Here is a 230686-nt window from a genome sequence, read left to right on the forward strand (position 1 = left end):
TGGCCGGCTGGGCATCAACGAATTCGACAAACTCGATATTGACCTGGGGCGCCTGAGCAAGACTACCGAGCGCGATTCCACCAATGCCGAGGACATGGCCCTGAACAACCGCAACCGCCGTTTTGGCGGTTCGTTCAGCGCCGACAATTTCAATTGGGCCGGTCTGAATTACCAGTTCACCCCCGGCCTGGCGGCTACCTATTATCTGGCACAACTGGATGATATTTACCGCCAACACTTTATTGGCCTGAACCACAGCACCGCGCTGGGCGCCGGTGAGTTGAGCAGCGAAGTACGCGTAGCGATCTCCGACGATCAGGGCAGCGCACGCGCCGGCAGCATCGACAACCAGGCTTGGCAAGGCCGACTGGGGTACGCCCAAAGCGGCCACGAGTTCAATCTCTCGCTGCAACAGATGCGCGGCGACAACGCCTTCCCCTACATCGACGGCAGCAACCCCTACCTGCTCAACTTCGTGCAGATCAACGATTTTGCCGAAGCCGAAGAGCGCTCATGGCAGTTGCGCTACGACTATGACTTCGCCGCCCTGGGCATCCCCGGCCTGAGCTTCATGAGCCGCTATATCAACGGTGACGACGCCAAACCGGTCGCTGGCGGCAGTGGCTCGGAATGGGAACGCAACACCGAGCTGCAGTACGTGTTCCAGGATGGCGCACTGAAAAACCTCGGCCTGCGCTGGCGCAACGCGAGCTACCGCTCGGACTTTGCCCGCGACGCCGATGAGAACCGCCTGATCGTCAGCTACGCCTTCCCGATCTGGTAAGCCAACGCGACGCAATCACCTAGAATAAAAGCTATGAGGACTTCCGCGATGAAATCAGCTATTCAATCTGCCCTGCTCGCCGCCCTGTGTTTCGGTATGGCCGGCTACACCCTGGCCGACGAACCCAAGCGCCCCGAGTGCATTGCCCCGGCCTCGCCCGGCGGCGGTTTCGACCTGACCTGCAAACTGGCGCAGAGCGCCCTGCTGGACGGCAAACACCTGAGCCGCCCAATGCGCGTGACCTACATGCCCGGCGGCATCGGTGCCGTGGCCTACAACGCCGTGGTTGCGCAGCGCGCTGACGAGCCCGGCACCATCACCGCCTTCTCCACGGGCTCGCTGCTGAACCTGGCACAGGGCAAGTTTGGCCGTTTTGATGAGAGCGCGGTGAAATGGCTGGCCGCCGTGGGCACCAGTTACGGCGCCATCGCCGTACGCGCCGACTCCGAGTTCAAGACGCTGGACGATCTGGTCGCCGCGCTGAAGAAAGATCCGGCCAAGGTCGTCATCGGCTCCGGCGGTACCGTCGGCAGCCAGGACTGGATGCAAACCGCACTGGTCGCCCGCGCTGCCGGCATCGACCCGCGCGCCCTGCGTTACGTGGCGATGGAAGGTGGCGGCGAGCTGGCCACCGCGTTGCTGGGCGGTCACATTCAAGTAGCCAGCACGGATATCTCCGACTCCATCCCGCACGTTGAGAGCGGCGGCATCCGTATTCTTGCGATCCTCGCCGATGAGCGCCTGCCGGGCGACCTGGTCGAAGACATTCCCACTGCCAAAGAGCAGGGTTATGACGTCAGCTGGCCGGTAGTACGCGGTTTTTATATGGGCCCGGACGTCAGCGATGAAGACTTTGCCTGGTGGAAGAACAGCTTTGACGAGCTGCTCGCCTCCGACGATTTCGCCACCCTGCGTAGCCAGCGCGAACTCTTCCCCTTCGCCATGACCGGCGACGAACTGGATACCTACGTCAAACAGCAAGTCAGCCAATACAAGGCGCTCGCCTCCGAGTTCGGCCTGGTTCAGCAACCCTAACCGCCATTCAGTAACAGCTCGCCAACGCGCGGCCATCCGGCCCGCGTTGCGCCTGCGAGGACACCACCATGCTTTATCAACGTCTGTTTGCGGCGGGCCTGCTGCTGGCTTGCCTGTGCCTCGGCACCATTGCCTGGGGCTTCCATGCACCCTTCTCCTACGAACCCGTAGGGCCGCGTGCCTACCCGCTGATGCTGCTGATTCTGCTTGCCCTCGGCGCGCTGGTACTGCTGATCAAGCCGGCACTGGAAAGCAGCCCGAGCGACGAGCCGGCACTGACCAAGCCCATGCTGATCAAGGTCGCGGTGTGCCTAGCGCTGCTGCTGGCGCTGGCCTCGCTGTTCGAGATCCTGGGCTTTGTGCCCAGTGCCATTCTCTTCGCGCTGGGCATGGCCCGTCTGTTCGGCGGTCGCTGGCTGCCCAGCGTGGTACTCGCCGTGGTACTCGGCGTGGGCCTGTACTTCCTCTTTGACCGCATTCTGGACGTGCCGCTGCCGCTTGGCGTGCTGTCCGATCTGGAGATCTGATCATGGATACCTTGCACTATCTCGGACAGGGCTTCGACGTCGCGCTGAGCCCCAACAATCTGGTCACTGCACTGGCCGGCACCACCATTGGCACCATCGTTGGCCTGCTGCCGGGGCTGGGCCCGATCAACGGCGTGGCGCTGCTGATTCCGGTCGCCTTCGCCCTCGGCCTGCCGCCAGAAACCGCGCTGATCCTGCTCGCCTCGGTCTATCTGGGCTGCGAATACGGTGGGCGTATTTCCTCGATTCTGCTGAACATTCCCGGTGAAGCCTCGGCGGTAATGACCACCCTGGACGGCTACCCGCTGGCACGTCAGGGCAAGGCCGGGATCGCCTTGTCCATCTCGGCCTGGAGCTCCTTTGTCGGCGGCATGATCGCCACCCTGGGGGTGATCATCTTTGCACCGCTGCTGGCGCAGTGGGCGGTTTCTTTCGGGCCGGCCGAATACTTCATGCTGATGGTCTTTGCGATTGTCTGTCTGGCCGGCATGGCCGGCGACAAGCCGGTGAAAACCGCCGTTGCGGTGCTGATCGGTCTGATGCTCTCGTGCGTCGGCATTGATGCCAACAGCGGCGTCTACCGCTTTACCTTCGGCAGCCTGGGCCTGTCTGACGGCATCCAGTTTGTCGTACTGGTACTGGGCCTGTTCAGCATCAGCGAGATTCTCATGCTGCTCGAACGCACCCACCACGGCCAGACCGCGCTGAAGGCCAGCGGCCGCATGCTGTTCAATCTCAAGGAGGGCGGCTCGGTACTGGCCACCAACCTGCGCAGCGGCGTCATGGGCTTTATCTTCGGCGTGCTGCCGGGTGCCGGCGCCACTCTGGCCAGTGCCGTGAGCTACATGTCAGAGAAAAAACTGGCTGGCGACAGCGGACGTTTTGGCGAAGGTGACCTGCGCGGGCTGGCCGCACCGGAAACCGCCAACAGCGCCTCGGCCTGTGGCTCGATGATCCCGATGCTGACACTGGGCATTCCCGGCTCCGGCACCACGGCGGTGATGCTCGGCGCGCTGACGCTGTACAACATCACCCCCGGCCCGCTGCTGTTCCAGAATCAGCCCGATATCGTCTGGGGCCTGATAGCCTCGCTGTTCATCGCCAACATCATCCTGATCGTGATGAACGTGCCGATGATCAAGGTGTTCACCCGCATTCTGTCCGTACCCAACTGGACGCTGGTGCCGGCCATCGCCATCATCACGTCGATCGGTGTGTACGCGGTGCACGCAACCACCTTCGACCTGTTCCTGATGATTGCCATCGGCGTCTTCGGCTATCTGCTGCGCAAGCTGGACTTTCCGCTCTCGGCGCTGCTGCTGGGTTTCATCCTCGGCGACATGATGGAAAGCAACCTGCGCCGCGCGCTGTCGATCTCCAATGGCGATCTGGGCATTCTGTTCTCCAGCCCGATTGCCATCGGCCTGTGGGTACTGGTCGCTCTGATGGTCGCGCTGCCGTTCTGGCGGCGTTATCGCGCCAAGCGCAACCTGGCGCTGGCCAATGCCTGAGGCGGGTAGCCAGCCCCGCTGGCTGCTGTTTGCCAGCGCTCCGCTCGGCGGCGCGCTCGGCGGTTTTCTCGCCAGCCTGATGGGCTGGCCGCTGCCCTGGATGACCGGCTCACTGCTGGCAGTCATCCTGCTGCGCTGTAGCGGCGTGCTGTGCAACCCGCCTGCCGGCTCACGGCAGACCGGGCAATTGATCGTCGCCAGCGCCATCGGCCTGCACTTCACCACGCCCGTCTTTGAGCAGGTACTCAGCCATCTGGGGCTGATCCTGCTGGGCGCCTGCGGCACCTTTGCGCTCAGTCTGATCGGCATTCGCATCCTGTCCCGAGCGGGCGTCGATCAGGCTACCGCGTATTTTGCCAGCATGCCCGGCGGCGCCAGTGAAATGGCCGTCATCGGCGCGCGCCACCAGGCGAATATTGCCAATGTGGTCGCCGCCCACAGCCTGCGCTTGCTGATGGTAGTGCTGCTGATTCCGGCGCTCTTTACCTGGGCCCTGCCGCCCGTCACGGCACCGGCCGCACTGCCGACCAACCTTGGGATACTCGCCTGGCTACTGCCGCTGGGCGGCCTGCTGGCGTTGCTGCTGCGCCGTCTGCGCCAGCCCAACCCGTGGATGCTGGGCCCGCTGATCGTCTGCGCGGCAGGTGGCGTACTGCTGGATATCAACATCGCGTTGCCGCCCGGCGCGAGCGCTGCCGGCCAGTGGCTGATCGGCAGCGCGCTCGGTTGTCATTTTGATCGTGCCTTCTTCCGCAAGGCGCCGGCCTTCCTGCTGCGGGTTTTTGCCTTCACCCTGCTGGCCATGCTGGTGGCCGCTGGCGCCGCGACGGCGCTCAGCCAGTTCGGCCAGGTCGATCGCATCAGCCTGATGCTGGGCATGATGCCTGGCGGTATCACCGAGTTGTGCCTGACCGCAGAGGCGCTGCACCTGTCGGTGGCTCTGGTTACTGCCTTGCAGGTGCTGCGGTTATTCCTGGTGATGTTTCTGGCGGAGCCGTTGTTTGTGCTGTGGCAGCGTATCAGCTGCAAAGAAAGCCTATAAGGCAGACAAAAACCGGCAATGCTATTTACTCAATAGACCGATCAGTCTATAAATAGCAGCATGAACACCCAAGATACCCGCAGCAGACTGATCAATACCATGCAAAGGTCGTTGCAACGCAACGGCCTGCACGGCACCGGTCTAACCCAACTGCTCAGCCTGGCCAAGGCACCCAAGGGCAGCCTCTATCACCATTTTCCTGGCGGCAAGGAAGAGCTGGCGCTGGCCGCCATCGCGCAAACCGCCGATCAGCTGGAGCGCTTTTTCAAGCGTCTGTTCAGCGAACACACCGACCCGCTCGATGCGGTCGCGCACTGGATCGAAAGCGCCCTGCGGCGCATGGAAGCCAGCCAGTTCAGCCTCGGCTGCCCGCTGGCTTCGGCCGCGCTGGACAGCAGCCCGGACGACCTTGATCTGCGCCTGGCAATCAACCGCGCCTTCAACCGGGTGCAACAGCAGTTCGCCGCGCATATCAGCGCCGCTGGCTACCCAACCGATTACAGCCAGGATTTGGCCGCCTTGCTGTTTTCCAGCTACGAAGGCGGGCTGATCATGGCCCGTGTGGCAGGCGACACCCTGCCGCTGGAGCGCGCTTTCCGCGCGTTATTGGCGCAGGTTCGACTGCAACAGAAGGTCTTTCAGCATGAGCGATAAACCCAGCGCCCCGCAGCCACTGACGCTGACCGCCGCCGATGGCTATGTGCTCAGCGCCACCCTCTACCCGGCCAGCCAGCCCATCGGCCAACTGCTGGTCGGCAGCGCCACCGGCGTCCCGCAGGGCTTCTACCGGCGTTTTGCCGAGTACGCCGCCAGCCGCGGTTACACCACCCTGACGCTGGATTACCGTGGCATCGGCGCCTCGGCGCCGGCCAGCCTGCGCGGCTTCGACATGGACTATCTGGACTGGGCAGAGCAGGACCTGGCCGCCGCTGTGGAGTACCTGAGCCGCAGCGAGCTGCCGCTGTACATGGTCGGCCACTCCTTTGGCGGGCATGCCTTTGGGCTGCTGCCCAACCACCAGGCCATCCACGGCTTATATACCTTTGGCACCGGCGCCGGCTGGCACGGCTGGATGCCACGCAGCGAGCAAATGCGTGTATTGCTGATGTGGCGCGTGATCGGCCCGGTGATAGTGCGCAGCAAGGGCTATCTGGCCTGGCGCAAACTGGGCATGGGCGAAGACCTACCCAAGGGCGTGTACCAGAAGTGGAAACACTGGTGCCGCTATCCGCGCTACTTCTTTGAAGACCCGCAGATGCCAGGGCTGGAAGCGCGCTTTGCCGAGATCACCACCCCGCTGACCGCCGTCAGCTCCACCGACGATCTCTGGGCCTCGCCGGCATCACGCGATGCCTTCATGTCGGCCTATCGCAGCGCCGATTACCGCCCCGTGACGCTCGACCCGGCCAGCCGCAACCTCAAGCCGCTGGGCCACATGGGTTACTTCCGCCCGCACGCCCAGCCGCTCTGGGCCGATGCGCTGGACTGGTTCGATCAACTCAGCCAAGCGGCCCGCGCCGCCTGACACCACCTGAAAATCCATAAGGATACCGCCATGAACCTGAAAGACATGACCGGCCTGCAGATCATGCAGGCCGCTGCCGCCGGCAAGCTGCCGCTGGCGCCGATTTCCAAGACCATTCCCATGCAGATCAAACAGGCCGAAGAAGGCCGCGTGGTATTTGAAGCCACCGCCAACGAAACCCATACCAATCCACTGGGCGGCGTGCACGGCGGCTTTGCTGCCACGGTGATGGATTCGGTTACCGGCTGTTCGGCGCATACCACGCTGGAGGCAGGGCAGAGCTATGGCACCATCGAACTGAACGTGAAAATGTGCAAGCCGGTGCCCTTCAACAAAACCCTGATCGCCGAAGGCAAGGTGATCAACAAGACCCGCCGGCTGGTGATCTCCGAAGGCTACCTGCGCGACGAGACCGGCTCGCTGTATGCCTATGCGACAGCGACCAATATGATCCTCAGCTGAGCGGGCTGCAGCCAGCAAAAAGGGCGCTCGGTGAGCGCCCTTTTTTATTTCAGCCAGGTGGCCGAAAACTCAGTGGCCCGGCATCACCTTAAGCAGGGTCAGCAGCTCACGGGCTGCCTTTTCCGAGGAACCCGGATTCTGACCGGTGACCAGCAGGCCATCGACCAGCACATACTCACCCCAGTCTTCGCCTTTGCTGTACACGCCGCCCTTTTCCTTCAAGGCGTCTTCCAGCAGGAACGGCACCACGTCGCTGAGGCCAACGCCGTCTTCCTCGGAGTTGGAAAAACCGGTAACGCGCTTGGCACCAACCAGGTATTCACCGTCCTTGCCCTTGGCGTTTACCAGGGCTGCGGGTGCGTGACAGACCGCACCGATCGGCTTGTCGGCCTTAGCGAAGGCTTCCAGCAGCGCCAGCGAGTCGGCATCACTGTGCAGATCCCACATGGGGCCGTGGCCGCCGGGATAGAACACCGCATCAAAGTCACTGGCCGAGACGCTGCCGAGCTTTTTGGTATCGGCCAGTTGCGCCTTGGCGGCGGTATCGGCATCAAAACGCTTGGTTGCCTCGGTCTGCGCATCCGGCTCGGCGCTCTTCGGGTCCAGCGGTGGCTGACCGCCCTTGGGCGAGGCCAGGGTGATCTCGGCACCGGCGTCCTTGAGCACGTAATAGGGGGCGGCAAACTCTTCCAGCCAGAAGCCGGTCTTGTTGCCGGTATCGCCAAGCTTGTCGTGCGAGGTGAGAACCATGAGAATCTTCATATTGTCCCTCTCTAACTAACAGTAGTGGCCGCTGCGGCGCACGAAAGGTGCCGAACAGCATGAATACACCCTAAATCCGGCAGCCAACGGAGCAAATCGTTCCCTTCGCCGTCGTCCGCCAACAGGAACAGCGCATGCATAAGCCAACATTGAACTGCGACATGGGCGAAAGCTTCGGCGCCTGGACCATGGGCATGGACGAGGCCGTCATGCCACACGTGGATTGCGCCAACATCGCCTGCGGCTTTCATGCCTCCGACCCCGGCATCATGCGCCGCACCGTCGCACTGGCGGTGCAGCACGGGGTACGCATCGGCGCACATCCGTCCTACCCCGACCTGGCCGGTTTCGGTCGCCGCTCGATGGCCTGCTCCGCGCAGGAAGTGGAAGATCTGCTGCTGTATCAGCTGGGCGCCTTGCAGGCCATGTGCCGCGCTGAGGGCACCGCCCTGAGCTACGTCAAACCGCACGGCGCTCTCTACAACGACATGATGCGTCAGCCTGAACTGCTGCGCGCGGTGATGCGCGCGCTCAAGGCTTTCGATGCAAAGCTGCCGCTGATGCTGCTGGCCCGGCGCGACAATCGCCAGGCCGAGGCGCTGGCAGCAGAGCAGGGCATCAGCCTCTGGTTCGAAGCCTTTGCCGACCGCGGTTATGACGCCGAAGGCTATCTGTTGCCGCGCAGCCAGCCCGGTGCCGTGCATCACGATGCCGAACGCATCCTTGCCCAGGCGCTGGGCTTTGCCCGGGGTGAGCCGCTTACCGCCAGCGATGGCAGCGCCTTGCAGTTGCGGGCAGACAGCCTCTGCGTGCACGGCGACAACGCCGACTCGGTTGCCGTGGTGGCGCGCATCCGCGCGGCGCTGGACGCACTGTGAAACTGCGGATTGAAAGCGTCGCACTCGACAGCCTGATGTTGCGCCTGTTTGACGCCATCGACGAGGCCAACATGCCCTGGCTGATGGCTGCCGCCGAGCGCCTGCACGGCCGCTTTGGCGCGCAGCTGATTGATCTGGTGCCGTCCTACACCACCTTGCTGCTGCACTACGATTGCCGTCAGTTGAGTGAGGCCCAGGCCTGCGCTTGGGTGCGCGAGGCACTGGCTGATCTGCAGCCGCAGCCAATGGCCGCCCAGGGGCAGCGGCATGAACTGCCGGTGTGGTACCACCCCAGCGTGGGGCCGGACCTCTCCCGCCTGGCGCAGCGCGCCGGTTGCAGCACAGAACAGGTCATTACACGGCATTGCAGCCGTGACTATCCCGTATTTACCCTCGGCTTTGCCCCCGGCTTCGGCTACATGGGGCTGGTCGATCTGAGCATCGCCGCCCCGCGCCTGGCCACCCCGCGCCAGCGCGTGCCGCAGGGCAGCGTGGGCATTGCCGAGCGGCAAACGGCGGTCTATCCATTGCCCTCACCCGGCGGCTGGAATCTGCTTGGCCGCTGCCCGCTGGCGCTGTTTGATCGCGAGCGTGAGGGTTACAGCCTGCTGAAACCCGGCGACCGCGTGCGCTTTGTGGCCATTGATCGGGCCGAGTTTGTGCGCCTGGGTGGCGATCCCAGCCCTATGGAAGCTGACACATGAGCCGCCTGCGCGTGGAGCAGACCCTGGGCTTTGCCCAGCTGCAGGACGGCGGCCGCTTTGGCGTGCGGCATCTGGGCGTCACCCAGGGCGGCGCACTGGACTGGGTAGCGCAGTACTGGGCCAACTGGCTGCTCGGCAACCCGCTGGCCGCTGGCGTCATCGAGATCCCGCTCGGCGGCCTGACCCTCAGGGCCGAAGCTGATGGCTGGCTGGCGCTGGCCGGAGCCGACCTGGGAGCCACCCTGGATCAGCAGCCGCTCGCCCCCTGGCAGGCCTTTGCCATTCGCCGTGATCAGGAGTTGCGCTTTGCTAGCCCACAAAGCGGAGTACGTGGCTATCTGGCAGCGCCCGGTGGCTTTCAGGCACCTGCGGTGCTGGGTGCGGTCGCGACCGTGATGCGCGAAAGTCTGGGTGGGCTGCAGGGTGACGGTTCAGCACTGAAGGAGGGTGACCAACTGAGCTATGACACCAGATCAGTCAGCCCGCGCCAGATGCCGGCAGCAGCTATTCCCGATTACAGCGCCAAGGTGAGATTGCAGCTACTGCTCGGCGCACAAAGCAGCCAGTTCAGTGGCGCCAGCCTGTTTGCCCTGTTCAATCAACAGTGGACCCTGGATCAACGCGCCGACCGCATGGGTATGCGCCTGACCGGCCCCGCGCTGCGCTACCAGGGCGCGCCGCTGATCTCCGAAGGCATCCCGCTGGGCGCCGTACAGGTGCCACCGGACGGGCAGCCAATAGTGCTGCTGAACGACCGCCAGACCATCGGCGGCTACCCGCGCCTCGGTGCGCTTACGCCTGGCTCACTGGCCCGGCTGGCGCAATGTGCGCCAGGGCAGGCGTTACGAATGCAACCGGTAACCCAGCCGCAGGCGCGACAGGCGCACCTGGCGCTGCTGGCAAATTGGGAAAGCTGAGCCTTCATAGCTCACACAGGTTTATCCCTGGGAAGGTCGAGCTCCCACTCGACCCTAGGCATCAGCCACACCCCACGCAGGCCGGGATGAAACCCGGCCCTCGCGGGTGCACCATCCCGACTCAGGGGTTCTCCCGCAACCATTGCCCCAGCAGGCTGCGCTCTTGTGGCGTGATGCCGGTCATATTGCCGAGCGGCATGTACTGAGTGGCAACGGCGGCCTGCTGCACCTTGGCGCTGTGCTGTTTCAGCTGCTGCAGATTTTCCAGCATGATGCCCGCCGGCGGCGCCTGGAACGCCGGGCTGCTGGGCTGGGCTGCGTGGCAGGCCATGCAGTGGGTGACCAACAGCTGCTCCACATCGGCATCAGCTACCGGGGTGACGGCTACCGGCTCACCTTGGCTATCAAGGGCCGGTGCGGGAGCTTCGGGCGCGCTGGGCGCCATGGCCCAGACCAGGGCTACCGTGGCCAGCGCACTGATCACCAGAATCGACGGCTTGGTGATGTGCTGGTGGCGCAGGTTGAAGAAGTGCCGGGCGTAGGCGGTAATCGCGCCGATGGCGGCCAGCACGGCCCAGCCATATTCGTGGCCGTAGAACATCGGATAGTGATTGCTGATCATGATGAAGATGACCGGCAGCGTCAGGTAGTTATTGTGGCGCGAACGCAGCATGGCGCGTTGCGCCAGCATAACCACGTGATCATCCGGCGTGCGGCCTTCTTCCACGGCGCTGACCAGCGCGCGCTGCGCCGGCACGATGCCGAGGAACACGTTGGCGACCATGATGGTACCGATCACCGCGCCCACGTGAATAAAGGCACCGCGCCCGGCAAACACCTGAAACATGCCCCAGGACACCGCCACCAGAATCAGAAACAGCACCACGCCAAAGGCCAGGCCGTGCTTGGCCAGCGGGCTACGGATCAGCGCCTCGTAAATCGCCATCACGCCCAGCAGGGTGCCCATGCCGATGGCGATGGCGCCAAAGGTGCTCAGCTCCAGCTTGCTCGGGTCAATCAGGTAACCGGGATTGCCGAAGTAGTAGACCGCAAACAGCAGCGCCAGACCGCTCATCAGGGTGCTGTAGGCCTCCCATTTGAACCAGTGCAGCTCGGTGGGCATCTTTTCCGGGCCTACGTGGTATTTGGCTACCTCGTAAAAGCCGCCACCGTGAATGGCCCAGAGGTCACCCTTGATGCCTTTCTGCTTCTTCCATTCCGGCGGCTCGCGCAGGTTGTTGTCGAGCCAGATGAAGTAGAAGGAGGCGCCGATCCAGGCCACGCCGGCGATCACATGGAACCAGCGGATGATCAGACTCAGCCATTCAGCCAGATATGCATGCATTGAGGGCAGCTCCTTTTACGCTGTCGCGGTCATACCGGCACTGCCCGGCAATATAGGTACGACGGATGGCACGGTCGTCCCCCAGGATCATCAGATCGAACAGCATGGCCTGCAGCGCACGCTCGGGCTCGTGCTTGAGGCGCAGGGCCGGGCTGGCGCTGCGATCCAGAATCAGAAAGTCGGCGTACTTGCCCGGCGCCAGGTTGCCGGTGCTGTCATCCTGATGCAGCACGCGTGCGTTGCCCAGGGTGGCCATGTAGAAGGCCTGAAACGGATTCAGGCTCTGACCGCGCAGCTGGCAGACCTTGTAGGCCTCGGCCATGGTGGCAAGCATCGACAGGCTGGTGCCGCCGCCCACATCGGTGGCCAGGCCTACCTCCACGTCCGCGGCGCGGGCGCTGGCCAGGTCGAACAGACCACTGCCAAGGAAGGTATTGGAGGTCGGGCAGAAGGCGATGCGCGTGCCGGTTTCCGCCAGCCGGGCACGGTCACCGTCATCAATGTGAATGCCATGCGCCAGCACGCTGCGCTCACCCAACAGGCCAAAGTGGTCGTACACATCCAGATAGCTGCTGCGCTCGGGAAAAAGCTCCTTGATCCAGGCGATCTCGGCGTGGTTCTCAGCCCAGTGGGTCTGCATCAGCACGTCAGGGTACTCGGCGACCAACTGACCGGCGTAGGTCAGCTGCTGCGGCGTGGAGGTCGCGGCAAAGCGCGGGGTAACGGCGTAGCGCTGGCGACCCTGGCCGTGCCAGCGCTCGATCAGCTCGCGGCTCTCGCTATAACTCGCCTCGGCGGTGTCGCGCACGCCGTCGGGGGCGTGGCAGTCCATCATCACCTTGCCGCTGGTGATCGCCATGTTGTAACCATCGGCGGCGCTGAACAGGGCCTCGGCCGCGACCTTGTGCGAGGTGCTGAACACCAGCGCCGACGTAGTCCCGTGGGTCAGCAGCAGGTCGAGAAACAGCTGCGATTGATCCGCCGCCCAGGCGGCATCGGCAAAGCGCGCTTCGGTGGGGAAGGTGTAGGTCTCCAGCCACTCCAGCAGCTGGGTACCGTAGCTCGCCAGCACCGCCAGTTGCGGCATGTGCACGTGGGTATCGATCAGTCCGGGGATGATCAGGCTGTCCGGGTACTGCTCTACCTCGGTGCCCGCCGGCAGACGTGGCAGCAGATCGCTGGCCGCGCCGTTGGCCAGCACACGACCCTCGGCGACCACCAGCAGGCCATCAGGATGATATTCGTGTGCGCTCGGGTCAGGCGCGTTCAGACCCGGCTCGGCAATAAAGTGCAACAGCGGGCCGCGAACGGCTGTGCAGCCAGCCGGGAAGGGCGCCGCAGTGGTGTTGGTGGCGGTCATCAGCTCCCCCGGTAAGTCGAGTAGCCCCACTGGTTGAGCAGCAGCGGCACGTGGTAATGGGCGGTGGTATCGGTCAGCTTGAAGGCGATGGTCACCACCGGATAGAAGCACTCCAGGCCCTGACTCGCATAGTAGCTGTCGGTATCGAAGGTCAGCCGGTAGACACCGGCCGGCGCCTCGTCGCCAAAGCCGTTGAGCACGCGGCCGTCGGCGTCGGTACTGGCCTGGCCCAGGGTCTGCCAGCCACTGTCGGTCTGCACCTCCAGGGTGATGGCGACGCCGGCAGCGGGGCAGCCGCCGCCGAGATCCAGAATGTGGGTAGTGATCGGACTCTTGGTGCTCATAGCAGTTTATCCAGACGAATATGGGTGATCTTGGCCTGCTCCGCAGCGGCGATGCGGATTTCCTCTTCGCGGGTGTTGGGCAGGCGTTGTTCCAGCAGCGCCAGCATCTGCTCGGCGCTCTTGCCGGTGGCGCAGACGATGAAGATGAAGCCGAATTTCTTGTGGTAGGCGTCGTTGCCGTCCTTCAGCCGTTGCAGCACGGCGTCGGGTGCCACCCGCGCGCCGGACTGCTCGCCGCTGGCCAGCGCCTCGGTGCTCGCGTATTTGGCTTTCAGGCTCTTGATGTCGCCAATCTTGGGGTGCGCTTCAAAGGCCACCAGCCAGTCGGTTTCGTGCAGGTTGGGCCAGAGTGCGCGGGCCGTGCCGTGCAGTGCTTCTGCCGAGGCGTAAGGGCGTGAATCGACCATGGGCTGGGCCCAGGCGTCCGCCGCGCAGCAGTCGCGAAACAGGGTCAGGGCGTCGGCAGCCGGTAGTGCGTTGAGTTCTTGCAGCGTCATTTCGCCTCCACGGGCGGGGTGTTGGGGCTGGCCTCGGCGACCTCGCCCTGTTTCATCAGATCGCGCAGCGCGGGCCAACTGACCCCGCGCCGACGGGCAGGTGGCGTCGCCACGGCGGCAAGGCTGAGCAGCTCGGCGCTGATCGACACGGCCACTTCCATGGGCCGTTTGCCGGGCACGTCGGCGCGTCCGACCGGGCAGCGGATGCTGTCGATCTGCGCCTCACTGTAGCCACGGTGCAGCAGCCGCTGACGAAAGCGTTCGGCCTTGGTCTGCGAGCCGATCAAGCCGACGCTGGCGGCATGGCCGGCATTCAGCAGCGCCCGGCACAGGTCGTAATCCAGTTGGTGGTTGTGGGTGAGAATCAGCACATGGCTGTCGGCGCAGAGTTCGGCGACATCGGCCACCGGGTCGTCGGTATGGTGCCGACGCACGTTGGCCGGTATCTCCGCCGGAAAAGTCTCCGCGCGGGAGTCCACCCAGGTCACCTGCCAGGGCAGCTGGCCCATAATGGCCATCAGCGCCTGCGCCACATGGCCGGCGCCGAATACCACCAGGCGTGCATCGCTGCCGCGTTGCCCTTCCAGCAGTACCGAGACACTGCCGCCGCAGCACTGGCCGAGGCTGGCGCCCAGCGGAAAATGCTCCAGCTGGGTTTCGTAGCGCGCCGCCGCCAACTGCTCACGGGCCCGCGCGGTGACCAGGTACTCGAGGTGCCCGCCGCCAATGGTGTCGAAGCTGTGCTCACCGGTAACCACCATCTTGCTCGAGGGCTCACGCGGCACCGAGCCGGCCACGCCCACCACGGTGACCAGCACATAGGGCTCGCCGCGCCGCTCGCAATCGGCGACGGCTTCATACCAGAGCATGCGCTTGTCCATCACGAGGCCTCCTGCTCGGCGCTGGCCCAGCGGCGGGCCGCATTCACCGCTGCAAGCATACGCTCGGGCGTGGCCGGGGTATCCAGCGGCGGGCTGTAACGGTAGTCGTTGAGGCTGGCCACCGCGTCACGCAGCGCGCTCCACACAGCAATGCCGAGCATCAGCGGTGGTTCGCCCACGGCCTTGGAGCGGAACACCGTAGCCTCGCGGTTGGGGCTGGCCGGCAGCAGGTTGACGCGCAGATCGGGCGGCGTGTCGCTCACCGCCGGAATCTTGTAGGTGGCGGGGCCGGTGGTCATCAGCCGGCCCTCATCGTTGTAGACCAGTTCTTCGGTGGTCAGCCAGCCCATGCCCTGCACAAAGCCACCTTCGATCTGGCCGATGTCGATAGCCGGGTTCAGCGACTGCCCGACGTCGTGCAGGATGTCGGTGCGCAGCACGCGATACTCGCCGGTCAGGGTATCCAGCACTACCTCGGAGCAGGCCGCGCCGTTGGCGTAGTAGAGGAAGGGGTGGCCCTGACCGGTGGCAAAGTCGTAATGAATCTTCGGCGTGGCGTAAAAGCCGCTGGACGACAGCGAGACGCGGTTCATATAGGCCTTTTGCACAAACTCGGCCCAGTCCAGCCGCGCTTCACCGGCGACCACCTGATTGTTCTCGAAACGCACCTGTTCGGGCTTGCAGCCATATTGCTCGGCGGCAAAGGCCACCAGACCGGCCTTGATCTTCTCGCAGGCATCCAGTGCCGCCATACCGTTGAGGTCGGAGCCGGAAGACGCCGCAGTCGGCGAGGTGTTAGGGACCTTGTCGGTGCGCGTGGCCGAGACCTTGACCTTGTCGACATCCACCTGGAAGGCCGCCGCCACCACCTGCGCGATCTTGATGTACAGGCCCTGGCCCATCTCGGTACCACCGTGGTTCACGTGCAGGCTGCCATCGGTATAGATAAGCACCAGCGCGCCGGCCTGATTCAGGTGCTTGGCGGTAAAGGAAATACCGAACTTGACCGGCGTCAGCGCCAGCCCGCGCTTGAGGATCGGGCTCTGCTGGTTGAACGCGGTGATCTCCGCACGCCGCGTGCGGTAATCCGAGCTGGCCTCCAGCTGAGCGACCAGTTCCGGCAGGATGTGCTGCTCGATCACTTGGCCGTAATGGGTGGTATCGCGGCCGGGGCGGTAAAGGTTGCGCTTGCGCACATCCAGCGGATCGAGCTGCAGGTGGCGGGCAATGTCATCCACCGCCTGTTCGATCACCATCATGCCCTGCGGCCCGCCGAAGCCGCGAAAGGCGGTGTTCGAGACCGTGTGAGTCTTGCAGCAATGCCCGGTGACGCGGGCCTGATCCAGGTAGTAGCCGTTGTCCGAGTGGAACATGGCGCGCTCGACAATGGCGTTGGACAGGTCGGGCGAGAAGCCACAGCGGCCGGCCACCATGATCTCGGCGCCCTGAATCAGGCCCTGATCATCAAAGCCGATGTCGTAGGTATTGAGAAAGTCATGGCGCTTACCGGTCTGCACCATATCGTCAGGCCGGGACAGGCGGTACTTCACCGGCTTGCCGGTGACATTGGCCAGCAAGGCGGCAACACAGCCCAGCGCAGCGGCCTGGGTTTCCTTGCCGCCAAAGCCGCCGCCCATGCGGCGTACCTCGGTCTGGACTGAGTGAATAGGCAGGCCAAGCACCTCGGCCACCAGTTTCTGTACCTCTGAAGGGTGCTGGCTGGAGGTATGCACAAACATGCCTCCGTCTTCCTGCGGCTCGGCCAGTGCGGCCTGGCTTTCCAGATAGAAGTGCTCCTGGCCGCCGACATTGATTTCGCCCTGCAGGCGATGCGGCGCCTGGGCCAGCGCCTTGTCCGGGTCGCCGCGCTGCTGGCTGTGGCTGGGCCGCACAAAGAAGGATTTATCCAGCGCCTCGCGGGTATTGAGGATCGCCGGCAAGGTTTCGTATTCGACCTTGGCCAGCCGCGCAGCCTTGCGCGCAGCGCTATGGCTAGTGGCGGCTACCGCAAAGATCGGCTGCCCAATATGCTCAACCAGCTCGCTGGCCAGCACCGGGTCGCCGGGGAACACCGGGCCGATGTCGGTGTGACCGGGCACGTCGGCCACAGTGATCACCGCCACCACACCGGGGTAGGCACGCACCGCGCTCAGATCCAGGCTGGTGATGCGCGCGTGCGCCTGCTCGCTGTGGCCCACGGCTGCGTGCAGCAAGCCTTCGGGTTCGGGCAGATCATCGATATAGCGAGCCTGACCGCGCACGTGCAGCCAGGCGCTGTCGTGCAACGCGCTCTGTCCGGCAATGCCGATGGCCTGGCCACTCTGGCGGGAAATATCACGGGGGAGTTTACGCATAATCGGTCACCATCAAGGCAGCGCCGCCGGTGCTCGGCGCGCGGTGTTCGTACAAGGCACGGCGGAGCAGGTTGCCGGCCACTTCCTGGCGGTAGGCGGCAGAGGCACGCACATCCGACATGGGTGTGAAGTCCTGGGCCAGGGCATTGGCCGCCGCCGTGATGGCCGGCTCTTCAAAGACCTGACCACGCAGCGCCGCCTCGGCGTTCAGCGCCCGCTTGGGAATGCCGGCCATGCCGCCGTAGGCGAGGCGACAGTCGGCGACCTGCTCACCCTCAAAGCGCAACCAAAAGGCCGCCAGCACGGCTGAGATATCGTCGTCCAGGCGCTTGGAGATCTTGTAGATGAACAGCCGCTCGTTGGCCGCCGGTTTGGCCACGCGTACCGCACGGATGAACTCGCCCGGTTGCAGCGCGGTTTTCTTGTAGTCCCGAAAGAAGTCTTCCAGCGCCAGCCAGCGGCTACCGTTTGCGCCATCCAGCTGCACCTGCGCCCCCAGGGCGATCAGTGGCGGCGGCATATCGCCAATCGGCGAGGCATTGCCGATATTGCCGCCCAGAGTGCCGCGATTGCGAATCTGCAGCGAACCCAGACGTTCGAGCATGGGCGCGAAGGCCGGCCAGTACTGATTGAGCAAGGGCCCGAACTCGACATAGCGCAGGGCCGACCCGATGGTCAGGTTTTGCTCGTCCTGCTCCAGCTCATGCAGCTCGGCCACCTGCTCGACCGATATCAGCTGCGGCAGAGTTTTCAGCTGCTGGGTAATCTCCAGCGCCAGGTCGGTACTGCCGGCGACCAGCCGCGCCTGCGGCTGCGCCGCCAGCTGTGCGCGCAGGTCAGCGAGCGATAGCGGCGCAGTAAAGCGGTTGCCTGCCTCATCCTGCAGCACGGCGGCTTGCGCGCTGGCTGCCTTGAAGGCAGCGGAAGGCGCCGGGCTGAATAGCGTGCTGCCATCCCACTGCTGCACACTGTCAACCAGCGTGCGCGCACCCGCCTCAATGATCGGCCGATAACCGGTGCAACGGCAAAGGTTGCCGGCCAGAGCCTCCATCAACTGATGGGCGCTGGCACTGCTGCCAGCCCCGGCCACCTGCTGATGCAGGCCCACCAGCGACATGACGATGCCGGGCGTGCAGAAGCCGCACTGCGAGCCGTTGCATTCGACCATGGCCGTTTGTACCGGGTGGGCCGGCTCGGTCTGCAGGGCATCCACGGTAACCAGGTGCTTGCCATGCAAGGCGCCGACCAGGCCAATGCAGCTGTTCATGGCCACGTAATGCCATTGATCCTGCGCATCCAGGCTGCCGAGCAGCACGGTGCAGGCGCCACAATCACCCGAGGCGCAGCCCTCTTTTGTGCCACAAAGCCGCATTTTGGTGCGCAGCCAGTCTAAAATGCTCAGGTTTGGGTCAGTCTGGTCAAGTTTTTGCGGCTGCCCATTCAGATAAAACTCAATCACTGTCGTCTCCGCGCTATCCACGATTCGCCGGTTTCCGGCGGGAGGTCTGCCACAGCGCCTCTATAGGGCCTGTGCAGTCTATGCGTTGGTATTTGCAAAAACTTGACCAACTAGTCTGAAAATATGATTTTTTATATTTTCACTCTTTTGGCAAGCAAATTGCTCACAGACAAAATGTTGATTGGTTGGTCAGTTTATTTTAATTGAGGATGCTGGATGGCAACCGCAGAACGCTTGAGACTGGAAAACATCGTTAAGGAGTACCCCGGCTGCCGGGCCAACGACGGTGTCCACCTGTCAGTCCAGGCCGGTGAAATACACGCCCTGCTGGGTGAGAATGGCGCAGGCAAGAGCACCCTGATGAAGATCATCTACGGGGTGATCCAACCCGACGCCGGTACCCTGACCTGGAACGGGCACCCGCTCACCTTGCAAGGACCGGCCCATGCCCGCGAACTGGGTATCGGTATGGTCTTCCAGCACTTCTCGCTGTTTGAAACCCTGACCGTAGCCGAAAACATCGCGCTCAGCCTGCCCGCCGCCCAGGCCCGTGATCGCAGCAAGCTGGACGCCCGCATCCGCGAGGTCTCGGAACACTACGGCATGGCGCTGGACCCTCGGCGGTTCGTCAATACGCTGTCGATTGGCGAGCGTCAGCGCGTCGAAATCGTCCGCTGTCTTATTCAGGATAGCTCGTTGCTGATTCTTGACGAGCCCACGTCGGTACTCACGCCGCAGGAAGTACAGGTGCTGTTCCGCACCCTGCGCCAGTTGTCGCAGGAAGGCTGCAGCATTCTGTTTATCAGCCACAAGCTGCAGGAAGTGCGCGACCTGTGTCACCGCGCCACGGTATTGCGCCAGGGCCGGGTGACCGGCGAGTGCAATCCGGGCGAGATCACCACCGACGATATCGCCCGCATGATGGTCGGCAACGAAACACCGCTGTCCACCCAGGTCGACCCAAGCGAGCCGGGCGAGCTGCTGTTGCAGGCCGACAATCTCAGTTACCAGACCCGCGATCCCTTTGGTACCAGCCTCGACAACATCAGCATGACGCTGCGCGCCGGCGAGATTGTCGGCATTGCCGGCGTCGCCGGTAATGGCCAGGACGAACTGCTGCGCGCCCTGTCTGGCGAGATCAGGGTCGGCAACAGCAACTTGCAACTCAACGGCATGAATATCGGCGACACCGGCCCTGCCGTACGCCGCAACCTGGGCGTGGCAGTAGTGCCCGAAGAACGCCTCGGCCGTGGCGCGGTGCCCTCCATGTCGCTGGTCGATAACAGCCTGCTGACCGCCTACGGCCAGGGCCTGACCGGCAAGGGCTGGGTGGCGCTGGGCAAGGTACGCGAGTATGCCAGCCGCGTGGTCGAGCAGTTTGGTGTGCGCACCGCCAGCATCGACAGTCAGGCCACCAGCCTGTCGGGCGGCAATCTGCAAAAATTCATTATCGGTCGTGAAGCACTGCAGCAACCCAAGCTGCTGGTCGCCTCGCATCCGACCTGGGGCGTCGACGTCGGCTCCGCCGTGGCGATCCACGAAGCCCTGGTCAAGCTGCGCGATGACGGCGCCGCCGTGCTGCTGATCTCCGAAGACCTGGACGAGCTGTTCCAGCTGTGCGGCCGCATGGGCGCAATCTGCGCTGGCAAGCTGTCGCCGCTGGTGCCCACCGGCGAGCTGACCATCGAGAAACTCGGCCAGTGGATGGCTGGCGATTTCCCTGCTACTGATACTGCCACCCTGGAGACTCACCATGCTGTCGCTTGAGCGTCGCGCCGTCGACTCCCGCGCCATGCAATGGGCTTCTCCGCTGCTGGCACTGCTACTAACCGTCATTACCGGGCTGTTCATGTTCATGGCCCTTGGCAAGGACCCGGTCGAAGGCCTGACCTTCTTCTTCCTGACCCCGCTGAGCGATTCGCACGGCTGGGCCGAACTGGGCCTGAAGATGGCGCCGCTGCTGCTCTGCGCCGCCGGCCTGACCGTCTGCTACCGCGCCAAGATCTGGAACATCGGCGCTGAAGGGCATTTTCTGATGGGCTCGCTCTGGGCCAGCGTGGCTGCGCTGCAACTCAGCGCGCAGAGCGGCTTCTGGGTGCTGCCCGTGGTGCTGCTGGCCGGCATCATCGCCGGCGCACTCTGGGCCTTGCTGGCCGGGGTATTGAAGACGCAGTTTCACTGCAACGAAATCCTCACCACCATCATGCTCAACTACATCGCCCTGAACCTGCTGCTGTACGCGGTACACGGGCCGTTGAAGGACCCCTACGGCTTCGGCTTCCCGCAATCGGAGATGTTTGGCGCTGCCGCGCTGCTGCCCAAGCTGCTCCCCGATACCCGCCTGCACATTGGCCTGCTGTTCGGTCTGCTGGCTGCGGTTGCGGTGGGCGTACTCTTTGCCCGCACCTTCATCGGCTTTCAGCTGAAAGTGCTGGGCCAGGATGAGCGCGCCGCGGCCTTTGCCGGCTTCCCGGCCAAGCGCCTGACCCTGCTGGCCTTCATTTTGGCCGGCGGCCTGGCCGGCCTGGCCGGCGCCAGCGAGGTGACCGGGCCGCTCGGCCAACTGGTGCCACAGGTTTCGCCGGGTTACGGCTATACCGCGATCATCGTGGTATTCCTGGGCCGCATGCAGGCCGTGGGCATCATTCTGGCGGCGGCGCTGCTGGCGCTGACCTTCATGGGCGGCGAGATGCTGCAGATCGCAATGAACCTGCCCAAGGCCATCACCGGGCTGTTTCAGGGGCTGCTGCTGTTCTATCTGCTGACCTGTGACGCCTTTATTCACTACCGCATTCGTTTTCGCCGCGCCCCCGCGGCCAGCGCCGGGGAGGCTTGAGATGGACGCCGTATTGATTACCAACGTACTGGCCGCCACCGTGGTCGCCGGCACGCCACTACTGCTGGTCGCCCTGGGTGAGCTGGTGTGCGAGCGCTCCGGCGTACTCAACCTGGGCCAGGAAGGCATGATGCTGATGGGCGCGGTGATCGGCTTCATGGCCGCCGTCACTTCCGGCAGCCTGGCCATCGGCGTGCTCGCCGCCATGCTCGGTGGCGTGCTGATGTCGATGCTGTTTGCGCTGATGGCGGTGACGCTGGCAGCCAACCAGTATGCCGCCGGCCTGGCGCTGACCATTTTCGGCGTGGGTCTCAGCTCCTTCGTCGGCGCCGGTTACGTTGGCCAGGCCATCGACGGCTTCGACAAAATTGCCATTCCGCTGTTGTCCGACATTCCGGTGATCGGCAAGGTGCTGTTCACCCAGGATCTCCTGGTGTACGCCTCGCTGCTGCTGTTCGTGCTGGTCTACTGCTTCCTGCACTACAGCCGCGGCGGCCTGATTCTGCGCGCCGTGGGCGAGTCGCCCGAGGCGGCCAACGCCAATGGCCTCAAGGTATTGCCGGTGCGCTATCTGGCGGTGGCCTTTGGCGGCGCCATGGCCGGTCTGGCCGGTGCCTACCTGTCACTGGCCTACACCCCGATGTGGACCGAAAACATGACCGCCGGACGCGGCTGGATCGCGCTGGCGCTGGTGGTCTTCGCCACCTGGAAGCCCGAACGTGTACTGCTGGGGGCCTATCTGTTTGGCGCCGCCAGCATCCTGCATCTGGTACTGCAGGGCCTTGGCTGGCAGAGCTCCACCGAACTGCTGGCGATGCTGCCCTATGTGGTCACCATTCTGGTGCTTGTGCTGCTGTCCTGGAATCCCACCCGGACGCGGCTCAACACACCGCTATCAATCGGCCAACCCTATAGGCCGAGTAAATAACCAGTAACACCCACTATGCCAATCAAAAACCATATCTTGAATTATTAGGAGCATTACATGAGCACAATGCGCAAAACCCTGATCGCTGCCTGCATTGCAGCGGCGTTCGTACCTGCAGCACACGCCGAGAAATACTGGTCCGACTCCAGCCTGTCGATCCTCTATAGCGACGACTATCAGGCCTTTGGCCCACAGAAGCGCAGCGATACCTTCTTCACCTTCGAAAACGCCACCGGCCACAACTGGGGCAGCACCTTCTTCTTCGTGGACCGCAACCAGGGCCACGGCAAGGATTCCGACTCCGACGACCTGTACGGCGAATTCGCACCCAACATGAGCCTGGGCTGGGCGACCGGCAACGACCTGAGCACCGCTGGCGGCTGGATCAAGGACTTCACCCTGTCCGGTCAATACGAAATGGGCGGCGGCACCGACGTCAACAACTACATGGTCGGCCCGGGTATCGAGTGGAACATGCCTGGCTTCCAGTATTTCGCCACCCGCTTCTACCGCGTCTGGAACAGCGAAACCGATGACGATTATCAGACCACTATCGTCTGGGGCATGCCCATGGAATTCGGTGCTACCCGCATCCTGTTTGACGGTTACATCGACTGGTCTACCGCAGAAGACGACCACAAGTCCGATTTCCACTTCAACCCGCAGCTGAAGCTGGACGTGGGTAACTACTTCAACGCGCCCAAGGTGCTGTACGCCGGTATCGAGTACTCTTACTGGAACAACAAGTACGGCCTGAACGACGACGTAATGGACACCGAAAGCGCCGTCAGTGCGCTGGTAAAATGGCACTTCTGATCGACCACAACGGCCCGGTGTAAACCGGGCCGTTGTTACCAGTACGCCCCTTGCACGGAAGACAGGACTGATGACCACCGCCACTGCCAAATCCAAGACCTACCGACCCGGAAAGATTCGTGAGCGCAACCACGAGTTGATTCTGGCCGCAGCGGAGCAGGAATTTGCCCTGCACGGTTTTCGCGGCGCCACCATTCAGAACATTGCCGAACGTGCTGAACTGCCCAAATCGAACGTGCTGTACTACTTCAGCAACAAGAAGAAGATATATGCCGCCATGTTCGACGACATTCTTGCACGCTGGAACACCCTGTTCTCCAGCGTGACCGTAGACGACGATCCCGCCGAAGCGATCGCCGCCTTCATTCGTACCAAGGTGGAAACCTCAAGAACCCACCCCCTGGCCTCGCGCCTGTTTGCCATGGAAATCATCCAGGGCGCGCCCTTTCTGATGACCCATCTGCGCACCAACATGCGCGAATGGGTGCGCGGCCGCGCCGGCGTCATGCAGCAATGGATCGACCAGGGCCGTATGGCACCGGTTGACCCGGTGCAGCTGATCTTTCTGATCTGGTCGTCGACGCAGCATTACTCGGACTTTCAGGTGCAGATTCTGATGGTCGAGAACAAGGCCGAGTACGAGAAAAAAGACTTTGACCACGCCGCCGACTTCCTCACTGAAGTCATACTGCGCGGCTGCGGCCTGGAGCCGCCAAAAAAATGAGCGGCGTTCGCCTGCCGACGCAGCCCCGGTGGCAATCCGCCGGCACTGCCGCCACAATGGCAATCCCGTTACCCTAAGCCAACCCACAGTGTTACAGCCGGACAGCCTCTGAGCCCGCCGCGCTCCTGACCGCCGAGGTACAGATGAGCCAGTTTGCGCTGCGCGATGCAGCCATTTTCACCGTAGACCCCGATAACCGGGTCATTCCCCGTGGCACCCTGATCGTCGAGGACGGCCGCATCAGCGCCGTCGGCCCCAGTGATCAACTGATCATTCCGCCGGGTATCCCGACCATCGACGCCAGCGGCCATGCGCTGCTGCCGGGGCTGATCGACGCCCATTCGCACTCCAGCCTGATGCGCGGGGTAACCGAGAACATGCAGCTGATGGACTGGCTGCCCTACTATCAGCTGGAGCACCGCGCGCTGACCGAGGAGTACGCCTATCACTCGGCCCGCCTGTGTTATCTGGAAGCGCTGAAGAGCGGCACCACCTGCGTGATGGACATGTACCGCTTCATGCACCGCTGCGCCGAGGCCGCGGACGAGATCGGCATTCGGGTCAATCTCGCACCCTATGTGGCCGACGAAGCGGGCAAGGACTTTTTCGCCACCCGCGCCGAGAACCGCGCGCTGATCCACAGCCACCACGGCACCCAGAACGGTCGCATACAGGTGTGGATGGGCTTGGAGCATCTGTTCTACTGCACGCCCGATGCCTACCGCGAAGCGCTGGAGTGTCAGGCTGAATATGGTGTAGGCATCCACACCCACGCCTGCGAGCAAAAGGAAGAAGACGACGCTGTCAGCGCGCATTTTGGCCGCCGCTCGATTGCCCAGCTGGATCATTACGGGATTCTCGGCGAACGCACCCTGCTGGCCCACTGCGTGTGGCTGAACGACGACGAGATCAAGCGCATAGCCGATACCGGCACCAGCATCAGCCACTGCCCGATCAGCAACGCCAAACTAGCCAGCGGCGTGGCCCGCGTACCAGAGATGCTCGCCGCCGGCATCACCGTCGGCCTGGGCACCGACGGCCCGGTGTGCAACAACAGCCTGAGCCTGTTCGAAGAAATGAAGTTTGCCTCGCTGATTCAGAAAGCCACGCGGCTCGACGCCACCGTTTTGCCGGCCGAGCAGATTCTGCGCATGGCGACCATCAACGGCGCACGCGCGCTGGGCCTGGGCGACCGCATCGGCTCGCTGGAGGTCGGCAAGCAGGCCGACCTGTTGCTACTGGATCTGGCTAGCCCCAACCTGACCCCAGCGGAACTGACCAACAGTGGCGGTAATCTACTGTGGAACCTGGTATTTGCCGCCGGCACGCAGAATGTGGCCGCCGTGTGGGTCGATGGCCGCCAGTTGCTTGCCGATGGCCGCGCCACCCGCGTCAGCGAAGCCGGCCTGATCGCCGAGGCCCAGCAGCAGGGTCTGGCGCTGTTTCAGCAGTGTCGGGACATTGCCCACCTGCGTACGTCCATGCTTTGAGTGCAGCGCTGCCAAGCCACACTTGAACCCGATATCGAATGTAAAACAGGAGCAGATGCCATGACATCGCTACCCATCATTTCCGTCGCCGGCCTGCGCAGCGACGACCCGGCGGTCCGCGCCGCCACCGCCGCCGAACTGGGCAAGGCCTGCCGCGACGTCGGTTTTTTCTACGCCATCGACCACGGCATTCCCGAGGCCGTCATGAGCGGCGCGTTCGACAACGCCAAGACCTTCTTCGCCCTGCCACTGGAAAGTAAGCAGGCGCTGTCGATCAAACTGTCACCGCATAACCGTGGCTACGTGGCCATGGCCGATGAAAAGCTCAATCCCGAGGCCGGCGCCGACATGAAGGAAGCCTTCAACATCGGCACCGACTTTCCCGAGGATCACCCCGAGGTGGTCGCCGGCAAGCCGTTTCGCGGAGTGAATTTCTGGCCGCCGGTAGAGGGTTGGCGCAGCGCCATGCTGGGTTACTTTGACGCCTGCCTGGATCTTGGCCGGCTGATTCACCGCGGCTTCAGCATCGACCTGGGGCTGCGCGAGGACTTCTTCGACGCGCACCTGCAAGAGCCCATCGCCACCCTGCGCATGCTGCGCTACCCGGCCAGCGCCGGTGAAATCACCCGTGAAGACGGCGGCGCCGGCGCGCACACCGATTACGGCAACGTCACCCTGCTGGCCACCGACAAGGTCGCCGGCCTGCAGGTGGCTACCCGCCAGGGCAACTGGATAGATGCGCCGCACATTCCTGGCGCCTTCGTCTGCAACATCGGCGACTGCCTGATGCGCTGGAGCAACGACACCTATGTTTCAACCCCGCACCGGGTCAAGCCGCCGGAGCAGGAGCGCTACTCGATTGCCTTCTTCCTGGAAGTCGATCCGGATGCCGTCGTCGACCCGCGCGACATAGTGCCGAACGAGCAGCCCAAGTACCCGCCGATTACCTGCGCCGAGTACCTGACACACCGCCTGAACGCCACCTATGAGCACCGCACAGACGCTGACGCCATGTAAGGGACGCAATGTAATTGACGCCATGTAATGCCTGCGCCGTGTATCAACACGGCGCAAAGCCCGTTAACCGACCTTTTTCAGCGCCACCGCATTCATGCAAAAACGCAGGCCGGTCGGCGGTGGCCCATCCGGGAACACATGCCCCAGGTGCGCATCGCAGACATTGCAGGTGTTCTCCACGCGTTGCATGCCGTGGCTATTGTCCATCTTGCAGGCGACCACATTGTCTTTCAGCGGCTGGGTAAACGACGGCCAGCCGCTGTGCGATTCAAACTTGTGGCCGGCATCAAACAGCTCGGTGCCGCAGCACACGCAGGCGTAAATACCGGGTTCAAACAGGCTGCACATCTCTGAACTGAACGCGCGCTCGGTGCCCGCCTGACGGGTGACCCGATACTCCTCCTCGCTCAACTGCGCACGCCATTCGGCCTCGGTCTTCTGTACCCGGCGTGGCGGTTCCGGATTGCCACCCGACGCGCGGGCCATTACATCATTCCAGTTCTGCACCTTTCACCTCCGCAAAATTGAACAAGTCACCAGCATGGGACTCCAAAAGCTTATCAGGGTTACAGGCGGAAAACGTGCCGCGTATCGCACGGTCTAGCCTTGCTCACATCCTCTCCAACTCAGCGGAGGTATCATGTCCAACCTTTCAAGTTATGCCGTTACCGAGAAGTGGCCGGCGACCCATCCCGAGCGCCTGCAGCTGTACTCGCTGCCCACCCCCAACGGCGTCAAGGCATCCATCATGCTGGAGGAGATCGAGCTGGCCTATGAGCCGCACCTGGTTGATTTCGGTGAAAAGGATCAGTTTACTGCCGAGTTTCTCTCGGTCAGCCCGAACAATAAGATCCCCGCCATCCTCGATCCCAACGGCCCGCACGGCCAGCCGCTGGCGCTGTTCGAGTCCGGTGCCATCCTGGTTTATCTGGCGGAGAAGAGCGGCCAGTTGATGCCGCGTGACCCAGCCGAGCGCTACCAGTGCCTGCAATGGCTGATGTTCCAGATCGGCGGCATCGGGCCGATGTTTGGCCAACTCGGCTACTTCGTGAAGTTCGATGGCAAGGACGTTGAAGATCAGCGCCCGCGTCAGCGCTATATCGATGAAACCAAGCGCCTGCTCGGCGTGCTCGACAAGCACCTGAAGGGCAAGGACTGGATCATGGACGGCAAGTACAGCATCGCCGACATCGCCGTGTTCCCATGGATTCGCGGCATGCTGGAGTTTTATGAGGCGGGGCCTTTGGTCGAGTTCGAGAACTTTACCCAGGTGCGGCGGGTGTATGACGCCTTTATGGCGCGGCCTGCGGTGCAGCGGGGCCTTGAAATCCCGGCGCGGGATTGAGGCGCTGCGTGCCACTCCTGCCATGACCGTGCACTGATCGTTCCCATGCTCTGCATGGGAACGCAGCCTCGGACGCTCTGCGTCCATGCCTGCCAAACCCAACACTCTGAACGAAAGCTGCCTAGCTGATTGATGTGCAGACTGATAGCTCGCTTCTCGCCTACCTGGCGAGCCAAGGGGGGCCGCTTGCCCGGCCCCCCTTAGCGATCCCCCGGGGCACCCGACTACGCGGCCCTGCGGGTTCGCTGCGTTGCTCGGGCTGACGGGGATGGGCAAAAACTCGTCGCTCCGCTCCTCAGACACCTTGCCCATCTTTTTCCCGCCAGCCCTGCGCTACTCGCCCGCCTACACGGGATTGGGATCCGTGCATTCTGATTGTTCTTTGTAATTACAGGGCAAGAACCCGAGAGTGGCCCAGCCCAAAATCGGGTATGAAACTCGGCCACAAAATTTAACTAGGGTCGGATGAACCATTGCCTGTCCGTTTAGCACGAATTCATGTTCTTTTTTAAGGGTTGACATAGTCTGACGCTAACCGCGTAAAAAGGGCTAACGCGAACTAGCTAATTGCGACATGTTCGCAGCAATGCTTGAAAGAACGTCACTTTCTCTTACACCGCTAAGCTCAACACAAAGCTTGTCCAATGTTCTCTCCCAACGAAACCCATTACGAGGATTAAACAAACCAACCTTGGTAAAACCTATATTTCCCTCTGCAAAAGCTAAACTTGAATAAATCAAAAGTTGCTTTATATCACTAACCCTGAAACCCCGATCACCTGCTTTCACCTCATATAAACAATCTTGATAAATGAGGTCGCCTTCGCAAGAAGAAACAATGCCGCACCCCGCAAACTTAGGCCTAAAACTAGTGGAATGAAAAGATGGAAAAGCTAAATTCAGATTTTGAGCTAACAGCACCACTTCTGTTTCCGCTGCAGAATCAAGATTAAACATCACCGAATCAGCATCACCAGTTATTCTTAAAATATAAGTAGCTACTGACTCGACGTTTTCACTTGCCAAGCTTGCTAACTGACGCTCATTAAAAAGAACGCCTTTTTTCCTAGCAGCGACAAATGTTTCAAATGCCAGCTCATTGACAAAACCCCGTAGAATCGGAGAAACATTTTTTTCAACGGGATTGAGTTCACGAGTAACCCTAAGGTTTTCTCGTCGCCAATAGTTGTCAGCCAACGGCGTGATTTTGTGCCAAACGGATGTAAAGCTGGAAGCGAAATGGTGCTCAGATATCATACAGGTATCCTCCAGCTCTGAGGACTTTTCTGCTTAGACTCAGCAGTCCATTTAAGAACTATTTTTTCGAAATCGTTTAAATCTGATTTTATTGAGTCTCTCCAGTGACTCCCTTCGTCCTCTAGAATGTAGGAGCTTATCAGCATAGCTCGGCGCTCCCAAACGGTAAGCGTAGAGTAACTCTTACGACAATTAGAAATCCAATGATCTGCACCACGATGGGCCATCATCAATATAATATCTCTCTTAATCATCATATTTAATGGTTTTTTATACAATGAGGATATTAGAATTTCGGACTCCTCCGAATAATCTAACCCAAGGACTTTCAAGGCAAATGAGAGATTAGTAGGGACTTGTGTGATGTAAGAGTTTGTATTCACAAGAGCCCTAAGCCTGGTAAAGACGTCAGCCCTCACCTCATCCTCCAGAGTATCCAAAAGCCCACGGCAAAGCAGCATCACTGCCGGAAATATTGGATACAAAAGATCTAAACTATTCATGAGTGATTTAACTGCATCATTCTGGATAGATGGCTTAAGATGCTTTAGTGCTGAAATTAACCTTCGCGCTAACCCCTCATCGATACGACTCTTTGACAGCTCACGCCCCAACATTCCAACTATATCGAATCTCGCCAACTCTTCCTTTAGCTCTTCGTAATCTTTTTCCGCTGTCAATGAGTAAGGGTCATAGTAAACTCTTAGACGCCTGAAGGCTCGCTCCTCGGTGTCATTCTCGTCTTCATGCTCCTCCGGTGCAGTAAATTCCGAAGTAGATAAAAATTCCTTCGCGGTCATTATCCTAGTTTTATTTTTTTGAAGTGACAGTCCCTCATTAGTTAACAGCAGGTCACTCAAAGAGATAAGATAGGAATAAGCATGCTCTTTGTCATCTGCAAAAATCACAAAATCATCAACAAAACGGCAAAATGGAATGGACTCATTCATCAATAGGCGGTCTACCCTATTTAGCAGCAGCTCGCTAAGAATTCTTGCTGCTGGCCCTCCAACTGGCAAACCGTAAGACACATTGTCTGAAATCGCCATCAAAATATACATTATTCTTTTTATAACAGTACCGTTTTTTGTCGCTTTCTTTAGCGCATTCTCTAAGCGGTGGTGATAAATTCTTGGATAAAAGTCGGAAATATCGCACTTAAGAACATATGCGCTATTTTGAGCGCGCTGTATCGAAGTAGCTTGAAACTGCTGCCAGCCAATATTTTTATTGAAAAGCGACCCTGTCTCTGGATCAGATTTAAAACGATATGAAAATACAATTTCTGGCCCCAGCCGTTTCGCTTCAAGCTCTTCAGCGACCGTTAATACTAGTGCAAGCAAGTAAGCATTCCAAATGGGGTCAATTTGCGTCCCCCACCTAAAACCGCTATATCCCACGACAGAAAGATTTTTAGCCGTCAATATCGGCATTTTTGCCACAGCCGAATCAAAATCTTTGTCTATTTCCTCTAGAACCCCCACAACGTCCTGAGGTTTATCATTGAAAATATGATTCTCAATTGGATAAGGAAAAATATCGGTATCACCAAACTTGGCTACATTTTTTACCGCTAACTCGAATATCCTTTTTGCTACAACAGGCATGGTCTACTCCATTAGCGCCAGTGCGCCTATTTTTTATACCTAGGTACTCTAACCGCCTTCAGTCCAAAGCGATACGATCACGGCCTACAGGTGTCATAGTTGCAGCTATCTTTTCTTGCAGAAACAAAAAAATATTGGGGTCGGAAATGATGTAGCCCAACGAAGCATGTGTGCCATGCACGGACCCCAAATCCCCGTCTACGCGGGCGAGTAGCGCAGGGCTGGCGGGAAAAAGGTGCTCGCGGTGTCTGAGGTGCGCAGCGCCGAGTTTGCGAGCATCCCCGCCAGACCGAGCAACGCAGCGAACCCGCAGGGCCGTGTAGTTGGGGTGGCCTAGGGGGTGCAGGGGGAAATGGCCATGCATTTCCCCCTGCTCGCCATCAGGCGAAAGGCTGAAGTGACAACGCCGCAGCGTTACAAGGCTGACCCATAGCGTCCAGAGATGCATTCCCACGCAGAGCTTGGGAACGATCAAGCACCACTCACTTACCCATCACCAACTCCCGCGCCAACCGATTATGCTCCTCAATAATCAACGGAATCTCCCGCGTCAAAAGCCGCCCATCCTCTATCACCTGCCGCCCATTGATGATGCTATGCGCCACCCGCTGCGGCGTGCAGAACACCAGCGCGGCAATGGGATCAACCAGAGCGCCCGCCAAGGCGATATCGTCGGTGCGGAAGGCGATGATGTCGGCGCAGTAGCCGGGTTGAATACGGCCCAGCACATCGCTGCGGCCGAGCACGTCGGCGCCGCCGCGGGTGGCTATGTAGAGGGCTTCGCGGGCGCTCATGGCGGTTGGGTTCTCATCGCGTACGCGGGCCGAGAGCATGGCCTGGCGGGCTTCGTCGAGCAGGTTGTTGGTGTCGTTGGAGGCGCTGCCGTCCACGCCCAGGCCGACCTTTACGCCAGCATCGCGCATCTTGCGGATGGGCGCGATGCCGGAGGCCAGGCGCATGTTGGAGCAGGGGCAGTGGGCGACGCCAGTACCGGTGCGGGCGAACAGGGCGATGCCCGGGTCATCCAGATGCACGCAGTGGGCGTGCCATACGTCTGCCCCGACCCAGCCGACCGATTCGGTGTACTCGGTGGGGGTCATGCCGTAGCGCTCCTTGCTGAAGGCAAGGTCCTTGGCGTTTTCGGCGGTGTGGGTGTGCAGGCCAACGCCGTAGGAGCGCGCCAAAGCAGCGCCTTCGCGCATCAGGTCGGTTGTCACGGTAAAGGGTGAGCAGGGGCCGAGGGCGACCTTGATCATGGCGTCGGGCGTGGCGTCGTGCAGCTCTTCCACCACCCTGCGCATCTCGTTGAGGATGGCGTCTTCATCCTGCTCGACCAGGGCATCCGGCGGCAGCCCACCTTTGCTCTGGCCCAGACTCATGGCGCCGCGCACGGCGTGAAAGCGCATACCCATTTCCTCGGCGGCCTGCACGCTGTCGTCCAGCCGGGTGCCGTTGACGTACAGGTAGGCGTGGTCGGCGGCGGTAGTGCAACCCGACAGCATCAGCTCGGCCATCGCGGTGCGGGTGGCGGCGCGCTGCATGGCCGGGGTGATGTTCTGCCAGACCGGGAACAGCGCGGTGAGCCAGTCGAACAGCTCGGCATCCTGCGCGGCGGGCAGGGCGCGGGTGAGGGACTGGAACATGTGATGGTGGGTGTTGATCAGGCCGGGGATCAGCACGTGGCCGGTCATGTCGATGACCTTGTCAGCGGTGTCTGGCAGTTCACTGGCGGGGCCGACCGCTTCGACGCGGTTGCCGCGAATAAACACGGAGCCGTTGGCGATTTCACGTTGCTCGTCATCCAGGGTGGCGATGACCAGCGCGTTCTTGAGCAGCAAGGTGGGTGACATGCGATTCCTCGATATTTCGTTATGTTGACCAGCAGGACAAAAATTACTCATACCGCGCGACATGCAATTCCGGGGCCGCTGCAAAACCGCGCAGATTGGGTGCCATAGCTCTCATATCAGCACAGTATCAGTGCATTAGCAGGCTGTTTTGGCCCGCAATCGCGCAGTCATTCCCGTGCCAGAGCGCTTGGCACAGCCCTTGCTTTTTCAATTCTTGCGTGACTGGTCAGGTTATGAGTCGTGTCGTCCTGAACACGGGTTCGAGGACTAAACCGCAGGTCGTATTAATCCACCGCCGCCAGGCGGCGGTGCATGTACCCGCAACAGGAGACACTGATGACAACAGACTCAATACCGGTAATCGACTTTTCCCCCTTCATCGACGGCGACGCCGCCGCCCGCGCCGAGGTGGCGGCGCAGATGCGCCAGGCCAGCAGCGACTGGGGCTTCTTTTACCTGGCCGGCTGCGGCATGCCGCAGGCCAGCTTGCAGCAAGCCTTTGCCGATTCGCAGGCCTTGTTTGCCTTGAGCGACGATGCCAAGCAGGCGGTTGCCTGGCAGAACGCCGAGAGTAACCGTGGCTACGTGGGCGTGCGCCGAGAACGGCTCGACCCGAACAAGCCCGGCGACCTGAAAGAAGCCTTCAATCTGGCACCCGAGCAGCCAGAGGGTCCGCGTAATCTGTGGCCCGCCGAGCTGCCCGCCTTTCGACCGCAGATGGAGGATTTTCTGCAACAGTGCGTGGCTACCGCTGACCGCGTGCTGCAGGCCTTTGCCCTGGCGCTGCAGCAACCGGAAGACTTTTTCGTCAGCGCCCATGATCAGCATCACCACACGCTGCGGTTGCTGCACTACCCGGCGCTACCGACGGGCTTCAGCGCCCAGGGCGGCGAGAGTCGCGCGGGCGAACATACCGATTACGGCAGTATTACCCTGCTGTTTCAGGATGACGCCGGCGGGCTGGAGGTACGCACCCGCGCCGGCGACTGGATCGCCGCCACGCCGATTCCCGGCACCGTGGTGGTGAACACTGGCGACCTGATGCAACGCTGGACCAATCACGTGTTCTGCTCAACGCCGCACAAGGTCAACCTGCGCTCCAGCAACCGCGAGCGTTACTCCATCGCCTTTTTCTGCCACCCCAATCACAGCGCCGACATCCGCTGCATCAGCACCTGCAGCGATGCCGACAACCCGCCGCGCTACGCACCCATCAGCGCCGGCGATCACCTGCTTGAACGCCTTAACGCGACTTACTGATTGACCATGACAGGAGCCTTACCCATGCAACACAGCCGATTGAAACTTAGCGCCCTGGCCCTCGCCCTGGGCTTCAGTGCGGCCAGCGCCAGCGCTGCCGACCTGACCCCGGTCACCGTCACCACCACCTGGTATGCGCAGGCGGAACACGGCGGGCTGTACGCCGCCAAGGCCGCGGGCATTTACGAGAAGCACGGCCTGGACGTGACCATCAAGATGGGCGGCCCGCAGGTGAATAACGTGCAGCTGCTGATGGCCGGCAAGACCGACTTCAGCATGGGCTACGCGCTGCAGTCGCTGAACGCGGTCAAGCAGGATATCCCCATGGTCACGGTCGCGGCCTGGTTCCAGAAGGACCCGCAAACCCTGGTGGTGCATGAAGGCGCCGGGATCAATGAGCTGGCCGACCTGGAGGGCAAGGGCATCCGCATGCCTACCGCCGGCCGCGTCGCCTATTGGCCGTGGATGAAGGCCGAATACGGCTTCAGCGATGATCAGCTGCGCCCCTATGACTACAGCTTTGGCCCCTTCATCGCCGACCCCGAGGCGGTGCAGCAGGGCTACGTCACCAACGACGGCTACTTTCTCGACCAGGCCGGGGTGAAGGGCAAGAGCCTGCTGCTCGCCGACTTTGGCTGGGCCGCCTACGCCTGCACCCTGGACACCACGCAACAGATGGTCGATGCCAACCCGGAGGTCGTACAGGCCATGGTGGAGGCGACCGCAGAAGGCTGGGCCGCCTACTTCAAGGACCCGGCCCCGGCCAACGCACTGATCAAGCAGGACAACCCTGAAATGCAGGATGAACTGCTGGCCTACAGCATCGCCAAACTGCAGGACGACAACATTCTGCTGGCCGGCGATGCCGAGGGTGGCAAATACGGCAACATGACCGAGGCGCACTGGCAGTCGTTCTTCAACGATATGGTCAAGGCCGAGACCTTGCCGGCGGATCTGGAGTGGCAGAAGGCCTTTGATCTGACCTTCGTCAAGGCTCTGTACGGCGCGGAGTAAACACTGGGAAGGTCGAGCACCTGCTCGACCAGCTGGGCTCCGTGCATCCTCGTGGCCGAGTTGGAACTCGGCCTTCCCATGGGAGGGTCGAGCTCCCGCTCGACCAGCTGGGCTCCGTGCATCCCCGTGGCCGAGTTGGAACTCGGCCTTCCGGCGTGCTGCTCTAGCAGCTGCGGTTAGCACTGGACCACGGCCAGTCTTCGGCCTTGGCGCACAGCCCCGCCTTTACCGGGTTCTGGTGTATGTACTCCACGACCGCAAGCAAATGCCGCTCGTCACGAATATAGCGATCCCAAAAGCCACGCATCCACAGACCTCGTGCCGGCAGAGCAAAGTTAAACTGTCCGGCATGGTCTCGGGCGCGACGCGCTGACCAGACCTTCCAGGTCTGGACGATTTTCGCCAATGGCCACTCAGGTTTGATCAGCACATGTACATGGTTGGGCATGATGCACCAGGCCAGCAGCCGGTAGCGTTTTCCATCATGGTGATTGAATGCCTGCTGCAATGTTGCCGCCATGGCCGGATGCCCGAGGACACAGCACCCAAGCCCACGATCAAGGCAAGCCTCCATCCGCTGACGTAGTTCAGTCAGACGCTCAATGGCGGGCAGTGCTGCCAGGTCACGGTGCCACTGCGAAAGCAGCTGCTGGGGCAGGCTATCGACGAGGCGAAAGCTGATGAACTGCAGAGAGTCCGGCGAATCGAAATGAGGGAGGCGTCGCGAGGTGTACCAGCCTCGATGTGGGCGTTCGGTTGGGTTCATTCCTTGTGCTCTGTGGCAGAAAAAGCACAACCTACGAAGCGTTATCGAGCTACACCAGTCGTCAGGATCAGCAGTGTGCGCCAGTGCTGATCTGCTACGGCAAAAAGCGGGCTTGGGAAGGTCGAGTTCCAACTCGACCATGCAGGATGCACAGAGGTCCGCTGGTCGAGCGGGAGCTCGACCCTCCCAGGCCGAGTTGGAACTCGGCCTTCCCGTTTAGCTGGCGAACGCCAGCAGCGCATCGGCAACCGCATCGGTCGCCACCACCTGCGGGACGTGCCCACAATCCAGGCTGACCACCTCGGCCCCCGGCACCAGCAGCTGCATGCGCCGCTGTACCGGCAGGATGACTGATCTGTCCTGGGTGGCCTCAATATACAGGCGCGGCAGGCGACCAAAGCGCTTCGGCGTCCATTCAGCCACCAGCGCGCGGGTGCCTTCCGGCTGCGCGCAAAACAGCTGCGCCGCCGCCATTGCCTGCTCACGCGGCAAGTCCTGCAAAAATACCTCGCAGACCGTCTCGGCGGGCACGCTGGACCATTGGCGATCCTCGCTCCAGCGCAGATAGGGCCAAATTCCGACGGCCTCGGGGTGAGTCTTTTGCGCTTCTGCGGCCAGCTCGGCAAAACCCAGGCCGCTGGGCAGCATCATGCCGGCGATGTAGGCGACGCCCGCCACTCGCTCGGCCATGACTTCTGCCACCTGGGTGGCAATCACGCCGCCGCCGGAATGCCCGACGATCAACAGCGGGCCGCTGACAGCTTCGCAGCATGCCTCGACTGCACGCAGGCAGCCGGCCATGTTGATCTGCTCGGGCGTGGCGGGGTTGCGCGAGTTGCCTGGCATATCCGGAGTGACCACGTTGTAGCCCTGGCCTTGCAGCACAGCGCGCAGACTGTCCCACACCCAGCTGCCAGCCCAGGCGCCGTGAATCAGGACGAAGGTGGGCTGCTCAGACATAGGTCCTCCGGTACATCTCCTGCAGGTGCTGTTCGACCGTGGTGGCCGGGTACTTGGGCGACTCACCCGCCGCCAGACAAACCGGCAGGCAGCGCACCTCGTGTTCGGGAGCGCCACTGTAGAAGAAGGGCACCGAGTAGCGCTCGGCGCCGGAGGTGTTCACCACCCGGTGCAGGGTGGAGCGGTAGCGGTCGTTGGTCCAGCGCGCGATCATGTCGCCCAGATTGACCACAAAGGTACCGGGGATCGGCGGCGCATCCATCCAGCGTTCACCCTTGGCATCCCATACCTGCAGGCCGGGCTTGTCATCCAGCAGCAATATGGTGATGCCGCCAAAGTCGGTATGCGCGCCGCAGCCCTTTTCACCGGGCAGGGGTTTGGCCGGTTGCGGCGGGTAGTGCAGCAAGCGCAGGGTGCACAACGGCTCATGGCAGAAATCGGCGAAGAAGTCTTCCGGCAGCTGCAACGACAGCGCCAGCCCGGCCATGATGCGTTCACTCAACGTCAGCATGGCGTCGTAGTAGTCCTGCATCGCCGGGCGGAACGCAGGCAGCTCGACCGGCCACTGATTCGGCCCCTGATTGAAGCGCCCGGCCAACACCCGCGGGTGATCCTCGGCCAGTTCTTCACCAATGTAGAAGCCCTCCTTCAGGTCCGGCGGCATACCCGGCTCCAGCGTTTGCCCGCCGAGCTTTTCATAGCCGCGGTTGGCCTTGGATTGCGCCTTGTCGGTCTGCAGCTTGGCCGCCATGGGCTGGGCAAAGAAGGCCTGCGATTGCGCAAAAACACGCTGAATCAGCGCCGGATCAATGCCATGACCGCTGATATAGAAAAACCCGGTGTGCTCGCAGGCCTCGCGCAGGGCGCGACCTACTGCCGCCTTGGCCTCGGCCGAAGCGGCGAACAGCGCGCTCAGGTCGATGATCGGCAGGCCGTGTGCCGGGGATGATTGCTGTGCCGCCATGGTTGCCTGGTCTCCTCTATGGTGAGTGCAGGTTGCCCTGCTCATTTTTACTGTCCAGCTGGTCAGGTATTCATATTGCATGCCAATGCGCAGCGGCGTGCCGAATTCCTTTCCCGGCGCACCAATCCACCATCAATTACCCGAGGAGCATTCATGAAACCGTCGCGCATCTGCATCGTTGTCGACTCCCGTTATGGCAGCACACTGGCACTGGCCAAGGCCATCGCTGAAGGCGCCGCCGCTGATCAGGCCGAGGTACGCCTGTGCCGTGTGGCGCTCAGCGAGCCGGAATTCAGCGTGGATACCGAACGCGCCGACTTCATTGCCGCGCAAACCGAATACCGCAGCCTGCCGCAGGCCAGCGCTGCCGATCTGGAATGGGCCGGCGGCATCATCTGGGGCTCGCCCACGCGCTACGGCCTGATGAGCACGCCACTGCGCGCCTTTATCGATGAGGTCGCGCCGCTGTGGCGTCAGGGCGCGCTGATCGGCAAGGTGGGCGCGGCTTTCACCTCTACCGGCGGCATGCATTCCGGTAACGAGATGACCCTGCTCAACCTGCTGCTGCCGTTTCTGCAACACGGCATGGTGCTGGCGGGCGTGCCGCACAGCGTGCCGGAGCTGGTGCACACCCGCAGTGGCGGTTCGCCCTACGGCGCCTCTGCAGTGACCGGATTTGACGGCAGCCTGGGGGTGGATTCCGGCGAGCTTTCCATCGGCCGTGCCCTCGGCGCCAGGGTCGCGCGACTGGCCGCTCAGATCGTCCCGGAACCCTCTTCGGTGGACCTTGCCGCCAGCAAGCACTGACGCAGTGGAGCGGCTTCCGGTGCAGGGTAACGCCGGCGCAGGCCGGCCAGCCCCACTGACTATTTTTTGTGCAATGGCGGTGCAGCGGAACCCGTGGCTGTCGCAATCCGGTGCATAAATTTACTGACCAATTGATCAGGAAATGGAAAAACAGCGCTTTTGTCCATGTGGCACGCTGCTTGCTCTCCAGAAAATATTGAATAAATGGTCAGCTAATAAAATCCACTGGAGTATGAATATGCGCGATACACGCAAGCCCCTGATGTCCTCCGCCAAGCGCGGCCTCACGGCCCTGGCCGCGTCGCTGGCCGTTGCCGGCGGCCTTAACGCCACGGTGTCCGCCGCCGAACTGGACGAAGTGGTCTTCGGCACCAACTGGTACGCCCAGGCCGAACACGGCGGTTTCTACCAGGCCAAGGCGACTGGCATCTATGAAAAGTACGGTCTGGACGTGTCCATCGAGATGGGCGGCCCGCAGGTCAACGGCATACAGCTGCTGGTGGCCGGCAAGCGCGACTTCTCCATGGGCTACCCGATCGGCAACGTCAAGGCAGTCGAAGAAGGGCTGCCGGTCAAAACCGTGGCAGCGGCCTTCCAGGGTGACCCCCAGGCACTGATTGCACACCCGCACATCACCTCGCTGGAGCAGGTCAAGGAAGAGGGCCTGCCGGTCTATATTGCCGCCTTTGCCAACACCACCTTCTGGCCCTGGCTGAAATCCAAGTACGGCTACACCGATGACATGATCCGCCCCTACACCTTCAGCGTGGCGCCCTTCCTGGCTGACGACAGCATCGTGCAGCAGGGCTACCTGTCGTCCGAGCCCTTTGCGATGGAGAAGGCTGGCGTGAAGCCATCGGTGTTCCTGCTGGCGGACTACGGCTACCCGGCCTACGCCACCACCATCGAAACCACCGACAAGCTGATCGAGCAGAACCCCGACCTGGTGCGCCGCTTCGTGCAGGCCAGCATGGAAGGCTGGGCCAGCTACTTCAAGGACCCGGCACCGGGTAACCAGCTGATTCAGGAAGCCAACCCGGAAATGACCGATGAGCAGATCGCCTACGGCATCGAGAAGATGAAGGAATACGGTCTGGTCACCGGCGGTGACGCAACCACAGGCGGCATTGGTGTGATGACCGATGCGCGCTGGGCCAAGATCCACGAGTTCATGCTGAATGCCGGTCTGGTGGACAAGGACCTGGACATCAACGACGTCTACAGCCTTGACTTCCTGCCCAAGGAGCCGGTGCTGCCCTGAACGGCAGCAACCTGACCCTTTCCAGACAACGGTGGCCTGCCCGGCAGGCCGCCCACGGGAGCACAAGATGACCTCTTCCAGAGTCACCCCCCTGAAACCCAGCAATCCGGCGCCCGCCGATGAGCCGAGCGCCAAGGCCGGCAGCAGCAACGGTCGCCCGGTGCTGCAGGTGGAAGGCGTGAACAAGATCTACGCCAACGGCACGGTCGCGCTCAAGGGCGCGGATCTGACCGTACGCCAGGGCGAATTCGTCAGCCTGCTGGGGCCCTCCGGCTGCGGCAAGAGTACCCTGCTGCGCATCATGGCCGGGCTGGGCGATGTGACCACCGGCAGCGTCAAGTTCTGGGAACAGGACTACGGCGTAGTCGGCGACAAGGGCCGCAAACTGGCCTTCGTATTCCAGAACGCGACCCTGATGCCCTGGGCACGGGTACGCAAGAACGTAAGGCTGCCGCTGGATCTGGAGCACCAGAGCGGCCCGGATACCGAACAGAAGATCGACCAGGCGCTGGAGATGGTCGGCCTCAAGGGTTTCGACAATGCCTTTCCGCGTGAGCTGTCCGGCGGCATGCAGATGCGTGCCTCGATTGCCCGCGCCATGGTCACCGAGCCCAACCTGCTGCTGATGGATGAACCCTTCGGCGCGCTGGATGAGATGACCCGCAACAAACTCAACGACGACGTGCTCAAGCTCTGGCAGAAGAACGGCTGGACCATCGTGTTCGTCACCCACAGCGTTTACGAGGCGGTCTACCTGTCCAGCCGCGTGGTGGTGATGGCGGCCCGGCCCGGTCGCATCGTCGATGACATCAAGATTGATCAGCCCTTCCCGCGGAACGCCGATTTTCGCGTCTCGACCGAGTTTGCCGGCTACTGTCGCCAGGTCTCGCAGGCATTGGAGCGGGCCAGCGCCATGGGCGCAACACAGGAGAGCAAGGCATGAAAGCGCCGCTGATTCAGAACGACAATTTCGTCAAGATCGCTGCCCCGCTGGCGGTCGGCGTGTTTTTCCTGCTGTGCTGGGAGATTGCCGTGGTCGCCTTCGAGATGCCCAAGTACATTCTGCCGGGGCCAATCGAGATCATGAAATCGCTGGTCGCAGACTGGGCAACCCTGCTCAACGCCCTGATGATGACACTGAAGATCACCCTGCTGGCCTTCGTCATCGCGGTAGTGCTGGGCGTGGCGGCTTCGCTGCTGTTTATCCAGAGCAAGTGGATCGAGCTCAGCCTATTTCCCTATGCCGTACTGCTGCAGGTGACGCCGGTGGTGGCCATCGCCCCGTTGATCATCATCTGGGTCGACGACACTACCTGGGCGCTCACCGTCTGCGCGGTGATCATTGCCATCTTCCCGATCATTTCCAACACCACCCTGGGCCTGCGCAGCGTTGATCCCAATCTGCTCAGCATGTTCCGCATGTACCGCACCAGCCGCTGGCAGGAGCTGACCCGTCTGCGTATCCCCGGCGCGCTGCCGTACTTCTTCGGCGGGCTGCGCATCAGTTGCGGTCTGGCGTTGATCGGCGCGGTGGTGGCGGAATTCGTCGCCGGCACCGGCGGTTCCAAGGCCGGGCTTGCGTACCTGATTCTGCAATCGGGCTACAACCTGCAGATTCCCCGTATGTTCGCCGCGCTGGTACTGATTACCCTGACCGGGATTGCGCTGTTCGCGTTGATGGTCTGGCTGTCCGACCGCGCTCTGCGCAACTGGCACGAGAGCGCGCTGGAAGTGGAACATTGAGCCGTGCCAACCGGGCCACGCCGAGCTACGCCTTTGGCCTGGGCTATCTGCTGCTGGGCTTCACTGCACTGGCCTGGGGATTGAATTTTCCGATCCTCAAACTGGGCCTGGAAAACAGCCCACCGCTGCTGTTCACCAGCATGCGGATGGCGCTGGGTACCCTCACCATGTTCGCCATCGCTGCGGCCATGGGCATCCTGCGTCTGCCGCCGCGGGCCGACTGGCCGGTGCTGTTTTCGGTCGGCGTGCTGCAGAACATGGCGTTTATTTCGCTGGTGACACTGGGGCTGCAGTTTCTGCCAGCCGGGCGGGCGGCGATCCTCGCCTATACCACGCCCATCTGGGTGGTGCCGGCAGCGGCGCTGTTTCTGGGTGAGCGTTTTACCGCACCGCGCGCCCTGGGCGTGGGTCTGGGGCTGGCTGGCCTGCTGACGGTATTCAACCCGCTGTCGCTGGGGTGGGACGACTCCAATGTGTTTATCGGCGGCGGCCTGATCATGCTTGCCACCCTGGTCTGGACGGCCGGCCTGATCCATGTGCGCCAGCATCACTGGCAGGGCGATGTGCTCTCGCTGATTCCCTGGCAGCTATTGGTCTCGGTGGCCGTACTCACCCCGCTGGCGCTGTGGTTTGAAGACCCCGGCGAGATCCTCTGGCAACCGGCTTTTGCCTGGCAGCTGGTGTTCAGCGGTGCGGTGGCCTCCGGCCTGTGCGTGGCAGCACAGGTGGCCGCCATTCGCTCGCTACCGGCGGTGAGCCTGTCGGTCAGCTCGGCTGCGGTGCCGGCGGTGGGCTTGATCACCTCCAGTCTGTTTCTGCACGAGCAGGCAACCCATACCGACCTGATCGGCTTTGCCCTGATTGCTGCCGGCATTCTGGTGGTCGGCCTGGGCGACCGGCGTCAGGCGCTGCGCCTGCGGCGCGAGGCGGAGACCACCAGCAGCTGAGTGCCCGCACCTCGGCCGGGCGCCCTCCCATTGCGCCCAGCCGTGGTGCAGCGCACCAACTCCGTGCACAAATCCTCTCCCGGCCTGCGGTTGCAGAATCGCCAACGACGCCGGCACGGCGCCGGGCCCTTTAATTGTGCGGCTCCCAAGGTCTCTGCTGGCAAAACGCCAAGCTGGCCCGCAATTTGCTCTTGATCACTAAAACCTGCCCAAGTGGTCAGGATATAAAGCCAAACACTAAACCCCTGTGGAGAAAGACTATGTTAAAGAAAGCATCCGGCGTTCTGGCGATGGTCATCGCCATGTCTGCCAGCGGTATGGCAGCAGCTGCCGATAAGGTTACCTATCAGCTCGACTGGTTGCCCGGTGGCGACAAGGCCCCGGTCTACGTCGGCGTACAGCAGGGCTTCTTTGCCGACGAAGGGCTGGAGGTCAGCATCGCCAGCGGCCGCGGCTCCACCGACGCCATCACCAAGATCGCCACCGGGCAGGCCGACATCGGCAGTGCCGACATTGGCGCCCTGATGGCCGCCCGCGCGCAGGATACCGTGCCGGTCAGTGCCGTCTACATGATCTTCAACCAGGGCCCGCACGCCTTCTTCTCGCTGTCTGACTCCGGCATCGAGAACTTCAGCGACATCGCTGGCAAAAAGGTCGCCACCTCACCGTTCACCTCATCCAATGCTTTCCTGCCGCTGGTGCTGAAAGCCAACGATATGCCCGCTGACGCGGTAAGCCTGACCAAATCCGATCCGGGCGCCCTGGGCCCGATGCTGGTTACCGGCAACACCGACGCCATCATCGCCTGGGTCACCAACATCGCCCTGTTCAAGCAACAGGCCGCGGCCGCCGGCAAGGACATCAACGTGATCCGCTGGTCCGACGCCGGTCTGTTGCTGTACAGCTCCGCCGTGGTCGCCAGCGACAAGTTCCTCGGCGAGCGCCCGGACGTGGCCAAGCGCTTCATGCGTGCCTTCGACAAGTCGCTGCGCTTCACCAATGAGCATCCGGAAAAAGCCGCAGCCGACCTGCACACCATGGTGCCCGAAGTCGACGCCGCCGTTGCTACCGCACAAATCGGCGACTCCATGGAACTGGTGTTCAACGACATCAGCAAGGCCGACGGCCTGGGCAGCATGACGCCCGAGCGCATTGCCACCACCTGGAAGTGGGTCGCCGAGGCCAACGAGCTGAGCGCCGATTCACTGGACCCGGAAACCATCGTCAACCGCGACTTCATGCCTGCTGCGGAGTAATCCATGGAGCAAACTAGCGAACGTGCCTTCGTGCGGATGGTGGGAGTGGGGCATCGCTATGACCCCACCCCCGGCAGCCCGCTCGCAGTGCAGAACATCGACCTCGACATCAACCGCCACGAGTTTGTCGCGGTGGTGGGCCCCTCCGGGTGCGGCAAGAGTACCTTGCTGCGCATGGTGTCCGGCCTGCTGGTGCCGAGCGAGGGTGAAGTCAGCGTATTCGGCAAGCAGGTCAACGGCCCCCGTGACGACGTTGGCATCGTGTTTCAAAAGCCGACCCTGCTGCCGTGGCTGAGCGTTCGCAAGAATGTGCTCTTTCCGCTCAAGCACAAGTTTGGCCGCTATGGCGCGCAGGATGAAAAGCGCGCCAACGAGCTGCTGGCCATGGCCGGGCTCGAGGCCTTTGCCGACAAGATGCCCGACGAACTGTCCGGCGGCATGCAACAGCGCGTGGGCATTGTCCGCGCCCTGCTGCTCAACCCCGACATCCTGCTGATGGACGAGCCGTTCTCGGCGCTGGATGCCATGACCCGTGAACAGATCGGTTTCGATCTGCTGAAAATCTGGGACGAACAGCCCAAGACGGTGCTGTTCATCACCCACTCGATTTCCGAAGCCGTGTTGCTGGCCGACCGTGTGCTGGTCATGAGCAAGCGACCCGGCAGTGTGCTGGACCTGATCGAGGTCGACCTGCCGCGCCCGCGCAGCCCGGAGACCATCAAACATCCCCGCTTCAGCGAGCTGACTGACCGCATAAGGAAACATATCTATGAGCCAGACGCCCACTGACGCCGCCGCGCGCCGCGCGCTGCTGTTGAACCTCTCGCCCTGGCTGTTCTTTGTTGGCCTGGTGGTGCTCTGGGAAGTGGTCTGCCGGGTGTTTGAACTGCCGGCCTACGTACTGCCGGCTCCATCGGCGATTTTCAGCGCCTTCTTCGACGTTGAATTCAGCCGCTGGATGATGCACCTGTGGGCCACCCTGCGCGTGGCGCTGATGGGCTTTGCCTTGTCGATCGTGATCAGTATTCCGCTGGCGATTGCGATGATGCGCTCGGAGTTTCTCTCGCGCACCCTCTACCCGCTGCTGGTGGTGGTGCAGTCCACCCCGGTGGTCGCGGTCGCGCCGCTGATCATCGTGATGATGGGCTCGGACGACCCCTCGCGCGTGCTGATCACCTGCCTGCTGACCTTCTTCCCGCTGGTGGTCTCTACCGCTACCGGGATCAACGAAACACCGGCCGAGCTGATCGAACTGAGCCGTTCGCTGGATGCGCCCACCCGCCGCGAAACCTGGCAGATCCGTATTCCCTATGCGATTCCGCACATCTTCAGCGGCCTCAAGGTAGCCATCACCCTGGCAATCATCGGCGCGGTGGTGGCCGAGTTTGTTGCCGCCGAAGAAGGGCTGGGCTACTTCATCCAGTTCTCGACCTCCTTCTTCAAGATTCCGCAGGCCTTCGCCGGTCTGTTCTTCCTCGCGATTGTCAGCCTGCTGCTGTTCAAGTCGGTGCAGTGGACCCAGCAGATCTTCTTCGCCTGGAGCCTGCCGAAGAAAAAATAAGTCGCTGCCGGGCATTACAAACACTGCCCGGCCACGCCCTACATCCAGCAATAATAGATGCAACAAGGACCATTTTTGTGAGCCATACCGAACGCGACATCCACTTTCTGCGTGACAGCTTCCGCCTGGCCGAACAAGCCGCCGAGCAGGGCATCCACCCCTTCGCCGCCATCCTCGTGGATGCCGAGGGCAAGGTACTGATGGAGCAGCTCAACGCCTTCCTGCCCGACCATGACATGACCGGTCACGCCGAGCGTGTACTGATGACCCGTGCCAACACCACTTACTTACCAGAAGTGCTGGCCGGCTGCACCATGTACACCTCTGCCGAGCCCTGCGCCATGTGCGCCGGTGCCGTTTACTGGGCCGGCGTTGGCCGGGTGGTCTACGGCGCCAGCGAAAAGCGCCTGAAGGAACTGACCGGCAACCACCCGGAAAACCCGACCCTCGACCTGCCGTGCCGCACGGTATTTGACGCCGGCCAGCGCAAGGTCGAGGTGGTTGGCCCGCTGCTGGAAGAAGAGTCTGTGCAGGTGCATGCGGATTTCTGGAAGGACTGAACCGCGCGTCAGCTTGGCGCGGGCTCAACTCGCACCAGCAATAGCCGATAGCCGCCGCTGAAGCCGCCCAGGGTCAGCATGTCGCCGGGGCACGCGGCGAGCAAACGCGCGCCCAAGGGCGAGAAGATCGAAATCTCGGTGGTGGCGCTGCAGCTGCGTTCCGTCAGGCGCACCTCGATAAGCTCCTGCGTATTCATATCCAGCAGCAGCAACGCGCTGCCCACGCGGGCCCGCAGCGTAACCCGATCACGTTCCAGCAGTTCCAGCTTACCGATCACACTGGCCAGCTCATGCGGGCCCGTTGTGTGCCATACAGCGGCACCGCGGGTCAGGCCGCGCGGGCGCCGGTTCACATCGACCATAGACGACATGTCTCTCTCCGACAGAAAAATCAAACAAGGGGGCAAGTAAACAACGCCGGGTACGGTGAAACCGTCCCGGCTTAATTCAGGAAGGCGAAGTAGCTATCGGAGTAGGGGTGAAGCCAGAGCATGAGGTAACTCGGTTATCGCGTGAAGACATACCATAGGCCAGTGGTTATTAAATGCAAGCCGCTGCGCTTATTGCCCCGCCTGCACTCAGCCCCGGGTGTATCGGTTTCTATCGAGGCCCGCGGGCGATGGCCGAGATTCCACCTTCCCGGCAAACCTGCACGGCGCCGATCAACCTTGCCGGTAACGAGCCGGCGTCATGCCCTGCCAGCGGCGGAAGGCACGCACAAAGGCGTTTTCATCCGAGAAGCCGAGTTGCTCGGCAATCTGCGCCACGCTCTGGCGACCCTGCAGCGCCTGGCAGGCCATCTCCTGCAGCACGGTTTCACGCAGCGCCTTGAACGACAGGCCTTCCTCCGCCAACTTGCGGTTCAGGTGGCGGCCACTGATGCCCAGCTGCTCGGCAATGCGCTCCTTGCCCCAGCGCGGCTGCAGCCGCACCGCGCGCTGCACCTCGGCGCTGAGGCTGTGCTGGCCCAGGGCAGACAGGGTTTCGTCAGCCAGCTGGCGCAGGTGATCACGCAGCGCGCTGTTGGCCTGAATCAGCGGCAGCGACAGCTGATCAACGCTGAAGCTGAGGCGATTGTGGCCGGCATTGAACTGCAGCGGGCAGCCGACCAGCTCACGATAGTCGGCCTGCGCGCTGAGCGGCGCATGGGCAAAGTGGATGCTGTGCGGCTGAAAGCGCCCGCCGGTTGACCAGCGCGTCAGGTTCAGCTGCGTTGCCAGCACTGCCTCGACCCGCTCGGCCTGGCGTACTGCAAGGTGCGGCTGGTACTCGATCCAGGCCAGTGCGCCCTGCTGCTGCAGACTGAAATCACCGCCAGCGCCAATCACCGGCGCGTACTCCACCAGTTGCTCCAACGCCTCGCCCAGAGTGTCGCAGGTGACCAGCAGCATGCCCGCGCTGTCGAGGTGGCCCACCTGAATATCCAACCCCAGACGCAGGCCGGCGAGCGGATCGGGTAGCAGTGCGCAGTAGCTTTCCCAGAGCTCGTCCTGCACCGCCAGCGGTATCCGCTCACGCGCCTGCAGCCGCGCACACAGATGCTCGGGCAGGGCGAACCCGTGCCGCGCTGCTGATTGCAGCAGTGCCTGGGCGTAGAGCGGAGTGACGCTGTGGGTGTCGTCTGACATGGCGTGAATTGCCGGTTTCCTGTCCCGTTTGGTGCGATACCCGCGCAGGGTGATTGGCTAGACTCTGCATCATAACAACAATGTCCCTGAACGGAGCACACCACATGTACGCTGTCATCGGCGCCGGCCCCATGGGGCTGGCCACGGCCCGCAACCTGCAGAAACTGGATATCCCCTTCGTCGGCCTGGAGCTGAACAACGATGTGGGCGGCCTGTGGGATATCGACAACCCGCACAGCACCATGTACGAGACAGCGCACCTGATCTCGTCCAAGCGGATGACCGAGTTTGCCGAATTCCCGATGGGCGAGGCGGTGGCGGACTACCCGCACCACAGCGAGCTGAAGCGCTACTTCCGCGACTATGCCACGCATTTTGATCTGTATCGCCACTACGAATTCAACACCCGGGTGATCAGCATGAATCCGGAAAATGGCGGCTGGCAGCTGGTGACCGAACGCAATGGCGAGCAGCAGAGTCGTTTTGTGGATGGCGTGCTGATTGCCAATGGCACCCTGCACACGCCCAACCGGCCACAATTGCCGGGCGAATTCGCCGGTCGCATCATGCATTCCAGCGAGTACCGCGACCCGTCTGTATTCAAGGACAAACGCGTACTCATCGTTGGCTGCGGCAACTCGGGAGCCGATATCGCAGTAGATGCGGTACACCATGCCAAATCCGTGGACATGAGCCTGCGCCGTGGCTATTACTTTCTGCCCAAATTTCTCAAGGGGCGGCCGATCGATACGCTTGGTGGCAAGACGGGCGGCAAGTTCAAGCTGCCGCGCAAGCTCAAGCAGCGCGTGGATGCGGCGCTGATCCGCTTCATCATGGGCAAACCCTCGGATTACGGCCTGCCCGACCCGGACTACCGCCTGTACGAGTCGCATCCGGTGGTCAACTCGCTGATTCTGCATCACCTAGGCCACGGCGATATCAAGGCGCGCCGCGACATTCAGGGCCTGAACGGCAATGAAGTCGACTTTGTCGATGGCGAGAGCGCCGAGTACGACCTGATCCTCCTAGCCACCGGCTACCAGCTGGACTACCCCTTCATTGAGCGCCAGCACCTCAACTGGCCAGCCCAGCTCGACGCACCCCAGTTGTACCTGAACGTGTTCCACCCGGAGCACCACAACCTGTTCATGATGGGCATGATCGAGGCCGCCGGCCTGGGTTGGGAGGGTCGCAACCTGCAGGCGCGTTTGGCTGCACTCTATATCGCCCAACGGCAGCAGTGCAGCCAGGCGGCAATGTTGTTTGATCAGACCAAGCGCGACCAGGCCACCACCAACCTGGACGGCGGTTACGACTACATCAAGCTGGCGCGCATGGCCTACTACGTCAACAAGGATGCCTACCTGGCGGCGCTCAAACAGCACATTGCCGAACTCGAAGCCGGCCTGGAGCAGCGCGCACCGCAGCCGGTTGCCGCCACATGAGCGGCGCGTTGCCGATCCAGTTTGATCCGGCCAGCCTGATTCTGCTCAACATCATCATGGCCGGGATGATGTTTGGCGTCTCGCTGACGCTCAAGCTGGACGACTTCAAACGCATCCTCAAGGCGCCGGTAGCGCCGGTGGCCGGGCTGTTTGCGCAGTTTCTGCTGCTGCCGCTGGCCACCTGCCTGCTGACCTGGGTGCTGCGTATCGACCCCGAGCTGGCGCTGGGCATGATTCTGGTTGCCTCCTGTCCCGGCGGCAGTTTTTCCAACGTGATGACCTGGCTGGGCAAGGGCAACGTGGCGGTGTCGGTCAGTATGACGGCGGTCTCCAGCCTGGCTGCGACCGTGCTAACACCGCTCAACTTTGCCTTCTACGGCTGGCTCAACCCGCATACCCGCGCCTACCTCACGCAGATCAGCCTGGAGCCGGGCAGCATTCTGCTGATCGTGCTGCTGGTGCTGGCGGTGCCGCTGGTGCTCGGCATGCTCAGTGGCCGGCGCTGGCCGCAGCTGGCCCAGCGCAGTGAAAAGCCGCTGCGCATGGTCTCGCTGCTGGTGTTCCTGGGCTTTGTCGGCATTGCCTTCAGCAACAACTTCGCGCTGTTTATCGAGCGCTTCAACAGCTTCTTCTGGCTGGTGGTGGCGCACAACCTGCTGGCGCTGTCGCTGGGGTACGGCATGGCGCGGCTGATGAAGCTGCCGGTGGCCGACCGCCGCGCGGTGACCATGGAGGTGGGTATTCAGAACTCCGGGCTGGGGCTGGTAATCCTCTTCACCTTCTTTCCCGAGGCCGGCGGCATGATGCTGATCACTGCCTTCTGGGGCACCTGGCATCTGGTTTCCGGGCTGACCCTGTCGCAGATATGGGCACGCCAGAGCCGCCGCGCCGAACACGCACAACACCTTGCCGCCCAGCGCGGCGCAGAACAGAGCCTGTAAGCCATGAGCAAACGCATTCTTATCACCGGCGCGGCCGGCTACATCGGCCATCAGCTGGGCAACCGCCTGGCGCAGGACTATCACGTGGTGGGCACCGACCTGCGCAGCAGAGGCGACCTGAACTTTCCACTGCGGATCATGGATATTCGAGACCGCGAGCTGGCAGCGCTGATGAAGCAAAAGCAGATCACCCACGTGGTGCACCTGGCCTCCGTTCTGCAGGCCTCGAAGGACCGCGAACGTGACTTTGATATCGACGTCAACGGCACCCGCAACGTACTGCGGGCCTGCATCGAGGCCGGCGTGCAGCATCTGACCGTCACCAGTTCCGGCGCCGCCTACGGTTACTACGCCGACAACCCCGAGTGGATCGACGAAGGCGACGCCATTCGCGGCAACGCCGAATTCGCCTACTCTGACCACAAGCGGCAGGTAGAAGAATTGCTGGCCACCTTCCGCCAGAACCACCCCGAGCTGCAGCAACTGATCTTCCGCCCCGGCACCGTGCTGGGCACGGACACCCGCAACCAGATCACCGGGCTGTTTGAAGCCAAGCGCGTACTGACCATCAAGGGCAGCGACTCGCCCTTTGTGTTCATCTGGGATCAGGACGTACTCGCCGCCATGGAAATGGGCATCCGCGAAGACAAGCGCGGCATCTACAACATGGCCGGCGATGGCGCCCTGACCATGCGCGAAATCGCCCAGCGGCTGAACAAGCCCACGCTCAACCTCGCGCCCTGGGTACTGAAGAGCGCCCTGCAAGTCGCCAAATGGCTGGGCAGGCCCACCGGCCCCGAGCAGATCAACTTTCTGCGCTACCGCCCGGTACTGAGCAACCAGCGGCTGAAGAACGAGTTTGGCTATCAGCTGCAGAAAACCTCGGCCGAGACCTTCGAGTTTTTTGTCGAAGCGCGGGGGCTTAGGCGCTGACGGGAGGGGGGCGGCGCGCTCGCGGGCCGAGTTCCGCCTCGGCCTTCCCAGGCAGTGTGGCTTTGCGGCGCGGGAGCTGTTCAGCTCACATCAAACAACAATAAAAGAGTACGCCAATCATGAAGACAATATTGATCACCGGTGCCGCCTCCGGCCTGGGCTGGGCCATGGCGCAACACTGGTTTGCCGCCGGCCACCGGCTGGTGCTGGCCGATATCAACGCCGAACTGCTGGCAGAGCGGGAAACGCAGCTCAACGCCCCCGAGCGGATACTCACCGTGGTTGCCGACATCACCCGGGCGGAGGACATTCAGCGTCTGATCAGCGCGACCGAGCAGCAGTTTGGCCGGCTGGATCGGCTGGTCAACAACGCCGGCATCACCCACCGCTCTCCCGCGCACAAGACCGACCCCGCCGTATTCCGCAAGGTCATGGCAGTCGACTGGCAGGGCCCGGTGGAGTTGACCATGGCGGCGCTGCCGCTGCTGCGCGCCAGCCGTGGCGAGATTCTCTGCATCGGCTCCATGGCCGGCTGGATGCCGGTGCCGGGGCGCGCTGCCTATTGCGCCGCCAAGGGTGCGCTGACGCAGTTCTTCGAGGTGCTGCGTCTGGAGCTGGAAGCCGACGGCATTCATGTGCTCATGGTCTATCCCAGCTTTCTCGACACACCCATTGAACACAACGCACTGGGCAAGGACGGCAAGCCCGCCAGCCATGCGCGCTCGATGGTGGGCGGCATGCGCAGCCCGGAATGGATGGTAGAACTGATCGACAAAGCCCTCGCAAACGGGCAACGTTGGCTGCTGCCCGAGCCGGTGTCGAAATTCGGCAGCCTGCTCTGGCGCTTCGCCCCGGCGCTGTACCTGCGTCAGGTACGCAAACGTTTTGCCGGAGAGCTAAGTTGAGGACTCAATGATCATCGACCCCTGGATCTGGCTGGGTCTGTTCATCCTGCTGGCTTACACCATCGAAGCCATTACCGGCTTCGGCAGTATTGTCATCGCGCTGTCGCTCGGCGCACTGCTGCTGCCCATCCCCGAGATGCTGCCGGTTTTGGTGCCGTTGAATATCTTCATGAGCGGCTATCTGGCCTGGCGCAACCGCGAGCATATTCAGTGGTCTCTGCTGCTCAAGCTGATACTGCCGCTGATGCTGATCGGCATGCTGCTGGGCTATGGCCTGCGGCCCTGGCTCGACGGGCAGTTGCTCAAGGCTCTGTTCGGCCTGCTGGTGCTCTGGTTTGCCGGGCGTGAACTGCTGCGCCTGTTTCGCGGCCATGAAAGTGCCGCCCACCCCGGCTGGCTCAGCCGCAGCCTGACGCTTGGCGCCGGCATCACCCACGGCCTGTTCGCCTCCGGCGGCCCGCTGCTGGTCTACGCCCTGGCCGGCACCACGCTGGACAAGAGCAAACTGCGCGCCACCCTGATCAGCGTCTGGTTTGGCCTCAACAGCAGCATGACCATCCTGTTCCTGCTCGACGGCAGCCTGCTGCCCAGCGTGCCGCATATTCTTGCCTACCTGCCGCTACTGGTGATTGGCGTAGTGCTGGGCGAATTTCTGCATCACCGCCTGAACGAGCAACGCTTTCGGCAGGTAATTTATTCGTTGCTGGTGGTGACGGGGGTGTTGTTGTTGGGTAAGGCGGTGGTGTGAGCGCGGCTGGCCGAGTTGGAACTCGACCCTGCCAGCAACAATGCGAGGCCTTTATCAACTCGCAGCGCAATCAACCCAACCGGACCTGATACCGCGTACTCCGCCCACCGCCCGGCAGCCGCTCGATGCAGCCCTTGTCCAGCAAGTCAGCCAGATGCCGCGTTGCCGTAGCCTTGGATACCTTGGCCACGGCCTGATACTGCGCTGCGCTGATGCCCTGTTCGAAACCGCGTTCGCCGCCATCCAGCAAGCGGTTGAGCACTTTCTGCTGCTCGGCAGACAGACGCAGATTGCGGTGCTTTTGCCAGTAACGTGTTTTGGCCAGCAGCCGCTCGATGCGCGCCAGCGCCTCCCGCAGACTGTGCAGCAGGGTGGTGAGAAACCACTCCAGCCACTCGGTAATATCCGGTCCACCTCTCTGGCTGGCTTCCAGAATGCGGTAGTAACCGCTGCGATCGGCCAGAATGCTGGCCGACATGGCGTGCAGGCGAATTGCCTGCGGTTCGGCTTGGGCCAGCGCCAGATCGGTAATGGCGCGGGTTAAGCGACCATTGCCGTCGTCAAAGGGGTGCAGGGTGACAAACCAGAAATGCGCGATGCCCGCGCGCAACAACGGATCCAGCGTGTCGTCGCGACGGCTTGCGTCAAACCAGGTCAGGAAGGCATCCAGCGCCATTTCCAGTCCCGCACGGGGTGGCGCCTCAAAATGCACCCTGGGGTTGTCCAGCCGACCGGACACCACTTGCATGGGCTCATCACCGCGCAGCGTGCCCACGCGGATTGGGCGATGTAGCGCAGCGTCCTGGCTGGGGAACAGCCAGACATGCCAGCCAAACAAGCGCTCGGCGCTCAAGGGCTGCGCCAGATTGGTCGTGGCATCCAGCATCAACTCAGCCAGACCCTCGCTACGCGCGCTGGCCTTACCCTCGGGCGCCAGGCCAAGGCGTTTGGCGAGGGAGGATCGCACCGACTGCACGTTAAGCGTTTCGCCCTCGATCGCGGAGGACGTAATGATGTTCTGCAGCAGTGCATCCAGGCTACTGCGCGCCTCTTCGTCGGCCTCGACCGCGCCAGCCATCCCCAGCAGTCGCCCCTGAGCCTGGGCGCAAGCGCGCAACAGCGGCGCCAGCCGTTCTGCCCTCCATGTGAAGTTCGGCCAGTCGGGTTCTTGCCATATCCAGAGCGATGTGTGCATCGGCTTCCCACGCAGCGGTGAGCCGAATAGCGGATTTATTCGGCTCATGTGTTGAGCCGAATATACGTGTTAATCGGCTCAAAGGCTATCGTTGGGACAATCACGGCAATCGGCGGTGGCGACTCCTGGGGAGAGCCCGGTTCCATGCCGGCCTTGGGTGGAGCGGCGTACGCGGCTGGTCGAGTTTAAACTCGACCTTCCCAGCCCTCGCAAGCAACAAAAAGCCCCGCGCATTGCGCAGGGCTTTTTTGGGCTCCGAACGGGAATTACATCTCAGGCCATACGGCGATATCGATAATGTTCTCTGGCAGGTCGGCAACCATGCCCAGCGCAGTGGGTGTGCCGGTTTTCAGGTCGACCGTGTGTAGGGTGCCGTTGGCGAGTACGTAGGCAGTGTTGCCACCTTTGCCGTCGCTGGCGATGTCCATGGCGGCGGCGTCAAGGCCTTTGGCCAATTCACCGACCGGTTGCTGTACGCCATCGTTCGGCGGGTTCTGCAGCATCAGCATGCCGGTGGCCAGGTCAACAGTGTAGAGCTCGGTTTTCTCGGTACCGGCGTAGGAGTCGGTGTACGCGCCGGCAACCACCTTCGGCATCATGGTGCCGTGCTCGGAGCCCTCGGCGTAGGCCACGCTGCCATCGGTGGCCACTTCACCGGTTTCCACGTTTACGCGGAAGTTGGTGCCATCGGCGGCCAGCAGACGCAGGCGATCTGCCTTGGGGTTGAAGTCGACGACCGCGTGCTCGCTGCCCGGCAGGGCCGAATTCAGCTGGGCGCCGGCGGTGGCCTTACCGGTCGCCGCATCAATGGTGTACAGCTGGGTGCCGCCGCCCAGGGCATACAGCATGCCGTTGGCCGGGCGCACATCGATGCCGCGCAACTCGCTGGCGCCGTCCACCTGCATGCTGGCAGTCACCTTGAGGGTATCGCTGTCGATCTTGTGCAGCATGCCGTCTTCAGTCAGTGCCAGCAGCTGTGCGGCGCTGGCGGTACCGGCAGCCAAGGTCAGTGAGGTGGTCAGGAGCAGTTTGTTGAAGGTATTCATCTGTGATTCCTCGCATTCAAGTGGGGGTGGGCTTGGCCCATCCAGCTGGGTGCTTTGTAAGTCACCTGTTAGCTAATACCCGTGAGGTTTGGGTTTGGATGTCGGGAGATGAAAATAAATTTTCCGGGCTTATTGTGAGCGGTGGCTCGGAGCCTCATAACCACCGTTAAGCATGGGCTGCCAGCAGCGAGCCCGAGGGCTGTCAGGTGAAGATGGGCAGCGGAAAACCAGTAATGGTATTCAACAGGCGAGCGTCCTTGCTTGCCTGCCGATCTGTTTTTTAGAAATTCATACTGACGGCTAGAGACAGGTTACGCTCTTCACCAGCATTGGTTTGGCTGCCGCCGGACGCCCAGTATTTCTCGTTAAGCAGGTTGTTGATGTTGCCGTAGAGCGTCATGTCCTGGTCTGCGAGATTGAAGTCGTATCCGAAGCCGGCGCTAACGGTGGTCCAGCTTGGCATTTTCATATCGTTGGCGGTACTGATGTAGGATTCGCCAAAGTAGCGCACGTTACCGTGTAGCGCTAAGCCGTCTATGCCGGGCACAAAGTAGTGCGCATTAATGACTGACTGAAAATCAGAAACACCTGCCGGGGCGTTGCCTTTGATGGCGGCGTTGTCAGTTTTATCAATCTCTGCGTCAAGATAGACCAGACTTATGCCTACATTCAGGTCGCTGGTGAATTGGTAGGCGCCAGATAGCTCAATACCATCGTAAACCGCCAAGCCATCTTGTGTCAGGTCGGGGAGGACATTACCCGGTTGCAGTACCTGCATTTGGTTTGCGCGTTCGATACGAAAGAGCGCAGCCGCATAGTTGAAACTATCGGACACATGCTTGATACCCGCTTCGTACTGTTTTGAGACGGTTGCACCCAACACTTCACCGACGTTGCTGAAGTTGCCGTCGACTTCGGTGCCCGGTTCCAAACCTTCAACATAGCTGCCGTATATGCTGGTTTGGGCATCGGGTTTGAAGATCAGCGCGAGAGTCGGGCTGGCTTCTCTGGTTTCATAACCCGACTCCTTCATCTCGTAGTCGGTGCCACGTAGCCCAACAATCGCTTGCCAATGGTCACTGAAAATAAGGGTGTCGCTGATAAAGGCCGAGCGTTGTTCAACGATGCTGGCCCGTTGCAAAGAAAAGTCAGGGGTGCGGGTAATCAGGAACGATTGGTTCTGGTAGATATTGCCGTTGAAATCATTGGACCAATAATACTCGTTACTTCCCTTGGTCCGCTCTTCCTGAAACTCCAGGCCGGTTACCAGTTCATGCTCTACCCAGCCTGTCGAGAAATGCCCCTGTGCTATTACCTGACTGAACAGGTTGTCTGTTGCGTAACCGAAGTCATAGGCAGCGCCCTGGTAGTCACCATCACGGTTGAGCAGATAGGCGAATGAGCGTCTGGACTCATGCTCCTTACGCGAGAAACCGACCTGAGAACGAAGGTTCCAACGCTCATTGATATCCCAGTCCAGACCGGTGGAAGCCAACTGGGTTTTGGTTTTGTAGTAGGAGTTGTCGATATTGAAATCGTCGTAATCGTAGGTGACATCCGGTAACACGCCACCACTACCAACCACATCGTAAGCGCCGGTATAGAACTGGAAAGGCTGGGCTTCGATGGTGTTGTCTTCGTAGAGCAGCGTTGTGAACCAGGTTAGTGATTCGTTGAATTTCTTGTCGATAGCGACCGAAGCAAGAATACGATCTGCTTCGCTGTCGTTGTAGGCGGTTCCTTGATCGGTGGCGAGGTTAAGACGCACGCCCCAGTCATTGCCAAGGTTCTGGCTGGTATCGACATGCGCCGAGAACAGGCTGGGGTTGCGATAGCCCAGATTAACGCTCGTGGCAGGCGCTTGCGTTGGGCGCTTCAATCGGTAGCTTAGGGCGCCGCCGGGTGAGCCAAAGCCATACATGAAGCCGCTTAGACCTTTCAGCGCCGTAACGCTTTCTACCGCTTCAATGGGAAAGTCGCCACCCCAGTGCAACATCATCGGGATGCCATCGATATAGTGCTTTTGAGTATCCAGCCCGCGGATTTTAGTACCCCACCAGTCCGTGGTGAAAGACGATGTCGGTGTGTATACCGATGCATCGTTGGCAAAAATCTGGCCAATGGACCTTGCGCCCCGTTCGATGATTTCCTGCTCATCTACAACGGTAAGAGAGAAGGGTGTGTCGAGAATGGCCTTGTTACCCAAGGCGCCAGCGGAGCTACTTCTCTTTAGATAATTCAAGGAGGTCGTAGCGTTTTGAACTTCACCCCTGATTTCAAGAGCGGGCAGCATCAGCGCTTCTTGTTGCTGTAGCACATAATCCCCATTGGCTTGTTTAACTGCCATGAATCTGGTGCCAGTCAACAAGCTGGAGAAACCCTGCTGCACGCTGTATTCGCCTTGCAAACCCGGTGTTTGTGTACCGCTGAACTGGCTGGCGTCGAAAGACAGGGCAACACCGGCAGCACCAGCAAATTCGCTCAGCGCATGGCTCAGAGGGCCGGCGGCGATATGGTAGGTTTTGGCTGCAGCACCCTGACTGGTTGTATCTGCAGCCTGAGCTGCGGTGCTGGGCAAGCAAACAGCGCCGCCTGCAAGCAGCGCGACAGAGAGACTGACGGCGTGAACTAGAGGCTTGCGTTTAGCAAAGTAACGTCGGGATGGCATTGCGGCTCCTGGGTATAATAGGCGGTCTAAACAGGAGCCGAAACTGAGAGGGTAAAAGTGCAAGGCGCCCAAAAAAAATTCTAGGCCGCGACTAATCTGACCCAATAGCGGGTCAGCCGCCGCTCTGCCACAGGGAAGGCGCGCGTGATGACTGCGAGTGCTCGGTCAATGTCATTAAGCGGGAAAGCGCCGGAGATTTTTAGCTGCGCAATGTCAGGGCTGCACGAAACCATGCCGCTGCGGTAGCGCGATAATTGCTGCAATAATTCACCCAGCGGCATATCAACCACCGTCAAGCTGCCTTGTGTCCAACTGGCTGCAAAGGGGCTGGCGGCAGTCACCGGACTCAGTGCTGCTTTGGTGAAGCTGATTTGATCACCCTGGCTAATGACTTCATTCGTTCCACCGCAAGCGGGATGAACGCGCACGCGCTTTTCCAGCACGCTCACTTGAGTGCGACCCTCGTCTGTCTGCGCGGTAAAGCGCGTACCAAGTGCTTCTATTCGGCCTTGCGGCGTAGCAACCATTATTGGTCGTGGCGGCGACTGGGGGTCAGGTGATGTTTGCACCAGAATCTCGCCGCGATGGAGTTTGATCAACCGCGTATGTTGGTCATAGATGATGTCGACGCTGGAGGCGGTGTTGAGTATCAACTCAGTGCCATCCGCTAGCGTCAGACTGCGTTGCTCGCCGATAGCTGTGACGTATTCGGCTTGCCAGCGCTGCCAGGGTTTAAACTGCCAAGCGACCAGCCCCAGCACGGGCGTTGCGAATACAAAAATACCGAGGCTGCGTAGAACCTCACGGCGCGACAACTCTGCGCCGCGTAATGCCGGGCTGACGATTTCGCTCGGCATTTTTGCCATATCAGCTTGAAACCGCTCGACTTGCTGCCAGGCGAGCTGATGGCTGGGTGCTTCGTTCAACCACTGTTGCCAGGCGTGCCGATCAGCTGCTGAGGTTGATGACGACTGCAGCCGTGCATACCAACGCGACGCTTGGCGTATAGCGCCCCTTAACTCGTCGAATTGGTGGCTTTTAATGTTCATGGTGAGTGTGTAACGGAGCTGATGGATTACACATTACAAACGGTGATCAAGCCGATAGAGACAGCAATGCTCTATCGCTTTGGCCATGTAGTTTTTTACCGTACGCAGCGATACATCCAACTGCACGGAGACTTGCTCATACGTCAGCCCGTCAAACTGAGACAGAATAAAGGCAAGCCGAACTTTGTTGCCTAACCCAGCCAGCATAATGTCGAGCTCCAGCAGGGTTTCCAGCATGACGGCACGGTCTTCCTCTGACGGCCATTGTGCTTCTGGCAACTGAGCCAAGGCTTCAAGGTACTGTTGCTCAAGGCTGCGTTTGCGGAACAGGTCAATAGTCAAGCCGCGAGCGATGGTCACCAGATAGCTGCGGGGCTCGTTGAGGGAGGGGATATTCTGGGATGAGCGAATGACGCGTACGAAGGTGTCCTGTGCCAGGTCCTCAGCGTCCATGGCGTTGCCCAAGCGACCCTGCAGCCAACGCTGCAACCAGGGGTGGTGATCCTGATAGAGATCGCACAGATCAGGTTGGCTGATAACCTCCGTGTTCAACACAGTATGCTCCAGAATTGTCGACCACGGTTGACCGAACGATAATGAGAATAGTTATCATTGTATGTTCTGCGCTGCAGGGTTGCAAGCACGAAGGCGAGCGCGCAATGGGCAGGCTCCGTGCCGCTGGCAGGGCTAATAATCGTCCACGTAAGGTCTGCAGAACAGCCGGTTCTTATCAACTATTCTGATGCTTGCCCTCTAGCACCCACTGTTTGGACGATTGCACCGCATCCGGCAGCTAATGGCCGCTTGCTCCGGCGCGCCGCAGGCCAACAATCCTGCTACGCGCGTCGATCATGAAAACACCTCGATAGATGCATTTTCCACCTGGCGAGGTGCCCGGAGACGTTAAGGCAGCGCTCGCTAGTTACTCGCGATCAGCACCGCCCGGCCAATATACAAAACCGGCCCGGTAGGTCGATCCAACGGCGATCCGCCCTGCGGCTCCAGCGTCAGCTCAAACAGCTGCCCGGCCTGCACAGCACCGATCTGCTCGGCACTCAGGGTAACCCCCTTGCCCGGTTCGATCAGGCCCAGCGAGCGCGGGCCGTCCTTGGGGTCGAGCAGCGTCCAGAACTGTACGCTGCGATCCGCCGGTATGGCGTCGGCAACCAGCGATTGCAGCTTCAGCGTGCCATCGCCATCGACCGTCACCACCCAGCCCGGCTTGGCGCTTTCACCCGGTACCTGCAGCACGGCGGTGAAGCTGTCGCCGCTCGGGGCATCACGCAGTACGCCGGGCAGCCAACTGAGCAGTACCAGCAGCGCCAGTGCACCGCTGGTCAGGCGCCACAGGCCAAGGCTAGTCCACCAACCGGCGACACCCTCAGCGGCATTAGCCTGCGCTGCAGGGGCCCAACCCAGGCTCTGCTGCACGCGATCCCACAACGCCAGCGAAGGGCTTTGGGCTGGCAGCTCGTCCGCCAGCTCCAGCAGATGTTGCTCCCATTCCAGCGCCATGCGCGCGGCCTCGCGGTCGCGCGCAATCAACGCGCGCACCTCGCTGGCCTCCGGCTCTTCGAGCAGGCCCAGCACGTACTCGCCGATCAACGCCCGACGCGGCTCAATTGCCTCTGGAATCATGCCTGCAAACACTCCTGCAATGCGCGCAGCCCCGCGCGGATACGTCCCTTGATGGTGCCCAGCGGCGTGGTCAGCCGGCTGGCAATCTGTTCATGGGTCAGGCCCCGGTAAAAGGCCAACAGGATCGGATGACGACGTGGGCGTTCCAGCTGGCGCAAACAACGACGCAGCTCGCGGCCTTCCGACTGATCGCTGGCGATGTCTTCTGCCTGCGCACTGTCATCGGCCATCTGCTCGATAAAGCCGTCATCGGTATCAACCAGCCGCCCGCGGCTGCGCAACTGATTCAGCGCTCGGTAACGCAGAATGCTGTAAATCCAGGCACGGCCCTGACCCAGCGAGCGATCAAAACGATCCGCGTTGTGCCACACCTTCACCAGCGCATCGTGCAAACAGTCCTCCGCCTGATCCCGCCGCCCCAGCAAGGTAATGGCCAACCCCAGCAACTGCCCGGCCTCGCGCTGATAAAGCCGCTGAAACGCGCCCTTATCACCCCGCGCACAGGCCTCCAGAGTGCCCTCGTAATCAAACTCGCTGTCTGCCATACCCGCTTCCTGTAACCAGTCGCCGTTCCGTCCCTGCAGGCTATACCCCCGAGCAGGCATTACGGATGTCGGACCGTGAAATTAAGTGGGGAATTCGTGAGGAATTGTTTCGGTGGCGTGCACAGCGTCAGCGGCTCACCCCGCAGGAGAGGTCAGCGAGGTGCAGCGACGACCGACGAGTCCATGAGCCGAATAACGCCCCTATTCGGCTCACGGCGGTGATGGGCTAACCGCAACCGCCGCTGATCAAAAACAGGGTTGGCAAGCCAGCCAAAGCGTAGCACTATGCCAGTAACTGCTTTTTACAGACCCCTTTATGGAGGCACGGATGCCTGACTACGCCAACCGACAACACCCCATAGATGCTGTCTCCTCCGTGTGGAGGCTTAGTCCAACAAGCATTTGATCGGCATACTGCGCACGCGGTTCAAATGCTTAGATGTGTGTTTTAAAGCACTGAGCCGAGAAGGGATTTATGGCAAGAGTAAAGAAAATCAGAAAAGAAAAGCTATCTATCTATTTGGCGAGAGATGGAAGCAAGCCAGATTCTGATGTAATAAAACTAGAAAGTGCTAAGCAACCTATTGAAATGGACTTGCCAGAAGTAGAATCAGCCCGTCTTTACATAAAAAAGCAGACCCCTAAAAATGCTCCGCCATGGACTAGATTGTTTACAGCAGATAGCCAAATTGATCTTTCTGAATTTGGCACCTCTTCAAATGTAGGGGCTGTATTTATAGTAAGAATATCAGGAGCTACATTTATCCTGTCTTTTGGAACTGGTTTTCATCTGCTAAAGCAAGAATCTATCGAGCGTGATTTCGGTCTAAAAGTGACGCTGAATTCGGTAGATCCTGACAAGCTGAGAAGCTTAGACAAGGCTAGCTATGATCACAATCCATTGAATTCAAGAACTCAAAGCACTCGGGATGTAGATATTTTTAATCTCCATTTAGACTCTGAGATGGAGATGCTTTACGCAGTAACAGGTACATCACTAGTAAAAGAATTTGGGAGTCATGTAACTGGTAGGGATGCACTGACAATAGCAGTAGAAACCAACCTCTCAGATATACCCGCGATTCTTTCAAAGTCGATCAAGCAATATCGATCTAATCTTCCAGACAAATTTAGCTGGGTAGAAAATATCAATCGGGTTCGGGACTATGATGAGATTGAAATACTAGACTTGGAACTAGATCAACACTTGAGCGATAACAATATCTCTAATTTCTGGTTAGGCGAGCCAGAAATAGTAGACTGGGAAGGTCAAATCGGCTATTCATTTGATATGTACCAAAAAACCCTTCGCCATGTAGTTTTAACCTTCGATGACTATATAACTTACCTTAGTGGTCTTACCCCTACAGTTGCGTTAATGAAGAACCATGTTGTTCACGTAAACAACAATGAGTATCAGTCTGTAAAAAGTTGGCCTGTCTACCGCTGTCTGTATGCTGAAATTAAGTTTGGAAGCGATTCTTACGTTCTAAGGAATGGAGTGTGGTACAAAATAAACAGTGATTTTGTGTCAGCAGTTGATGACTACCTCAGCGATATTAATATTCATCCATTCTCATTTCCCATATATTCTCATGATGATGAGGGCGACTACAACGAGCTGATTGCTAAGACAAACAGCAATTTTTGCTTGATGGATAAAAAGAACATCCAGATTGGCGGCCCTTATGACAAGTTAGAGCACTGTGATTTGATAAAGGATGGAAGTGAGTTCATTCATGTCAAGCTATACAGAAGCTCAAGCACTCTCAGTCACCTATTCTCTCAAGGATTCGTGGCTGCGGAAGCGTTTATAAAAGACGCTGACTACAGAGAAAAACTGAACCCAAAATTACCTTCATCAATCAAATTATCTGATCCAAAACCAAGGCCTGATCCAAATAAATATACGGTGGTATATGCAATTGCTACAACCAAGCATATACCTGAAGAGCTCCCGTTTTTTTCAAAGATCACATTAAAGAACTCTCTAAAAACACTAAGAGCACTAAATTACAACATCTCCCTATCTAAAATAGATATTGACCCCAATTGGTTAAAGACTAAAAAGTGCAAGCCAAAGAAAAACTAACAAAGCGCTGCTATCGGTAGAATCTTCCGCTGCGGCCCAAATTTAGTGCAGAGGTCGGTGGTAGCAAGCATTGGCAATCGACCTGAATGGAGTATTGAAGGCGTGGAAGACATTGAGTTGATTGTTGCCATCGTGGCTGGTTTCTTTTCCCTGTTAGGCGGTTTCTTTGGTGCCTTTCTAACTCGCCGAACAGAATATGAGAAGTGGCTTCGGCAACAACGAAGCATCGCGTTCGCGGGGTTCATAAGCCATTTGAATCAGTTTCGCAAAGTTGCTGTAGATATTCTCTACGATACGGGCCTTGATCAAGAAGATAAGGACATGGCTATTTCTGAGTGTTTTTATGAGCTTAATAGCCAAGAACTTCTTGTGAGGTTGTATTTGACAGGTAGGAGCCGGGAAAGGTTTTCAGAGCTAAAAAGCGAGATTTGGAGTGCCTATTCTCCAGCGGTCAATCAAACGACGCGTTTGGCTACTTTGAGAAATGCGACTTCTGAGATCCAGGCAATATTTGAGAGAGCTCTACATGGCTAACAATCGCAGGCACAGCGATAGCTCTTCCATTGCGGCTGTGCCTCCATTACAAAGCCGCGAGTGCTGCGGGCGTCACTAAGGAGAATCATCCAACACCCCTCGGTCCCAAATCCCATCTGCGCGGGCGAGTAGCGCAGAGCTGCCGGGAAAAAGATGCTCGCGGTGTCTGAGGTGCGAAGCGCCGAGTTTGCGAGTATCCCCGGCAGATCGAGCAACGCAGCGAACCCGAAGGGCCGCGCAGCTGGGTGCCCTAGGGGGGCGTTGGGGGGAGATGGGCAAGCATCTCCCCCCGACTCGCCTAGAGGCGAAAAACAGAAACGAGCCAACCTCCGGCGTAAAAGCTAAACGCCGGTCACGCATGCACCACCCCAAACATCACCCCAATGATTCCCCAATAATCACCAAACCACCCCTTGGCTCCCAAGCCACCCCGCCAGTGCTAACGTCCTCTCATCCACAACACCAACAAGAGATACCGCCCATGTCCAAAGCCGCCGGCCGTCAATCCATCTTCATCACCGGTGCCGCCTCCGGCATGGGGCGTGAAACAGCGCGTTTGTTTCACCAGCAGGGCTGGTTCATCGGCGCCTTCGACGTCAACCAGGCCGGGCTGGACGCGCTGCAGCAAGAGCTGGGCGCCGACAACTGCGTCATACAGACACTGGATGTAAGCGACAAGGCGCAGTTTGAGGCGGCGGTCGCGACCTTTGGCGCCGCGACCGATGGCCGTATGGATGTGCTGTTCAACAATGCCGGCATCATCATGCGCGGCTTTTTCGATGAGATGTCGTTCGAAGATCAGCTGAAGATCATCAACGTGAACGTGATTGGCGTACTCAACGGCACCCACGCCGCGCTGCCGCTGCTGAAGGCCACGCCCAATGCGCTGTGCTTCAACACCTCGTCATCGTCCGCGACCATGGGCATGCCGCTGATTGCCGTGTATTCGGCCAGCAAGCACGCGGTGAAAGGCCTGACCGAGGCCTGGTCGAATGAATTCAAGCGCTTTGATATTCGCTGCGCCGATGCGCTGCCGGGTCTGATTCGCACCGGCATGACCTCGGACGAGTTTTTGCAGACCGCGCCAACCAAAGGGCCATTCCGGCTGATTGAAGCGATTGAGGTGGCCAAGGTGGTGTGGGCCAGTTACCACGATGCAAGCAAGTTGCACTGGTACATTCCCGAGGAGCTGGCAGAGCTGGACAAGGCCGCGAGCAACGATCCGGAGCTGCTGCGCGACAAGCTGGCGCGCAATATGCCCCAGTAGAGTCAGAGCGTTAGGGGGGATCAGAAACAGAACAGGGGCGCCGCGGCGCCCCTGTTGGCTTTGATAACCTGTGCTTACTGGCTGGCGGTGGTATCAACCTCCACTGCGCTGATCTTGGCCGCCGCAGGTTGTGCGAGCGGAACTTGAATCAGATTGGCCGTTTTGGTTTGTGGCAGCTTGTACATGGCCCCGGTGGCCGGGTCGACCGCCAGCATGCCGATCAGGCCCCCAAACAGCAGGTTGCCCCAGTACCAGCCATCCATACTGGACTCCAGGGTCTGATCTTGCTCCTCATAACCTTCCTTGGAAAAATGCAATTTATAACGCTCACCCTTGAAGTATCCGGCGCCGGACTTGAGCGTGACGGTGTTGGGGGTGGTGCCTTGGTGAACCAGGCTGCCGTTGCGGTTGCGGATCTGATAATCGGCACCGGACGGTTCGGATTTCACGACGACAGGGTACTGCGAGTCACTCACAATGCTGGCGCAGCCAGAGGCAAACAGGGAGGCAGAAATGGCAGCGGCCAAGGCCAGCTTTTTCATGGACGTCATTCAGAAGAATCCTTCTTCAATAATTTATTTTTAGTATGTGCTTCTGATACAGCTCGGCGATCATAATCAGCAAATACCGCAATGTCATTATGATATTTAAGCCATTCAAGCGTACTTTCCTGCACCGCCTGACAAACCGCTACGAGCGGCTCATAACAGTGCTTGGAGCAAGCGGGAAACCTCCAACCTGCACGCTATAGAGACCTATCAGACAGTAAGACAGCTGCGCGCCGCCTGGGCATTGAGTGTTGCGGCCGGGGGCCTCAGCGGTTAGCCTCTGTTGCTGGATAAAAACGTGGTGAACACTGCATGCAAGTCGTCGTCTGGGATCTGCCTCTTCGTCTGTTTCACTGGCTGTTGGCGCTCTGCGTTACTGGCGCCTTGGTGACGGTGAGTCTGGGTGGCGGCTGGATGGTGTGGCATGAGCGCTTTGGCCTGGCGGTACTGGGGCTGCTCACCTTCCGTCTGGTATGGGGCCTGGTGGGCGGCACCTACGCACGCTTTGGTGGTTTCTTCCCTACGCCGAAACGGGTGCTGGAGTATGTGCGCGGCCATTGGCAGGGGCTTGGGCACAACCCGTTGGGCGCGCTCTCGGTGTTTCTGATGCTGGGGCTGCTCAGCTTCCAGGCGCTGAGCGGTCTGTTCTCCAATGATGATGTGGCCTTTTACGGCCCGCTCACCCGCCTGGTGTCGAGCGAAACCAGCACGCTGGTAAGCGGCTGGCACCGCTCTACCGAAGAGTTTATTTATGCGGTGATCGGCCTGCACCTGGCAGCGATTGCCTTCTACCGGCTGCGCGGCAAGAAGTTGGTGGGCCCCATGCTGCATGGCCGCAAGACGGTACACCAGATGAAGGAACCGGAGAACGAGGCCGCCGGCGGTCTGGCACTCTGTGTTGCGATAATCATTGCCATTGGTATGGTCTGGCTGGCGTATGGCGGCTGGATTCCCGCGCCGCCCCCCGCGCCTGCGGTACCGGCCTGGTAGTTCTGGGCCGGCGGGTGCATAAACACCGGTTAAAAAAATAGGGCCGCTGCAGTGCAGCGGCCCTATTGCGTTCAGGCTGGCTGATTCAGTCCAGACGGTACTTATCGTGGCAAGCCTTGCAGGTTTTGCCGACCTCGCCAAAGGCCACGCGGATGGCGTCTTTGTCACCGGTTTTTGCCTCGGCGGCCAGAGTGTTGGCGGCGCTGCCCAGGTTGCCGGCCAGTTGTGCCACGTCCTGCATGTTGTCGAACAGGGCAGGGTCAACCCGGGTGTGCTGGCTGCCGATGTCTTTCTCGGTGCCGGGGCCGAAGAGCGCACCAATGCCGGAGTTGGCGATGGCAGCGATGGTGTTGGCGGCGGCTTCAACCTGTTGCTGGTTGTACTCTACGCTGCCCTCAATGACCTGCGCCTTGAGCTTGCCCATGTTCCAGGCCATGTAGCTGAATCCGGCCTTGCGTAGTTCAATCTGGTCTTCTGGCGAGACCTGTGCCTGAGCGGTTACGGCGCCGCCCAGCAGAAGGGCGCTCAGGGCGCCGGCAATCACGGTTTTCATGCATCTCTCCTTGTTGGGCCTCAAGCAGGCCTGGGGTCATGGTAACGGCAGCGGGGCCGATATTGCCATGGTCTAATCGGAGCGCTTCAATTCGGCCAGGGTGTTGAAGGCAATGTGCGTGCTGGGGAACAGTTGATCGACCTGACGGGTGATCCAGTCGGTCTGTTCCAGATGGTCCATCAACGGGCCCTTGACCTCGGCCAGGTGCAGGTGGATGCCACGCTCACCCAGGCCTTCGGTCAGCTCGCTGAGCATGTCCAGCCCGGTGCTGTCGATGTGATTCACCGCCGACAGAATCAGCAACACCTCGCGGGTATCGGGGTAGTCGGCCAGCGCCTGATAAATGGCCTGTTCCACCGCCTTGGTATTGGCGAAGAAGATGTTTTCATCAATGCGCAGCGCCAGCAGGTGAGGCACGGTTTCGACCAGATGGCGTTTGGTATTGCGGAAATAGTGGGTATCCGGCACCCGGCCGACCACCGCCACGTGCGGTCGGCTGCCGCGCCACAGCTGCGCCACGATCGACCAGCACACCCCCAGTACAATCCCGCCCTCGACCCCCAGGATGAGAACCCCAAGCAGGGTGCTGAGCAACGTAAGGCCTTCGGCGCGGTCGTAGCGCCAGGCCCGCGTTAGACTGCGCAGATCAATCAGCGGCGTGACCGCCACCATGATCACTGCCGCCAGCAGGACCAACGGCAGGTAGGCGAACAGCGGCGCAACCGTCAGCAGAATCACCGCAATGAAGCCGGCGGCGATCACCCCCGCCAAGGGCGTGTTGGCACCCGCTTCGATATTCACGCTGGAACGCGAGAAGCCACCGGCCACGGCAAAGCCTCCGGTGATTGCCGAACCCAGGTTGGCGGCGCCCAGGCCCAGCAGTTCGCGGTCGGGGTTGATGCTCTGACGCTTGCGCCGCGCCAGCGACTGCGCGATGGACACGCTCTCGACAAAGGTCACCAGACTGATCAGCGCGGCCGGCAGCAGCAACTGCCGCAGATCACCCAGCCCCGGCGTGCTCCATACCAGCGCCGGCAGCCCGGCCGGCAGATGACCCACCACCGGAACGCCCTGCGCGGCGAGATCGAAGTGCCAGGTAATCCAGACGGCCAGCACCACCACCACAATCGGCGCCAGCCGCGCCAGCAGCGTGGCCAGGGCACCAGGCAAGCCCAGTTGCTGCAAGTGGCCGGCCATCGCGCTGCGGGCATATAGCAGCCAGGCCAGCGCCAGCACCCCCATGCCCAGCACCAGCGAGTTGACCTGCTGCCATTCCTGCACCAGCTCGTTCAGGCTGTGCGGCAGCGCCTCCCGCCCCAGCAGGCTGGGCAACTGACTGAGAATGATCAGAATGGCGGCCCCGCTGATAAAGCCGCTGATCACCGGGTGGCTGAGAAAGTTGGCCAGAAAGCCCAGCCGCAGCAAGCCGAGCACAAACAGCAGGATGCCCGAAAGCAGCGCGAGCCAGACGGCCAGTTGCAGGTAGTCCGGGCTGCCGAAGCTGGCCAGCGGCGTCAGCAGGGTAGCGGTCATCAGGCCGGTTACCGCGACCGGACCCACCGACATGCTCATGCTGCTGCCCAACAGGGCGTAGCCCAGCAGCGGCAACAGACTGGCATACAGACCCACCTGTACCGGCATGCCGGCCAACATGGCGTAGGCCATGCTCTGCGGAATCACCATGATGCTGAGCACCAGCCCGGCGGTCAGGTCGCCGGTCAGCCAGGCACGGCGATAGCTGCGTAACCAGCCGAACAGCGCGTTGCTGCCCGGCGGCTGCAGCCGAGGGTTGTCACTCATCCGGCTCTCCGACGCTCAAACCAGGTAAACAGGGCCATGCCAACGAGCATGGCAAGAACAAACAGCAACGCCTGCGGCACCAGTGCAGCGGCGGCCACCAGTGCCGGCCCGGGACAGAACCCGGCCAGGCCCCAACCCGCCCCAAACAGCAGACTGCCCAACACCAGCGGCCGGTCGATCTGGCGATTGCCGGGCAGCTGCGCCACCTCGCCACGCAGGGTAAGACCACGGCGCTGAACCCATTGCATGGGCGCGAAGGCGACCGCGATGGCACCTACCATGACCAGCGCCAACGACGGGTCCCAGGCGCCTGCCAGATCGAGAAACCCCAGCACCTTGGCCGGATTGGCCATACCCGACAGCAACAGACCAAAACCAAACAGCACGCCGCTGATCAAGGCTACCCAGGCACGCATACTCAGACCCCCGCCAGCAGATGACGCACGATATACACGCAGACAAAGCCTGCCCCCATGAAACTCAGCGTCGCCACGGCCGAACGGGGCGACAGACGCGCCAGTCCGCACACGCCGTGGCCACTGGTACAGCCAGAGCCCAGCCGAGAGCCAAAGCCGACCAGCAAACCGGCCACTACCAGGCCCACCGGGCCGGTCTCGATCTGCACCTGCAGCTCACCTGCCGCCAGCAGGTACAGCCAGGGCGCCAGCAGCAGCCCCACAACAAACAATAGACCTTCGCGATTACCCGCCTGCGGCAGCAACAGCCGGCCGACCAGGCCGCTGATGCCGGCAATACGCCCGTTGAACAGCATCAATAGCGCCGCGGCGGCGCCGATCAGCGCACCGCCAGCGAGGGCGCTGATCGGGGTAAAGGCCGTCCAGTCAATGCTCATGGTCGCTCTCCTCGGCGCAGTAAAGGCCGTAAAGGGTATGCAGAATCGCCAACGCCTCGCGGCTGGCAACGCGGTAGTAGACCTGCTTGCCCTCGCGCCGGGTATCGACCAGCCCCTCGCGGCGCAACACCGCCAGCTGCTGCGACAGCGTCGGCTGCACAATACCCAGCAGCGCCTCCAGCTCGCCCACGTTGCGCTCGCCCTCCACCAGCTGGCAAAGCAGCAACAACCGATCGCGGTTGGCGAGCGTCTTGAGCAGTTGGTGGGCCTGGTCAGCGGAGGCGCGCAGGCGCTGGATGTCGGACGTTGTGTTCATATCAGCAGGTCAGTCTCTTGCACTACACTATTGACCGACAATATATAAAAAAATAGATTGTTTGCAACCAACCCGCGCTTTCGGAGCCCCCCATGAGCGATGATCAGGTAGCTGTTACCCTGCAACAACAGGAAGGCTTTCGCTTCCTGGCGCAGTTCCCGAACGAGACCCCCGATCTGATAACCGACGAGCCCGCGCCCCTGGGTACCGGTCAGGGACCGAGCCCCGCCCAGTTGCTGGTCACCGCGCTGGGCAACTGCCTGAGCGACAGTCTGGTGTTTGCGCTCGGCAAGTTTCATCAGCCCAACGACGGCATCCGCACCGAGGCCGTCGGCCACCTTGGCCGCAACGCCGACAACCTGTTGCGCGTGTTGAGCGTGGACGTCACCCTACACCTGGGCCACCCGGCGGAGTCGTTTCAGCGGCTGGAGCGCATCCTCGATCAGTTCGAGCGCTTCTGCACCGTATCGCAAAGCGTGGTGGCCGCGTTGCCAATCCGGCTGCAGGTGCTGGACAGCGACGGCGTGCTGCTCAAGGGCTGAGCGCCCGGCAGCGCAGAAAAAGCCGCCGCGGATAGTCGCTTAAGGCGATCTTAAGTTTCGCCCGCCATTCTCCTCACCAACCTGAGGAGAATGGCCATGTCACAGACCCCCGTTCCACCGGCTCGGCAACTCGCCCGCCTTGGCGATGACGCCGCCCTGCTGCACGCCCCCCAGCACCCCGGCTGCATACTGCGGACGCGGCTGGAGGGCTTTGTTCATGCCTGTTTTGCCGATACCTACGGCGCCGACGTCCAGCAGTTCATGCCGGAGCTGCTGGGGCTGTGCCAACAGGGTGAATTGCAGGCCAGCGTAGGGCTGCGCAGCGCCAGCGAAGAGCCGCTGTTTCTGGAGCACTATCTGGATCTGCCGGTGTGCGACGCCATTCGTCAGCACACCGATCTGCCGATTCATCGCGATCAGGTAGTCGAAGTCGGCAACCTCGCCGCGCTGGCACCGGGTGCCGGTCGCCTGCTGATCATCGCCCTGACCCATTACCTGGCCACCAGCGGATACACCTGGGTGGTCTTCACCGGCACGCCGATGCTGCTCAACAGCTTCCAGCGCCTGACCCTGAGCCCGATTGATCTGGGCCCGGCCAATCCACTGCGCCTGGGTGACGCCCGTCTGGACTGGGGCAGTTACTACGCCACCCAGCCGCGGGTGATGGCCGGTTATATCCCGGAAGGCTTCAACCAGCTGCAGAGTCGCGGTCTGTTCGAACGGCTGCGCTACCAACCCGATTATCTGCAAAACGGCCCGGAGATTGCCCATGATTGCGCCTGACACCCTCTGGCACTGCCTGGAACGCTACGCGGCCGAACGCCCTAACAAACTGGCGCTGAGTGACGAGCGGGGCAGTATCCGCTACGCCGAGTTGCCTGCGGAAATCGACCACCGCGTCGAGCAGCTACGCGACATGGGCAGCCGTTGCATCGCCCTGGCCCTGCCCAACGGCCGCGAGTGGCTGCTCTGGGACCTGGCGATCCTCAAGGCCGGCCTGGTCTGCGTGCCCATCGCGCCCTTCTTCACCCGCCAGCAACGCGAGCACCTGCTGCGCAGCGCCGGCGTCGACACCGTGCTGGGCATGGCCGACGACGCTGCCGAGCTGCTGGCCCAAGGGTTTGCCGCCACATCGCTAGGCTGGCAACGGGCACCGATGGGCGTCGGCATCCCGAAAGGCACCGCCAAGATCACCTTTACCTCCGGCACCACCGGCACGCCCAAGGGCGTCTGCCTGTCCGCCGACGCCATGCTGCAGGTCGCCGACAGCCTGCGCGAGGCCTGCTCGCCGGTTGATCCGCAGCAGCACCTGATTCTGCTACCGCTGGCCGTGCTGCTGGACAACCTCGGTGCCTGGACCGCGCTGCTCAACGGCGCCAGCATCAGTGTGCCGACCGATACCGGCCTGCAGGGCGCACAGCTCAACCCGGCACGCCTGCTGACGGTACTCAACCAGAGCCAGCCGCACAGCCTGATCCTGGTGCCACAGCTGCTGCAGGGTTTGCTGCAGGCCGCCGATGCCGGTGCCCCGTTGCCACGCAGCCTGCGCTTTATCGCCGTCGGCGGTGGCCGGGTCGCGCCGTCACTGCTGGAACGCGCCGCCAAGCAGGGCCTGCCGGTGTTCGAGGGCTACGGCCTGTCCGAATGCGCGTCGGTGGTCTGCCTCAATCGTCCGGGCTACAACCGCCCGGGCACCGTCGGCCAGCCGCTGCCGCATGTACAGATCCGGGTTGCCGATGACGGCGAAATCATGGTCCGCGGCGCCCGCGCGCTGGGCTATCTCGGCGAGCCGCCGCTGACCGTCGACGAATGGCCGACCGGTGATATCGGCACGCTGGAGGATTGCTACCTGAGCATCCTCGGCCGCAAGAAAAACCAGTTCATCACCGCCTACGGCCGCAACGTCAACCCCGAATGGGTCGAGGCCGAGATCGCCGCCCACCCGGCGATTGCCCAGGTGTTGGTGTACGGCGAGGCGCTGCCGGTCAACGTCGCGCTGATCGTGCCACGCAGCAGCGCCTTCCGCGTGAGCGATATCAAGCAGGCGATTGCCCAGGCCAACAGCCGACTGCCCGACTACGCCCGCATCGGCCCCTGGCTGACCGCCAGCGAAGCCTTCACTGCCAGCAATGGCCAGTTGACCAGCAACGGTCGCCTGCGCCGCGAACAGATCATCGAACACTACCGTGCAGCCCTACTGGGCCTGCTAACCGAGGACATCGCCCTATGACTTTCTTCGAGCAACTGCAAAACGAAACCGTAAACGAACGCGAGTACCTGTTCAGCTCGCCGCTGATTCAGGCCGCCCTGCGCGGCGAGGTACAGCGCCACAGCTACATTGCCTTCCTGACCCAGGCCTTCCATCACGTGCGCCACACCGTGCCGCTGCTGATGGCCTGCGGCGCCCGGCTGGACAGCGACAATGAGTGGGTGCGCGAGGCCATGGCCGAATACATCGAGGAAGAGATCGGCCATCAGGAATGGATTCTCAACGACATCCGCGCCTGCGGTGGCGATGCCGAGGAGGTCCGCCACAGCACGCCGGCGCTGGCCACCGAGCTGATGGTCAGCACCATGTACGACCGCATCAATCGGCTGAATCCCATGTCGATGCTGGGCATGGTGTTCGTGCTCGAAGGCACCAGCATCGCGCTGGCGACCCAGGCCGCCGGCAGCCTGAAAGAAGGCCTCGGCCTGCCGCCGCAGGCATTCAGCTACCTGACCTCGCACGGTTCGCTGGATCTGGAACACATGAAGTTCTTCGAGCAATTGGTCAACCGGATCGACAACGACGCCGACCGCAGCGCGGTGCTGCACACCGCCAAGGTGATCTACCGCCTGTATGCCGAGATGTTCCGCAGCCTGCCGGGCTCGGTCGAGGAGGAGGTTCGTCATGCAGCTGTCAGCTAGTCGCGTGCTGCTGACCGGCGCCACCGGCGGTATGGGTCAGGCCATCGTCGCCGGGCTGTGCGCCGCCGGCGCCCAGGTTACCGTGGTGGGTCGCCAGGATCAGGCGCTGCAGGCCCTGGTCAGCCGGTTTCCCGGACAGGTCAACTGCCTGCAAGCCGACCTGCGCGTGGCTGAAGACCGCGCTCGGGTAACACACAAGGTCGAGCAGATGCACGGCCTCGACCTGCTGATCAATGCCGCCGGGATCAACCACTTCGGCCTGTTCGAAAACATGCAGGACAGCACCATCGACGATCTTGTGCAGACCAACCTGACCGCCACAATGCAGCTGACTCGCGCGCTACTGCCGCTGCTGCGTACCCAGGCGCAAAGTTGCGTGGTCAATATCGGCTCGACCTTCGGCTCGCTCGGCTACCCCGGTTTCAGCGTTTACTGCGCCACCAAGTTTGCCCTGCGCGGCTTTTCCGAGGCACTGCGCCGCGAGCTGGCCGACACCAACGTTGGGGTGCTTTACCTGGCCCCGCGCGCCACCCGCACCGAGATGAACAGCGCTGCGGTCGAGGCCATGAACGCCGAACTGCAGGTCAGTATGGACAGCCCGGAGCTGGTTGCAGCACGGCTGATCAAGGCACTCGATAACGACCTGCGCGAGGTGCATCTGGGCTATCCCGAGAGGCTGTTCGTGCGCCTTAACAGCCTGCTGCCACGGTTGGTCGACAAGGCCCTGCGCCGCCAACTGCCCACCATTCGGCATTACGCCACCCCCACCATCCCGGCCAGCCCGGTCAAGGAGCACTGATCATGTCCATCTGGATTCGTTACCTTCTCGCCGGCCTACTGGCCTGCTTCAGCCTGAGCACACTGGCCGCCGACATTGCCCCGCTGCAACAACGCTGGGCGCAGATCCAGTACGCGCTACCGGCGCAGCAGAAGTCTGCCGCGTTCGAAGCGCTTGCCAGTGAGGCCGAGCAACTGGGGCAGGCCGAGCCCGACAGCGCGCCGCTGCTGATCTGGCGTGGCATCATCCTCAGCAGCTGGGCCGGCGCCGAAGGCGGCCTCAGCGCGCTGGGCAAGGTCAAGGAGGCCAAGGCGCTGCTCGAACGCGCACTGGAAATTGACCCACAGGCGCTCGACGGCTCGGCCTACACCAGTCTGGGCGCACTCTACTATCAGGTGCCGGGCTGGCCGATCGGCTTTGGTGACGACGAGCAGGCCGAGGCGCTGCTGAAACAGGCGCTGGCGCTGAACCCGGATGGCATCGACAGCAATTACTTCTGGGCCGATTACCTGATCGATCAGAAGCGCTATGCTGAAGCCAGAACCGCGCTGCAAAAAGCTCAGGCTGCTGCCCCGCGTGCTGATCGGCCGCTGGCTGATCAAGGCCGCCAGGCCGAAATCCGTCAGCGCCTGGCCGAACTGGACGACCACTGATTCATGCGCTTACTGCTGGTAGAAGACGATACCTCGCTGGCCGAGGGCATACTGACCTCGCTCAAGAGCGAGGGCTATACCCTCGACTGGCTGCAGGACGGCGCCAGCGCCCTGCACGCGCTGAGCAGCGAGCTCTTTGATCTGGCGATTCTGGATCTGGGGCTGCCGCGCATGGACGGATTGCAGGTGCTGCGGGCGCTGCGTGATCGCCATCAGGCGGTGCCGGTGCTGATTCTCACCGCCCGCGACGGCGTGCAGGATCGTATCGCCGGGCTGGATGCCGGCGCCGACGACTATCTGATCAAACCCTTCGACAGCGCCGAGCTCAAGGCGCGTATTCGCGCCCTGCTGCGGCGCAGCAATGGCCGCGCCGAGCCGCTGATCCAGCTGCGCGGCGTTACCCTCGACCCGCAAAGCCAGCAGGTCAGTTACGAAGGGCGCCCGATCAACCTGTCGCGCATGGAATTTGTGCTGCTGCACGAACTCATGGCCCAGCCGGATCGGGTATTGACCCGCGACCGCCTGGAGCAGGCCCTGTACGGCTGGAACGAGGAGGTCGACAGCAACACCCTGGAAGTGCACATCCACCACCTGCGGCGCAAACTGTTCAGCGGCCTGATCCGCACCCTGCGCGGCGTGGGGTACATGGTCGAGCGCCAGCCATGAATTCGCTTCGCAAGCGCATACTGATCCGCGTTCTCGGGCTGCTGCTGGCGGGCTCGCTGGTGATGGGCTGGGCCAGCTACCACGACGCCACCCACGAGGTGGAAGAGCTTTTTGATGCCCAGCTGGGGCAGAGCGCTCGCGTGCTGATCGGCCTGCTCGGCGCCTCGCAGACCCGTTTACCTGCGGAGCAACTGGCGCAGGCGCTGATCGAATCGACCGGTAACCACCCCAAGCTCGGCCACCGCTACGAAAGCAAGCTGGCGTTTCAGGTGCGCAACGCCGAGGGGCAGGTGATCGCCCGTTCATTCAATGTGCCGCAACTGACGCCGGCAGACTGGCAGCCGGGCTTTGCCGACCTGCAGCAGGCTGACCGGCGCTGGCGTGGCTATGTGCTGGAGTCACCCGAATCTGGCCTAGCCGTCTGGGTGGGTGAGCGCAGCGACGTGCGCGGCGAACTGGTCGACAAGATTACCCGTGGCACCCTGTTGCCGGACCTGATCGGCATTCCCCTGATGCTCCTGCTGGTCTGGCTGGCCATCGGCTCGGGGCTAAAGCCGCTGGAGCATATGGCCCAGCTGATTCGTCAGCGCGAACCCGACAGCCTGCAACCGCTGATTCTGCCCAATCTGCCCGCCGAACTCGAACCCATGCAGGCGGCGCTCAACCGCATGCTGGAGCAACTACATCAGCTGCTGGCCCGTGAGCAGCGCTTTATTGCCGATGCCGCACACGAACTGCGCACGCCCCTGGCGGTGCTGCAGATTCATGCCGAAAATGCGCTGCAGGCAGAGGACCCCGCCGAGCGCGCGCAAGCGTTGCAGCACCTGCGCCAGGGCGTGGAGCGCGCCACCCGACTGGTGGCGCAGATGCTCACCCTGGCGCGTTTGGCCGATCAGCAGCAGCGCCAGCTGATCGCGATTGCGCCGGCCCAGGGCTGCCGCGCCGAGGTGGCAGAATTGCTGCCGCTGGCCCTGCGCCGGGATCAGCAACTGGAATTCGAGGCCGACCCAAGTCTGCCCGCCGAAATCCGCATGGAGCCCGGCAGCCTGGGCATGCTGCTGCAGAACCTGCTCGGCAACGCCATTCAACACACAGCCTGCGGCGGACGTATTCAGGTCAGCCTGCAGCGTCAGGCCGAGCAGGTGCTGCTGCAGATCGACGACAACGGCGCAGGCGTCCCGGCGGCCGAGCGTGCCCGCCTGCTGGAACGTTTCCACGCCCAGGGCAGCAACCCGGGCGCCGGGCTGGGCCTGTCGATCGTGCAGCGTATCGTTGAACGCCATCGCGGCACCCTGAGCCTGGAGGACAGTCCGCTCGGCGGCTTGCGGGTCAGCGTCGCCTGGCCGCTACAGCAAACCTGAGCCGCTGAATCACACGTCATCACCCAGGCCAACAAGGCTGGAAACGCTACGACGCCTGACGGATACTCCGACCCTGCCTGCGCCATCCACCGTCCAGAGGAGACCTCGACCATGAGCAGCCAACGCTTCGATCTGACCGGCAAAACCGCCCTGATTACCGGTGCTTCCAGCGGCCTGGGAGCACACTTTGCGCGCCTGCTGGCCGCCTCTGGCGCCCGCGTGGTGGTCGCGGCGCGCCGCGCCGAGCGACTCTCGGCCTTGGTCGAGGAGCTCAAGCAGCAGGGCCACCAAGCCCTGGCCGTGACCATGGACGTAACCGATTCCGACAGCGTGGAAGCCGGCTTCAGCGCTGCCGAACAGGCCTTCGGTGTGTGCGACATTCTGGTCAACAACGCCGGCATCGGCGATCCGGTGCCCTTCCTGGAAATGAGCGAGGGCCACTGGCGCAGCATGCTGGATACCAATCTGGACGGTGCCTGGCGCGTGGCCCATCGCGCCTGCGTGGCCATGGCCAAGAACGGGCAGGGCGGCAGCGTCATCAACATCGCCTCGATTCTGGGTTTGCGCGTGGGGACTGCCCTGAGCCACTACGCCGTGGCCAAGGCCGGCGTCGTGCAACTGACCAAGGCCATGGCACTGGAACTGGCGCGCGACAACATTCGGGTCAACGCCATTGCACCCGGCTACTTCCGTACCGAAATGAACACCGATTATTTCGACACCGAGCACGGCCAGAACTACATCCGCAGCAAGGTGCCCATGCGCCGCCTGGGGCAGCTGGAGGAACTGGATGGCCCTCTGTTGCTGCTGGCCAGCGACGCCGGTGCCTTCATGACCGGCAGCGTACTGAACGTCGACGGCGGCCACCTCAACAACAGCCTGTAGCGCGCGCCACACTGGCAGCCGGGTGCCACAGAGGCTATTGTCAGGACATTGAACCTCTGTTGCGACAGCCGCCGGCCGCACTCCGCTGCCGGTGAGATCACCCGGATGTTTGCATGGCCAAAGCACCCCACATAAAAGCAGGCCCGCTGATCTTTTTGATTGGCGGATTCGTACTCGGCCTGTTTTTTCTGTTCCTCGCCAGCAACGCCTGGCAGCAGCGCGAGCAGCTATGGCAGGAGCAGCTGGCCAGCCAGGCCGAAATCACCCGTCGTAGCATCGAACTGAGTCAGGCGGCGCTGCGCAATCAGGCGCTGATGACCGCCCGCAGCCTCGCCGAAGACCCTGACACCCGCCGGTTGATCCGGCGCATCGCGGCACTGAGCCAGGCCGAACCGCAGAATCAGGCCGAGATTCTGCGCCTGCGCGCCCAACTGCGCGGTGATCTGAACGGCGTATGGTCGATTCTGCAGCGCGCCGGCGCGCAGGTGCTGGAGGTGCATCTCGCCACGCCGGCACGGCCGTTACTGCGCATGCAACAGGTCCCCGACCCTGAGCTTGGCACCCCCGCCAACAGCCGGCCGTTGCTGCAGCGCACCCAGGCCACGGCACAGGAGCAGAGCGGGCTGGAGCTGGACCAACAGGGCCTGCGGCAAACCGCCGTCGTGCCCATTCGCGCCCTGGACGACAGCGACAGTCCGCTGGTGGCAACCATTGCAGTCGGCTTTTACGTGCTGCCCCAGCCCGTTGCCGACAGCCCGGAGGGCGAAGCCGCGGTTGCCCTGCTGATTCCCCCTTCGGCGCTGGCCGACCGGAGTCTGTTGCCAGCAACCGCCAACGGACGCTGGCTACTCGGCCGCCATTCCAACCCCGAGATCAACCGCTGGCTCGACGCCGTTGAGCTGCCCACCACCGTCACTGCCCCCAGCCACCAGCAGGTTCAGGTAGACACACGGGACTACCTGGTTACCCTGCTGCCGCTGGTGACAACCGATAGCCCTGCCAGCGATGACCAGCACATAGTGCGGATTGCCGCCTGGCATGACATCACCACTGCCGCCGCCACGCACCGCAGCGAGCAGTCCCGGCTGCTAATCAACTGGTTGCTGGCCTGCCTGGCTACCGTGCTGTTGCTCAGCGCCCTGCTGCTGTTTTCACGAGCGACACAGCGGCGCCAGAGCGCGCGGCACCAGCAAGCCATCCTGGCCGAAAGCCAACAGCGCGAGCGCGGCCGGCAACTGCTCGCGATCATCACCAAGGCGCAGTCGGCTTACATCCAGCGCGATCAGGCAGCGCAGGGCTTTAGCCAGCTACTGGAGCAGATACTGCTGCTGACCGACAGCCGCTTCGGGGTCGTGGCCCAGGTGGTTTACGACGCCGAGTCCCGGCCGCAGCTGAAACCCTACGCACTGAGCCTGCTGCATCCGCTCAGCGCCAGCACGCCGCCCCAGCCCGACCCGCCGGGCGCCGCGCGCCTGCTGGCAGACAACCTGGCGCTGTTTGAGCCGCTATTGCAGCGTGGCGAAGTGGTGATGCAGACCGCCCAACCTCACACCCAGGGATTGCACGCCTTTCTGGGTCTGCCGATTCACAGTGACCAGCATCTGGTCGGGGTATTGGCGCTGGGTAACCGCAGTGCCGGCTACGACCGCGACATGGTGGACTTTCTCGGGCCCCTGCTAGCCACCCTCGGGCAACTGATTCAGGCGTTGCGGCACAACGCCGAGAAGCACCAGATCCAGCAGCGTCTTGAACGCCAGCGGCATGCCCTGCGGGCGCTCAACGACATCGCTGCGGCCAGCGGTATCAATCTGCAGGAACGGCTCGCGCGCGCCCTGCAACTGGGCTGCAACCACCTGCAGCTCTCGCTCGGCCTGGTCAGCCGGATTACCGGCGCAGAGTACACCGTGCACGCCAGCTACGCGGCTGAAGCGCCACCACCGCCCGGCACCCGCTTCGACTTTGACCAGACCTACTGCAGTCTGACCTATCAGGCTGACGATGTGCTGGCCATCGACTCCATGGGCAGCTCACGCTTCAAAGGCCACCCCTGCTATCAGAGCTTTGCCCTGGAGAGCTACATCGGCATCTCGCTGATGGTCGCTGGCGCGCGCTGGGGTACCCTGAACTTTTCCAGCGGCAAGCGACGCGACACACCCTTTGATGAAGTGGATCTGGAATTCATGCGCCTGTGCGCGCGCTGGATCAGCAGCCTGCTGGAACAGGACGAGGTCGAACAGCAGCGTGAACAGCTGCTGCAGCGCTTCAACAAGCTCACCCGTCACCTGCCGGGCATGGTCTACCAGCATCAACTGTCTGCCGATGGCCAGGCCTGGTTTCCCTACAGCAGTACCGGGATCAACGACATCTACGGCATCACCCCGGAGCAGGCAGCCAAGTCAGGCGACCTTGCGCTTGACCGGATACATCCGGACGACCTTGATTCGGTCATCGAAAGCATCACCGCCTCTGCCTTGCGCCTGTCCACCTGGCGCGCCGAATACCGCGTGCGCCATCCCCACAAGGGCGATCTCTGGGTAGCCGGCTTTGCCAGCCCGGAATTGCTGGAGAACCGCAGCATCGTATGGCACGGCTTTATTGCCGACATCACCGAACGCAAGCGCATTCAACTGGCGCTCGCCAGCGAACAGCAACGCTTGGCGCGGGTGATCGATGCCACCGGCGTGGCGACCTGGGAGTGGGATCTGGCCAGCGATGCCGTACTGATCAACGAGCGTTGGGCCCAGATGATCGGCTATCAACCCGAGGAGCTGCAGCCGGTGACTGCGCAGACCTGGATCCAACGCATTCACCCCGAGGATCGTGCGCACTTCGATGAGCAGCTGGCCGCGCACCTGAGTGGAGAGACGCAGTTCTATAGCTGCCGCTGCCGCGTGCAGCACCGCGACGGCCATTGGCTGTGGGTTCAGGATCGCGGTCAGGTGGTAGAGCGCGACGCCGAGGGCCAGGCTCAGCGTATGAGCGGTACCCATGCCGACATCAGCAGCGAAATGCAGCGCCAGGAAGAAATCCGCCAGGCGCGCTCCTTCCTCGATGCCCTGATTGATGCCGCCAGCGAGGTCTCGGTAATTGCCACCGACCCCGGCGGCAACATTACCCTGTTCAACTCCGGCGCCGAGAAGCTGCTGGGCTACAGCGCCGACGAGGTGATCGGCCAACTGTCGCTGGCGACCTTTCATCTGCCCAGCGAAACCCGGCGTCATCAGGAAGCGCTCAGGGCTGAAACCGGCGCGTTGATCGAGGGCATAGAGGCGCTCCTGTATCGCGCGCGCCAAGGCCAGTCGGAAACGCTGCCCTGGACCTACGTGCGCAAGGACGGCTCCCATCGTCTGGTCAATCTGACGGTCACGCAAATTGCCGACAACGACAACAACCTGATCGGCTTTCTGGGTATGGCCACCGACATCACCGACCTGATACAGACCACACGCGCGTTGCAGAAAAGCGAGTTACGCTACCGCGGCATGGTCAGCAATCTGCCGGGAGCGGTGTATCGCTGTCAGGCCGACCGGCAATGGACCATGGTCTACCTGAGCGCTGAAGTTGAACGCATCACCGGCTACCCGGCCAGCGACTTCATCAATAACCAGCGCCGCAGCTATGCCAGCATCATCCACCCCGATGATTTCGACAGCACGCTGCTGGCCAGCCACGAACTCAGCGCCGAGGATGCCAGCTTCGAGCTCACCTACCGGGTGCTGCATGCCCAGGGTCACATCGTGCAGGTACGCGAAAAGGGCCGCGCAGAATATGACGCCAAGGGCCAACTGAAGTGGCTAGACGGTTTCATCTGGGATGTCACCGAGCAGGTGCGCGTGGAACAACTGAAATCGCAATTCGTGTCTACCGTCAGCCATGAGCTGCGCACACCGCTTACCGCCATTTCCGGCGCCATCAAGCTGATCAATGGCGGTGCGCTGGGTACGGTGCCGCAGTCGATGCAGAAGCTGCTGGGCATCGCCGAGCAGAACACCCAGACCCTGAACACCCTGATCAACGACCTGCTCGACATGGAGCGGTTGGCGGCTGGCAAGATTCAATTTGACCTGCGCCTGCAGCCGTTGACGCCCCTGCTGCACAACTCGCTGGAGCTGAACAGCAGCTACGCTGAACAATATCAGGTCAGCCAGCGCTGCACTGCGCTGGCTGACGCTTGGGTCAAGGTTGATGCGTTGCGCTTGGGGCAGGTATTGAGCAACTTTCTATCCAACGCTGCCAAGTTCTCGCAACCGGGTGGCGACATTCAACTAAGTAGCCGGATCGAGGGTGACCAGGTGTGCATCAGCGTGCGCGACCAGGGAGCGGGCATCCCGCAAGCCTTTCATCCGCAGATATTCCAGAAATTCTCCCAGGTCGACAGCTCCAGCACGCGCCAGCGTGGCGGCTCTGGCCTGGGTCTGGCGATCAGCAGGGAGCTGGTGCTGCAAATGGGCGGAAGTATCGGCTTCGAGTCCGAGCCGGGCAGGGGGTCGCGCTTCTGGTGCTGTCTGCCGCTGCAGCCACCCCCAGGCGATGCCCCCCCTTCGGACAGTAGCGAGGCCAACCCATGAGCGGTTCATCCAGCACCGAACAAGAGCAGAAGCGGTTGGCTGCGCTGGCGCAGTACCAGATCATGGACAGCGCCAGCGAGCAGGCTTTCGACGATATCACTGCGCTGGCGTCGCAGTGGTTGGAGATGCCCATCGCGCTGATCTCGCTGGTCGATGACCAGCGCCAATGGTTCAAGAGCCGGGTAGGGCTTGAGGCATTGGAAACGTCACGCGACCTGGCCTTCTGCGCCCATGCAATCGCCCAAGGCAGCTTCATGGAAGTGCCCGATGCATGCCTGGATCCGCGCTTCAGCAACAACCCACTGGTAACCGAGGCACCCTTCATTCGCTTTTATGCCGGTATGCCCATCAGCACACCGCAGGGCTACCTGCTGGGCACGCTCTGCGTGATCGACAATGTGCCCCGGCAGCTGGACGAGGTGCAGCGCGACACCCTGCAACGCCTGACGCGCATGGTCGAATACCAGTTGCAACTGCGCCTGGCCTTGCTGCGCGGTGCCGAGCGCGAGGCCGCCCTGCAGGATGAGCGCGCCCTGGCCGAGGGCCTGCTGGACAACATTCACGCCGGCGTGGTGGTCTGCAACAGGGCGGGCGAGCTGACTATTTTCAACAATACTGCGCGCGCCTGGCACGGCCTGGATGTGCTCAAGATTCCGCCTGAGCAGTGGGCCCTGTACTACGACCTGTACCGAGCCGATGGCATCACTGCGCTGCCACAGAACGAGATTCCGCTGCTCCGCGCCTGGCAGGGCGAGCATGTGGAGAACGCCGAGATATGCCTGCAGGCTCAGGGTCAGGCGCCGCGCATCCTGCTCTGCAACGGCGGCCCGCTAGAGCGCCAGACTCGGCAGTCGTCGGCTATTGTGGTCATGCACGACATCACCGAGCTGCGCCAGGCCACCCAGCTGAAAAGCCAGTTTCTCGCCACCGTGAGCCACGAACTGCGTACCCCGCTCACCTCGCTCAGCGGCGCCATCAGTTTGCTGCGCGGCGGCACCTGCGGCGAACTGCCCGCAACAGCCCAGCGCCTCTTGCAGATCGCCCACGACAACGGGCTCAGACTCAACGAACTGATCAACGACCTGCTCGACCTGGAGAAGCTCGAAGCCGGCAAGCTGCCCCTGCTGTGCTGCAACCAGCCGATCCGCCCGCTGCTGGAGCAGGCGCTGGAAGCCAACCGACTCTATGCCCAGCGCTACAAAGTGAGCTTGCGACTGCAGGAACCCTGTGCCAATCCTGACGTGTATGTTGACCCACGCCGCTTATCGCAGGTGCTGGGCAACTATCTGTCCAACGCCGCCAAATTCTCCCATGAGCAGGGCGAGGTGACCATTGTCTGCGAGCAACGAGCAGATCAGGTGGAAGTACGGGTGATCGACCAGGGCATTGGCATCGATGACGCGCAGATAGGTGCTCTTTTCCAGAAGTTCTCCCAGCTCGACGTCGGCGATACCCGCAAACGCGGTGGCACCGGGCTGGGGCTGGCCATCTGCAAGGAGCTGATCGAGCGCATGCAGGGCGAAGTCGGGGTATCATCCACGCTGGGACAAGGCGCCACCTTCTGGTTTCGCCTGCCGTTGACCTCGGGTACGGAGCCGCAATGAATCAGCCGCGTTACAGCCGCCTGGCCATCAAGATACTGCTGCTGATTCTGGGCGCCAGCCTGCTGCAGGCCGTACTGTCGGGCTGGATAACCCAGCGGGCGCTACGTAGCGACATGCAGGACCTGCTGATCGAGCAACAAACACGCATCAACCGCAACGCGGTGCAGTTGATCGACCGTGAGCTGGATATTCGCCAACAATTTCTGGCCACCCTGGCAGCGCAGCTGGCCTTGAGCGGGCGCGCGAGTTATCCCGCTGCGCAGCGCCTCATCGACAGCCAGCGCGCCAACATCAACCACTACTTTCCGGGCGGTATTCTGATTCTCAACGATCAGGGCGTTGCCATTGGCGAATCGACTCATGTGGAAGGCCGTCTGGGGACGCGCTACGCCGATCGACCGCACATCCAACAGGCCTTGAGCAGCGGCCAGCCCAACATCAGCAAACCCATCATGGGCCGCACCCTGAACGCCCCCATCATCAGCATCAGCGCCCCAGTGAAGAATGCCCGGGGCGAGGTACTCGGCCTGGTCGCCGGGGTGATCGAGCTGGAGCGTGAAAATCTCTTCGATGCCGCGGTAAACCTGACCTTGGGTGTACCGTCACGCCTGTTCGTGCTGGATACCACGCATCAGATCTATGTCACCGCTACCGATCCGAAACTGGCCATGCAGCCGCTACCCGACAGCGCCGACAGCCCCCTGTTGGCCGCGCTGCGCAGCGGCCAGAGCAGCGGACTACTGCACAACAGCGAGACCGGCGGGGACGACCTGTTCATTGCCGACGACATGCCCCATCTGGGCTGGCGCGTGGTCAGCCTGACTGCCCTGAAGCAGATTACCGACAAACTGGATCCGATACTCTCGCAGCGGCTGATCATCGGGCTGATGTTCTTCCTGCTGTTGGCGCTGGCGCTGGTGTTACTGCTGCGTCGTGCGATGAACCCACTCAGCGCCGCCGCCCATCAGATTACCGAAATGATGGAAGGCCAGCGGCCGATCCAGCCCATCCGCATCGACCGCACTGACGAGGTCGGCCATCTGGTGCATGCCTTCAATCAACTGAGCCAGCGCCAGCAGCAGCAGGCACGGGAGCTCCAACGCGAGCGTGACCTGCTGCGCAGCCAGTTCGATCAATCCTCCGATGCCATCGTACTGCTGGATGTGCACAGCCTGCAGATTCTCGAAGCCAACCCGCAATGTACGCGCTTGCTCGGCTACAGCGCCGAGCGCCTGCGCGGGCGCCCCTTCGCCGAGCTGCTGGCAGGCGACCAGCCCGCGCTGCCGGCGCTGCTGCAACAGGCCATGACCGAGGCCGGGCACTGCATCATGGCACTGCTGCGCCAGTTCGGCGGTAGCGTGCACTGCGAAGTGACCGGCGCCAGCGTCGGCCTGCCCGACCAGCGCCAACTGATGCTCAACCTGCGGGATATTTCCGAGCGCCTGCGCAGCGAGCAGCTTAAAAACGACTTTGTCTCCACCGTCAGCCACGAATTGCGCACTCCGCTGACCAGCATCTACGGTTCCCTGCGGCTGGTGAACAGCGGTGTGCTGCACAGCCAGCCGGAGCAAGCCGCGTCGCTGCTGCAGGCCGCCGAAGAGAACAGTCAGCGTCTCACCGCCCTGATCAACGACCTGCTCGACATCGACAAGCTGGAAGCCGGTAAGCTGGAGCTGAAGTTACAGCAGCTCGATGTCGATCAGCAGCTGCAGGATGCCCGCCGTCTGCTCGCCTCAACGGCCGCCGAGGCCGAGGTGCGCTTGCAGCTGCCCGCACCCCATGGGCTGCACATCATGGCCGATCCGCAGCGGTTCCAGCAGGTGCTGGCCAACCTGTTGTCCAACGCCATCAAGTTTTCCCCACCGGGCGCTGTCGTCGAGATCGCCACCCAGGCCACCGAGCAGCAGGTGCGCCTGGTGGTAATCGACCAGGGCGAAGGCATACCGCTGGCCTTTCAGCCAAACGTGTTCCAGCGCTTTGCCCAGGCCGATGCCACCGCCACCCGCCAGCGCGGCGGTACCGGCCTGGGCCTGGCCATCACCCGCTCACTGGTGCGCGCCATGCATGGCGCCGTCGGCTTCAGCTCAACGCCTGGCCAAGGCAGCCAATTCTGGGTTAGCTTGCCCAGAGTACTACCCCCGAATATGCACGCGCCGCGCTCTGCCGCGCCCGACAGCAATGGATCAAAGGCCCATGAATAAGCTCGAACGTATCATGCACATCGAAGATGACCCCTCGATTCAGGAAGTTGCCCGCGTGGCGCTGGAGATCGTCGGTGGCTTTACGGTCAAGAGCTGTGACTCCGGCGCAGAAGGCCTGGCTCAGGCCCCGGACTTCGCGCCACAACTGGTGCTGCTGGATGTCATGATGCCCGGTATGGACGGCCCACAAACCCTGATCGAGCTGCAGAAGCTATCCTGCATGCAGGGGGTACCCGTGGTGTTCATGACCGCCAAGGCGCAAACCCAGGAAGTGTCGGGCTACCATAGCCTGGGCGCCGCCGGCGTCATCATCAAGCCCTTTGATCCCATGACCCTGTCCGAGCAGATCACCGAGATATGGAATAGCTGGCATGAGTAAGCAGGACCAACTGAATAGCCAACTCGCTGAGCTGGAGTCGCGCTTTCGCGAGCGCCTGCGCAGCGAACTGGCCGAGATGGCGGCGCTCGCCGTGCAACTGCAGTCGAGCGACAGCCCCAAACCGGGCCTGCTCACCGACCTGCGCGACCGCCTGCACAAGTTGGCGGGCTCGGCCGGCACCTTCGGCTATGCCGAGCTGGGTAGCCGTTGCCGCGAGCTGGAACAGCAGGTGCAAGGCGAGCTGGCCCGCGAGCACAGCGACCACAAGGCGCTGGATGCCCTGGCCATCGCTACCCAGCACCTGCATGTGCTGCTGCAGCGCACCACTGCGGCGACCCACCAGGCCCAGACCCTGAGCACCGCCCCGCGCCAGGAGGCTGCGGGCCGCCACATTGGCCTGCTGATTGAAGAGCAGCGCCTGGCGCAGCAGATGAGCAAGACACTGACCAGCTTCGGTTACCAGGTCAGCCTGTTTCGCCGCCAGGCGGAACTTACCAGCAAGCGCCATCAACTGGATGCGTTGATTGTCGATACCAGCCCCCACGGCTACAACATGCTGCTGCAGGCGCCGTTTGCCGAGCGCGGCGAACACGCGCCACCGCTGCTGGTCATCAGCTCACAGGACAACTTCATCAGCCGCCTGCAGGCGGTGCGCGCCGGCGCCGACGGCTTTTTTACCAAACCGGTTGATTTGCCCTCCCTGGAAAGCCGGCTGGAGCGCTGCTTCAACACCCATCAGGGGGGCGCATTCCGCGTCCTGATCGTTGATGACGATACCGAACTCGCCGCCCGCTACCAGTTGATACTGAGCAGCAACGATATGCTGGTCGACACCGCCTCGGACCCGAACCTGTTGCTCGAAAAGATGCACAAGTTCATGCCCGATGTGGTGTTGATGGACATCAGCATGCCCGACTACAGCGGGCCCGAGCTGGCGCAGGTGATTCGCCTGAACGACGACTGGCTGCGCGTGCCCATTGTCTATCTGTCGGCAGAGACCAACGCCGAACGGCAGATGGATGCCCTGCTCAAGGCCGGCGACGACTTCATCACCAAACCGATCAGCGACAGCGCTCTGGTGACCACCGTGTACGCGCGCGCCCAGCGCGCGCGCATGGTCAGTGAAGCACTCGCCCGTGACAGTCTGACCGGCCTGCTCAAGCACGCCGACATCAAGGAACAGGTCGACATCGAAATCGAGCGCGCCCGGCGCTGCGAACAACCCATGGCCGTGGCGATGATCGACATTGATCACTTCAAATCGGTCAACGATCAGTATGGCCACGCCTTTGGTGACAACGTCATTCGCGCACTCTCCAACCTGCTGCGCCAACGCCTGCGCAAGGTTGACCGGCTGGGTCGCTACGGCGGCGAGGAGTTTGTTGCGGTGCTGCCCAACTGCAATACCACCGACGCCTGGCTGATCCTGGAAGAGATCCGCGAGGCCTTCAACGCCCTGCAGTTTTCCACCGACCAACACACTTTCTGCTGCAGCTTCAGCGCCGGCATCAGTGGCTGCGAAGAACCCGAATGGGATTGCGAAGAGCTGCTGGACAAGGCGGATCGGCAGCTCTACCGCGCCAAGCACGCCGGCCGCAACCGCATCTGCAGCACCACCCGGGACCCCAACGAAGACTGATCGTTATATCCGGCAGGGATCGCCGGAGCACTTGCGCACACCTTCCATCCCCGCCGCGTTGCATCAACAGCGCCCAAGTATGTTTTAATCGCCGGCTGATTTCCCGGCCCGGACCCGCCCCATGAAGCTCCTCGCCCTGCTGTTTCGCGACAATCGCCTGCCCCTGCTGGGCATCCTGCTGCTGAGTGTCGGCAGCGCCCTGCTCAGCGTCGCGGTGATCGCCTACGTCAACAATCGCCTGATCGCCGGCAGTACTGACCTCGGCCAGGCGCTGCTCGGCTTTCTCGGCCTGCTGGTGCTGCTGCTGATCTGCGCTACCGCCGCGCAACTCAGCCTGCACGGTCTTAGCCACCGCTTCGTCTATCGTCTACGCCGCTCGCTGGTGAAGCGGGTAATGGATACCGACATCGAGCGGCTGGAGCAGATCGGCGGTGCGCGCATTCTGGCCAGCCTGTCGACCGACATCCGCAATATCACCATCGCCTTCGTTGGTCTGCCGGAGATGCTCTACGGCCTGTCGCTGACGATGGCCGCCTTTGCCTACCTGGCCTGGCTGTCGCCGGCGTTGTTTGTCACCACACTGCTGTGGCTGGGCGTCACCTTTGTAGTCGGCTGGCTGCTGGTCAGCCGCGTGCATCGGCACATCCAACGCATGCGCGAGGCCGAAGACCGGCTGTACGGCAACTATCAGGATGTCATCGACGGGCGCAAGGAGCTGGCGCTCAACCGCGACCGCGCGCACCGCCTGTATCAGGAAGAATTTGACGACAACGCCAGTGCCTACAAACGCGAAATCATCCGCGCCGACATGTACCACGGGCTCTCCGGCAACTGGGCCAACATCATGGTGCTGGGGCTGATTGGCCTGGTGTTCTTTCTCGCTGGCGGCCTGGGCTGGGCCAGCGCCAGCGTGGCGGCCACCTATGCGCTGACCATGCTGTTTCTGCGCACGCCCATGGTCGCCGCCGTGGGCACACTGCCGCACCTGATTACCGCGCAGGTTTCGCTCGACAAACTCGAAGCGCTGGCACTGAGCCCGCACCAGGCCGATTTTCCGACCCTGCCACGGCTGCAACCCGACTGGCAGACGCTGACACTGGACGGCCTCAACTACCGCTACCCGGCTGAAGAGGGCGAGGGCTTCGACGTGGGCCCGCTGAACCTGCAACTGCAACGCGGCGAGGTGGTCTTCATCATCGGCGGCAACGGCAGCGGCAAATCCACCCTGGCACGCCTGCTCACCGGTCTGTATCGCCCGCACAGCGGCCGTATCCTGCTGGACGAGCAGCAGATCGACGCCGATCACTGGGTCGCCTACCGCCAGCTGTTTGCCAGCGTGTTCACCGATTTTCACCTGTTCAGCCGTCTGCTCGGCCCCGCCGGCGAGGAAGCCGATCCCGAGGAAACCCGCCAGTGGCTGACTCGCCTGCACCTGGACCGCAAGGTACGTGTGGCGGCCGGCCGCCTGCTCGACACCCGCCTGTCGCAGGGTCAGCGCAAACGTCTGGCGCTGCTGCTCGGTCTGCTGGAGCACCGCGACATTCTGTTGCTCGACGAGTGGGCCGCCGATCAGGACCCGCTGTTCCGCCGCCTGTTCTACCGCGAGCTGCTGCCAGCGCTCAAAGCCGCCGGCAAGACCGTGGTCGCCATCACCCACGACGATCACTACTTCGATCAGGCCGACCGCATTCTGCGCATGGACAACGGCCAGCTGCTGGAGCTCAACGACGAGCAGCGGCGCCAGGCCAGCAGTGACAGCCTGTTGCTTATATAAATGATAATGGTTTAGATTAAGGCCCCGTTTCATCCGCCCGGGGCCGTCCATGACCGCTGTTGCCCACGCACCTGTTACCCTGCCGCCTCCCCCCTGTCCTTGCCGCGCATGCCCCGGCGCTGTGGTGTCGGCGCGCGGGGTGCAGCGGTGATCCCCGCACTGGCTCCGGTGTTTCAGGGCGCGCTGGCACCGCTGGGCGACTGGCTGACACTGGCTGACGATCCAAGGCCGGGCATCAGCCTGCCCGACTATCTGCGCCGTGAACAACTGACCGACCAGCTGCAGCGCTTTGCCCCGCAGTACGTCAACGCCGATCAACGCGCCCTGGTTTCGCTCTGGGGCAAGTACCACTTCATGCGTCTGGTGGCACCGGTGGTCGCCGCCAGTCTGCTGGCCAACTGGCGGCTTTCGGTGGGCTTCGAGGAGGTCACGGTAATCGTCGGCGACGACGGCCTGCCCACCGCGTTCAAGCTGCCCGATCAGGGCGCGGCCTGGTCAAGCGAGCCGAGCGACGGCTTCGCCCGTTTTGAGAGTCTGTTTGATGGCCACCTTGATGTGCTGATTCGTGATCTGGCAGCGCGCTACAAGGTCGCGCCCAAGGTGTTCTGGAGCAGCGTGGGGCACTACTACGAATGGATAGTCGAGGAGCTCGCCCAGCTGCCGGTAGACGCCACGCGGCTACAGCAGGCGCGGCAACTGATCAGCGACCGCTCTCGGCCAGACGGCCTGCGCAACCCGCTGTATGGCTGCGTGCGTTACCGCGAGCGCGCAGGCCAGCCGGAGCTGCACCGCGAGCGCAAGCACTGCTGCATCCGCTACCTGCTGCCAGACAAGGCGCTGTGCAGCAACTGCCCGCATCTGGACAAGCCGCCGGCCGGGTACGATCCGGCAGGCCGCACGGATTAACCCGGTTTTACCGACTTATCGCCGCATACTAGCGTAGTTTAGCCGCCAGTTCGCCGGTCAATGCTTCTGCCGAGATGGCCTTGCAACCGCCGTTGTTCTGGCCTGACCACAGCGGCGAAAAATCACTGCTGCCGCGCTGCTCGGCCGCGCCACGCAGCGGCGTGATGGCGCCACCCGCCAGCGGAAACGGCGGCGGCGCCTCGCTGAGCGGCCCCAACTCGCGCATCACCCGATTGACGATACCGCGCGCGGCGCCGCCGGAGAACAGGTTGGTCAGCGCGGTGTGCTGGGCGGCCTCGCTCTGCAGTGCGGTGCGGTGCAAGTTGCTGGTGGTCGCCTCCGGACACAGCAGATAACTGGTACCCACTTGTACCCCGGCTGCGCCCAGCGCCATGGCCGCCGCCACGCCCTCCGCGTCGGCGATGCCACCGGCGGCGATCACCGGAATGCTCAGCGCCGCGGCCATCTGCGGCAGCAGGGCAAAGGTGCCCATCTGCAGGCTCAGATCGGTAGACAGAAAATGCCCGCGATGACCGCCCGCTTCCAGCCCCTGGGCGATGACCGCGTCGGCGCCGTTGGCTTGCAGCCAGAGCCCCTCCGCGACCGTGGTCGCAGTTGACAGCACCTTGCCACCCCAACCCTTGATCCGTTCTACCATGGCGGCCTCCGGCAGTCCGAAGTGAAAGCTCACCACCGGCGGGCGGAAGGGCGCGATCAGCTCCAGCGTAGCGGCGTCGAAGGGCCGGCGGCCAGCGCCCGGCTTGATAGCGTCAATATCCAGGTTCAGCTCTGCATAGTAGGGCGCCAGCGCGCTGCGCCAATGCTGCTCGCGCTGCGCATCCGCTGAGGGTGTCTGGTGGGCGAAGAAGTTCAGGTTCCAGGGGCCGGCTGCATCGGCGCTGAGCACCCCCAGCTCCTGCACCAGGGCCTCGGCGCTCAGCATGGCGCAGGGCAGCGAGCCCAGGCCGCCAGCGCGGCACACTGCCAGCGCCAACGCACTGTTCTGCACGCCGGCCATGGGCGCCTGGATGATCGGCAGGCGGGTGCCCAGCAGGGATTCAAGTCGCATCGGGTGTCTCCTCAGGCAGGTGCGGCGGACGCTCGGCGTGCCCGCCGTGGTTTGCGTCCATTGTGCTGATACCGCCGCCACAAGCCAAGCCGCTGACTGGCACTGGAGTCAGCCTCAAACAGGATCGTGGGCTGCCAGGGCATTAACCGGGCAATGGAAGGCGTCGTTGGTTGCCGCTATCCAACGGTGCGCGTGGGCCAATACGGCGCTGCCCAAGGCGACAGGAAAATGAATAACCCCGTGGGGCGTTGAGGGCAGCAGTTGAAATTCCACCGCGGCGTGGTTGCTCCAGCGCTCGGCCAGCAGCGCGGTATCGTCCAGCAGCGGGTCGAGCTCGCCGGCAAACATCAAGGCGGGCGGGAAGCCGCTGAAGTCGCCATGCAAGGGTGACATGGGTGGCGCGCGGCGTTGCTCGTCCGTCAGTTCGGGGGTGAGCCCGCGCATGGCTTCGACCATGCCGGGGCCGTCCAGCAGCAGCGTGTCCGGCGGCGCCGCGCGCACACTCGGCGTACCGGTCAGATCGTACACGCCGTAATACAGCAGTGCGCCCTTCACTCGCGCAAACAGATCTGGCCAGCGCTTGAGTTGCAGCAAGGTGGCTACCGCCAGATGGCCACCGGCAGATTCACCCACCAGGGTTACCGGCAGGCCGGCAAACTCGCTGTTGGCATCATCGAGCAGCCAGCGGGCAGCGCACAGGCAGTCCTCAATCAGCGCCTCAATGGGCGCCGAGACGGCCAGCCGATAATCCACCGAGACCACGGTCACATCGCAGGCAGACGCCATGGCGCTATTGAACTTGTCGTTCATCTGGGCATTGCCGATCACCCAGGCACCGCCGTGAATATCCAGCACCACGCCTTTGGCCGGGGTCGGCGGCCGGATGATGCGCACAGGCACCGTGACCTCGCCCATGCTGACCAGCCTGGTTTCCACCCTGAGCCCCTGTTTGCGCAGCCGTCGGTCACCGCGGAGTTGGCTGGCGCGCAGCAGGGCCTGGGTGAGACGCAGCACCCAACGATTGAACAGTTTCAGGCGCGGCAGCCGAGCCAGCTTGCGATTGAACCCCTGCAGCTGTTCAAGCTCCCGCTCGCTGGCGGGCCAGCGCGTCAGGTACGCTGGCTGGTCGCTCATCACCAACTGTTCCGGCGCATGATGGCGAAGTTGAGCGCCGCCGCCACGCTAAGCCAGCCGAGATAGGGCAGCAATAGCAGACCGCTGATTACATCCAGCTTGAACGCCAGCAATACCATCATGGCGACCACCAGCCAGAGCAGGGCAATAATGAGCATCGCGGCGAACAGACGGTGCGCGCCGAAAAACACCGGCGTCCAGAGCGTGTTAAGCGCAATTTGCGCTGCCCACAGGGCCAGCAGTACCTGGCTGCCCGGAATCTGGACCAGCCGATGGCCAACCCAGGCCAGCAGCAGATAGATCAGCGTCCAGGCCACCGGAAACGCCCAGTTGGGCGGCGTAAAGCCGGGTTTGATCAGGTTCTCGTACCATTGCCCCGGTTTGAACAGGATGCCAGTGGTGGCGGCCGCGCCGCAGGCCAGCAGAAATATGAAAAAAGTCATCGTCTATCCTTGGCTGAGGTCAGCCGCCAGAGGTGCGCAAAGTTGTACTCCACTGTTCAGTGACCCGTTCGCGGAGCGATAAATTCCATTGCTCTGGCGATTTAGGCTTGCCGGCGGCCAGTTCGAGCCGAGGCAACGCCACCACAGCCGGCCATGCCTGACGCGGCGGAATTATTATGGCCAACACCGGTCTCTTGCTTACCACTTGAATGGGCGCGCAGGTCGCACGGGCGGCTGACGCTGCCACGCCGCGGTCTGCATGCGGAGCACAGTCCCGCCACCGACCCAGGCATCAGCAAGGAGAACACCGCATGACGAATTCGACTTCCGAGCACAGCATTCCACCTATTGGTATGGGCACCTTCCGGCTCAAGGGCGATGACGCCTACCAGGCCGTGAGCACGGCGCTGGAGCTGGGTTATCGGCACATCGACACCGCGCAGATCTACGGCAACGAGGAGGATGTGGGCCGTGCCATTGCCGACAGCGGCGTGCCGCGCAGCGAGCTGTTTGTCACCACTAAAATCTGGACCGACAACTTCACCGAAGACAAGCTGATCCCCAGCCTGCGCGAAAGCCTCGACAAACTGCAGCTGGAGCAGGTGGATCTGACCCTGATTCACTGGCCTTCGCCCGGCGGCAAGGTGCCGATGCAGGAATATCTGGGCGAGCTGATGAAGGCCCGCGAGCAAGGCCTGACGCGGCTGACCGGGGTGTCCAACTTCACTATTGATCAGTTGAACGAAGCCTTTGAACTGGTGGGGCCAGACAACATTGCCACCAACCAGGTAGAGATTCATCCCTTCCTGCAGAACCGCAAGCTGGTCGAGTTTGCCCGCGAAGAGGGGCTGCACCTCACCGCCTACATGCCGCTGGCGGTGGGCAAGGTGATGCAGGACGCCACCCTTGACCGTATCGCCGAAGAGCACGGCGGCACCCCGCCGCAGGTGGTCATGGCATGGCTGATGCTGCAGGGCATCGCGGTGATTCCGTCCTCCACCAAGCGCCTGCACCTGGAGAGCAACCTGGAGGCCGACCGTATCCAGCTCACCGCCGACGACCTCAACTTCATTCGTGAACTGGACCGGGGCGAGCGCATCGCCAACCCGGACTTTGCACCCGAGTGGGATTGAGCAAGCCGGGGCGATCAGTCCTGCAGCGCGGGCAAGTCGCGGAATAGCGCCAGCGCTTCGGGGTTAGCCAGCGCGTCGGTGTTTTTCACCGGCAGCCCGTGCACCACGTTACGCACCGCCAGTTCGACGATCTTGCCGCTGCGCGTGCGCGGGATATCGCTGACCGCGATGATCTTCGCTGGTACGTGCCGCGGGGTGGCGTTGGCGCGGATGACCTGGCGGATCTCGGCCTCCAGCGCCGCATCCAGCGTCACGCCGTCGCGCAGGCGCACAAACAGCACCACCCGCACATCGCCCTGCCACTGCTGGCCGATGGCGAGCGACTCCAGCACCGCTTCGACCTTCTCCACCTGCCGGTAGATTTCCGCAGTGCCGATGCGCACCCCGCCGGGGTTGAGCACCGCATCGGAGCGGCCGTGGATGATCAGCCCGCCGTGCGAGGTCTCTTCGGCGTAATCGCCATGCGCCCAGACGCCGGGGAAGCGCTCGAAGTAGGCAGCGCGGAAGCGGCTGCCGTCTTCGTCCTTCCAAAAGCCCAGCGGCATGGTCGGGAAGGGCTTGCTGCAGACCAGCTCGCCCTTACCCTCAGCCAGCCGCTGGCCGTCGTCATCCCACACCTCAACCGCCATACCCAGGCCCTTGCACTGCAGCTCGCCACGCCAGACCGGCGCGGTCGGATTGCCCAGGGCAAAGCAGGAAACGATGTCGGTGCCGCCGGAGATCGACGACAGGCACAGGTCCGGCTTGAAGCTGCGGTAAACGTAATCGAAGCCTTCGTGCGCCAGCGGTGAACCGGTCGACAGCACGGCCTTCAGGCGACTCAGCTGGTGGCTGCGATGGGGTTCGACGCCGGCCTTTTCCAGCGCGGCCAGATACTTGGCGCTGGTGCCGAACACGCTGATGTTTTCCGCGTCGATCAGGTCGATCAGCCGCTCGGCCGCAGGCTCGAACGGTGAGCCGTCATACAGCACCAGCGTCGCACCCAGCGCCAGCCCGGAGACCAGCCAGTTCCACATCATCCAGCCGCAGGTGGTGAAGTAGAACAGCACGTCCTCGCTGCCCAGATCGGTGTGCAGGCCGTGCTCCTTGAGGTGCTGCAGCAGGGTGCCACCGGCACCGTGAACGATGCACTTGGGCACCCCGGTGGTGCCGCTGGAATACAGGATGTAGAGCGGCTGGGCAAAGGGCAGGGCGGTGAACGCCGGGCTGCCGGCTGGCTGGCTGACGTCGTCCCAGTGGGCGGTCGAGACCACCGAGGCAAACTCGGCCAGACACGGCTCCACGCCACCGTAGGGCACCAGAATCAGCTGCTGCAGGCCGCCCAGCTGCGGCAGGATTTCCGCGAGCTTGCTGCTCATATCCAATTGCTTGCCGGCGTAGCGGTAACCGCTGCAGGCGATCAGCACCCGCGGCTCGATCTGGCCGAAGCGGTCGACCACGCCCTGCGCGCCGAAGTCCGGCGAGCAGGAGGACCAGACCGCGCCGATGCTGGCCGCCGCCAGCATGCCGACCACCGTTTGCCAGGTATTGGGCATCAGCGCCGCGACCCGATCACCGGGCTGCACACCGAGCGCCAGCAGGTGCTGCTGCAGCCCGGCCACCCGCGTGGCCAGCTCGGCGTAGCTGAGCTGTTCACGCTGGCCGTCTTCGCTGAGCGCAATCAGCGCCGGGTGGTCGTCGCGGCGGCGCAGCAGGTGGGCGGCAAAATTCAGCTCGGCACCGGCAAACCACTGCGCGCCGGGCATGGCATCCGGGTTATCCAGCACCCGCTTGGGCGGCGCACTGAAGTCCACCGCAAAGAAGTCGGCCACCGCCTGCCAGAAATCGGCTACCGCGCTGACACTCCACTGATGCAGCGCGGTGTAATCGGCCAGCGTCAGATCATGGCGCTGATTGATAAAGCGCCGGAAGGCATCCATCCGGCTGGCCGCAACCCGCTCGGGCGCCGGCCGCCACAAGGCTTCGCTCATGCCTGCTCCCGCGCCAGCAAGGCCCGCGCCACGCGCGAGCCGTTGGTTTTGCCGAGCACGTTGCAGATGTGCTGACCGGCCTGCACCAGCGCGGCCATATCGACGCCGGTCTCGATCCCCAGCCCGTTGAGCAGGTAGAGCACGTCTTCGCTGGCGACGTTGCCGGTCGCGCCCTTGGCATACGGGCAACCGCCCAGCCCGGCGACCGAGCTGTCGAAAACCGCGACACCTTCCAGCAGGCTGGCGTGGATGTTCGCCAGCGCCTGCCCGTAGGTATCGTGAAAATGCCCGGCCAGCAGGCTGCGGTCGATGTCTCGGCCAACCACCTCGATCAGCCGCCGGGTATCACCGGCGGTGCCAACACCGATGGTGTCACCCAGCGACACTTCGTAGCAGCCGCTGTCGAGCAGCTCGCGGGCAATCGCGGCGACCTGCTCCGGCGCCACGTCGCCATCAATCGGGCAACCCAGCACGCAGGAGATATAACCGCGCACCCGCACGCCGTGCTCCCTGGCCGCCGCCATGATCGGTTCAAAGCGCTGCAGACTTTCGGCAATCGAGCAGTTGATGTTCTTCTGAGAAAACCCCTCGCTGGCCGCGGCAAACACCGCTACTTCCTTCACCCCGGCTTCCAGCGCGCCCTCAAACCCCTTGAGGTTGGGTGCCAGCGCCGCGTAGGTCACGCCGGGCTGCTGCTGGATCGCGGCAAACACTTCGGCCGAGCCGGCCATCTGCGGCACCCACTTGGGCGAGACGAAGCTGCCGACTTCGATATAACGCAGCCCGGCAGCGCTCAGGTCATCGATCAGACGCACCTTGTCGGCAACGCTGATCGGCTGTTTTTCATTTTGCAGGCCATCGCGCGGGCCCACTTCGACCAGTCGCACCTGTTGCGGCATGCTCATGCCGTTGCCTCCTCAGCAAGCGGTTGCAGCGCCACCAGCACCCGGCCTTCCTCGACCAGGTCGCCCTCGGCGCAGTGAATCGCCGTGACCTCGCCGGCCTCGGCAGCGCGAATACTGTGCTCCATTTTCATCGCCTCGACCACCACCAGCAGCTCGCCGGCAGCCACCTGCTGACCCGGTTCGACCAGCACCCGCACCACGCTGCCGTTCATCGGTGCGGTCAGCCCGCCGTGGCCGTGTTGCAGCGCTTCCACCTCGCTGATCGGGTCTACCAGCGTGACCCGCTGCAGCTGCCCGTCCCACTCGACAAACAGCCACTGGCCGCGGCGCTGCACGGCGTGGCGACGGCCATCCACCAGCAACTGATCGCCCAACAGGCTGACACCGGTAGCGGGCAGGGCGCGCGCCTCGGCCTCGCCACAGCGCAGATGCAGGCGCTGCTCGCAGGCCAGCCCAAGGCGCAACCCGCAGGCCGCGGCCCAGGGGCTGTGCGGGTCATCGGCGCGCGCAGCGGTAGGTGCCGTCAGCAGCCAGGCACGCGCCGCCAGCGCCCAGAAGGCGTCGGGCAGCGGGGCGGGCGCGGGCAGCAGGGCGTCGGCATGGCGCGCGATAAAACCGGTATCCAGCTCGGCGGCGGCAAAGGCCGGATGCGCCAGCACCCGGCGCAGGAAGGCGAGGTTGCTGTGTACCCCGCCCAGCTGCTGCTCGGCCAGCATCGCCAGCAAACGGCGGCGGGCGGTTTCCCGGTCTTCACCCCAGGCAATCAGCTTGCTCAGCATCGGGTCGTAGAACGGCGAGACGCGGTCGCCCTCGACCACCCCGCTGTCGACCCGCCGCCCAATGCCCGCCGCCGGTTCGCGGTACAGCGTCAGCTCGCCACTGGCGGGCAGAAAGTCCTGCTCCGGGTCTTCGGCATACAGCCGCACTTCGATGGCGTGGCCGCGCAGCACGATCTGCTCTTGGCTGAGCGGCAGCGGCTGCCCTTGCGCCACACGCAGCTGCCAGGCGACCAGATCTTGCCCGGTAATCAGCTCGGTCACCGGGTGCTCGACCTGCAGACGGGTGTTCATCTCCATAAAGAAGAACTCGCCACGGGCGTCGAGCAGAAACTCCACGGTACCGGCGCCCACGTAGCCGATGGCGCGTGCGGCGGTTACCGCCGCCTCGCCCATGGCCCGGCGCAATTCGGGCGACAGGCCCGGTGCCGGCGCTTCTTCCACCACCTTCTGGTGGCGTCGCTGGATCGAGCAGTCGCGCTCGGCCAGGTACACCGCGTTGCCGTGCTGATCGGCAAACACCTGAATCTCGACGTGACGCGGCTGCAGCACGTATTTCTCCACCAGCATGCGCGCATCGCCGAAGGCGGCCTGCGCCTCACGCTGGGCAGAGGACAGCGCCTCGGCCAGCTGCGCCTCGCTCTCGACCACCTTCATGCCCTTGCCACCGCCACCGGCCGCGGCCTTGAGCAGCACCGGGTAGCCGATCTTGGCGGCTTCGACGCGGAAGGTCTCCAGCGCCTGATCGGCGCCGTGATAACCGGGCACCAGCGGCACCCCGGCGGCGTCCATCAGCGCCTTGGCCGCCGACTTGCTGCCCATGGCGTCAATCGCGCTGGCGGGCGGGCCGACGAAGATCAACCCGGCGGCGTCGACCGCGCGGGCGAAATCGGCGTTCTCGGAGAGAAAGCCGTAACCGGGGTGAATCGCATGGGCACCGGTGGCCTTGGCCGCGGCAATGATCGCCTCAACCCGCAGATAACTCTCGCTCGGCCGCGCGCCACCCAGGTTGACCGCGTGATCGGCGCAGCGCACGTGCAGGGCGTCGCGGTCGGTATCGCTGTGTACCGCCACAGTGGCGATACCCAACTCGCGCGCGGTGCGCATGATGCGGCAGGCAATCTCGCCGCGGTTGGCAATCAGCAGGGAATCAATCATGGCTCGCGCACCAGTCGGGTTGGCGTTTTTCCAGGAAGGCCGACAGGCCCTCCTGTCCTTCGGGGCTGATCCGTACCCGGGCAATCGCGGCCTCGGTGTAGCGGCGCAGCGGGGTGCTCATTTCACCCAGCCCGACTTCCTGCAGCAGCGCCTTGGTGGCCATCATCGCCTGCGGGCCGTTCTGCAGCAGGTTGCCGACCCACTGCGCCAGCGCCGCGTCCAACTCGGCCGCCGGATAACACTCGGCGAGCAGCCCCAGTTCGCGGGCGCGCAGGCCGTCAAAGCGTTCGGCGGTCAGCGCGTAGCGGCGGGTGGCGCGGGCGCCGATGGCCTGGGTGACATAGGGGCTGATCACCGCCGGCAGCAGGCCGATACGCACCTCAGACAGGCTGAACAGCGCATCCTCGGCGCCAATCGCCATGTCGCAGCAACTGATCAGCCCGAGCGCGCCACCAAAGGCCGCGCCCTGCACCACCGCCAGTGTCGGCACCTTGAGCTGCGCCAGCGACGCCATCAGCTGCGCCAGCTCGCGGGCGTCGTCCAGATTGGCGTTGTAATCCAGCGCCGCGCAGTCGCGCATCCAGGCCAGATCGGCACCGGCGGAGAAATGCTTGCCGCGGCCGCGCAACAGCATAAAGCGCACCGCCGGGTTAGCCGCCACCGCATCCAGCGCATCCAGCAGCTCGCGGATCATCTGCGCGTTGAAGGCGTTGTTCTTGTCAGGGCGCGCCAGCCAAAGGGTGGCAATGCCCTGCGCGGAAAATTCCAGTTCCAGGGTGTGGTACTGACTCATGGTCGTCATCTCGCTTGCCCGCAGGCTACATGCGGAACACGCCGAAGCGGGTCGCTTCGATCGGTGCGTTGAGTGCGGCGGAAATCGCCAGCCCGAGTACATCGCGGGTCTGCGCCGGGTCGATCACGCCGTCGTCCCACAGGCGGGCGCTGGCGTAGTAGGGGTGGCCCTGACGTTCGTACTGATCGAGGATAGGACGGCGCAGGGCCTCGGCCTGCTCGGCGCTGAACTGCTCGCCACTGCGCTCGGCCTGCTCCTGCTTGACCTGCACCAGTACGCCTGCGGCCTGTTCGGCGCCCATCACCGAGATGCGCGCATTCGGCCACATCCACAAAAAGCGCGGATCGTAGGCGCGGCCGCACATGCCGTAGTTACCGGCGCCAAAACTGCCGCCGATGATCACCGTGAATTTGGGCACCCGGGCACAGGCCACCGCGGTCACCAGCTTGGCGCCGTGCTTGGCGATGCCGCCTTCCTCGTATTTTTTGCCGACCATAAAACCGGTGATGTTCTGCAGAAACAGCAGCGGAATGACGCGCTGACAGGCCAGTTCGATAAAGTGCGCGCCCTTTTGCGCGGCCTCGGAAAACAGGATGCCGTTGTTGGCGAGAATCGCCACCGGATAGCCGTGCAGATGCGCAAAACCGCAGACCAGCGTGGTGCCGAACAGCGCCTTGAATTCATCGAGCGCGCTGTCGTCGACCAGCCGCGCAATCACCTCACGCACGTCGAACGGCTGCTTGCTGTCGGCCGGAATCACCCCGTACAGCTCTTCCACCGGATAGCGCGGCGGCAGCGCCGGGCGGCTATTCAGCTCACCCTGCTTGCGCCAGTTCAGATTGGCAATGCAGCGGCGGGCGAGGGCCAGGGCGTGTTCGTCGTTCTCGGCGTAATGGTCGGCCACGCCCGAGGTGCGGCAATGCACATCCGCGCCGCCCAGCGCCTCGGCGCTGACCACCTCACCCGTCGCCGCCTTCACCAGCGGCGGTCCGGCGAGGAAGATGGTCGCCTGTTCGCGCACCATGATGGTCTCGTCGGCCATCGCCGGCACGTAAGCGCCACCCGCGGTGCACGAGCCCATCACCACAGCAATCTGCGGAATGCCCGCCGCGCTCATATTGGCCTGATTGAAGAAGATCCGCCCGAAGTGCTCACGGTCCGGGAACACCTCGTCCTGGCGCGGCAGGTTGGCGCCGCCCGAATCAACCAGATAGACGCAGGGCAGGCGGTTCTCGCGGGCGATGGTCTGCGCCCGCAGGTGCTTCTTCACGCTCAGCGGATAGTAGGAACCGCCCTTTACCGTGGCGTCATTGGCGATGATCATGCACTCAACGCCCTCGATTCGGCCGATACCGGCAATCACCCCGGCCGCCGGCACCGACTCGCCATAGACCTCATGGGCGGCCAGCTGGCCGATCTCCAGAAAGGCCGAACCCGGATCGAGCAGCGCATCCACCCGCTGACGCGGCAGCAGCTTGCCCCGCGCCAGATGCCGCGCATTCGCCACCTCGCCCCCGCCCTGGGCGATGCCTGCCAACAGGGTCTTGAGGTCATCCACCAGCGCGCGCATGGCATCGGCATTGGCGTGGAACGCGGGGCTGCCCGCGCTCAGTTGAGTGGTTAGCACAGCCATGCGAAGTCTCCCTTGGCGCGGCGCTCAGCGGGTTTCATTGAACAGCTCCCGGCCGATCAGCATGCGTCGAATCTCGCTGGTGCCGGCACCGATCTCGTACAGCTTGGCGTCGCGCAGCAGGCGGCCGGTGGGGTAATCGTTGATGTAACCGTTGCCGCCGAGAATCTGGATCGCGTCCAGCGCCATCTGCGTCGCACGCTCGGCGGTGTAGAGAATTACCCCGGCGGCGTCCTTGCGCGTGGTCTCGCCACGGTCGCAGGCCTGCGCCACGGCGTAGAGGTAAGCGCGGCTGGCGTTCAGCTGGGTGTACATATCGGCGACCTTGCCCTGGATCAGCTGGAACTCGCCGATGCTCTGGCCAAACTGCTGGCGGTCGTGGATGTAGGGCACCACCACATCCATGCAGCTCTGCATGATGCCGGTCGGGCCGCCGGAGAGCACCACGCGCTCGTAATCCAGCCCGCTCATCAGCACCTTCACGCCGCCGTTGTACTGCCCGAGGATGTTCTCTGCCGGCACCTCGACGTTATCGAATACCAGCTCGCAGGTGTTGGAACCGCGCATGCCCAGCTTGTCGAGCTTGGGGCTACGCGAGAAACCGGGCGAATCGCGCTCGACGATAAAAGCCGTCATGCCATGCGCGCCCTTTTCCGGCTCGGTCTTGGCGTAGATCACGTAGACGTTGGCGTCCGGCCCGTTGGTGATCCACATCTTGCTGCCATTGAGCACGTAATGGTCGCCGCGCTTATCGGCGCGCAGCTTCATGCTGACCACATCGGAGCCCGCATTCGGCTCACTCATCGCCAGCGCGCCGATATGCTCACCGCTGATCAGCCTGGGCAGGTACTGCGCCTTCTGCTGCGGCGTGCCGTTGCGGTTGATCTGATTCACACAGAGGTTGGAATGCGCCCCGTAAGACAAGCCCACCGAAGCAGAGCCCCGGCTGATCTCCTCCATCGCCACCACATGCGCCAGATACCCCAACCCAGCGCCGCCGTACTCCTCCGGCACGGTAATGCCCAGCAGGCCCATGTCGCCGAAGCGGCGCCACATGTCCTGCGGGAACTGGTTCTCGCGGTCGATCTCGGCCGCACGCGGCGCCAGCTCGGCATTGACCAGATTACGCGTCTGATCGCGCAGCATCTCGATGGTCTCGCCAAGACCGAAGTTGAGCGACGGATAATGCATGATTCCACCTGCTAGTTATTTTTATTCAGTAGACGTTTGGTTGGCAGCGGATCAGAGCGTCTGTGCCAACGCCGTGCGACACCGCTCCTCGGCGGTATCCAGTTCAATCTGCATCTGTTCAATATCGAGCAACTGCTGCGCCAGCTGTGCACGGCGCTGGGCAATCTTCTCCATAAAGGTTTCCAGCTGCTTGCGGTTGCCGTGAGAGGGGTCGTACAGCTCGATCAACTCCTTGCACTCCGCCAACGAAAAGCCAATACGCTTACCACGCAAAATCAGCTTCAGCGTCACCTTGTCCTTGGCGCTATAAACCCGCTCCAGCCCACGCCGCTCCGGGCTGAGCATGTTCTGCTCCTCATAAAAACGAATCGCCCGAGTGGTGATATCCAGCTCACGGGCAAGGTCGGAAATGCTGTAGGTCTGAGTCATGGAGCGGCAGCTTGGATTGCTTTACGTTAACGTAAAGGTAAGCTGGTGGACGCTGGTGCGTCAAGCTGCAAGCTGCAAGCTGCAAGCTGCAAGCTGCAAGCTGCAAGCTGCAAGTGATCAGCTTTATCTGCGGGCGAGAGAGTCAATATCTGGATTGCAACGAATACTGCCCCACTCACATCTACAAATAGAGGAAGACGAGACAGCCGCGATGTCGGACGCGGCGCTCAAGGGAAAAGTGACAAAAGGCTCAGTGCCAATCACCGAGTATGCGGTTTTTCGTGACCACCGAACGGGGCCGAAATCAAGTAAGTTTGGAAACTGCGTAACGCTAAGCTCGCCGGTAAATTAGGAGTGCAGCGATTAATTTATCCGAGTGCAGCTTTTTGTTATGGCTTGTCGGCCTCGAACCAGTAACTATCGGACTTCAGCTTCACGGACTGATGCGATATACCTAGAAACCATTTTAGAAAAGTAATCATCACTTCTGTGATATTTTAGCCCCCTGTTTATCACTTCTTTTAATATTGAAGCGCATTGCTCTTGGTTTTTTCCTCGATTGTAGATTTTGATTAGTTCGTTACCTAATGCTGTGTATGGATATGCATCAGTAGTTCCGCGCAAATCAATTTCACTTTGTAGAATACGTACACCCTCGTCAAATCCCTCTAAGGTCGCATATTCATCGACTCGATATTGCTTGAGCAACAATTGGCCTAACGCATGCCTTAACTGAAACGAATCATACAGCCCTAATCCCTTTCGGAAACAATGCAGTGCGTCAGGAACATTTTCATCTCTTTCCAAAAAGCGCCCATATTGCAACCAAAAGATTCCGTCATCAGAAAAGTATCTTTGGCAGTCAGAATATATTTCATGTATAAAGTGATAATTTTCTTTACCTTTAAATAAGGTTTCAGTTAGATAATGAAAAGAGAGAACTTTGCTGTATATTTTGTAGCTGATCGGATGCCGCTTGATATCATCAATTGTAAATTTTTTCGAAAGACACTTCATGAGATCTATGATTTTATTTTTTAAACTTTCTTTGTCGATATTATTTTCCAGATGATATTGAGCAATAGAATGATGCCTAGATGTTAGCGTCATTGAAATGCCGCGGTAATTGACTTTGTCTTGCAGTTGAGAGTTCACTATCTTTAGTAGCGAATCAATCGAAATAGAATACACCTCGCACAAGTAATTTACCGGAATTTGTAATCGAGATGCTGTAACAAGCGAAATAGTTTCAAACAAGTCTTTAGGTGTGCCAGACTCTATTTCGTCAAACTCCTCTGAAAGCCTTTCTTCATAGGACCTACCCGTAGACAGATCGTAAAGAGTTGCCAATAAATCCCCATTGTAACCATTATCAAAATCTACAATTTTTTTAACTGCGCTATCGACACTAATGCCCTTCAGTTTTTCGAAGGTTATCCCTAGACTTAGAGTTTTTTTATAAAGGCACTCCGCATCTTCGTAATTTAGATTCTCTAGTCTAATTCTTGAAATTACGCTTGAAGGTATTTTTGTGAAATGTCTCTTATTTCTTTCAAAGAAAATTGTCCGTTCTTCCAATACGAAGCAAATCTTGCAGGCTGTTGGCCGATCAATGGCGCGCTCGACAATTTCATTTATTGCATAGTAGTAGCTGGAAGATGCATCGATAAATATTACTACCAAGCCTTTTAAGTCTTTAATTGAATCCCATAGTGCCTCTATATCAATTCCATCCATTCCCGTAAATTGATAAATATTGTTATGCGTTGCTGAGATTTCGGAAATAGCAATCATAGAAGCCGTTGTTTTTCCAGATGCCAGAGGCCCTAACATTGCAATAACTTTAGCCTTATCTCCAGACTGCTCAAAGCTAATGATTTCACGCACAAGCTTTTTGCTGGCTGACAGTTCTGCTGGTACTTTGTTTCTCACATAAAACCAATCAGGCATCGCGCCGTTGTAAAATAAAGAGAACGGCGCGTTTTTGTTTGCAATCCGAGATAGCTCATCACTTACAGCAGTCATATTATTTGTAAACCAGGCTACAGAGTTATCACGTGCACTTTCAGAAAGAAATGGGGCTTTCTTTCTTATAAATTTGTGCTTTGATAGAGGTGAAACTAGCGTAAAAAGAAATTCAAAGAACTCTTCTGCCTCTGCTTTAATTGGAGTTATTCCTCGCTTAATGTATGATTTTCTTTCTAATTCTGTGAAGCTGCGAAGTACTATCCAGTTATTTTTACTAGATTCGCTGGAATCCCATATTTGACGCCGCCTTAATGAGGTTTCTATATCGCTTTCTTTAAACTTTGACCCAACAAAAAGGCAGTTCCCATGAGAAATGTGAAGTGCGGACTTCAATAGCCAATCACTTTGATTCACAGAATGCTCTGCATAACTGACGTTATCAAATATAAAACCATCAGTAGGACTAGAAACCTTCCCGTGAAGGTAAACTAGCGGGGGTGATGTCGGAAGAGACTGAATTGGCTCTCGGTCTTTATAGTTGAATATTTGATATGAAGGAAAATTTTCAGATTGTGATTTATTGGATTCGATACACAACTCTGGAATAGTGTCTATATTTGTAGTAAAGATAGCACGCCACCAATTTTGAAAAATCTTTAACTGCCAAGGACGAACTTTTTTTGCAGTGAAATTACTTACAAGGAAGTTTTCAAAGTTATCTATCTCATCCTCTCCAACACCAAAGGCGGTCGGTAGGTCTGCTGATTTCACGACCTCGTCGTCGTATCCTGCCTCATTACAGATTCTCATTATTAAATCTGCTGTTGATGGGATTTCTAGGCCGTTTATGGCAGGAGTGCCGATGCTAACTCCAGCACCTAAAAAAAGAGTTATATCGCCATTTTGCAAAAGCGGAGCAATATCGTTAGTTATAATTTTCTTTTCTTCTGTATTCATTACAATTTTCCTGAGGTAGCGAATTCACTAGCGAGAGCCATAACAGTGATTAGATCGCACTAACTTTAATACGCGGCATAACGCCGGATGAGGCGATCTAATATTTTCTTATATTTCAATGGATTAGCGGCCATCGCGCACGAGTGCTGAACGTTAAACCGCACGAGGCTTAACGCTCCACTGATCGACGGCAGTGGCTTGCACGCAGGTGAGGGTGCTGTCGGGTATTCGAGGTGAAATGAGTCGGGTCTATGTAGCATCCATGCCTCCTGACGGGGCCGCGAGAAGTGCGGTGATTTGATAGTGCTACTACACGCGTCGTTTGCCAACCCTGAATTAGGCTAAAGATTAGGTGAAGTAGCGCGGCCTTGGCGCGCAAATACGGACGTGGCGAATGCACGGACCCAAGTCCCGTTTACGCGGGCGAGTAGCGCAGATTTATCGGGAAAAAGAAGCGTAGGGTGTCTGAGGAGCGAAGCGACGAGTTTTACGCTTCCCCGATAAATCGAGCAACGCAGCGAACCCGAAAGGCCGCGTAGTCGGGTGCCCGGGGGGATCGCCAAGGGGGGCCGGGCAAGCGGCCCCCTTTGGCTCGCCGTGAAGGCGAAAGGCGGGTTATCAGACAGCGCCGAAGTGACCGGCATGACCGCCAACCCCATGGATCCTCGCCTTCGCGAGGATGACGCGGCGATAGGGTCAGCGAGCCGGGGCTATCCGAGCACGGGCGCTGGATTAACCACGCGGCCTAAACACCAACACCAACCCCAGCACAATCGCCCCCATCCCCAACAGACTCAACGCCGCCATCCGATTCCCCAAAAACAGGAAATCCAGCAACGCCGTACAACCGGGCATCAGGTAGAACAGGCTGGTGACGTTGACCAGGTTGCCCATCCGAATCAGCCGGTACAGCAACAGGGTTGCACCGACCGAAATCAGCACGCCCATGTACAGCAGCGGCACGATAAAGCCGACGCTCCATTCCACTTCAAACGGCTGAAAGGGTACGACCACCGCGCACATCAGCAGGCCGATGGCGTATTGCAGCGGCAGTACGTCCATCGGTGATTGCTGAATAGCCTTCTGAAAGATCGAACCCAGGGTGATGCACAGCAGCGCGGCCAACGACAGGCCGATACCCAGCAGCGAGAAGCGCGCCGCCAGCAGGCTGTCGAGCACCACCAACGTCAGGCCACCGAGCGCCAGCAGCAAGCCCAATACCCGCAGCAGGTTGGCGCGGCGTTCGACCAGCATCAGGGTGAGGATCGGCTGCACACCCAGCACCGTTGCCAGCACGCCCGGCGTGAGCCCGGCGTCCAGCGAGAGCAGGTAGAAGATGGTGTAGCCGCCTGTCAGCAGTACCCCGACCACTGCTACCTGCTTGCGGGTGCCGCGCGCCGGCAGCCAGCGCCGCCGGGTAAGCGCCAGCAGCCCGAGGGCAGCGCAGGCGAGTACAAAGCGCAGCAGCAGAAAGGCAAAGGCAGAGGCGTGTTCCAGCCCCCATTTGGAAAAGATCGCACCCGCACTCCAGAGCAGAACAAAGAGCACGGTCGGGCCGATAGCGGCCCAGTTCAGTTGTTTAAATAGCATGACAATCACCTGTCAAAACACAGGTTCCCGACGCTAATAATCGCTACATAGCGCGAAACGTCGAAGAACAGAAAAGGATGTTTTGGTGTTTCAGTGCGCGCGTGGTGGCGCAGCAACAACAGCAACCCGCGGTGGGGCGGCTGGCGGTGACAGAACCACTGCTTGCGAGCACGCGAACACCACGCCGGGAGGGGCGCAGGCGACAATTACAGCAGTGCTCAGCGGGTGGTTCATCAGATGACTCATGCAAAGAATGGATACAACGACGGGAAGGCTAGCAGTCGGTTGAAGGATGCGCAAGCGGGCAACGGGTATGGACGCGGAGCGTCCAAAGACGCATTCCCACGCAGAGCGTGGGAACGATCAGTGTTCTAACGAAACAGGTGACCACTGCACGGACCCCAAGTCCCCGTCTGCGCGGGCGAGTAGCGCAGGGCTGGCGGGAATAAGCCCGAGGACTGTCTGAGCAAAGCGAGTTCCGCAGGGCCCCGCCAGACCGAGCAACGCAGCGAACCCGCAGGGCCGTGCAGTTGGGGTGGCCTAGGGGGTGTCGGGGGAAATGGCCAAGCATTTCCCCTGACTCGCCATCCGGCGAAAAGCGGATCAGACCAACCTACCGCGTGATCAAGCATACGCACGTTGGGAGACGCAGAGCGTCCGGGCATGCATCCCCACGCCGGAGCGTGGGAGCGATCAGCAGCAAAGACTCAGAACCCCTCAAGCACCAACTTCCCCCGCGCCTTGCCACTCTCCAACAAGGCATGCGCACGCATCAAATTGGCTGCGTTGATCACCCCATAATGCTCACCCAAGGTCGTGCGCAAGGCACTGGCGTCGAGCAGCTCGGCCACCCGGTTGAGCAGTACGCCCTGTTCGGCCATATCGGCGGTCTGATGCAGGCTGCGGGCAAACATGAACTCCCAGTGGAAAGAGGCCGATTTGCTCTTCAGTTGGGTGATATCAATGCTGTCGAAGTCATCAATCACACCCAGCTTGCCCTGGGGCGCGATGCACTCGAGGTACTGCGCGTAGTGATCCTTGGTGTGGGTCAGCGAGGCGATCAGCTCGACGCTGTCGATGCCCAGCGCCTGCAGCTGCGCCAGCATCGGCTGACTGTGATCGATCACGTGATGCGCGCCCAGCTCCTTGGCCCACTCGGCGCTCTCAGCCCGCGCGGCGGTACCGACCACGGTCAACTCGGTGAGCTGGCGGGCCAGCTGAACCAGAATCGAACCCACACCGCCAGCGGCACCGATGACCAACAAGGTCTGCCCGGCACCACCACCCTCGGCCACGCCAAGACGGTCAAACAGTAGCTCCCAGGCGGTGATGGCGGTAAGCGGCAGCGCGGCCGCTTCAGCATCGCTCAGCGAAGCAGGGGCATGGCCAACGATGCGGGCATCCACCAACTGATACTCGGCGTTGCTGCCGGGGCGGTCGAGTGCACCGGCGTAGAACACCCGATCACCCGCGGCAAAGCCCTGCACGGCAGCACCAACGGCCACCACCTCGCCCACCGCATCCCAACCGATCACCTGCGGGTCATCGACCGTGGCCGGGCGTTTGCTGCGGATTTTGGTGTCCACCGGGTTGACCGAAATGGCGGCGACCTTTACCAGCAGGTCCTGCGGGCCGGGGGCGGGTTGCGGCAGCTCGATGTCGATCAGTGCATCGGCGCGTTCGAGTGAACCAGCTTGGGTGTAGGCAACGGCTTTCATGCTGTGGCTCCTGTAAGAACGGAAAGCGTTAAGGAGCCGATAGCTTGACTTGCTTGCCAAGGAAGAAAAACATGCGCTCTGGCGAATCACTTTATTGGTAATAATGAAAATACAACGGATCGACGACCTGGCGGTGTTTCTGCACACCGTGGAGGCCGGCAGCTTCTCAGCCGCCGCACGCCAGCTGAACCTGGCCCCGGCGGTGGCCAGCGCCAGTATCAAGCGGCTGGAGGAGCAGCTAGGTACGCGTCTGTTCGAGCGCACCACCCGCCGGCTGCGCCTCAGCGAGGCGGGTGAGCGCTACCTGCCCCACGCCCGCGCCGCCTTCCATGCACTGCGCGACGCCGAGCAGGCGCTGGAGGCCGACGCCACCACCCTGACCGGCACCCTGCGCCTGACGCTACCCTCCAACCTGGCGCGCAGCCATCTGCTCGACTGGCTGGAAGATTACCTGGCGCGGCAACCCGGCATTCGCATGGAGCTGCAGGTCAGCGACCGCGTGGCCGATCTGTACCAGCAGCCGATCGATCTGGCCGTGCGTTACGGCCAACCGGAGGATTCCAGCTTCGTTGCCCTGCCCCTGGCACCCAACAACCGCCGCGTACTTTGCGCCTCGCCCACGTACCTGGCGCAACACGGCAGCCCGCGGTCGATTGCCGAGCTAAGCCAGCACAACTGCCTGTGCTTCCGGTTGGGCGAATCGGTACACGACCGCTGGCGCTTCACCGCCCCCGAGCCCACCACCCTGCGCGTACGCGGCGACCGCACCAGCGACGACGGCGACACCGTACGCCGCTGGGCCCTGCGCGGGCAGGGCATCGCCTACAAATCCTACCTGGACATCGCCCAGCACCTTGCCAGCGGCGAGCTGGTCCGGCTGCTGCCGGAAGTCACCGGCGAGCCTTCGCCGCTGATGTTGATGGTGATCAATCGGCGGCGGTTGAATCCGGCGCTGAGGCAGTTGGCTGCGGAAATGGCGGCGTTTTGTCAGGGGTTGTAGCAGGCCCGGCGTGCGCGGGTTACGGGGTTACGGGGTTACGGGGTTACGGGGTTGTATCCCAGATTCCCGCTCCATGCACGGACTGAAAATCCCCCGTCTGCGCGGGCGAGTAGCGCAGGGCTGTCGGGAAAAAGCCCGAGGACTGTCTGAGCGAAGCGAGTTCCGCAGGGCCCCGCCAGACCGAGCAACGCAGCGAACCCGAAGAGCCGTGCAGTTGGGGTGGCCTAGGGGGTGTCGGGGGAAATGGCCAAGCATTTCCCCTGACTCGCCATCAGGCGAAAGGCTGACCAGATCAACCCACTGCGCGGTCGAGCGATAAAGCGCGAAGGCCATGGCAGCTCTGCGCTACTCGCCCGCTCAGATGGGACAGGGGGGCCGTGCTGGTGTTTGGTCGTGCGTAAGGAAAAACCTTTTAAATGACCGAGCACCCGACACTACACTCAACGCCTGCGCCCCAGCCCCCAGATCAGATAAACCCCACCCACCAGCGCCGCGAGCAGGCCGGCGGGTAACTGCTCGGGGAACAACAGGTTGCGGCCCAGCCAGTCGGCCAGCACCATCAGCAGCGCGCCGATCAGCGCGGCGCCGAGCAGTTGCCCGCCGGCCTGCTGAAAGCCCAGCACCCGTGCCATGTGCGGTGCCATCAGGCCGACAAAACTCAGCGGGCCGACCAGCAGGGTGGCGGCGGCGGTAAGCAGGGCGGCAATCAGCATGATGCTCAGGCGCGCCCCGCGCATCGGCACGCCCAGGCTGCGCGGTGTGCTCTCGCCCAGCGGCAGCAGGGTCAGCCAGCGGCCCAGCGGCAGACACAGCAACAGCAGGAGCACGCCGCCGCCGACCGCCGCAATGGCGGTGGGCAGCTCGACAAAGTAGGTAGAGCCCGACAGCCAGCTGAGGACGCTCTGCCCGCGCGGGTCGTTCAGCGACAGCACCAGCATCTTCACCGCATCAAACAGGGCGCTGATGGCGATGCCCACCAGCAGCAGCCGGTCGGGCGAGTAGGCATGCCGACGGGCGAAGCCGATGATCACCAGCAGGGTGATCAGAGCGCCGAAGAAGCCCATGCCCAGACGCGCCCACAGCGGCGCAGCACTCCACAAGAACAGCAGCGCCATCAGCCCCAGTGCAGCGCCGGCGCTGATACCCATCAGCTCGGGGCTGGCCATCGGGTTGCCGGTCAGGCGTTGCAGCAAACTGCCGGCCAGCCCCAGCATCAAACCCGCGCCCGCGGCGCCAAGGATGCGCGGCACCCGCCACTGCAACACCTGCGGGTCCATCATCCAGGCCCAGCCCTGCGGCCCCTGGCCGAGCAGCAAGGCAACCAGCCCGCTCACCAGCAACAGCAGCAGCAACAAACCCAGCAGCGGCCGCGCGGCCAGATACGGCGCCGCCAGTGCGCTGACCGCAGGCTGCGGTCGCCCGGCTGGCAGGCGTAGCCGCGGAATCAACCACAGCAACAGGGGCGCGCCCAGCAGGGCGGTCACGCCGCCGGTGGGCACCAGTTCACTGAAGCTGCCGGCAAAGTACTGCACCGCCAGATCGGTGAGCAGCAACAGTGCAGCGCCCACCAGCGGTGCGCACAACAGGCGCTGGCGCAGGGTGCGGGCGCCCAGCAGCCGCGCGACGGCGGGCGCCGCAAGACCGATGAAACCGATCACGCCCACCGCCGTAACCACGCAGGCGGTGACAAACACCGCCAGCCCCAATGCCAACACCCGCAGTTTATCGAGCGACAGACCCAGGCTGCGGGCGCCGCTGTCGTCCAATTCGAGCAGCGCCAGCGGGCGCAGCAGCCAGACCACCAAGACCAGCACCAGTGCCAGCCGGGGCAACAGGAAGAGCACGCCATCCCAGTTGTGCTGACTCAGCGAACCGGCGCTCCAGATAAACAGCGCCGCCAGCCCCTGGGGCTGCAACAACATGAGCATGACGTTTACCGAGCCCAGCAGCAGGCTGACCACCAACCCGGCCAGAATCAGCGTGAGCGGCGACAGGCCGCGTCGCCGTGCCAAGGCAAACACCAGCGCGGTAGCCAGCCCGCCACCGGCCAGCGCGATCCACTCGCGGGCCAGCAGCAACGTGGGCGCGTACAGGGTGGCCAGCGCCAGTGCCAGCTGCGCGCCATTGGCGACCCCGAGAGTGGTGGGCGAGGCCAGCGGGTTGCGCAGTACCTGTTGCATCAGCACACCGGCCAGCGCCAGCGCACCACCGCAAAGCAACGCCATGCACAGACGGGGCAGCCAGCTGTAATGCACGCGCAGCTGTACCAGGCTGTCGCTATCGGGCTTTAGCAGGGCGGCCAGCCACTGCGCTGCCGGCAGCTGCTGCGCCAGACTGGCCACTGCGGCCAGCAGGCTGAGCAGCAGCAACGCCGTCAGCCAGCCGCGCGAAGGTCGGGCCACCGCCAGACTAGTCATGCAGCAACGCCTCCTCCAGCAGACGCATGAAATGCTGCGCCGCCATCAACCCGCCAAACTGCCAAGCCGGGGCAAAGGCATACACCCGCTGCTGCTCGACAAAGGGCAGATGCTGCCAGAGCACGCTCTGCTGCAACGCCTGCAGGGCACCGAGCGGGGCGGGAGCAAAATGGATCAGCGCCGCCTCGGGCACCTCGGCCAGTTGCTCCACACCCGTCTGCGAGAAGCCCCAGAAGTTGTCGCCGCCCTGCCAGGCGTTGCGCTGACCCAGCCGTCGCAGGACCGAACTGAACAGGCTGCTGCTGCCGTACACCCGCACGTGGCGGGCATCAATCAGGCTGACCAGATAGAAAGGCGGTAGGTCACGGTTGGCGAGCTTTTCGCGCAGCTGCGCCAATTGCTGCTCAAAGTCGCGGATCAGCTGTTCGGCGCCGGCCTGGTGGCCGCTCAGCTCGCCCAGTTCACGGGCCACCTGCTGGGCGGTGTGCAGCGGGTCGCTGTCGGGGCGGTAGATGGCCAGACTCTTGACCGGTGCGATGCGCTCCAGCCAGGGCCGCGCTGCTTCAAACTGCGGGGTAATCAGGATCAGATCGGGCTTGAGCTGGGTCAGCAGCTCCAGGTTGGGCTCGGTACGCAGACCCAGATCCTGCACGCTGGCAGGCATCGTAGGCTCGCCAACCCAGCGCCGGTAATTGGGCAGGTCGGCCACGCCGATGGGCGTCACGCCAATGCCGATCAGGGTCTCGGCCAGCCCCCAGTCGAGCGTGACGATACGCCGATAGGGTCCTTGCTCTGCCGCCTGCAGCGCCAGTGGCAACCACAGCAGCAGCGCCGCCAGCAGACGCAAGAGCAGTTGCCTCACCCGCGTGCCACCGCAATGGCCGAGGTGTTGTCCGGGTGCGGGATGACGGTCATTGGCAGGCCGTAGATGGCTTCCAGCGCCTGATCGTTCATCAGCTCGGCGGGGCTGCCCTGCATCAGCAGCCGCCCGGAATGCAGGGCCACCAGGTGATCGCAGTAGCGGGCGGCCATGTTGATGTCGTGCAGCACCACGATGACGCCCAGATCCAGTTCGCGGCTGAGCCGGTGCACCAGCGCCAGCACATCCACCTGATGGGCAATATCCAGCGCCGAGGTGGGTTCATCCAGCAGCAAGTAGCGGGTGTGCTGGGCCAGCAACATGGCCAGCCAGACGCGCTGCCGCTCACCCCCGGATAGGGTATCGACCAGGCTGCCCGCGAAGCGGCTGACATCGGCCAGTTCCATGGCGCGTTCGACTTCTTGGCGGTCATCCACGCTGAAACGGCCCAGCAGGCCGTGCCACGGATACCGGCCAAAACCAACCAGTTCGCGCACCGTCAGGCTTTCGGCGGCGGGCAGCTGCTGCGGCAGGTAGGCGACCTGGCGGGCAAACTCGCGCTCGCCCCAGGCCTCCAGCGGCCGATCATCCAGCAGGATGCGGCCGGCGGTGGCAGCCTGCTGGCGCGCCAACAGTTTGATGAGGGTCGATTTACCGGAACCATTGTGGCCGATCAGGCCAATCATTTGGCCTGCAGCCAGACTCAGGTCAAGCGGCTGCAACAGGGTCCGTTCCGGTACGGCGAAGGTCACGGACTGCAGTTGAAACATGCGAGCTCCGAGGCGGGAAAGGGGTATTCGAAGGCGGCAATCTACGCCAAATAGCAATTGTTATCAATCCGATTGCGCTTCTGATACCTCCGTCGCCGCGCGCTGCAGCAGCTGTTGCAGGCGTGCCTCGCGGGCTGTCGGCGGCAATTCTCCGAGCGCTGCGACCCGCTGGTAAAAGTCGGGCCAGCCGCTGCTGGCTGCGTACAGCTGCGCGAAGGCCGGCACCCACTGGTCGTAAAGGCCAAAGGGCAGCAACCGGGCGTTGTTCAACTCGCCGGCAAACCAGTGGTCGTAGGGGCCAACCCCCTGCCAGTGCTGGTCGCGCCAAGCCTGGTAGTCACTGCGCAGCTGCGCAAAGACCGCCGCTTTACCGGCGAGCTTGTCAGCATCAGCACGCTTGCTGGCGTACAGCTGCACCAACTGCTCGCGGGCCTGCAACAACAGCCGCACGAACTCGCGCTCCAGCACCTGCGGGTCACCTTGCCGCGCCTCCAGCCCCTGCGCGGCGCGCCATTCACGCAGACCCTGCTGGCCAACGAAGGTGGCGAAGGATTCGTTGAAGGCGGTGTCGTCCTTCACATAGAACTGCTGATGCGCCAATTCGTGGAACAGCAACGCGGCGAGGTAGTCGTCATCCCAGTGCAGCATGCTGTTGAGCAGCGGATCGTCGTACCAGCCGAGCGTCGAATAGGCCGGAATGCCGGCGACGTAGACCTCCATACCCTGGGCGCGCCACTCGTCCGCGGCGGCTTGGGCGCTGGCCTGATCGAAGTAGCCCTTGTAGGCGATACAGCCAAAGAACGGATAACAGTGGGCAATCGCGTCCATGGACAGCGGTGCGGCGACAAACAGGTTCCACAGCGCATAGGGGCGTTGCAGATCGGCGTAACGGGTGTAACTGGCGTTGTCCGGTAACTGCAGGTGGCTGCTGGCATAGGCGCGGATTGCCTGCGCATGGCGCAGGCGCGTGGCCAATTGCGGGTCGGTGGCCGGATCTTGCAGCACTTGCTCCAGCGGCTCGGCCCGCGCCAGCAGATCGCGCTGGCCCTGCCAGCTGTGGTGCAGATAACTCAACGAGCTGCAGCCGGGCAGCAGACCGATCAACAGCAGTAGGCATACACCGCTCATTCGCCGCGTCATGCAACACTCCCCGTCAGCTCCATGAGCAACCAGTCGGCCAATTGCTGTGCCGCGCCCTGGGGTTGTCGTTTGGGCACCCACAGGCCCAACTGATGCTGCGTTTCGACAAACCCCCAGGGCGCCAGCAGACGCCCGGCGGCCACGTCGTCCGCCACCAGCAGTTGCGGCGCGATCGCCACGCCAAGACCCGAGATCGCTGCCTCCAGCAGATAGTACAGGTGCTCGAAACCCTGCCCCTGACGCAGCGTGGCCGGATCCAGCTGCTGCAGCCGCGCCCAGTCGGCCCAGGCCTCGGCCCGCGATTGGGTGTGCAGCAACGACTCTTGCAGCAACGCGCTGGCCGGCTGGCCCTGCAGGCGTGCCGCGCCGCTGTAGTTGGGGCTGAACACCGGGCCGATGCGCTCGCGGCGCAGCGGATACACCTGCATGTCGGCCGGCCAGGGCGGCGCGGCAAACAGCAGCGTGGCACTGACGCCGGCGCGGCGCGGGTCCAGCTCGCCATCACTGGCCGAGAGGTGCAGGTTGAGCGCCGGTAACTCACGGTTCAGACGATCCAGGCGTGGAATAAACCAGCGCGCCAGCAGACTGCCAGGGCAGGCGAGCAGGAAAGGGGCGCGTTGATCGGCCTGGCGTATCTCGGCGCAGACCTCACGCAAGCTGCCAAAAGCATCGCGGCAAGCATCACGCAGCTGGCGCCCGGCGGTGGTCAGCTGAATACCGCGCCCGACCTTGTCGAACAGCGCTACCCCCAGCTCATCCTCAAGCTGCCGTATCTGGCGGCTTACCGCACCGTGCGTGACGTGCAGCTCGTCTGCCGCCTGACTCATGCTTTCCAGTCTGGCAGCCACTTCAAAGGCTTTGAGCGCGTTCAGCGAGGGTAAGTCACGGGCCATTGGATATGTCACTTTTTCTCACAGGTTTGCGCCATCATATCGATTTTATCGGGGCGCTGTCTGCCCTACTGTAGGCGCATCAACTGTGGAGATGAAATCATGTCGAGTGCCAACCAACATTACCGCCGCGATGCCGACGCACTGGGCCAGTTCGGCCAGTTCGGTGGGCGCTTTGTGGCGGAAACCCTGATGCCGCTGATTCTGGATCTGGAGCAGGCCTACAAGCAGGCGCGCTCCGAGCCGAACTTCATCGCCGAGCTGGACCGCTTCAATGCCGAGTTCGTCGGCCGCCCCAGCCCGCTGTACTTCGCCGAGCGCCTGACCGAGCAATACGGCGGTGCCAAGATTTTCTTCAAGCGCGAGGAGTTGAATCACACCGGCGCGCACAAGATCAACAACTGCATTGGCCAGGTGTTGCTGGCCCGCCGCATGGGCAAGAGCCGCATCATCGCCGAAACCGGCGCCGGCATGCACGGCGTGGCCACCGCCACCGTGTGCGCCCGCTTTGGTTTGGAGTGCGTGGTTTACATGGGCGCCACCGACATTGACCGGCAGCGCGACAACGTGGCGCGCATGCGCTTGATGGGCGCCAAGATCGTGCCGGTCACCTCCGGCAAGGGCACCCTGAAAGACGCCATGAACGAGGCCCTGCGCGACTGGGTCACCAATGTCGACAATACCTTTTACATGATCGGCACCGTGGCTGGCCCGCACCCGTATCCGACGCTGGTGCGCGACTTTCAGTCGATCATTGGCCGCGAAACCCACAGCCAGATGCTGGAGCGCGAAGGCCGGCTGCCCGATAGCCTGGTCGCCTGCATCGGCGGCGGCTCCAACGCCATGGGGCTGTTCCACCACTTTCTCGATTACCCCGAAGTGCAGATGGTGGGCGTGGAAGCCGCCGGGCACGGCCTGGACAGCGGTAAACACGCAGCCAGCCTGAAGGGCGGTGTACCAGGCGTACTGCACGGCAATCGCACCTACCTGCTGCAGGACGCCGACGGCCAGATCGACGATGCGCACTCAGTTTCCGCCGGCCTGGACTATCCCGGGATTGGCCCCGAGCACGCGTGGTTGCATGAAGAAGGCCGCGTTGAATATGTCGCGGTGACCGACCAACAGGCCCTCGACGCCTTTCACAATTGCTGCCGCATGGAAGGCATCATCCCGGCGCTGGAAACCGCCCACGCCTTGGCCGAGGTCGCCCGCCGCGCGCCCACCCTGCCAAGCGATCATCTGATGGTGGTGTGCCTGTCCGGCCGTGGCGACAAGGACATGCCCACCGTGCTGCGCCTGATGGAGGAACAAGCATGAGTAACCGTCTGCAACAACGCTTTGCCGAGTGCGCCGAACAGAACCGCGCAGCCTTGGTGACCTACATCTGTGCCGGCGACCCCGGTTATGACGCCAGCCTCTCGCTGCTGCAACAGCTGCCGGGCGCGGGCGCCGACATCATCGAGCTGGGCATGCCGTTCAGTGATCCGATGGCCGACGGTCCGACCATTCAGGCCGCTGCCGTGCGCGCACTCGACAACGGCCAGACCCAGCGCAAGACGCTGGAGATGGTGCGCGCCTTCCGCGCCACCGATCAGACCACACCGCTGGTGCTGATGGGCTACTACAACCCGATCCACCGCTACGGCGCCGAAGCCTTTCTCAACGAGGCGCACGCGGCGGGTGTCGATGGACTGCTGATCGTCGACCTGCCCGCCGAGCACGACAACGAACTGGGCCCGATGGCGCGCGATCTGGGTCTGGACATGATTCGCATGGCCAGCCCCACCACCGATGCCAAGCGCCTGCCGCGCGTGCTGGCCAACGCCAGTGGCTTTCTCTACTACGTGTCGCTCAACGGCGTGACCGGGGTAGGGCAGGCGGACAACGCGGTGGTAGATGCGGCCCTGGCTGCCATCCGCGAGCAGAGCGATCTGCCGATCTGCGTCGGCTTTGGGGTGCGCACGCCGGAGCAGGCGGCTGCCTTTGCCCGCACGGCCACCGGTGTGGTGGTGGGATCGGCGTTGGTTGAAGCGATGTTTAACGGCGGGGAAGCGGCCGCGCTGGAATTGACGCGGGGGTTGGCGGGGGCGATGCAGCGCTAGCGCGCATGGTTATTGCCTTTGCAGGGTTGCAGCTTCGGCGGTTGGCTAATTATCGCTTTCGCCCTTAGGCGAGCCAAGGGGGCATGCTTGCCCATGCCCCCTTAGCGATCCCCCAGGGCACCCAGCTGCGCGGCCCTCCGGGTTCGCTGCGTTGCTCGATCTGCCGGGGACGCTTGCAAACTCGCTTCGCTCAGACACCGCAAGCGCCTTTTTCCCGGCAGCTCTGCGCTACTCGCCCGCTCAGATGGGACATTTTAGTCCGTGCACTCAGCGGGTTTCTGGTATTCAAATCAATTCCCAACCCAAAACCTGAATACCACACCGCGCTATGGCCTTTCTTCCCCCTTCCAAGCTGCCGAGTAACGCAGGGGTTGAGCGATTAAGCCGAGGACTGTCTGAGGTGCGGAGCTTGCGTAGCGCCGAGTTCCGCAGGCGCGCTCAGCACCGAGTAACGCAGGGAAGCCGCAGGCCAGCTTGGTGGGGTGGCTTTTCTTTTGGTTACTTTTCTTTGGCCAAACAAAGAAAAGTAACTCGCCGGCAAAGGCGAAAAACCTGGGCAGTAGAAACTCGGAAGCAAGCACGACGACAATGCTGCGAAGAACGAAAAAGGGCTACCGAAGCAGCCCTTTCAACTATCGACCAGACCCTACTTCTTCGCCTCAGCAAAGTTCGCCTGAATCCGCTGCAACAAATAATCCGCCGCCGAGATCGGCGGATACTTACCCGCCGGGCTTTCGATCATCACGTTCTTATTGGCCTGACAGAAGAACGCCATGCTGTAACGCGGCCCACGGTACTCGCCCGGTTTGGGCATGCGCACGCGGTGCAGGGTGGATTTGAGCTGATCGTCGCTCCAGCGCATCAGCATATCGCCGATGTTGCAGGTGATGATGTCGTCACGCGGGATCACGCTGCTCCACTCGCGGTTGTCGCCAGCGCCTTCAGCGTCCTTGCCCGGGCTGACCTGCAGGCCGCCCTGACCTTCCTTCTGGAATACCATGGTCAGGCAGTCGAAGTCGGTATGGGCACCGGCGCGCCACAGGCTTTCGTCCTGATCCTCTTCCGGCATGGCGAGGTAATGCAGCAGGCGCAGGGTGCTCTGGTAGTCAGGCTGGCGGCGGTCGTGCGCTTTGGTGAAAAAGTCGCGCGCAAACCCCAGGCGCTCGGCAAAGCACGACAGCACCTGCATGCCCAACTGCCAGGCGCGGTATTCAAAGTCCAGCATGATGCGGTGAAATTCCGGCACCACCGTCTGGTTGGGCCAGAGGTCGTCCATGTGCGGCAGGGTGATCTGGAAGGATTCCTTCTGATCGGCCGTGCGGGTGGAAGGGCGTACCTGCGACATGAACTCCCAGCCGGTATTCAGCCCTTTTTTCAGCGGAAAGCGCGCTTTCTGCTCGTTGCTCAGGCTGAAGAAGGCTTCCGACAGCTCGAAGGCACTCTGTACCAGTTTGACGTCCAGACCGTGATTGACCAGCTGAAAGAAGCCGACTTCCGTCGCGGCGCTCCACAGCTGCGCGGTAATCTCGGCGCGACGGTTCTCAAAATCCGTCAGGTCGATCAGCGGAATGCTGCGCTCGGTTTCCTTGCCCATGCCGCCAAAGGTGGTTTCCAGCTGCAGTTCTTTCAGGCCGTATTCTGGGGTGCTTGTAGGGGTAGTTGTCATCTTGAATCTCCGAGTAGTGCCCGTGCGGGCGCAAGGGGCGGAGACAGGGAGCGGGGCGAAGAAACCGGAGCAGGGCTCAGCTGTGGCTGATCAGTCCGGTCAATGCGCCGCGTTTGCCGCGTCGTCCGACCATAAACTGAGCAATGACCTGGGGTGGTGCCCCCTGACAGCTTCTACTCACGTTGCCGAGGATAAACCCGTGGCGTCATTTATCAAGCAGTAATCGGGCCAGCCTGCCAGTTTCTGACAAACGTCACTGCGGCGGGGGCTGCAGCTTGGTAGCGCCGCAACAGCTTGCACACATCTGCACCGCCGACGCGCAAAAGCTGACCACTTGCACCATTTTTGCCCGTAATGACAATATGCGCTGACTGCAAAGGCTCGGTTTACGCGGCCCGCGCGGCGATGGCAGGTTGGTTAGAAAATTGCACCGTATTCCCGGCAAGCGACGCTCGGGCATCCCGAGCGTCTTCAACCGAACGTGCACTAGAGTAGAAGCGGTCAGGGGCCAGGCTCCGGGACATTGCTCTTTGGCTGTTAAAAAGGAGCAGTTAGATGGCGTACCTGATTAAAAACGCGACCGCGGTATTTTCCCCCACCCAGGCCAACGCCACCGACATTCGCGTACGCGACGGCAAAATTACCGAGCTGGGTACCCAGCTGCAGCCCCTGGCGGATCAATCCGAGCAGGTAATAGACGCCGCCGGCTGCGTGGTCTGGCCGGGCCTGGTGAACACCCACCACCACCTGGCGCAGTCGATCATGAAGGGCGTGCCCGAGGGCTTGAACCAGAACCTGGGCGATTGGCTCAGCTCGGTGCCCTATCGCTACTGGCCCAAGGTGACCCCGGAGCTGATGTACCACGCCGCGCGCCTGGGTTTGTACGAGTTGCTGCGCTCCGGCGCCACGACTTGCGCCGACCATCACTACCTGTACCACGCCACCACCAGCCCCGAACTGGAAGACGCCGTCTGGCAGGCAGCGGAGGAGCTGGGCATGCGTTTGGTGCTGTGCCGAGGCAGCGCGACCGAGGTAGGTAGCCACCAGGGAATGGTCGATCACGGCATCGCCCCGGAAACCCTGAAGCAGATTCTCGACCGCCTGGAAGCCAGCCGCAGCCGTTATCATCAGGCCGGCGGCGATGCCATGCGCAAACTGGTGGTCGCCCCCACCAGCCTGATTCACTCCAGCGACCCGGATGGCCTGCGCGCGCAGGCGGCCTACGCCCGCGAGTTTGGCCTGGGCATGCACTCGCACCTGCTGGAGGTCACCTTTGATGAGCTGCAGGCGCAGAAAAAATACGGCATGAGCGCCATCGACTACGCCGAGTCCTGCGACTGGCTGGGTGAAGATGTTTGGTTTGCTCATCTGGTGCACTGCGACGACCACGCCCTGTCACGCCTGGCCGAGCGCGGCACCACCATCGCCCATTGCCCCACCTCCAACTGCCGCTTGGGCAGCGGTGTGGCGCGTGCCATAGAAATGGAACAGCTCGGCCTGCCCGTCACCCTGGGAGTAGACGGCTCCGCCTCCGCTGAGTCCGGCTCCATGCTGCAGGAGCTGAACCTGGCCTGGCTGATCCACCGCGCCCTGCACGGCCCGGACGCGACCAACCTGGAACAGATCCTGACCTGGGGCAGCCGCAACGGCGCCGAGCTGCTGGGCTTGCACGATGTTGGCGAAATCAAGGTCGGCATGGCCGCCGATCTGGTGCTCTACGACATCAACCAGCCACGCTTCGCCGGTGTACACAGCCCGCTGACGGCGCCGCTGATGTGTGGTGAACCGGTGAGTGTGAAGTACAGTTTCATTCAAGGCCGGCCGGCGATTGAGAATGGCGATATCTGCGGGTTGGATGAGGCGGAGCTGACGGCGCGGGTGCAGGAGTCGGTGGCGCAGCTGATTCGGAGCTGATTGGCGCGGCTCGCACGCCCCAAGGTCCTGGCTTGCTTACTCGGTTATCAGCAGCAGAGTTGATTGACCTAGTCTGCCTTTCGCCTTGATGGCGAGTCGGGGGAAATGCTTGGCCATTTCCCCCGACACCCCCTAGGCCACCCCAACTGCACGGCCCTTCGGGTACGCTGCGTTGCTCGATCCGCCGGGGACTTGGGTCCGTGCATTAGCCAAGCACAGCTTAAAAAATCGGCCGACTTACCGATAGCGGCCTTAGTTACACTAGTCTGCAGACTCAAGCTGCTTCAGAGTTTTCCCGCTAGTATCTTTCCAAGCGGTTCTACCGTTTGCTGTGCCACCGTGAATTACCGCAGCAGCGGCGCTTGGGCTGGTAAATTCATGATTTTTTGCGAAGGTTAAATGGCCATCTGCCGGGATCAGAACGCCGTCTTTGATGAGTTGCTCGCGGGCGTTAACAACCCACGGATAGTCTTTTGCAGAGGGTCTGAGTTTTCCCGCTGCTTGAGACTGAGCAAAAACTACAATGCCGTTGGGCGTAAGGTGCCCTGTCGCTTTTAATCCGCTGACCTCGCAGAGTAACAGCCGTGCTTCTTCCTTTGACTCTGCCCCACTAGCAATCGGTACCAGGACCTCAACGCCTAACGCTGGGAGTAATTGCTCAATTTTCTCCAGAAAGATCTCCATATCGGCCCTGTCCGACTCGGGCAGTTTTGAACTGCTTGCTTGAGAGTTCGTTAGGCTGGCGCGCCCCGCCAGCTTGGCCAATTCAATTAACCGACCTTCCAGATAACGAATATGAGACTTTGTTAGGTTTTCGTCCTTGCTAGTGAAATAGGTGACGTGATTCCAGAAATCTTTTTCGACATGCTGCTTCAGGCGGGATTGTATGGACTCAGCCTCTCCAATGTAGACTGCTGGCCCGCCGGATTTAGGGTCAACGCCTGTTAGTAAATAGACCCCAACGTTCTCAGCCTCCTCCCGCTTAAGAAGCTGATCAAGCTCAGTTCGGGGCCCAGCGACAGCTTTTCCAGACCAGTTTGAAATCTCTCCAGTACGCAGGCGCTTTGGATCACCATGGGGTAGGTAAATTTTAATTGTCGCACTGGGCATTTTGGATGTCCGTTGAGCTTACTTGTATGTTTTTCCCTAAGGCAGGCCGCAGTTTTATGCGCTCACCAAATTCAATTGATAGTGCTATTGCAGATCAGGTTTGCCAAGTCTGAATCAGTCTTGAATTGCTAGTTCAACTCGATACGTCCCAACACGGACTGCAAATCCCCGTCTGCGCGGGCGAGTAGCGCAGGGCTGGCGGGAATAAGCCCGAGGACTGTCTGAGGAGCGCAGCGACGAGTTCCGCAGGGCCCCGGCAGACCGAGCAACGCAGCGAACCCGAAGGGCCGCGCAGTTGGGGTGGCCTAGGGGGTGTCGGGGGAAATGGCCATGCATTTCCCCCGACTCGCCATCAAGGCGAAAAGCTGACCAGATAGCGCCACAGAGGCTCACCTAAACCACTTCGTTTGGCCAACATAGCGTTACGAGCGCCCATAAAAAAACCCGAACCAAAGTCCGGGGTTTTCACCACCTGCGATTCCCACTGACAGCCACGCACTGGGCGCGCTGTCAGCAAGAGCAGCAGAAGCTTACTGCGGAATAGTGGCCGTCATACCCTCAACGTACCAATCCATCCCAGCCAGCTCTTCATGGGTCATCTCAACACCGTCCGCCACGCGAACAGTACCGCTCTGATCCTTGATCGGCCCAGTGAAGGGGTGGAACTCGCCGCTGTCGATAGAGGCGATCATGGCGTCAACCTTACTGCGCTGCTCGGCAGTCAGCTTGTCGCTGATGGATTCAATCTTGATCACGCCATCGTGGATGCCGCCCCAGTAGTCGCCTGACACCCAGTTACCGTCCATGACCGCCTGAACGCTCTTGATGTAATAAGGACCCCAGTCGTTAACCACTGACAACAGATGCGCTTCAGGCGCAAAGTGGCTCATGTCGGAGGCTTGACCCACGCCCCAAACGCCGCGCTTTTGCGCAGCCAGCAACGGCGCCGGGCTGTCGGTGTGCTGCACGATGACGTCGACGCCCTGGTCGATCAGGGTATTGGCGGCGTCAGCTTCCTTGGCCGGGTCGAACCAGGTGTTGACCCAAACCACTTTCATTTCCACATCGGGGTTAACCGCGCGAGCACCCATGAAGGTCGCATTGATATCGCGGATCACTTCTGGAATCGGGAAGGAGGCGATATAGCCGATGGTGTTGCTCTTGGTCACCATGCCAGCGGCAGTACCGGTGACGTAGCGGCCTTCATAGGTAACCGACAGATAAGTGCCCAGGTTTTCAGCCTGTTTGTAACCGGTGGCATGCATGAAGGTTTTATCGGGATAGTCGGCCGCGACGCGCGCGGTGGCGTTCATAAAGCCGAAGGAGGTGGTGAAGATCACATCGTTGCCAGCCTGAGCCAGGCGGCGGATGGTGCGCTCGGCATCGGCGCCTTCGTTGACGTTTTCAACGTAGGTGGTCTGCACCTTGTCGCCAAAATGGGCTTCCAGCTCCTTGCGGCCTTGATCGTGCTGGTAGCTCCAGCCGTGGTCACCAATGGGGCCAACGTATACAAAGCCCACTTTCAGTGGATCGTCCGCTGCCATTACCTGCATGGGCAGCACGAGCGCTGCGGCCAACGCCAGAGTGCGTTTCAAACTCATGGATACTTCTCCTGGGATCTAGTTATCGGCGACCGCCACGCTTGCGTTGAGTACGGCGGATGCATGCTTGCAGCAAAAAGCTGGCCATTTGTTCAAGAAATGCCAAAAAACTTTCTTTCCCGGCTTGATGTACCAGCAACAGGGGAACCAATCCCCCATGGCGGCGCAATGCTGACACAGATCGCCGGCGCGGGCAGCAGTTGGCCACACCCTGAGGCATGAGCTCCGGCGACTGCCCGCCTGCTGACCGCGCACCATTCTAGTGCGGTTTTGTCGCGCATGCACTGCAGCCGTCAGCCGTGGGCGAGCGCCAGCAGTCCGCCACGCAGGCTGGCAACCTGGGTCACACCCTCTGCCTGGAGTAGGGACGCGGCCAGCGCCGAGCGCCGACCGGAACGGCACAGCGTGATCACGGGCCGATCGCCGGGCACCTCATTATGCCTTTCACCCAGCTGATCCAGCGGGATTTCCAGCGCCGTGGCGAAAGGCGCGGGCAACTCACCCGGAATAACTTCGCCCGGATGACGCACATCCAGCAGCGTCAGCTCGGACGCGTGTTGTAAAAGCCATTCCGCGCCAACCTCAGGTACCCCGGCGTAGGTGACGCGCAGATCGTCGGCCCAATCCGGCTCGGCCGGCAACTGGCCATCAGCCGGACAGCCGCTGCGCAGGTTGGCCGGTACCGCTTCATCGATCTTCTTCGGGTGCGGCAGGTTCATGGCCTGCATGTAACCGACAAAGTCGGTTTCATTGGCCTGCCCGCCCACCCTGGCGTTATAGCGACGCTCTTCGCCGATGCTGCTCTGGGTACGACCGTTGTAATCATGTGCCGGATAGACCGCGCAGCCATCGGGCAGGGTAAACAACTGCTCGGTGATCGAGTGAAACAGGGTCGCCGCGTTACCTTGCTGAAAGTCGCTGCGGCCACAACCGCGAATCAGCAGGGCATCGCCGGTAAAGACCATCGACTGATCGGCCAGCACATAGCTCAGGCAACCGTCGGTGTGCCCCGGGGTGGCCCGCGCCTCCAGTCTCACACCGCGCACGCCGAACAGTTGCCCGTGTCGCAGCGGCAGATCCTGGTGTTGCGCATTGATCACGGCAGCCGAGGCAATCTGGCAGCCGGTTTTCTGCTTGAGCAGCCAAGCGGCGGTAATGTGGTCGGCGTGCGCATGGGTGTCGACCACCAGCTTGAGCTGCAGGCCCAGTTCGCGGATCAGCGCCAGATCGCGCTGGGTCTGTTCGAACACAGGATCGATCAGCAAGGCCTCGCCGGACTCGGCGCACCCCAGTAGGTAGGTGTAGGTTGAGGACGCGGCATCAAACAACTGGCGGAATATCATCAGTAGTACCTCCGACAAAACCATTAAGATAATTACAATATATAAATATATATATTGTATGTAGCAAGCTGGCAAGCCCCGTTGTCGTCACCGGTCGGAATATTCACGAAATGACTGAATCTACTGCCGATGTCTGCCATTTAGCCGCTGTTTCCCTATAATCGGCTGGCAGCATCCGCCTCAACACAACGACAGGTCACCCATGGATTGCCCAACCCGACGTTCCCGCCTTGCTCTTGTTCTCAGCCTTGGCCTCATCCTGCTTGCCGGCTGCTCGGACGAACCTGCCCCGGCCCCGGTCGAAGCCCGGCCGGTGAAGCTGTTCACCGCCGCCGATCCCAGCAGCCAGCGTGTTCGTGAATTCCCTGCCCGTCTGCAGGCGCCGGAGCAGGCTGAACTGTCGTTCCGCCTGGGCGGCGAGTTGCAGGAGTTGAAGGTGCTGGAGGGCCAGGAGGTGGCCAAGGGTGAGTTGATCGCGCTGCTGGATGACACCGACTACCGACTCAAGGTCAGCGACCGCCAGGCCAATTACGATCTGACCCGCAGCCAGTTCACCCGCATGCAGCAATTGCTGGAAAAACAGATGGTCTCGCGCGCCGAGTACGATCAGCGCAAGGCGCAGTTCAACTCGGCCGAGGCGGCGCTCAACCTGGCCAAACAGGAACTGGCGTATACCCGGCTGGTCGCGCCCTTCCCGGGGGTGGTCGCACGGACCCACGTCGAGCAATACCAGGTAGTGCAGCCGAACCAGCCAATCGCCACGCTGTACGCTGGGGAGAGCATGGACGTGGTCTTTCAGGTACCGGAAAACCTGCTGACCAGCCTGCGGCAGGATCTGGTGCCAGCCGATGTGCACCCGCGGGTTCGCCTGGGCAATCAGCAGGACCAACTGGTCGAGGCGATTTACAAGGAGCACGCCAGCCAGCCCGATCCCAAGACCCTGACCTATGACGTCACGCTGAGCATGCCGATGCCCGAGGGGGCGGTGTTGCTGCCCGGCATGAGTGCCACCGTGATCATCGACTTTGCCACCCTGAGCCGCACCCATGACCTGCCGATCATCGTGCCGGTCGAAGCGGTGTTCAGCCCCGATACCGAGGCGCGCACCGCACAGCAGGTGTGGGTCACCGAGGAAACCGAGCAGGGCTTGATCGTGGTCGCACGGCCGGTCGAGGTGGGCCGCCTGACCCACGATGGCATCGAGATACTCTCCGGCCTGGAGGCAGGCGAACAGGTGGTGGCCGCCGGTGGCGCGGAGCTGCAGGCCGGTCAGCGGGTACGACCCTGGGTGCGCGAGCGGGGCCTGTAATGGATATCGCCGGTTATTTCATCAAGCATAAGGTCACCAGCTGGCTGGTCGCGCTGATCATGGGCGTCGGCGGCGCTATCGCTTTTCTCGAGTTGGGGCGGCTGGAAGATCCGGCCTTTACCCTGAAGATGGCGATGGTGATCACGCCTTATCCTGGCGCCTCACCGGAGCAGGTCGAAGAGGAGCTGACCTACCCGCTGGAAAATGCCATCCAGCAACTGGCCTACGTCGACAAGGTCACCTCGATCAGCAGTGCCGGCCTGTCGCAAATTACCGTGGAGGTGCAAAGCACCTACGGCGCCGAGGAGTTGCCGCAGATCTGGGATGAGCTGCGCCGCCGCATCAACGACCTGCGCCCAAACCTGCCGCCGGACGTGGAGGAGCCGCAGATCAAGGATGACTTCGCCGATGTGTACGGCATTTTCCTGATGGTCAGTGGCGACGGTTACCGCTACCGTGAGCTGCGCGATTTTGCCGACTACCTGCGCCGCGAACTGGTGCTGGTCGAGGGCGTGGGCAAGGTCAGCCTCGCCGGCGTGCCGCAGGAACAGGTGCACCTGGAAATTTCCCGCGCCCGCATGAGCGCCCTGGGCATTGCGCCGCAGCGGCTGTACGACCTGCTGAGCCGCCAGAACGTGGTCTCCGATGCCGGCAAGATGCTGGTCGGCAGCGAATCCATTCGCCTGCACCCAACGGGCGAGTTCGAGGACGTCAGTGAACTTGAACGCTTGATCATCAGCGAGCCCGGCAGCTCACGCCGAGTCTATCTGGGCGACATCGGCACCGTACGCCGCGGCTTTGCCGAGGAACCAAGCAACCTCTACCGCGCGCAGGGCAGGCCGGCGCTGGGGCTGGGCGTGTCCTTTGCCAACCATGTGAATGTGGTGGACGTGGGCAACGCGGTGACCGCGCGGCTGGCCGAACTGGACGCCGACCGCCCCGCCGGCATGCAGGTACAGCTGTTCTACAACCAGGCACAGGAGGTAGAGGAGTCGGTCAGTGGTTTCGTGCTCAACTTCGTCATCTCGGTAGCGATTGTCATCGGCGTGCTGCTGGTCTTCATGGGCCTGCGCAGCGGCCTGCTGATCGGTCTGGTGCTGGCCCTCACGGTGCTGGGCACCTTCATCTTCATGCGTCTGCTGGACATAGAGCTGCAGCGCATCTCGCTCGGCGCCCTGGTGATCGCTCTGGGGATGCTGGTGGATAACGCCATCGTCATCGTCGAAGGCATTCTGGTGGGCCGCCAGCGCGGCCAGAGCACGTTGCAGTCAGCGCGCGACATAGTTCAGCAGACCAAGCTGCCGCTGCTGGGCGCTACCGCCATCGCGGTCATCGCCTTTGCGCCTATCGGCCTGTCGGATGACTCGACCGGCGAATATTGCCTGTCGCTGTTTCAGGTGCTGCTGATTTCGCTGCTGCTCAGCTGGGTTACCGCCATCACCCTGACCCCCTTCTTTGCCAGCCTGTTTTTCCGCGACCAGCCAGGTCAGGAACAAGGGACGGACGAGCATCAGGACCCGTACAAGGGGCTGATCTTCACACTGTACCGGCGCCTGCTGGGCAGTGCGTTGCGCCACCGCGTCACTACGCTGGTGCTGCTAGTGGCCCTGCTGGGCGCTTCGATCTACGGCTTCAGCCTGGTGCGCCAGGCGTTCTTCCCACCGTCCAACACGCCGATGTTCTTTATCGATCTCTGGCTGCCCAAGGGCAGCGACATCCGCTACACCGAGCAGGTCACCGCCGAGGTGGATCAGTACGTGCTGGCACAACCCGGCGTGACCACGGTCACCTCGACCATTGGCCAGGGCGCGCTGCGCTTCATCCTCACCTACTTCCCCCAGCGCATTCACGCCAACTACGCGCAACTGCTGGTACGCACCGAAGAACGCGAGCAGATAGAGCCGCTGATCGCCGAGCTGGACCGCTACTTCAAACAGCAGCACCCGACCGCGCAGGTGAAGCTCAAACAATTGATGCTCGGACCGGGCAGCGACAGCAAGATTGAAGCACGCTTTACCGGGCCAGACCCGCAGGTGCTGCGTCGTCTGGGCGCCGAGGCCATCGCCATCATGCGCGCCGACCCGGTCAGCGATGCGGTGATGCACGACTGGCGCGAGCGTACCAAGCTGGTTCGCCCGCAGTTTGTTGAGTCGCAGGCGCGCGAGCTGGGGGTCGACAAGCGCGATCTGGATACCCTGCTGAAGATGAATTTCAGCGGCCTCAACGTGGGTCTGTACCGCGACGGCACGCGCATGCTGCCGATTGTCGCGCGCACCCCGGATGAGGAGCGCCTGAACGCCGCCACGCTGAATGACCTGCTGGTGTGGAGCAGTGCACGCAGCACCTACGTGCCGGTCGAGCAGGTAGTTAGCGGTTTTGTGACCCTGTGGGAAGACCCGATGATCATGCGCAAGGACCGCAAGCGCACACTTACCGTCCAGGCCGACCCCAGCATCATCAGCGAGCAGACCGCGACTGAGCTGTTCACCCGACTGCGACCGCAAATCGAGGCAATTGAGCTGCCGCGCGGCTATCGGCTGGAGTGGGGCGGCGAATACGAGAGCTCGCGTGATGCGCAAAAAGCCGTGTTCGGCAGTCTGCCGCTGGGTTACCTGGCCATGTTCCTGATTACCGTGCTGCTGTTCGACTCGATCAAGCGCGCGGCCATCATCTGGGCCACGGTGCCGCTGGCGGTGATCGGCGTCACTCTGGGCTTCCTGCTGACCGGTATTCCCTTCGGCTTCATGGCGCTGCTGGGCTTTCTCAGCCTCAGCGGCATGCTGGTGAAGAACGGCATTGTACTGGTGGATGAAATCGGCCTGCAGATCGACAGCGGCAAGGACGCCTACTCGGCGCTGGTCGACGCGGCCATTAGCCGGGTACGCCCGGTCGCCATGGCCGCACTGACCACCATTCTGGGGATGGCACCGCTGCTGACCGATGCCTTCTTCCAGAGCATGGCGGTGGTAATCATGTTCGGCCTGGGCTTCGCCACCATACTGACGCTGGTGATACTGCCGCTGCTGTACAGCCTCACCTACCGCATCGCACCGCCGCGCCAGGGTGCCGCCTGAGCTGGCACGGCGGCGCCAAGCGGTCATACTGACTATTCGGCCACCCAGGAGTCTGTGTCATGAGTAATCAGGAAGTTGACTGCGCGCTGTCCTCATCCGCCGTGTGCGACGACAACACACCGGGCGTGCAACGGATCACCGCCCGCAGCGCCGAGATTGGCGGCACCCTGCCGGTCAATCGCGTGCTGCCCACGCGCCAGCGGCGGCTCATCGGCGCATGGTGCTTTCTCGACCATGCCGGTCCGGCGCGCTTCGCCGCTGGCGAGGGCATGCACGTGGGGGCACATCCGCACACCTGCCTGCAGACCTTCACCTGGATGATCGAAGGTGAGGTGCTGCACCGCGACAGCCTGGGTAACGAGCAGGTCATCCGCCCCGGCGAAGTCAACCTGATGACCGCCGGACGCGGCATCACCCACACCGAAGACTCGCTGGCCAGCACCGACCGCCTGCACGCCGCGCAGCTGTGGATCGCCCTGCCACAGGCACTGGGTGACTGTGCGCCGGACTTTGCCCATTACCCCGAGCTACCGCGCTGGTGCACGCAGGGGGTAGAGCACAGCTTGCTGGTGGGCACTTACGCAGGGCGTGAATCGCCGGTTGAGGTGCATTCCCCACTACTGGCGATTGACCTGGCCAGCATGTCCGGTGGCGCCTTGCAGCTGGACCTGAATCCGAAGTTCGAGCACGGCATTCTGCTGCTCGAAGGCGAATTGAGCATCGGCACCGAGCTGTTCAGCGAGAATCAGCTGGCTTATCTCGGCAACGGGCATGAGGCGCTGAAGCTGCAGATGTCACCCGGCTGTCGCGCCATCCTGCTGGGCGGCGAGCCCTTTGCCGACGAGATTCTGATGTTCTGGAACTTCGTCGGCTACAGCAAGGCGCAGATTGCCCAGGCGTGGCGCGATTGGCAGGCCGGCGACGCGCGCTTCGGCAGGGTGCCGGGTCACGATGGGCAGCCGCTGGCGGCACCCGCGCTGCCCTGGCGCGTCTGAGTCAGGCCTGACGCAGGCGCGCCAGCACCGGTGCGGTATCGGGCCGCACGCCACGCCACAGGGCAAAGGCTTCAGCGGCTTGTTCAACCAGCATGCCCAGACCATCGATGCAGCGCGCCGCGCCGCGCTCTCGCGCCCACTGATTGAAGGCCGTTTCGCCGCTGCTGTACATCATGTCGTAGCACCAGGTATGCCCCGGTTTGATCAGGCTATCCGGAATCGGTGGCACATCACCGGCCAGGCTGGCCGAGGTGGCGTTGATGATCAGATCAACCGGCTCTACCAGCCATTGCAGCCCGGCGGCGGCAATCGGCCCCTGATCGACAAAGAGCGCGGCCAGCTCTTCAGCCTTGCTCACGGTGCGGTTGATCACACACAGGTGCGCCGGCCCGGCGGCCAGCAGCGGCTGGATCACGCCCCGTGCGGCGCCACCGGCGCCGACCAGCAGCACGTTCAGGCCCGCCAGCGAGAGGCCGGCGTTGACCTGGATATCACGCACCAGACCTTTGCCGTCAGTGTTATCTCCCAGCAGACTGCCGTCCTCGCAGCGCAGGATGGTGTTCACCGCGCCGGCGCGTTCAGCCGCCGCTGAATGGCTGTCCACCAGCGCCCAGGCCTGCTCCTTGAAGGGCACGGTCACATTAACGCCAAGGCCCGTACGCAAAAAGTCGCGCACGCTGGCCTCAAAGCCGTCCAGCGGCGCCAGCAACTTACCGTACTCAAGCTGCTGCCCGGTCTGCTCGGCGAAAAGTGCGTGAATCAACGGTGACTTGCTGTGTTCTATAGGGTTACCGACCACGGCGTACTGGTCCATCACGGCTCCCCTGCCAGCCAGTCGCGCGGCGTCAGATACTGCTCTGCCAGCCGCGCTTCTGGACTACCCGGCTCGGGCTGCCAGTTGTAACCCCAGCGCACGGTGGGCGGCAACGACATGAGGATCGACTCGGTGCGACCCCCGGTCTGCAGGCCGAACAGGGTGCCGCGGTCGTAGACCAGGTTGAACTCCACGTAACGGCCCCGGCGGTATTCCTGAAAGGCTTTTTGCTGCGCATCGAACGCCTGCGCACGGCGACGTTCGATGATCGGCAGATAGGCCTCGATGAACGCATCGCCAATGGCGCGCTGAAAGGCAAAGCTGCGCTCAAAGCCCCATTCGTTCAGGTCGTCGAAAAACAATCCGCCAATACCTCGCGCCTCACCCCGGTGCTTGAGGTAAAAGTACTCGTCACACCACTTCTTGTAACGGGGGTACACGTCATCGCCAAAGGGCGCGCAGGCATCACGGGCCACCCGGTGCCAATGCACACAGTCTTCATCGTTGGCGTAATAGGGCGTCAGATCAAAGCCGCCGCCAAACCACCAGACCGGGTCGGCGCCGTCTTTCTCAGCGATAAAGAAACGCACGTTGGCATGCGAGGTGGGCACAAAGGGGTTCTCGGGATGCATGACCAGCGAGACACCCATGGCCTGAAAGTGCCGACCGGCCAATTCCGGGCGGTGCGCGGTGGCGGAGGGCGGCATACCGTCGCCGAATACATGGGAAAAGCCCACGCCACCCTTTTCCAGCAAGCCGCCATTTTCGATAATGCGCGACCGGCCGCCACCGCCGCCAGGGCGCTCCCAGCTGTCTTCGGCAAATCGGGCCTGACCATCGGCGGCTTCCAACGCGGCGCAGATACGATCCTGCAGCCCCATCAGATACTCTTTGACCGCGGCAACATCGGTGGCGGTTGGCAGATCGTGTTTCACGCGGTTTCTCTCATTCTGGCGGGCGCTGATTCAGGACGCCCGGATGACTTTCTCGGTACGCAGGTCGCGAATGATACTGGGATTGCGCTGCCCACCCAAGGCGCCGGGCACCACCGCATCCAGCTCGCCATGGAAGTACTGCTCCACACGCAGGCGCGACCGCGCGGAAGGGCGGCCAGCGGGGTTCGCCGAGGTAGACACCAGCGGCCCGGCGGCGGCGCAGAGTTGGCGGATAACCGGGTGAGTGCTGACACGCAGCGCCACGGTGTCATGCTGGCCGGTAATCCAGGCTGGCAGACGGCCCTGATGCGGCACCAGCCAGGTATTGGCACCCGGCCACGACAGTTGCAGTTTCGCCAGTTGGCCGTCCGGCAGGTCCCAGAGCAGGAAGTCGAACTGCTCGATATCGCCGGCCACCAGAATCAGCCCCTTGGCCACCGGACGCTGCTTGATCAGCAACAAACGCTCGACTGCCGGGCCTATCCAGGGATTGCAGCCCAATCCCCAGACCGCTTCCGTGGGATAGGCAATGACGCCGCCAGCCTGCAGCAGTGAGTTGAGACGGGTGGTGCGCCAATGTGCCAGCATGGAAGTTCCTCAACGGGGTCGATGCCTGCGACAGTAGCCGAGCGCGCGCCCTGGCTCAAGGCCGAACGCGGCAAAATCCCTGAGCGCTGTTCAGCACCCGGCCGTCGAGCTCCAGCTCCAGCAGGGCCTGCATCACCTCGGGTATCGCCAGGCCACTGTGCTGCGCCAGCCAGTCCGGTGTGACCGGGTCAAAGCCCAACCAACGCCAGAGCGGCGTTGTCGGCTCTTCCGCAGGCTCGGCACCGACCTGCAGCGCCGCACGCAGTGGCAGCTGCAGAACATCCAGCACGTCCTGCACGCACTCCACCAGACAGGCGCCCTCGCGTAGCAGGCGATGACAGCCGCGCGCCTGCGGGTTGTGGATGGAACCCGGCATGGCGAATACTTCACGATCCTGCTCGAGCGCCAGTCGCGCGGTGATCAGCGAGCCGCTGTTCAAACTCGCCTCAACCACCAGCGTGCCAAGGGACAACCCACTGATAATGCGGTTGCGCCGCGGGAACTGCCCCGGCTGCGGGCCCATGTCCGGCCACATTTCCGACACCAGCACGCCGCCTTGCTCGACAATCTGCTCGGCCAGTTTGCGATGCCGCGCCGGATAGCAGCGATCCAGGCCCGTGCCCCAAACCGCTATCGTCTGACCGTCAGCCGCCAGCGCGCCGCGGTGACAGGCGCCGTCAATCCCCAACGCCATGCCACTGGTGACATTCAAGCCACTGCGGGTGAATTCGCGCGCAAAGGCATGAGCCGTTTCGGCACCCAGCGGGCTAGGATGGCGCGTGCCGACCATGGCGATCTGCGGATCATGCAACGCAGCCGGATCACCGCGCACAAACAGCAGCGCCGGCGGATCGGCGATCTGCCGCAGGGCGTCGGGGTAATCGGCCTCATCGCGGTAGAGGATCTGCTGACCGGGCTGCGCCTGCCATTCCAGCAGCTGCTCGATACGCGCGAGCAGGGCGGGGTCGCGCCGACGTAACGCCGCCAGGCTGTCGAGTATGCGCGGGGCGATGCCCATCGCACGCAGCGCGGCTATGTCAGCCGAAAGAAAATGCCGGGGGGAAGGAAATTCCTGCAACAGACGCTGGATAAAGCGGGGGCCCACGCCATCAAGCAGCGTCAGCTCCAACCAGGCCCGCCGCGAATCGGACAGGTCGGGAAACATGGATCATCCTTGATCTACAGAAACAACAAGGCCGCCTTGCGGCGGCCTTGAACAGCGTTCAACTCAGGGGTTGCGTACCTGATCGAGAATCGCCATCTGGCGAGTCGCGCTCAGTACGATGCCGTAACTCATCTTGTCGTACACACGGAACACCATCAGCAGACCAGCCCGCTCGGCTGGCAGCTGGATACGCTCGTTCTGTACGCGGTCGCGCACGATCTCGCCAGTCTTGTAGATGGCCAGGACGTTACCCTCAATCAGCCCCTCGCGCGCGCCCTTGTCGAGCAGCACCACGTCATACTGACCGATCTGGGTTACGCCGTTAGGCACGTCCATGATCAAACCGTCGATTTGCTGGCTCGGCTCGCTGGGGAAGAACGTTGAAGAGACCGAGCGCTCTTCCGACTCCAGCAGGCGGTCATCGACCAGAATTTCCTGACGGCTGCGGGTGATATTCAGCGTTGCGATGTCGTCATTGACTGCCGCGACGCTAGCATTGCCCACCTCCTGCAAATGAATCCCCAGCAGTTCGCCGGTTGCCGGATTGGTGTAAGCCTTGCCGCGCCGATAGATTTCATACGCCGGCACATTGGCAGAGAAATCGCCACGGGCATAAACTTTGCTGCCGGCGCCGGCCACTACGCTTTCGGCCGCGCCGCCCACGACATAAGGGGCGTTATCGAATTCCGCCGGATCATCAATGATGCGACCCGCCCGCAGGAAGGAGTTGATGGCATCAAGAGGGATGCTGGGAATCGCCTCAGCAACCGGCCGCACGCGCGCCTGTGGAGATAGCTTGATCTTGCCACCATTACCACGGTTGACCATCAAACGGGGTTGCCCATCAATGTACACCAGCGAAATGATGTCGCCGGGATAGATGAGGTGGGGGTTATCGATTTGCGGGTTGGCGTGCCAGATTTCCGGCCACTTCCATGGCAAATTGAGGAACCGTCCAGAAATGTCCCAAAGTGTGTCTCCCCTAACCACCGTGTATGTATCTGGGTGATTTTCCTTAAAAACAGGCTCCTGAGCCTGTACCCAAACGCTCGCTGCGAGCAACAGGAGGCCGAGTAATGTTTTCCTCATGACACGAATCCCTTTATTATAGAGGCCAGCACTTAGGCCTGGCACGTGCTCCCACACGCTAGACCCGCTTTATTCCAAGCTGCTCATCATCTTAGCAGCACAAATTAGATTTGTTCCACATAAAGCATCACAATCCGATATGGCCATACTGAACATACTTGAATTTCCCGACCCACGGCTGCGCACTATCGCCAAACCCGTAGCTGCCGTGGATGACCGCATCAAGCAGCTGGTCGACGACATGTTCGAGACCATGTACGACGCGCCGGGCATTGGCCTAGCGGCGACGCAGGTCAACGTCCATGAGCGCGTTGTGGTGATTGATCTGTCCGAGGATCGCAGCGAGCCCAGGGTGTTTATCAACCCCGAGCTGGAGCCGCTGACCGAAGACCTGGAAGAAATGCAGGAAGGCTGTCTGTCGGTACCCGGCTTCTATGAAAACGTGACCCGCCCCGAGCGTGTTCGCGTCAAGGCACTGGATCGTGAGGGCAACGCCTTTGACGAGGTGTACGAAGGCCTGCTGGCAGTGTGTATTCAGCATGAATGCGACCACCTCAACGGCAAGCTGTTCGTCGACTACCTGTCCAACCTCAAGCGTGACCGGATTCGCAAGAAGCTGGAAAAAATGCATCGCAGTCAGGCCAACGCCTGACAACCACCTGATAATCAAGGCTTGCTTCGGCAAGCCTTTTCTTTACGGAATCACATGAAGTCGACCGATCTGCGCATCCTGTTTGCCGGTACGCCGGAGTTCGCCGCAGCCCACCTGCAGGCACTGATCGACGCCGGCATGAACATTGTCGGCGTCTATACTCAGCCTGACCGGCCCGCCGGCCGCGGCCACAAACTGGCCATGAGTGCAGTCAAACAGCTCGCCTTGCAGCATGCTCTGCCAGTCTATCAACCGGAAAAGCTGCGTAGCCCCGAGGCGCAGGCCGAATTGGCCGCATTGCAGCCCGACCTGATGGTGGTGGTGGCCTATGGCCTGATCCTGCCACAAGCGGTACTCGACATCCCGCGGCTGGGCTGCATCAACAGCCATGCCTCACTGCTGCCTCGCTGGCGCGGCGCGGCGCCGATTCAGCGCGCCATTGAAGCGGGCGACCGGGAGTCAGGCGTCACTGTCATGCAAATGGAAGCCGGCCTGGACACCGGGCCCATGCTGCTCAAGGTCAGCACCCCAATCAGCGCAGACGATACCGGCGGAAGCCTGCACGACCGCTTGGCCGAGCTGGGACCGCCTGCAGTCCTGCAGGCCATTGCAGGACTGGCCAACGGCACGCTCACCGGTGAAGCGCAGGACGATACCCTCGCGACCTACGCGCACAAACTCAACAAACAGGCCGCCGTACTTGACTGGCAGCGCCCGGCAGGCGAACTGGATAGCCTGATTCGTGCCTTCAACCCTTGGCCCCTGGCGCACGCTAGCCTGGACGGCAAACCACTCAAAGTCTGGGCCGCGCAACCGGCACCCGGCAAGGGTGTGCCGGGCGAAGTGCTGGCCTGCAGCAAGGAAGGGCTGCTGGTAGCCTGCGGGGACGGCGCGTTATTGCTCACTCGCCTGCAACTGCCTGGCGGCAAACCACTGGCCTTCACCGACCTGTACAACGCGCGGCGCGAGCAGTTTGCTCCTGGCCTGCTGCTGGGCAACGGCCTGTGAGCCCACGTCTGGCCGCCGCGCGGGCAGTGACTGCGGTGATGGCCGGCAAGGCCTCGCTCGGCAGCAGCCTGCCTCGCCAGCTGCAGGACGTGGCGCCACGTGATCACGCCCTAGTGCAGGAGTTGGCCTTCGGTACCGCGCGCTGGTATACCCGCCTTGATGCGCTGACCCGCGATCTGCTCAACAAGCCGATGAAGGCCGCCGACCTGGATCTGCAGGCGCTGTTGCTGGTGGGCCTGTACCAGTTGCTGTACCTACGCATTCCGGCGCATGCGGCCATCGCCGCCACTGTCGAGGTGGCCAGCGAGATGAACAAGTCCTGGGCCAAGGGCATGCTCAACGCCGTGCTGCGCCGCGTACAGCGGGAGGGCGACGCGCTGCTGGCGGTGGTCGACCAGTCGCCATCGCAGCGCGTGTCTCACCCTGGCTGGCTGTTCAAGCGCCTGCAACGCGCCTGGCCCGAACAGCTCGATGTCATTACGCAAGCCAACAACCTGCATCCGCCAATGACCCTGCGCGTGAATCAGCGCCAGCTCAGCCGTGCCGACTACCTGCTCCAGTTACAGGCCGCCGGCATAGCGGCCAGAGCCTGCAAGTACAGCGCTGTGGGCATCCAGTTGGAGCAGGCCTGCGACGTGCAACAATTGCCCGGCTTTGCCGATGGCCTGGTGAGTGTGCAGGATGAAGCCGCACAACTGGCCTCGCCTCTGCTCGAACTGCAAACCGGCCAACGCGTGCTCGACGCCTGCTGCGCGCCGGGCGGCAAGACCTGCCAGATACTGGAACAACAGCCCGCGTTGCACGAGGTCGTGGCCTTAGATCTGGAGCCGGCGAGGCTCAAGCGGGTGGCCGAGAACCTCGAGCGCCTGCATTTAACAGCTACGCTGAAGGCAGCGGATGCCCGGGCCTTGGCAGACTGGTGGGATGGCGCGCCATTCCAGCGTATCCTGCTCGACGCACCCTGCTCGGCGACCGGCGTGATTCGCCGCCATCCGGATATCAAGCTGACCCGCACCGCGGCCGATATCAGGGCATTGGCCCGCCTGCAGGGTGAAATGCTGGATCAACTCTGGCAGACGTTGGCGGTCGGCGGCATTCTGGTTTATGCCACATGCTCTGTGCTACCCGAGGAGAATACCCAGGTGATTGAGGCTTTTCTGGCACGTCAGCCCGGTGCTCGCGCACTGGATTTTGCCGCCGATTACGGCGTGGCCCAGCCCTGTGGACGGCAATTGTTGCCTCAGGCAAACGGGCATGACGGCTTTTATCTGGCCAAACTGGTCAAACTCTCTGCCAGCCCGGGCCTGTTGAAGGACGCTGCGCAATGAAGATCATCATTCTCGGGGCGGGGCAGGTCGGCGGTAGCTTGGCCGCCCAACTGGCCAGTGAGGCCAACGACATCACCGTCATCGATACCGACGCCGTACGCCTGCGTGAACTGGGCGACCGGCTCGACATCCGTACCGTGCAGGGCAAGGGCTCCTTTCCCACAGTGCTGCGACAAGCCGGGGCCGACGACGCCGACATGCTGATCGCCGTGACCAGCAGCGATGAAACCAACATGATCGCCTGCCAAGTGGCTTATACCCTGTTCCGCACGCCAACCAAGATTGCCCGCGTGCGCGAGGCGGCCTACCTGACCCGAGGCGGCCTGTTCCATAACGAAGCGGTGCCCATCGACGTACTCATCAGCCCCGAGCAGGTGGTCACCAATTACGTCAAACGGCTAATCGAACACCCGGGCGCGCTGCAGGTGCTGGACTTTGCCGAGGGCAAGGCGCAGTTGGTGGCAGTACGCGCCTATTATGGCGGCCCGCTGGTGGGGCAGGAGCTGCGTTTTCTGCGTCAGCACATGCCTGGTGTGGATACCCGGGTGGCGGCGATTTTCCGCAAGGACAGGCCCATCATTCCCAAGGGCGACACCATCATCGAGGCTGATGACGAGGTGTTCTTCATTGCAGCGACACGGGATATTCGCGCAGTGATGAGTGAGCTGCGCCGTGTGGAAAAAACCCACAAGCGGGTGATTATCGCCGGCGGCGGCAACATCGGCGAACGCCTGGCAGAGGCGATTGAGAGCCGCTATCAGGTCAAGATCATCGAGGCCAGCAAAGCGCGTGCCGACTATCTGTCACAGAATCTCGACCGCGCCGTGGTACTGCACGGCAGCGCCTCGGACCGCGAGCTGCTGATTGAAGAAAACATCGAAGAGGTGGATATCTTCTGTGCCGTTACCAACGACGATGAAGCCAACATCATGTCCTCGATGCTGGCCAAACGTCTGGGCGCGCGCAAGGTGATGACGCTGATCAACAACCCAGCCTACGTCGACTTGGTGCAGGGCGGCGAGATTGATATCGCTATCTCGCCGTCACAAACCACCATCGGTACCCTGCTGACTCACGTGCGCCGCGGCGACATCGTCAACGTTTACTCGCTGCGACGCGGCGCTGCCGAGGCGATTGAAGCAGTGGCCCACGGCGATGCGCGTTCTTCCAAAGTGGTCGGCAAGGCAATTGGTCAGATAGACCTGCCGCCGGGCACCACCATCGGCGCCATCGTGCGCGACGATGAGGTGCTGATTGCCCACGACTCCACTGTCATCGAGTCGGACGATCACGTGATCCTGTTCGTTATCGATAAAAAACACATTCGAGATGTCGAGCGCCTGTTCCAGGTCGGCCTGACGTTCTTCTGAGGTAGCCCGCGGCATGCAGTATCCCCAGATCCAACGCATCATCGGCATTCTCTTGATGCTGTTCTCCACCAGCATGCTGCCGGCGGCGGGCGTTGGGCTGTACTATCACGAGCCAGCCCTGCAGGCATTCCTGAGCGGCTTTGTCTTCACCATGGTGGCAGGCGCACTGATCTGGCTGCCGGTGCGCGGACAACGTAACGAATTGCGCACTCGCGATGGCTACCTGATTACCGTGCTTTTCTGGCTGGTACTGGGGCTGTTCGGTGCGGTACCGCTATGGCTCCTCGAAGTGCCCGACCTGAGTGTCGCCGACGCGGTGTTCGAGTCCTTCTCCGGGCTGACCACCACTGGTGCCACGGTGATTACCGGGCTGGATACCCTGCCACGCGCCTTGCTCTACTACCGTCAACAACTGCAATGGTTCGGCGGCATGGGGATCATCGTACTGGCCGTTGCCATTTTGCCCATGCTCGGCGTTGGCGGCATGCAGCTGTATCGGGCCGAGATGCCCGGACCGCTGAAAGAGAACAAGCTGACTCCACGCATTGCCGAAACGGCCAAGGTGCTCTGGTATATCTATGCTGGCCTGACCCTGGCTTGCGCGCTGGCTTACTGGGCGGCGGGGATGGATCTGTTCAATGCCATCGGCCACAGCTTTTCCACGGTCGCCATCGGCGGTTTCTCGACCCACGATGCCAGCATCGGCTACTACAACAGCCCGCTGATTGAGGGCATCTGCATTCTCTTCATGCTGATTTCCGGTATCAACTTCGCGCTGCACTTCCTGGCCTGGCGTTTCCGCTCGCTGAAAAACTACTGGCAGGACCCTGAGTGCCGGGCCTATGTGCTGATTCTCGCTGTACTCTTCGTGACCTGTACTGCGGTACTTATCCACTTCCAGCACCACGACGTCTGGACCTCGATCCGCTACGCCGCCTTTGAGACAGTGTCGATCGCCACCACCACCGGTTTTGGCGTGACCGACTTCTCAACCTGGCCCACCCTATTGCCGTACCTGCTGCTGTACGCCAGCTTCATCGGCGCCTGCGCAGGGTCTACCGGCGGCGGCATGAAGGTTATTCGCGTGCTGCTGCTGTACAAGCAGGGCACCCGTGAAACCAAGCGACTGTTGCACCCGCACGGGGTTTTTCCGGTGAAACTCGGCCACAAGCCGGTGCCCGATCGCGTAGTGGAGGCAGTCTGGGGGTTTTGCGCGGTGTATGTGTTCACCTTCGCGATGCTGTTTCTGATCCTGCTGGGCACCGGGCTGGACTTTGTTACCGCGTTCTCGGCCCTGACCGCCTGCATCAACAACCTGGGCCCGGGCTTGGGTGAGGTGGCGGTGCACTACGGCAATCTGGAGGCCTCGGTGAAGTGGATTCTGGCCTTTGCCATGCTGCTCGGGCGTCTTGAGGTGTTTACCCTGCTAGTGCTGCTGACGCCCATGTTCTGGCGGCGCTGAAACGGCGCTGGCTCAGCCCTCGTCGAGGAACTGCATACCGGCACCTTGGCCAGCGACGATACGCTGTACCACCATCCGCAACACCGGCGCCTCAAAGGGCATGCCTTGCACCTGACCGGTGACCTCGTCACCCGGCTGCAGCTTCGCCATGTCGGGGTGTTCAACAAACACGCCACCATCGGACAGGTCCTTGGTATGCGCGGTCAGCTCGCCGAAACTGGCATGCCAGATCTTGATTTGCGCACGCATGGGCGTGCGTGGATGTTGTCGCTGGTTACTCACTCCATGTCCCCCTGAGGCAGGTGCGGATTTTCTTGATCGAGCCCGTCACCTGTTTGCGTAAACACCTGCAGCCGACACTCGCCGACGCTACCGCTTTAATACCACCTTTTCTCACCCTGCGGACGCTTTTTGAAGCGCTTCATGCTCCACATATACTGACTCGGCCAGCGCCGCACGTAGCCCTCGATCACTGCGCTCATGCAGGCTACCGCAGTGTATTCATCAGCACTGTAAAGCGCCTCCGGGGCCTCCTCAAGAATCACTTTGAAGCCGCTATTATCGGGCAGCCGCAAGCAATGGAAAAACAGCGCCTTGGCATCGTTGCCGCGCAGCAGGTTGGGTACAAACTTGCTGGTCAGCGCTTGCGTAGCAAAAAAGGGAACGAACACGCCGCTTTTGAGCGCTGGCTCCGGGTCAGCCGGAATACCGACCGCGCCACCACGCCGTACTTCGCGCATGACGCTGATAATGCCTTCACGGGTCGAGGCGGCAACCTTGTTACCCAATTGCGTCCGTTGCCGCTGCAGCAGCTCATCTACTGCTTTCTGCTTCGGCGGGCGGTAGAAAATGATGGGCTTGGCCCGGGAACAGTACCAGTGATTGAGCACCTCCCAGTTACCCAGATGACTGGTGATACCCACCACGCCCTTGCCGGCGGCCAGCGCCTCGGCCAGCAGGTGTTCGCCTTCCACTTCCTTGATCAGGCCGACGGTTTTGCTCGGTGACCACATCCAGGCGCAGGCGCTCTCGGCCATGCTGCGGCCGATATCCAGCAGGGTGCGACGCACCAGATCGTCCAGTTCGGTCTCGCTCAGTTCAGGCATACAGTGACTGAGGTTGATGCGGGTCACCTCGCGCGAGCGGTTGGGCAGCTTCCACATCAACCAGCCAACGAAGGCCCCGAGCCGCTGCGCCGCAGAAAACGGCAGCAGGGCAAAGAGCTTGAGAAAACCTACGATGAACGCGCCTTTCAACCGCTCCACTGCATATACCCCGGCATCAATTCAAAACTCCATTGTAAGTGGCACGGTCGCGTTGGGCGAGGGGCACTAGACAGAACCGCCCAGCCGCGCAAAGCGGTGGCAGTCGCGGGTGTGATCCATGACCATGCCAGTGGCCTGCATGAAGGCGTAACAAATGGTCGGGCCCACGAAGGTGAAACCAGCTTTCTTCAAGGCTTTGCTCATGCTGACTGCCGCCGGAGTTTGCGCCGGTATTTCACCCAGGCTGGCAAAATTATTGATCTGCGGCTGACCACCCACAAACTGCCATAACCAGGTGACCGGATCGTGTTGCTCGCTCAACGCCAACCAGGCCTGCGCATTGCGCCGAGCGCCATAGACCTTCAGGCGGTTGCGAATGATGCCGGCATCCTGCAGCAGCGCCTGCAGTTGTTCATCACTCTGACTGGCCATGAACTGCAGATCAAAGTCGCGATACACGCGGCGATAGTGCTCGCGCTTGCGCAGCACCGTGATCCACGACAGGCCGGCCTGAAAGCCCTCCAGCAGCAGCATTTCGAACAGGGCGTCCGCATCACGGCAGGGCACCCCCCACTCCTCGTCATGGTACTGCTGATACAAGGGATCATCCGAGCACCATTGGCAGCGGACGGGGGAGGCAGCGGGCGGTTTACTCACGATTCAGACTCCTGTTGGTGGCGGTCTCGGAACGGCTTCTGCGACGTTTATACTCTGCACAGGACAGATTTCCCACGATCATTTTTCCAGCACAGGGGCGGAAGTTAAACATGAGCAACGAACTAGTGATTACCGATATCCAACCGGGTGAAGGCAAGGAATGCGTCAAAGGCGCCTTGATTACCGTGCACTACACCGGTCGCCTGGACGATGGCAGCGTATTCGACTCCTCACATCAGCGCGGCAAGCCATTCCAGTGCGTAATCGGCACCGGCCGGGTGATCAAGGGCTGGGATCAGGGTCTGATGGGGATGCGCGTAGGGGGCAAGCGCGAACTCTATGTTCCCTCCCACCTGGCCTACGGCGAGCGGGCCATGGGGCCCATCAAGGCGCACTCCAATCTGCGCTTCGAGATAGAACTGCTGGAGGTACTCACCCGTGATGACTGAATCTCTTGTCAAAGTGTAAAGCTTGCTTGACACTGGTTTTTCAGAATGTAAAGCTCTCTTTACACTTTGATGGAGGGAGCATGATGGGCAGGCGTCGGTTTATCTACGAATTCGGTTTCACCATGCTGGCCTATCTGCTCAGTGTGGTGGTCAGCAGTCAGTTGCTAACCACCTCCCAGGGAGCAATCGCCTCCATCACCCTCGCGCTGTTGCCCGTACCCTTTCTCTGCCTAATGGCTGCCGCTGTGGTACGCCAACTGCGGCGCATGGATGAACTGGGGCAGCGTATTCAACTTGAAGCCCTGGGTTTGGCCTTCGTGGGCAGCGCGCTGGTGACCTTCAGCTACGGTTTTTTGGAAACCGCGGGCTTCCCTCGCTTGTCCATGTTCTATGTCTGGCCATTGATGGGCAGCCTCTGGGCGCTGGGTTGCATCCTCGCGATAAGGCGCTACCGTTGAAAAGCCGATTACGCGAGCTGCGCAGCGCACAGGGTTGGTCACAGGGTGAACTGGCCAGCCGCATTGGCGTCTCGCGGCAAACCATCAACGCTATCGAGCAGGAAAAGTATGACCCCAGCCTGCCGCTGGCCTTCAAGCTGGCGCAGGTGTTCAGTCTACCGATAGAAGCCATTTTTACCCCGAACGACGACTGAGTCCGCAACAAACACCGCCAAGGAGACAAGGGTGAACGCCGAGCAACTGCAGTTTAATCTGGACCCGGTCATTCAGCGGCTGCTGGAAGAAGCCTACAGCCTGCTCGCCGCACTGCCGCTACTGCTGCTGGCGCTGCTCATGGTCTGGCTCTGCTGGTCGCTGGGCGGCTGGTTATCCCGCCGCGCGCTGCTGGAGCGCGTGGCCTCACGCAACCCCTTCATGCGGGACCTGACCCGCACCACGGTACGTTGGGCGGCAACCCTGATTGGCGTGCTGATCGCCCTGGAAATAATGAATGCCACCGCGCTGGTAGGCGCGGTACTGGGTACTGCCGGGGTGCTCGGCGTCGCCTTGGGTTTCGCCTTCAAGAACACCATGGAGAACTACCTCGCCGGCATTCTGATGAGTCTGCGGCAGCCCTTTGCACCCAAGGATCACGTGGTCATCGATGGTAACGAAGGGGTCGTGGTGGCCCTCACCTCACGCGCCACAGTGCTGATGACGCTGGATGGCAATCACCTGCGTATCCCCAACGCCATGGTGTTCAGCAGCGTCATGCTCAACTACACGCGCAACCCCAGCCGCCGATTTGCCTTTGATGTCGGCATCGGTGTGAATGAAGATCTGGTGAGAGCGCAACGGATCGGCACCGACAAACTCAGTGCCCTTGAGGGCGTTATGGTCACACCGCCGCCGCGTGCCTATATCACCGCGCTGGGTGACTCCAACGTGCAGGTGCGCTACCACGCCTGGGTCGATCAGCGCAGCCACGACTTCACCAGCGTCAAGAGTGAAGCCATTCGTCAGGTCAAGTTGGCCCTGGAAGCCGCCGGGATGGACATGCCCGAACCCATTTACCGGGTACAGCTCACCGAGCGCAGCGCCACTCCCGAAGCATCGCCCAGTGCGCAGCAGAGCACGCCAGCCGGCACTGACGAAGCCAATATCGACACGCGGTCTACAGCCGATCTGGATGCTCAAATCGCGCAAGATCAGCGCCAGCGCGGCAGCGAAGACCTGCTCGACCCGCACGCGCCACGCGAGTAGACCAGCCAATCGACCAACAATGCCGCTTGACCCGCCCAAGCGCCAGCGGCTACATTCAACCCCATGAACAACCCTGCACAGTTCCACGCACAGATGATTATGACCGCCATTCCAATATCGGCGGGCTAGCTACGTGCGCACCCAAACCCGCCTTCGAGGCGGGTTTTTTGTAACGTCTCCAAGGCCAAAGCGATTCGAGGAGACACCATGAATACCGCCGTAACTGCACTCACCAGCACACCGCCACCGACGTCTGAACCGCAGCCGCTCGACGACGATGGCGTGAGCGACCTACCACGTGCACGCCTGAAACAGCTGGTCACCCGCATTCTCTCTGCCCCGGTTTACGATCTGGCAGTGGAAACCCCGCTGCAGCCCGCCGCCGGGCTATCCAAACGGCTGAGCAACAAGGTGCTGCTCAAGCGCGAGGACCTGCAACCGGTGTTCTCCTTCAAGATCCGCGGCGCTTATACCAAGATCGCCCGGCTAAGCGAGGCCGCGCGCGCCAAAGGCGTTATCACCGCGTCCGCCGGCAATCACGCCCAGGGCGTGGCGCTGGCGGCGCAGAAACTCGGCATCACCGCCTTGATCGTTATGCCGACCACCACTCCGGCGCTCAAGGTCGAAGGCGTGCGTTCACGCGGCGCCACCGCGCTGCTGCACGGCGAAGCCTTCCCCGAAGCACTGACCCACGCCCTGCAGCTGGCCGAGCAGTATGGCTACACCTTCATCCCCCCGTTCGACGATCCCGACGTGATCGCCGGTCAGGGCACGGTGGCCGTGGAAATCCTGCGGCAACAGGGCGGTCAACTGGATGCAATATTCGTCCCGGTGGGCGGCGGCAGCCTGATCGCGGGTGTTTCCGCCTATGTGAAATACCTGCGCCCGGACATCCGCATCATCGGCGTTGAATCGGAAGAGTCCGCGTGTTTGCAGGCCGCGCTGGCAGCGGGTGAGCGGGTGACGCTGCCGAAGGTGGGTCGCTTTGCCGACGGCGTCGCGGTGGCGCAGGTGGGCGTGCACAACTTCGAGTGTTGCCGCCACTACGTGGACGAGGTGATCACCGTCAGCAACGACGCCATCTGCGCGGCCGTACGCGACATCTACGACGACACCCGCTCCATCACCGAACCTTCCGGCGCTCTGGCGGTGGCCGGACTCAAACACTACGTGCAGCGCGAGGGGTGTCGCGATCAGGTGCTGGTGGCCATCAACTCCGGCGCCAATATCGATTTTGCCAGCTTGAGCTATGTGATTGAGCGGGCAGGGGTGATGGGGTAATTGCAGGGGAGGTCACTACCAGCTGTCGTAGGGGATTTCATGCGTTTCCACCCACTTCTTTGCCGCAGGAGATAGGGGTCGATGATTCCCTCCAGATTCACCGTCATAGGGTCCTTCCTCATGAATTTCTCCGACAAAACGGCCAATTTCTAGCGCCTCAAGGCAAGGCCCTTGCACCCAGGTTTTGGCCTTGCCGCCCGGAGCGACAAAAATGGTTATGATGTCTCGATAATCCGTAATGTACGCTTGGTCCAGTGCGCACCAGACGCGGCGCGGGGTCAGCATTTCGTCCCGCACCCATTGAGGAATGTCGATTCGCACATCGTAGGTTTGCGGTTCCACCAGCGATTGCCAGCGCACAAAGATGATTTCAGGCAAATCGATATTGGTCATCGGTTTTTGCTTGCCCACCCCTGGCCGCTCAGGCCAACCACTTGGGCTGCCCGAATTGCCCGGAGTATCCCGCATAGCGGGCAGCCCCCCATCTACGCGTACATAGGCCAAACCACGCCTATCCACCACATCCACCGACTCAACCCAAGCCTCCATATAGTCCGGTACCGCCATGCCCACATACCATGTCGAGTACGGCAGCTCCGGTGGCGGCGGGTTTAGGGGGTCGCGGCAAGCAGAGACTAATAACAGGCTGGCCAGCAACATCAATCGCCAGATCACTCTGGATACCCCACTTGCGGGCTGTCCGGATATACAGCGCGACCACTCTCTCTGGGTTTGTGCGGCAATATCACGCTCCAAGTCGGATTCCAGTGCGCGGATTGGTGAATATAGTGCGCGTGTAGGAAACGCCATTCGTCATCGGTGAGCACCGCAGTTCGCGCCGTTAAGGCGGCAGCGATGACTTTGTCGGCTATTGGCTGCAATTCCAAAGGCACCGTCACTTTGGGGTCTTGCGCGTCCCACGGTCCAAAAGGTGCCTGATGCCGAATCGCAAACTCGTGCATAACCCTTAGCGCCACGCGGGACAACTCGCCCCTCACCAAGCGATCCAATCCCAGAGCCAGCTGGCAGAGCTTCCCTGAGCTATCAGCTGGGGTTTTATCTATGCGGAGTCGCCCATTTCCCGGTAACCCGGTCCGCTCCAAAGCTCGCTTATGCCGCTCAAGTTGTTGCCACACGAGCGAGCTGCGCGCTGATAGCGCCGGCACCCAAACCGGGCGAGTCAACAATAGACGTTCGCGGTAACGCAGCGGATAACCGCCGCCGATATTGGAATGCACGCCCGGCAGTGGAATCTCGATATGGGATTCATGCACCCGGTTCAGGCTGAAGTTGTAACGCCGCTCGTTAATGGCGGTCAGTTGCACCACCTGTTTAGCGCAGCCCGGCGGTAGATACAGGTTAACCCCCGGGTTGCTGGCGTCTCCCGCATCCCAGTCACCCCTGTCAGGATCGGCAATTGCAGCCACTGTGTCGAATAAACCAACAAAGTTGATGGACGCGTCCTGCTGCCAATGGAAACCTGGCTTCAATAAAGCCAGCTCTGAATTAAACAACACTGACAGCACACCACCCTTGGGTTTCAGCACTTCATTAACGAAATGCCGCGCGGTCGCAGCGCCTCGGCTAAAACCAATTACATCAAACTCAAGTCGTTGAACTTCAAGAGTTGGGTTACTCCGAACCAAGGTTCGCAAAGCGCGGTTTATCAACTCCGGTGTACTAGCGATCGCCGCCAGAACACCAGTGGCGCCACTGCCGGAGGCTAGGCCCCAATCAGAATCCTTTGAGCCTGATAGCGTCCCCACACCCTCGATGTACACAGCGAGGTTGGCTGATGTAGCGCCGGGTGGAATCTCCATCGCTTGTTGGTCTGCATACAAATCCCGCAACACCGCTACGTTACTGGCCTCATTCCCATAACTTCCGTCCGGCAACACGTCATAGACGCCATCACCATCGGTATCGGCGTAATCCATGCTTTCACAAAAGCGCTGGATATCCCGCAGTTGCTCTTCACCCAACTGTGCCAAATCCTGCCGGCGGCACTGCTCGGTGAAGGCGGCATTGGCCATGTTGTTGCCGGTACCGTCGAAGAACATTCCCAGCCGCAAGGTGATCTGCTGCTTTACCGGAAGCTCTGTTTCTTCCTCTTCCTCCTCTTCTTCACGCTCTAGCGGCATGCTGGCCTGGTCGCTACGCAGGTTCTGTTCAGCAGGGGTATTTGGCGGGGCGAAACTGGTTGGAGCGCCAGCGCCGCTTGATCCCGCAGCGAAGCTGACCGCTGTGCCGCCGATGATGACGTCACCCGAACCCCCAATCACCACATCGCCATGGCTGCCCGCACTCCCCATCACTACGGCGGGGCGACCATTGATGAGCACATTGGGGATCACCTGCGCGACCAGGCTGCTGCCGCAGGCAGTAGTGTCACCTTGGCGCGCCGCTGGCAGGCCGTTTATCAAGACATCAGCTGAACCGGTAGCAATAACATTGCCGCCATGTCCTGTTTTGGGGCATTGCGTGGAGTCGCCCAAGCGGGCGGCGGGTTTTCCGCTCATGGCCATATCCTTTGGCTTTGTAGGTGCCAGGTAACCAACCTTCTGGTAGGCGCATGCTATTGCATGCAGCGTGAAGCGGCCAACGCGCTTTGCCCGAAGTGTGACCCGTTAGCCAGTGCGCTCGCCCCAGCAAATCCGCCGCTTTCCTGTATGTTGGCCCCTATCTGAATGTATACTTCGGCCTTTCTTTATTTCGCAGCCTACCCCGGTGAAAAACGTGACTCAGACCAATCCAGCCGTCCACACCTTCCAAGGACTGATCCTTGCCCTGCAGAGCTACTGGGCAGAGCGGGGTTGTGTGGTACTGCAGCCCTACGACATGGAGATGGGCGCCGGCACCTTCCATACCGCGACCTTCCTGCGCGCCATTGGCCCGGAGAAGTGGAACGCCGCCTACGTGCAGCCCAGCCGCCGTCCGGCTGACGGCCGCTACGGCGAGAATCCCAATCGCCTGCAGCACTACTACCAGTTCCAGGTGGTACTCAAGCCGAACCCTGACAACATCCAGGAGCTGTACCTCGACTCGCTGCGCCACATTGGCGTCGATCCGCTGGTGCACGACATCCGCTTTGTCGAAGACAACTGGGAATCGCCAACCCTCGGCGCCTGGGGTCTGGGCTGGGAGGTCTGGTTGAACGGGATGGAAGTCACCCAGTTCACCTACTTCCAGCAGGTTGGTGGCGTGGAATGCTATCCAGTCACCGGCGAGATCACCTATGGTCTGGAGCGTCTGGCGATGTACCTGCAGGGCGTCGACTCGGTCTATGACCTGGTCTACTCCGACGGCCCCTTCGGCAAGGTCAGCTACGGCGACGTGTTCCACCAGAACGAGGTAGAGCAGTCGACCTACAACTTCGAACACGCCAACGTCGACAAGCAGTTCGAGCTGTTCGACTTTTACGAAAGCGAAGCCAACCGCTTGATCGAGCTGGAGCTGCCGTTGCCAGCCTATGAAATGGTGATCAAGGCATCCCACACCTTCAACCTGCTGGATGCTCGCCGCGCCATCTCGGTGACCGAGCGTCAGCGTTATATTCTCCGTGTCCGCACATTGTCCCGCGCGATTGCCCAGAGCTATCTGCTGGCCCGCGCTCGCCTCGGCTTCCCGATGGCCACACCCGAATTGCGTGATGAAGTACTGGCCAAGCTGAAGGAGGCCGAATGATGCAGGCTCAGGATTTTCTGGTTGAACTGGGTACCGAAGAGCTGCCACCCAAGGCGCTGAAAAAGCTCGCGGAGGCGTTTCTTGCCGGCGTTGTGAGGGGCCTGAACGAGGCCGGCCTGGCTTACAGCGCCGCCCGCTATTTCGCAGCGCCGCGCCGCCTGGCCATTCAGGTTGACCAGCTCGCCACCCAGCAGCCCGACCGTAGCAATCAGATGGATGGCCCGCCGGTGCAAGCTGCGTTTGATGCCGATGGCAACCCGACCAAGGCTGCCGAGGGCTTTGCCCGCAAGTGCGGCGTGAGCGTTGCCGAGCTGGACCAGAGCGGCCCCAAACTGCGCTTTTTGCAGAGCATTCCCGGCCAGCCAGCGGCTGACCTACTGCCCGGCATCGTCGACAGCGCATTGGCTGCTTTGCCGATTCCCAAGCGCATGCGCTGGGCTGATCGCAAGACCGAATTCGTGCGCCCGACTCAGTGGCTGCTGATGCTGCTGGGCGAGCAGGTAGTACCCTGCGAGATTCTCGCGCAGACCGCCGGCAACCAATCGCGCGGCCACCGTTTCCATCATCCGGATCAGGTCACCATCAACTCGCCTGCCGCCTATGCTGACGCGCTGCGCAAGGCTTACGTGGTAGCCGATTTCGCCGAGCGCCGCGACTTGATCAGCCAGCGCGTGGCTGCACTGGCTGCCGAGCAGCAGGGCACCGCCATCGTGCCCGAAGATCTGTTGGACGAAGTCACCGCGCTGGTCGAATGGCCCGTGCCGCTGGTCTGCAGCTTTGAAGAGCGCTTCCTCGAGGTGCCGCAGGAAGCGCTGATCTCGACCATGCAGGATAACCAGAAGTACTTCTGCCTGCTGGACGCCAACGGCAAGCTGCTGCCGCGCTTTATCACCGTTGCCAATCTGGAAAGCAAAGATCCGCAGCAGATCATCGAGGGTAACGAGAAGGTCGTGCGGCCGCGTCTCACCGATGCCGAGTTCTTCTTCAAGCAGGACAAGAAGCAGCCACTGGAAAGCCACAACGCCAGACTCGCCAACGTGGTGTTTCAGGCCGAGTTGGGCAGCGTCTACGACAAGGCCGTGCGCGTCTCCAATCTGGCCGGCTTCATCGCCGATCAGATCGGTGGCGACAGCAGCAAGGCGCAGCGCGCCGGTCTGCTGAGCAAGTGCGACCTGTCGACCGAAATGGTTGGCGAATTCCCCGAACTGCAGGGCATCGCCGGGTATTACTACGCCAAGCACGACGGCGAGGCCGAAGACGTCGCCCTGGCGCTGAATGAGCAATACATGCCGCGCGGCGCCGGCGCCGAGCTGCCCAGCACCCTGACCGGTGCCGCCGTGGCGCTGGCCGACAAGCTCGACACCCTGGTCGGCATCTTCGGCATCGGCATGCTGCCCACCGGTTCCAAGGATCCTTACGCCCTGCGCCGCGCCGCCCTGGGCGTGCTACGCATCCTCATCGACAAGCAGCTCGAGCTGAACCTGAATGAGGCACTGCAGGTAGCGGTGCAGCAGTACGGCGACCGGGTCAAGGCCGAGGGGCTGATTGGCCAGGTACAGGACTTTGTCTTCGACCGCCTGCGCGCGCGTTACGAGGATGAGGGAATCGACGTCGCCGTTTATCAGTCGGTGCGCGCCGTGAGCCCGCTATCGCCGCTGGATTTCGATCAGCGCGTGCAGGCCGTACAGGCCTTCCGCCGCCTGCCTGAAGCCGAGACGCTGGCGGCCGCCAACAAGCGCGTGTCCAATATCCTGTCCAAGGCTGAAGGCGAGGTTTCCAGCGCAATCAACGATCACCTGCTGCAGGAAGCCGCCGAGCAAACCCTGGCCGGTGCTGTCACCGCGGCTGAGCAGGCCGTGGCGCCGCTGGCCAGTCAGCGCCAGTATCAGCAGACACTGGAGCATCTGGCGGCGTTACGCGAGCCGGTAGACGCCTTCTTCGATCAGGTGCTGGTCAACGCCGAAGACGCTGCGGTGAAAGCCAACCGCTATGCTCTGCTGGCGCGCTTGCGCGGATTGTTCCTCGGGGTAGCCGACATATCGCTGCTGGGTTAGGGCGACTGCCGGTTATCCGTCCGGGCGGCAGACTGCCGTTCTGATCGGTAACCGGCGAGCTGGAGCTTGCTGCTATGAAACTGATCATTCTCGACCGCGACGGTGTCATCAATCAGGACTCTGATGCCTACATCAAGAGCCTGGCAGAGTGGATACCCATCCCTGGTTCGATCGATGCCATTGCGCGCCTGAGCAGGGCTGGCTGGACGGTGGCGGTCGCCACCAACCAGTCCGGCGTGGGGCGTGGCTACTACAGTGAAGCGACGCTGCAGAGCATGCATGAGCACTTGTGTGAGCTGGTGGCAGAGCAGGGCGGCAAGGTCGATCTGATCCGTTACTGCCCGCATACTCCCGAGGTTGGCTGTGACTGCCGCAAACCGGCGCCCGGCTTGTTTCATCAGATTGCGCAAAGTCTTAACCGCAATCTCGATGGCGTGCCTACCGTGGGCGACAGCCTGCGCGATCTGCAGGCCGGTGTGGCCGTCGGCTGCACCCCGCTGCTGGTGCGTACCGGCAAAGGCCAGAGCACCCAACACAAGCCGTTGCCCGACGGCACGCTGATTTTTGATAATCTGGCCGCCGTTGCCGACCACCTTCTGGAAGCCTGAACATGTCATTGCTGATGCGCCTTCGCGTCATCCTGTTTTATTTCCTGCTGGCCTCCAGTGCCGGCATCTGGTGTGTGCTGATCGTTTTTATCGCACCTTTCCTCAGCCCTCGCTGGCGTATCAAGGTCATCATCGAATGGTGGACTCGGGCGGCAGTCTGGCTGACCAAAACCATCGTCGGTGTGGATTACCAAGTCAGCGGGCGAGAGCATATTCCTGAACAGCCCGGCGTTATTCTGGCCAACCACCAGAGCACCTGGGAGACTTTCTTTCTACCGCAACTGTTTCGTCCACAAACCCAGCTGATCAAAAAAGAGCTGCTGTATGTGCCTTTCTTCGGCTGGGCCTTCGCGCTTGCCAAGCCCATTGCCATTGATCGCAGCAAGGCACGCGATTCACTGCAGCAGCTGACCCGTATGGGCGGTCAGCGGCTGGCAGAAGGCATGTGGATTCTGGTGTTCCCCGAAGGCACCCGCAACCTGCCCGGTGAGCAGGTCAAGTTCTCCCGTGGTGGTGCGGCACTGGCCTGCGCGAACAATGCGCCCATCATTCCGGTGGCACACAATGCCGGCGAGCACTGGCCCAAGCAGGGCTGGAGCAAGAAGCCCGGTACTATCAAGGTGATGATCGGCCCAGCCATCTACCCTGCGGGCAGTGACCCACGCTCGATCGTCGCGGCCAACAAGCAGGCCGAGGCCTGGATCAACCAGGCGCTGCAGGACGCTCGCGACAGCTGAGCCCAGGATGGTCCATACTGGGCGTTAAACGGCCTATACATCAACGTCAGCTCGGTACACGACATGGATATTAATCGCTACCTGAAAGCACTGGTAGAAAAGGAAGGATCCGATCTTTTCTTCAGCGTAGGTGCGCCGGTCACGCTCAAACGTGAGGGCGAGTTTTTTGCCTTCGGCAATCAGCCTTTGGCCAATGGCGCAGTCAAGGACCTGGCTTGGCAGTTGATGAGCGAAAAGCAGATCGCCGAGTTTGAGCTGGAGCAGGAGATGAATCTGGCGGTCGGTCTGCCGCAGGTGGGGCGTTTTCGTGTCAACGTTTACTACCAGCGTGGCGAAGTGGGCATGGTTATTCGCCATATCAGTCACAAAATCCCCGCCTTCGCTGATCTGGGTTTGCCCAAGCAGCTGGAGAAACTGGCGCTGAAGGATCGTGGCCTGGTGCTGGTGGTCGGTGCCACCGGCTCGGGCAAGTCCACTACGCTGGCAGCCATGCTGGATTACCGCAATACCCACCGCGCCGGGCATATCGTCTGTATCGAAGACCCCATCGAGTTCCTGCACAAGCACAAGAAAGCGATCATTGATCAGCGGGAGGTGGGGCTGGATACCCAAAGTTTTGCTCATGCCTTGCGCAATGTGCTGCGTGAATCACCGGATGTGATCATGATCGGTGAGATCCGCGACCGCCAGACCATGCAGCACGCCCTCCACTACAGCGAAACCGGTCATCTGGTGGTCGCTACCCTGCACGCCACCAATAGCGTTCAGGCAGTGGATCGCATCGTTAACCTGTTCCCGGACGGCGAGCGCAAGCAGACCCTGGGTGACATCTCCATGAATCTCGCCGGTATCGTGGCCCAGCGCCTGGTGCCCGGCACCGAGAAAAAGCGCGTGGCGGCGGTCGAAGTACTGTTGCGTACGCCCTACATTCGCAACCTGATCGCACGGGATGAGCTTAGCGAAATCAAGGATTCGATGAACCGGGGCCAAGAGCCGGGCCTGCAGAGCTTTGATCAGCACCTGCATGAACTGGTCAACGCTGGCGCCGTCAGCCTGGAGATGGCACTGCGCTACGCCGACTCACCAACCGATCTCAAACTCAAAACAAAATTCAACGATACACGCAGCGAGTCTCCGTTGAAGATGGAGAAACCCGACGCTGTCACCCCGGAAACCGAAGCCGAGCTAGAGTTCAAAGCCCCGTCCTCCGGCTTTTCCGAGTCTGACCTGACCGACGACTTCCGTTAATTACGACGCTGAAAGCAGGTCAAATAAAAACCCCTTAAACCATATGGTTAAGGGGTTTTTATTTGCTGCAAAAGTTAGCTTCTGACTGAATCAGACGTCCAGGTTCGATACCGCCAAAGCATTACTCTCAATGAACTCACGGCGTGGTTCTACGTGATCCCCCATCAGCGTATTGAAAATCTGATCGGCCGCAATGGCGTCTTCGATATTCACACGCAGCATACGCCGACTTTCCGGATCCATGGTGGTTTCCCACAACTGATCGGGGTTCATCTCACCAAGGCCTTTGTAGCGCTGAATGCTGTGACGACGCGCAGTCTCGTTCATCATCCATTCAAGGGCTTCCTTGAAAGTGCTGATCGGCTTCTTCTTCTCGCCACGCTGCATGTAAGCGCCAGACTCCAGCAGGCTCTGCAGTTTCTCACCCAGCTCCGCCATAGTGCGGTAGTCATTACTGGCAAACAGGTCACGATTGAAGGTGACGTAGCTAGACAGACCGTGGGTGATCGATTCAACCTCCGGTAGCCACAAGTGGCGCTCGCGGTCTTCCCGCAGGCTCACATTGTATTGCTGCCCAGACTTGTCGCCGGTAGCCACCCGCGCAGCAAAGCCTTTGATCCACTCATCCATCAGGGTCTTGTCGGCGAGATTGTCGACGGTCAAACGCGGCAGATAGATAAAGTGCTCCATCAGTTCCTGCGGATAGAGGCGGGCGAGACGCTTGAGGGTCCGCATAACCGAGCGGAACTCCTGCACGATACGCTCCAACGCTTCGCCGGTAATACCGGGTGCATCTTCGTTAACAAAAAGGTAAGAGTCCTCCAACGCTGACTGCGTCAGATACTCTTCCAGCGCCTCATCATCTTTCAGGTACTGTTCCTGCTTGCCTTTCTTGATCTTGTAAAGGGGCGGCTGAGCGATGTAGATGTAGCCGTTCTCGATCAACTCCGGCATCTGCCGGAAGAAGAAGGTCAGCAACAGGGTACGAATGTGCGAACCGTCAACGTCAGCATCGGTCATGATGATGATGTTGTGATAGCGCAGCTTTTCGATGTTGAATTCTTCGCGGCCAATACCACAACCCAGTGCGGTGATCAGCGTGCCGACTTCAGCAGAGGAAAGCATCTTGTCGAAGCGCGCCTTCTCAACGTTGAGAATCTTACCCTTGAGCGGCAGGATGGCTTGTGTCTTGCGATTTCGGCCTTGTTTGGCGGATCCGCCGGCCGAGTCCCCTTCCACTATGTAGAGTTCGGAAAGCGCGGGGTCTTTCTCCTGGCAGTCAGCCAACTTACCTGGCAAACCGGCGATATCCAGCGCGCCCTTGCGACGGGTCATTTCCCGTGCTTTGCGCGCGGCTTCACGTGCGCGCGCAGCGTCAATCATCTTGCCGACAACAGCTTTGGCTTCGCCCGGTTTTTCCAGCAGATAGTCGGCAAAGGACTTGTTCATTTCCTGCTCGACGGCGGTCTTCACTTCGGATGAAACCAGCTTGTCCTTGGTCTGCGAGGAGAACTTGGGATCAGGTACTTTGACCGAAATGATCGCGGTCAGACCTTCACGGGCATCGTCACCGGAGGTATTGACCTTGAGCTTCTTCAACAAACCTTCCTGCTCGATATAGGTATTCAGCGTGCGGGTGAGAGCACTGCGGAAACCAGCCAGGTGTGTGCCACCATCGCGCTGCGGAATATTGTTGGTGAAGCAGAGGATGCTTTCATTGAAGCTGTCATTCCACTGCATCGCCACTTCGACGGCAATGCCGTCATCGCGCTGCAGGTTGAAATGGAATACCGAGTTGATGGTGCTCTTGTTGACGTTGAGGTATTCAACAAAAGCCCGCAGACCACCCTCGTACTTGAACAGCTCCTTCTTGCCGCTGCGTTCGTCGGTCAGGTTGATACCCACGCCCGAGTTGAGGAAGGAGAGTTCACGCAGTCGCTTGGCCAGAATATCCCAGCTGAAACTGATGCTGCTGAACGTCTCTGAGGACGGTTTGAAGTGAATCTGAGTGCCAGTGCTGTCGGTATCGCCTACGGGCGCCAGTGGAGCCTGTGGGACGCCGTGAACGTAGGTTTGCTCCCACACCTTATCGTGCCGGCGGACCGTCAGGATAAGCTCTTCTGAGAGCGCGTTAACCACGGAAACACCTACACCATGCAGGCCGCCGGAGACCTTGTAGCTGTTATCGTCAAATTTACCCCCAGCGTGCAACACGGTCATGATGACCTCGGCTGCAGAGACGCCTTCCTCGTGAGCATCTACCGGAATGCCGCGACCATTGTCACGCACGGTAATGGACTCATCGGTGTGGATGATGATGTCGATATCAGTACAATGCCCGGCGAGGGCTTCATCGATAGAGTTATCGACGACTTCAAAGACCATGTGGTGGAGGCCAGTGCCATCGTCCGTGTCACCGATATACATACCGGGTCGCTTACGGACTGCATCAAGGCCTTTAAGGACCTTGATGCTTGATGAATCATAGGCATTATTATCGGTCATCTTAAGTCACTCCAGACTTCATTCGGTCTGCACAATGTGTCCATGTTCCACGTGGAACATGGATAAAGGTGTTTCACTAAGCCAACAATCTCGCAATGGATCGGCTTCAACACAGGTTATAAATACCTGGCAATCCAGCGATTCCAACAATCTACACAAAGCGTCTCTGTGCTTTTTATCCAACTCGGAGGGCAAGTCGTCTACCAGAAAAAGACAATCACTTTGCCGTCCCAACTCTTTAAGCAATCGTCCTTGCGCCAACTTCAGCGCACAAACAACCAGCTTCTGTTGCCCCCTCGATAACACCTCGGCCGCGTTCAAGCCATTGATGCGTAATCTGAGGTCCGCACGTTGTGGCCCAGATTGCGTGTGCCCGATGGCTGCATCACGCTCAAACTGAGAATCCAGCACCTCAGCAAGCGAGCGCTCCTTGTCCCAGCCACGAAAATAGCTAAGCGAAAGACCATCCAGGTCGAGCAGCTCTGCCAATACAGCTTCGAACACCGGCTTCAGCTCAGCAATATAGGCTCGTCGAAAGGAATCTATCTGATCTGCCGACGTTACCAATTCGGCTTCCCACGGGGCCAACATCGAACGTTCGATTCTACCACGTCGCAGCAATGAATTCCGTTGCTTAAGGCTTTTTTGCAGCCTCTGCCAAGTAGGCAAGAAACGATGTTCCACGTGGAACACACCCCAGTCGAGATACTGCCTGCGCTGCTTGGGGGCGCCTTCGAGCAACCGAAAGCTATCCGGGTTAATCAACTGCAAGGGTAAGGTTTGCGCGAGCTGCGCCGTACTGCGTACATTCTCGCCGTTCAACCGTATCTCGTAATCGGCCTGACGATTACGGGAAATACCCATCGCACAGGTGGGAACACCAGCACGTTCGATTTCCGCAAACACCGTACAGTTAGGTTGTTCATACTGGATCACCGGCTGCAAGCGGGTGCTGCGAAATGAGCGCGCGAGGCCGAGGATATGGATGGCCTCGAGCAAGCTAGTTTTACCGCTGCCGTTAGCGCCGGAGATAAGATTGATACGAGGAGAGGGGAGAAGGGTCACCGGGTGCAGGTTACGCACCGCGGTGACCGTCAAACGTTTGAGGGGCATAGTGCGTTCAGAGACGCATCGGCATGACAACGTAGAGGCTGTCTTCTGATTCTGCTTCCTGAACCAAGGCACTGCTGTTGGCATCCGACAGGATCAACTTGGCCTGTTCGTGGCCCAACACATTCATCACGTCGAGCAGATAACTGACGTTGAAGCCAATTTCCAGTGGGCTGCCACTGTAATCGACCATTACTTCTTCTTCTGCCTCTTCCTGCTCAGGATTGTTGGCCTGAATCTTCAACTGGCCAGCCTGCAACATCAAACGGATACCGCGGTACTTTTCGTTCGACAGAATAGCAGTGCGGCTGAACGCATCGCGTAGGGTTTGGCGGTCAGCCAAAACAATCTTGTCGCCGCCACGTGGCAGTACACGTTCGTAATCGGGGAATTTGCCGTCGACCAGCTTCGAGGTGAAAGTAAAGTCGCCGGTAGTAGCGCGGATGTGATGTGTTCCCAAAACGATATTGACGCTGTTATCCGCTTCGCTCAACAGGCGCGACAACTCAAGAATACCCTTGCGTGGCACAATCAGCTGGTAACGCTCCTGGTAATCGATTTCTGCATCGACAGTACACATCGCCATGCGGTGGCCGTCAGTAGCCACTGCACGCAGCTGACCCTTGTTGATTTCGAGTAGCAGGCCGTTGAGGTAGTAACGAACATCCTGCTGCGCCATAGCGAAGCTAGTACGTTCGATCAGCCGACGCATCTTTGCCTGGCTGATCGAAAAACTCATCGCGCCAGGGCCGTCTTCAACATTGGGGAAGTCATTGGCCGGTAAGGTAGCCAGGGTAAAGCGACTGCGGCCTGCCTTGATTACTGCTTTGTTGTCTTCAACCTTGAAGGTGAGCGTAGCGTCATCCGGCAGCGACTTGCAGATATCCATCAGCTTGCGCGCCGGGACCGTAACTTCACCCGCTTCTGCGGCTTCTTCCAGGTTGATGCGGCCAACCAGTTCGACCTCAAGATCGGTCCCGGTCATCGCCAACGTGTTGCCATCAACAACCAGCAAGACGTTGGACAGAACCGGAAGCGTCTGCCGACGCTCAACAACCCCGGCTACCAATTGCAGGGGCTTCAACAGGGCTTCGCGCTGAATGGTGAATTGCATTGTCTTCCTCGACCTCGTGCAGTTTGGCAGATGTTGTTTGACTATCAGGTAGTCAGAGTCCTTAACAGATTTTTGTAATCTTCGCGGATATCGGCGTCGGTTTCACGCAGTTCCGCAATTTTACGTGTGGCGTGCAGCACAGTTGTATGATCACGACCGCCGAAGGCGTCGCCGATTTCCGGAAGGCTGTGGTTGGTCAGTTCCTTGGACAAGGCCATGGCGACCTGACGCGGGCGCGCAACCGAACGCGAACGCCGCTTGGACAGCACATCAGATACCTTGATCTTGTAATACTCCGCCACCGTGCGCTGAATGTTATCGATGCTGACCAGCTTGTCCTGCAGGGCAAGCAGATCTTTCAGCGAGTCGCGAATCAGCTCGATGGTAATGTCTCGTCCCATGAAGTGGGAACTGGCGATCACGCGCTTGAGCGCGCCTTCGAGCTCACGCACGTTGGAACGAATGCGCTGGGCAATAAAGAAAGCCGCATCGTGGGGCAGATCCACCCGCGACTGTTCGGCCTTCTTCATCAGGATCGCTACACGGGTTTCGAGCTCGGGCGGCTCAACTGCCACAGTCAGGCCCCAACCGAAACGGGATTTGAGACGCTCTTCCAGGCCGTCGATTTCACGCGGGTAACGGTCGCTGGTCAGAATCACCTGCTGGCCGCCTTCGAGCAACGCATTAAAGGTATGGAAGAACTCTTCTTGCGAACGCTCTTTCTTGGCAAAGAACTGAATATCATCAATCAGCAGCGCGTCGACCGAACGGTAGTAACGCTTGAAGTCGTTGATAGCATTCATCTGCAGCGCCTTGACCATGTCGGCCACAAAACGCTCGGAGTGCAGGTAGACGATCTTGGCTGCGGGATTCTTCTTTAACAGATGGTTGCCCACCGCGTGCATCAAATGGGTTTTACCCAAACCCACGCCACCATAAAGGAAGAGGGGGTTGTAGCCATGCTTGAGGTTGTCGGCAACCTGCCAGGCGGCTGCGCGCGCCAACTGGTTGGACTTGCCTTCCACAAAATTCTCGAAGGTAAAGCTGCGGTTCAGGTAACTGGTGTGCTTGATCAGGTTTGCGGCGGCGTCACTGCGTTCCGGGCTGGTGCGGTTCTCTTCGTCGGACTCCACCACTTGCGCGGGCGGTTCAGGTTGAAAACCCTGAGCGCTGACCTGAGCGCGCGGCGCCGCAGCCGTAGGTGCAGGCGCGGTTGGCGCTGGCGCGGGAGCAGGCCGAGCTGCGGGCTGTTGCGGCGCTGCGGCAGGCGAGGTCGACCTACGGCTACCAATCAACAGTGACACCAGCGGGGCCTGGCCGTGCGACAAATCGTCCAACAACTCCTGAATGCGATTCAGGTATTTGTCGTTAACCCAGTCAAGTACAAAACGGTTAGGCGCATACAGGCGAATCTCGGATTGATCGCCATCCACCTGCAAGGGACGTATCCACGTATTGAACTGTTGGGATGGAAGCTCATCTCGCAAAAAATCGATGCATTGCTGCCAAAGTGCAACAGACACTAAATCCCCCGGTCCGCCGGCATGGCGGTTCTTATTTAAGACGGATGGATACCAGCAAAAGCCTGAGCTCAAGACGGTACAACATAGCCGCTTATTCTATCCCTTCACCCCTGACTTATCCACACCGAACAGCCCGCTAAACCGACTTTTCCCTGCGACAAAAGGCAGCCACCCAACGCTGAAAAAATCACCGTTACCCCGTAAAGCCTTGTAAACAGGCGCATCTGAGCTCTGTGGAGAAGTGACCAGCAACCCTGTTGGCAAACCAGGCTGGGAGCGGTGGATAAAATCGCCTGTGGATATCTAGTGCTTTTATCCACAGCAGGCGCACAACAACCCAAGTGCTCAGACAACCGTTTTCCCACAGCCTTATACTTGCGCCAAGCTATTGATTTCAGAGACGATTAAGCACTTACCCACAGAAAACCTGCGCAACATATGTAGTATTTACATTTATCTATTTAAAGATTTGATTTTATTTTGTTTTTACTTGTACATCAGGGCTCAAATCAAATTGACCTGACCGATCTTATTCTCTAGAATTGCCGATCCCTTGAAAGGGCACTCTGCTCTGATGTGAATTACTCAGGTATTTGAAGATGAAAAGAACGTTCCAACCCAGCGTACTGAAGCGCAAGCGCAACCATGGTTTCCGTGCTCGTATGGCCACCAAAAATGGTCGTGCGGTTTTGGCCCGTCGTCGTGCCAAAGGCCGTCAGCGCCTGTCAGCTTAAGAACCGGCTGTCAGGTGGGTCTCGGATTCTCTCCTAAATACAGGCTATTGACGCCTGCTCAATTTAAGAGAGTATTCGATGGAGCCACCTGCAAAGCCTCAGGACCCAGCCTGCTGTTGCTTGCCAGAGAGAATGACCTGGCACACGCAAGGTTGGGTCTGGTTATTGCCAAGAAAAATGTTCGACGGGCAGTTGATCGGAACAAGGTCAAGCGTATCGCCCGTGAGTCGTTCCGCCAGCATCGCGCTGAGCTGGGCAACCTGGACATTGTCGTACTGGCCCGCAAGGGCGTAGGCGACCTGGACAATACTGCGCTGCATGACCTCTACCAAGGCATGTGGCGCAGGCTTATCAAGACCGCTGCGAAAAATCGCTCACGCACTTCTGGACCCCCGTCATCCCATGCGTAGTCTCGCGCTCGGACTGATCAAGGTTTACCGCTACGCTATCAGTCCACTGATGGCCAGTCATTGCCGTTTCTATCCCTCCTGTTCCTGCTACGCCCAGGAAGCCATTGAAGAACATGGCTTGCTCAAGGGTGCTGCACTGAGTGCCCGGCGCCTGGGGCGCTGTCACCCGTGGAATCCAGGCGGTTATGATCCTGTACCCCCTTCTGACAACCGATCTTCCCAGATGGCCAACAAACCATGAACATGCAACGAAATATCCTCATAGCTGCCTTGCTCGTGATTACCTATCTCATGGTGTTGCAGTGGAACAATGATTTCATGCAGCAGGATTTGCCGCCTGCTGCTGAAACCAGTGTTGCACCGATTGGCAATTCCGACCTGCCGACCGAAACTGCACCGCTGGCCAATGGGGATAACAGTGATGTGCCCCAGCCGATTGATGCCAATGGCGAGGCCAGCGTCAGTGCCGCTGATCTGCCGGCCAAGCAGAACGACAGCTTGATTCAGGTGGCCACTGACAGCCTGAACGTGACCATCAACCCGATTGGCGGTGACATCGTTTCGCTCTCGCTGCCCAAGTATCCGGCCCGCAAAGACCGCCCTGATCTGCCGTTCCAGTTGATGGAGCAGTCGAGTAACCGTCTGTATGTAGCCCAGAGTGGTCTGACTGGTCGCCAGGGTCCGGACAGCAGCCAGGGCCGTGCACGCTATACCAGCGAGCAGAGCAGCTATCAGTTGAGTGAAGGGCAGGACAGCCTCACCGTTGACCTGAAGACCAGCAACAACGGCGTCAATTTCATCAAGCGTTACACCTTCACCCGTGGTTCCTACCTGGTTGAGGTGGACTACCTGATCGACAACCAGAGCAGCGACGCCTGGTCCGGTAGCGCCTTTGGTCAGCTCAAGCGTGATGACAGTGGTGACCCGTCCAGCTCTACTGCGACCGGTATGGCGACCTTCCTGGGCGCCGCCTACTGGAGCGCTGACAGCTCCTACACCAAGATGAAGATGGGTGACCTGGACGACGAAAAGCTGAATGAAAAGGTCAACGGTGGCTGGATAGCCTGGCTGCAGCATTACTTCGTCGCTGCCTGGGTACCCGACGCCAACACCCAACACACCTTCAGCACGCTGAAGGACAGCAACGGCAACTACATCGTGCGCTTCACCAGCCCATCGGTCAGCGTAGCGCCCGGTGAGCAGTCCACCATCAAAACCCAGTTTTACGCCGGTCCCAAGATTCAGGATGATCTCAAGGCAATCTCGCCCGGTCTGGATCTGACCATCGACTATGGGTTCCTGTGGTGGATCGCCCAGCCGCTGTTTGTGGTACTGAGCTTTATCCACAGCTTTGTCGGTAACTGGGGTTGGAGCATCATCCTGCTGACCTGTTTGATCAAGCTGATCTTCTTCCCGCTCTCGGCTACCAGCTACCGCTCCATGGCCAACATGCGCCGTGTAGCACCCAAACTGCAGGCCCTGCGCGAACAGCACGGTGATGACCGTCAGAAAATGTCCCAGGGCATGATGGAGCTGTACAAGAAAGAGAAGATCAACCCGCTGGGTGGCTGTCTGCCGATTCTGGTACAGATGCCGGTGTTCATCTCGCTGTACTGGGTGTTGATGGAAAGCGTCGAGATTCGTCAGGCCGAATGGCTTGGCTGGATCACCGACCTGTCGCTGAAAGATCCCTACTTCATTCTGCCGATCATCATGGGCGCGACCATGTTCCTGCAGCAGCAGTTGAACCCGACGCCACCCGATCCGATGCAGGCCAAGGTGATGAAGATGCTGCCGATTGTCTTCACCTTCTTCTTCCTCTGGTTCCCGGCTGGTCTGGTGCTGTACTGGGTGGTCAACAACTGCCTGTCCATCGCGCAACAGTGGTACATTACTCGCCAGATCGAAAAGGGCGCAGCAGCCAAGAGCTGATCGCCCGCGGGCGGTAACAGACCCAGTTAAACGCCCCGTTTTCGGGGCGTTTTGCTTTCTGCCAGCCACCCCAGAATATCGCCAGGAGCAACCATGAATCAGCCCTACCACGCCGACACCATTGCCGCGCTGGCCACTGCGCCGGGGCGGGGTGGCGTCGGTATTATTCGGGTCTCCGGGCCAGCCGCATTGAGCATAGCCAAACAGATAGCCCGTCGTGAGCCGCAGCCAAGGCACGCACATTACGGCCCTTTCTGGTCGGGTGAACAGGCGCTGGATCAGGGCCTAACCCTGTTCTTCCCCGGTCCGCATTCCTTTACTGGTGAAGACGTGCTGGAGCTGCAGGGCCACGGCGGTCCAGTGGTCATGGACCTGCTGCTCAAGGCTTGTCTGGCCGCAGGTGCCCGCCAGGCCCGCCCAGGGGAGTTCAGTGAGCGCGCGTTTTTGAACGACAAGCTGGACCTGGCGCAGGCCGAGGCCATTGCCGACCTTATTGAGGCCAGTTCCGAGCAGGCCGCGCGCAATGCACTGAACTCCCTGCAAGGGGCGTTCTCCCAACGCGTTAACGCGCTGACCGAATCCCTGATTGCCCTGCGTATCTATGTGGAAGCCGCCATCGACTTCCCAGAGGAAGAAATCGATTTTCTTGCCGATGGTCACGTGCTTGCCCAACTGGAAGCAGTGCAGGCTGAACTGCGCCAGGTGCAGCGTCAGGCCGGACAGGGCGCGTTGCTACGCGACGGTATGACAGTGGTGATTGCCGGCCGGCCGAATGCCGGAAAATCCAGCCTGCTCAATGCGTTGGCCGGCCGCGATAGCGCCATCGTCACCGACATCGCCGGTACCACGCGGGATATCCTGCGCGAGCACATCCATCTGGATGGCATGCCACTGCACATCATCGATACTGCCGGGCTACGGGATACCGAAGACCAGGTGGAGCGGATCGGCGTGGAACGGGCCATGGCCGCGATCGCCGAGGCCGACCGCATCCTGCTGATGGTGGATGCCAGCCAGCCGGAGGCCTCAGACCCGGCGCAGCTCTGGCCCGAGTTTCTGGCGGTAAAACCCGACCCGGCCAAGGTCACGCTGATTTACAACAAGGTGGATATCACCGGCGACGCGGTGGGCGTCACCACCGCCGACGACGGCTCGGTCAGTCTGCGACTGTCAGCACGCCAGGGCGAAGGCGTCGAACTGCTGCGTGAGCACCTGAAAACCTGCATGGGCTTCGAGCAGACCGGCGAAAGTCTGTTCAGCGCCCGCCGGCGTCACCTGGATGCACTGGAAGAAGCTGCCCGGCAACTTGACCACGGTTACCAACAACTGACCCTGATGGGGGCCGGCGAACTGCTGGCCGAAGACTTGCGAATGGCCCAGCAGTCGCTTGGCAGTATCACCGGCGCCTTCAGTGCCGATGATTTGCTGGGACGCATTTTCTCCAGCTTCTGTATCGGCAAATAGCCGCTGCTAGCTGAACTGGCTGCGATTGCGATTGAGTAGCCAGACCAGTGACAGCATGACCGGCACCTCTACCAGCACACCGACCACAGTGGCCAGGGCTGCCCCCGAATGCAGACCAAACAGCGATATGGCCACGGCAACGGCCAACTCGAAAAAGTTGGAGGTGCCGATCAGGCAAGCCGGCGCTGCGACCGAGTGGGGTAGCCGCAGGCCGCGGGCAGCCACGTAGGTGATAAAAAAGATGCCGTAGGTTTGCAGCAGTAGCGGAATGGCTATCAACAGGATAATCAGGGGTTGAGCCAGGATGGTTTCCGCCTGAAAGCCGAACAGCAGTACCACGGTCGCCAGCAAGCCGACGATCGACCACGGCTTGAGCCGCGCCACAAAGGCGGCCAGCCGGGTGTGATCCTCGGCGCGATCCAAGCGCTGGCGGGTCAAGGCGCCGGCAATCAACGGCAACACCACATAGAGCCCGAGCGACAGGAGCAGGGTTTCCCAGGGCACCTGAATATCGCTGATGCCCAACAGCAGCGCGGTAATGGGGGCGAAGGCAAAGACCATAATCACATCGTTGATCGACACCTGCACCAGGGTGTAGTTGGGGTCACCCTTGGTCAGTTGGCTCCAGATAAACACCATGGCGGTACAGGGAGCCGCACCCAAAAGAATCATGCCGGCGATGTACTCGGTAGCCGATTGCGGATCGACCCAATCGGCAAACAGTACCCGGAAGAACAACCAGCCGATGACCGCCATGCTGAAGGGTTTGACCAGCCAGTTGATCACCAGTGTCAGCATCAATCCCTTGGGCTTCTTGCCGACGTCTTTCAGCGAGCTGAAGTCAATCTGCACCATCATCGGGTAGATCATCAGCCAGATGAGTACCGCCACCACCAGATTGACCTGGGCATACTCGATCGCCGCAAGGCTCGAAAACACGCCCGGCGCCAGGCTACCCAGCACAATACCGGCGACGATTCCCAGCCCCACCCAGAGCGAGAGATAACGTTCGAAAAGTCCCATAATCCCGGCTTCCTTAGAGCGAATCTTGATTGACGCGCTGCATGAGCTGTTCGGCGCTCTCCACCCGCTCCGAGTAACGATCAACCAGATACGCACTGTGGTCACGCGTGAGCAGGGTAAACTTCACCAGCTCCTCCAGCACATCGACAATGCGGTTGTAATAGCCCGACGGCCTCATTCGGTCCAGCTCGTCAAACTCCATGAACGCCTTGGCCACTGACGATTGATTGGGAATGGTCAACATGCGCATCCAGCGCCCCAGTACCCGCAATTGATTAACAGCGTTGAACGATTGTGAACCGCCGCTGACCTGCATCAACGCCAGGGTTTTGCCCTGGGTGGGACGCACCGCGCCCAGCGACAACGGAATCCAATCGATTTGCGTCTTCATGATTCCGGTCATTGCGCCGTGACGCTCCGGTGAGCACCACACCTGCCCTTCGGACCACATCACCAGCTCGCGCAGTTCCTGCACCTTGGGGTGCTGTTCGTCTTCGCTATCGGGCAGCGGCAAACCACGGGGATCAAAAATCTGCACCTCGGCACCCATATGCAGCAGCAACCGCGCGCATTCCTCGATAACCAGACGGCTGAAGGAGCGGCTGCGCAAGGAGCCGTACAACAGCAGAAAGCGTGGTTTATGACGGCTGGCCGCAGGGCTGAAGTGGGCGACGTCCGGCACGCGGAACTGCTGCTGATCCAGATTGGGCAAACTCAGGTCGGTCAGGTTCATGCTTTGGCTCCCGATGCCTGCAAAATGGCCTCAAACGGAATGCCGCAGCAACGATTGTGGGTGCAGATACAACGTATTTTCATGACATGGTCTCACAGCAGGATTAGCAGCGTCCGCGGTCTTCATTGAGAACAACAGACTCTTCAGACGGGTGCTCTCTGTCAGGCATCTGAGGAACCTCATTGGCGCAGTTGCGGCGTATCTCGGCCAATTCTTGAGTCATCGTATATATGAAATTTCAGATATAACCAAGCCTGCAGTTTATTTAACCGCCGGGTCGCGCGGCGGATTGACTGAGGCGCAGCGTACTGACTATAGCGGCCACCGCAGCGAAACTGCCTGCAGCAATCAGCGAAGCATGGGTACCGTTGTCGCTGAACAGGTTAAAAGCCAAGGCTACCAGCGCCGCACCTGTGGTTTGACCTACCAGCCGTGCGGTACTCAGCATACCGCTGGCCCCACCGCTACGCTGCATCGGCGCGGCGGTCAGAATGGTGTGATTGTTGGGTGACTGAAAGAGTCCGAAGCCGGCGCCACAGATCAGCATCCGCAACATGATCTCCAGATGGCTGGCCTGCTGCGGCAAGGCGGCGAGCAAAAACAGGCCGCTCGCGAATATCGTCAAGCCCACGCCCCCCAACAAGCCGGCATGCAACCGGTCGAGCAATCGCCCGGCAATGGGCGCCATAACCATGGTCGCCAAGGGCCAGGGCGTCATCAGTAGCCCGGTCTCAATTGCGCTGAGACCCAGGGTTTTCTGAAAGTAGAAGGGAATGGAGACCATGGCCATCATCTGTGCAATGAAGGAGCAGACCGAGGTGGCTATCGACAGCGAGAAAATCGGTATGCGCAGCAGATCCACCGGCAACAGCGGCAATGGCTGATCAAGCTGCCGCCTGACAAAAAACCAGCCCACCAGCAGCGCGCCAACCAGCGGAAAACCAATACTCCAGCCGGCATGACCCTGGGCGAACCCGGTCAGTGCCACGAAGAACAAGCCAAAGGTCACCGCGTTGAGCAGCGCACTTCCCTTGTCGAAACGTTGCGCGCGCGAGCCTTCGTTTGCCGGTAAAAACCGATACCCCATCACCAGGGCCAGCACACCAAAGGGTAGGTTGATGGCAAACAACCAGGGCCAGTCCGCTACCGCCAGTACGCCGGCAGCGACCGTAGGGCCAGCGGCTGCAGCCACCGCTACTATCAGGGTGTTGATAGCAACACCGCGGCCCAGCAGATGGGACGGGTAAATCAGCCGAGTCAGTGCGCCGTTGACGCTCATCACCGCTGCCGCACCTAGGCCCTGCAGCATGCGCGCCAGAGTCAGGGTCACCAGCGAATCACTCAGCGCGCAAAGCACCGACATGCTGGCAAACACACTGAGTCCGATCAGGTAAACCTTGCGGTAACTCCACAGATCTCCCAATGACGCCAGCGACAGCAGGCTCATGGTAATGACCAGCTGGTAGGCATTCACGATCCAGATGGAATTGGCTGCGCTGGTGCCCAGATCGTCGGCGATGGTCGGCAGCGCGACATTGGCTATCATGCCATCGAGCACTGCCATAGTGACGCCAAGCGCTATCGCGCAGATCGCGCCCAGGCGTTGCGGCATCGGCAGACCGTCGGCTTGCTGCATTACTCGAATAGCCCTTGCGAGATATTGCTTACCCAGGGCGTGGGGAAGCGTTCAGCACTGCAACATAGCACAGAATGCGGGCAGCTCTGTGGAGCCGCCACACAGCAGACAGTCGTCTCTGCCCGGTCCGTCAGGACCAGCCAAGTACCTGGTGCACAGGCGCTTCTCGCTGCAGCAGACAGCGCCCATCACGGATGGAGGCTAATACCGGTGTCTGGTTCAGCAGTACTTCATAAGGCGTAGTGCCATTAAGCACCATGCAGCGCGCCGGCAGCCCCGGCGCAATCCCGTACTCGGCGATGTTCAAGGCCGCGGCTCCATTGCTGGTAACTATCTCCAGCGCGGTCTCTATGCGCTCGATTCCTAGCATATGGCAGGCATGCAGGCCGACATCCAGGGTCCGCAGCAGATTGCCGTTGCCCATCGGATACCAGGGATCGCGGATCGAGTCTTGGCCGAAGCAGACCTTCAAACCGGCATCCAGCAGCTCGGGCACGCGGGTGATGCCACGCAGCTTGGGATAACCATCAAAGCGGCCCTGCAGATGCAGGTTCTCGGTGGGCAGGGCAACAAAACGCAGGTCGGCTTTCTGCAGCAGGCGGAACAGCTTGCTGCAGTAAGCATTGTTATAGGAATGCATGGCGCAGGTGTGGCTGGCGGTCACCCGGCTGCCGTAATCGCGGCTCAGCGCTTCGGCGGCCAGCACCTCGAGAAAGCGCGAGTTGGGGTCGTCGATTTCATCGCAGTGCACATCCACCAGGCAATCATTCGCCTCAGCCAACGCCATCAACAGCTTGACCGATTCCACGCCGTAATCCCGGGTGAACTCGAAATGCGGAATGCCACCGATCACGTCGGCGCCCAACTCCACGGCGCGGCGCATCAAGTCCTGCCCACCGGGGTAGGACAGAATACCTTCCTGCGGAAAGGCCACAATCTGCAGGTCAATATGCTCGCGCACCCGCTCGCGTACCTCGACCATGGCCTGCAGTGCGGTGAGCTCAGGGTCGGTGACGTCGACGTGGGTACGTACGTACTGGATACCGTGCGCGGCAAACAGCTTCAAGGTTTGCTCGGCGCGCTGAATCACATCCTCACGACTCAGTGTGGCTTTGCGTTCCGCCCAGCACTCGATGCCCTCGAAGAGCGTACCGCTGCGGTTCCAACGCGGCTCGCCAGCGGTCATCGCGGCATCCAGATGAATGTGCGGTTCAACAAAGGGCGGCAGTACCAGGTTGCCGGCGGCATCCAGCTGCTGCGCGGTAGCACTCAGGCTGTCCTGCTGCAGTTCGATGCTGCTGAAACGGCCAGCGCTCAGGTGCAAGGTATGTAGCCCGGGCTGGCCGCTGAGGCGGGCGTTGATGATGGCTTCAGGCTGTTGAATCATGGTGCTGTCTCCAGGCGGGCTGACGCGCGCGGCAATTCGGCCAAAAGCGCGTGCAGCAAAATCAGGGTGTGTTGGTCGGCGGCCTGCTGTGGGTCCAGACCGGTCAGACGAAAGAGTTTATCGAGTCGATAGCGCAGCGAATTGCGATGGCAGCCTAGCGCCTTGGCCGCCGCACTGAGATTGCCCTGATGCGCCAACCAGGCGCCGAGACTATCGAGCAGCGGCAACAACGCGGTTACCGGGCACTGAATAAAGGGTTGCAGAAAATCGGCCACTTCCGCGGGCGAGCCGAGTCGCTGCTGCAACCGCTCAGGTAGACTACCGGCCAGCAGCTCCTGTTGCCGTGCCTGCTCCTGCTCGCGCTGCACTATGGCACGGCCGATGGTCTCGGTCACCTGCACCATGGGCAGGGAATAGGGCTGCTCCAGCAGCGGCATGGCCAGTTGATCAGCCAGGCGCAGCAGCGCATTGGGTACCTGACCTATATAGGCATCGCCGGTCAGAATCACCAGGCCAGCGACTTCACTGGCGACCGCTTCATACAGCCGCTCGGTCAGACTGCTCTGGCTGTGATGTCGGCTGATGCCAGTGATGAACACCAGCTCGCCGCCCTTGACCCAGGGGCTGAACGAACGGTTCTCCGCCACGTAGGGCCAGCGCACCGGTCGCTGCGCCCCTGCCAGACCGGCGCGCAACTGCATGGCACTCAGCCCCGGCAATTGCGGAATGTCGTTACAACGTAGCGGCATGGCTCAGATACTGCTCAGGGAGCTGGCACGCCGCGCCTTGACGCCGGCCACCACGGTTTCCAGCAGGGCGTAGCTGAAGGCGGCAACCAGTACACCGACCAGAGGCGCGATCCAGGCTGAGGTGTAGGCTACGAACGAGCCGATGGCGTAAGCGCTCAAACCAATGAGGTTGAATGCCGGCAGCTGTGCACTGACCAGATCCGGATAGGTGCCGCGATAACGCACAAAGTAGTTGGCCATGATGACCCCGCCCACCGGCGGAATGAAGGTACCCAGCAGAATCAGAAAAGGAATCAGCCAATCGTACATGCCCAGCACCGCCAGCAGCGTGCCGATGGCAGCGCCGACCACAGTCACGGTCTTGCGTCGCCGGGTACGCAACAGATTGCAGCCGGCTACCGCGAAGTTGTAGACGGTGTTGTCCTGGGTGGTCCACAGGTTGAGAAACAGCATCAGGATACCCAAGGTCGCCAATCCCTGCGCCACCATGATGTCGACAATATCGGCCTGCTGGTAGACCAGTGCACCCAGGGCTCCGACCAGCGTCATCAAGCCATTGCCAAGGAAGAATGCTGCCAGTGTGGCCCATACCGCCGTCTTGCCCGAGCGGGCAAAGCGCGTCCAGTTGGTGGCTTGCGTGCCGCCACTGACAAAGGTACCAAACACCAGGGTGATGGCCGCGGCGATGCTCAGGTCGCTGGTCGGTGCGATGCTGGTCAAGCCAGCCAGGCCACCGGCATCGGAAGCAGCAATAAACATGCTGACGGCAATCAGTACCATCATCGCCGGCACCGCGACCCGCGACAGCAGTTCCAGACCTTTATAGCCGACGAAGGCCGTGACACAAAAACCGAAGCCAAAGAGCACCATCAACGGCAGGGTGGCGCCTTCCGGCAAACCGGTCATTTTTACCAGCAACAGCGCCATGGTTGCGGTACCCCAGGCGTACCAGCCAATCTGGGTAAAGCCGAGAATGAAGTCGGACAACTTGCTGCCCAGTTCGCCGAAGGCGTAGCGGCTCATTAATGCCGTGTTCAAGCCCGAGCGCGCCGCGATGTAACCCAGCACGGCGGCATAGGCGCCCAGCAGTAGGTTGCCGATCAGCAACACCCACAACAGGGTGCCGAAATCGAAGGCCGTGCCGACAGTGCCGCCGGCCCACATGGTGGCGGTAAAGAAGGTAAAGCCGAGTAGCACCAGGCCCATGGACCACAGGCTCTTTCTGGCGGTTTCAGGTACTGCGCTGAGCGGATAATCCTGCTCCTGCGCAGCGCTGGTGGTATCTGTCATTGTGGCGTTCTCCTGTCATCGCATGCATTTGCAGCCCAGCGCTAATGCGCTTGCAGCCGCCGGTTCAGTGAATCGAAGCGAATTTTGCAATGCCTGTGCCACAGGGCGAGTTTTCTCTTCTTGGCAAACAGCGGCAGCTCATATCTTTGTGCAAATTGCACAAATCATCCAGTCGTGTGCGCCAATTTGAGGCCGTTGCCTGCTAGCAGAGCGCCGTGATGTGCTACCTGCGCACCACTCAAACAGCAATTAAGTGATGAATTTCACGCCAATCAACCCGATGAGCCCTGTGGAAAACCCCGCCTAAGCCAGGTCCATAACCCTGTGGGTAAGCTGCGGCGAAACCCACCTGTGGATAACAGACCTACTTATACACAGGAACAGAACCCTACTACCCACCCCTGCAGTACCGCTTCCTAACAGGCTTGTGCTTCTCGCAATGCTATGATCAATAAAGAGTTTTTTGGCTTACCCACAGAAAACCGGCTACTCATTAGTAGTAACTACATTAAGCTTTATATAATTCTTTTTCTTTTATTCTATTTCTGTATTCCTGTTCGACCTCCGGCAAAAGGCCTGTACAAAAAATGCTCAGTAGCAGCTGCATTTTTTTCTCCCTGAGCCTATAATCAGCCCCTTTTTCCGACGCCAGGCAAAACCTGAGCAACGAGGTGTTACGTGGATTTTCCAAGTCGCTTTGACGTCATCGTGGTCGGCGGTGGGCATGCCGGTACCGAAGCTGCCCTGGCCGCTGCGCGTATGGGCGTTAAAATCCTGCTGCTGAGCCATAACGTCGAAACGCTGGGTCAGATGAGCTGCAACCCCGCCATTGGCGGCATCGGCAAGAGCCATCTGGTCAAGGAAATCGACGCCCTTGGTGGCGCCATGGCGATAGCGACCGACAAGGCCGGCATCCAGTTTCGTGTGCTCAACAGCCGCAAGGGCCCGGCGGTACGCGCCACCCGGGCGCAGGCTGACCGCGTGCTGTACAAAGCGGCTATTCGCGAGATTCTGGAGAACCAGCCCAATCTGTGGATTTTCCAGCAGGCCTGCGACGACCTGATCGTTGAACAGGGTGAAGCCAAAGGCGTAGTGACCCAGATGGGCCTGCGTTTTCTCGCCGACAACGTGGTACTGACCACGGGGACCTTTCTCGGTGGCCTGATTCACATTGGGCTGGATAACTACTCCGGCGGCCGCGCCGGTGATCCGCCGGCCATCGCCCTGGCCAAACGCCTGCGCGAGTTGCCGCTGCGCGTTGATCGCCTGAAAACCGGGACGCCGCCGCGCATCGATGGCCGTAGTGTGGATTTCAGCAAGATGACCGCGCAGCCCGGTGATACCCCGATCCCGGTCATGTCGTTCATGGGTAACGCGCAGCAGCATCCGGCCCAGGTGAACTGCTGGATTACCTACACCAACGAGCGTACCCACGAGATCATCCGCAACAACCTGGATCGCTCGCCCATGTACACCGGCGTGATCGAAGGGGTGGGCCCACGCTATTGCCCGTCGATCGAAGACAAGATTCATCGTTTTGCCGACAAGAACCAGCATCAGGTGTTCATCGAGCCGGAAGGCCTGACCACCCACGAGCTGTATCCCAACGGTATCTCCACCTCGCTGCCATTCGACGTTCAGCTGCAGATCGTGCAGTCGATTGTCGGTATGGAAAACGCGCATATCCTACGGCCCGGTTACGCCATCGAATACGATTATTTCAACCCGCAGGATCTGAAGTACTCGTTGGAAACCAAGGTGATTGGCGGGTTGTTCTTTGCCGGCCAGATCAACGGCACCACCGGCTACGAAGAAGCCGCGGCGCAGGGCCTGTTGGCCGGCCTGAACGCGGCGCGGCGCGCCCAGGGTCAGGAAGCCTGGTGCCCACGCCGTGATGAGGCCTACATCGGCGTGCTGGTGGATGACCTGATCACCATGGGTACCCGCGAGCCCTATCGCATGTTCACCTCACGTGCCGAGTATCGCCTGGTGCTGCGTGAAGACAACGCCGATCTGCGCCTGACCCCCAAGGGCCGCGAACTGGGCCTGGTCGACGATGCCCGCTGGGCGGTGTTCAATACCAAGCGCGAGGCCATCGAGCAGGAAACCCAGCGCCTGCGCAGTACCTGGGTGCAGCCGGCCAGTGACATCGGCAAGGCCTACAGCGCGCGTTACAACACGCCGCTCACCCACGAGTACAACCTGCTCGACCTGCTGCGCCGCCCGGAAGTGGACTATCAGGCGTTGACCGAACTGACCGGTGCCGTGGAGATTCCGCTGGATGCCGCTGAACAGGTCGAGATTCATACCAAGTACGCCGGTTACATCGAGCGTCAGCAGGAAGAAATCGACCGTCTGCGCCAACACGAACAGACCGCCCTGCCGCTGGATCTGGACTACAGCGCACTCAACGGTTTATCCAACGAAATTCGCCACAAACTGGCTGATGTGCGCCCGCAAACACTCGGCCAGGCGTCGCGGATTCCGGGCGTAACCCCGGCCGCCGTCAGCCTGCTGCTGATTCATCTGAAAAAACGCAATGCCCTGGGTGGCAGCAAACTGGCCCAGGAGGCATAACATCGATGGCGGACCACGCAGCACAACTGGCCAGCGGTGCCAGTCAGTTGGGGATCGATCTGCAAGCGCAGCAAAGCGACAAGCTGCTCGCCTACCTTGGCCTGTTGAACAAATGGAACAAGGCCTACAACCTGACTGCTGTGCGTGACCCGGATGAAATGGTCAGCCGACATCTGCTCGACAGCCTGAGCATACTGCCGTTTGTCGAGGGTGAAACCTGGCTGGACGTGGGCAGCGGCGGCGGTATGCCCGGGGTGATTCTGGCCATCATGTGCCCCGACCAGCATTTCAGCCTGCTCGACAGCAATGGCAAGAAAACCCGCTTTCTGACCCAGGTCAAACTGGAGCTGGGGCTCGATAATCTGCAGGTATTCAATTGTCGGGTAGAAGCACTCGAAGTCGATAAACCCTTTGCCGGCATCACCTCGCGTGCCTTCAGCGCGCTCGGCGATTTTGTCGACAAGACCCGCCAGCTGGGTAATGCAGAAACTCGCTGGCTGGCGATGAAAGGCGTGTATCCTGAGGACGAACTGGCGGCAATGCCGGTCGACTTCACGCTGGAGCGTAGTGCAGAATTGTCGGTCCCCGGTTGCGTCGGCCACCGGCATCTGCTGATACTGCGTCGCACGGATCAGGGTTAATCGTAAAGGAGGTCAATGTGGGCAGGGTTTTGGCAGTGGCCAACCAGAAAGGCGGTGTGGGTAAAACCACCACCACCATCAATCTTGCCGCCTCCCTGGCTGCGACCAAGCGCAAAGTGCTGCTGATCGACCTCGACCCGCAGGGCAATGCCACCATGGGCAGCGGCATCAACAAGGCCGATCTGGACAATTCCGTTTACGAGCTGCTGACCGGACGCTGCGAGTTCGACGAAGCCTTACAGCGCTCCGAGCATGGCGGCTATGATTTGCTGCCCGCCAACGGCGATCTGACCGCCGCCGAAGTTGAACTGATGAACATCAAGATGAAGGAAAGTCGGCTGCGCTACGCTCTGGTCAAGGCGCGCACCCAGTACGACTTCATCCTCATCGACTGCCCGCCATCGCTGAACATGCTGACGGTCAATGGTCTGGTCGCCGCCGACGGTGTGATCATTCCGATGCAATGTGAGTACTACGCACTCGAAGGTTTGTCGGCACTGGTCAATACCATCAGCCGCATTGCTGCGGTGCTCAACCCCTCACTGCAGATCGAAGGGCTGTTACGCACCATGTACGACCCGCGCAACAGCCTGACGCTGGATGTCTCCGCGCAGCTCACCGCGCATTTTGGCGACAAGCTGTACCAGACCGTGATTCCGCGTAACGTGCGTCTGGCCGAAGCCCCCAGTTTTGGTATGCCGGCGCTGGCCTACGACAAGCAGTCGCGTGGCGCAGTAGCCTATCTGGCGCTGGCCGGTGAGCTGGTACGACGTACTCGACAGGCAGCCAAAGCGGCAGCCGTGACAGATTTGAACGAATAACCAACAAGGACACTACCGGCATGGCGGGCAAGAAACGCGGCTTGGGACGAGGACTGGATGCACTGCTAGGGCAGGGCAACACCACCGACGGTGCGAGCAACAACCAGGATCAGCAACTCAAGGAACTGCCGGTCGACCTGATTCAGCGCGGCAAGTATCAGCCCCGCCGTGACATGGATCCGCAGGCGCTGGAAGAGTTGGCAGAGTCCATCCGCGCCCAGGGCGTCATGCAGCCGATTGTCGTGCGTGCTATTGGTGATGAAAGATACGAGATCATCGCCGGTGAGCGTCGCTGGCGCGCCACCCAACTAGCCGGACTCGACACCATACCGACGGTGATCCGCGATGTGCCCGATGAAGCAGCCATCGCCATGGCGCTGATCGAGAATATTCAGCGCGAAGACCTCAATCCGATCGAAGAAGCCATCGCCCTGCAGCGGTTGCAGCAGGAGTTCGAGCTCACTCAGCAGCAGGTTGCTGACGCGGTGGGCAAAAGCCGTGTCAGCATTACCAACCTGCTGCGCTTGACCAGCCTGCCCGACGATGTCAAAACCATGCTCGAACGTGGCGATCTGGAAATGGGGCATGCTCGGGCACTGCTGGGTCTGCCAGCCGAACAACAGACCGCCGCCGCACGTCAGGTGGTTGCCAAAGGACTGACCGTTCGTCAGACCGAGGCGCTGGTGCGCCAATGGCTCAATCCTCGTCGTGATCCGGGTCAGCAGCGTCTCAATCCCGACGTCGAGCGTCTGCAACAGGACCTGGGCGAACGTTTGGGTGCCGAGGTCAAACTGCAACACGGTGCCAAGGGCAAAGGGAAACTGGTGATCAGTTACAGCTCACTGGATGAGCTCGATGGCATTCTTGGGCATATCCGCTAAGCTCCCCTGATCCTTTGCTGTCGTCCCAAGGCCTTGCCTTGGGTCAATAATTATTACAAAACATGACCGTAAAATGAGGGTATTTCAGCCTCGACCACAAGATGTAGTGGCCGGACGGCAAGCACAACCAAGTGAACGCAAACTCCCGCGAACTTCAGTCATCATGCGCCTTCGCGGGGGGGAGAGCGGCCAGCGTTTTGTTGATTCAGGGCAGGCGAACACATATAATCACCGGCGCTTTACGGGTAGCCCGGTAATTCGAAACAGACACGCAGCGTCCGGCGGGATGATCAGAGCAGTTATGACGACAATGAAGACCAATGCCATTCGTCGTCCCCCGCTAGGCAAATGGTTTGCGTTCCAGGCTGGCGTAATTCTTTTAATGGGGCTGGTTTTCTGGATTAAAAGCCCCGTGGCGGCCTATTCCGCCCTGCTGGGAGGCATCATTTTCTTCCTCCCCAATGTGTATTTTGCGCTGAAGGCTTTTCGCTACAGCGGTGCGCGTGCTGCGAAGCAGATAATGGGATCATTTTACAAGGGTGAGACAGGCAAGCTCATTCTTTGCGCCATCCTCTTTGCGGTGGTGTTCAAAAGTATTAAGCCGTTAGACGTATCGGCACTGTTTCTAACATTTGCGATCATGCTGGTTACCAACTGGCTAACACCGGTAGTTTTCGGTGGTAAAGCGCAGCAAAGCTAAAGGACCTGAGAGAACGATATGGCAGGCACCGCATCAGAGTACATCAAGCACCACCTTCAGAATCTGACCTATGGGAAGCTCCCGGCTGGCTATGAGCGCGCCGACGGCAGCGTTCTGGAAAATGCCACCTGGACCATGGCACATGGCGCGCAGGAAGCGTCCGACATGGGCTTCATGGCGATTCACGTGGATACCATGGGCTGGTCGATCTTCCTAGGTGGCCTGTTCCTCTTTCTGTTCCGCATGGCGGCCAAGAAAGCCACTTCCGACACCCCCGGTGGCTTGCAGAACTTCGTTGAAATGATGGTCGAATTTGTCGATCAGAGCGTCAAGGAAACCTTCCACGGCCGCAACAAGGTCATCGCCCCGCTGGCACTGACCATCTTCTGCTGGGTCTTTTTGATGAACCTCATGGACCTGGTGCCGGTAGACTTCCTGCCGCAGCTGTTCCACCTGGCCGGCGTTGAGTACATGAAGGTCGTGCCGACTACTGACGTGAATGCCACCTTGGGCATGTCGCTGTCGGTCTTTGCACTGATCATTTTCTACAGCATCAAGGTCAAGGGCGTCGGTGGTTTTCTTGGCGAACTGACCCTGCATCCGTTCTCTTCCAACAACATCTTCCTGAAGGTGCTGTTGATTCCGGTCAACCTGTTGCTCGAAGGCGTCAGCCTGCTGGCCAAGCCAGTCTCTCTCGCATTGCGACTGTTCGGTAACCTGTACGCCGGTGAGCTGATCTTCATCCTGATCGCCCTGCTGCCCTTCTGGGCACAGTGGGCACTCTCCGTGCCATGGGCTATCTTCCACATTCTGATTATCACGTTGCAGGCGTTCATCTTCATGATGCTGACCATCGTGTATCTGAGTATGGCGCACGAAGACGGCCACTGAGTTGGCGCAAACGATTTAGTTTTAACCGAAAACCCACAACTTGAAATTAACTGAAACTGGGAGCTTTAAATGGAAACTGTAGTTGGAATGACCGCGATTGCCGTAGCACTGCTGATTGGCCTGGGCGCACTGGGTACTGCTATCGGCTTTGGTATCCTGGGTGGCAAATTCCTGGAAGGCGCAGCGCGTCAGCCAGAAATGATCCCCATGCTGCAGGTCAAAATGTTCATTGTCGCTGGTCTGCTTGACGCCGTAACCATGATCGGCGTTGGTATTGCTCTGTTCTTCACCTTTGCCAACCCCTTCATTGCCCAAGTTGCTTAAGGTGCTCGCCGGCAACGGCGGCTCCGACTTGAAGGTATTGAATACGATAGGCAAGAGGTGAAGACGTGAACATTAATTTGACGATACTGGGTCAAGCTATCGCGTTCTTCATCTTCGTGGTGTTCTGCATGAAGTATGTATGGCCTCCGGTCATCACTGCTCTGCAGGAACGCCAGAAGAAGATCGCGGATGGTCTTGCAGCCTCTGATCGGGCGGCCAAGGATCTGGAGCTGACGCAAGAAAAGTCGGCCCAGGAACTGCGTCACGCCAAAGAGCAGGCAGCAGCACTGATTGAGCAGGCCAACAAGCGTGCCAACCAGATTGTTGAAGCCTCCAAAGAGGATGCTCGCAAGGAAGGTCAGAAGATTCTGGCGCAGGCTCAGGCAGAAATCGAGCAACAGCGAGTCAAGGCCAGAGATGCTCTGCGCACTGAAATCGCTGCTATCGCTGTCGCCGGTGCCGAGAAGATTCTGGAAACTTCTGTCGATGCTGACAAGCACGGCGACATGCTGAACAAGCTGGTAGCCGAACTCTAAGCGAGGTCATCATGGCAGAACTGATTACGCTGGCCCGTCCCTACGCCAAAGCGGCATTTGAGCGGGCAAAAGCCCAACAAGCGCTGGCAGAGTGGGATGAGTTGCTGACGGCCGCCGGTCAAGTGGTGGCTGATTCAGCAACTCGACAGCTGCTGACCAATCCGGGTATTGCGGAACAGAAGAAGGCGGAGTTCATCCTCGAATGCACCGGTAAAACGGCCAGTGAGGAACAACGCAACTTTCTGATGATTCTGGCGGAAAATCGCAGGCTCGCCCTGTTTCCCGAGATTGCAACGCTTTTCAACAGCTTCCGAGCTGATCTTGAGCGCACCATCGACATCAATGTGAGCTCGCCGTTTGAGCTGACTGAAGAACAGCAGCAGAAGCTCGCCCAGGCACTGTCAAAGAAACTCGATCGCAATGTACAGATCGAGACGACACTGGACACATCATTGATTGGTGGATTGGTTGTTCGCACCGGCGACTTGGTTATCGACGCCTCTGTACGCGGAAAGCTGACCAAACTGGCCGAGTCATTGGGCTCCTGATTTCAGCATAAGGTTTTGAGGATAAAGGCATGCAACAACTGAATCCATCAGAGATCAGTGACATCATCAAGAAGCGGATCGAGCAGCTCGATATCTCTTCTCAGGCACGTAACGAAGGTACGATTCTTTCCGTATCTGACGGTATTGTGCGGATTCACGGTCTCGCCGATGTTATGTACGGGGAAATGCTTGAATTCCCTGAAGGCGTTTACGGTATGGCACTTAACTTGGAGCAGGACTCCGTAGGTGCCGTGATTCTGGGTGATTACCTGAATCTGGCCGAAGGCATGACCGTCAAGTGTACCGGTCGCATCCTGGAAGTCCCGGTAGGTCCGGAACTGCTGGGTCGTGTGGTCAACACTCTGGGCGCTCCCATTGACGGCAAGGGCGAAATCAACGCCACTACTACTGATGCCGTCGAGAAGGTTGCGCCGGGTGTGATCTGGCGTAAGTCCGTTGACCAACCTATTCAGACTGGTTACAAGGCGGTTGACGCGATGGTACCGGTAGGTCGTGGCCAGCGTGAGCTGATCATTGGTGACCGTCAGACCGGTAAAACCGCCATGGCGGTTGATGCGATCATCAACCAGAAAGGTTCCGGCGTTAAGTGTGTATACGTTGCTGTTGGTCAGAAGCAGTCGACCATCGCCAACGTGGTACGCAAGCTGGAAGAGCACGATGCCATGGCGCACACCATCATCGTCGCCGCTTCTGCTTCCGACCCGGCTTCCCTGCAGTTCCTGGCTCCCTACGCCGGCTGCACCATGGGTGAGTACTTCCGTGATCGCGGCGAAGACGCTCTGATCATTTATGACGATCTGTCCAAGCAGGCTGTTGCCTACCGTCAGATTTCCCTGCTGCTGCGTCGTCCGCCGGGCCGTGAAGCCTATCCTGGTGACGTGTTCTATCTCCACAGCCGTCTGCTGGAGCGCGCTTCCCGCGTTTCTGAAGAATGGGTCGAGAAGTACACCAATGGCGCCGTAACCGGCAAGACAGGTTCCCTGACGGCGCTGCCGATCATCGAAACCCAAGCCGGTGACGTATCTGCCTTCGTACCGACCAACGTGATCTCGATCACCGACGGTCAGATCTTCCTGGAATCCAACCTGTTCAACTCCGGCGTTCGTCCGGCGGTTAACGCGGGTGTATCGGTATCCCGGGTAGGTGGTGCAGCGCAGACCAAGATCATCAAGAAGCTGTCCGGTGGTATTCGTACCGCACTGGCTCAGTTCCGCGAACTGGCGGCTTTCGCCCAGTTTGCTTCCGATCTGGACGAAGCGACCCGCAAGCAGCTTGAGCACGGTCAGCGTGTTACCGAACTGATGAAGCAAGACCAGTATGCGCCCATGTCTGTTGCCGAAATGGGCATCAGCCTGTTCGCTGCCGAGAAGGGCTTCCTGACCGATGTCGAGCAGGCCAAGATCGGTGCTTTCGAGAAAGCCATGATCGCCTACTTCAAGTCTGAGCACGCAGCACTGCTTGCCAAGATCAACGAGAAGGGCGATTACAACGACGAGATCGAAGCCGGCATCAAGTCTGGCATCGAGAAGTTCAAGGCAACCCAGAGCTGGTAAGCCGAAGGCGGGATGTAGCGATGCTGCATCCCGCATCGTGCGATCCGGCCAAGGGCAAACCTGGAAAGGTGTGACATGGCAGGCGCAAAAGAGATTCGCGGTAAAATCGCGAGCATTAAAAGTACGCAAAAGATCACCAGCGCCATGGAAAAGGTGGCGGTCAGCAAAATGCGCAAAGCACAACAGCGCATGGCTGCCAGCCGTCCCTACGCTGAGCGTATCCAGCAGGTGATTGGCCATTTGGCCAACGCCAACCCCGAATATCGCCATCCGTTCATGCAAGAGCGTGAAGTCAAGCGGGTGGGTTACATCGTGGTCAGCACGGATCGTGGTCTGGCGGGTGGCCTGAACACTAACCTGTTCAAGGCCCTGGTCAACAGCATGAAAGAGTGGCGTGACCGCAACGTTGAAACCGAGCTGTGTGTGATCGGTAGCAAGGGCGCTTCCTTCTTTCGCAGCTACGGCGGAAACGTTGTCGCGGCCATCAGCAACCTGGGCGAAAAGCCCGCGTTGAGCGATCTGATCGGCAGCGTCAAGGTGATGCTTGATGGCTATAACGAAGGTCGCATCGACCGTCTGTACCTGGTCTCCAACGGCTTCGTCAACACGATGGTTCAGCAACCCAAGGTGGAACAGATGATTCCGCTGGTGCCCTCCGATGACGAGGAAGCACAAAAGGGTACCTGGGACTATCTGTACGAGCCCGATGCCCGGGAACTGCTGGACGGCCTGCTGGTTCGTTATATCGAATCTCAGGTGTACCAGGCAGTGGTCGAAAACAACGCCTGTGAGCAAGCCGCGCGGATGATCGCAATGAAGAATGCGACCGATAACGCCGGTGAGATCATCGACAGTCTGCAGCTTATCTACAACAAAGCTCGTCAGGCAGCGATCACTCAGGAAATTTCGGAAATCGTCGGCGGCGCCGCCGCGGTTTAACGGTAACGGTTTCAACCATTTAGAGGAACCAACAAATGAGTAGCGGACGTATCGTTCAAATCATCGGCGCCGTCATCGACGTGGAATTCCCACGCGAAGACGTGCCGAAGGTGTATGACGCGCTGCAAGTGACTGACAAGGGCCTGACCCTGGAAGTCCAGCAGCAACTGGGTGATGGCATCGTACGTACCATCGCCATGGGTACCACCGAAGGTGTCAAGCGCGGTCTGACCGTCGCCAACACCGGTGCCAACATTTCCGTGCCGGTCGGGATCAAGACTCTGGGCCGTATCATGGACGTGCTGGGCAACCCGATTGACGAAGCTGGCCCGATCGGCGAAGAAGAGCGCTGGGGCATTCACCGCCCTGCGCCGAGCTACGACGAGCAGGCAGGCTCCAACGAGCTGCTGGAAACCGGCATCAAGGTTATCGACCTGATCTGCCCGTTTGCCAAGGGCGGTAAGGTTGGTCTGTTTGGTGGCGCCGGTGTGGGCAAGACCGTAAACATGATGGAGCTGATCCGCAACATCGCCATCGAGCACAGCGGTTATTCCGTATTTGCCGGTGTAGGTGAGCGTACTCGTGAAGGTAACGACTTCTACCACGAGATGAAGGACTCCAACGTACTGGACAAGGTTGCCCTGGTATACGGTCAGATGAACGAGCCGCCGGGTAACCGTCTGCGCGTAGCACTGACCGGCCTGACCATGGCTGAGAAGTTCCGTGACGAAGGTCGTGACGTACTGTTGTTCATCGACAACATCTACCGTTACACCCTGGCCGGTACCGAAGTATCCGCACTGCTGGGCCGTATGCCTTCTGCAGTAGGTTACCAGCCGACACTGGCTGAAGAGATGGGCGTTCTGCAGGAGCGTATTACTTCTACCAAGACTGGTTCGATCACCTCGATCCAGGCGGTATACGTACCTGCCGATGACTTGACTGACCCCTCGCCAGCCACCACCTTCGCTCACCTTGATGCGACCGTGGTACTGTCCCGTGATATCGCTTCCCTGGGTATCTACCCTGCGGTTGACCCGCTGGATTCCACTTCTCGTCAGCTGGATCCGCTGGTTATCGGTCAGGAGCACTACGACTGTGCCCGTGGCGTCCAGTATGTACTGCAGCGCTACAAAGAGCTGAAAGACATCATCGCGATTCTGGGTATGGACGAACTGTCCGAAGAAGACAAGCAACTGGTAGCCCGCGCTCGTAAGATCCAGCGCTTCCTGTCGCAGCCGTTCTTCGTTGCCGAAGTCTTCACTGGTGCCCCAGGCAAGTACGTGTCGCTGAAAGACACTATCCGTGCCTTCCAGGGCATCCTCAATGGTGAGTTTGACCACATGCCGGAACAGGCGTTCTACATGGTCGGCACCATCGACGAAGCGATCGAGAAAGCGAAGAAAATGTAATGGGTGCGTCCCCGCAAGGGGACGCAAAACCGAGGCGAAACAATGGCTATGACAGTGCACTGCGATATCGTAAGCGCGGAAGAAGAGCTGTTTTCAGGCCTGGTTGAGCGCGTGATAGCACACGGTAACCTGGGTGATCTGGGCATCATGCCCGGTCACGCACCGCTGCTGACCGACCTCAAGCCGGGTCCCGTTCGGGTGATCAAGCAGGATGGCAGTGAAGAGGTGTTCTACATCTCTGGCGGCTTCCTGGAAGTTCAGCCCAGCGTGGTCAAGGTGCTTGCCGACACGGCTCTGCGTGCCGGTGACATCGACGAAGCAGCTGCTCTGGAAGCAAAGAAAGCCGCAGAAGCGGCGCTCAACGAGAAGGGTGCCGAGTTCGATTACGGTTCGGCTTCTGCTCGTCTTGCCGAAGCGGCGGCGCAATTGCGCACCGTGCAGGAACTGCGCAAGAAATACGGCGGACCGGCGACCAACAATCGCTGAGTTCGTGGGCAATGAAAAGGGCAGCTTAGGCTGCCTTTTTTATTGGGCCGCTAACGCGGGGGCGTTTATCGGCCTTTGCTGGCACCCGTGGAACGGCAAGTGCGGTGAACAGGCGCCGAATGCTGACCAGCCTGGTCACTCTCACTTTTGTTATCATCCTCCGAGTTCATCGCCACTACAGGACGTTTTCAATGAATCTGCACGTTGTCATCCTTGCTGCTGGTCAGGGCACCCGCATGCGTTCTTCGCTCCCCAAAGTGCTGCATCCGGTGGCTGGCAAGGCCATGCTCGGCCATGTAATTGACTGCGCGCGGGCGCTGTCGCCGCAGCGTATACATGTGGTGGTGGGGCATGGTGCGCAGCAGGTTCAAGAGGCGCTGGGCGCGCCTGACCTGAACTGGGTGTTGCAGCGCGAGCAATTGGGAACAGGCCACGCGGTGGCGCAGGCGCTACCGCATACCGATGGCGCCGATCAGATTCTGGTGCTGTACGGTGATGTGCCGCTGCTGCAAGCGACGACGTTGCAGCAGCTTAGCCAACAGGCAGGGACCCAGGCGCTCGGCTTGCTGACGGTCAACATGCAGGATCCTACGGGTTACGGTCGCATCCTGCGGGACGCCGCAGAGCGGGTGCAGGCCATTGTTGAGCAGAAGGATGCCACCGCAGAACAGCTGCGGATCACCGAGGGCAACACCGGCATCATGGCGTTACCCGGCACCCGCACTGCCGCGTGGCTGGGCAGCCTGTCGAACCAGAACGCCCAGGGCGAGTACTATCTGACCGATGTGGTAGCCCTAGCTGTGGCCGAAGCCATCCCGGTTGAGGTCGCACAGCCGGCTACTGAACAGGAGGTGATGGGCGCCAACAATCGCCAGCAGCTGGCCGTGCTGGAACGCGAATACCAGTCACGCCAGGCGTTGCGTTTGATGACTGCCGGGGTCACCCTGGCCGATCCGCACCGGGTGGATGTGCGTGGCGAGCTAACGGTTGGCCAAGACATCAGTGTTGATATTAACGTGGTGTTTGAGGGCCGCGTGGTCATTGGCGATAACGTGACCATTGAAGCCAACTGTGTGATCCGCGACTCGGTTATCGCTGCCGGCAGCCATATCAAGGCCTTCAGTCACCTGGAGCAGGCCGAGGTAGGGGAAAGCTGCGATGTAGGGCCTTATGCGCGCCTGCGTCCCGGCACCCGGCTGGCCAGAGGCGCCAAGATCGGCAACTTCGTGGAAACCAAGAAGGCGCTTATCGGCGCTGGCTCGAAGGTGAACCACTTGTCTTACATTGGCGATGCCGAGGTGGGCCGCGATGTGAATATCGGTGCCGGCACCATCACCTGCAATTACGATGGCGTCAACAAGCACCAGACGCGCATCGAAGACGGCGCGTTCATCGGCACCAATACCGCACTGGTCGCACCTGTAACTGTGGGTGCCCAGGCAACCACAGCAGCGGGGTCTACCATTACTGCGGATGTACCAGCCGATAGTCTGGCAGTAAGTCGTGCCCGGCAGCGCAACATCAGCGGCTGGAAGCGCCCGCGAAAGGACTGAACTACTGATAGAGGCACCCCGTAAAGCGGATAAGCAACATCTATCGAAGGCTGTTCTATATTCAGGAGATGTCTTTATCCGAGCCGGAGGTGCTTTCACATGCTTGCACAACTGTCTTCAACCCTCGGTGGGCTCCAGTTGCCCCTGCGTATCAGCCTTGCTGGCAGCGGCAGCCTTGATCTGGGGCCCGATCCACGCGTTACCCTGGAGATTCAGGACCCCGCGCTATTGCAGGAATTGACCCACCCCACACTCGACAAGCTTGGGGAAGCCTTTATCCAGCAGCGTTTGAACATCCGCGGCGCCATCATGGATGTGATTGCTGTGGCTGATCGGCTCAGCAAGTCACTGCTCGGCGATGCACCCGAAAGTGCGCCGGAACGGTCTGCCCACGACAGGCAAAGCGACGCGGCAGCGATTTCCTACCACTACGACCTCTCCAACGACTTCTATGCGCTCTGGCTTGATCCGGAGATGATCTACTCGTGCGCCTATTTTCATGACCCGGACGATTCCCTGGCCAAGGCGCAGATCCAGAAGCTGGATCATCTCTGCCGCAAGCTGCGGCTAAAGCGGGGCGAGCGTTTGCTTGATGTGGGCTGTGGCTGGGGTGGCCTGGCGCGCCATGCGGCACGCGAATACGGCGTTAGCGTTTACGGTATAACCCTGAGCAAGGCGCAGCTGGAACTGGCTCGTGAGCGGGTGCGGGAGCAGGGCCTGCATGATCAGGTACAACTCGAGTTGCAGGATTACCGCGATCTCAAGGGGCATGCAGCCTTCGATAAGGTTGTGAGTGTCGGCATGTTCGAACACGTAGGTCACGCGAACCTGAATCGCTATTTCGCCATCCTGCACGACCAGGTCAAGCCAGGCGGACTGGTGATGAATCATGGCATCACCGCCAAACACACCGACGGGCGTCAGGTGGGCCGCGGAGCGGGGCAATTCATTGGTCGTTACGTGTTTCCACATGGCGAGCTGCCGCACCTGGCGATGGCGGTCAGCAGTATGAGTGATCAGGGGCTGGAGGTGGTGGACGTGGAAAGCCTGCGCCTGCACTATGCTCGCACGCTGGAACATTGGAGCGCCAACCTGGAAATACAGCTGGAGCAAGCCAGCCAGTACGTGGATGATCGAGCCCTGAGAATCTGGCGCGTGTATCTGGCTGGTTGCGCCTACGGCTTTGCCCGGAACTGGATGAATATTCATCAGATACTGGCGGTAAAACCCTTGGAAAGCGGTCAGCATTACCTGCCCTTGACCCGGGCTGATCTGTACCGGTGAGCGTTTGTTGATATAGCCTGAGGCCATCAACACTGCTACATTGATAAATGGATTTTCTGTATCTCGTCGGAGCGACTGTGTGTCTTTGATAGCCTTGGTTGAGGAAGACATTCCATTGGGCAAGGCCTTGCCCTGGAATGTCGTTGATGCGGACGGCAAGGTGCTGTTTCCGCACGGTCACGTAATCGACAACAAGCCGTTATTGGGTCAACTGCTCAAGCTGGGACTGTTCCGTTCCGCGCCGCAGCAGGAAGCCCCAGCAGCGCCCGCAGCGGCCGCGGCCAGCGATGGTCAGATATCCAGCCTGGCGCAGATACAACTCGCGCCTGGCGATCTGGTGCAGCTGCAGACCCTGCACCCCACGCATGCCGAGCGCTATCAGGTGCGCATGATCGGTTTTAATGCGCCGGTCAGCCTGCTAGTTACGGCACCGACGCAGCAAGGCAAATTGGTGTTTGTGAAGGAAGGTCAGCAGTTTCTGGTACGCGGTTTTGTCGGCAAGGATGCGGTGGCTTACAAAACCCGGGTATTGAAGTCCAACCTGTCACCTTTTCCCTATCTGCATCTAGCCTACCCCGACAGCGTGCAGTCGATGCGGATCCGCAGTTCGGCCCGGGTCTCGGTCGATCTGGTGACTGCCGTCAGCCGCGCCGACGGCGGCCAGGGATCGGCACGCATGACCGATATGAGTGTCGGCGGCGCGCGCATGCTGTCGCCCAAGCCCTTTGCCCAGAAGGAAGAAGAGGTCAAGTTGTCGTTCCGTATCAATCCGGCCGGGCTGGATGTCTACCTGACCATCAATGCCAAGGTGCGCGCTGTCAGCAATGATGAAACCCAAGAGGGGAAGATTGCCACTGGGGTGGAGTTTGTTGACATCAGCGAGCAGGATCGCCTTTATCTCACCAATATGGTCTATCAGAACCTGCTCAAGGATAACCTGTGAAGCCGCGGCTTTACTGGCTGGCGACTGCGCTGCTGGCCTGGCCGCTGCTCAGCCCGGCTACGCCAGCGCAGCAGCTTACCCTGGGTGGCAAAGCGTTTCAGTTCAGTGTCGCAGCGGACCCGGAAACGCGCCGCCAAGGCCTTATGGGGCAGGAACTGGCGCCGCAGACCGGCATGCTGTTCGACTTCCCGGCGGGTACGCGTCCGGCGATCTGGATGTACAACATGCAGATCAGCCTGGATCTGTTGTTCGTCGATTCCGACGGGCGCATTCAGCATGTGTTCGCCGAGGTTCCGCCGTGCCGGCAAAAGCCCTGCAATATCTATCAGGCCAGTGAGCCGCTGCGCTACGTGCTGGAGGTGCCAGCGGGTACCGCTAAGACCCTGGGCATCGAGCCGGGCGACCAACTGGATATGAGCCGTCTTCCGCTGTCTGCGCCGACGAACTGACTAGGGCGCTGGCTGCGCCTGCCAGACCCCGTTGCTGACTTTCTCACAGTAGGCTTTCAAAACCGGCGCATCACCGGCGTCGCTGTAATAGTGAATCGACTGCTGATAGCCAACCCCCTCCGTGTGTGCGCCTGTACAGCTACCATAGGCGCCTTCCGGGCAGGCCTCGATCATGCTGATGGCGAAAGTCCGGTCGGGTATGTTTGGATGGCAAAAGTTGTTTGAAAACAGCTGTTTGGGAATGGTCATGTTCTGCTGGCACATGCGGATTGGCACCTGTTGATCGGTTGATTCGATCAAGCAGGCTTCAGCCCAGGCGGATGAATTGACCAGCAGTAGAGCCAGCGCAGGTAACAGGTAAGCGAATCGGGGCATGTAAGGCGGCGTCGGTGAACGGATCAGAGCTTACCTTACTGGCTCAGTGTAGCTGCCCGCAAGCCCTGCTCCAGAGCGCTTAACTGAGTACTGTCGGAGATGATCAATTCAATCCGGTTGTCCTGACGCCAAGGGCTGTCTGTCCACGCCATGGCGGCCTCAGGCAGCAGATTGAAGGCCTTCCAGCCCTGATCGGTGTTGACTATGCCCTTGGCACGTTGCCAACGGGCGTCTTGCAGCCAGCTCTGCAGCATCGCCAGACTGAATTGCTGCTTTGGCGACATGCGCCATCCCAATGAGTAGGGTGCTCGCTGCAACTGGTGCGCGCAGCGCCAATGCGCGGGATTCGGCCAAAGGTCAGGCAGTGCGGGAGCGTCCGCAGCGTTAGGCAGCTCCAGTGTGGCAGCCTGCGCAAGGTTTTGCGGTACGGCCTGCCATTCCAGCTCACCTTGCGAGGTAAACACCACCTTGGCTGTAACTGGTAGCTGTTGCTGCAGGTGGTGCCGGGTGTTCACGTCCAACCCTTCTGCCTTGTTGCACAGCAGCAGGCCGGCCAGCGGTAGTGCCTGCTGCTGCGTTTCGGCCAGCGCCTGCCCTGCTTGCAGGCTGGCGGCATCCAGCACCATCATCAGGGGCTGCAAGGCAAGCACGCCGCGCCAGGGCGGCTCAGCCAATTGCTTTAGCAGGGCCGCGGGGTGGCCGAGGCCGGAGGCTTCAATAAACACCCGGCTCGGCTTCGCCTTGCGCAGCAGGCGGCCCAGGCCGACCTGGAATGGCAGGCCATTGACGCAGCACAGGCAGCCACCAGGAATCTCGCTCAGGGTAACGCCGTCCACAGCGCTAGCGCCCAGCAAAGCCATGTCGAGCCCCAGCTGGCCAAACTCGTTGATCAGCAGGGCCCAGTGCTCATTAGCCGGGCGCTGGCGCAACAGGCTTTGCAGTAGCGAGGTTTTGCCGGCCCCCAGGGGGCCACCGATCAGATGGGTGGGTATCTGCTTCAGCATGGGTGGCAGGTTTTGATGGTCACGGATGGTTCCACGTGGAACCTTTTGCTATTGATCATAACCTTTTGATAAACAAGGTTAATGTATGCGGTGGATAGTGGCGCTGCGCGGCGATGCGTCGTCCGCACGTGGCGAGCCCTCCGGGAACGGGTGCGGTGCCAGCTCCAGATGCAGCAACTGTTGGCCATGCAGGTCGATGTAACCGTCGTAACGATGCTCGCCGGTGACGGTGAATTCAAAGGCATAACGGCGCACCAGGCCCGGCCGACCGTGACGGTTGCGCGCCAGGCGTACGCCGCACAGCGCAATACTTTCATCCAGCAGCTGCACGTCGCTGCGCTTGCACTCGTGGCGCACCAGCTGCATGGCACGGTCTCGCAGCCCCAGATTGCGTAATAGCCACCAGCCGATCAGGATGAGCAGCATCAGTAGCGCGACGTGGCCTAGATTGAACACCGAAAAGATCCTCTATTCACTTACGCGATGGCCGCCAGTATGCCATGTATTGACGGTGCTCGACGCCCTCAGGTGTCGCCTTGCCAGGTGCGTATGCAGTTGCGTCCTGCCGCCTTGGCGGCATACAGCGCCTGGTCGGCGTGCTTGAGCAGGGTGTCGGCGGTGTCGTCGTGGCTCAGCTCTGCAACGCCCGTGCTGTAACTCAACTGATAGCGTTGCTGCAGGTAGGCGCAGGGTTGGTGGCTCACACTGGCGTGCAGGCGCTGAAGTAAGGTATGCGCCTCGCCCAGGCTGGTGTGCGGTAACAGCAGGACAAACTCCTCACCGCCAAAACGGGCAAAGACGTCGGTGCTGCGCGCCTGTTGTTGGCACTGACGGGCGAACTGCAGCAAAGCCTGGTCGCCACCCAAATGGCCCAGGCGGTCGTTGAGCTGTTTGAAGTGATCCAGATCCAGCATGGCCAAACACAGGGGCGTTCCGTGCCGTTTGGCTCGCGCCATTTCCTGCAACAGCTGTTCGTGGAAGGCGCGGCGATTGAGTACGCTGGTCAGCGGGTCACGGGTGGCCAGTTCCTGCAGCTGGTCCGCCAGCAGGTGGCTGCGGGCGAGTACGCGTTGGGTCGTCATCAAGGTGCAGCCGACAAACCCCATCACCAGTGCCGGAATGGCGAAATTATAGGGTAGTAGATAACTGAATGACTGGTACGGCTGCACATAGGGTTGGTCGTGCCACCAGTCGTGGTAGCCGAGATACCCGCGCAGCAGGGTGACCAGAGAGTAAATCACCAGACTTATGCCGACCAGCCATTGCGCCGGGCGGGTTTGCGGATCCTGACGATTACGCAGTAGCAACCAGACTGCTTGCGCCGGCAGCAAGCCGGCGATGCTGGAATATACGCCCATGAGGAAATCGGAATTACCCTCAAACAGCCAATAGTGGGTATTCACCAACGCCATCAGGCCGGCACTGGCGGGTACTGTCCACCAGGGCAGAGGACGTCCCATGAAACGGAAAATACCCAATAAAAACAACGCTTCGCCTGCCAGTTGCGCTGCATTTCCCAGCACATTGAGCACCGGGCTGTGGGTAATGATAAAGCCGATAAACAGGCCAATCCCGGCAATCAGTGACCAACTGCCGGCCATCCAGAAGCCGGGACCCTGTTCACCTGGCACCATAAAACGCAATGCCGTGGCGCTGATCGCAACAGCCAGCAGCAGGCAAATGCCGAGTAACATCGGAGAAAAGTACAGCACACCCATAGGTCAGGCCAGCGTCCGTTTGGCGTTTGACAGGGAGTATATAGCCTGTGACGGGGGAAGTGGTTACGGCTCAGCGCGCGGGGTGGGCCAGCTGCATTTCCAGCACGCGTATGCAGCTGGGGCTGGGGTAGTGCCAGCGCACGTTCAGGTCCCAGAAGCGCGCGCCATACTCGCGGCCGGGCTCGGGCTGCTGGTAGGCGGGTTTGGGATCCTGCGCCAGGCATTGCTCGATCAAGGCTATGAGGTCGTGCTGCAGGCGCGTGCCATGATGGCGCGCCTGTTCCAGCGCGGGGGCCGACCACTCGACGGTGATGGCCGGCGGCGGTGTGGGGGCCAGCTCGTTGCGCGCGTCGGGAAGGCTGTCGGCGTAGGGTACATAGGGTTTGATATCCAATATCGGGGTGCCGTCGAGCAGATCTATACCGGATAACAACAGCTTGCCCTCGGCGATACCCTCAAGCTTGACCACCGATTGTCCCAGTGGATTGGGACGATGGGTCGCACGGCTGGCGAACACGCCAATGCGGCGGTTACCGCCCAGCCGTGGCGGTCTGACGCGCAGGTGCTTGGGGCCGCTGTCGGCGGCATGGAACACGAACAGGAGCCACAGGTGGCTGACCTGCTCCAAGCCTTCCAGCGCTTGGGCTTGATTGTAGGGCGCGAATAGCTCGAGCGTGGCGGTAGCGGCAGGCGCCAATTGCGGTTGCCGCGGAATGGCAAACTTCTCGCTGAAGCACGAGTGAACGACGCCAATGGGCTCGAAGCTGTAGCTCACCTCAGACACCCGACAGCGGTGGAATCGCATCAGGGCGGTCAGCAGTGACCAGATGACTACAGTCGGCGACGTCAATGATCTGCAGATTCTCGGCTTGTTGTGCGCTGGCGCGCATGGCTGCGACCTGCAGCACCCGGTCCTTTGAGGGGACCAGAATGGCGCCGTACTTCACGTGCTGATAGATATCGCTGCCGGTGCTGTCCATCCACTTCGCCAGATCATCCATATTGGTTACGAAGGTATGGCCGAAGCGCGGATTGAACGGCAGCGCCATGATCAGTTCGCGTTTGCGCGGATTGTCCAGGGGACCAAAGAGCTTAGCGTTGGCCGGGCTGATGGGCTGTTGCTGCCAGGCAAATAGATAAAAGGGCGCGAACCAGCGCGCCAGTGGCGGCACGGGCTTGTAGGGCTTGCCCTGCGGTAGCACCGGTGCCTCCAGAATAACCTCAACCTGCTCGAACAGGTCGGGGCGTTGACGGGCAGCCTCCAGGGTCACCGCGCCGCCGCGCGAGTGGCCGTGTACACGCACGCGGCTGCCGGTGGCCAAGTGCTCCAGCGCCTGATTGAGTACGCCGGCATCGTAGGCGATGGTGCCTGGGCGCCCAGCCGGCGGCTTGATCCAGTCGGCCTGGGTGAAGCGGGGCTGGTTGACCGGCAAGTGGTAGTCAGCGCTGGTCAGCATGATCAGCTGCAGCTCAGGGTTGCTGTAGTACTCGGTGAAATACAGGAAGTTCTCGACGAAGCCGTGCATCACGATAACGCTGCCGGCGGGCGCATCTTTACGGCTCCGCGCGACCACGGCCGAGCCGATCTGATACAGCTCGCCGGTATAGTCGATGGCCTGTTTCTGCGGAGATTCGCGCCGCAGTAACCAGCGGCGCAGGCTGGTGACGATGAGCAGCAGCAGACCGATCAGGCCAATCACAAATTGCATTGAGTTCAGCTCCGATAAAGATGATGACAGTTCGACAGCATAACGGATTGCCTTAGGGGAATGTGCCACCCGGCTGGGCGATTGTGTAACGGCAAATGGACAACCGGCCTAGCCTGTTCAAGGCCCGTCGTAGAGCGTTACCTGTGCGGCTTTCAGCTGATAGCTGGCATCGGCCAGAGCGTTGCTGGTCTGGGCGACCTGTAGCAGACCCTCGACCAGAAGCGGCTGGTATATGTCGCTCAGATCTATCCCGGCCGGGTAGTCGACCAGAATAATCTGGTTTGGTGGGGGCGGGGGTACATGGATGCAGGCGCCAGCGTAGGGCACCAGAAAGAACTGGGTATAGCGGCCGCTGGCATCGCTCTCGATCGGCACCGGGTAGCCACCGATGCTGATCTGCTGTTGATCCATGGAGGCCACCACTCGGGTGGAATACATCACTTCGGGCAGGCTTTTGTTGTCCTGACGCAAGCTGGTGGTGAAATCACCGTTGGCGTCCGGGCCGTTGCCATGATCCAGCTCGGGCATGTCGAGCATCGCCTGGTAGTCTTCCGCCGGCAGCAGGTCGAGCCAGTCGACCTCGCGGGCCTCGCCGGCGCTGACCAGCGTAGGCAGCGTCAGTAGACACGAAAAGAAGCAGGGCAGCAGGCGTTTCAGCAGCATGGGTGTATTCCACGGCGGGTGAGCAGGGTGAGACCGACGCAGTCTGCGGCGGTTCCTGTCGACGCGCAAGCGGCCGGGGCTATTCAGCCCAGCGTTCCTTGATTTCGACAATAGCGTCCAGGCTGTCGAGAAAGCAGTCTACTAGCTGCGGGTCGAAGTGCTTGCCGCGCTCACTGCGGATCAGGTCCACCGCTTTTTCGACCGGCCAGGCTGCTTTGTAGGGCCGCTGGCTGGTCAGGGCATCGAACACGTCGGCAATGGCCACGATGCGGCCTTCTACCGGTATGTCTTCACCCGCCAGGCCCTTGGGATAACCTGTGCCGTCCCATTTCTCATGGTGTGAGAGTGCGATGCGGCGGGCCATCTGCAGCAAGCTGGCATCATGCTCGCCAATGATTTGCGCGCCGATTTCCGGATGCTCGCGCATGATCTGCCACTCCTGCGCATCCAGTTTGCCCGGCTTCTGCAGCACCGCATCGGGAATGCCGATCTTGCCGACATCGTGCATGGGGGCGGCGTGCAGGATCTCATCGGCATCTTCCTCGCTGAAACCGGCGGCCAGGGCGATAATGCGCGAGAAGTGGCTCATGCGGATCACATGCAAGCCGGTTTCGTTGTCCTTGTATTCGGCGGCCATGCCCAGACACTGCACTATGTTCAACCGGGTCTCGCGCAGCACGTCGGCACGTACCAGTGACAGGTGTGTGCGCACCCGCGCGCGCACAATCGGGCTGCTGACCGGTTTGCTGATGTAGTCCACGGCGCCCAGCTCAAAACCCCGAATCTCGTCTTCCACGTTGCTCAGGGCGGTGACGAAGATCACCGGGATGCTGTCAGTCAACGGGTTGGCCTTGAGCTGTTCGCACACCTGATAACCGGTCATGCCCGGCATCATCACATCGAGCAGGATCAGATCGGGCCGTTCGGTGCCGGCCAACTCCAGGGCACGTTCACCGTCGCGGGCAAACAGCAGGCGATAGTCGTCTTGCAGAATGTGTCGCAGCACGTGCAGGTTGGAGGGCTCGTCATCGACCAGCAGCAGCGTACGGCGGGTATCTTTCAGGGGCATGGCATCAGTCTTCGTTCGGGGGCGCGCTCAGCTCGGCTTCAAGCTGTTGCACGGCCAGGACAAAATCAAAATCGTTGAGCGCCTGTTGCACCAGATCCAGGCGTTCAGGGGCAATCAGGCCCTCCAGCTGCAGCAGACGCTGCTCATTCATCTCGCCGCGCTTCAACCCGGCAATCAGGCTGCTCAGCCACTGGCTGCGCTGCTGCCGTTGTGCGCTGGTGAGTGTCAACGCGGGGGCGTTGACGGCGACGCCGTCCGTGGGCAGGGCGGCCAGGGCCGCCTGCAGGGCATCGTGCAACACCTGCACGGCGGGAATCAGGCTGCTGGCGGCCTGGTGCGGTAGTCGCTGCTCCAGCTCAATCACCAGGCGTTCTACCCGTTGCAGCCCCAGGTTGGCGGCGCTGCCGCGCAGGCGATGCAGGAGGGCAGCTGCGGGTGCGTTCTGGCCTTCCTTCAACAGCACGGCCAACTGTTCGGCGGCCTGCTGATTACTCTGCAAAAAGTGGCGCAGAGCCTGCTCAAGCGCACTGCGATTGCCCCAGCGTTGCTCCGCGTCAGTCCAGTTGATGGGCCCGCTGCTGCTGGTCGCAACCTCGCGCTCGGGTGCGGTGGCGGCCACCTCATCGAGTCGCAGCACCCGGAGGATTTCCCGCTGCAGCGCCCGCCGGTCGACCGGCTTGGAGGCAAAACCATCCATGCCGGCGGCCTTGGCGGCTTGTCGGTCCTTGTCCAGTACGCTGGCGGTTAGCGCTATGATGGGCGTGGGTGTCCGTCCCAGATTGGTTTCGTAACGGCGAATGATGCGCGCTGCTTCGAGGCCGTTCACCTCGGGCATTTGCATGTCCATCAAGATCAGGTCGAATGCTTGCATCGGTGATGCGTTCAAAGGCGCTCATACCGTTCTGCGCGCTGACCACGTGGTGCCCCTCGGACTGCAGCATGACTTCCATCAGACGGATATTGTCGGCAACGTCGTCGGCTACCAGGATTTTAAGCGGTGGCAGGTTGACGCCTGTGCTGGTGCGGACCTTGCCGAGGGCCTGGGCGGGCGCCAGCGGCACCAGCACGGAAAAACAGGAGCCGTGTCCCGGTTCGCTCTCAACGCTGATATGGCCCCCCATGAGCTCAACCAACTGGCGGGCGATAGTGGTGCCCAGCCCGGTGCCGCCAAAACGGCGGCTCATCGAGGCATCAGCCTGGGCGAAGGGCTCGAAGATATGGCGCAGGCGTTGCGCATCGATGCCGATGCCGGTATCGCGCAGCCGGATGCAGATGCCGGCATCGGCCTGGCTGACCTGCAGGTCGACCTGACCCTTGAGGGTGAATTTGATCGCATTGCCCAGCAGGTTGGTCAGCACTTGGCGCAGGCGCAGGGCGTCGCCGCTGTAATGGTGCTGCGGCAACTGGTAGTCGAAGTTCAGCTGCAGGCCCTTGTGCGAGGCTTCCAGACGAAACACATCGAGCAGCTGCTGGCACAGATCAAATAGCGAGAAGGCCTGGTTCTCCAGCTGCACGGCGCCTTTTTCCAGCTTGGCGGTATCGAGAATGTCATTCAGCAGCCCCAGCAGTGAGCGGGCGGCGTTGTGCACGGTTTTCACGTGCTGTTGTTGCGCTGCGGGCAACTGGCTGTCGTGCAGCAATACCTCGCTGAAGCCGATGATGGCGTTCATCGGGGTACGAATTTCGTGGCTCATGTTGGCCAGAAAGGCGCCTTTGGACTCGGCCGCCTGCTCGGCGCGCTCCTTGGCTTCCAGCAGATCCACCTCCATGCGTCGTCGCTCGCTCAGGTCGGTGGCCAGCATCACCACCTTGCGGGGCTTGCCGTCGGCGTCGAGGATCGGGTTGTAGTAAGCCTGAATGTGAATGGTGTGGCCTTCGAAGTGGCGCAGGCTGAACTCGCCCGTGACGTACTCACCGTTGCGCAGCCGTTGCCACAGGCGATGGTCGTCGTCCGCCGGTTCGAACAGCAAGGTATGGTGCGCGCCAAGCAGGCTTGATCTGGGATAGCCGCTGAGTGCCAGGAAGGACGCGTTGATCGACAGAATGCGCGCGTCCAGGCTCAATTCCAGCATCCCCTGGGCGCGGCTGATGGCATGCACTATGCCCTCGAACTCAGCGTTGCGCAGTTTGCTTTCGGTGACGTCGATCATGACGCCGTCGATCCACTGCGGGGTGCCCTGTTCGTCAAAGATGCCGCTGGCGCTCTCAGCCACCCAGCGCTCGCCGCCGTCACGATGACGAATGCGGTACTCCACGCTGTACTTTTCCCGGCGCTCGAGCGCTGCCATGACCTCGTCATAGCAGCGCTGCTCATCGTCCGGGTGGATCAGTTCGGCAAAACTCTTGCGGCCGCCGACGAAATGCTCGGCCGGCCAGCCGCACAGCGCGGTTACCGCTTCGCTGATAAACAGCATGGGCCAGTCGTCGCGCGGCAGACAGCGAAAGGAAACACCGGGTATGTTGGCAATCAGCGAACTGTACTGCTGCTCTCTTTCGCGCAACTCCTGCTCAAGCGCAGCGCGCTCGCTGATATACGCGGTGAAACCGACCAGCAGTGCGGCGCCGTTGACCTTGGTCTGGCCCAGTGCCAGACGTACCGGAAAGGTGCTGCCGTCACGCCGCTGCCCCATCAGCTCGGTGATGCTGTCGAGCGCTTGCGGCTTCTTTCCCGACACATAATCCTGCAGAAAGCGCCGGTGGTTTTCGTGGGTATCCGGTGGCATCAGGCTGCGTATGCTGCGGCCAATGATCTCCGCCGCCGGCCAGCCAAACATCCGCTCGGCCGAGCGGCTGAAGTCCTTGATGATGCCTTGCTCATCGGTGGTGACGATGCCGTCGATGGCGGTATCGATGATGGCGCGAATCTTCGACTCGCGCGCGCGCAGCTGCTGGTAGAGCTGGCTGAAACGCACAATGCCGTTGACCACGCCAACCAGCCCGCCCAGCACCAAGGCGGTGAGCGCGATAATCAACCCCAGGGTCAGATGCTGGCCGTAATCTGGCCGGTAGTCGCTCGGTGCAACGCCGATGAAGCGCGCGGCAGCCATGCCGCTGTAGTGCATGGCCGAGATGCCCAGGCCCATCACCACCGCCGCCAGCAGCAGTGCGCGTGGCGATTTCTGCGGCAGACCGAAGCGAATCCACAGCGACAGTACAGACAGGCTGATGGCAATAACGAGGGAGGTGGCGAACCAGCCGGGATCAAAGCGCAACTGCGCATCCATCCGCATGGCCAGCATGCCGCTGTAGTGCATGCAGCCGATGCCGGCGCCTACCAGCAAACCGCCGAGCAGCAGCTCGCGACGGCCCAGTTCGCGCCGCGCCAGCAGGGTCAGGGCGACCAGGGAGGCGGCCATGGCGGGCAGAATCGACAGCACCGTGATGGCCGGGTCGTAAGACACCGGCGTACCGATGTCATGCGCCAGCATGCCGATGAAGTGCATGGCCCAGATGCCGCCGCCCAGCGCAGCAGCGCCGCTGACCAGCGCGCCGTTGCGCGTGGAATGGGTGCTCGCCTCGCGGGCCAGTCCGGCCACCTGCAGCGCCAGCCAGGACGCGGCAATGGCGATGGCGACCGACAGCACCATCAGTGAGTGATGGTGGTGGCCGTGCAGCAATGGGCCGGGGTTCAGCTCGGCGTGGTAAAACCAGGACCCTGTCAGCAAGGGCTACTCCCGCTCCGTGCGGTGGCTCGCTGGCGAGCGACTGCGTTCGTGTCTCGGAATTAATGGGAAATTGAAGGCACATTGTCATCATAGAACGCGTGGCCCAGCCTGCCTAGCAGGTGAGTGGGACGGTCCGGTGGAAATCACGGCCGGTCAACGGCGTTCGGCCCAGCACTGTCAGCGTCTGCTCAACGGCTGTGGGCCTTACAGGTTATCGGCGCTGTCCAGATCGGCTTGAGTACCGCTCAGCAGTTGCCGCCAATGCTGACGAATGGTCCGCAACGACTGCTCCCCCCCCAGCTGGCCACGGAACAGCAGCACACTGCCCAGCACCGTCGAGTACTGAATCAGCGCCATGGCCCGCGCGGTACCCGGCGCCACCAGCGGAGCCAACAGGTCGGCGCTCTGCTCGACCCGCGCGTTATCGACTCGGGCGACCACCTGCCGGGCGTAGTCGTCGCGCTGGGCGTAATCGCGAATGGCGAATTCCACCTTCATGCGTTTGAACTCCACGGCAGGGCCTTCGAACATCAGCTTGAGCACGCGGTCGACCTCCTGCTCCGGCGTCAGCGCCGGATTCTGGCCCGGCTGCCAGTAGCGTAGTCCTTTCATGCGCAACGCCTGCCACTGGTCGAGAAACAGGTGGATAAAGCTGCCAAGATCGTCGAAATGCCAATAAAAGCTGCCGCGCGTCACCTTCAGGCGTTTGGCCAGGGGCAACACCCGTAGCTGATCAAAACCGCCTTCGAGAATGGCCTCGGTGGCGGCATTGAACCAGTCCTGCTGGCTGAGCACGGCACGACCGGTAGGGCGGCCGCGGGGCTTGGGTTTGCTGGTGACGGGCATGGCAACTGTCTCGTTGAAGCGCGAAGCCGGCATTATAAGTCAGACGAAGGCGGCGTCATATCGCTTTCCATACACAGTTGACAATACACATGTGTATTGAGATTTTGATTGCCAGGACGCCCCCAGTCGGGCGATTGCGAACCGAGTCAGGAGTTACGTCATGTATCAGCAAACCGAACGGGGTCTGGATCTGCAGAAGCGCGTTGCCGCCTTTATGGATGAGCACATCTTCCCCAATGAGCAGGCCTACGAAGAAGAAATCCGCGCCAACGAAAAGGCCGGCAATGCCTACACCACCGTCAAGCTGATGGAGGAGCTCAAGGCCAAGGCGCGTGCCGAAGGTCTGTGGAACCTGTTTCTGCCGGAGGCCGAGCACGGTCCGGGGCTGACCAACATGGAATACGCACCCTTGGCCGAGCTGATGGGGCGGGTGCCGGGTATGTGGGCGTCGGAAGTCTTCAACTGTGGCGCGCCGGACACCGGCAACATGGAAGTGCTGGCGCGCTACGGCAGTAAGGAGCAGCAGGAGCGTTGGCTCACGCCGCTGCTCAATGGCGAAATTCGCTCGGCTTTCGCCATGACCGAGCCGCTGGTGGCCTCCTCTGACGCGACCAATATCGAAACCCGTATCGAACGTGATGGCGACGAGTACGTCATCAATGGCCGCAAGTGGTACATCTCGGGCGCCGCCAACGAGCGCTGTGAAATCATGGTGGTGATGGGCAAGAGCGATCCCGAGCACCCCAGCCGTCACCAGCAGCAGTCGATGATTCTGGTACCGATGAATACCCCCGGTGTGACTGTGCTGCGCGATATGGGCTGTTACGGCTACATGGACCCGCCTTACGGCCACCCGGAAATTGTCTTTGATAACGTGCGGGTGCCGGCCAGCAACATGCTGCTGGGCGAGGGCAGGGGCTTCGAGATCGCCCAGGGCCGTCTGGGGCCAGGCCGCATTCACCACTGCATGCGCGTGATCGGCCAGGCCGAACGTGCGCTGGCGCTGATGTGCGAGCGTTTGAGCAAGCGCGTAGCCTTCCACAAGCCTTTGTCGGAGCAGGGTGTCTGGCGTGAGCGTATTGCCGAGTCGCGGATCATGATCGACCAGGCGCGCTTCCTGGTGATGAACGCGGCCTATCTGATGGATACCGTGGGCAACAAGGTAGCGGCCAAGCAGATTGCGATGATCAAGGTGGCGGCGCCGAACATGGCCTGCCAGGTGATCGACTGGGCGATTCAGGCGCACGGTGCCGGTGGTTTCTCCTCCGACTTCCCGCTGGCGCAGCTTTACGTCTACGCGCGTCACCTGCGCACCGCGGATGGCCCGGATGAGGTGCATCGCAATGCCATCGCCAAGGCGGAGCTTAAGCGTTTCTTGTGATGTGCTGAGCGGCAGGCAGCCCTGCGGCACCACTCGGTGCTGCGGGGCTGATCGTTCCCACGCTCTGCGTGGGAACGCTGGCGAGGACGCTCCGCGTCCGTTTTTGAGTTGCATTGCCGGAAGGAGTGTCTTCTGGCGAGACGTTTTTCGCCTTGGCGATCCCCCGCGGCACCCGGCTACGCGGCCCTGCGGGTTCGCTGCGTTGCTCGAACGACCGGAGGTGCTCGCAAACTCGGCGCTGCGCACCTCAGACATCGCGAGCACCTTTTTCCCGGTAGTTCTGCGCTACTCACCCGCGTAGACGGGACCTTGGTTCGTGCATTCTGAGAGTTTGGTTAATTCCGGGAAACCAAAAAGGCGCAACACAGCTGTGTTGCGCCTTTTTCATTGCGCAGCTTTGATCAATCCTTGATCAGCGCCTCAACGTCAGCAATCCGCGTTTTCAGCGTTGCCATATCAGCGCAGCGCAGCGTGGCGTGGCCTACTTTGCGGCCAGCCTTGAAGGCTTTGCCGTAGTGGTGCAGATGGCACTGCTCGATGGCCGTGACGGCCTCGACGGAGGGAACTTCACCGATAAAATTCAGCATCGCGCTTTCACCCGCCTTGGCGGTCGAGCCCAGCGGCAGGCCGGCGATGGCGCGCAGGTGGTTCTCGAACTGGCTGCACTCGCTGCCTTCGATGGTCCAGTGCCCGGAGTTGTGCACGCGTGGCGCGATCTCATTCGCCTTTAGGCCGCCGTCCACTTCAAAGAACTCGAATGCCATCACGCCAACGTAATCCAGCTGATCCAGTACCTTGCCGACGTAGGCCTCGGCCTGGGCTTGCAGCGGGTGCGCGGTACTGGCCACCGAGAGTTTGAGGATGCCGTTTTCGTGGGTGTTGTGCACCAGCGGGTAGAAGCGGGTTTCGCCATCGCGAGCGCGGACGGCGATCAGCGAGACTTCACCGGTGAAGGGCACGAAGCCTTCCAGAATGCAGGGCACGCTGCCCAGCTCGGCAAAGGCGCCAGCCACGTCTTCGGGCGCGCGCAGGACTTTCTGGCCCTTGCCGTCGTAGCCCAGGGTGCGGGTTTTCATGACGGCGGGCAGCCCAATGGCGGCAACGGCGGCGTCCAGATCGCTTTGCGACTGGATGTCAGCAAACTCTGGCGTGGGTATGCCGATGTCGCGGAACATCGTCTTCTCGAACCAGCGATCGCGGGCAATGCGCAAGGCTTCGGCATTGGGGTAAACCGGTACGAACTGCGCCAGAAAGGCGACGGTGTCGGCCGGTACGCTTTCAAACTCGAAGGTGACGACATCGACGTTTTCAGCTAGCTGGCGCAGCGCATCCTGATCGTTGTAGTCCGCCAGAATATGCTCGCCCAGGGCCTGCGCGCAGGCATCCGGGGCGGGGTCGAGGAACACGAACTGCTGGCCCAGCGGAGTGCCGGCCAGAGCGAGCATGCGGCCCAGTTGACCGCCACCGATTACACCGATTTTCATGATCGCTTCCTCAGGCCTGACGCGGGTCGGCGTTGTTCAGTACGTTCTCGGTCTGCTGCGCGCGGAAATCCTGCAGCGCCTGGCTGAACTCGGGGTGCTTGCCGCCAAGGATGCTGGCTGACAAGAGCGCCGCGTTAACCGCGCCGGCTTTGCCGATCGCCAGGGTGGCCACCGGCACGCCGGCGGGCATCTGCACGATGGAGAGCAGTGAGTCGACACCGGAGAGCATGGACGACTGCACCGGCACGCCGAGTACCGGCAGGTGCGTCTTGGCGGCGCACATGCCCGGCAGGTGGGCGGCGCCGCCGGCCCCGGCGATGATCACTTCAATGCCCTTGCCAGCCGCTTCTTCGGCGTACTGGAACAGCAGGTCGGGAGTGCGGTGGGCGGAGACCACCTTCACTTCGTAGGGAATGCCCAGTTGATCCAGCATATCGGCCGTATGGCTCAGGGTGGACCAGTCGGACTTGGAGCCCATGATCACGCCAACCAGTGCGCTCATCTGTTTTGTGCCTCGCTCAGTGTTGCCGCCCGCAGACGGTAAAAACCAACAAGCCACGGCAGAGACCTGTCGTGGCTTGGAGAACACAGTGCGGGTGCTGCAGAGAGCGGCCCGCGCTGCAAAATAGAATCAAGCGGCGAAGTATAACCCGATTGCGGGCAATACAGAATGCTGTATTGCCCGTGGTCTCAGCGCTTGGCGGTGACCGGGTAACGCGCCTTGGGGGTGGCCATGGGCAGCGGGCCGTCGCCGATCTGACGGAATTCGTTGGCTTCCGAGTCGTAGGCGCGGATGTGTGCGGTTTCGATGTCGTATACCCAGCCGTGGATGAACAACTCGCCACGGGCCAGGCGCGAGGCGACCGAGGGGTGCGTTGCCAGATGCTGCAGCTGGGCGATCACGTTCTCTTCGGTCATCATGCCGAGCTGCTCTTCCTGGCAGCTGCAGTTGTCCTCGACCACGATCTTGGCTACTTCAGCGTGGCGCAGCCAGGCCTTGACCGTGGGTAGCGAGTCGAGGGTGGCGGGGTTGAGTACCGCTTTCATCGCGCCGCAGTCGGAGTGACCGCAAATGATGATGTGCTGCACATTCAGCGCGAGTACAGCGAACTCGATGGCGGTGGACACGCCACCCATCATCTGGCCGTAGGGCGGTACCACGTTGCCGACGTTACGCGAGACGAACAGATCGCCCGGCGCGCTTTGGGTGATCAACTCGGGCGCGACGCGCGAGTCGGCGCAGGTGATGAACATGGCGCGCGGAATCTGCTCGTGCGCCAATTGTTTGAACAGCTCCTGCTGGGTGGGATACACCTCATTGCGGAAGCGGTTGAAGCCATCGACGATCTGCTTGAGGGCCTCGTCGGCTGTTTCGTTGCGTCTGGAGTCGTTGTTCATATCGCAGTCTCAATCATCAGGTTTGTACTGTTGGGATAGACGATTGCTGGGTCCCATACGACACCGGCGCCTGAGGGCGCCGGTGCAGTTATTTGTCAGCGGGTGTTTCCACCCGCTGGCGGCACCGGCTCAGGCTTCGATTTCGATCAGAATGTCGCCGGGCGTCACGCGATCACCCTTGGCGACGTTGACCGCTTTCACGGTGCCGGCGATGGCGGCCTGAATCTCGCTTTCCATCTTCATCGCTTCGCTGACCAGCACAGCCTGACCGGCCTTGACGCTGTCACCCACGGCAACCAGTACGTCGACCACGTTGCCGGGCATGCTGGTCGTTACGTGGCCGGGCTCGCTGGCCTGCTTGCGCTTGCCGCTACCCTCGCCCACAAAGGCGTTCAATGGCTCGAATACGGCCTCTTCCGGCATGCCGTCCAGGCTCAGGTAGAAGTGGCGCTTGCCATCGCCCTTGACGCCCACGCCGGTGATGTCGACGCGGTAGGACTCACCGTGCACGTCGATGATGAACTCGGTCGGGACACCTTCGCTGCTGGCAGCCGGAGAGCCGCCTTCGCCGGGCGGTGGCAGCAGTTCTTCCGGTTTCAGCGTGCCGGCTTCGCGCTCTTCGAGGAACTTGCGGCCAATGTCCGGGAACATGGCGTAGGTCAGCACGTCTTCTTCGGTCTTGGCCAGTTCGCCGACTTCACCGCGCAGGCGGTCCATCTCCGGTTTGAGCAGATCGGCCGGACGTACGTCGATCACTTCTTCACCTCCGATGGCCTGACGTTGCAGCTTCTGGTTGATCTTGCCGGGCGCCTGGCCGTAGCGACCTTGCAGATACAGCTTCACCTCGTTGGTGATGGTCTTGTAGCGCTCGCCGGCCAGCACGTTGAACACCGCCTGGGTGCCGACGATCTGCGAAGTCGGGGTGACCAGCGGCGGGAAGCCGAGGTCCTCACGCACCCGCGGAATCTCTGCGAACACGTCCTGAATGCGGTCCAGCGCGCCTTGCTCTTTCAGCTGATTGGCCAGGTTCGACATCATGCCGCCGGGTACCTGGTTGACCTGTACGCGGGTATCCACGCCGGTGAAGTCACTCTCGTACTGGTGGTACTTCTTGCGCACGGCGTGGAAGTACATGCCGATTTCTTGCAGCAACTCCAGATCCAGACCGGTATCGAATTCGGTGCCCTTGAGCGCGGCAACCATGGACTCGGTGCCCGGGTGGCTGGTGCCCCAGGCCATGGACGAGATGGCGGTGTCGATATGGTCGGCGCCGTTCTCGATGGCTTTGAGCTGACACATGGAGGCCAGGCCCGCGGTATCGTGCGAGTGAATGAATACGGGTAGATCCAGTTCGGCTTTCAGCGCCTTGACCAATTCGCCGGTGGCGAAGGGGGTCAGCAAGCCGGCCATGTCTTTGATGGCGATGGAGTCCACGCCCATATCGGCCATGGCCTGGGCCTGCTTCACGAATGCCTCGACCGTGTGCACCGGACTGGTGGTGTAGGCGATGGTGCCCTGGGCGTGCTTGCCGGCGGCCTTGACGGCCTCGATGGCGACCTTGAGGTTGCGCACGTCATTCATGGCATCAAAGATGCGGAACACATCGATGCCGTTTTCGGCCGCCTTGGCGACAAAGGCGCGGACCACGTCGTCGCTGTAGTGGCGGTAGCCAAGCAGGTTCTGGCCACGCAGCAGCATCTGCAGGCGGGTGTTGGGCAGCGCGGCGCGCAGTTGGCGCAAGCGCTCCCAGGGGTCTTCCTTGAGGAAGCGCACGCAGGCGTCGAAGGTGGCGCCGCCCCAGACTTCCAGCGACCAGTAGCCCACCTGATCCAGCTTGCCGCAGATCGGCAGCATGTCTTCGGTGCGCAGGCGGGTGGCCAGCAGCGATTGGTGGGCATCGCGCAGGATGGTGTCGGTTACGGTGATTTTGCGTGTAGTGCTCATTCTTTGTTCCTCATCAGCTGCAAGCTTCAAGCGTCAGGCTTGCCGCTAGGGTCATAGTCCGGCGTGCGCAGCAATCGCGGTAGCGATGGCCAGGGCCAATTCTTCGGGTTTGCGTTTTACCGAGTAGTTCAGCAGTTCCGGGTGTGCTTCGACAAAGCTGGTATTGAACACGCCGCTGCGGAATTCCTCGTTGCGCAGAATTTCCTGGTAGTAGGGCGTGGTGGTTTTCACCCCTTGCAGGCGCATGTCGTCCAGCGCGCGCAGACCGCGGTCCATGGCCTCTTCCCAACTCAGCGCCCAGACAATCAGTTTCAGGCACATGGAGTCGTAGTTCGGCGGAATGGTGTAACCGGTGTAGATCGCCGTATCCACGCGCACGCCGGGGCCGCCAGGGGCGTAATAGCGGGTGATCTTGCCGAAGGAGGGGAAGAAGTTGTTCTTCGGGTCTTCAGCGTTGATGCGGAACTGGATGGCAAAGCCCTGGTGCTGGATGTCTTCCTGCTTGATCGACAGCGGCAGGCCGGAGGCAATACGGATCTGCTCACGCACGATATCGATGCCGGTAATCTGCTCGGTAATGGTGTGCTCGACCTGTACCCGGGTATTCATTTCCATGAAGTACACCTCGCCTTCGGCGAGCAGAAACTCCACGGTGCCGGCGTTCTCGTACCCCACCGCCTGCGCCGCCTTTACCGCCAGGTCGCCGATGTAGGCGCGCTGCTCTGGGGTCAGTTGTGGGCTGGGGGCAATTTCGATCAGCTTCTGGTTGCGCCGCTGGATCGAGCAGTCGCGCTCAAACAGGTGCACGGTATTGCCATGACTGTCGGCCAGGATCTGCGCCTCGATGTGCTTGGGATTGACGATGCACTTCTCGAGGAAAATATCGGCCGAGCCAAAGGCCTTGGTCGCTTCGGAGATTACCCGGGGCCAGGCTTGCTCCAGCTCGGCCTTGTCGTTACAGCGACGAATTCCGCGCCCGCCACCACCGGAGGTGGCCTTGAGCATCACCGGGTAACCCACACGCTCGGCTTCGCGCAGCGCCTCGGCCAGGTCGGCCAGGTTGTCTTCGGTGCCGGGGGTTACTGGCACGCCGGCGGCGATCATGCTGCGGCGGGCCTGAGTCTTGTCACCCATGCGGGTAATCACATCGCCGGACGGACCAATGAACTTGATCCCGCGTTCGGCGCAGACGTTGGCCAGCTCGGCGTTTTCGGACAGGAAACCGTACCCGGGATGCAGCGCATCACAGCCGGTCTCGACCGCCAGGTTCACCAGCTGGCGTGGATTCAGATAGCCGGCCAGCGGATCGCTGCCGACGTTGTAGGACTCGTCGGCCCGCTTCACGTGCAGGGCATAGCGGTCGGCGTCGGTATAGATCGCGACCGAAGTGATGCCCATCTCGGCACAGGCGCGAACGATGCGAACCGCAATTTCACCACGGTTGGCAATCAGGATTTTCTTGATCACGTACGCGTTCCTCGTGTGGGTGATCGAGTGGAGCCTCGAAAGCGTTGCGTATCCCCGCGCCGGTGCGTGGCCGGCGGGCGATACATTGCAAAATATTTCTTTGCTTACCCTAGGTGGCTGGTCTGCACATGTGAAATGAATAATATTTGGCTTATCTATAAGTAATTGCTTATGGATAAGCTATAAGCCATCATTTCTGCCGGTTGGCGTGCTTTCGCTGCGCCGGTAAAAGTACCCATTCAGGTTAGACCATATGCGTAAATCCCTGCTGCGAATGACCCTGCGCCAGCTGCAGGTGTTTCGTGCCGTGTGCGCCAGCCGTTCCTACAGCCGCGCGGCGGAAGCGATGTCGCTGACCCAGCCGGCGGTCAGTCTGCAGATTCGCCAGCTGGAGGAGCAGGTGGGGCTGCCGCTGTTCGAGTATGTGGGGCGCAAGCTCTATCTGACCGAAGCCGCCGAATCCCTGCTGGCGGCCAGTGGCGACATCTTCGATCGCCTGGACAGCCTCGAGATGAATCTCTCCAGCCTGCAGGGCAGCTTGCGTGGCGAGCTGCGCCTAGCGGCGGCGAGCAGCATTCAGTACGTCTTGCCGCACCTGCTGGCGGCCTTTCGGCAACGCTTCCCGGAGATCAGTTTTCACGTCGAGGTAGCCAGCCGCGCGCAAATCATCCAGCGGCTGGCAGACAACCGTGACGACCTGGTGCTCATGGGGCTGGTGCCGGCTGATCGCGCGCTGGAGTTCTTTCCTTTCCTGAACAATCCGATAGTCGCCGTAGCGGCGCCGGATCATCCGTTGGCGGGCCAGCAGCAGCTGCCGCTATCGCGGCTGGAGGCGAGCATGGTGTTGCAACGCGAGGCGGGCTCCGGCATTCGCAAGGCGTGCGACGAGTTTCTGCAGCTCAAGCGGGTGCACCTGCAGCAGACCATGCAGCTGGGCTCGACCGAGGCGCTGGTGCAGGGCGCCATTGCCGGACTGGGCGTCGCGCTGGTGCCGGGCCATGCGGCTGCACCCTATATTCGGCATGGCGAACTGGTCTGCCTTAACGTGGTGGAGCTGCCGCTGATGCGCAGCTGGTGCGCGGTGCATGCGCGCGGCAAGCGCCTCAGTCCGGTGGCCGAGGCCTTTTTGGCATTCCTGCGTGAGGAGCGGGCGCTGATCCGCCAGCTCGCCGCGCCTTTTGAGCCGCCGCTGCCTCAGTAAAGACGCTGGCTGCGGTGGTGGTCGGTCTGGCCGAGCAGTTCCGGGAAGTCGCAGAAGGTCGCCTGCAGGCTCTGGCTCTCGCGGTAATCTTCGATGGCGCGGCGGTAGGCCATGCGCCGCTTGTCTTCCTGGCGGCGCCGTTCGCGGCGCTGGTTGTTAGCCGAGCTGCTGTCACTGAGGTAGTCTGGATCAAAGGCCATGGGGCTTTCTCCCGCGTCACTGAGTTTGGGGCAACGGCCCCATGATGCAGACTGCGGGATGACGCGATGATGACAGGCGATGACCGCCTGTCGTGAACCTGGAGGGCAGCGCATGTTCGAGCTGGACCGGCATCTGGCACAAGACATAGTTGACCGTGCCATGGCAATCCTGCCTTACAACGTCAACGTGATGGACCGTCAGGGGCTGATCATCGGCAGCGGCGACAGCAGCCGGCTGGATACCCGTCACGAAGGCGCGCAGCTGGTGCTGGCCAACCAGCGGGTGGTCGCGCTGGACGAGCAGGCCGCGGCCTGTCTGCAGGGCGTCAAGCCGGGTATCAACCTGCCGTTGTTGCACACCGGACGGCTGGTCGGTGTGCTGGGCATTACCGGTGACCCCGAGCAGGTGCGGCCCTTTGCCGAGCTGCTGCGCATGACCGCCGAGATGCTGGTCGAGCAGCGTGTGTTGCAGGCCGAGCAACACTGGCGCGGGCAGCAACAGGAGGCCTGGCTGGTGAACCTGCTGGATCGCAAATACGCGGTCGAGAACCTTACCGAAGACGCCGAACGCCTGCGCATGCGCTGGGTCTGGCCGCTGCAACCCTGTCTGATCTGCCTGTCGGCCGAGACCGATCACCAGCACGCTCAGGGGCAATTGGTGACGCAGATGCGCGCCCGCCATCCGGCCGATATTATCCTGCCGCTGGGCCTGCACGATGTGCTGTGGTTGCGCAGCGGCAAAGCGCACGCGCCAAAGCAGAGCTGGCTGGAGCAGGTCGACAAGCGCGAATGGCCCGTGGGCCGGCTGTTGATCGCGGAGCCGGTGGTCAGCCTGGCCGATCTGCGCGAGGCCAGCGAGGCGCTACTGGGTCTGCGTGATTACGCTCAGGATCTGCGCCTGTCCGAACGGCTGATCCGCCTGGCCGATTACCGGCTGGCGGTGCTGCTGCACCACCTGCAACCCTCCTGGACTGTTCATCAGTTGCTGGCGCCATTGGAGCCGCTGCGCCAGGCTGACGGCAACGGCCAGCTGCTGCACACCCTGCGCGTGTGGCTGGCGCATAACGGCCACGCGCAGAGCTGCGCCGCGGCGCTGGCGATTCATCGCAACAGCCTGCGGTACCGCCTTGAGCGCATCGCCGAGATCACCGGACTGAACCTGGATGCGATGCCGCACCGGGTGTTGTTGAGCATCGGCTTGTCGTTGTTGCCCGAGCAATAGCCTGCGGTTCTTATTGGGCGAATGCCTATATCGGTTGGTCTAATTAGTCTTTTTTATTGTGCACACGCATAGGGTAATTGCCGCTCAGCTGGGCAACAATGTTCGCTTGGCTGCGGCAGTTTGCTGCCGGCAGCGCTATAACCCATTACGGCACACACAATAAAAAGGAGTTCAGTCATGGGTCTGGTCCTGATTCTCGTCGCCCTGATCGCGTTTATCGTCCTCGCGACCGCGCGCCTCAAGTTGCATCCCTTTCTTGCCTTGCTCGCCGCTGCGCTGTTGGCCGGCTTTGCCTATCAAGTGCCGACCATGGAGATCGTCAAGACGATCACCGGTGGTTTTGGCGGCATCCTCGGTTACATCGGCATCGTGATTGTGCTGGGCACCATCATCGGTGTGATCCTGGAGCGCAGTGGCGCCGCCATCACCATGGCCGAGACGGTCATCAAGTTGCTCGGCGAACGCTTCCCGACGCTGACCATGTCGATCATCGGCTATCTGGTGTCGATTCCGGTGTTCTGCGACTCTGGTTACGTGATCCTCAACTCGCTGAAGAACGCGCTGGCGGCGCGCATGAAGATCTCGGTGATCGCCATGAGCGTGGCCCTGGCGACCGGTCTGTATGCCTCGCACACCTTTGTGCCGCCGACCCCTGGCCCGATTGCCGCCGCCGGTAACCTGGGGCTGGAAAACAACCTCGGGCTGGTGATTCTGGTTGGCCTGGTGGTCTCCATGGTGACCGCGCTGGCCGGTATGTTGTGGGCCAACCGTTTTATCGGCAAGGACATTGAACTGGTCGATAATGGCACCCACGTGATGGATAGCGAAGACTACGAGCAGATCCGCGCCAAGTACGGTGTGCTGCCCAGTGCCACCAAGGCCTTTGCGCCGATTTTCCTGCCGATTGGCCTGATCTGCCTGGGCACGCTGGCCAACCTGCCGGCCAAGCCGGTGGGCGAGGGCGTGGTGTTTACCGTGCTGGCCTTTCTTGGGCAGCCCGTGGTGGCGCTGGCCGTCGGTCTCGGTTTGGCCTGCACCCTGCTGCGTTCGGACAACAGGCGTGAGGAGTTTCACGAGCGCGTGGTTGAAGGCATTCAGGCCGCCGCGCCCATTCTGCTGATTACCGGTGCTGGCGGTGCCTTTGGCGCGATGCTGAAAATCACGCCGCTGGGTGACTACCTGGGTGCGACGCTGTCGGCGTTGGGTATTGGCATCTTCATGCCCTTTATCGTCTCGGCCGCGCTCAAGTCTGCGCAGGGCTCTACCACGGTTGCCCTGGTCACTACCTCTGCCCTGGTGGCACCCCTGCTGGGCCAGCTGGGTCTCGACAGTGAAATGGGTCGGGTGCTCTGCGTCATGGCCATTGGCGCGGGTGCCATGACGGTGTCGCACGCCAACGACAGCTTCTTCTGGGTGGTGACCCAGTTCAGCCGCATGAGTGTTGGCACGGCCTACAAAGCACAGACCATGGGCACCCTGATGCAAGGCATTGCCGGCATTATCACCGTGTGGCTGCTGAGTCTGGTACTGCTCTGATGAAACTGGTTATCGCCCCTGACTCCTTCAAGGAAAGCCTCAGCGCCGGCGCTGTGGCCGAAGCCATTGCTACCGGCTGGGCGCGGGTGTATCCCGACGCCGAGCTGCTGCTCTGCCCGATGGCTGACGGCGGCGAAGGTACGGTGGATGCGGTACTCGCCGTGACCGCCGGCGAGCGTCGTGAATGCAAGGTGCAGGGCCCGCTAGGCGCACCGGTGTTGGCGCACTGGGGCTGGCTGCCGGGGCAGCAAGCGATGATCGAAATGGCGTCTGCCAGCGGTTTGCACCTGGTGGCGGCGCAGCAACGCGATGTGCTGCGGGCCAGTAGCTTTGGTACCGGCGAGCTGATTCGTGCAGCGCTGGATGCCGGTGCCCGGCGGCTGGTGCTGGGCCTCGGTGGCAGTGCGACCAACGATGGCGGTGCAGGTTTGCTGCACGCCCTGGGTGTGCGCTTTCTGGGTGCCGATGGTAACGAGCTGCAGCCCGGCGGCGCTGCGCTGCAGCAACTGCAGCACATTGACCTGACCGGGCTGGATACGCGCCTGGCCCGGCTGGAGGTGATGGTCGCAGCCGACGTGGACAACCCGCTGTGCGGCCCCAAGGGCGCCTCAGCGATCTTTGGCCCGCAGAAGGGCGCCAGTGCGCAGCAAGTGGCGCAGCTGGATCAGGCGCTGGCGCACTTTGCCGATGTGATGAGCGCCACCCTGGGCGAGGATGTGCGGCATTTTCCGGGCGTGGGTGCCGCCGGCGGCCTGGGTTTTGCCGCCAAGGCGGTGCTCAAGGCGCAGTTCCGCCCCGGCGTAGAGCTGGTGGCCGAGCTGTGCGGCCTGGCCGAGATGCTGCAGGGCGCGGATCTGGTGATTACCGGTGAAGGGCGCCTCGACGGTCAAAGCCTGCATGGCAAGACACCGGTCGGTGTAGCGCGGTTGGCGCGCAGCGCCGGCGTCCCTGTGATTGCTCTGGCGGGTAGCCTGGGGGAGGGGTATCAACGGCTTTATGCCGAAGGTATCGCTGCCGCGTTCAGTCTGGCGCCCGGTCCGCTGACGCTGGAACAGGCCATGGATGAGGCTGCTGCCCAGCTCACCGCGCGGGCCGCCGACCTGGCTCGATTGTGGCAGATTGCGGGTAACGCGAGCCCACTGCCTGCGCAATGAGAACACCCTTTTCGCATCAGCCGGATGGTTGCTGCGAGGACGCCAGTACAGCTCTGGCGGTTAACATCTGATTAGATGCGGCTAACGCCACTGATGGTTTTCACGGCGAAGGCATCACCTCATGGTATAAAGCGCTGACCAACATGGCCGGCACCGAGGAAGGCAAGGCAGATGGAGTTGCGCGGCAAACTGATCAACTGGAACGACGACAAGGGCTTTGGTTTCATCGAGCCAGCAGACGGTAGCGAGCGGCTGTTTGTGCATATCTCGGCGGTGCGCGGTGATGCTCGCCCGACAGCAGGCAGCACGGTGTATTACCTTGCCGGCAAGGATGAGAGGGGCAGGCCGCGGGCAGAACACATGCGTGGCGAGGGGCTGAGCATCGATCGCGCCGCGATCAGGCGTAAACCGCAGGCAAGCGAGAAAGGCGCCGCTGGTAAGCCAGGGCCAGCGTCGGCGCGTCCCAAGGTTGCTCGCCCTCAGCGTAGCGTGCGGCCGCACGCGGGCATCCGTCGTTTGCCGTTGAAGCTGTTGGTATTGGCTTTGCTGGTGGTGTTGCCGCTGCTGGGCAGCATCGGTGTGCTCAGGCAGCAGGCCACGGCGTGGCCGCTGATGGCCTATCTGCTGGTGAGTATCGCCAGTTTCGTGCAGTACGCGATCGACAAGCGCAGCGCCGAAAGCGGCCGCTGGCGCACCCCGGAAAACACCCTGCACATCACCGAGTTGCTGGGTGGCTGGCCCGGCGCGTTAATCGCCCAGCAGGTGTTTCGGCACAAGACCCGCAAGGCCTCATTCCAAGCGGTGTTCTGGCTGATCGTGCTGCTGCACCAGGCTTTCTGGTTCGACTGGCTGTTGCTGGGCGCGCGTTACAGCGCTAGCGCGCTGCAACTACTGGGTTTGGCTGCCGGTTAAAACAACACGCCCTGACTGCGCAGGTAGTCGTCGTAGGTGCCGGAGAAGTCGGTCACGCCGTTTTCCGACAGCTCGATGATGCGCGTGGCCAGCGAGCTGACGAACTCGCGGTCGTGGCTGACGAAGACCAGGGTGCCGGGGTAGTTTTCCAGTGCCAGGTTGAGCGCCTCGATGGACTCCATGTCGAGGTGGTTGGTGGGCTCATCCATCAGCATCACGTTGGCTTTCTTGAGGATCAGCTTGCCGAACAGCATACGGCCCTGCTCGCCGCCGGATATCACCTTGACCGATTTCAGAATGTCGTCGTTGGAGAACAGCATGCGGCCGAGGGTGCCGCGCACCAGTTGCTCGCCGCCCTGGGTCCACTGGCCCATCCAGTCAAACAGCGTGTAGTCATCCTTGAAGTCGTCGGCGTGATCCTGGGCAAAGTAGCTCACGTCGGCGCTTTCGGCCCACTTCACCTCGCCTTTCATCGGCGCCATTTCCCCGACCAGGGTGCGCAACAGGGTGGTCTTGCCGATACCGTTGGGGCCGATAATGGCCACCCGCTCGCCAGCCTCGATCTGCAGGCTCAGGTTCTTGAACAACACTTCACCATCAAAGCCCTGGCTGACGTTCTCCAGCGTCACCGCCTGGCGATGCAGCTTCTTGTGCTGCTCGAAGCGAATGAAGGGGCTGACGCGGCTGGAAGGCTTGACCTCATCCAGCTGGATCTTGTCAATCTGCTTGGCGCGGCTGGTGGCCTGTTTGGCTTTGGACGCGTTGGCCGAGAAGCGGCTGACAAAGGTCTGCAGCTCGGCGATTTGCGCTTTCTTCTTGGCGTTGTCGGAGAGCAGACGCTCGCGGGCCTGGGTGGCGGCGGTCATGTACTCGTCGTAGTTTCCGGGGAACAGACGCAGCTCACCAAAATCCAGGTCCGCCATGTGCGTACACACGCTGTTGAGGAAGTGGCGATCGTGGGAAATGATGATCATGGTGCTGTTGCGCGCCGTGAGAATGCTTTCCAGCCAACGGATGGTGTTGATATCCAGGTGGTTGGTGGGTTCGTCGAGCAGCAGTACGTCGGGGTCGGAGAACAGCGCCTGGGCCAGCAGCACACGTAGCTTCCAGCCGGGAGCCACTTCGCTCATCGGGCCAAAGTGCTGCTCCAGCGGAATACCCAGCCCCAGCAGCAGTTCGCCAGCGCGGGATTCGGCGGTGTAGCCGTCCATTTCCACGAATTCACCCTCCAGTTCGCCGACTTTCATCCCGTCTTCTTCGCTCATTTCCGGCAGCGAGTAGATACGGTCGCGCTCGGCCTTGACCTTCCACAGCTCCTCGTGGCCCATGATCACGGTATCGATCACGCTGAACTCTTCGTAGGCGAACTGGTTCTGCCGCAGCTTACCCAGGCGCACATTCTGCTCCAGCATCACCTGACCGCCGGAGGGCTCCAGCTCGCCGCCAAGAATTTTCATGAACGTCGACTTGCCGCAGCCATTGGCGCCGATCAAACCGTATCGGTTGCCATTGTTGAATTTGACGGAGACGTTCTCGAACAGCGGCTTCGCGCCGAACTGCATGGTGATATTGGCGGTGGAGATCAAGGCAGAGTCCTGCTGGAGATAAAAGTGAATGAGCTCGCCGCAGAGGACGGGCGGCGCATTGTACTGACAACGGCCCGGAAACGACAGAGCAGGGCGGTGCCCGCAGACCGGCGGGTGGTTGGCGGCGTGCTGGTCTTTCTATCTGTCATGGGTATAATGCGAATCGTTAACATTATTAACCAATCTGCTGTTGCGGTTTGCCCGGCGCATCGCACGCTATTCAGAGAGCTGCCCATGAACCCTTCCCTTGTATTCAGACGCACGGCGCTGTCGCTGGCCTTGTCTTCGGTTTTTGCCAGCGCGCTGGCGCACGCGCAGGAGACTGATGATGCCGTCGAGTTGCCCTCCCTGACAGTTAGTGCCAGTGCCGACGCGTCGGCCGATGGCCTGCCGCCGCCTTACGCTGGCGGTCAGGTGGCGGCAGGTTCGCGGGTGGGGATTCTCGGCAACCAGGATTATATGGACACGCCGTTCACCGCTACCAGCTACACACAGACGCTGATTCAGGATCAGCAGGCTGCCAGTATCGGTGATGTGCTGCTGAATGACCCCGCGGTACGTGTGGCGCGGGGCTTCGGCAACTTCCAGCAGGTGTACATGGTGCGCGGGTTGCCGATTTTCTCCGACGATATCAGCTATAACGGCCTTTACGGCCTGCTGCCCCGTCAGTACATGGGTACCGAGTTTGTCGAGCGGGTGGAGGTGCTGCGCGGTGCCAATGCCTTCCTCAACGGTGCCGCGCCTGGCGGCAGCGGTTTGGGTGGCGCGATCAATATCGTACCCAAGCGCGCGCCCAACGAGGCCTTGAACGAGGTGACTGCGGGCGTGCGCTCTGGTGGTCAATACTACACTGCAGGTGATTTTGGCCGCCGTTTCGCCGACGATCGCGTTGGTTTGCGTCTCAACATGGCGCGCCGCGATGGCGATGTGGCGGTAGACGGCGAGTCCGGCGAGCTGGGTCTGCTGGCGCTGGGGGCCGATTACCGAGGCGACAAGCTGCGTATCTCTGCCGACCTGGGTTATCAGGATCACGAGGTGGATGCGGCCCAGCCGAATATCACCATTCGCGCTGGCGTACCGGTGCCCTCGGCGCCCTCTGCCGATGACAGCGTGGCGCAGCGCTGGACCTACTCCAATGCCGAGGACACCTTTGGCACTCTGCGCGCCGAGTACGACTTCAATGATGCGCTGACCGGCTGGGTAGCCGGTGGCATGCGTACCAGCGAAGAGGAAGGCAACTTTGCCAACCCGACAGTCATCAACAGCGCTGGAGATACCTCGGCTTATCGTTTTTACAATGTGCGTGAAGATGAGGTGGTCACCGGCGACATTGGCCTGCGCTTTGCGTTCGACACCGGCCCGGTCGGCCACGCGCTGACCGCTTCGGCCTCCACTTACGAGATGAAATCGCGCAACGCCTGGGGTGCGTCCAGCTTCGCGGGCGACGTCCTCAGCAACATCCACCGTCCGGTAGATGTTGCCGAACCTTCTGCTGCACTCAGCGGGGCCGGGTCGCTCAGCGATCCCAAGGTTACCGAGCGTACTCGCACCAGCAGCTACGCGTTGGCCGATACCCTTTCGCTCTTGGATGAGGCGCTGCTGGTGACTGTGGGCGTACGCCAGCAGAACATCGCCAGCTATAGCTATGCTTACGATACCGGATCGCGCACGGCTTCCTACAATGAAGACGCGGTCACGCCTATTGCCGGTGTGGTGTATCGCATCAACCCCGAGCTTTCGGCTTATGCCAACTACATTGAAGGGTTGGTCAAGGGCGACCGTGTGGCAGAGCTGTCGAGCGGTACGCCGATTGCGAACGCCGGCGAAGTACTTGACCCTTATATCACGCGGCAAACCGAGCTGGGACTGAAGTACGACGGCGGGCGTGTGGGTGGCAGTCTCGGCGTGTTCCGCAGCCGCAAGCCGGAAGCCGGTCTGGATGCCGCAACCAATGTCTACGGCGTGATTGGCAAGCAGACCAACCGTGGGTTGGAGTTCAACGCTTTCGGTATGGCCACCAACGACCTCACGGTGCTGGGCGGCTTCAGCCTGCTCGACACCGAACTGGAAGGCAATGAAGGCATTGGTGCGCCCGAGCTGCAAGCAAATCTGGGGCTGGACTATCTGGTGCCCGGCGTCGATGGCCTGGCCTTTGACGGTCGTGTGATCTACACCAGCGAGCAGTACATTGATGCCGACAACAGCCGCGAGATTCCGTCATGGACACGCTTTGACCTGGGCGCGCGTTACAGCATGCTGATCAACGATGCGCAGGAGCTGACAGTGCGTGCGCGGGTCGAGAACGTGGCTAATCGCGACTATTGGGCCTCGGCTGGTGGCTACCCCGGTGCCGGTTATCTGACCGTTGGGGCACCGCGTACGCTGGTAGTGTCGACCACGCTGGACTTCTAAACCAAAAAAAGCGCGGCGAACCCGGAGGTTCGTCGCGCTTTTTCGCGCTAGCGCCGGATTGGCTAAATCCCGACCTAGTAGCGTTCCAGCCAATGCGCGTAGGGCGCGGGCAGTGTCCACGATGCCTTGTCGATCCCCAGTTCGCGGGCGGCGTGGTAGGCCCAGTGCGGGTTGGCCAGGTGCGCCTTACCGACCAGAACCAGATCCAGCTGCCCGTCCGCGACCGCCTTTTCCGCAATCTGCGGCTCACCAAACCCCCATGCGGATGACACCGGCACGCCGGCTTCGTCGCGTACCCGCTTGGCGATGGGCCCCATGAACGCAGGCGCCCAGGGAATCTTGGCGTCGGGCGTATTGAAGCCCATGCTGACGCTCAGCATGTCCATCCCGGCTTGCTTGAACTGACGGGTCAGCTCGATCGACTCCTGCAATGTCTGCTCATCACGGCCATCAAACTCGATCACGCCAAACCGTATGGTCAGCGGCAGGTGCTCCGGCCAGACCTCGCGCACGGCGCGCAACGTCTCTAGTAGAAAACGCCCGCGATTCTCTGCGCTGCCGCCGTAGGCGTCGGTGCGCTGATTGGCGTGGGGCGAGAAGAAGCTTTGGGCCAGGTAGCCGTGCGCAAAATGCAGCTCCAGCCATTCGAAACCCACTGCCAGAGCGCGTTTGGCGGCGGCAACGAAATCGTTACGCACGCGGGCGATGTCGTCCAGTGTCATGGCGCTGGGCGCCTTGGGCAGGTGAGCGCCGAAAGCGACGGCGGACGGAGCGATAGTCTGCCAGCCGCGCGGGTCCTCGTTGGCGATGTGGTCGTCACCTTCCCAGGGCCGGTTGGCACTGGCCTTGCGGCCGGCGTGGGCGATCTGGATGCCGGGAACCGCACCCTGGGCCTTGATGCTCTGCACCACGGGGATGAAGGCTTCGGCCAGTTGATCGTTCCAGATACCCGCGCAGCCAGGGGTGATACGGCCCTCCGGCGCCACGGCAGTGGCTTCGACGATCACCAGTCCGGCGCCGCCGCGTGCCATGCCGGTGTAATTGGCCAAGTGCCAGTCATTGACCAGGCCGTCGGTTGCCGAGTACTGGCACATCGGCGGTACCGCGATGCGATTGCGCAGCGTGACGTCTTTCAGGGAAAAGGGTTGGAATAGTGCAGCCATGATAACTCCGCTAGTGTTGAAGACCCGCAGGGGTTTTGTTCAGTTGTTCGATAATATTGGAACTATGGATCATAAGTAAAGCCTTGTGTATGATTTGCCCCATGCGACCTTTCAAACATCCTCCGGCAAGTGACTTCAGTCTTGAGCGAGTGCTTTATGCGCTCAGCGATCCCGTACGTCTGGAAGTAGTGCAACGCCTGTCCGAAGTGGCTGAGGCCAGCTGCGGTGAGTTGGACGGTGGGCGCCCCAAATCCAGCATGTCTCACCATTTCAGGGTACTGCGCGATGCCGGCCTGGTGTGCACCAAAGGTGTGGGTACCACGCACATGAACTCGCTACGCCGCGCTGAACTGGAGGAGCGTTTTCCGGGGCTGCTGACAGCGATACTGGCGCAACACGCCCGCCGGTAAACGTTCGGTCTGCAATTTACCGCTGGATAATGCCAATCTATGGTTTATCCGTAATGGCAGTACGCCATTGTTGAGGAGTCATGGATGGCCCGTAGTCAACGCCCTGCACTACTTTCCGATCTGCTGATTCTGCTCGGTCGTCTGCCCTGGTGGATCAATCTGGTATTTGCGCTGTTCAGCTGGCTGTTGCTGCACCCCTTTGCCAGTAGCCCGCTGCCGCTGTTCGACCGTGCTGCCGGCGGCGGCGTGTTGACCGACTCCCTGTTTCGCCAACTGGCCCGCTACGCTCAGTACCTGTTGCCGTTCGGCTTCTGCGCCGTGGCGCTCGCCGCCTTGGGCTATCGCGTGGCGCAGCAGCGGCATCTGCAAGCAACGCCGCCGCCAGCACCGGCAGTACTGTTACAGACTATGGAGTGGCCAGCGTTCAGACACCTGCTGGAACAAGCCTTCCGCAGCAAGGGCTATCGTGTGCTCGGCAACACCTTGCCCGAGCCCGATGGCAGCTGCGATCTGCTGCTGCAACAGGCCGGCGAGCGCTACTTGGTGCATTGCCGTTACTGGCACGCCCGGCAGCTGAAAGTGGCGCCGTTACGGGATCTGTTTGCGCGGGTGGTAAGTGAAGGCGCGGCCGGTGGTTTTGTCGTGACCCGGGGCGGATTCACGGCGGAGGCGAAGATGTTTGCCGCCGAGCGGCAGCTTGAACTGGTTGACGGTGCGCGGTTGCAGCGTTGGGTTTTGGCCAGCCGCAAACGGGCTTAGCCGAGCAGCGCTACCGACTTGATCTGTGCCCACAGCGCTTGCCCCGGATGCAGACCGAGCTGGTCGCTGGAGTAACGGGTAATTCGCGCCAGCAGCGCGCTGCCCTGCATATCCAGTTGCACCAGCAGGTGTGCCGGGTTGTCGGCGGCGGCCACCGCCACGACTCGAACCGGCAGCAGGTTGAGAATGCTGCTGTGTTGTGGTTGCTGCAGGCTCAGGCTGACATCGCGCGCCTGTACTCGCAGGCGTAGCGGCCGTCCCGGTGCAATTGGCTGGTGGGCTACACGCAAGCAGAGATCACTCTTCGGCAGCTGCAGGCTGAGTAGCTGATAGTCACTGTCGTACTCCGTGGCAGTGCCGTTGATCACCACGCTGGCGTCGTCGCTCCGGGCCAGCGGCAGATCGAGCCGCGGCAGCATCGTCTGCAGCGGGCCACTGGCCAACGCTTGGCCGTTGTCGAGCAGAACCAGATGATCAGCCAGGCGAATGACTTCCTCCAGCGCATGACTGACATAAATGATCGGGATTTCCAGTTCGCCGTGCAGGCGTTCTAGGTACGGTAGGATTTCGGCCTTGCGCGGTGCGTCCAGCGCGCTCAGCGGCTCGTCCAGCAACAGCAAGCGCGGGCTGACAAGCAGCGCGCGGGCAATCGCGACACGTTGACGCTCGCCACCGGACAGGTGCTGTGGCCTGCGCTGCAGCAGGCCTTCCAAGCCGAGCAGAGAGACCGCTTGTTGGGGTTGTAGGCGGCGGTCACCGGCGGCGATGCGTTTCAGGCCAAAGCGCAGATTATCCTCGACCGACAGGTGGTCAAACAGGCTCGCTTCCTGAAAAACGTACCCCAGTGCGCGCTGGTGAGTCGGCACGAACAGCTTGCGGGTGCTGTCTTGCCAGCAGTTGTCGCCCAGCGTCAGCTTGCCTTCGGGCGCCTGCGCCAGTCCGGCAATACAGCGCAGCAGGCTGGTTTTGCCGGACCCCGAGGGGCCGAACAACGCGGTCACACCGCGCGCCGGCAGCGCGAGATCGACATCCAGCGTGAAACTGTCCAGCGGTAAACGAAAGCGTGCATGCATGGCGGCCGCCTCAGTTGAACATGCGGCTGCGACCGCGGCTCTGCAGGGTGAGCAAAATGACAAAGGAGAACACCAGCATGCCGCCGGCCAGCCAGTGCGCCTGCGCATACTCCATGGCCTCCACGTGGTTGAATATCTGCACTGACACCACCCGGGTCTTATCCGGGATGTTGCCGCCGATCATCAGTACCACGCCAAATTCGCCGAGGGTGTGGGCAAAGCCCAGCACGCTGGCGGTGATCAGGCCGGGCCGGGCCAGCGGCAGGGCAACATGTACAAAGCGATCAAACGGACCGGCCCGCAGGGTAGCGGCGACCTCAAGTGGGCGGTTGCCCATCGCCTCAAAGGCGTTTTGAATCGGCTGCACCACGAAGGGCAGCGAATAGACCAGTGAGCCGACCACCAGCCCGCTGAAGGTAAAGGGCAGGGTGCCCAAACCGAGACTCTGGGTCAGTGCACCAGCCGGTCCCTGCGGGCCCATGGCGACCAGCAGGTAAAAGCCGATCACTGTGGGGGGCAGCACCAGCGGCATAGCGACGAGGGCGCCAATCGGCGCTTTCAGCCAGCTGCGGGTTCGCGCCAACCACCAGGCTAGCGGCGTGCCGATCAGCAGCAACAGGGCAGTGGTCAGGCCGGCCAGCTGCAGTGTCAGCCAGATAGCGGCGAAGTCGGCGGCAGAAAGCGGCATCCGGCGGCGGGCCTAGAGCTGGTAGCCGAACGTGCGAATGATCGTCTTCGCCCGCTCACCCTGCAGATATGCCAGCAGCGCCCTGGCCGCCTGGTTGTTGGCGCCACGTTGCAGCAGGACCGCGTCCTGACGAATCGGATCGTGCAGCGCAGTAGGTATCTGCCAAGCGGAGCCACTGCTTAGCTCGCCGTTGCGATAAATCTGTGACAGCGCGACAAAGCCCAGCTCGGCGTTGCCGCTGGCAACAAACTGGTAGGTTTGGCCGATGCTCTGACCTTCCACCAGCCTGGGCGCCAGGCTATCGGCCAACTGCATACCTTGCATGACCTGCAAGGCTGCCAAGCCGTAGGGGGCGGTTTTCGGATTGGCGATAGCCAGATGCTGAAAGCGATCACTGTGCAAAACCGCGCCCTTGGCATCGACCAGCCCCGTTTGTGCGGACCACAGTGCCAGCGCGCCGGTGGCGTAGGTAAAGCGTGAGCCAGTCACCGTGCGACCTTCGGCCTCAAGCTTGGCCGGCGTGCTGGCATCGGCGGCGAGGAACACATCAAACGGGGCGCCATGGCTGATTTGCGCATACAACTGGCCGGTGGAGCCGAAGGCCGGGGTAAGCTGATGCCCGGTATCCTCGGTGAAAGCGTCGGCAATCGCCTGCATCGGCGCCGTAAAGTTGGCAGCTACCGCCACGGTTACCTTGCCTGCCTGGGCGCTTGTGGCTGGCAGCAGCAGACAGAGCAGCAGCGCAGTGAACAACGGGCGCATGGTGAAATCCTGTGGTCGCGTAGCGGGCGTGATAAAGCGCTATATTATTGGTTATATAACGAATGGCAAGCCCGGTGTGCCGCACCTCGGATAACAGGACAACATCCACATGAAATTGGAAGGACAACTCTGGTTCGCCCACGAGGGCCAAAATCTGGCGGGCCAGGGACGTATCGAGCTGCTGCAACAGATAGTGCAAACCGGCTCCATCAGCCAGGCGGCCAAGGCCGCCGGCATGAGCTACAAAACGGCTTGGGACGCGGTAGACGCGATGAACAAGGCCACCGGCACGCCACTGGTTGAGCGCTCTGTGGGGGGCAAAGGCGGCGGCGGTACACGGCTGACGGTGCAGGGAACAGAGCTGGTGGCAGCGTTTCAGCGCTATCAGCAGGAGCATGAACAGTTTCTCGCGCGGCTGGCGGAAGACCAAACTCTGGAACCGTACCTGCAGGTGATGCATCGCCTGCGCCTGCGCACCAGCGCGCGTAATCAGCTCTATGCCCGGGTAACGCAGATTGAAGCGCAGGGCCTGAATGACCGTATCGCGTTGCAGCTCGATGGCGGTCAGCCACTGGAGGCACTGCTAACCCATGCCAGTACCGAGCGGTTGAATCTGCGCCAAGGCGCTGAAGTGGTCGCGCTGATCAAGGCGCCTTGGGTGCGTCTGCTGCCGCAAAAAACGCAGCAGAACCGATTGGATGGCGTGCTATGCGAGATCGCGCAGAGCGCGTCAGGTGCCGAGCTACATGTGCAGCTGCCCGATGGCCCCTTGGTAATTGCCGCTGTAGCCGACGATCAGGTATTGCCGCCCCTTGGGCAGTCGGTCAGTCTCTGGGTTGAGCCGGAGCAGATTATTCTCTGTGCTGTCTGACTCGATCCTATTCTGCCCACGAGGTGCGTCATATGTCAGTGCCCAGCCCGGCTGAAGAACCAGCCAACCCCCGAGCAAATCACCATCTGCGTTATCTTCGCTCCAGTCTGCACCTGGGCTCCGTGTTCGGCGATGGCTGGTTCGCCCTGAAGGCTGAAGCCTTCGCGCGCTTTTTCGGCACACCGGTCTTTCTGGTCACGCAGACCCTGGTTGTGGGCTTGTGGATAGCCGTCAACGTCAGCGGCCTGGTGCAGTTCGATCTTTATCCCTTCATTCTGTTGAACTTGGCGTTCAGCCTACAGGCAGCTTATGCAGCGCCGCTGATCCTGCTGGCGCAAACGCGCCAGGCCGATCGTGACAAGGCGCTGGCGCAAGCCGATGCGCAACACCGCGAAGCCCTGGCGCAAGCGGCGGCGGAAAGGGCGCAGCAGTCGGCGCAGCACATGCAAACGTTGCTCAGCCTGCTGGAGCAAAACACGCGCTTGACCGAGCTGACGCACGAGTTGAGCGAACGCATTGAAGCGCTGACCCAGGACATTCACAAGGGCGTGGCCGGTAATGCACAAGTAAGTCAGGATGCGACGTAGGGTGTAGCGTTCAGCCCATCCGCCGCCGTAATTGCAACACCAGCATGCCCAGCAGCAGCCCCCAGAATGCGCTGCCGATGTGGAATAGTGACAGTCCTGATGCGGTGACTAGAAAGGTCAGAAAAGCGGCCTCGCGCTGACTCTCATCGTGCAGCGCGGTCGCCAGGCTGTTGCCGATGGTGCCCAGCAGAGCAAGGCCGGCGATCGCCATAATCAGCGCCTGCGGGAAGGCTGCAAACAGGCTGGCCACGGTGGCGCCGAATAGCCCGGTCAGCAGATAGAAGAGCCCACCCCATATCGTTGCGCGGTAGCGCTGCGCAGGGTCGGGGTCGGCATCCTTGCCGGCGCAGATGGCGGCGCTGATGGCCGCCAGATTGAAGGTGTAACCGCCAAAGGGCGCCAGCAGCAGACCGGTGATGCCGGTAGTGGTCATCAGTGGCGAGGCCGGCACCTGATAGCCGTTGGCGCGCAGCACTGCCATACCGGGCACGTTCTGCGAGGCCATGGTAACGATGAACATGGGAATGCCCACGCCGATCAGGGCCGTCAGCGAGAAAGCCGGCGTGGTCCAGATCGGCTGTGCCAGAGACCAGTCCAGGGCATCCATATGCAACTGATTGCCCAGCGCAGCGATCAGTACCCCCACCAGCAGGGCCAGTGGTACCACGTAGCGCGGTAACAGCTGACGCCCGAGCAGATAGGTGACCAGCATGGCGCCGACCATCAATGTCTGCTGCTCCAGCGCCACAAACAGGTTCAGACCAAAGGGTAGCAGCACCCCGGCCAGCATGGCGCCAGCCAAGGAGGCTGGGATCAGCCGCATGATACGGTCGAACCAGCCCAGCAAGCCGCAGAGCGTAATCAGAAGGGCGTTGAACAGAAACACGCCAATCGCCTCGTTCAGGCTGAAACCGGGCAAACCAGTCGCCAACAGGGCGCCGCCCGGTGTGCTCCAGGCAATCAGAATCGGCGAGCGATAGCGCAGGGAAAGGCCGATGCTGGTGATGGCCATGCCGACACCCAATGCCCATAGCCATGAGCTGATTTCCTGCGGCGACGCGCCGGCCGCTTCGGCGGCCTGAAAGATGATGACCGCCGAGCTGGTGTAACCCACCAATACGGCAATGAAGCCGGCGGCTATATGTGAGGGATTGAACCAGGTCCGAATCACATGACATCTCCAGCAATAGAAGGGTGATTGTGCGTTATAGCGCACGCGGTCACAATAGAGCCGCAATGTAGCACTCGTGCGCTATAACGCACAAAACAAAATCGCAGGTTTTTGCATGCAATCAGTGGGTGATTATCTGGGTCAGGCGCTTAAGCAGCTACGCAGTGAGCGCGGCTGGAGTCTGGATCGGGCGGCGCAGGCCTGCGGCGTCAGCAAGGCGATGCTCGGGCAGATAGAGCGGGCCGAATCGAGCCCGACGCTGGCGACCCTGTGGAAAATCGCCGGTGGTTTCAAGGTACCGCTCTCGGCCTTTATTGCCGCACCGCCCAACGAGCTTGAAGTGCGTCAGGCCGAGCAGCTGCGGCAGCGGCCGACCAGCGATGCAATGCTGGTGGCGCCGCTGTTCCCCTTCGATCCACGCTATGGCTTCGAGCTGCTGGAGCTGACCTTGCCAGCGGCCTACGAGCGCCTTTCCGAGCCCCACGAAAGCGGAGTAACCGAGCACGTAACGGTGATCCAGGGTGAGGTGGAGCTGCTGGTCAATGGGTGTTGGCAACGGCTCAAGCAAGGTGCCGCCGTGCGTTTTGCGGCTGATGCGGCGCACGGCTATCGCAACCCGGGCAGCGATCCGGCGGTGATCCACAACCTGATCTGTTATCCCGCTCTTCAGTCGCGGTAGAACACCTGCACCAGGTGGTAGCCGAACTGGGTCTTGACCGGGCCGTGCACCACTTTCAATGGCTTCTTGAAAATGATCTGGTCGATGGCGCGCACCATCTGGCCGGGCCGAACTTCGCCCAGATCGCCGCCGCGTTTCTTGGAGGGACAGGTGGAATGCTTCTTGGCCAACACATCGAACGCCTCGCCCTCGGCGAGACGCTTTTTCAATGCGGCGGCTTCGGCTTCGGTCTTGACCAGAATATGGCGGGCCATGGCGACGGGCATGCAGGTGTCCTCGGATAGCGGGCGGGAGCGGAAATTATGCCAGAAGCGCCAGGCAGCCGGTTACTCGGCGTTGTCGCTACGCGCCTTGTTCGACAGGCGCAGACCGCGCAGGCTGCGCTTGACGCTTTTGAGGTGATTGACCAGTTCGGGCCCGCGGCGCATCGCCATACCCATGGCCAGCACGTCAATCACCACCAGATGGGCGATACGTGAGGACAGGGGGGTGTAGATATCGGTATCTTCCGGCACGTCGATGGGGATATGAATACGCCCCAGCTCGGCCAGCGGTGTGCGGCTGGGGCACAGGCTGATCAACGTGGCGCCGGTTTCGGCCACCAGACCGGCTGAGTGCAGCAGATCCTTGGTCCTGCCGGTTTGTGAGATCGCCACGGCAACGTCCTCCGGTCCCAGGGTCACGGCTGACATGGCCTGCATGTGTGGATCGGAATAGGCAGCGGTAGAGACCTGCAGGCGAAAGAATTTGTGCTGGGCGTCGCTGGCGACCGCGCCGGAAGCGCCAAAGCCATAGAATTCAACGCGTCTTGCATGGGTCAGAGCGTCAATGGCCTGCTCGATGGCTGCCGGGTCCAGACGCTCACGGACGTCCATCAAGGTGGCCAGGGTGGTATCAAAAATCTTGTGCGACAGGGTATCGACGCTGTCGTCTTCGTTGATCGAAAACTGGCCAAAACTGGCACCGGCGGCCAGGCTCTGTGCCAGTTTCAGTTTCAGGTCCTGAAAACCGCTGCAGCCGATGGCGCGGCAGAAGCGGACGATGGTGGGCTCGCTGACGCCGACCTGTTGGGCCAGGTCCGCCATCGAGGAGTGCATCACCTGCGCGGCCTGTGCCAGCACGTAGTCGGCGACCTTCAGCTCGGACTTTCGGAGCAGGTCACGGCTGGCGGCGATGTGCTGGAGCAAATTCACGATGGCTTCATGTTAGTCTGCGAGTGAGTGGCTGCATGCGTGCAGTGCGTTTCAATGTGAGTTTTTGGCGCCCGATGGCGACCGATTTTGTAGTTATACTACAAAAATGGTCATGGCGCTGTTTTCCGGGAGGGCGACGTGGCGGCGCAAGACGGTATCAGCTGTGACATGGTGGTGTTTGGCGGCACCGGCGATCTGGCGATGCGCAAGCTGTTGCCGGCACTCTATTATCTGCACCGTGACGGCCACCTGCACGCGGGCACGCGCATCTTTGCGCTGGCGCGGGCGCAGCACACGGTCGATAGTTATCGCAAGCTGGTCAAACGCCATGTCAGTCAGCATGTAGCGCGCAGCGATTTTGATCAGAGCGCCTGGGACAGTTTTGCGGCACGCATGGACTACCTTTCGCTGGATGTCAGTCAGCGCGTCGAATTTCCCAAACTGACCAAGCTGTTGAAAACCGACAGTGGCCGTGTCCGAGTGTTCTATCTGGCGACCCTGCCCAGCCTGTTTGCTCCTACGGTAAAGCACCTCGCCTCGGTAGGCCTGACCGACGCGCACGCCCGCGTGGTACTCGAAAAGCCGCTTGGCGAAAGTCTGGTGACCGCGAATGAGATCAACGATCAGATCGGCGCCGTGTTCGACGAGGCGCGGGTATTCCGCATTGATCACTATCTGGGCAAGGAGGCGGTACAGAATCTGCTGGCACTGCGCTTTGGCAATGCTCTGTTCGAGCCGCTGTGGCGCAATGCGCACATTGACCATGTGCAGATCAGCGTGTTGGAAAGCGTCGGCGTGGAGAATCGTGGTGACTATTACGATCATGCCGGCGCCATGCGCGACATGGTGCAAAATCATCTGTTGCAGCTGCTCTGTCTGGTTGCGATGGAAGCGCCTGTGTACTTCGAGCCCGAGGCGGTGCGCAATGAAAAGCTGAAGATTCTCGAGGCTTTGCGGCCCATTACCGGCATGGATGTGCAGGACCGCACGGTGCGCGGCCAGTATGCGGCGGGCGAGCGTGCCGGCGAGCGCTTGCCGGCCTATTACTTTGAAAAGCGTGTAGACCACGACAGCAATACCGAGACCTTTGTCGCGCTGAAAACCGAGATCGACAACTGGCGCTGGGCCGGCGTGCCCTTTTACCTGCGCACCGGAAAGTGCCTGGCGCAGCGCAAGTCCGAGATCGTGATTCAGTTCAAGCCGGTGCCCTATCGGCTGTTTCCGCGCAGCGGCGACAACCCGGAAAACAACCGCCTGATCATCAGCCTGCAGCCGGATGAAGGTATTCGCCTTTCGTTGATGGCGAAATCGCCGGGCCGCGGTATGGGTTTGCAGAACGTGGATCTGGACCTGGATTTCGCCGATGCCTTCAAGCGGCGCCGTTGGGATGCCTATGAGCGGCTGCTGTTAGACGTGATCCAAGGCGACGCCACACTCTTTATGCGGCGTGACGAAATTGAAGCGGCCTGGCGCTGGGTGGACCCGATTCTGGCGGGCTGGCAGGATTGCTATCGCTCACCCAAGCGTTACCCGGCAGGTAGCTGGGGGCCGGACGCGGCAGACAGTCTGCTTGACCGGCAGGGACACCGCTGGCTGGACGAGCGGCTCTAATCAGCGACGTTTACGCAGGTTTGGCATATCGCTGCTGCTGGCCAGCAGCGCGGTCAATTCATCGGCCGGGATAGGGCGGCTGATCAGATAGCCCTGCACTTCGTCGCAGCCATTGGCCTTGAGAAACTCCAACTGGCTTTCATGCTCGACGCCCTCGGCAACCACGTTCAGCGACAGGCTGTGGGCCATGGCGATGATGGCGCGGATGATGGCGTCGTCAGACTGTACTTCATCCAGCTCGGCAACAAAGGCGCGGTCGATCTTCAAGGTACTGATCGGGAAGCGTTTGAGGTAGGCGAGCGACGAGTATCCGGTGCCGAAGTCGTCTACCGAGAGGGTTACCCCCAACTCCTGCAGGGCTTCGATATTGGTCGAGACGGTGGGGCTGTGCTCCAGCAGCATGCTTTCGGTCAGCTCCAGTTCCAGCAGCCTTGCTGGCAGTTTGCAGCCGCGCAGAATGCGAGCTACGTCTTCGGCAAAACCTTGCTGACGCAACTGCTGTACCGACAGGTTCACCGATACCGCGACCGCCTGTGGCCCCTGCTGATACCACAGACTGGCTTGGGCGCAGGCTTGGCGCAGCACGTTGTCACCGAGGCGTACGATCAAGCCGGACTCTTCAGCGATGCTGATGAATTCGCCGGGCATCACCAGCCCACGCTGCGGGTGCTGCCAGCGCACCAGCGCCTCGGCACTGCGGATGCGGTCACTGGCCAGGTGAAGCTTGGGTTGGTAGTAGACCACCAGTTGGTCGTCTTCCAGCGCCTTGCGTAACTGGTTCTCCAGCTGCAGACGATCCAGGCTGTAGGCGCGCAGCTCATGGGTAAAAAACTGGGCGTTGTTGCCGCCGAGCTGTTTGGCGTGCTGCATGGCCTGATGCGCCTGGGTGATCATCAGCAGGCTGTCGCGGGCAGTGGCGGGGAACAGGCTGATGCCGATGGAGGCCGTAATGACCAGCTCCTGGCCGCCAATCTGCATGGGCTGGCGCACCGCGTCCAGCACGACGTTGGCGGCAACCGCCAGCGCCTTGTCGTTTTCCGGCTGCTCGATGACCAGCACAAATTCGTCTGCGGAGAGGCGCGCCAGCAAGTCCTGTGGGTGTACTGCGGCGCGCAGGCGTTTGGCTACTTCCTGCAGCAGGCTGTCGGCCACCGCGTGACCCAGGCTAACGTTGATCTGTTTGAAACGATCCAGGTCGATGTGCAGCAGAGCGACCTGGTGCTCGTGCTGCCGAGCCTGGCTGGTGGCTTCCTGCAGCCGCTCGTTGAACAGGTTGCGGTTGGCCAGCTGGGTCAGGGCGTCGTAATTGGTCAGGTACTGTAGTTGTTCTTCGGTCTGACGGTGGGTGGTCAGATCGGCAAAGAAGCCCACGTAATGGGTAACCTGCCCGCTCTGGTCGCGGACTACGGCGAGCTGCAGCCAGATGGGAAAGGACTCTCCGCTGCGCCGCCGTGCGGTTAGCTCGCCCTGCCAGCGGTCCTGATTGTTGAGCAGCAGGTGCAGTTGGGAGAATTGCTTGCGAATTTCTTCATCGCCGCTG

Annotated in this window: 209 protein-coding genes and 3 pseudogenes (2 of these 212 running past the window's edge); 113 read left to right on the plus strand and 99 right to left on the minus strand. The window is 61.2% G+C overall.

Annotation, left to right across the window (positions count from 1 at the left end; translation table 11 throughout):
- The 8 genes from V7747_RS06655 to V7747_RS06690 form a co-directional block, all read left to right on the plus strand.
- A protein-coding gene (locus tag V7747_RS06655; protein WP_335615272.1) for an OprD family porin crosses the window boundary here: on the plus strand, nucleotides 1-784 show its 3' portion. Its footprint begins 479 nt before the window's first position; 784 of the gene's 1263 nt are visible here — the last part of the coding sequence; its start codon lies beyond the left edge, outside the window; the stop codon is at nucleotides 782-784.
- A gap of 48 nt (nucleotides 785-832) precedes the next feature.
- Nucleotides 833-1819, plus strand: coding sequence for a Bug family tripartite tricarboxylate transporter substrate binding protein (locus V7747_RS06660; protein WP_335615273.1), 987 nt, complete (start codon nucleotides 833-835; stop codon nucleotides 1817-1819).
- Between the two features lie 68 nt (nucleotides 1820-1887).
- Nucleotides 1888-2346, plus strand: coding sequence for a tripartite tricarboxylate transporter TctB family protein (locus tag V7747_RS06665; protein WP_335615274.1), 459 nt, complete (start codon nucleotides 1888-1890; stop codon nucleotides 2344-2346).
- 2 nt (nucleotides 2347-2348) lie between these two features.
- A complete protein-coding gene (locus V7747_RS06670) occupies nucleotides 2349-3857 on the plus strand; it encodes a tripartite tricarboxylate transporter permease (protein WP_335615275.1) in 1509 nt (502 codons plus the stop codon).
- Entirely contained in the window at nucleotides 3850-4899 is a 1050-nt protein-coding gene (locus V7747_RS06675; protein ID WP_335615276.1) for an AbrB family transcriptional regulator, read from the plus strand. Before V7747_RS06670 ends, V7747_RS06675 begins: the two co-directional genes overlap by 8 nt.
- Before the next feature lie 60 nt (nucleotides 4900-4959).
- Entirely contained in the window at nucleotides 4960-5553 is a 594-nt protein-coding gene (locus V7747_RS06680) for a TetR/AcrR family transcriptional regulator (protein WP_335615277.1), read from the plus strand.
- Complete coding sequence (locus V7747_RS06685) at nucleotides 5543-6424, plus strand: alpha/beta hydrolase family protein (RefSeq protein WP_335615278.1); 882 nt, start codon at nucleotides 5543-5545, stop codon at nucleotides 6422-6424. The genes V7747_RS06680 and V7747_RS06685 overlap by 11 nt, the downstream gene beginning before the upstream one ends.
- Nucleotides 6425-6454: 30 nt before the next feature.
- Nucleotides 6455-6886, plus strand: a complete 432-nt coding sequence (locus V7747_RS06690; RefSeq protein WP_335615279.1) for a PaaI family thioesterase — start codon at nucleotides 6455-6457, stop codon at nucleotides 6884-6886.
- Nucleotides 6887-6955: 69 nt separating this feature from the next.
- On the opposite strand, the gene V7747_RS06695 is transcribed toward V7747_RS06690, so the two are convergent.
- Complete coding sequence (locus tag V7747_RS06695) at nucleotides 6956-7648, minus strand: type 1 glutamine amidotransferase domain-containing protein (RefSeq protein WP_335615280.1); 693 nt, start codon at nucleotides 7646-7648, stop codon at nucleotides 6956-6958.
- A 134-nt stretch (nucleotides 7649-7782) separates the two neighbouring features.
- On the opposite strand from V7747_RS06695, the gene V7747_RS06700 reads away from it, so the two are divergent.
- Genes V7747_RS06700 through V7747_RS06710 form a run of 3 tightly spaced genes read left to right on the plus strand, consistent with a single transcriptional unit; the run spans nucleotide 7783 to nucleotide 10147 of the window.
- Nucleotides 7783-8526, plus strand: coding sequence for a 5-oxoprolinase subunit PxpA (locus V7747_RS06700; RefSeq protein ID WP_335615281.1), 744 nt, complete (start codon nucleotides 7783-7785; stop codon nucleotides 8524-8526).
- Nucleotides 8523-9230, plus strand: coding sequence for a 5-oxoprolinase subunit PxpB (pxpB, locus tag V7747_RS06705; RefSeq protein WP_335615282.1), 708 nt, complete (start codon nucleotides 8523-8525; stop codon nucleotides 9228-9230). Before V7747_RS06700 ends, pxpB begins: the two co-directional genes overlap by 4 nt.
- Nucleotides 9227-10147 (plus strand): biotin-dependent carboxyltransferase family protein, encoded by a 921-nt coding sequence (locus V7747_RS06710; RefSeq protein ID WP_335615283.1) that lies wholly within the window; start codon nucleotides 9227-9229, stop codon nucleotides 10145-10147. Before pxpB ends, V7747_RS06710 begins: the two co-directional genes overlap by 4 nt.
- Nucleotides 10148-10268: 121 nt before the next feature.
- On the opposite strand, the gene V7747_RS06715 is transcribed toward V7747_RS06710, so the two are convergent.
- The 7 genes from V7747_RS06715 to xdhA are packed head-to-tail and all read right to left on the minus strand — an operon-like array spanning nucleotide 10269 to nucleotide 18387.
- Nucleotides 10269-11492 carry a urate hydroxylase PuuD gene (locus V7747_RS06715; RefSeq protein WP_335615284.1) on the minus strand — a complete coding sequence of 408 codons (1224 nt, stop codon included), beginning with the start codon at nucleotides 11490-11492 and terminating at the stop codon, nucleotides 10269-10271.
- Complete coding sequence (guaD, locus tag V7747_RS06720; protein ID WP_335615285.1) at nucleotides 11473-12852, minus strand: guanine deaminase; 1380 nt, start codon at nucleotides 12850-12852, stop codon at nucleotides 11473-11475. The genes V7747_RS06715 and guaD overlap by 20 nt, the downstream gene beginning before the upstream one ends.
- Nucleotides 12852-13196: a hydroxyisourate hydrolase gene (uraH, locus tag V7747_RS06725; protein WP_335615286.1), complete on the minus strand. Its 345-nt coding sequence runs from the start codon at nucleotides 13194-13196 to the stop codon at nucleotides 12852-12854. The genes guaD and uraH overlap by 1 nt, the downstream gene beginning before the upstream one ends.
- The gene (gene uraD / locus V7747_RS06730) at nucleotides 13193-13693 is read right to left on the minus strand and encodes a 2-oxo-4-hydroxy-4-carboxy-5-ureidoimidazoline decarboxylase (protein WP_335615287.1); all 501 of its coding nucleotides are present in this window, start codon (nucleotides 13691-13693) and stop codon (nucleotides 13193-13195) included. Before uraD ends, uraH begins: the two co-directional genes overlap by 4 nt.
- The gene (gene xdhC, locus V7747_RS06735) at nucleotides 13690-14574 is read right to left on the minus strand and encodes a xanthine dehydrogenase accessory protein XdhC (RefSeq protein WP_335615288.1); all 885 of its coding nucleotides are present in this window, start codon (nucleotides 14572-14574) and stop codon (nucleotides 13690-13692) included. The genes uraD and xdhC overlap by 4 nt, the downstream gene beginning before the upstream one ends.
- Nucleotides 14574-16928, minus strand: a complete 2355-nt coding sequence (gene xdhB / locus V7747_RS06740; RefSeq protein ID WP_335615289.1) for a xanthine dehydrogenase molybdopterin binding subunit — start codon at nucleotides 16926-16928, stop codon at nucleotides 14574-14576. The genes xdhC and xdhB overlap by 1 nt, the downstream gene beginning before the upstream one ends.
- Nucleotides 16921-18387, minus strand: coding sequence for a xanthine dehydrogenase small subunit (gene xdhA / locus V7747_RS06745; RefSeq protein WP_335615290.1), 1467 nt, complete (start codon nucleotides 18385-18387; stop codon nucleotides 16921-16923). Before xdhA ends, xdhB begins: the two co-directional genes overlap by 8 nt.
- A 216-nt stretch (nucleotides 18388-18603) precedes the next feature.
- Here xdhA and V7747_RS06750 point away from each other — a divergent pair, with 216 nt between their 5' ends.
- From V7747_RS06750 to V7747_RS06780, 7 genes are all read left to right on the plus strand, one after another.
- On the plus strand, nucleotides 18604-20154 hold the full coding sequence (locus tag V7747_RS06750) for an ABC transporter ATP-binding protein (protein WP_335615291.1): 1551 nt from the start codon (nucleotides 18604-18606) through the stop codon (nucleotides 20152-20154).
- Nucleotides 20141-21223 (plus strand): ABC transporter permease, encoded by a 1083-nt coding sequence (locus V7747_RS06755; protein WP_335615292.1) that lies wholly within the window; start codon nucleotides 20141-20143, stop codon nucleotides 21221-21223. The genes V7747_RS06750 and V7747_RS06755 overlap by 14 nt, the downstream gene beginning before the upstream one ends.
- A 1-nt stretch (nucleotide 21224) precedes the next feature.
- Complete coding sequence (locus V7747_RS06760) at nucleotides 21225-22151, plus strand: ABC transporter permease (protein WP_335615293.1); 927 nt, start codon at nucleotides 21225-21227, stop codon at nucleotides 22149-22151.
- Nucleotides 22152-22208: 57 nt separating this feature from the next.
- Complete coding sequence (locus V7747_RS06765) at nucleotides 22209-22967, plus strand: outer membrane protein OmpK (protein WP_335615294.1); 759 nt, start codon at nucleotides 22209-22211, stop codon at nucleotides 22965-22967.
- Between the two features lie 70 nt (nucleotides 22968-23037).
- Nucleotides 23038-23691 (plus strand): TetR/AcrR family transcriptional regulator, encoded by a 654-nt coding sequence (locus tag V7747_RS06770; RefSeq protein WP_335615295.1) that lies wholly within the window; start codon nucleotides 23038-23040, stop codon nucleotides 23689-23691.
- Between the two features lie 143 nt (nucleotides 23692-23834).
- Nucleotides 23835-25181, plus strand: a complete 1347-nt coding sequence (locus V7747_RS06775; protein WP_335615296.1) for an amidohydrolase family protein — start codon at nucleotides 23835-23837, stop codon at nucleotides 25179-25181.
- A 60-nt stretch (nucleotides 25182-25241) separates the two neighbouring features.
- Nucleotides 25242-26198 carry an isopenicillin N synthase family dioxygenase gene (locus V7747_RS06780; protein WP_092286779.1) on the plus strand — a complete coding sequence of 319 codons (957 nt, stop codon included), beginning with the start codon at nucleotides 25242-25244 and terminating at the stop codon, nucleotides 26196-26198.
- A 63-nt stretch (nucleotides 26199-26261) separates the two neighbouring features.
- On the opposite strand, the gene msrB is transcribed toward V7747_RS06780, so the two are convergent.
- Nucleotides 26262-26684, minus strand: a complete 423-nt coding sequence (gene msrB, locus V7747_RS06785; RefSeq protein WP_442909201.1) for a peptide-methionine (R)-S-oxide reductase MsrB — start codon at nucleotides 26682-26684, stop codon at nucleotides 26262-26264.
- A gap of 154 nt (nucleotides 26685-26838) precedes the next feature.
- On the opposite strand from msrB, the gene V7747_RS06790 reads away from it, so the two are divergent.
- Nucleotides 26839-27543: a glutathione binding-like protein gene (locus V7747_RS06790; protein ID WP_335615298.1), complete on the plus strand. Its 705-nt coding sequence runs from the start codon at nucleotides 26839-26841 to the stop codon at nucleotides 27541-27543.
- A 549-nt stretch (nucleotides 27544-28092) separates the two neighbouring features.
- Here the strand turns inward: V7747_RS06790 and V7747_RS06795 are convergent.
- From V7747_RS06795 to V7747_RS06805, 3 genes are all read right to left on the minus strand, one after another.
- On the minus strand, nucleotides 28093-28800 hold the full coding sequence (locus V7747_RS06795; protein WP_335615299.1) for a hypothetical protein: 708 nt from the start codon (nucleotides 28798-28800) through the stop codon (nucleotides 28093-28095).
- Nucleotides 28797-30407, minus strand: coding sequence for an RNA-directed DNA polymerase (locus V7747_RS06800; protein WP_335615300.1), 1611 nt, complete (start codon nucleotides 30405-30407; stop codon nucleotides 28797-28799). The genes V7747_RS06795 and V7747_RS06800 overlap by 4 nt, the downstream gene beginning before the upstream one ends.
- Nucleotides 30408-30889: 482 nt before the next feature.
- On the minus strand, nucleotides 30890-32257 hold the full coding sequence (locus tag V7747_RS06805) for an 8-oxoguanine deaminase (RefSeq protein ID WP_335615301.1): 1368 nt from the start codon (nucleotides 32255-32257) through the stop codon (nucleotides 30890-30892).
- 336 nt (nucleotides 32258-32593) lie between these two features.
- Between V7747_RS06805 and V7747_RS06810 the strand changes: the two genes are divergently transcribed.
- Both V7747_RS06810 and V7747_RS06815 read left to right on the plus strand, forming a co-directional pair.
- Nucleotides 32594-33517, plus strand: a complete 924-nt coding sequence (locus V7747_RS06810) for an isopenicillin N synthase family dioxygenase (protein WP_335615302.1) — start codon at nucleotides 32594-32596, stop codon at nucleotides 33515-33517.
- Between the two features lie 24 nt (nucleotides 33518-33541).
- The gene (locus V7747_RS06815; protein ID WP_335615303.1) at nucleotides 33542-34531 is read left to right on the plus strand and encodes an ABC transporter substrate-binding protein; all 990 of its coding nucleotides are present in this window, start codon (nucleotides 33542-33544) and stop codon (nucleotides 34529-34531) included.
- A 163-nt stretch (nucleotides 34532-34694) separates the two neighbouring features.
- Here V7747_RS06815 and V7747_RS06820 read toward each other — a convergent pair whose 3' ends face one another.
- The 3 genes from V7747_RS06820 to V7747_RS06830 all read right to left on the minus strand — a co-directional run bounded on the left by V7747_RS06820 (nucleotide 34695) and on the right by V7747_RS06830 (nucleotide 37221).
- The gene (locus tag V7747_RS06820; RefSeq protein ID WP_335615304.1) at nucleotides 34695-35297 is read right to left on the minus strand and encodes an REP-associated tyrosine transposase; all 603 of its coding nucleotides are present in this window, start codon (nucleotides 35295-35297) and stop codon (nucleotides 34695-34697) included.
- 216 nt (nucleotides 35298-35513) lie between these two features.
- Nucleotides 35514-36257: an alpha/beta fold hydrolase gene (locus V7747_RS06825; protein ID WP_335615305.1), complete on the minus strand. Its 744-nt coding sequence runs from the start codon at nucleotides 36255-36257 to the stop codon at nucleotides 35514-35516.
- The gene (locus V7747_RS06830) at nucleotides 36250-37221 is read right to left on the minus strand and encodes an isopenicillin N synthase family dioxygenase (RefSeq protein ID WP_335615306.1); all 972 of its coding nucleotides are present in this window, start codon (nucleotides 37219-37221) and stop codon (nucleotides 36250-36252) included. The genes V7747_RS06825 and V7747_RS06830 overlap by 8 nt, the downstream gene beginning before the upstream one ends.
- A gap of 153 nt (nucleotides 37222-37374) precedes the next feature.
- On the opposite strand from V7747_RS06830, the gene wrbA reads away from it, so the two are divergent.
- From wrbA to V7747_RS06875, 9 genes are all read left to right on the plus strand, one after another.
- Nucleotides 37375-38028, plus strand: a complete 654-nt coding sequence (wrbA, locus tag V7747_RS06835; RefSeq protein WP_335615307.1) for an NAD(P)H:quinone oxidoreductase — start codon at nucleotides 37375-37377, stop codon at nucleotides 38026-38028.
- A 238-nt stretch (nucleotides 38029-38266) separates the two neighbouring features.
- Complete coding sequence (locus V7747_RS06840) at nucleotides 38267-39289, plus strand: ABC transporter substrate-binding protein (protein ID WP_335615308.1); 1023 nt, start codon at nucleotides 38267-38269, stop codon at nucleotides 39287-39289.
- A 67-nt stretch (nucleotides 39290-39356) separates the two neighbouring features.
- On the plus strand, nucleotides 39357-40232 hold the full coding sequence (locus tag V7747_RS06845) for an ABC transporter ATP-binding protein (RefSeq protein WP_335615309.1): 876 nt from the start codon (nucleotides 39357-39359) through the stop codon (nucleotides 40230-40232).
- Complete coding sequence (locus tag V7747_RS06850; protein ID WP_335615310.1) at nucleotides 40229-41032, plus strand: ABC transporter permease; 804 nt, start codon at nucleotides 40229-40231, stop codon at nucleotides 41030-41032. The genes V7747_RS06845 and V7747_RS06850 overlap by 4 nt, the downstream gene beginning before the upstream one ends.
- On the plus strand, nucleotides 41029-41979 hold the full coding sequence (locus tag V7747_RS06855) for a DMT family transporter (RefSeq protein WP_335615311.1): 951 nt from the start codon (nucleotides 41029-41031) through the stop codon (nucleotides 41977-41979). Before V7747_RS06850 ends, V7747_RS06855 begins: the two co-directional genes overlap by 4 nt.
- A gap of 260 nt (nucleotides 41980-42239) precedes the next feature.
- Nucleotides 42240-43235: an ABC transporter substrate-binding protein gene (locus V7747_RS06860; RefSeq protein ID WP_335615312.1), complete on the plus strand. Its 996-nt coding sequence runs from the start codon at nucleotides 42240-42242 to the stop codon at nucleotides 43233-43235.
- Between the two features lie 3 nt (nucleotides 43236-43238).
- Entirely contained in the window at nucleotides 43239-44024 is a 786-nt protein-coding gene (locus V7747_RS06865; protein ID WP_335615313.1) for an ABC transporter ATP-binding protein, read from the plus strand.
- The gene (locus V7747_RS06870; protein WP_335615314.1) at nucleotides 44005-44796 is read left to right on the plus strand and encodes an ABC transporter permease; all 792 of its coding nucleotides are present in this window, start codon (nucleotides 44005-44007) and stop codon (nucleotides 44794-44796) included. The genes V7747_RS06865 and V7747_RS06870 overlap by 20 nt, the downstream gene beginning before the upstream one ends.
- A gap of 77 nt (nucleotides 44797-44873) precedes the next feature.
- Entirely contained in the window at nucleotides 44874-45356 is a 483-nt protein-coding gene (locus tag V7747_RS06875; protein ID WP_335615315.1) for a nucleoside deaminase, read from the plus strand.
- 8 nt (nucleotides 45357-45364) lie between these two features.
- Here V7747_RS06875 and V7747_RS06880 read toward each other — a convergent pair whose 3' ends face one another.
- Both V7747_RS06880 and V7747_RS06885 read right to left on the minus strand, forming a co-directional pair.
- Nucleotides 45365-45727 carry a hypothetical protein gene (locus V7747_RS06880; RefSeq protein ID WP_335615316.1) on the minus strand — a complete coding sequence of 121 codons (363 nt, stop codon included), beginning with the start codon at nucleotides 45725-45727 and terminating at the stop codon, nucleotides 45365-45367.
- A gap of 291 nt (nucleotides 45728-46018) precedes the next feature.
- A complete protein-coding gene (locus tag V7747_RS06885) occupies nucleotides 46019-46984 on the minus strand; it encodes an AraC family transcriptional regulator (RefSeq protein ID WP_335615317.1) in 966 nt (321 codons plus the stop codon).
- Between the two features lie 104 nt (nucleotides 46985-47088).
- On the opposite strand from V7747_RS06885, the gene V7747_RS06890 reads away from it, so the two are divergent.
- The 5 genes from V7747_RS06890 (at nucleotide 47089) to V7747_RS06910 (ending at nucleotide 51956) form a co-directional block, all read left to right on the plus strand.
- Entirely contained in the window at nucleotides 47089-48429 is a 1341-nt protein-coding gene (locus V7747_RS06890) for a flavin-containing monooxygenase (RefSeq protein ID WP_335615318.1), read from the plus strand.
- Nucleotides 48426-49370: a bile acid:sodium symporter family protein gene (locus tag V7747_RS06895; protein ID WP_335615319.1), complete on the plus strand. Its 945-nt coding sequence runs from the start codon at nucleotides 48426-48428 to the stop codon at nucleotides 49368-49370. Before V7747_RS06890 ends, V7747_RS06895 begins: the two co-directional genes overlap by 4 nt.
- Before the next feature lie 3 nt (nucleotides 49371-49373).
- Nucleotides 49374-50303, plus strand: coding sequence for an SDR family oxidoreductase (locus tag V7747_RS06900; RefSeq protein WP_335615320.1), 930 nt, complete (start codon nucleotides 49374-49376; stop codon nucleotides 50301-50303).
- A gap of 119 nt (nucleotides 50304-50422) precedes the next feature.
- Complete coding sequence (locus V7747_RS06905) at nucleotides 50423-51208, plus strand: SDR family oxidoreductase (RefSeq protein WP_335615321.1); 786 nt, start codon at nucleotides 50423-50425, stop codon at nucleotides 51206-51208.
- Nucleotides 51209-51215: 7 nt separating this feature from the next.
- Nucleotides 51216-51956, plus strand: a complete 741-nt coding sequence (locus V7747_RS06910) for a sulfite exporter TauE/SafE family protein (protein ID WP_335615322.1) — start codon at nucleotides 51216-51218, stop codon at nucleotides 51954-51956.
- Nucleotides 51957-52026: 70 nt separating this feature from the next.
- Here the strand turns inward: V7747_RS06910 and V7747_RS06915 are convergent, their stop codons facing one another.
- The 7 genes from V7747_RS06915 to V7747_RS06945 form a co-directional block, all read right to left on the minus strand.
- Complete coding sequence (locus V7747_RS06915) at nucleotides 52027-53151, minus strand: Fic family protein (protein WP_335615534.1); 1125 nt, start codon at nucleotides 53149-53151, stop codon at nucleotides 52027-52029.
- A 266-nt stretch (nucleotides 53152-53417) separates the two neighbouring features.
- Complete coding sequence (locus tag V7747_RS06920) at nucleotides 53418-54197, minus strand: DUF4394 domain-containing protein (RefSeq protein WP_335615323.1); 780 nt, start codon at nucleotides 54195-54197, stop codon at nucleotides 53418-53420.
- Nucleotides 54198-54477: 280 nt separating this feature from the next.
- The gene (locus V7747_RS06925) at nucleotides 54478-56865 is read right to left on the minus strand and encodes a TonB-dependent siderophore receptor (RefSeq protein ID WP_335615324.1); all 2388 of its coding nucleotides are present in this window, start codon (nucleotides 56863-56865) and stop codon (nucleotides 54478-54480) included.
- Nucleotides 56866-56945: 80 nt separating this feature from the next.
- Nucleotides 56946-57914 carry a FecR domain-containing protein gene (locus V7747_RS06930; RefSeq protein ID WP_335615325.1) on the minus strand — a complete coding sequence of 323 codons (969 nt, stop codon included), beginning with the start codon at nucleotides 57912-57914 and terminating at the stop codon, nucleotides 56946-56948.
- Nucleotides 57915-57947: 33 nt separating this feature from the next.
- Nucleotides 57948-58469, minus strand: coding sequence for a sigma-70 family RNA polymerase sigma factor (locus V7747_RS06935; protein ID WP_335615326.1), 522 nt, complete (start codon nucleotides 58467-58469; stop codon nucleotides 57948-57950).
- A gap of 363 nt (nucleotides 58470-58832) precedes the next feature.
- Nucleotides 58833-59552 carry an anti-sigma factor gene (locus V7747_RS06940; RefSeq protein WP_335615327.1) on the minus strand — a complete coding sequence of 240 codons (720 nt, stop codon included), beginning with the start codon at nucleotides 59550-59552 and terminating at the stop codon, nucleotides 58833-58835.
- Entirely contained in the window at nucleotides 59549-60097 is a 549-nt protein-coding gene (locus V7747_RS06945; protein WP_335615328.1) for a sigma-70 family RNA polymerase sigma factor, read from the minus strand. The genes V7747_RS06940 and V7747_RS06945 overlap by 4 nt, the downstream gene beginning before the upstream one ends.
- Before the next feature lie 475 nt (nucleotides 60098-60572).
- Between V7747_RS06945 and V7747_RS06950 the strand changes: the two genes are divergently transcribed.
- From V7747_RS06950 to V7747_RS06960, 3 genes are all read left to right on the plus strand, one after another.
- The gene (locus V7747_RS06950; RefSeq protein ID WP_335615329.1) at nucleotides 60573-62189 is read left to right on the plus strand and encodes a TIGR04141 family sporadically distributed protein; all 1617 of its coding nucleotides are present in this window, start codon (nucleotides 60573-60575) and stop codon (nucleotides 62187-62189) included.
- A gap of 102 nt (nucleotides 62190-62291) precedes the next feature.
- Entirely contained in the window at nucleotides 62292-62723 is a 432-nt protein-coding gene (locus tag V7747_RS06955; RefSeq protein ID WP_335615330.1) for a hypothetical protein, read from the plus strand.
- Nucleotides 62724-63204: 481 nt separating this feature from the next.
- The gene (locus V7747_RS06960) at nucleotides 63205-63990 is read left to right on the plus strand and encodes an SDR family oxidoreductase (protein WP_335615331.1); all 786 of its coding nucleotides are present in this window, start codon (nucleotides 63205-63207) and stop codon (nucleotides 63988-63990) included.
- A 74-nt stretch (nucleotides 63991-64064) separates the two neighbouring features.
- On the opposite strand, the gene V7747_RS06965 is transcribed toward V7747_RS06960, so the two are convergent.
- Nucleotides 64065-64541, minus strand: a complete 477-nt coding sequence (locus V7747_RS06965) for a hypothetical protein (RefSeq protein ID WP_335615332.1) — start codon at nucleotides 64539-64541, stop codon at nucleotides 64065-64067.
- Between the two features lie 309 nt (nucleotides 64542-64850).
- On the opposite strand from V7747_RS06965, the gene V7747_RS06970 reads away from it, so the two are divergent.
- Nucleotides 64851-65528, plus strand: coding sequence for a cytochrome b/b6 domain-containing protein (locus V7747_RS06970; protein ID WP_335615333.1), 678 nt, complete (start codon nucleotides 64851-64853; stop codon nucleotides 65526-65528).
- Nucleotides 65529-65613: 85 nt separating this feature from the next.
- Here the strand turns inward: V7747_RS06970 and V7747_RS06975 are convergent, their stop codons facing one another.
- From V7747_RS06975 to V7747_RS06995, 5 genes are all read right to left on the minus strand, one after another.
- Nucleotides 65614-66081 (minus strand): c-type cytochrome, encoded by a 468-nt coding sequence (locus tag V7747_RS06975; protein WP_335615334.1) that lies wholly within the window; start codon nucleotides 66079-66081, stop codon nucleotides 65614-65616.
- A 72-nt stretch (nucleotides 66082-66153) separates the two neighbouring features.
- Nucleotides 66154-67881, minus strand: a complete 1728-nt coding sequence (locus V7747_RS06980; protein ID WP_335615335.1) for a SulP family inorganic anion transporter — start codon at nucleotides 67879-67881, stop codon at nucleotides 66154-66156.
- On the minus strand, nucleotides 67878-68297 hold the full coding sequence (locus V7747_RS06985) for a DUF6691 family protein (protein WP_335615336.1): 420 nt from the start codon (nucleotides 68295-68297) through the stop codon (nucleotides 67878-67880). The genes V7747_RS06980 and V7747_RS06985 overlap by 4 nt, the downstream gene beginning before the upstream one ends.
- A 2-nt stretch (nucleotides 68298-68299) precedes the next feature.
- On the minus strand, nucleotides 68300-68734 hold the full coding sequence (locus tag V7747_RS06990; RefSeq protein ID WP_335615337.1) for a YeeE/YedE family protein: 435 nt from the start codon (nucleotides 68732-68734) through the stop codon (nucleotides 68300-68302).
- Nucleotides 68724-69050: an ArsR/SmtB family transcription factor gene (locus V7747_RS06995; protein ID WP_335615338.1), complete on the minus strand. Its 327-nt coding sequence runs from the start codon at nucleotides 69048-69050 to the stop codon at nucleotides 68724-68726. The genes V7747_RS06990 and V7747_RS06995 overlap by 11 nt, the downstream gene beginning before the upstream one ends.
- Before the next feature lie 92 nt (nucleotides 69051-69142).
- On the opposite strand from V7747_RS06995, the gene V7747_RS07000 reads away from it, so the two are divergent.
- From V7747_RS07000 to fhuF, 16 genes are all read left to right on the plus strand, one after another.
- Nucleotides 69143-69592 (plus strand): OsmC family protein, encoded by a 450-nt coding sequence (locus V7747_RS07000; RefSeq protein ID WP_335615339.1) that lies wholly within the window; start codon nucleotides 69143-69145, stop codon nucleotides 69590-69592.
- 96 nt (nucleotides 69593-69688) lie between these two features.
- The gene (locus V7747_RS07005) at nucleotides 69689-70375 is read left to right on the plus strand and encodes a thermostable hemolysin (RefSeq protein WP_335615340.1); all 687 of its coding nucleotides are present in this window, start codon (nucleotides 69689-69691) and stop codon (nucleotides 70373-70375) included.
- Entirely contained in the window at nucleotides 70362-71822 is a 1461-nt protein-coding gene (locus V7747_RS07010) for an AMP-binding protein (protein ID WP_335615341.1), read from the plus strand. The genes V7747_RS07005 and V7747_RS07010 overlap by 14 nt, the downstream gene beginning before the upstream one ends.
- Nucleotides 71819-72502: a TenA family transcriptional regulator gene (locus tag V7747_RS07015; RefSeq protein ID WP_335615342.1), complete on the plus strand. Its 684-nt coding sequence runs from the start codon at nucleotides 71819-71821 to the stop codon at nucleotides 72500-72502. Before V7747_RS07010 ends, V7747_RS07015 begins: the two co-directional genes overlap by 4 nt.
- The gene (locus V7747_RS07020; protein WP_335615343.1) at nucleotides 72486-73301 is read left to right on the plus strand and encodes an SDR family oxidoreductase; all 816 of its coding nucleotides are present in this window, start codon (nucleotides 72486-72488) and stop codon (nucleotides 73299-73301) included. The genes V7747_RS07015 and V7747_RS07020 overlap by 17 nt, the downstream gene beginning before the upstream one ends.
- 2 nt (nucleotides 73302-73303) lie before the next feature.
- Entirely contained in the window at nucleotides 73304-73933 is a 630-nt protein-coding gene (locus V7747_RS07025; protein WP_442909199.1) for a TRAP transporter TatT component family protein, read from the plus strand.
- Between the two features lie 3 nt (nucleotides 73934-73936).
- On the plus strand, nucleotides 73937-74599 hold the full coding sequence (locus tag V7747_RS07030; RefSeq protein ID WP_335615344.1) for a response regulator: 663 nt from the start codon (nucleotides 73937-73939) through the stop codon (nucleotides 74597-74599).
- Nucleotides 74596-75960: an ATP-binding protein gene (locus V7747_RS07035; RefSeq protein ID WP_335615345.1), complete on the plus strand. Its 1365-nt coding sequence runs from the start codon at nucleotides 74596-74598 to the stop codon at nucleotides 75958-75960. The genes V7747_RS07030 and V7747_RS07035 overlap by 4 nt, the downstream gene beginning before the upstream one ends.
- A gap of 111 nt (nucleotides 75961-76071) precedes the next feature.
- On the plus strand, nucleotides 76072-76845 hold the full coding sequence (locus V7747_RS07040; protein ID WP_335615346.1) for an SDR family NAD(P)-dependent oxidoreductase: 774 nt from the start codon (nucleotides 76072-76074) through the stop codon (nucleotides 76843-76845).
- 113 nt (nucleotides 76846-76958) lie between these two features.
- Nucleotides 76959-81413 (plus strand): PAS domain-containing protein, encoded by a 4455-nt coding sequence (locus tag V7747_RS07045; protein WP_335615347.1) that lies wholly within the window; start codon nucleotides 76959-76961, stop codon nucleotides 81411-81413.
- Nucleotides 81410-83017 carry a sensor histidine kinase gene (locus V7747_RS07050; protein WP_335615348.1) on the plus strand — a complete coding sequence of 536 codons (1608 nt, stop codon included), beginning with the start codon at nucleotides 81410-81412 and terminating at the stop codon, nucleotides 83015-83017. Before V7747_RS07045 ends, V7747_RS07050 begins: the two co-directional genes overlap by 4 nt.
- On the plus strand, nucleotides 83014-85218 hold the full coding sequence (locus tag V7747_RS07055) for an ATP-binding protein (RefSeq protein WP_335615349.1): 2205 nt from the start codon (nucleotides 83014-83016) through the stop codon (nucleotides 85216-85218). The genes V7747_RS07050 and V7747_RS07055 overlap by 4 nt, the downstream gene beginning before the upstream one ends.
- Complete coding sequence (locus V7747_RS07060) at nucleotides 85211-85597, plus strand: response regulator (protein WP_335615350.1); 387 nt, start codon at nucleotides 85211-85213, stop codon at nucleotides 85595-85597. Before V7747_RS07055 ends, V7747_RS07060 begins: the two co-directional genes overlap by 8 nt.
- A complete protein-coding gene (locus V7747_RS07065; protein ID WP_335615351.1) occupies nucleotides 85590-87236 on the plus strand; it encodes a diguanylate cyclase in 1647 nt (548 codons plus the stop codon). The genes V7747_RS07060 and V7747_RS07065 overlap by 8 nt, the downstream gene beginning before the upstream one ends.
- Nucleotides 87237-87357: 121 nt before the next feature.
- Entirely contained in the window at nucleotides 87358-89010 is a 1653-nt protein-coding gene (locus tag V7747_RS07070) for a multidrug ABC transporter permease/ATP-binding protein (protein WP_335615352.1), read from the plus strand.
- A 147-nt stretch (nucleotides 89011-89157) separates the two neighbouring features.
- The gene (gene fhuF, locus V7747_RS07075; RefSeq protein WP_335615353.1) at nucleotides 89158-89916 is read left to right on the plus strand and encodes a siderophore-iron reductase FhuF; all 759 of its coding nucleotides are present in this window, start codon (nucleotides 89158-89160) and stop codon (nucleotides 89914-89916) included.
- A gap of 28 nt (nucleotides 89917-89944) precedes the next feature.
- On the opposite strand, the gene V7747_RS07080 is transcribed toward fhuF, so the two are convergent.
- The 3 genes from V7747_RS07080 to tspO all read right to left on the minus strand — a co-directional run bounded on the left by V7747_RS07080 (nucleotide 89945) and on the right by tspO (nucleotide 92562).
- Nucleotides 89945-90985, minus strand: coding sequence for an NAD(P)H-dependent flavin oxidoreductase (locus V7747_RS07080; RefSeq protein ID WP_335615354.1), 1041 nt, complete (start codon nucleotides 90983-90985; stop codon nucleotides 89945-89947).
- A gap of 114 nt (nucleotides 90986-91099) precedes the next feature.
- The gene (locus tag V7747_RS07085; protein WP_335615355.1) at nucleotides 91100-92119 is read right to left on the minus strand and encodes an alpha/beta hydrolase; all 1020 of its coding nucleotides are present in this window, start codon (nucleotides 92117-92119) and stop codon (nucleotides 91100-91102) included.
- Entirely contained in the window at nucleotides 92119-92562 is a 444-nt protein-coding gene (gene tspO, locus V7747_RS07090; protein WP_335615356.1) for a tryptophan-rich sensory protein TspO, read from the minus strand. The genes V7747_RS07085 and tspO overlap by 1 nt, the downstream gene beginning before the upstream one ends.
- Nucleotides 92563-92873: 311 nt before the next feature.
- Between tspO and dkgB the strand changes: the two genes are divergently transcribed.
- Nucleotides 92874-93695 carry a 2,5-didehydrogluconate reductase DkgB gene (dkgB, locus tag V7747_RS07095; RefSeq protein WP_335615357.1) on the plus strand — a complete coding sequence of 274 codons (822 nt, stop codon included), beginning with the start codon at nucleotides 92874-92876 and terminating at the stop codon, nucleotides 93693-93695.
- Between the two features lie 14 nt (nucleotides 93696-93709).
- Here dkgB and V7747_RS07100 read toward each other — a convergent pair whose 3' ends face one another.
- The 10 genes from V7747_RS07100 to V7747_RS07145 all read right to left on the minus strand — a co-directional run bounded on the left by V7747_RS07100 (nucleotide 93710) and on the right by V7747_RS07145 (nucleotide 108780).
- Nucleotides 93710-95665, minus strand: a complete 1956-nt coding sequence (locus V7747_RS07100) for an acetoacetate--CoA ligase (RefSeq protein ID WP_335615358.1) — start codon at nucleotides 95663-95665, stop codon at nucleotides 93710-93712.
- Nucleotides 95662-96570: a hydroxymethylglutaryl-CoA lyase gene (locus V7747_RS07105; RefSeq protein WP_335615359.1), complete on the minus strand. Its 909-nt coding sequence runs from the start codon at nucleotides 96568-96570 to the stop codon at nucleotides 95662-95664. Before V7747_RS07105 ends, V7747_RS07100 begins: the two co-directional genes overlap by 4 nt.
- Nucleotides 96567-98504, minus strand: a complete 1938-nt coding sequence (locus V7747_RS07110; protein WP_335615360.1) for an acetyl/propionyl/methylcrotonyl-CoA carboxylase subunit alpha — start codon at nucleotides 98502-98504, stop codon at nucleotides 96567-96569. Before V7747_RS07110 ends, V7747_RS07105 begins: the two co-directional genes overlap by 4 nt.
- On the minus strand, nucleotides 98497-99297 hold the full coding sequence (locus V7747_RS07115; RefSeq protein ID WP_335615361.1) for a gamma-carboxygeranoyl-CoA hydratase: 801 nt from the start codon (nucleotides 99295-99297) through the stop codon (nucleotides 98497-98499). The genes V7747_RS07110 and V7747_RS07115 overlap by 8 nt, the downstream gene beginning before the upstream one ends.
- Before the next feature lie 25 nt (nucleotides 99298-99322).
- On the minus strand, nucleotides 99323-100930 hold the full coding sequence (locus tag V7747_RS07120; RefSeq protein ID WP_335615362.1) for a carboxyl transferase domain-containing protein: 1608 nt from the start codon (nucleotides 100928-100930) through the stop codon (nucleotides 99323-99325).
- A gap of 24 nt (nucleotides 100931-100954) precedes the next feature.
- A complete protein-coding gene (locus V7747_RS07125) occupies nucleotides 100955-102118 on the minus strand; it encodes an isovaleryl-CoA dehydrogenase (RefSeq protein WP_335615363.1) in 1164 nt (387 codons plus the stop codon).
- A 51-nt stretch (nucleotides 102119-102169) separates the two neighbouring features.
- Nucleotides 102170-102547 carry a MerR family transcriptional regulator gene (locus V7747_RS07130; protein ID WP_335615364.1) on the minus strand — a complete coding sequence of 126 codons (378 nt, stop codon included), beginning with the start codon at nucleotides 102545-102547 and terminating at the stop codon, nucleotides 102170-102172.
- A gap of 417 nt (nucleotides 102548-102964) precedes the next feature.
- Nucleotides 102965-105472 (minus strand): P-loop NTPase, encoded by a 2508-nt coding sequence (locus V7747_RS07135; RefSeq protein WP_335615365.1) that lies wholly within the window; start codon nucleotides 105470-105472, stop codon nucleotides 102965-102967.
- Nucleotides 105473-106204: 732 nt separating this feature from the next.
- The gene (locus V7747_RS07140; RefSeq protein ID WP_335615366.1) at nucleotides 106205-107062 is read right to left on the minus strand and encodes a DMT family transporter; all 858 of its coding nucleotides are present in this window, start codon (nucleotides 107060-107062) and stop codon (nucleotides 106205-106207) included.
- A 707-nt stretch (nucleotides 107063-107769) separates the two neighbouring features.
- A complete protein-coding gene (locus tag V7747_RS07145) occupies nucleotides 107770-108780 on the minus strand; it encodes a zinc-binding alcohol dehydrogenase family protein (RefSeq protein WP_335615367.1) in 1011 nt (336 codons plus the stop codon).
- 109 nt (nucleotides 108781-108889) lie between these two features.
- On the opposite strand from V7747_RS07145, the gene V7747_RS07150 reads away from it, so the two are divergent.
- Entirely contained in the window at nucleotides 108890-109780 is an 891-nt protein-coding gene (locus tag V7747_RS07150; protein WP_442909203.1) for a LysR family transcriptional regulator, read from the plus strand.
- Between the two features lie 440 nt (nucleotides 109781-110220).
- On the opposite strand, the gene fhuB is transcribed toward V7747_RS07150, so the two are convergent.
- The 5 genes from fhuB to V7747_RS07175 all read right to left on the minus strand — a co-directional run bounded on the left by fhuB (nucleotide 110221) and on the right by V7747_RS07175 (nucleotide 115859).
- Nucleotides 110221-112197, minus strand: a complete 1977-nt coding sequence (fhuB, locus tag V7747_RS07155) for a Fe(3+)-hydroxamate ABC transporter permease FhuB (RefSeq protein ID WP_335615369.1) — start codon at nucleotides 112195-112197, stop codon at nucleotides 110221-110223.
- Complete coding sequence (gene fhuD / locus V7747_RS07160) at nucleotides 112190-113059, minus strand: Fe(3+)-hydroxamate ABC transporter substrate-binding protein FhuD (RefSeq protein WP_335615370.1); 870 nt, start codon at nucleotides 113057-113059, stop codon at nucleotides 112190-112192. The genes fhuB and fhuD overlap by 8 nt, the downstream gene beginning before the upstream one ends.
- Nucleotides 113056-113826 (minus strand): ATP-binding cassette domain-containing protein, encoded by a 771-nt coding sequence (locus V7747_RS07165; protein WP_335615371.1) that lies wholly within the window; start codon nucleotides 113824-113826, stop codon nucleotides 113056-113058. Before V7747_RS07165 ends, fhuD begins: the two co-directional genes overlap by 4 nt.
- A 63-nt stretch (nucleotides 113827-113889) precedes the next feature.
- Nucleotides 113890-114966 carry an aminopeptidase gene (locus V7747_RS07170; RefSeq protein WP_335615372.1) on the minus strand — a complete coding sequence of 359 codons (1077 nt, stop codon included), beginning with the start codon at nucleotides 114964-114966 and terminating at the stop codon, nucleotides 113890-113892.
- Complete coding sequence (locus V7747_RS07175; protein ID WP_335615373.1) at nucleotides 114963-115859, minus strand: LysR family transcriptional regulator; 897 nt, start codon at nucleotides 115857-115859, stop codon at nucleotides 114963-114965. Before V7747_RS07175 ends, V7747_RS07170 begins: the two co-directional genes overlap by 4 nt.
- Nucleotides 115860-115958: 99 nt before the next feature.
- On the opposite strand from V7747_RS07175, the gene trpB reads away from it, so the two are divergent.
- Complete coding sequence (trpB, locus tag V7747_RS07180) at nucleotides 115959-117173, plus strand: tryptophan synthase subunit beta (RefSeq protein ID WP_335615374.1); 1215 nt, start codon at nucleotides 115959-115961, stop codon at nucleotides 117171-117173.
- Entirely contained in the window at nucleotides 117170-117958 is a 789-nt protein-coding gene (trpA, locus tag V7747_RS07185) for a tryptophan synthase subunit alpha (RefSeq protein ID WP_335615375.1), read from the plus strand. Before trpB ends, trpA begins: the two co-directional genes overlap by 4 nt.
- A gap of 646 nt (nucleotides 117959-118604) precedes the next feature.
- Here trpA and V7747_RS07190 read toward each other — a convergent pair.
- Nucleotides 118605-119624 (minus strand): isopenicillin N synthase family dioxygenase, encoded by a 1020-nt coding sequence (locus V7747_RS07190; RefSeq protein ID WP_335615376.1) that lies wholly within the window; start codon nucleotides 119622-119624, stop codon nucleotides 118605-118607.
- Nucleotides 119625-120179: 555 nt separating this feature from the next.
- On the opposite strand from V7747_RS07190, the gene V7747_RS07195 reads away from it, so the two are divergent.
- Entirely contained in the window at nucleotides 120180-121538 is a 1359-nt protein-coding gene (locus V7747_RS07195) for an amidohydrolase family protein (protein WP_335615377.1), read from the plus strand.
- 261 nt (nucleotides 121539-121799) lie between these two features.
- On the opposite strand, the gene V7747_RS07200 is transcribed toward V7747_RS07195, so the two are convergent.
- The 3 genes from V7747_RS07200 to V7747_RS07210 all read right to left on the minus strand — a co-directional run bounded on the left by V7747_RS07200 (nucleotide 121800) and on the right by V7747_RS07210 (nucleotide 125592).
- On the minus strand, nucleotides 121800-122648 hold the full coding sequence (locus V7747_RS07200) for a GIY-YIG nuclease family protein (protein ID WP_335615378.1): 849 nt from the start codon (nucleotides 122646-122648) through the stop codon (nucleotides 121800-121802).
- 530 nt (nucleotides 122649-123178) lie between these two features.
- Nucleotides 123179-124249, minus strand: a complete 1071-nt coding sequence (locus V7747_RS07205) for a BMP family ABC transporter substrate-binding protein (protein WP_092286916.1) — start codon at nucleotides 124247-124249, stop codon at nucleotides 123179-123181.
- Nucleotides 124250-124542: 293 nt separating this feature from the next.
- Nucleotides 124543-125592, minus strand: a complete 1050-nt coding sequence (locus V7747_RS07210) for an MBL fold metallo-hydrolase (RefSeq protein ID WP_335615379.1) — start codon at nucleotides 125590-125592, stop codon at nucleotides 124543-124545.
- 202 nt (nucleotides 125593-125794) lie between these two features.
- On the opposite strand from V7747_RS07210, the gene V7747_RS07215 reads away from it, so the two are divergent.
- From V7747_RS07215 to V7747_RS07225, 3 genes are read left to right on the plus strand one after another with little or no spacing between them, the layout of a single operon-like run.
- The gene (locus V7747_RS07215; protein ID WP_335615380.1) at nucleotides 125795-126901 is read left to right on the plus strand and encodes an efflux RND transporter periplasmic adaptor subunit; all 1107 of its coding nucleotides are present in this window, start codon (nucleotides 125795-125797) and stop codon (nucleotides 126899-126901) included.
- Complete coding sequence (locus V7747_RS07220) at nucleotides 126901-129975, plus strand: efflux RND transporter permease subunit (protein ID WP_335615381.1); 3075 nt, start codon at nucleotides 126901-126903, stop codon at nucleotides 129973-129975. Before V7747_RS07215 ends, V7747_RS07220 begins: the two co-directional genes overlap by 1 nt.
- 59 nt (nucleotides 129976-130034) lie before the next feature.
- The gene (locus V7747_RS07225; RefSeq protein WP_335615382.1) at nucleotides 130035-130970 is read left to right on the plus strand and encodes a pirin family protein; all 936 of its coding nucleotides are present in this window, start codon (nucleotides 130035-130037) and stop codon (nucleotides 130968-130970) included.
- A 1-nt stretch (nucleotide 130971) separates the two neighbouring features.
- On the opposite strand, the gene aroE is transcribed toward V7747_RS07225, so the two are convergent.
- From aroE to V7747_RS07250, 5 genes are all read right to left on the minus strand, one after another.
- Nucleotides 130972-131784, minus strand: coding sequence for a shikimate dehydrogenase (aroE, locus tag V7747_RS07230; protein WP_335615383.1), 813 nt, complete (start codon nucleotides 131782-131784; stop codon nucleotides 130972-130974).
- A complete protein-coding gene (gene hemF / locus V7747_RS07235; protein ID WP_335615536.1) occupies nucleotides 131784-132707 on the minus strand; it encodes an oxygen-dependent coproporphyrinogen oxidase in 924 nt (307 codons plus the stop codon). The genes aroE and hemF overlap by 1 nt, the downstream gene beginning before the upstream one ends.
- Nucleotides 132708-132749: 42 nt before the next feature.
- Nucleotides 132750-133307, minus strand: coding sequence for an L-threonylcarbamoyladenylate synthase (locus V7747_RS07240; protein ID WP_335615384.1), 558 nt, complete (start codon nucleotides 133305-133307; stop codon nucleotides 132750-132752).
- Nucleotides 133308-133362: 55 nt separating this feature from the next.
- Complete coding sequence (dprA, locus tag V7747_RS07245) at nucleotides 133363-134472, minus strand: DNA-processing protein DprA (RefSeq protein ID WP_335615385.1); 1110 nt, start codon at nucleotides 134470-134472, stop codon at nucleotides 133363-133365.
- 63 nt (nucleotides 134473-134535) lie between these two features.
- A complete protein-coding gene (locus tag V7747_RS07250) occupies nucleotides 134536-135561 on the minus strand; it encodes a LysM peptidoglycan-binding domain-containing protein (protein WP_335615386.1) in 1026 nt (341 codons plus the stop codon).
- A gap of 139 nt (nucleotides 135562-135700) precedes the next feature.
- Here V7747_RS07250 and def point away from each other — a divergent pair, with 139 nt between their 5' ends.
- From def to V7747_RS07275, 5 genes are read left to right on the plus strand one after another with little or no spacing between them, the layout of a single operon-like run.
- Nucleotides 135701-136213, plus strand: coding sequence for a peptide deformylase (gene def, locus V7747_RS07255; protein ID WP_335615387.1), 513 nt, complete (start codon nucleotides 135701-135703; stop codon nucleotides 136211-136213).
- Between the two features lie 54 nt (nucleotides 136214-136267).
- On the plus strand, nucleotides 136268-137221 hold the full coding sequence (gene fmt / locus V7747_RS07260; protein ID WP_335615388.1) for a methionyl-tRNA formyltransferase: 954 nt from the start codon (nucleotides 136268-136270) through the stop codon (nucleotides 137219-137221).
- Nucleotides 137218-138549 (plus strand): 16S rRNA (cytosine(967)-C(5))-methyltransferase RsmB, encoded by a 1332-nt coding sequence (gene rsmB, locus V7747_RS07265; protein ID WP_335615389.1) that lies wholly within the window; start codon nucleotides 137218-137220, stop codon nucleotides 138547-138549. Before fmt ends, rsmB begins: the two co-directional genes overlap by 4 nt.
- Entirely contained in the window at nucleotides 138546-139919 is a 1374-nt protein-coding gene (trkA, locus tag V7747_RS07270; RefSeq protein WP_335615390.1) for a Trk system potassium transporter TrkA, read from the plus strand. The genes rsmB and trkA overlap by 4 nt, the downstream gene beginning before the upstream one ends.
- 13 nt (nucleotides 139920-139932) lie before the next feature.
- Complete coding sequence (locus tag V7747_RS07275; RefSeq protein WP_335615391.1) at nucleotides 139933-141381, plus strand: TrkH family potassium uptake protein; 1449 nt, start codon at nucleotides 139933-139935, stop codon at nucleotides 141379-141381.
- A 12-nt stretch (nucleotides 141382-141393) separates the two neighbouring features.
- Here V7747_RS07275 and V7747_RS07280 read toward each other — a convergent pair whose 3' ends face one another.
- From V7747_RS07280 to V7747_RS07290, 3 genes are all read right to left on the minus strand, one after another.
- The gene (locus V7747_RS07280; RefSeq protein ID WP_335615392.1) at nucleotides 141394-141663 is read right to left on the minus strand and encodes a PilZ domain-containing protein; all 270 of its coding nucleotides are present in this window, start codon (nucleotides 141661-141663) and stop codon (nucleotides 141394-141396) included.
- A 95-nt stretch (nucleotides 141664-141758) separates the two neighbouring features.
- Nucleotides 141759-142646, minus strand: coding sequence for a lysophospholipid acyltransferase (locus V7747_RS07285; RefSeq protein WP_335615393.1), 888 nt, complete (start codon nucleotides 142644-142646; stop codon nucleotides 141759-141761).
- A 66-nt stretch (nucleotides 142647-142712) separates the two neighbouring features.
- Nucleotides 142713-143303 carry a DNA-3-methyladenine glycosylase I gene (locus tag V7747_RS07290; RefSeq protein WP_335615394.1) on the minus strand — a complete coding sequence of 197 codons (591 nt, stop codon included), beginning with the start codon at nucleotides 143301-143303 and terminating at the stop codon, nucleotides 142713-142715.
- A gap of 110 nt (nucleotides 143304-143413) precedes the next feature.
- On the opposite strand from V7747_RS07290, the gene V7747_RS07295 reads away from it, so the two are divergent.
- The 5 genes and pseudogenes from V7747_RS07295 to ilvA form a co-directional block, all read left to right on the plus strand.
- The gene (locus tag V7747_RS07295) at nucleotides 143414-143752 is read left to right on the plus strand and encodes an FKBP-type peptidyl-prolyl cis-trans isomerase (RefSeq protein WP_335615395.1); all 339 of its coding nucleotides are present in this window, start codon (nucleotides 143414-143416) and stop codon (nucleotides 143750-143752) included.
- 83 nt (nucleotides 143753-143835) lie between these two features.
- A complete protein-coding gene (locus V7747_RS07300; protein ID WP_335615537.1) occupies nucleotides 143836-144210 on the plus strand; it encodes a hypothetical protein in 375 nt (124 codons plus the stop codon).
- A complete protein-coding gene (locus V7747_RS07305; RefSeq protein WP_335615396.1) occupies nucleotides 144207-144404 on the plus strand; it encodes a helix-turn-helix transcriptional regulator in 198 nt (65 codons plus the stop codon). The genes V7747_RS07300 and V7747_RS07305 overlap by 4 nt, the downstream gene beginning before the upstream one ends.
- Nucleotides 144405-144435: 31 nt before the next feature.
- Entirely contained in the window at nucleotides 144436-145452 is a 1017-nt protein-coding gene (locus V7747_RS07310) for a mechanosensitive ion channel family protein (protein WP_335615397.1), read from the plus strand.
- Between the two features lie 207 nt (nucleotides 145453-145659).
- Nucleotides 145660-146718, plus strand: a pseudogene (gene ilvA, locus V7747_RS07315) (threonine ammonia-lyase, biosynthetic); the annotation flags it as partial.
- Nucleotides 146719-146748: 30 nt separating this feature from the next.
- Here ilvA and V7747_RS07320 read toward each other — a convergent pair.
- Together V7747_RS07320 and V7747_RS07325 are read right to left on the minus strand one after the other, a co-directional pair.
- Nucleotides 146749-147393, minus strand: a complete 645-nt coding sequence (locus tag V7747_RS07320; protein WP_335615398.1) for a DUF2931 family protein — start codon at nucleotides 147391-147393, stop codon at nucleotides 146749-146751.
- 11 nt (nucleotides 147394-147404) lie between these two features.
- A complete protein-coding gene (locus tag V7747_RS07325) occupies nucleotides 147405-149252 on the minus strand; it encodes a PAAR domain-containing protein (RefSeq protein ID WP_335615399.1) in 1848 nt (615 codons plus the stop codon).
- A 217-nt stretch (nucleotides 149253-149469) separates the two neighbouring features.
- Here V7747_RS07325 and glyQ point away from each other — a divergent pair, with 217 nt between their 5' ends.
- The 5 genes from glyQ (at nucleotide 149470) to V7747_RS07350 (ending at nucleotide 155064) form a co-directional block, all read left to right on the plus strand.
- Nucleotides 149470-150417, plus strand: a complete 948-nt coding sequence (glyQ, locus tag V7747_RS07330; protein ID WP_335615400.1) for a glycine--tRNA ligase subunit alpha — start codon at nucleotides 149470-149472, stop codon at nucleotides 150415-150417.
- The gene (gene glyS / locus V7747_RS07335) at nucleotides 150417-152471 is read left to right on the plus strand and encodes a glycine--tRNA ligase subunit beta (RefSeq protein ID WP_335615538.1); all 2055 of its coding nucleotides are present in this window, start codon (nucleotides 150417-150419) and stop codon (nucleotides 152469-152471) included. Before glyQ ends, glyS begins: the two co-directional genes overlap by 1 nt.
- Before the next feature lie 74 nt (nucleotides 152472-152545).
- Nucleotides 152546-153079, plus strand: coding sequence for a D-glycero-beta-D-manno-heptose 1,7-bisphosphate 7-phosphatase (gene gmhB / locus V7747_RS07340; RefSeq protein ID WP_335615401.1), 534 nt, complete (start codon nucleotides 152546-152548; stop codon nucleotides 153077-153079).
- Nucleotides 153080-153081: 2 nt separating this feature from the next.
- A complete protein-coding gene (locus V7747_RS07345; protein WP_335615402.1) occupies nucleotides 153082-153816 on the plus strand; it encodes a lysophospholipid acyltransferase family protein in 735 nt (244 codons plus the stop codon).
- A gap of 39 nt (nucleotides 153817-153855) precedes the next feature.
- Nucleotides 153856-155064, plus strand: a complete 1209-nt coding sequence (locus V7747_RS07350; RefSeq protein ID WP_442909204.1) for a PilT/PilU family type 4a pilus ATPase — start codon at nucleotides 153856-153858, stop codon at nucleotides 155062-155064.
- 90 nt (nucleotides 155065-155154) lie between these two features.
- On the opposite strand, the gene gyrB is transcribed toward V7747_RS07350, so the two are convergent.
- The 4 genes from gyrB to dnaA are packed head-to-tail and all read right to left on the minus strand — an operon-like array spanning nucleotide 155155 to nucleotide 161316.
- On the minus strand, nucleotides 155155-157569 hold the full coding sequence (gyrB, locus tag V7747_RS07355) for a DNA topoisomerase (ATP-hydrolyzing) subunit B (RefSeq protein WP_335615404.1): 2415 nt from the start codon (nucleotides 157567-157569) through the stop codon (nucleotides 155155-155157).
- A gap of 18 nt (nucleotides 157570-157587) precedes the next feature.
- A complete protein-coding gene (gene recF / locus V7747_RS07360) occupies nucleotides 157588-158682 on the minus strand; it encodes a DNA replication/repair protein RecF (RefSeq protein WP_335615405.1) in 1095 nt (364 codons plus the stop codon).
- 7 nt (nucleotides 158683-158689) lie between these two features.
- A complete protein-coding gene (gene dnaN, locus V7747_RS07365; RefSeq protein ID WP_335615406.1) occupies nucleotides 158690-159793 on the minus strand; it encodes a DNA polymerase III subunit beta in 1104 nt (367 codons plus the stop codon).
- Between the two features lie 44 nt (nucleotides 159794-159837).
- Complete coding sequence (gene dnaA, locus V7747_RS07370) at nucleotides 159838-161316, minus strand: chromosomal replication initiator protein DnaA (protein WP_335615407.1); 1479 nt, start codon at nucleotides 161314-161316, stop codon at nucleotides 159838-159840.
- 599 nt (nucleotides 161317-161915) lie between these two features.
- On the opposite strand from dnaA, the gene rpmH reads away from it, so the two are divergent.
- The 5 genes from rpmH to mnmE all read left to right on the plus strand — a co-directional run bounded on the left by rpmH (nucleotide 161916) and on the right by mnmE (nucleotide 165856).
- Nucleotides 161916-162050: a 50S ribosomal protein L34 gene (gene rpmH, locus V7747_RS07375; RefSeq protein ID WP_092286972.1), complete on the plus strand. Its 135-nt coding sequence runs from the start codon at nucleotides 161916-161918 to the stop codon at nucleotides 162048-162050.
- A 14-nt stretch (nucleotides 162051-162064) separates the two neighbouring features.
- Entirely contained in the window at nucleotides 162065-162460 is a 396-nt protein-coding gene (gene rnpA, locus V7747_RS07380; RefSeq protein WP_335615408.1) for a ribonuclease P protein component, read from the plus strand.
- On the plus strand, nucleotides 162453-162701 hold the full coding sequence (gene yidD / locus V7747_RS07385; RefSeq protein WP_092286976.1) for a membrane protein insertion efficiency factor YidD: 249 nt from the start codon (nucleotides 162453-162455) through the stop codon (nucleotides 162699-162701). The genes rnpA and yidD overlap by 8 nt, the downstream gene beginning before the upstream one ends.
- The gene (gene yidC, locus V7747_RS07390; RefSeq protein ID WP_335615409.1) at nucleotides 162698-164392 is read left to right on the plus strand and encodes a membrane protein insertase YidC; all 1695 of its coding nucleotides are present in this window, start codon (nucleotides 162698-162700) and stop codon (nucleotides 164390-164392) included. The genes yidD and yidC overlap by 4 nt, the downstream gene beginning before the upstream one ends.
- A 93-nt stretch (nucleotides 164393-164485) precedes the next feature.
- Entirely contained in the window at nucleotides 164486-165856 is a 1371-nt protein-coding gene (gene mnmE, locus V7747_RS07395; RefSeq protein ID WP_335615410.1) for a tRNA uridine-5-carboxymethylaminomethyl(34) synthesis GTPase MnmE, read from the plus strand.
- 6 nt (nucleotides 165857-165862) lie between these two features.
- Here mnmE and arsB read toward each other — a convergent pair whose 3' ends face one another.
- From arsB to codB, 6 genes are all read right to left on the minus strand, one after another.
- Nucleotides 165863-166879: an ACR3 family arsenite efflux transporter gene (arsB, locus tag V7747_RS07400; RefSeq protein WP_335615411.1), complete on the minus strand. Its 1017-nt coding sequence runs from the start codon at nucleotides 166877-166879 to the stop codon at nucleotides 165863-165865.
- Nucleotides 166880-166892: 13 nt separating this feature from the next.
- Nucleotides 166893-167612 (minus strand): arsenical resistance protein ArsH, encoded by a 720-nt coding sequence (gene arsH / locus V7747_RS07405; RefSeq protein ID WP_335615412.1) that lies wholly within the window; start codon nucleotides 167610-167612, stop codon nucleotides 166893-166895.
- Nucleotides 167613-167877: 265 nt separating this feature from the next.
- The gene (locus V7747_RS07410) at nucleotides 167878-169248 is read right to left on the minus strand and encodes an MFS transporter (protein WP_335615413.1); all 1371 of its coding nucleotides are present in this window, start codon (nucleotides 169246-169248) and stop codon (nucleotides 167878-167880) included.
- A gap of 130 nt (nucleotides 169249-169378) precedes the next feature.
- Nucleotides 169379-170635: a cytosine deaminase gene (codA, locus tag V7747_RS07415; RefSeq protein ID WP_335615414.1), complete on the minus strand. Its 1257-nt coding sequence runs from the start codon at nucleotides 170633-170635 to the stop codon at nucleotides 169379-169381.
- On the minus strand, nucleotides 170632-171384 hold the full coding sequence (locus V7747_RS07420; RefSeq protein ID WP_335615415.1) for a PucR family transcriptional regulator: 753 nt from the start codon (nucleotides 171382-171384) through the stop codon (nucleotides 170632-170634). The genes codA and V7747_RS07420 overlap by 4 nt, the downstream gene beginning before the upstream one ends.
- A gap of 3 nt (nucleotides 171385-171387) precedes the next feature.
- Nucleotides 171388-172674, minus strand: a complete 1287-nt coding sequence (gene codB / locus V7747_RS07425; RefSeq protein WP_335615416.1) for a cytosine permease — start codon at nucleotides 172672-172674, stop codon at nucleotides 171388-171390.
- A 678-nt stretch (nucleotides 172675-173352) separates the two neighbouring features.
- Here codB and mnmG point away from each other — a divergent pair.
- The 17 genes from mnmG (at nucleotide 173353) to V7747_RS07510 (ending at nucleotide 189233) form a co-directional block, all read left to right on the plus strand.
- Nucleotides 173353-175251, plus strand: coding sequence for a tRNA uridine-5-carboxymethylaminomethyl(34) synthesis enzyme MnmG (gene mnmG, locus V7747_RS07430; protein ID WP_335615417.1), 1899 nt, complete (start codon nucleotides 173353-173355; stop codon nucleotides 175249-175251).
- A 5-nt stretch (nucleotides 175252-175256) separates the two neighbouring features.
- On the plus strand, nucleotides 175257-175892 hold the full coding sequence (gene rsmG, locus V7747_RS07435) for a 16S rRNA (guanine(527)-N(7))-methyltransferase RsmG (RefSeq protein WP_335615418.1): 636 nt from the start codon (nucleotides 175257-175259) through the stop codon (nucleotides 175890-175892).
- A 17-nt stretch (nucleotides 175893-175909) separates the two neighbouring features.
- Nucleotides 175910-176713 (plus strand): ParA family protein, encoded by an 804-nt coding sequence (locus tag V7747_RS07440; RefSeq protein WP_335615419.1) that lies wholly within the window; start codon nucleotides 175910-175912, stop codon nucleotides 176711-176713.
- A gap of 20 nt (nucleotides 176714-176733) precedes the next feature.
- Entirely contained in the window at nucleotides 176734-177594 is an 861-nt protein-coding gene (locus V7747_RS07445; protein WP_335615420.1) for a ParB/RepB/Spo0J family partition protein, read from the plus strand.
- Nucleotides 177595-177904: 310 nt separating this feature from the next.
- A complete protein-coding gene (locus tag V7747_RS07450) occupies nucleotides 177905-178294 on the plus strand; it encodes a F0F1 ATP synthase subunit I (protein WP_231701939.1) in 390 nt (129 codons plus the stop codon).
- A gap of 18 nt (nucleotides 178295-178312) precedes the next feature.
- Nucleotides 178313-179185 carry a F0F1 ATP synthase subunit A gene (gene atpB, locus V7747_RS07455; RefSeq protein WP_335615421.1) on the plus strand — a complete coding sequence of 291 codons (873 nt, stop codon included), beginning with the start codon at nucleotides 178313-178315 and terminating at the stop codon, nucleotides 179183-179185.
- Nucleotides 179186-179254: 69 nt separating this feature from the next.
- Nucleotides 179255-179509 carry a F0F1 ATP synthase subunit C gene (atpE, locus tag V7747_RS07460; RefSeq protein WP_092287006.1) on the plus strand — a complete coding sequence of 85 codons (255 nt, stop codon included), beginning with the start codon at nucleotides 179255-179257 and terminating at the stop codon, nucleotides 179507-179509.
- A 65-nt stretch (nucleotides 179510-179574) separates the two neighbouring features.
- Nucleotides 179575-180045, plus strand: a complete 471-nt coding sequence (locus V7747_RS07465) for a F0F1 ATP synthase subunit B (protein ID WP_092287008.1) — start codon at nucleotides 179575-179577, stop codon at nucleotides 180043-180045.
- Nucleotides 180046-180056: 11 nt separating this feature from the next.
- Nucleotides 180057-180593: a F0F1 ATP synthase subunit delta gene (locus V7747_RS07470; RefSeq protein ID WP_335615422.1), complete on the plus strand. Its 537-nt coding sequence runs from the start codon at nucleotides 180057-180059 to the stop codon at nucleotides 180591-180593.
- Nucleotides 180594-180622: 29 nt separating this feature from the next.
- On the plus strand, nucleotides 180623-182167 hold the full coding sequence (gene atpA / locus V7747_RS07475) for a F0F1 ATP synthase subunit alpha (RefSeq protein WP_335615423.1): 1545 nt from the start codon (nucleotides 180623-180625) through the stop codon (nucleotides 182165-182167).
- A gap of 75 nt (nucleotides 182168-182242) precedes the next feature.
- Entirely contained in the window at nucleotides 182243-183106 is an 864-nt protein-coding gene (gene atpG / locus V7747_RS07480; protein WP_335615424.1) for a F0F1 ATP synthase subunit gamma, read from the plus strand.
- A 35-nt stretch (nucleotides 183107-183141) separates the two neighbouring features.
- A complete protein-coding gene (gene atpD, locus V7747_RS07485) occupies nucleotides 183142-184518 on the plus strand; it encodes a F0F1 ATP synthase subunit beta (protein WP_092287016.1) in 1377 nt (458 codons plus the stop codon).
- Between the two features lie 42 nt (nucleotides 184519-184560).
- Nucleotides 184561-185004, plus strand: coding sequence for a F0F1 ATP synthase subunit epsilon (locus V7747_RS07490; RefSeq protein ID WP_335615425.1), 444 nt, complete (start codon nucleotides 184561-184563; stop codon nucleotides 185002-185004).
- A gap of 191 nt (nucleotides 185005-185195) precedes the next feature.
- Nucleotides 185196-186557 carry a bifunctional UDP-N-acetylglucosamine diphosphorylase/glucosamine-1-phosphate N-acetyltransferase GlmU gene (gene glmU, locus V7747_RS07495; protein WP_335615426.1) on the plus strand — a complete coding sequence of 454 codons (1362 nt, stop codon included), beginning with the start codon at nucleotides 185196-185198 and terminating at the stop codon, nucleotides 186555-186557.
- A 99-nt stretch (nucleotides 186558-186656) separates the two neighbouring features.
- Nucleotides 186657-187841, plus strand: a complete 1185-nt coding sequence (gene cfaB, locus V7747_RS07500) for a C17 cyclopropane fatty acid synthase CfaB (RefSeq protein ID WP_335615427.1) — start codon at nucleotides 186657-186659, stop codon at nucleotides 187839-187841.
- A 79-nt stretch (nucleotides 187842-187920) separates the two neighbouring features.
- Complete coding sequence (locus tag V7747_RS07505; protein ID WP_335615428.1) at nucleotides 187921-188784, plus strand: flagellar brake protein; 864 nt, start codon at nucleotides 187921-187923, stop codon at nucleotides 188782-188784.
- Nucleotides 188781-189233: a DUF192 domain-containing protein gene (locus tag V7747_RS07510; protein ID WP_335615429.1), complete on the plus strand. Its 453-nt coding sequence runs from the start codon at nucleotides 188781-188783 to the stop codon at nucleotides 189231-189233. The genes V7747_RS07505 and V7747_RS07510 overlap by 4 nt, the downstream gene beginning before the upstream one ends.
- Here V7747_RS07510 and V7747_RS07515 read toward each other — a convergent pair whose 3' ends face one another.
- From V7747_RS07515 to V7747_RS07565, 12 genes and pseudogenes are all read right to left on the minus strand, one after another.
- Nucleotides 189234-189608 (minus strand): NADH:ubiquinone oxidoreductase, encoded by a 375-nt coding sequence (locus V7747_RS07515; protein WP_335615430.1) that lies wholly within the window; start codon nucleotides 189606-189608, stop codon nucleotides 189234-189236. It lies immediately after the preceding gene.
- A gap of 35 nt (nucleotides 189609-189643) precedes the next feature.
- On the minus strand, nucleotides 189644-190612 hold the full coding sequence (locus V7747_RS07520; RefSeq protein ID WP_335615431.1) for a CobW family GTP-binding protein: 969 nt from the start codon (nucleotides 190610-190612) through the stop codon (nucleotides 189644-189646).
- Between the two features lie 78 nt (nucleotides 190613-190690).
- Nucleotides 190691-191068, minus strand: a complete 378-nt coding sequence (locus tag V7747_RS07525; RefSeq protein WP_335615432.1) for a DUF3301 domain-containing protein — start codon at nucleotides 191066-191068, stop codon at nucleotides 190691-190693.
- A 68-nt stretch (nucleotides 191069-191136) separates the two neighbouring features.
- On the minus strand, nucleotides 191137-192324 hold the full coding sequence (locus tag V7747_RS07530) for a GGDEF domain-containing protein (RefSeq protein WP_335615433.1): 1188 nt from the start codon (nucleotides 192322-192324) through the stop codon (nucleotides 191137-191139).
- 76 nt (nucleotides 192325-192400) lie between these two features.
- Nucleotides 192401-193105 (minus strand): tRNA (N6-threonylcarbamoyladenosine(37)-N6)-methyltransferase TrmO, encoded by a 705-nt coding sequence (gene tsaA, locus V7747_RS07535; protein WP_335615434.1) that lies wholly within the window; start codon nucleotides 193103-193105, stop codon nucleotides 192401-192403.
- Nucleotide 193106: 1 nt separating this feature from the next.
- Entirely contained in the window at nucleotides 193107-194039 is a 933-nt protein-coding gene (locus tag V7747_RS07540) for an alpha/beta hydrolase (RefSeq protein WP_335615435.1), read from the minus strand.
- Nucleotides 194040-194156: 117 nt separating this feature from the next.
- Nucleotides 194157-194702, minus strand: coding sequence for a DUF3299 domain-containing protein (locus V7747_RS07545; RefSeq protein ID WP_335615436.1), 546 nt, complete (start codon nucleotides 194700-194702; stop codon nucleotides 194157-194159).
- 79 nt (nucleotides 194703-194781) lie between these two features.
- Nucleotides 194782-195771, minus strand: a complete 990-nt coding sequence (locus V7747_RS07550; protein ID WP_335615437.1) for a response regulator — start codon at nucleotides 195769-195771, stop codon at nucleotides 194782-194784.
- 4 nt (nucleotides 195772-195775) lie between these two features.
- Nucleotides 195776-196468: an Hpt domain-containing protein gene (locus V7747_RS07555; RefSeq protein WP_335615438.1), complete on the minus strand. Its 693-nt coding sequence runs from the start codon at nucleotides 196466-196468 to the stop codon at nucleotides 195776-195778.
- Nucleotides 196469-196477: 9 nt separating this feature from the next.
- Nucleotides 196478-196642: pseudogene (locus V7747_RS18605) on the minus strand (response regulator); the annotation flags it as partial.
- A 190-nt stretch (nucleotides 196643-196832) separates the two neighbouring features.
- Nucleotides 196833-199358 (minus strand): annotated as a pseudogene (locus tag V7747_RS07560) (PAS domain S-box protein); the annotation flags it as partial.
- Nucleotides 199359-199640: 282 nt separating this feature from the next.
- Nucleotides 199641-200282, minus strand: coding sequence for a TetR/AcrR family transcriptional regulator (locus tag V7747_RS07565; RefSeq protein WP_335615440.1), 642 nt, complete (start codon nucleotides 200280-200282; stop codon nucleotides 199641-199643).
- A 160-nt stretch (nucleotides 200283-200442) separates the two neighbouring features.
- Here V7747_RS07565 and V7747_RS07570 point away from each other — a divergent pair, with 160 nt between their 5' ends.
- Complete coding sequence (locus tag V7747_RS07570; RefSeq protein ID WP_335615441.1) at nucleotides 200443-201663, plus strand: acyl-CoA dehydrogenase family protein; 1221 nt, start codon at nucleotides 200443-200445, stop codon at nucleotides 201661-201663.
- 401 nt (nucleotides 201664-202064) lie between these two features.
- On the opposite strand, the gene V7747_RS07575 is transcribed toward V7747_RS07570, so the two are convergent.
- The 5 genes from V7747_RS07575 to V7747_RS07595 all read right to left on the minus strand — a co-directional run bounded on the left by V7747_RS07575 (nucleotide 202065) and on the right by V7747_RS07595 (nucleotide 207956).
- A complete protein-coding gene (locus tag V7747_RS07575; protein ID WP_335615442.1) occupies nucleotides 202065-203147 on the minus strand; it encodes a 5-(carboxyamino)imidazole ribonucleotide synthase in 1083 nt (360 codons plus the stop codon).
- Between the two features lie 10 nt (nucleotides 203148-203157).
- Entirely contained in the window at nucleotides 203158-203649 is a 492-nt protein-coding gene (purE, locus tag V7747_RS07580; protein ID WP_092287050.1) for a 5-(carboxyamino)imidazole ribonucleotide mutase, read from the minus strand.
- Nucleotides 203650-203837: 188 nt separating this feature from the next.
- Nucleotides 203838-204545 (minus strand): carbonic anhydrase, encoded by a 708-nt coding sequence (locus tag V7747_RS07585; protein WP_335615443.1) that lies wholly within the window; start codon nucleotides 204543-204545, stop codon nucleotides 203838-203840.
- A gap of 129 nt (nucleotides 204546-204674) precedes the next feature.
- Nucleotides 204675-206489, minus strand: coding sequence for a sodium-extruding oxaloacetate decarboxylase subunit alpha (gene oadA, locus V7747_RS07590; RefSeq protein ID WP_335615444.1), 1815 nt, complete (start codon nucleotides 206487-206489; stop codon nucleotides 204675-204677).
- A gap of 51 nt (nucleotides 206490-206540) precedes the next feature.
- On the minus strand, nucleotides 206541-207956 hold the full coding sequence (locus tag V7747_RS07595; protein WP_335615445.1) for an acetyl-CoA carboxylase biotin carboxylase subunit: 1416 nt from the start codon (nucleotides 207954-207956) through the stop codon (nucleotides 206541-206543).
- Nucleotides 207957-208209: 253 nt separating this feature from the next.
- On the opposite strand from V7747_RS07595, the gene V7747_RS07600 reads away from it, so the two are divergent.
- Nucleotides 208210-209157 (plus strand): LysR family transcriptional regulator, encoded by a 948-nt coding sequence (locus tag V7747_RS07600; RefSeq protein ID WP_335615446.1) that lies wholly within the window; start codon nucleotides 208210-208212, stop codon nucleotides 209155-209157.
- On the opposite strand, the gene V7747_RS07605 is transcribed toward V7747_RS07600, so the two are convergent.
- Nucleotides 209151-209357 carry a PA3496 family putative envelope integrity protein gene (locus tag V7747_RS07605; RefSeq protein ID WP_335615447.1) on the minus strand — a complete coding sequence of 69 codons (207 nt, stop codon included), beginning with the start codon at nucleotides 209355-209357 and terminating at the stop codon, nucleotides 209151-209153. The two genes, V7747_RS07600 and V7747_RS07605, sit on opposite strands and share 7 nt — an antisense overlap.
- 112 nt (nucleotides 209358-209469) lie before the next feature.
- On the opposite strand from V7747_RS07605, the gene V7747_RS07610 reads away from it, so the two are divergent.
- The 4 genes from V7747_RS07610 (at nucleotide 209470) to V7747_RS07625 (ending at nucleotide 214181) form a co-directional block, all read left to right on the plus strand.
- Nucleotides 209470-210579: a sugar diacid recognition domain-containing protein gene (locus V7747_RS07610; RefSeq protein ID WP_335615448.1), complete on the plus strand. Its 1110-nt coding sequence runs from the start codon at nucleotides 209470-209472 to the stop codon at nucleotides 210577-210579.
- Nucleotides 210580-210756: 177 nt separating this feature from the next.
- The gene (locus tag V7747_RS07615; RefSeq protein ID WP_335615449.1) at nucleotides 210757-212115 is read left to right on the plus strand and encodes a GntP family permease; all 1359 of its coding nucleotides are present in this window, start codon (nucleotides 210757-210759) and stop codon (nucleotides 212113-212115) included.
- On the plus strand, nucleotides 212115-213269 hold the full coding sequence (locus V7747_RS07620; RefSeq protein WP_335615450.1) for a glycerate kinase: 1155 nt from the start codon (nucleotides 212115-212117) through the stop codon (nucleotides 213267-213269). Before V7747_RS07615 ends, V7747_RS07620 begins: the two co-directional genes overlap by 1 nt.
- Nucleotides 213270-213440: 171 nt before the next feature.
- Nucleotides 213441-214181, plus strand: a complete 741-nt coding sequence (locus V7747_RS07625; RefSeq protein WP_335615451.1) for a DUF1294 domain-containing protein — start codon at nucleotides 213441-213443, stop codon at nucleotides 214179-214181.
- Here the strand turns inward: V7747_RS07625 and V7747_RS07630 are convergent.
- Nucleotides 214178-215767: an ABC-F family ATPase gene (locus V7747_RS07630; protein WP_335615452.1), complete on the minus strand. Its 1590-nt coding sequence runs from the start codon at nucleotides 215765-215767 to the stop codon at nucleotides 214178-214180. The two genes, V7747_RS07625 and V7747_RS07630, sit on opposite strands and share 4 nt — an antisense overlap.
- Before the next feature lie 234 nt (nucleotides 215768-216001).
- On the opposite strand from V7747_RS07630, the gene V7747_RS07635 reads away from it, so the two are divergent.
- Nucleotides 216002-218179 carry a TonB-dependent receptor gene (locus V7747_RS07635; protein WP_335615453.1) on the plus strand — a complete coding sequence of 726 codons (2178 nt, stop codon included), beginning with the start codon at nucleotides 216002-216004 and terminating at the stop codon, nucleotides 218177-218179.
- A gap of 74 nt (nucleotides 218180-218253) precedes the next feature.
- On the opposite strand, the gene V7747_RS07640 is transcribed toward V7747_RS07635, so the two are convergent.
- Nucleotides 218254-219342 (minus strand): NADH:flavin oxidoreductase/NADH oxidase, encoded by a 1089-nt coding sequence (locus V7747_RS07640; protein ID WP_335615454.1) that lies wholly within the window; start codon nucleotides 219340-219342, stop codon nucleotides 218254-218256.
- 101 nt (nucleotides 219343-219443) lie between these two features.
- On the opposite strand from V7747_RS07640, the gene V7747_RS07645 reads away from it, so the two are divergent.
- Both V7747_RS07645 and V7747_RS07650 read left to right on the plus strand, forming a co-directional pair.
- Nucleotides 219444-219752 (plus strand): ArsR/SmtB family transcription factor, encoded by a 309-nt coding sequence (locus V7747_RS07645; RefSeq protein ID WP_335615455.1) that lies wholly within the window; start codon nucleotides 219444-219446, stop codon nucleotides 219750-219752.
- A gap of 84 nt (nucleotides 219753-219836) precedes the next feature.
- On the plus strand, nucleotides 219837-220511 hold the full coding sequence (locus V7747_RS07650; protein ID WP_335615456.1) for a restriction endonuclease: 675 nt from the start codon (nucleotides 219837-219839) through the stop codon (nucleotides 220509-220511).
- Here V7747_RS07650 and modC read toward each other — a convergent pair.
- From modC to modA, 3 genes are read right to left on the minus strand one after another with little or no spacing between them, the layout of a single operon-like run.
- A complete protein-coding gene (modC, locus tag V7747_RS07655; RefSeq protein ID WP_335615457.1) occupies nucleotides 220508-221584 on the minus strand; it encodes a molybdenum ABC transporter ATP-binding protein in 1077 nt (358 codons plus the stop codon). The two genes, V7747_RS07650 and modC, sit on opposite strands and share 4 nt — an antisense overlap.
- Nucleotides 221585-221594: 10 nt before the next feature.
- A complete protein-coding gene (modB, locus tag V7747_RS07660) occupies nucleotides 221595-222272 on the minus strand; it encodes a molybdate ABC transporter permease subunit (RefSeq protein ID WP_335615458.1) in 678 nt (225 codons plus the stop codon).
- A gap of 12 nt (nucleotides 222273-222284) precedes the next feature.
- Nucleotides 222285-223034 (minus strand): molybdate ABC transporter substrate-binding protein, encoded by a 750-nt coding sequence (gene modA / locus V7747_RS07665; RefSeq protein WP_335615459.1) that lies wholly within the window; start codon nucleotides 223032-223034, stop codon nucleotides 222285-222287.
- 109 nt (nucleotides 223035-223143) lie between these two features.
- Here modA and V7747_RS07670 point away from each other — a divergent pair, with 109 nt between their 5' ends.
- Together V7747_RS07670 and V7747_RS07675 are read left to right on the plus strand one after the other, a co-directional pair.
- Nucleotides 223144-223905: a TOBE domain-containing protein gene (locus V7747_RS07670; RefSeq protein WP_335615460.1), complete on the plus strand. Its 762-nt coding sequence runs from the start codon at nucleotides 223144-223146 to the stop codon at nucleotides 223903-223905.
- A 32-nt stretch (nucleotides 223906-223937) separates the two neighbouring features.
- The gene (locus V7747_RS07675; RefSeq protein WP_335615461.1) at nucleotides 223938-224492 is read left to right on the plus strand and encodes a DUF1003 domain-containing protein; all 555 of its coding nucleotides are present in this window, start codon (nucleotides 223938-223940) and stop codon (nucleotides 224490-224492) included.
- Between the two features lie 10 nt (nucleotides 224493-224502).
- On the opposite strand, the gene V7747_RS07680 is transcribed toward V7747_RS07675, so the two are convergent.
- A complete protein-coding gene (locus V7747_RS07680; protein WP_335615462.1) occupies nucleotides 224503-225663 on the minus strand; it encodes a benzoate/H(+) symporter BenE family transporter in 1161 nt (386 codons plus the stop codon).
- 115 nt (nucleotides 225664-225778) lie between these two features.
- Between V7747_RS07680 and V7747_RS07685 the strand changes: the two genes are divergently transcribed.
- Nucleotides 225779-226342, plus strand: coding sequence for a helix-turn-helix domain-containing protein (locus V7747_RS07685; RefSeq protein WP_335615463.1), 564 nt, complete (start codon nucleotides 225779-225781; stop codon nucleotides 226340-226342).
- On the opposite strand, the gene V7747_RS07690 is transcribed toward V7747_RS07685, so the two are convergent.
- Together V7747_RS07690 and hexR are read right to left on the minus strand one after the other, a co-directional pair.
- Complete coding sequence (locus V7747_RS07690) at nucleotides 226330-226608, minus strand: peptidylprolyl isomerase (protein WP_335615464.1); 279 nt, start codon at nucleotides 226606-226608, stop codon at nucleotides 226330-226332. The genes V7747_RS07685 and V7747_RS07690 overlap by 13 nt on opposite strands.
- A 60-nt stretch (nucleotides 226609-226668) precedes the next feature.
- Nucleotides 226669-227535, minus strand: coding sequence for a transcriptional regulator HexR (gene hexR / locus V7747_RS07695; protein ID WP_335615465.1), 867 nt, complete (start codon nucleotides 227533-227535; stop codon nucleotides 226669-226671).
- A gap of 168 nt (nucleotides 227536-227703) precedes the next feature.
- Between hexR and zwf the strand changes: the two genes are divergently transcribed.
- Nucleotides 227704-229146, plus strand: a complete 1443-nt coding sequence (gene zwf / locus V7747_RS07700) for a glucose-6-phosphate dehydrogenase (protein WP_335615539.1) — start codon at nucleotides 227704-227706, stop codon at nucleotides 229144-229146.
- Here the strand turns inward: zwf and V7747_RS07705 are convergent, their stop codons facing one another.
- Nucleotides 229147-230686: the 3' portion of an EAL domain-containing protein gene (locus tag V7747_RS07705; protein WP_335615466.1), read on the minus strand. It continues 1322 nt past the right edge of the window; 1540 of the gene's 2862 nt are visible here — the last part of the coding sequence; the start codon falls outside the window, past its right edge; the stop codon is at nucleotides 229147-229149.

The organism is Halopseudomonas sp., assembly GCF_036960865.1.
In the GTDB taxonomy this organism is placed as follows: Bacteria; Pseudomonadota; Gammaproteobacteria; order Pseudomonadales; family Pseudomonadaceae; genus Halopseudomonas.

Bases quoted from the DNA above. Each gene is read 5' to 3' on its own strand.
- V7747_RS07625 (WP_335615451.1), top strand. From the start codon at position 213,441: ATGGAGTTGCGCGGCAAACTGATCAACTGGAACGACGACAAGGGCTTT.
- V7747_RS06780 (WP_092286779.1), top strand. From the start codon at position 25,242: ATGACATCGCTACCCATCATTTCCGTCGCCGGCCTGCGCAGCGACGAC.
- zwf (WP_335615539.1), top strand. From the start codon at position 227,704: ATGGTGGTGTTTGGCGGCACCGGCGATCTGGCGATGCGCAAGCTGTTG.
- V7747_RS06765 (WP_335615294.1), top strand. From the start codon at position 22,209: ATGAGCACAATGCGCAAAACCCTGATCGCTGCCTGCATTGCAGCGGCG.
- glmU (WP_335615426.1), top strand. From the start codon at position 185,196: ATGAATCTGCACGTTGTCATCCTTGCTGCTGGTCAGGGCACCCGCATG.
- V7747_RS07600 (WP_335615446.1), top strand. From the start codon at position 208,210: ATGCGTAAATCCCTGCTGCGAATGACCCTGCGCCAGCTGCAGGTGTTT.
- V7747_RS07100 (WP_335615358.1), bottom strand. From the start codon at position 95,665: ATGAGCGAAGCCTTGTGGCGGCCGGCGCCCGAGCGGGTTGCGGCCAGC.
- V7747_RS07410 (WP_335615413.1), bottom strand. From the start codon at position 169,248: ATGCAGCAAGCCGACGGTCTGCCGATGCCGCAACGCCTGGGCGCGATC.
- V7747_RS06715 (WP_335615284.1), bottom strand. From the start codon at position 11,492: ATGCATGCATATCTGGCTGAATGGCTGAGTCTGATCATCCGCTGGTTC.
- V7747_RS07490 (WP_335615425.1), top strand. From the start codon at position 184,561: ATGGCTATGACAGTGCACTGCGATATCGTAAGCGCGGAAGAAGAGCTG.
- V7747_RS06930 (WP_335615325.1), bottom strand. From the start codon at position 57,914: ATGAACATTAAAAGCCACCAATTCGACGAGTTAAGGGGCGCTATACGC.
- V7747_RS07030 (WP_335615344.1), top strand. From the start codon at position 73,937: ATGCGCTTACTGCTGGTAGAAGACGATACCTCGCTGGCCGAGGGCATA.
- V7747_RS06885 (WP_335615317.1), bottom strand. From the start codon at position 46,984: ATGTCAGACGACACCCACAGCGTCACTCCGCTCTACGCCCAGGCACTG.
- V7747_RS07615 (WP_335615449.1), top strand. From the start codon at position 210,757: ATGGGTCTGGTCCTGATTCTCGTCGCCCTGATCGCGTTTATCGTCCTC.
- V7747_RS07575 (WP_335615442.1), bottom strand. From the start codon at position 203,147: ATGAAAATCGGTGTAATCGGTGGCGGTCAACTGGGCCGCATGCTCGCT.
- codA (WP_335615414.1), bottom strand. From the start codon at position 170,635: ATGATTCAACAGCCTGAAGCCATCATCAACGCCCGCCTCAGCGGCCAG.
- V7747_RS07540 (WP_335615435.1), bottom strand. From the start codon at position 194,039: ATGCAATTTGTGATTGGCCTGATCGGTCTGCTGCTGCTCATCGTCACC.
- V7747_RS06870 (WP_335615314.1), top strand. From the start codon at position 44,005: ATGAGCCAGACGCCCACTGACGCCGCCGCGCGCCGCGCGCTGCTGTTG.
- V7747_RS07610 (WP_335615448.1), top strand. From the start codon at position 209,470: ATGTTCGAGCTGGACCGGCATCTGGCACAAGACATAGTTGACCGTGCC.
- V7747_RS06830 (WP_335615306.1), bottom strand. From the start codon at position 37,221: ATGGCGGCACAGCAATCATCCCCGGCACACGGCCTGCCGATCATCGAC.
- V7747_RS06675 (WP_335615276.1), top strand. From the start codon at position 3,850: ATGCCTGAGGCGGGTAGCCAGCCCCGCTGGCTGCTGTTTGCCAGCGCT.
- V7747_RS06800 (WP_335615300.1), bottom strand. From the start codon at position 30,407: ATGCCTGTTGTAGCAAAAAGGATATTCGAGTTAGCGGTAAAAAATGTA.
- glyS (WP_335615538.1), top strand. From the start codon at position 150,417: ATGCAGGCTCAGGATTTTCTGGTTGAACTGGGTACCGAAGAGCTGCCA.
- V7747_RS06795 (WP_335615299.1), bottom strand. From the start codon at position 28,800: ATGATATCTGAGCACCATTTCGCTTCCAGCTTTACATCCGTTTGGCAC.
- V7747_RS07120 (WP_335615362.1), bottom strand. From the start codon at position 100,930: ATGGCTGTGCTAACCACTCAACTGAGCGCGGGCAGCCCCGCGTTCCAC.
- V7747_RS07470 (WP_335615422.1), top strand. From the start codon at position 180,057: ATGGCAGAACTGATTACGCTGGCCCGTCCCTACGCCAAAGCGGCATTT.
- arsB (WP_335615411.1), bottom strand. From the start codon at position 166,879: ATGGGACTTTTCGAACGTTATCTCTCGCTCTGGGTGGGGCTGGGAATC.
- V7747_RS06685 (WP_335615278.1), top strand. From the start codon at position 5,543: ATGAGCGATAAACCCAGCGCCCCGCAGCCACTGACGCTGACCGCCGCC.
- V7747_RS07300 (WP_335615537.1), top strand. From the start codon at position 143,836: ATGGGCAGGCGTCGGTTTATCTACGAATTCGGTTTCACCATGCTGGCC.
- V7747_RS07000 (WP_335615339.1), top strand. From the start codon at position 69,143: ATGAGCGATGATCAGGTAGCTGTTACCCTGCAACAACAGGAAGGCTTT.
- V7747_RS06690 (WP_335615279.1), top strand. From the start codon at position 6,455: ATGAACCTGAAAGACATGACCGGCCTGCAGATCATGCAGGCCGCTGCC.
- V7747_RS06940 (WP_335615327.1), bottom strand. From the start codon at position 59,552: ATGATTCCAGAGGCAATTGAGCCGCGTCGGGCGTTGATCGGCGAGTAC.
- V7747_RS07650 (WP_335615456.1), top strand. From the start codon at position 219,837: ATGGCCCGTAGTCAACGCCCTGCACTACTTTCCGATCTGCTGATTCTG.
- V7747_RS06945 (WP_335615328.1), bottom strand. From the start codon at position 60,097: ATGGCAGACAGCGAGTTTGATTACGAGGGCACTCTGGAGGCCTGTGCG.
- mnmE (WP_335615410.1), top strand. From the start codon at position 164,486: ATGAATCAGCCCTACCACGCCGACACCATTGCCGCGCTGGCCACTGCG.
- V7747_RS07015 (WP_335615342.1), top strand. From the start codon at position 71,819: ATGACTTTCTTCGAGCAACTGCAAAACGAAACCGTAAACGAACGCGAG.
- V7747_RS06975 (WP_335615334.1), bottom strand. From the start codon at position 66,081: ATGAAAACCGTGATTGCCGGCGCCCTGAGCGCCCTTCTGCTGGGCGGC.
- V7747_RS07195 (WP_335615377.1), top strand. From the start codon at position 120,180: ATGGCGTACCTGATTAAAAACGCGACCGCGGTATTTTCCCCCACCCAG.
- V7747_RS07065 (WP_335615351.1), top strand. From the start codon at position 85,590: ATGAGTAAGCAGGACCAACTGAATAGCCAACTCGCTGAGCTGGAGTCG.
- V7747_RS07635 (WP_335615453.1), top strand. From the start codon at position 216,002: ATGAACCCTTCCCTTGTATTCAGACGCACGGCGCTGTCGCTGGCCTTG.
- tspO (WP_335615356.1), bottom strand. From the start codon at position 92,562: ATGACTTTTTTCATATTTCTGCTGGCCTGCGGCGCGGCCGCCACCACT.
- V7747_RS06665 (WP_335615274.1), top strand. From the start codon at position 1,888: ATGCTTTATCAACGTCTGTTTGCGGCGGGCCTGCTGCTGGCTTGCCTG.
- dprA (WP_335615385.1), bottom strand. From the start codon at position 134,472: ATGTTTCCCGACCTGTCCGATTCGCGGCGGGCCTGGTTGGAGCTGACG.
- V7747_RS06790 (WP_335615298.1), top strand. From the start codon at position 26,839: ATGTCCAACCTTTCAAGTTATGCCGTTACCGAGAAGTGGCCGGCGACC.
- V7747_RS07215 (WP_335615380.1), top strand. From the start codon at position 125,795: ATGGATTGCCCAACCCGACGTTCCCGCCTTGCTCTTGTTCTCAGCCTT.
- V7747_RS06680 (WP_335615277.1), top strand. From the start codon at position 4,960: ATGAACACCCAAGATACCCGCAGCAGACTGATCAATACCATGCAAAGG.
- V7747_RS07025 (WP_442909199.1), top strand. From the start codon at position 73,304: ATGTCCATCTGGATTCGTTACCTTCTCGCCGGCCTACTGGCCTGCTTC.
- V7747_RS06980 (WP_335615335.1), bottom strand. From the start codon at position 67,881: ATGAGTGACAACCCTCGGCTGCAGCCGCCGGGCAGCAACGCGCTGTTC.
- V7747_RS07080 (WP_335615354.1), bottom strand. From the start codon at position 90,985: ATGCGACTTGAATCCCTGCTGGGCACCCGCCTGCCGATCATCCAGGCG.
- wrbA (WP_335615307.1), top strand. From the start codon at position 37,375: ATGAAACCGTCGCGCATCTGCATCGTTGTCGACTCCCGTTATGGCAGC.
- uraD (WP_335615287.1), bottom strand. From the start codon at position 13,693: ATGACGCTGCAAGAACTCAACGCACTACCGGCTGCCGACGCCCTGACC.
- codB (WP_335615416.1), bottom strand. From the start codon at position 172,674: ATGACAGATACCACCAGCGCTGCGCAGGAGCAGGATTATCCGCTCAGC.
- V7747_RS06865 (WP_335615313.1), top strand. From the start codon at position 43,239: ATGGAGCAAACTAGCGAACGTGCCTTCGTGCGGATGGTGGGAGTGGGG.
- V7747_RS06905 (WP_335615321.1), top strand. From the start codon at position 50,423: ATGAAGACAATATTGATCACCGGTGCCGCCTCCGGCCTGGGCTGGGCC.
- V7747_RS07445 (WP_335615420.1), top strand. From the start codon at position 176,734: ATGGCGGGCAAGAAACGCGGCTTGGGACGAGGACTGGATGCACTGCTA.
- xdhB (WP_335615289.1), bottom strand. From the start codon at position 16,928: ATGCGTAAACTCCCCCGTGATATTTCCCGCCAGAGTGGCCAGGCCATC.
- def (WP_335615387.1), top strand. From the start codon at position 135,701: ATGGCCATACTGAACATACTTGAATTTCCCGACCCACGGCTGCGCACT.
- V7747_RS07325 (WP_335615399.1), bottom strand. From the start codon at position 149,252: ATGAGCGGAAAACCCGCCGCCCGCTTGGGCGACTCCACGCAATGCCCC.
- trpA (WP_335615375.1), top strand. From the start codon at position 117,170: ATGAGTAACCGTCTGCAACAACGCTTTGCCGAGTGCGCCGAACAGAAC.
- modB (WP_335615458.1), bottom strand. From the start codon at position 222,272: ATGCCGCTTTCTGCCGCCGACTTCGCCGCTATCTGGCTGACACTGCAG.
- V7747_RS06985 (WP_335615336.1), bottom strand. From the start codon at position 68,297: ATGCGTGCCTGGGTAGCCTTGATCAGCGGCGTGCTGTTTGGTTTTGGT.
- V7747_RS06750 (WP_335615291.1), top strand. From the start codon at position 18,604: ATGGCAACCGCAGAACGCTTGAGACTGGAAAACATCGTTAAGGAGTAC.
- V7747_RS06850 (WP_335615310.1), top strand. From the start codon at position 40,229: ATGAAAGCGCCGCTGATTCAGAACGACAATTTCGTCAAGATCGCTGCC.
- V7747_RS07640 (WP_335615454.1), bottom strand. From the start codon at position 219,342: ATGGCTGCACTATTCCAACCCTTTTCCCTGAAAGACGTCACGCTGCGC.
- atpG (WP_335615424.1), top strand. From the start codon at position 182,243: ATGGCAGGCGCAAAAGAGATTCGCGGTAAAATCGCGAGCATTAAAAGT.
- V7747_RS07130 (WP_335615364.1), bottom strand. From the start codon at position 102,547: ATGACTCAGACCTACAGCATTTCCGACCTTGCCCGTGAGCTGGATATC.
- V7747_RS07225 (WP_335615382.1), top strand. From the start codon at position 130,035: ATGAGTAATCAGGAAGTTGACTGCGCGCTGTCCTCATCCGCCGTGTGC.
- V7747_RS06990 (WP_335615337.1), bottom strand. From the start codon at position 68,734: ATGAGCATTGACTGGACGGCCTTTACCCCGATCAGCGCCCTCGCTGGC.
- V7747_RS07275 (WP_335615391.1), top strand. From the start codon at position 139,933: ATGCAGTATCCCCAGATCCAACGCATCATCGGCATTCTCTTGATGCTG.
- V7747_RS07555 (WP_335615438.1), bottom strand. From the start codon at position 196,468: ATGGATGGTTTTGCCTCCAAGCCGGTCGACCGGCGGGCGCTGCAGCGG.
- aroE (WP_335615383.1), bottom strand. From the start codon at position 131,784: ATGGACCAGTACGCCGTGGTCGGTAACCCTATAGAACACAGCAAGTCA.
- V7747_RS07035 (WP_335615345.1), top strand. From the start codon at position 74,596: ATGAATTCGCTTCGCAAGCGCATACTGATCCGCGTTCTCGGGCTGCTG.
- V7747_RS07040 (WP_335615346.1), top strand. From the start codon at position 76,072: ATGAGCAGCCAACGCTTCGATCTGACCGGCAAAACCGCCCTGATTACC.
- V7747_RS07550 (WP_335615437.1), bottom strand. From the start codon at position 195,771: ATGCCCCTGAAAGATACCCGCCGTACGCTGCTGCTGGTCGATGACGAG.
- V7747_RS07165 (WP_335615371.1), bottom strand. From the start codon at position 113,826: ATGTTTCAACTGCAGTCCGTGACCTTCGCCGTACCGGAACGGACCCTG.
- V7747_RS07050 (WP_335615348.1), top strand. From the start codon at position 81,410: ATGAGCGGTTCATCCAGCACCGAACAAGAGCAGAAGCGGTTGGCTGCG.
- atpA (WP_335615423.1), top strand. From the start codon at position 180,623: ATGCAACAACTGAATCCATCAGAGATCAGTGACATCATCAAGAAGCGG.
- V7747_RS06840 (WP_335615308.1), top strand. From the start codon at position 38,267: ATGCGCGATACACGCAAGCCCCTGATGTCCTCCGCCAAGCGCGGCCTC.
- V7747_RS07010 (WP_335615341.1), top strand. From the start codon at position 70,362: ATGATTGCGCCTGACACCCTCTGGCACTGCCTGGAACGCTACGCGGCC.
- guaD (WP_335615285.1), bottom strand. From the start codon at position 12,852: ATGACCGCCACCAACACCACTGCGGCGCCCTTCCCGGCTGGCTGCACA.
- V7747_RS06805 (WP_335615301.1), bottom strand. From the start codon at position 32,257: ATGTCACCCACCTTGCTGCTCAAGAACGCGCTGGTCATCGCCACCCTG.
- V7747_RS06710 (WP_335615283.1), top strand. From the start codon at position 9,227: ATGAGCCGCCTGCGCGTGGAGCAGACCCTGGGCTTTGCCCAGCTGCAG.
- atpD (WP_092287016.1), top strand. From the start codon at position 183,142: ATGAGTAGCGGACGTATCGTTCAAATCATCGGCGCCGTCATCGACGTG.
- V7747_RS06895 (WP_335615319.1), top strand. From the start codon at position 48,426: ATGAGCGGCGCGTTGCCGATCCAGTTTGATCCGGCCAGCCTGATTCTG.
- V7747_RS06700 (WP_335615281.1), top strand. From the start codon at position 7,783: ATGCATAAGCCAACATTGAACTGCGACATGGGCGAAAGCTTCGGCGCC.
- V7747_RS07145 (WP_335615367.1), bottom strand. From the start codon at position 108,780: ATGAAAGCCGTTGCCTACACCCAAGCTGGTTCACTCGAACGCGCCGAT.
- V7747_RS06970 (WP_335615333.1), top strand. From the start codon at position 64,851: ATGCAAGTCGTCGTCTGGGATCTGCCTCTTCGTCTGTTTCACTGGCTG.
- V7747_RS06910 (WP_335615322.1), top strand. From the start codon at position 51,216: ATGATCATCGACCCCTGGATCTGGCTGGGTCTGTTCATCCTGCTGGCT.
- modA (WP_335615459.1), bottom strand. From the start codon at position 223,034: ATGCGCCCGTTGTTCACTGCGCTGCTGCTCTGTCTGCTGCTGCCAGCC.
- msrB (WP_442909201.1), bottom strand. From the start codon at position 26,684: ATGGCCCGCGCGTCGGGTGGCAATCCGGAACCGCCACGCCGGGTACAG.
- V7747_RS06695 (WP_335615280.1), bottom strand. From the start codon at position 7,648: ATGAAGATTCTCATGGTTCTCACCTCGCACGACAAGCTTGGCGATACC.
- V7747_RS07605 (WP_335615447.1), bottom strand. From the start codon at position 209,357: ATGGCCTTTGATCCAGACTACCTCAGTGACAGCAGCTCGGCTAACAAC.
- V7747_RS07085 (WP_335615355.1), bottom strand. From the start codon at position 92,119: ATGAGCGACCAGCCAGCGTACCTGACGCGCTGGCCCGCCAGCGAGCGG.
- V7747_RS06775 (WP_335615296.1), top strand. From the start codon at position 23,835: ATGAGCCAGTTTGCGCTGCGCGATGCAGCCATTTTCACCGTAGACCCC.
- V7747_RS07645 (WP_335615455.1), top strand. From the start codon at position 219,444: ATGCGACCTTTCAAACATCCTCCGGCAAGTGACTTCAGTCTTGAGCGA.
- V7747_RS07220 (WP_335615381.1), top strand. From the start codon at position 126,901: ATGGATATCGCCGGTTATTTCATCAAGCATAAGGTCACCAGCTGGCTG.
- trkA (WP_335615390.1), top strand. From the start codon at position 138,546: ATGAAGATCATCATTCTCGGGGCGGGGCAGGTCGGCGGTAGCTTGGCC.
- V7747_RS07210 (WP_335615379.1), bottom strand. From the start codon at position 125,592: ATGATATTCCGCCAGTTGTTTGATGCCGCGTCCTCAACCTACACCTAC.
- V7747_RS07070 (WP_335615352.1), top strand. From the start codon at position 87,358: ATGAAGCTCCTCGCCCTGCTGTTTCGCGACAATCGCCTGCCCCTGCTG.
- recF (WP_335615405.1), bottom strand. From the start codon at position 158,682: ATGCCCCTCAAACGTTTGACGGTCACCGCGGTGCGTAACCTGCACCCG.
- V7747_RS07170 (WP_335615372.1), bottom strand. From the start codon at position 114,966: ATGACGCGGCGAATGAGCGGTGTATGCCTACTGCTGTTGATCGGTCTG.
- V7747_RS06825 (WP_335615305.1), bottom strand. From the start codon at position 36,257: ATGTCTGAGCAGCCCACCTTCGTCCTGATTCACGGCGCCTGGGCTGGC.
- V7747_RS07005 (WP_335615340.1), top strand. From the start codon at position 69,689: ATGTCACAGACCCCCGTTCCACCGGCTCGGCAACTCGCCCGCCTTGGC.
- V7747_RS07110 (WP_335615360.1), bottom strand. From the start codon at position 98,504: ATGATTGATTCCCTGCTGATTGCCAACCGCGGCGAGATTGCCTGCCGC.
- V7747_RS07125 (WP_335615363.1), bottom strand. From the start codon at position 102,118: ATGCATTATCCGTCGCTCAACTTCGGTCTTGGCGAGACCATCGAGATG.
- V7747_RS07055 (WP_335615349.1), top strand. From the start codon at position 83,014: ATGAATCAGCCGCGTTACAGCCGCCTGGCCATCAAGATACTGCTGCTG.
- V7747_RS07250 (WP_335615386.1), bottom strand. From the start codon at position 135,561: ATGAGGAAAACATTACTCGGCCTCCTGTTGCTCGCAGCGAGCGTTTGG.
- V7747_RS07295 (WP_335615395.1), top strand. From the start codon at position 143,414: ATGAGCAACGAACTAGTGATTACCGATATCCAACCGGGTGAAGGCAAG.
- V7747_RS07545 (WP_335615436.1), bottom strand. From the start codon at position 194,702: ATGCTGCTGAAACGCCTGCTGCCCTGCTTCTTTTCGTGTCTACTGACG.
- xdhC (WP_335615288.1), bottom strand. From the start codon at position 14,574: ATGGACAAGCGCATGCTCTGGTATGAAGCCGTCGCCGATTGCGAGCGG.
- yidD (WP_092286976.1), top strand. From the start codon at position 162,453: ATGCGTAGTCTCGCGCTCGGACTGATCAAGGTTTACCGCTACGCTATC.
- V7747_RS06810 (WP_335615302.1), top strand. From the start codon at position 32,594: ATGACAACAGACTCAATACCGGTAATCGACTTTTCCCCCTTCATCGAC.
- V7747_RS06920 (WP_335615323.1), bottom strand. From the start codon at position 54,197: ATGAATACCTTCAACAAACTGCTCCTGACCACCTCACTGACCTTGGCT.
- V7747_RS06960 (WP_335615331.1), top strand. From the start codon at position 63,205: ATGTCCAAAGCCGCCGGCCGTCAATCCATCTTCATCACCGGTGCCGCC.
- V7747_RS07175 (WP_335615373.1), bottom strand. From the start codon at position 115,859: ATGGCCCGTGACTTACCCTCGCTGAACGCGCTCAAAGCCTTTGAAGTG.
- V7747_RS06760 (WP_335615293.1), top strand. From the start codon at position 21,225: ATGGACGCCGTATTGATTACCAACGTACTGGCCGCCACCGTGGTCGCC.
- V7747_RS06770 (WP_335615295.1), top strand. From the start codon at position 23,038: ATGACCACCGCCACTGCCAAATCCAAGACCTACCGACCCGGAAAGATT.
- arsH (WP_335615412.1), bottom strand. From the start codon at position 167,612: ATGAACCTGACCGACCTGAGTTTGCCCAATCTGGATCAGCAGCAGTTC.
- V7747_RS07620 (WP_335615450.1), top strand. From the start codon at position 212,115: ATGAAACTGGTTATCGCCCCTGACTCCTTCAAGGAAAGCCTCAGCGCC.
- V7747_RS06915 (WP_335615534.1), bottom strand. From the start codon at position 53,151: ATGCACACATCGCTCTGGATATGGCAAGAACCCGACTGGCCGAACTTC.
- V7747_RS06880 (WP_335615316.1), bottom strand. From the start codon at position 45,727: ATGTCGTCTATGGTCGATGTGAACCGGCGCCCGCGCGGCCTGACCCGC.
- V7747_RS07135 (WP_335615365.1), bottom strand. From the start codon at position 105,472: ATGAATACAGAAGAAAAGAAAATTATAACTAACGATATTGCTCCGCTT.
- V7747_RS07520 (WP_335615431.1), bottom strand. From the start codon at position 190,612: ATGCTGAAGCAGATACCCACCCATCTGATCGGTGGCCCCCTGGGGGCC.
- atpB (WP_335615421.1), top strand. From the start codon at position 178,313: ATGGCAGGCACCGCATCAGAGTACATCAAGCACCACCTTCAGAATCTG.
- V7747_RS07320 (WP_335615398.1), bottom strand. From the start codon at position 147,393: ATGTTGCTGGCCAGCCTGTTATTAGTCTCTGCTTGCCGCGACCCCCTA.
- dkgB (WP_335615357.1), top strand. From the start codon at position 92,874: ATGACGAATTCGACTTCCGAGCACAGCATTCCACCTATTGGTATGGGC.
- cfaB (WP_335615427.1), top strand. From the start codon at position 186,657: ATGCTTGCACAACTGTCTTCAACCCTCGGTGGGCTCCAGTTGCCCCTG.
- V7747_RS06815 (WP_335615303.1), top strand. From the start codon at position 33,542: ATGCAACACAGCCGATTGAAACTTAGCGCCCTGGCCCTCGCCCTGGGC.
- dnaN (WP_335615406.1), bottom strand. From the start codon at position 159,793: ATGCAATTCACCATTCAGCGCGAAGCCCTGTTGAAGCCCCTGCAATTG.
- V7747_RS07570 (WP_335615441.1), top strand. From the start codon at position 200,443: ATGTATCAGCAAACCGAACGGGGTCTGGATCTGCAGAAGCGCGTTGCC.
- V7747_RS06965 (WP_335615332.1), bottom strand. From the start codon at position 64,541: ATGACGTCCATGAAAAAGCTGGCCTTGGCCGCTGCCATTTCTGCCTCC.
- V7747_RS06670 (WP_335615275.1), top strand. From the start codon at position 2,349: ATGGATACCTTGCACTATCTCGGACAGGGCTTCGACGTCGCGCTGAGC.
- modC (WP_335615457.1), bottom strand. From the start codon at position 221,584: ATGCATGCACGCTTTCGTTTACCGCTGGACAGTTTCACGCTGGATGTC.
- V7747_RS07585 (WP_335615443.1), bottom strand. From the start codon at position 204,545: ATGAACAACGACTCCAGACGCAACGAAACAGCCGACGAGGCCCTCAAG.
- V7747_RS07105 (WP_335615359.1), bottom strand. From the start codon at position 96,570: ATGAGCATGCCGCAACAGGTGCGACTGGTCGAAGTGGGCCCGCGCGAT.
- trpB (WP_335615374.1), top strand. From the start codon at position 115,959: ATGTCGAGTGCCAACCAACATTACCGCCGCGATGCCGACGCACTGGGC.
- V7747_RS06820 (WP_335615304.1), bottom strand. From the start codon at position 35,297: ATGAACCCAACCGAACGCCCACATCGAGGCTGGTACACCTCGCGACGC.
- V7747_RS07690 (WP_335615464.1), bottom strand. From the start codon at position 226,608: ATGCCCGTCGCCATGGCCCGCCATATTCTGGTCAAGACCGAAGCCGAA.
- V7747_RS07685 (WP_335615463.1), top strand. From the start codon at position 225,779: ATGCAATCAGTGGGTGATTATCTGGGTCAGGCGCTTAAGCAGCTACGC.
- V7747_RS07190 (WP_335615376.1), bottom strand. From the start codon at position 119,624: ATGACAACTACCCCTACAAGCACCCCAGAATACGGCCTGAAAGAACTG.
- V7747_RS06995 (WP_335615338.1), bottom strand. From the start codon at position 69,050: ATGAACACAACGTCCGACATCCAGCGCCTGCGCGCCTCCGCTGACCAG.
- gyrB (WP_335615404.1), bottom strand. From the start codon at position 157,569: ATGACCGATAATAATGCCTATGATTCATCAAGCATCAAGGTCCTTAAA.
- V7747_RS07240 (WP_335615384.1), bottom strand. From the start codon at position 133,307: ATGCTGGCACATTGGCGCACCACCCGTCTCAACTCACTGCTGCAGGCT.
- V7747_RS07675 (WP_335615461.1), top strand. From the start codon at position 223,938: ATGTCAGTGCCCAGCCCGGCTGAAGAACCAGCCAACCCCCGAGCAAAT.
- fmt (WP_335615388.1), top strand. From the start codon at position 136,268: ATGAAGTCGACCGATCTGCGCATCCTGTTTGCCGGTACGCCGGAGTTC.
- V7747_RS06755 (WP_335615292.1), top strand. From the start codon at position 20,141: ATGCTGTCGCTTGAGCGTCGCGCCGTCGACTCCCGCGCCATGCAATGG.
- purE (WP_092287050.1), bottom strand. From the start codon at position 203,649: ATGAGCGCACTGGTTGGCGTGATCATGGGCTCCAAGTCCGACTGGTCC.
- V7747_RS07450 (WP_231701939.1), top strand. From the start codon at position 177,905: ATGAAGACCAATGCCATTCGTCGTCCCCCGCTAGGCAAATGGTTTGCG.
- V7747_RS07115 (WP_335615361.1), bottom strand. From the start codon at position 99,297: ATGAGTCAGTACCACACCCTGGAACTGGAATTTTCCGCGCAGGGCATT.
- V7747_RS06950 (WP_335615329.1), top strand. From the start codon at position 60,573: ATGGCAAGAGTAAAGAAAATCAGAAAAGAAAAGCTATCTATCTATTTG.
- V7747_RS07420 (WP_335615415.1), bottom strand. From the start codon at position 171,384: ATGCCGCTACGTTGTAACGACATTCCGCAATTGCCGGGGCTGAGTGCC.
- V7747_RS07020 (WP_335615343.1), top strand. From the start codon at position 72,486: ATGCAGCTGTCAGCTAGTCGCGTGCTGCTGACCGGCGCCACCGGCGGT.
- rsmG (WP_335615418.1), top strand. From the start codon at position 175,257: ATGGCGGACCACGCAGCACAACTGGCCAGCGGTGCCAGTCAGTTGGGG.
- V7747_RS06890 (WP_335615318.1), top strand. From the start codon at position 47,089: ATGTACGCTGTCATCGGCGCCGGCCCCATGGGGCTGGCCACGGCCCGC.
- atpE (WP_092287006.1), top strand. From the start codon at position 179,255: ATGGAAACTGTAGTTGGAATGACCGCGATTGCCGTAGCACTGCTGATT.
- V7747_RS07515 (WP_335615430.1), bottom strand. From the start codon at position 189,608: ATGCCCCGATTCGCTTACCTGTTACCTGCGCTGGCTCTACTGCTGGTC.
- yidC (WP_335615409.1), top strand. From the start codon at position 162,698: ATGAACATGCAACGAAATATCCTCATAGCTGCCTTGCTCGTGATTACC.
- V7747_RS07345 (WP_335615402.1), top strand. From the start codon at position 153,082: ATGTCATTGCTGATGCGCCTTCGCGTCATCCTGTTTTATTTCCTGCTG.
- fhuB (WP_335615369.1), bottom strand. From the start codon at position 112,197: ATGACTAGTCTGGCGGTGGCCCGACCTTCGCGCGGCTGGCTGACGGCG.
- gmhB (WP_335615401.1), top strand. From the start codon at position 152,546: ATGAAACTGATCATTCTCGACCGCGACGGTGTCATCAATCAGGACTCT.
- oadA (WP_335615444.1), bottom strand. From the start codon at position 206,489: ATGAGCACTACACGCAAAATCACCGTAACCGACACCATCCTGCGCGAT.
- uraH (WP_335615286.1), bottom strand. From the start codon at position 13,196: ATGAGCACCAAGAGTCCGATCACTACCCACATTCTGGATCTCGGCGGC.
- V7747_RS07060 (WP_335615350.1), top strand. From the start codon at position 85,211: ATGAATAAGCTCGAACGTATCATGCACATCGAAGATGACCCCTCGATT.
- V7747_RS07200 (WP_335615378.1), bottom strand. From the start codon at position 122,648: ATGCCCAGTGCGACAATTAAAATTTACCTACCCCATGGTGATCCAAAG.
- V7747_RS07670 (WP_335615460.1), top strand. From the start codon at position 223,144: ATGAAATTGGAAGGACAACTCTGGTTCGCCCACGAGGGCCAAAATCTG.
- V7747_RS06900 (WP_335615320.1), top strand. From the start codon at position 49,374: ATGAGCAAACGCATTCTTATCACCGGCGCGGCCGGCTACATCGGCCAT.
- V7747_RS06860 (WP_335615312.1), top strand. From the start codon at position 42,240: ATGTTAAAGAAAGCATCCGGCGTTCTGGCGATGGTCATCGCCATGTCT.
- V7747_RS06845 (WP_335615309.1), top strand. From the start codon at position 39,357: ATGACCTCTTCCAGAGTCACCCCCCTGAAACCCAGCAATCCGGCGCCC.
- rpmH (WP_092286972.1), top strand. From the start codon at position 161,916: ATGAAAAGAACGTTCCAACCCAGCGTACTGAAGCGCAAGCGCAACCAT.
- V7747_RS07140 (WP_335615366.1), bottom strand. From the start codon at position 107,062: ATGCTATTTAAACAACTGAACTGGGCCGCTATCGGCCCGACCGTGCTC.
- V7747_RS07045 (WP_335615347.1), top strand. From the start codon at position 76,959: ATGGCCAAAGCACCCCACATAAAAGCAGGCCCGCTGATCTTTTTGATT.
- V7747_RS07565 (WP_335615440.1), bottom strand. From the start codon at position 200,282: ATGCCCGTCACCAGCAAACCCAAGCCCCGCGGCCGCCCTACCGGTCGT.
- V7747_RS06925 (WP_335615324.1), bottom strand. From the start codon at position 56,865: ATGCCATCCCGACGTTACTTTGCTAAACGCAAGCCTCTAGTTCACGCC.
- V7747_RS07205 (WP_092286916.1), bottom strand. From the start codon at position 124,249: ATGAGTTTGAAACGCACTCTGGCGTTGGCCGCAGCGCTCGTGCTGCCC.
- V7747_RS06660 (WP_335615273.1), top strand. From the start codon at position 833: ATGAAATCAGCTATTCAATCTGCCCTGCTCGCCGCCCTGTGTTTCGGT.